Below are 230,686 nucleotides of genomic sequence, written 5' to 3' on the forward strand. Positions count from 1 at the left end.
CCAGTGCCTGAAGCAAGGTTGCCAACCGTGGGTTTCAGGTAATAGGCATAGCCCATCTGCTGCATTTTAGCCAGATTTATACTATCAGGCGCTAAATCTGGTTTTATACCTTTCATCCGGAGGTATATTTCCTGCTCTGTCGTATAAGCTGGCTGTAAACCGGCCGCAGTCAGTTGCTCACTCAGTTTTTCATACAACACATACGATCTGTTGGCTGATACGCCTTTCATTTCGCCAACCAGTATTTTATCGCCAGCCGCAAACGCCTGCGGGCATCCTCCTGTAGACGAAGTATAATTTGTAACCGGGATGCAGCTGGTTGCAGCAAACAGCAGGCAAAAGAACAGTGTCATTTTCAGGATGAGGGAAAGAAGCAGATTTGTTTTCATGAAGTATAAATAAAGTGCAGGTAAGTTTAGTTAAAAGCTGATATGCTAAAGTATAGATTTAATTTAATATAAATGTGAATGTTATACCGTGAAGCTGTTTAGAGTTTCCAATTATAGTGGCTAAATTTATCATTGTTAGTGTTATCACCAATATCTATACTTTTATCAACAGGTGCTTGCTGGTGAAAACACATAGCAAGGACGGCAGATTTTGATTTTCTAAAAAACGCTGAACAACTTCTTTTATAAGAGATCGAGCTAACAAAAAAGGCCCGGCTAAAGTATAGCCAGGCCTTTTTTAAAGTATGAATGTTTCTGTTAGAATACGTAACGCACGTGCAGTGCTGAATCCCAGTAACCGCCGCCGCTTGGTATGTTAATGTATGGTTTAATATCAGCGCCCACTGTAAATGGAATATCTTTCAGGTAATACTCTAAACCAAGTATACCATCAATACCAAACCCAACTACATTATCGTGGTAGTGTTCGTCGTAGCGCTTGTGTTTTTTATGGTAGTAGTAACGGCCTTCGTAAAAGCCCAGGTGCCCGCCTAAGCCATAGTACCATTGCAAGCCAGAGGTGTTAAAAGCCTGTGCGTGTTTTTCGTACAATACTGTAACTGTAGCGCCTCTGTACCGGAAGCTGCTGCTCAGGATACCTTCGATGGCGGCATCGCTCTTAATAAAATGTTTTACAGTAAGCCCCGAAGCAGCACCGCCCCTGAAACCAATACCTGTAGAATAACCACTCTGAGCCTGTGCGCCAAGCGCAAGTGATAGCATGAATGCAAGCGTAAACGTAAAGCGAATAAAATTTTTCATGAATAAATTGAAAGTAATTGTGCCGAAGGCATAGCAGTTGCTCGTACCTGGCATTTGTAAAGTTAGAACTAAAAACGTAGTAAAAACCAGATATTGTATAGACAGGCTATTTTTTATTTTGTTCTTTGTAATCCTGGAGGTAAACGGATTTTTGAGTGCGGCGCCCGATCAGCTTAAAAAACGAAATGAAGTTGTCTTTATCGTGCTCCAGCGCCTTGGCGAAAGCATCGGTTTCGTCTTTTTGCTGATAGTCGCGGATGTACTCGGTGCGCACCAGGCTTGCTTCTGCCAGTTCTTCGGCTACTTCAACCGCTACAAGGCCGGTCTTTTCCCAAAGCTTTTTCCACCAGTTAATGGTGTGCACATAATACCAGTAGCTCTGGAAATCTTTCCGCAGAAAGCTGGGTACATCTTTCAGGGTTTCTATTTCTGATCTGAAACAAACATCTACAATGGCAATGTAACCGCCGGGCTTAATAAAGCGGGCGATGTAAGGCAGATATTTATCGTCGGTGCCAAAGTAAGTATATGAATCCACCACGATCACGGCATCAAAATACTCTTCGGCAAACGGCAACGCGCGCGCATCGGCCTCTATCGGTATCACGGTTTTGTCGCAGCCGGACTCCTGAATGCGCTCGTAATTTTCGCTGGCAGGTATGGCTTCATCTACCGCCCACACGGTAACACCAAATTCCTTTGCCAGAAAAATAGAACTGATGGCTTTGCCGCAACCCAGATCGAGCACCCGCATGCCGGGCTTCAGGTTAAGAGATTTGGTGAGGCTTTCGAGGTTAAACAATACATTTTCGCCCATCGAGTGCTTGCGTACCCAATCCGGATCGTAATGCACGGCCTTCGGGAAAATGTGGTGCAGCTGCTGCTTTTGCATGAAAGTATGAATAGGTGGCGAAGCGTGTTACGGCAAAGGCAATGCTAGAGTTTATGTGCCATGCCGGCAATCGCATCTGATGCATACACAAAAACACCGGGCTTGTTCTGCGATGCGGCATACAGCATACTTTTGGCTACGTCCTCGCCTTCGATGGGTTTATACTTTTGCAGCGGTCCAACCATTAAGTTACTGAGCGGCCCCATTATCTTGGCTGCAAGTTCCTCTCCGGTACGCTCTTCTTCGCGCTCGCCCAGCAACAGCGACGGCCTGAAAATATGGACCGAACTAAAATTAAGCCGCTGCACATCATCTTCCATTTCGCCTTTGGTGCGGTTATAAAAGAACATGGAGTTTTTATCAGCCCCCATCGCAGACACTACCATAAACTGAGAAGCACCCTTGCTGGCAGTCAGCTCGGCCAGGCGGGTTACATAGGTATGGTCTACTTTATAGAAAGCCTCTTTCGATCCGGCTGATTTAATCGTTGTGCCCAGGCAGCAGTACACATCGTCGGCTACTAAGTTAGGCGCTTCGCGTTTCAGGTCATCGAAATTAACGATGCGCTGTTCCAGTTTAGGATGCAGAAGGGGCAGGTCGCGGCGGCCAACGGAAATTACCTGGCTGTAACGGTCACTTTTCAGGAGCATATCGAGGCAGTGGCCACCTACAAGACCACTGGCACCGGCTATCAGGGCTGTTCTTACTTTTTGCATAGTGTTATTATACTTAGCAGACTTTACGTTTATAAACGTGCAGAAGTCGATAAAGTATAAAAACTATTTTTCAGGTTGGATCAACCGGATACTGTCTTCTTCGATCTTGATTTTACCAGCTTTGTACAGGCTGCCGATAGCGCGTTTAAACACTTTTTTGCTCATGCCCATCAGCTTGTAAATATCTTCGGGTGTGCTGCTATCCGAGAGAGGGAGCCAGCCGTTGCCTTGCTGCAGGTTTCTTAAGATTTGTTCGGCTGCATCGTCTTTCTCCACAAGCGCGTCGGTGCCTGGTTTGCGCAGCGTTACATCAATTTTATTATCCGGCCGGATGGTTCTGATATAACCTGTCAGTTTATCGCCGATGCGCACATCCCTGAAAACCTCGTTGCGGTACAGGATACCCATGTACTTGTTTTCGATGATGACGCGCACGCCAATATCGGTAAAACCAGCTACCAGCAGCTTTACTTCCTGGTTCACTTCCAGATCGATGCCATCTTCGTTCTGCAGAAATTTGCCAATTTTGGTAGTTGCTACAATGCGGTCCGAGGTATCGTCTAAGTATAAATACACGCAGTAGGTCTGGCCTACACGCATTTTGTCTTTCTGGTTGTGCAGCGGCACCAGCAGGTCTTTTTCGAGGCCCCAGTCCAGGAACGCACCAAACGGTGCCACATCGCGGCAGGTAAGGCAGGCAAATTCGCCAACTGTGGCATAAGGCTCCAGGTTGGTGGCAATTACACGGTCCTCGGAATCGCGGTACACAAACACACGCACAAAATCACCGACTTCCGCGCCTTCGGGTATGTACTTGCCTGGCAACAGAATATCGCCGTCTTCGGAGGTCAGGTAAACACCAAAATCTACTTCGCGGGCTATTTCCAGTGTGTTGTAATTGCCAAGTTCTACCATGTTATGCTACTGTTATCGGTTACGTATGATTTTACAAATTTACGCAAAATAGGAGAGAGTGTGGTAGTTGATTTATACTTTGCGTTTTTTAGGTTTATACTTTGCTGATGTGAATTTTTGCTGGCGAAGCTGGCTGCTTGGCTTAATTGAGAAGTCTTTATTACATAGCTGGCTTTTACGCTCCAAGTCCGCTGGGACTCGTTCTCGGGCATCGCGCTGTTTACTTGAAGCTTGCCGGGGGTAGGGGCCCTCTATTCGCTGCGCTGCGGGCTGCCCCTTACGTGGCACCGCAACAAGTAAAAGGCGCTCAACCCAAGAACTGGGAGAGGTTCTCTCTTCGATCAAAGTATAAAACTTTCTGATCAACAAAGTATAAATCATTTCTGCTCAAAGAAAAAACCTTTCCAGTTTTCGCATTCAGCGCCTTGTGAATTTCCGGTGCCACGTTAGTGGCAGCCGTAAGGCAGGAAATGAACACAGCGCTGAATACGAAAACGCAGCCTGCGCGGCTGCCGAGCGCGAAAGCTAACAATGCAACAAGAACATCTCAATTAAGCCAGGAAGAAGCTACGCTAGAAAAAATCGTACTCAAAGCAGCCAACCACGCCAGCAAAGTATAAAACCAAAAAGAAGAGGCAGCCTGCTTTCACAGACTGCCTCTTTTCCTGAAAATCAAAGTATAAACTTATGCTTTAGCCTTAGACTTTGCTGTACTGGTTGCTTTCGCTTTAGAAGAGGCAGCTTTGCCGTTGGCTGGCTGATCTTCCTGCTCTATCAGGTCTTCCGGCAGCGTAGTTAAACCAACGGAAAGGCTGTCTTCGCCCAGAAAATGCTCAATATGGTGGCAACGGTCTTCAGTTTTCAGAAGGATGCCTTCCAGTAATGCCTTCGTTGCAAAATCATCGTGCTCAAAAGCCAGCTTAATAGATTTGCGTAACTCTACGGCGATGGTTTTTTCGTCGTTCTGGTCTTTTTTCAGCATCTCCCGGATACGGAAAACACCTTCTTCCTCGTGCTCGATGTACGAGATTTTTGCCTGGCTAACCGGGTGGCAGGTCGGCACAAAACCCATCACGGTCAGGCGCTCGGCGATGGCATCATACTGCTCATGAATTTCGGTATAATGCGCTTCGAAGAATAAATGCAGGTCGCGGAACTGCGGGCCTTCCACCATCCAGTGGTGTTTGTGGTACTGGTTAAACAGGGTGATAAAAGAAGCCAGGTGGCGGTCCAGTTCAGTTGCCATTTTCGTAGCTGTATCTTCCGATAAACCTACCGGGTTGCCTTCATATTCAGATTTCTCTCTGAGTTTTTCCATGGTTTTGGGTGTGTTTTAATAGCGGTTATGTAGTACAAAGCCATACGTTATACTTGCTAAAGTATGGCTTTCGGCTTACCGGAATTCGGCCACACCCGGGCGGGTGAAGCGAAAATCGGTAAAGTCGTAATACGAACGCGAAGTGTTAAAGATTCTGAAATCACTTAAATCTTCGTTCACCGGCAACCGTGGATAATAACTGAAAAGAAACTGAATAGTACTGAAAGAAAGGTACTCGTTGCGCAACCTGAACCCGATACCATAGCCTCTGTAAGGTGCCTCCTTGAAAGGCGAACTTTTGTTGCCGGTAGAAAGCCAGGCAAGGTCGGCAAATAAAACACCAGCCAGTCTGAAGCCGAACAGCGAGAAAGGCGTATACAGATTGGCTTCATAGTTTAACGATACGCGGCGGGTGCCACGCACAAACTCTGACCTAAAGCCGCGCAAACCGTTTTCGTTGTTGATGGATAGCATTTCCTCGGGGTTGCGGTTAATGCCAACGGTAGCGTGTCCGAGCAGGTAATGGCGCAGTTTCCAGTTGCCACGCTCATACAATTTAGTAAAGTATAACGATTGCACATCCAATACACCCTGTTCCCAGTTGCCGTTCCGGATAAAAGAACCATAAGAAGCACCACCGTACAAATACCCAAAGGAAGGTGTATACTTTGCAAACGAAGTGGTAGCGCCAAAGTAACGCCTGTACGAACTGCCTTTCTCGTACCCTGCCGTCAGCGACACAAACGTACCAACCGGAATATCTTCGGTTCTACCAAAACCAAACAGGAAACGGTCTTTATAATACTTCCGGATACTATAGCCCACACTGCCCAGCAAAATAGTGTTGTCATCAAAATTCTCGGTTGGCTTCTTTTTGTAGTTGGTGTTGATCATCCGGAGGCCAACAATGATGCGGCCTCTGGCTTCGTAGCCCAGGTTATAGGATTTCGGTTTAAAGGAACGGGCCAGCCATACATCGCGCCGGTCGTAGCCCAGCGTGCCATAACGTGAAAGGGTATCGTTATCAATGGGTGGCAGCAGAATACGCTCTTCCACACGGCCCAGCCCGATCGCGCCTGCATACTTGGTATTAGTCGAGAAAAAGTCCCTTCTCAGGAAAAAGCTGCGTTCCTGGTAATAATTCTGGTTGGCGTAAATCACCTCAGCCGATAAGTAGGAATTACTGATGTTCTCGACCAGGTAGGAGCCGGAGAACTCCCATGAGCGCGGCGCATCCAGGCCGAAGCGGTAATTGGTGCGCAGCTGGTGCCCCTGGCCCAAAAAGTTAAGTTCGCGTAACGCAATGCGGCCCGACCCGGATGAGGGTGTAAAAGAGCCCGAGCCGCCTAAACTAAAAATATCCCGCGTTAGCACAAACACATCCACGCTGTCATCTGAGGTTGTGATTTCGTTTACAACAATGCGGGCATCCAGCAAATAATCGGTCTGGCGCAGCAAACGTTCCGATTCGATAAGATCGAGAGGCTCCAGCGGCTGTGCGGTTTTAAAAAGCAGTTTGTTCCGGATAAGTCCCTGGCGGGTTTTTACATGCAGCGAGTTGCCGGCCTTCTCAAAAAAGTTGCGGGGCACACGCGATGTATCGTTTACCGAATAACCAAAGGCATTCATGTTCAGAATATCCACACGGCGAACAATTTTATAGGTATGCCTTTCAAATTCCCGCTCGATCAGTTCCGCATCCAGGCCATATACCTCTTCAGGCTTCCTATCGAACACAAGTATGGCTTTCAGGAGTTTGCCCATAATGGTTTTGCGCTCCGACATCTGGCGCAGGTTGTTTATGATCCGTTGGTCGAAAGGCTGGAGAACCGTATCGGCAGGGGCGATTACCTGTGAGGAATCCGGAGGAGAAATGGGCTTTGTTTTCTCCTGAGCCACACTGCTAACCGCAAAAAGCAGGCATAAGCTTGCCAAGCAAATGCAGCGGTAACAGATTGATAGAGGGCGTAAAAGGAGCATGTAGAATATACAGTAGGGCAACAGCTACTAAAAAACATCTCAAGTTAATGCTTTAGCCTGAAAGTTTGGATAGCTTATCTGTGTTATACGCATACAACGTAAAACATCTACTTTTTGCTATAATACTAACTAATTTAGTTTTATACACAATGTTGATAAGGTTGTGTATAAGTTATTGCTAATTATATTGGTTAATCTAAAATCGAAGTTGTATCTTTAAACCATCAAAAGCCTTGAAAAGCAGAACGATGGACGACAGAATAATTGAGAAGCTAAGTATATTAGCAGATGCAGCAAAGTATGATGTTTCCTGCTCTTCGAGTGGCGGAAAGCGCAAGAATGAGAACAAAGGCTTGGGTAATGCGGAAGGAATGGGTATTTGCCACAGCTACACCGAGGATGGCCGATGCGTTTCTTTATTGAAGATCCTGCTTACCAACCATTGCATTTACGATTGCGCTTATTGCATTACACGGCGCAGCAACGATGTGAAACGGGCTGGCTTTACAGTACAGGAAGTGGTAGACCTGACCATTAACTTTTACCGCAGAAATTACATCGAAGGGCTTTTCCTGAGTTCAGGTATTTTTAAGAATTCCGACTATACCATGGAGCGCCTGGTGCGTGTGGCTAAAAAGTTGCGCCTCGAGCATAAGTTTAACGGTTATATCCACCTGAAAACAATACCAGGTGCAAGCGAAGAGCTTATAAAAGAAGCCGGTTTGTATGCTGATAGACTGAGCGTGAACATCGAGTTACCATCCGATAACAGCTTGCAGCAACTGGCGCCTGAAAAAAGCTATGCGCAGATTCTGCAGCCGATGAAGGATATTAAAAACCAACTGGTGCAGGCTACGGAAGAGAAAAAACTTTTCAAATCGGCTCCGGTTTTTGCGCCGGCCGGCCAAAGCACGCAGCTGATTGTGGGCGCATCCGCAGAAAACGACAACCAGATTCTGCAGCTTTCGAGTTCGCTTTACAAAGATTACAACCTGAAACGCGTGTATTACTCCGGTTATGTGCCTGTGAGCACCGACAGCCGCTTATCCATACTTACTGAAACGCCGGTTATACGGGAAAACCGCATTTACCAGGCCGATTGGCTTATGCGTTTTTATGGCTTTGATGCAAAGGAGTTATTGGATGAGCAGCACCCGAACCTGGACCTCGACATTGATCCTAAACTGAGCTGGGCGCTACGTAATCCGCACAGTTTCCCAATCGAGCTGAACACGGCTGATTATGAGATGATATTGCGCGTGCCAGGCATTGGCGTAAAATCAGCCAAGAAAATTGTATCGGCGAGGCGCTTTGCACAACTCAACTTTGATCACCTGAAGCAAATGGGCGTGGTACTGAAACGGGCCAAATATTTTATTACCTGCCAGACCAGGAGCCTGAACCGCCGTGATTACGATATGCAGGAGATACGGAACAGAATTTTATTTGGTGATGGCTCTGTCAGGAGTGCTTTACTTACCCAACAGCTCGACCTGTTTAAGCAGGTTAGCTAAACTTAATTTATAAAACGATGGCGACAGCAAATAAGAATTCAGGCTTACCCACAACACATACGAAAACCAATCAACCTAAAAAAGTTATTGTTATGAGAAAGAACCAGAAAGTAGCCAGTATATCGCTTTGCTGCAAACTAAACATGCTGGTGCCACAGTTAAAAAGCCTGAACGCCAGAATGCAACAGGAACGCAACGACAAAGCCCGCAATCCTCATACTTCCAACTAAAGTATAAGCATGTATCTGTACACTTACGATGGTACGTTCGAAGGGCTTTTAACCGTTGTTTTTGAAGCATATGAGCGCAAAGCCTGGCCAACCAGCATTGTAAAGGAAGAGCTAGCGCAGCCTTTTATGTTCGGGGAAACGATTACCGTTGTAGCAGACGAAGACAAAGCAAACCGCGTCTGGAAAGGGTTACAGAAGAAACTATCAGTCGGGGCTTTACAAGCACTCTACCATACTTACCTGTGGGAGCAGGCCAATCTGGAGCAGATCATTTTCGATTACATTAAACTTGCGTTCGATACCAGCGAAAGTATAGAAGGAAATTACGCCGCCTTGTGCGTGCTGCAGGTGCAGCAGGCTGCCAAACAAGTGCACCGCGAAAAACACCGGATGGAAGCGTTTGTGCGTTTCGAGAAAACAGCCGATGAGCTATTTTACGCTACCATTTCGCCAGACTTTAATGTGCTGCCCCTTATCATCCGGCACTTCGAGAAAAGGTATGCCGACCAGCGTTGGGCCATCTACGATACCAAACGTGGTTTCGGCGCTTATTACGATTTAACTTCCGTATTGCTGGTAAACTTTGAGCATGCGCCCAGCCGCTACCGCGTTTTACCGCAAGGCGTGCTGGCCACCGACGAAGACAAGTATAAACAGCTCTGGCAAGTATACTTTGATAACGTAAACATACCGGAACGCAAAAATCCCAAACTGCACCTGCGCCACATACCGAAGCGCTACTGGAAATACCTTTCCGAAAAACAGCCCCGCATGCTGCTTTAAACAGGCAAACAACTTATTTTAAAGTGATATATGAATTAAAGTGCAGGATAACTTGTACTAATATGTAACTTGGAACGTTTATAATACGTAAAAAAGGCTATATATAATTTTAATTGTACTGCCAATAATGCCAGCAAGCTAGTTGTAAGGCTGCAGCAGATATCTATCAACTTTAAACTTTGCCCTATGAACACACGAGTACGCAAAAAATTGATTCAGGTAGCCCGCGGGAGAGCAAACGTTATGACCTACCAGAACCTAATCTACGAAGCAGAACTCGGCCTGAACCTGGATAATCCGTCAGAAAGAAGCTTATTGAACGAAGTAATAGCCGAAATATCGGAGCAGGAACACGCAGCCGGCCGACCTTTATTAAGTGCATTGGTGCAGGTAAAAGGCTTAAAAAACCAGGGAGATAGTTTTTTCAGGCTTTGCGAGCGTTTAGGGTACGGCAGTTGGAAAGACCTGAAGCGTAACGCAGAATTTATACAATCGCAGCGCGATGCATGCCGCAACTTCTGGCAGGATAGCACTAACTTTAGTTCTTATTTATAAAAAGTAACTTCATTATAAAAAAGGCAGCCTATACTTATAGGCTGCCTTTTTTTATGCTTACACGTTAACTTCAAAGCAATCTAAAGTATAGCTAGCAGGCATCACTAAAAAGAATGGGTAAAATTGGGTAAGTATAACAATTATACTTTTTAATATAGAAATATATACTTTAATTTATCTTTAAGGCATTTACCTGATCCTCAATAATTAGGAGCAGGGTTCACAGAACAATACGCTTGTTGTATTAAGCCATTTTACTCTTCAAAGTTTCCTGATGCTCACACGTCTACTTTCCCCAATTTTAATTTTTACAGCACTATTACTGGGCTGTTACCAGCAAGCCATTGCGCAAAATGCCAAATATGGCAAAGTAAGCGAAGATGAGCTTAAGATGAAACAGTACGAGAAAGATACGACCGCGGCTGCAGTTATACTTTCGGATATCGGATCGTCGCGTTTTTTGTTTGCAAGCAAAGTACAGTTGATCACCGATCGCCATATCCGAATTAAGATATTAAAGAAATCCGGTTTCGACTGGGCTAATTTTTCTATCCCATTCTATCAGAAAAACGCTGATAAAGAAAAGGTAACCAGCATAAAAGGTACCACTTTTAACCTCGAGAGTGGTGCCATCACCAAAACCAAGCTCGAGAATAAAGCTATTTTTGAAGAGCAGCGAAACGAGAACTGGCTGGTAAAAAAGATAACGATGCCAAACGTAAAGGAAGGTTCCGTTATTGATATCGAATACACGATCACATCCGATTTTGTTTACACCTTACGCGAGTGGGAGTTCCAGACAACCATCCCAACCTTATGGAGCGAGTACCGCGCCGAAATTCCGGAATATTTCGATTACAAATTCCTGATGCAGGGCTATAATCCATTATACAAATCGGAGAAAAACACCAGGACAGATAGAGTGGCTGATCCAAAATCCGAATCGCCGGAGATGAAGAAAAATGCCTATGTGTGGTGTATGAAAGATGTGCCTGCCCTGAAAGAGGAAAAGTATATCACCACGCTGTCGGATTACCAATCTAAAATTGAGTTTGAGTTGCAGGTGGTCAGATACCCGGGGCAGCTTTCCAAAACCATGACCGGCGACTGGGACCAGGTAACCAAAGAACTGCTTGCCTCCGAAAGGTTTGGAACACAACTTAACCGTAACGGCTATTTTAAAAACGAGATTGCGGCCATTTCTGCAATACATAAAACCCCGCAGGCCCGCATAAACGCCATTTACGAGCTGGTTAAAAAGCAAGTAAAATGGAATGGTAAGTATGGCATTTACACCAACATCCCGCTCCGCAAAGTATTTGAAACCAGGACAGGAAGCGCCGCCGAAATAAACCTGATGTTAACCGCTATGTTGCTGGAAGCTGGTTTTGATGCAGCGCCTGTTTTAATCAGCACACGCAGCAACGGCCGTCCGCACGATGGTAACCCAATGTTAACAAAGTTTAACTACGTGGTTTCGCTTATAAAAATAGATGACAAAGAAGTGATGCTGGATGCAACAGATCCGTTGCTGCAGGCGGGTATGTTATCGGTGCGCTGCCTGAACGGCATTGGCCGCCTCATTAAAAAAACCGACCAACGCTGGGTAACACTCACACCCAGCCTGCCATTTGTAAAAGTATTTACAGGCCAGGTAACCATGCAGCCAAATGGCGATATGGTTGGCAAAGGCACCGAATCATCGAGCGGGTACACGGCGCTATACTTGCGGCAGGAAGCACAGGAAAACGGAGAAAACAAGCTTGCTGAAAGTATAGGCAAGGCAACCGGCAACTACAAAATCGGAAAACCCGAGATTAAAAATTTAGGCGATGTAGACAAATCGCTGGAGATAACTTATGAGGTAACTGCCTCCGGAAATGGCCAGATTAACGACGTTATTTACCTGAACCCGATGTTGGGATACGCTGAAAAAGAAAACCCTTTTAAAATGACAGACAGAACCTACCCGGTAGATTTTGCTGCGCCGATAGATGAGACTTTTATTTGCAGCTATGTAATACCGGATGGGTATAAAATGGATGAAGCTCCGAAAGACATGAACCTGGTACTGCCTGAAAACAGCGGACGTTTTATGTATATGGTGCAACAGCAAGGCAATGTGATTCAGGTGATGAGCAAGATACGGATAGCAAAGCCAATTTTTTACGCCCAGGAATACGGTAACCTGAAAGAGTTTTATAACCAGATTGTAGCGAAGCACGCCGAGCCACTGGTTATTAAAAAAGCCGCTCAGTAAGCTACCGTTTATACTTTTAAAAGCGCTGCCGGTAGTATAACCTATACACAGGCAGCGCTTTGTTTACATTTCATACTTAGTAATTGATACCATGCGTTTCTGGACGATCATTTTATACTTTTTGGCAAGCGCTGCCGGGCTTCAGCAAGTGGCTGCGCAGGCAAAGCTTAACCTCTCCGATAAAGCAAATATTATCATTCGCAGCGAGGAGACCGTTTTTACTGTTAATGCCGTTAACAGCGGTACTACCAACTACAAAGTAACGGCTACCATCCTGAACGAAAAAGGCCGCCACCGCAGCTTTGTACAGGTGCCTTATGATAAACTCAGCAAAGTAGATTACCTGAAGGGCACGCTCTACAACAAAGATGGCAAGAAAATAAAATCGCTTAAAAACAGCGAAATAAAAGATGTAAGCGCTATTTCTGATTTTTCTTTGTTTGAAGATAACCGCGTAAAAATTGCCGACCTCAGTTATGTCGAGTATCCTTACACGGTAGAGTTCGATTACCAGGTTACGTCTTCTAACATGTTGTTTTACCCGATCTGGCGACCACAAGACGAAGAAAACCTTGCCGTGGAGAAAGCTTCATTCCAAATTAAAATTCCGGCGGCATTAAAACTGCGCTACACCGAAAAAAATCTGAAAACGAAAGTACAGCAGCAAAGTACCGCCACCCACCAGGTATACAACTGGCAGGTCGAGAACCTGGCTGCGGTTGTAGCCGAACCGCTTGGCCCCGGCCTGAGCGAACTCATCCCTGAAGTACGCACAGCTCCCTCTAATTTTGAAGTACAGGGCTACGCTGGTAACATGGATACCTGGCAGAACTATGGCCACTGGCTGAATAAACTCAATAAAGACCGCGATGCGCTGCCGGAAGCTACCAAACAAAAACTGAAAAGTATGGTAGCCAATGCCAAAACCGAGGAAGAAAAAATTAAGATCGTTTACGATTTCCTGCAACAGAAAACGCGTTATGTTTCCATACAATTAGGTATTGGCGGCTGGCAACCTTTTGAAGCTACCTTTGTGGATGCCAAAGGCTACGGCGACTGCAAAGCCCTGACAAACTACATGCAGGCTATGTTGCAAACGGTAGGCATCCCTTCCTACCACGCGGTAATACGGGCCGGCGAAAACGTACCGGATATTAAAACCGATTTCCCGAGCAGCCAGTTTAACCACGTTGTTTTGTGTGTGCCGATGCCGCAAGATACGGTATGGTTAGAGTGTACGAGCCAGACAGTAGCAGCCGGTTATATGGGATCGTTTACGGGCGGCCGCCATGCACTACTGGTAACACCGGAGGGCGGCAAACTGGTAAAAACGCCTGCTTACAAAGCCATTGATAACACCCAGAAGCGAACCATACTTGTAAAGCTTGATGAGAAAGGAAACGCCAAGGCCAATATAACTACACTTTTTACCGGAACCCAACAGGAAGACCGCGATCAGGTCATGCAAAGTATGGCACCCGATGCGCAACGCAAATGGCTGTATCAGCAGATCGCAATTCCAGCCTTCGAAATTAACACTCATGGCTTCAGCCAACAAAAAGCACGTTTGCCGCAACTCACCGAAAAACTTGAGCTTACGCTGCGCCAATGCGGCACCATGAGCGGCAAGAGAATGTTTGTAGCGCCCAACCTGATGAACAAATGGACCTACACACCGGAAGACAAGGAAAACAGGCAAACCGATATTGTGCGCAGAATGGGCTTTCTGGATGTGGACTCGGTTGAGTTTGAGCTACCGGAAGGCTATGCACTGGAGCATAAACCACAGGACATCAGCCTTACGTCTGAATTTGGCAAGTATACGGCAAGCACAAAAGTAACAGGCAACAAGATCAGCTATACACGCACGCTACAGATGGGAGATGGCCGGTTCAAGCCTACCGCGTATGCCAAGCTGATCGAGTTTTACAACAGCATTATCAAAGCCGACAGCCAGCAGATCGTTTTCGTGAAAAACACCCTTTAACCAGGTTGATCACAAATCTATAAAGAACATAAATAAGAAGTATACTGCGTTATAAGTTGACGTTAGTCTTCGTAAACCATAAAAAAAGCATCAGGTATCGTATAAATTTATTCGTTACCTGATGCTTTTTTTATGAATTTTTGCCTTTTTTAAGTCATGAAAACTGTTGTCGCTACTACCAAAATTACTACGCTGCTGCCGGAGCATTACGGGCAGGTGAAAGCAGTCTATGAACTGGGCATGGCTACGAACCTGGCCACACTGGAAACCCATGCACCCGATTGGGAAACCTGGGATGCCAAGTTTTTGCCTTCGTGCCGATTAGTTGCTCTGCAGGAGGATGTGGTAGTAGGATGGGCTGCACTTACGGCCGTATCAGGCAGGTGCGTGTACCGGGGCGTGGCCGAAGATACCGTTTACATTCATCCAAAGTATAGCGGGCAGGGCATCGGGCATAAACTTTTAAACGAGCTGGTAGCCTGTTCCGAAGAAGAAGGATTCTGGACATTGCAGGCAGGCATTTTTAAAGAGAACGAAGCAAGTATAAAGTTGCACGAAAAATGCGGTTTCCGGATAGTGGGTTTGCGCGAACGCATCGGACAATTACATGGCGCGTGGCGCGATATTTACCTGATGGAAAGGCGCAGCTTAAAAACCGGACTTTAAGAGTATGAAAATCTGTTTTTTATACTTTGAACTACTCTACCCAATAGCTGCTAATTATACTTTCTAAAACCTGTACCGCACCTGCGCTTTCACATCCGATCTGCGTGCACCCTCAATCGTATCTAATCCGGAGCCAACGCTATCTTGGTTTCGGTAATGCATGAAGCCATACTTTACCCAGAAATCTAGATCACGTAGCGGGCTCAGCTGCACCAGCAAGTATAAACGTGTGCCTTTCCCGCTGAAAGCTGGAATGGAGAAAGCTCCCAGTACATCGCGCTCAAAAGTATACTGGCGTGTGTCGTAATTATCCGTATCGAAAATGGCGTAGCGTGTACTCAACCGGATGCGGTTAAAATCAAAGTTAATGTCCTGCGCAATTAAATAGCCGGTGGTCGGAGCGGCGTTGTGTTCAAAGCTACTGAACTGTACCCTCGATTTAAGCTGCACTGTTTTAGTTGGCGCGAACTCATAGTATAAAAGATAATTCCGGCGGAGTGCTTGCGCCACGTAATCGATTTTAGTGTCGTTATTGGGTGCGTTCAGGCCTTTGCTTTCTGTCCGGAACTGGGCGTACAGCGAGGTCTGGCGGTTTGGTTTAAAGTATAAACGCAGCAGATATTCGTTTCCGTAAGAGGGTGCATCCACGCGGTAGCGCAGCCACGGAAATCGGAACCTGTCGTAGTAAGCAGTAAGCTCCCATTTGGCAAAAGGCTTTAGTTTGATGCCGGTATAAAATCCCTGTTCGTTAATATTGCGACTGCCTTCTCCGAAAGCGCCGCCGTAGGAAGTATGAAAACTGCGGCCATAATACCGGTACAGCATTGCAAGTTCTACTTTATTGGATAAGTTGGCTATAAGGCCATTGACGCTCCCCACGCCGCCGCTTTTGCTCACAGCCGTCTCCCCGAACACGAATACATTCTGCCAGGTATAGCTGTAATTGGTGCCGAGGTTGAAGTTACTTTTGCCACCAAACTCGAATTGCTGGTAAGGCGCACCTGCTTTTCTGATAGCCGAACTGTAATGCGTGCCTAACCCCGTAATACCAATCTGCAAACTGTTGTTGCGGCTCAGGTAACTGATGTTGGTACCGAAAAGCTGCTCCCGTGCGCCGCCTTTATTTGCCAGCTCATTTGCCGTCCGGTGGAAGCCTGTGGTCTGGATGCCAGTAAAGAAGTCTTCCGAATTGGTTGCTAAACTATCCTGCTGTACCTGCACATTGGCATCCACGCGCTTGTTCGAGTAAAAGCCCGTTACATTGATTCTGCCCAACGTATATGTTGCCGCCGCTCCCCTGAAATACGCATACTCCAGCACAGAGCTGTAAGGCCGGATGCCCAGATTTGCCCTGCTGATGGTTGTGATGGTTTCGCTGCCCTTGCCCACACTATAACCCGATGATAGCAGCAAACCCTGCCCGATCTGGAGTTGGTAATCACCTATAGCAATAGTTTTAAACTTGCCTTTGTTGTAGAGCTGCAGGTGGGCCGTATAAAAATCGAAGCCATACTGGCGTGTGCCGGGGCGCCAGGTAAATTGCTCTCCGGCGTCTTTTTCGGCGGTAATGCCCAGGCTATAATCACGGGTGTGGCTGTTGCGGTAGCGCAGTAAGACTTTGTCAGGTGAGCCCAGGTAACGACTTCCTTCCCCGGAAGTATAGCCGCGCCTTTGCTGCAAAGTACGTTCGTACCGAAGTATAAGTGCGTTGTTATCTTCGCCTATCACCCGTTGCCAGAGCGGCCGTTGATCCGAGTTCAGGCCGGCATCGTCTACCCGCACAAAAGCAACAAGCTTGTAAATGGTCACCAGATCGAAATCGGGGATGGCTTGCAGTTCGTAGATACTGATGAGTTTGCCGTTTTCCTGTTTATACTTTTGGAGCGAAGCAATTTGCGGCCGCGAAAGTATGAACAGCGACGCCAGCTCTTCGGAAGTGGCCGTGTTCAGGTCTAAAGGGCGTTGGTAGTATTGAAAAAGTGTTTCGTAAAAATCTTCGTAGGGGATGTTCTCGTCTTCCTGCTGCCCGAAAAGCTCCTGCACAAACAAATCAAAATCGATGTTGCGGCGCGGAAAATCCTGTGCGTTCGCGCTTTGTAAAGTATAGATCAGGATAAAAGAGAGCGCCCATACTTTCATAAAGCCCCTTTCCGTAAGGTATAACCAACAGATAAATGGTGGCTGAAACCAAGCAACGTAGTAGAACCAAATGCATAATCAACAGCAAACTGCCTGGCCAGAAAGCCTGCCCCAAACGTAGCTTTATTGGTAAGCGAACTAAACCCGGTGCGAAGTATAAGTTTCTGAAGTATGGCCTGGTACTCGATGCCTGCTTTAAAATCTGCGTCAAAGTCTATATGCTTTTCGGTTTCGATGGCCAGCAGCAGTTTTTTGTAAGGCCTATAGGCGATGCCGGCTTTCATGATGGTGGGCAGGCGTTCGTCTTCAAACTGAGCAAGTTTGGCCTGGTTCAGGTTATAAGCGTAGGCACCAAAGTATAAATCAGGTATGATTTCAGCCTGTCCGCCCACCGAAAAAGTTAGCGCTTTCCGGCTGCCGTAACCTTCTACGGCTACTTGCCATACTTCCGCTTTCGCGCCTAAACTGAACTGCCCCAGCTTATGTGCCCACCCAAAACCGATGTGTTGCTGGTTGTACAGTTCATCTCCGAACCGGCTCAGGCTTATGCCATAGCTGCCATACTTTGTAGTTGGATATACTCCTTGAAAAGCGACTGTCGTAAATGCCCGCACCCCAAAACGGCTTTCGGCATACGCGCCCAGTTGTGGTTGTTCAAGGCTCGCAATTCCAGCAATGTTATTATTTAGAGCCCAGAGATCGGGAAGTGTAACGGAAGCGTTGCCCAGTGCGGCGGCGCGTGCTCCGGTTGGCGCAACAACCTGCGCCTGTAGCAGGCAAGGGAGCAGGAAAAGTATAAAGTATAAGCTGCGTCGTAGAAGTTTAACCATCCCATCTTGCTTAGTACCTGTGTATTACAAAGTATGCTGTACGAAAGACGGATGGTGTAGGGAGAAAAATTTAGTTAAGTTTTGTGAAAATTCTTGCCTGGAGGGCAGAGGAGTGTTTGTGTATAAGAATTTCTATGGCGCGAGCGTCTTCACTCCTGACTTGTAATAGTGGGGCCTCTGGCCCATACAGCAATAACATCATATTTAAAGCCCTCGCTCGCCTCTGGCGAGTGTGAGCTACTTTGGGCCTCTGGCCGCTAATGTGTATTGATACTAAATTTCCATTACTTTGAGTGGGCTTTCAGCACATGCGCTACTGTGGAAATAATATTCCGGCTCTATTACTATTCCTGCCTTTACCGGGTTCATATGGATGTATTTTTTCTTCTGTTCTATAACTTCAGCTGAATAAAGTAAAGTAGGGTGATTGGTATATTGCCAGAAGTGGTATTTCCCGTACTGTTTATTTTTTAAGGCGAAGTGCTGGAACATAGCAAGCATCCACTCTTTTCTGCTTTCCTGCGGATTTGATTCAATAGCAGCAATTATTTTCTTGGCAGTATAACTTTTAAATCTTTTTAACAGCTCGCCTAGGTCTTTTTCCTGTCTTCTGGCGATGAGGTGGAGGTGATTGGTCATGATAACATAAGCATAGATCTCAAGCCCCTCCTTACGTTGACAATAGTCTAAATTCTCAACCAAGATATCTTTATATTCCCTTCTTGTAAAGACATCTATCCAGCCTACTACCGACAGGGTTATAAAGTATAGTTCATCTTTATGAGCTTTGCGGTATTCACTCATGGAGGCTTTGTTGATTCTAGTTAATTTAAAGTACGACAAGTAATCAATAAAGGCTTAAGCGGCCAGAGGCCGAAAGTAGCTCACACTCGCCAGAGGCGAGCGAGGGCGGTGATTTTATACTTTTCTGACATAGTCTGAATACGCAAGCAATTATAGTTAGATTAAATGCGAGGGCCAGAGGCCCCATTATAGTAAGTTACGAGCGAGGACGCTCGTGCCAGACTGTACCTCAAAACAAAAAACGGCGCTGAGATTGCTCCCGGCGCCGCTTTCCAAAGTATGAAATGTATACTTAGTCTTTGATCTGAAGTTTAACCTTCACATCTCCTTTTTTCTTTTCGATCTTGAACTCGTCCTTGCCGTTGTTCAGGTTCTGTTTTGCTTCGGTCATAACAGCATCCAGCAGTTCGGCCTGTGGCGTATTTCCCTTTGAAACAGAAGCAGAAGCGGCATCGGCAGGGCCCGGGCTTGGCTTGTCTACAATCGTCATTTCTGAGATCAGGTTGTTGGCACCGGCATACTTTTCGATGATGAATAACAGGTAACGTGAGTCCATGTTAATACAACGCTTGTAATCGGCATCGTATACCAGGTCACCGGTCATTGCTTCCCAGTTGCCATCAAACGCAAGGCCTGTTAACTCGCCACGGCCGTTGATAACCGGAGAACCGGAATTACCACCCGTGATGTCGTTATCGGTGATAAAGTTAACCACCATTTCGCCTTTCGAGTTGGCGTAACGGCCGTAGTCCTTCTTGTTGTAAAGCTCCTTTAATTTAGCCGGAACCTCAAACTCTTCGTTGTTCGGGTCTTCCTTGGCCATCAGGCCATCCATGGTAGTGTAGTAGTTGTATACCACGCCATCCTGCGGGCTGTAGTCTTTCACGGAGCCATAGCTTAAACGCAGCGTGGAGTTAGCATCCGGGTAAAATACTTTATCCGGGTTCATCAGGCGCACGCCGGCTACATACAAACGGTTTGCTGTTGCCAGTTTTGCATTGGCTTCGTCCAGCTTTGGTTTGATGGTGGTCAGGTAGTTTTCCAGGATAGAATTTACGATCGCGAAAGCAGGATCAGCCTCCAGTTTTTTCTGCGTCGGGTTCTTCAGGAAAGCTTCTGTTTTCTGCTTGTTCACTACAAACGAGTTGCTGTACACATGGTCGGCCAGCTTGTTGAAATCGCCTTTATACTTGGCAACCATCGCTTTGAAAGCGGCCGGCTGCTGGTCTTTGGCAATATCTTCGGAGTAGAACTTCATCATGGCAGCAAATACCTTTTTGTCGGTAGCGGCATTGTAGTCTTTAAAGAAACCATCTAAACGGCCCTGTAAATCCTGAGCGGCTCTTTGCGCAGCGGCGGCATCACCAGATTTAAGCGCGTTGTTAAGTGCAGAAAAACGGTACGCCATCATCAGCGACTCGGTGCCTAAAACTGTTTCGTTCAGGTAGATGTTGTGCAGGTTATACTTTTCGATGGTGTTGTAAGCAGCCGCGATCTCGTTCAGAACATTGCCATAGGTAGCTTTGCGCTGTGCATCGTTTGCCCACGCCTGGAACTTGTCTTCATCAACCAGTTTGCCTTCGATGGTGTGCATGCGGGTAATACCTTCGTTCTGGCCGATAGAGTATTTGTAGTAGTTGGCAGTAGAAGCATACTTAGAAGCATACTGGATGCGGGTAGCATCTGCTTTGTCCATGTCTTCTTTCCAGAGGGCCAGTTTACGCTCACGCAGTTTAATACGCGATTTGTTTAGCTGATTAACTTCCAGTTTCAGGCCATGCGAGGTCATGAAACGCTTGGTACGGCCCGGGAAACCGAATACCATTGAGAAATCGCCTGGTGTTTTATCTGCAATGTTGATCGGCAGGTGGTGCTTTGGCTTGTAAGGTACGTTGCTCTTGCTGTATGCAGCAGGCTTGCCATCAGCAGCCATGTATACCCGGAACATAGAGAAGTCGCCGGTGTGGCGTGGCCACATCCAGTTATCCGTATCTCCGCCATACTTACCAACAGAAGATGGAGGCGTACCAACTAAACGAACATCCGTGAAGCGCTCGTAGATGAACAGGTAAAACTCGTTTCCGTTGTAAAAATCACGTACATAAGACACGTACTGGCCATTGTTGCCTGCCTCTTTCGAGATAGCTGCCATGCGTTCTGCAACCAGTTTAGCGCGCTCAGTTTCTGATGTAGAAGCCGTAATGCCTTCCAGCACTTTGCCTGTTACATCATCCATGCGCACTAAAATATCAACAAATAAGCCTTCGTTCGGTAATTCCTGGTCTTTGGAAGTTGCCCAGAAGCCGTTAGTCAGGTAATCGTTTTGCGGGGTAGAGTTGGCCTGGATGGCGCCGTAACCACAGTGGTGGTTGGTCAGCAGCAAGCCTTCCGGCGAAATGAACTCACCTGTACAGAAACCACCGAATTGTACGATCGCATCTTTCAGGCTCGAGTTGTTTACAGAGTAAATTTCTTCGGCAGTAAGCTTTAAGCCTTGCTTCTGCATATCTGTATGGTTCAGACGCTTAATAAGCATAGGCAGCCACATACCTTCGTCTGCTTTAGCGGCGAAAGGCGCGCTCAGCGAAACTAAAAGTAAGAGAGAAAGGATTCTTTTAAACATGAATATGTGTTTAGATAAGTTAAACTGCTGCTAAATTAGCAAAAAAAATGCGTCCTCTTGCTAGCAGGCAGGAATTTAAGCGTATACCAACCATCGTTATGACCTGGATTTTAAAGAATTTTTTGCTGGCACTGATCTGGGTTTACCAGCATCTGATTTCCCCGCTCACACCATCTGCTTGCCGCTATACGCCCACCTGCTCTACGTATGCAGTGCAGGCTGTAAACAAGTATGGCCCTTTTAAGGGAGGCTGGATGGCCCTGAGACGCATCGGCCGTTGCCACCCCTGGGGCGGAAGCGGTTATGACCCGGTTAAATAACTACCATTTTTGAGTTGCAGATGGTGGGAACCGGGATTTATATTTGCCCGCCCGGTGGGTTCTTCTTATATTTAAAGTATACAATATACTGCTTTTTACATGAGTATACTTTTTACGCTTCTCCGGCAGCAATGGAAAGAAAATAAACGCTCTTCCGTTTTCCAGAAAAACCTGGGCATCAATATTTTTATTGGGTTGCTGGTTTTATACTTTGGCGCGATCTTTTTGTCGCTTGGCTTTTTGGCGGACAACCTGCTGGCCGAGTTTTTCCCTGACCAGAACGTAGTTACCGCTTTTAACAGTTTCCTGCTGTTTTATTTCCTGACCGATCTTTTTACGCGGTTTATGCTGCAGGAACTTCCGGTGCTGGCCATTCAACCTTACTTGCACTTGCCCGTCCCGAAAAGTAAACTCATTCATTTTGTGCTCCTGAAATCGGTTACGAGCCTGTTTAATTTTATTGTGCTGCTGGTTTTTGTGCCTTTTATGGTAGAGGCGGTTATTCCGGCGCACGGCGCTTGCATGGCGGCGGCATGGTTAGGCGCGCTTATGGGTATAACGCTCGTAAATAATTTCCTGCTGCTCTATTTTAAACGATTGCTCACCAGCAACCCACTTTATACTTTGGTGTTCGGGTTAGCAATTGCCAGCCTGATGCTGCTGGATTACATGGGCGCTATTTCGTTGCGGATAGCTTCTTCGGAGGCATTTGGCGCTGTGTTAGCGCAACCCTGGCTGGTAGCTGTTCCGGTGCTGCTGCTGGTGGTGGTTTATACGTTAAATTTCCGTTACTTAAAAGGGCATTTGTACCCCGAAGAGCTGGCCGTGCACCAAACTAAAAATGCAAGCAGCAGCAATTTCAGCTTCCTCGACCGTTTCGGAATAACAGGCAAACTGATCGCGTTGGAGTTAAAATTGATCTGGCGGCACAAACGCACAAAATCAACGGTTCTCCTGTCCAGCATTTTCCTGTTGTATGGCTTTCTGTTTTACAAGGATAGTTACCTGGATGGCTTCGCGATGTTGCTGTTTGTAGGCGTTTTCACGACTGGTATGTTTATGTTTAACTACGGACAATTTATACCTGCCTGGCAAAGTGCCCACTTCGATGCGTTGCTAACCAAACGAATTTCGCCTTACCAGTTTTACCTGGCCAAGTTCTGGTTGTTTATACCGGTTATGGGCCTTGCTTTCTTAGTTACCTTGCCCTACGGCCTCATCAGTTACAAAATCATACTTATCAACCTGGCTGCGCTGCTCTTTAACATGGGCATCAATGTGTTCATCGTATTTTACTTTTCGGTATTCAACAGCAAGCGCTTGGATCTGGCCAAAGGTGCCTCGTTTAACTGGCAGGGCGTGGGGGCTTCTAATTTTATACAAGGCATTCCGTTGCTGCTGTTGCCGCTGCTTATTTATGCGCCTTTCGGGTTCTTGGGTATACCTTACTGGGGCGTTTTCACGATTGGGGCGCTGGGCTTGGTTGGCTTTATTTTCCGGAAGCAACTGCTTTTGTTAACGGTAAAACGCTTCGAGGAGAACAAGTATAAACTGGCTACCGGTTTCCGGGTAAGCTAATGCTGGTTTTCTGAAGTATAAAACGCTCTTATAATTAAAAAATAGCGTCTTTTAAAAGTATGAATCAGACAATACTTGAAGTACGAAATATAGAAAAAGCCTACAACGGCAAAACAGTAGTATCTATTCCGGCGCTCAGCGTGGCTACCCACGAAACCGTTGGCGTAGTCGGGAATAACGGTGCCGGCAAAACCACTCTTTTCCGGATGATCCTGGATCTGATCCGGCCTTCAGACGGCGAGGTTTTTCTGAAAGGACTTAACGTAATGCAATCCGGAGCATGGAAATCGTATACCGGCTCACATTTAGACGAAGGCTTTCTGATTGATTACCTGACGCCGGAAGAGTATTTCAGATTCATAGGCGACCTGCATGGCCTTTCGGATGGCGATATTACAGAGCGCTTGGCCCCATTCCTGGATTTTTTTAACGGTGAAATTTTAGCACAGCGCAAGTATATCCGCGATTTTTCGAAGGGCAACCAGAAAAAGATCGGCGTAGCGGCAGCGGCATTATTTAACCCCGAACTGCTTATTCTGGATGAGCCTTTTGCTAACCTCGACCCTAGTTCCCAGATCCGGTTAAAGAACCTGCTCAAAACACTCCGCGACCAGCACGGCATGGCCATACTCATATCAAGCCACGACCTGAGCCACGTAACAGAAGTATGCGAGCGCATCATTATCCTGGAAAAAGGGCAGCTGATACAGGATATGCAAACAACCGAAAATACCTTGCAGGAACTGGAGAATTACTTTACAGTATAGTTGATAATCACAAAGTATACTTTTCTTATAGTTAGTGGTTGCTACCACAAAGGCCGGACTGTTATACAGTACCGGCCTTTGTGGTACGTAAGGATTTAGTTCATTCAAAGAATTTTCAGGATAATTTCAGCTTATTCCGGTCAGAAAACGTATGCAAAATGTTCATACCTCAAAACTACCTAAAAGCCTGAAGCAGTGTTGGCAGTGCTTGTAAAGTTTGTGGGGCGTTAGATAATTCAGCATTAACAATCTATATTAAATTGCTATGAGAAAAATTACAGCGTTCGCCTCTGTTTTGTCGCTGCTTACCCTCTTTTCGTGTAACGAAGGAGACGATGTTATCAATCCAGGAAATCCTTCCGAGCAAAAAGCAGATACTTTGCAAGGTGTAATCACATCAGACCTTGCTCTTAAACAAGACCAAACTTATTATTTAAAAGGACAGGTGTATGTGAAGAATAATGCCGTGCTTACCATACCGGCAGGCGTTACCGTAACAGCGGGTTCTTCTAAAGATAAACAGCTAGGTGCTCTTGTTATAACACAGGGTGCTAAATTATTTGTAAATGGTACTTCCGAGAGGCCGGTCGTGTTTACATCGGCTGCCGCAACGAAAGCGCCCGGCGATTGGGCAGGTATTTTTGTATTGGGCAAAGCACCAACCAACCTTGGGCAACAGGCAAATTTGCCAGGCCTTGCCGTTTCAGCGGATACAAAGTTTGGGGGCGATGTGGCAACTGATAATTCGGGCTCGATCAGTTACCTGCGCGTAGCGTATACCGGTGGGCTTAACCCGGCCAACGAAGACGAGTGGGCAATAGACCTGGCCAGTGGTTTAACGTTGGCAGGTGTAGGTACCGGCACTAAAGTAAGCCATGTGATGGTGACAAACTCGAAAGATGATGGTTTTCAGTTTCTGGGAGGTACCGTGAATGCTAAAAACCTGATTGCTTATAACAACGGTGACGATGATTTTGACTTTGACCGCGGCTATACCGGCAAACTGCAGTTCCTGATCTCGTACCGTACTAAAACAACCACGCATGCACTCAGAGCCAACGCCATGGAAAGCCTGAATGATTTTGATGCGCTTGGTCCGCAGCCTTTTACGCGTCCTGTTATTTCGAACATGACCATTATTGGCCCACAAGGTGCAGAAACCACAAAAACCAACCTGAACCAAGGTGTTTACATTCGTAAAGCAACGCGTTTTGCGGTACGTAACTCCATTATTGCAGAGTACCCGCAGGGTGGCCTGATGGTTTGTATGAAAACAAGACCTGTTTTACTGAAAAATGAAGGATCCGAGTTTAAGTACAACCTGGTGCACAGCGATAACGCGGCCAGAGCCTTTACCTGGGATCTGAACACGGAAGTAGTAGCTGACCCTGAGCTGGAAAAATTCGGCCTGAATGAAACCAATCAGAACAAAGTAATTTCTTCTTTCGCTGATTTTAAACTGAAAAGCCCGTATGCGCAAACCCCTGATTTTACTGTTTCCAGCGAATCGGTTGCAGCTACAGGCGCTAACTTCAGTGGGAATGATTATACCTCGTTTTTTTCGCCGGTGGCCTTTAGAGGAGCCGTTGGTGGCGAAAACTGGGCTGCAGCCAGCAACTGGGCAGTCTGGAAATAAACACAGTTTATACTTTTAAACAGAAGCCGCTCCTGTCAGTCAGGAGCGGCTTCTGTTTTTTTATTGCAGGTTTACTTTTTCAGGGTTGATTTTATCCAGTCGCTTATAGTTTGTAACGCCAGCGGTGCAAAGGTTTCCTCGAGTTGGCTGTACTCGTTCGGCAGTCCGGTTTTAGCTGTCTGGAAAAGGTGGTTAAGGGCAGGCATTTCCTTGATGGTATACGTTTTATTTCCTGCGGCTTTCAGGGCTTTCTCGGCAGCTGGTAAGTTCTGGCTGGCTGGTACCTGCAAATCATTTGTACCATTCAGTACCAATACCGGTTGTTTTAGTTTCTGGAGCGTAAGCACAGGATCGTAGGCCAGAAAATGTTTAACCCACGGGGAGCTAAGCTGCGCGACAATAGCCTGCTCGCTTTGGGCAGTAAAGCCCAGTTGTGTTTTCTGTTCTGCCGTAAGGTTGGCAGTGGTTTCCTGTTCGAGCTTTCTGATTTTTTTTGCTGCTGCAAAAGCGTCGGTTTGGGTGGCGGCTACTTCAAATTGTTTTTTACGGAGCTCCAGGTAAGGTTTTAGCAAGGTTTCCGGCATACCTGCCGCTGTTAAAAGTGCTTCGTTTTGCGCTACAAGCAACTCGGTTCCGGGTACAGCATTGCCAGCCAGTAATACTACATAAGCCACATCTGGTTGTTGGTTTGCCACTTTTGCCGCTATCAAAGCGCCTTCGCTGTGCCCCACTAGCCCAATCTTTTTCTGATTTATACTTGGTTGCGCTTTCAGGAAAGTATAGGCTGCTGTTATATCGGTTGCAAAATCCAGAGTAGTTGCCGAAGCCGGGTTGCCAGTGGAGCCGCCCACACCACGGTCATCCAACCGAAGTACAGCCAGGCCCTGGCGCGTTAAATGATCAGCTAAGACTAAGTATGGTTTGTGGTCCATCACGGTGCCATCGCGGTCCTGGGCACCAGACCCCGAGATAAGTATAACTGCCGGAAAAGGCCCTTTGCCGGTTGGTAGCGTAAATGTGCCTGCCAGTTTAATGCCTGCTGTGCTATTCGTTATACTTACTTCCTGCTCTTTATAAGGATAGGGTTTAACGGGTTCCTGCGGACGTTTGGGTTGTACGGCTTCGCCTTTCTTCAATTGCATGGCAAAAGTTTGGCCGCTTTGCTTCCAGGTGCCTTCGATGGTGCCAGGAGCTGTTAACTTTCCGGCATAACTACCTCCAATGGCTGGTAAATGTAAAAATAAGCTATCCTGCACCAGTTTTACTTCCTTTACCGGAATGCCTTTAGCGCTCTGTGCCGGTACATCCATTGTGGCTGTTAGCGCTCCGTTGCTTTCCTGAATATGGAAAACAAGGGCGAGTTGCATACCACCGGTTTGTATGGCGCCATTCCAGAAGCCGGTTACCTGCGCCGCTGGTTGTGCGAGAGCAGATGAAGTATAAAGGAGCAACAGAAAGTATAGGAAATGTTTTTTCATCGGGAGGAAGTGAATTTATACTTTGATTTGAGCAAAATTTTAATGCGTTTCTTTTAGGTTCTGTTCTTTTTTGGATGCCCGGAAAGAGTAAACAAAAGGCACTACAATGAGTGCGCCTGCAATAAAATAGAACAGGTACTGGCGTAAATCTGTGTGTTGGATAAACGAAAGCAGCGCCATGGCTATGCCGCCTACTATCCAGAGGGGGCCGGCCATGCGGTGGGTTTTCCGCCAGACGTATTCACTTTCCAGGGTCCAGGGGGTGCGGAGGCCGATAAAGTAATTTGGTTTTATCGCCTGAAAATAATTACCCAGTACAGCGATCAGCGCACCAACCAGTATCAGTATAAATTCAGGATTCAAGGTTTGGTGATTATGGGCATTATAGATTATAAAAACCGCAAGGGCAGCCATAAAAAACGAAAGTATAAAACGCAGGTGGTTATACTTATTGCCCATTTTGCTGATCTGCTTTTTGGGGTCGAGGAATGGCAGTACAAGCAGCAGCAGGTAAATGCCCAAGGTAATGCCCAGTGTAAGCCAGATCAAACCATTTTTGCCAGTCCAGCCGTCTGCTTCGCCCTGTAAATTAAAATGTACTGCCACACGCGCAGGCAGTTCGGCCCACGAAAGCCAGAGGTAAAGCAAAGGCAGCACGGTAAGTACCAGTAAAGCTGCTTCGGTTTTAAGTTGAATTTTCTTCATGTCAGTCTTTTAAAGTTACAAGCCAGTTTAAAATATCATCCAGTACAGTTGTGGTAAGCGAGTAAATCACGAATTGCCCACGCTTCTCCGACGTTACCAGATCAGCCTGGTGCAGAATGTCGAGGTGGTGCGAAATGCTGGGCTTCGTGATGTTGAATGCATCTGCAATTTCGCCGGCAGTCAGGTCCTTTTCTTTTAACAACTGAAGGATGTCGCGCCGGGTAGGGTCGTTAAGTGCCTTAAATATTTTATTCACGGGTATTAGGTATTTAGGTAAATATCTAAATAATCTAGTATAATAGCAAGTATACTTTATACTTTTAGTTGCCGAATTTGAAAAGAATCACCAGCTTTCGGGGCTGCATCCAGGCTTAACATCGGTTGCCAAACATCGTATTAGTTCTACAGTTTAAAACTTAACCCAAAAAACGATGGCAAAGAAAAAGCCACTGGCAATTGTGGTGCACGGCGGCGCTGGCCCGGATTCTGACCACATCCATGAAAACAAAAAAGGCTACGAAGAAGGTATAAAGCTGGCTGTTGAAGCTGGTTACAAAGTATTAGAAGAAGGCGGCTCTGCAGTAGATGCCGTGGAAGCAGCCGTAAAAGTGCTCGAGAATAACCCCTTGTTTAATGCAGGCCGTGGCTCAGCGCTGAATGCAAACGGCGAAGTAGAAATGGATGCCGCCATTATGCGCGGCAACGACCAGGCATCCGGTGCAGTGGCGCTCGTGCGTAACATCCGGAACCCGATATCGCTGGCCAAAGCCGTGATGATGAATACCAAATACCGCTTTTTAGGGGATATGGGTGCGCTGGAGTATGCCAAGAAACTGGATATACGCATGGAGCCCTCATCCTACTTTATAACCGAACACCAGTTTGATGCTTTCTCTAAAAAGCGCGAAGAAGAATTTACCAGCAGCGACCGCATTGGCCTGGATGAACTGAATGCGCGCATGCACGGCACTGTAGGTGCCGTTGCCCTGGATAGGGATGGCATAATGGCAGCAGCTACCTCTACAGGCGGCACCGAGAACAAGAAAATGGGCCGGATCGGAGATAGTTGTATTGTAGGAGTGGGCTGCTATGCCAACAACAAAACCTGTGCTATTTCCGGTACCGGCGATGGCGAACTGCTCATGAAAAATATAATTGCCTATGATATTTCTGCATTGATGGAATACAAAGGCCTGACCTTGCAGAACGCTTGTGAGGAAGTGGTACTGGAACGCGTGAATACCAAAGAAGGCGATGTAGGCGTGATAGGTGTAGACCAGGCCGGAAACATTGCCATGGTTTTTAACAGCGACCGCATGCACCGCGGCTGGAAAACCAGTTCAGGAAAATCGGGCGTAAAAATATATGGCGATAAGTAAACGAAAGTATAATTTTACCTGAGCTAAAGTATAACACTTTACTTTAGCCAAAAAAGCTGTTTAGAATTTATTTATCGCCTAACCCGCTGTTGTTGGTGTTTTCACCGACAACTATACTTTCACCAACAGAAGCTTGCTGGTGAAAACACGCAGCAAGGGCAGCAGAAATTTATTTAGTTAAAAATTCCAAACAGCTTCAAAGTATAAATTAAAACTTTGCCGGCGCCGCGAGGTTACTCATACGTAAAGTATATATCTTTTTTTGAATCCGAAGTTAAAGCACCTGAAATGCCTACATCAACCATTACCAAAGAGCAGCTTGACACCAGCATGACCTATACTTTTTACCGGGATATGACGGACAGGTTGCTGGCAGAACAGAAAACGACCGGCACAAACCATGCCCCTGAGATGGTAGCTTATACCCGCATGAATGCCCAGCGCATGCGCCGCGTAGAAAAGACCACCGTGCTGGATGATGAAATGGTGGAGTTGCTGCTGAGCGTAAACACCAAAATGATCTGGGTTGTGTTAACGGAGGCCTGGTGCGGCGATGCAGCGCAGATCGTGCCGGCGCTTGCCAAGTTTGCAGATGCCTCGCCATTGATAGAATTAAAACTGCTGCTGCGCGATGAAAACCTGGAACTGATGGACCAATACCTCACAAACGGCGGCCGCTCTATTCCAAAACTCATTTGCCTGAAAGCAGATACAGGGGAAGTTTTAGGAGACTGGGGACCACGGCCCGTACCTGCGCAGGAACTTGTAAACCAGGCCAAAACCGATAACCTGCCGTTTCCGGAGATGGCAGAGAAATTGCATGGCTGGTACGCTAAAGACCGCAGTAAAACCCTGCAGGAAGAATTTAAAGTATTGCTCCGCAACTGGTCTGAACTGGTTGATCCAAAACATCAGGATGCAGAACATTTAAGCTAATAAGTAATTGAAACAACGCATAAAGGCAGCCCCGTTCAGGCTGCCTTTATGCGTTTTTATACTTTCGAATTCGCTATTTCAGCTCTACGGAAACAATTCTATCGCCTACTTCAAGCTGGTGCACCACATCCATCCCGGTAACCACTTTCGCAAAAATAGTGTAGCGCCCATCTAGGTGCGGTGCCGGCGAGTGCGTGATAAACCATTGGTTGCTTTCGGTATCTTTTCCGGCGGAGGCCATGCCGAGGTAGCCTTCGCGGTAGTTTAAAGGCGCAAACTCAGAACGGATCGAATAATCGGAGCTGCCCCAGCCATCGCCGCGCTTATCGCCGCCCTGCGCCACAAAGTTCGGTACTACCCGATGGAAGTATAGATCATTAAAAAAGCTCTTATTTGTCAGCTCCACGAAATTTGCAACCGAGCCCGGCGCATCTTCTACAAAAAGCTGGATGGTGATATCGCCTTTTTCGGTACGGATAAGTGCCAGTTGGTTCGCAGCAATCGTTTTTACCAGTGCCCAGTCGATAGGGTGTGTAAAGGGATTTTGCGGAGCCGGACTTTCTTTTATGCCTGCTAAGTAATCAAGTGTTTTCTGGAGCTCAATGTTGGTTTCCATGTCGCGGGGCAATACCAGTTTCTGCTGGGCATCCTTCAGGAAAGTATCGTTCTGGAAACGGCTGCGCAGGTTCAGTTTCGGGTCCCGGATTGCGCTGGCCGCCATCCCTACCAGGGCTACATCGCCGCTTCCTACTGCCCGTTTAAAAATATCGGCAAAAGGCTGTTCTAAATTTCTGGGAAAATCGGTTTGCTGGCGCATCGTAATAATGGCTTCCATGCCGGCAGTGGCAATAACCGGTTGCTGGGTAGCAAACAATTCAGACGATATAAAGCCATAGTTGGCAATATCTCCTGAAAGCGCTTTTAACAGGTGGGCTTTATCGTAAGGCAGGCGCGCATTGCGGTATTGTTCCTGATAGCGGCTGCTGAGGTATGCTTTGTTCTGACTGTTGCGAAGTATGACCCAGATCATACCGCCCCGCACACGCGCATCCTGCACCGTAGAGAGCGCCTGCAACAAAGATTCTGGCGGGATGCCAGCAGGGTTGGCCTGTAAAAATTCAGCCGTAGCCACCGCTGTATTTATGTTCGGGTCTTTAAGCGCCTGCAGCACGGCCGCCTCTATCTCCCTGAAAGGCAAACCAGCCATGGCACGTACTGCACTTAAACGTACCCGGTAATCGGGGTCGCGGGTAACAATTGCAGAAAGGATCTGGCTTTTAGCGGGTGCTTTTACTTTCGCCATACTTTGTGCTACGGCCATTCTTACTTCTGCAGAGGCATCGGTGGTGGCAGCGGTTTGTAACTGGGCCAGGTAAGGGGTAAGATCCAGCTTCGGGCTTCGGGCTACAAAATGCGCAGCTGCCAGGCGTGCTTCCAACGGGTTGCTGGCCTGCAGCATGTTTATACTTTGCTCGATGGCCTGCGTGTTGTATTGTTGCCTTAAACCTGCGCGGTAAAGCCCCCATGCCTGTCCTGCCAGGGCCGTTTGGTTAGGGGCTTCATACGTCCCGAGGTAGTTCATGCCGTTTGTGGTGGCAATTTTACCGAGTGCTTCGAGTAAGGCTGCCTGCACTACCGGACGCTTTTCGGATTTGATATGCTGTATAAGTCCTGCTTCGGACTTGCTGTCGCCGATCTGGCCGAGGGCATAAGCGGCAGCCAGGCGCACAGCGGTAGTTGTATCAGATAACAAACTTAAAAGTGGTGGAATAGCAAGGGTATCCTGCACAGAGGCAAAAGCGAGGGCCGCTTCTTTTCTATAAACCGCTTTGGAATCTTGTAAGTAGGGGAGCAGTTCGGCGGTCTTGCGTTCGTCCTGCAAAGTATAAATTGTAACAAGTCGTTGATCGGTAAATTTATTCTGGCCGGTGCTTAGGTTTTTACTTTTACTGGGAAACTGTAACTGCTGGCAAGCCACCAGACTGCAAACCGCACCTGCTATTAGAAATATTTTTTTCATAGAATAAAGCTGATTGAGCTGTCAAGATACTAATATCAAGAAATATTGTGCGCGGTAAAAAACAGAGGCTAAACAAATTTTGAAAAGCTAAGTGAATTAACTAACTTGGAAAAACGTTAGACATAAGAGATGTACAAAACGCAGCGGGTTTAGTTTAAGCTAATTATTTCTTAAATAAACAGCATAATCCGGCATGAGTGTGCTATTTTGGACAGTTGCTGAAATAGTGTATAAAAAAAGATTTTATTAATTATTGATATAGTTCAATTCAGGTTATCAGGGTTTTTCTTTATTTTTTCCGCTATGAGCAACAACCTTTTTTTAATGAAACAGCTGCAACGCAGCAAAGGATTGATTCTAACGTTTGGTGCGTTGCTGATAGCAGGTGGCCTTTTCGGGTTATTGTATTCTGTGTTGGCAACAAGCGAGCCAGAGATTGGGCAAATGGTAATCAGCGGGCTTATTATGTTGGCCGGGGTTACGGTTTTTGCCTTAGCCATTGATAAGTTACAGGCACAGCACGCCTCTTATTCTGTAACGCCTGAAATGATCCGTTTTAAAACCGATTTGCTGGCCAATGAGCGGGAAGTATACTGGGAAAACGTGATTGGTGTGCGCTTAACCAACCGTCTGGCTGAATTTGAATTGCTTTCATCGGAGCGTGTAATTATGCCTTTTGCCAAAACGGAGAAGCCGGATGCAGTCCTGAAATTTTCTAACTGCTTACGCAGGGCTGCCAGCGAACGTAGAATTCCGGTTAACGGCGTTGTGCTCAACGATCAGGCTGCCTACGCTTTCGCTTAATTTATACTTTACACGCTTCCAGGTCACATTACATAACAAGGCCTGCACTCTTCTCTGCCAGTTATACTATTGCCTTCCAACCGCTTATCTTTGATATTGCAGCTTCTTTTATACTTTCTAATTTTAGCAGACTGCTAAAATTAACTGTTGCCTGTACTTAAGCTGTCCGGCTTTTCCTGTTAAGGCTTCTTTCCAGAAGCTGTATGAGCAGAACACGCTCTGTTTTTTTATACTTTCTGAAGGCCCATCAACGCTCTGGCGCTCTACCTTTTTACTTAATTTTCTGGTATGGCAACAGAAGCTTTCAGACATTTGCAGTCTAATTTATTTCGATGCCACAACAGAAGGTGCGGGTCTATGGAATTCAGTTCGGGCTGCTTTGCTTAAGCTACTTTCTTTTCTTCGCCAGTTTTAACATGATCATTCCGGAGCTGCCAGATTACCTGAGCAGCCTTGGCGGAGCCGACTATAAAGGCCTGATCATTGCGTTATTTACCCTTACAGCTGGTTTATCAAGGCCTTTCAGCGGGCAATTAGCCGATAAATTAGGCCGGATTCCGGTGATGGTAGTAGGTGGCGCTGTTTGTGTGCTGGCTGGTTTCATTTATCCGATAACCGGTTCGGTAGCGGCTTTCCTGTTATTGCGTCTGCTGCATGGCTTTTCTACGGGCTTTACGCCAACGGGCACTTCGGCTTATGTAGCAGATATCATACCCCTGGATCGGCGCGGCGAGGCAGTGGGCATGCTGGGCCTGGCGGGCAGTTTAGGTATGGCGGCAGGTCCGGCGGTGGGCGGCGCAATTGCCAATCATTTTTCCCTGAACGCCATGTTTTATACTTCCTCGCTTTTCGCTTTTCTGTCGGTGGCGGTGGTGGCACGCATGCGCGAAACTGTAACGGAGCCGCAGCGCTTCCGGATGGGCTTGTTAAAGCTTTCGGGCAAAGATATTTTTGAACCGCGCGTGCTGGCACCTTCCATCGTTATGTTTTTTACGGTTATTTCGTTTGGAGGCATACTTACCGTAGTTCCGGATTTTAGCGAGTACCTGGGCATTAAAAACAAAGGGCTTTTCTTTACAAGTTATACCTTGGCTTCGCTGGCCATTCGTTTTATGGCAGGGCGGGTTTCGGATAAGTATGGGCGCGTAAATGTGCTGCGGGTAAGTGCGGTGGTGCTGATCATTTCGATGGTGTGGATGGGGCTTTGTACTTCGGCTACAGACCTGCTTATTGCGGCAGCACTTTTCGGAATTGCTTCCGGCATGAGCTCGCCAACCGTTTTCGCCTGGACCATAGACCTGAGCCACGAGGCGCACCGTGGCCGCGCGATGGCTACCATGTACATCGCCATGGAAGCAGGCATCGGGTTGGGCGCCTTAAGTTCCGGCTGGCTTTATAACAACAAACCCGAAAACTTTATACTTGTGTTCTGGGTAGGAGCGGCATGCGCACTGGTGTCGTTGCTGTATTTGCTCTTTAAAGTAAAAGCTACACGATTCTCCGTTTCCTAAAGCCTGATCTGAGAAAATCATTCCTGGCCATTTTCCTCAGGATCAAAGTATAACGCCAGTTGTGCTGATAGCAGAAGTATAAATTGCTAACTTTTGAAAGTATAAGCTGTTTCAGAAAAACATACTTTGCTTTCACAGTAAGCGATGTTGTAAAGCATACTAATAGTTACCCTTCTGACTTTTGCATAACGTAAAAATTGTTTTTATACTTGGCTGGATGCGCTTAGCGTTACTAACCTAACAAAACATGGCATTCTGAAGTATGGAGATTATATTTTAGAGCACGCTACCTGCATGCAAAGTCAAGTTATCAGAAAACTACCCCTATGGAATCGGAATTTCTACAGCATTTATATGAGCAACATCGGCGGGCGCAGCACCAGGTATCTGCTTCTTCGCTCTGCGATTTAGCGGAGCGCGTACTGCAACTGCTATTTCCGCCGTTGGCCGATATGCGTTTCGATTCTGAGAAAGCGTTGGAAGTATATGCCCTCGGTTTAAAGAACGACCTGCTCCTGCTCCTGCTGAACCTGGAAGCTGTATTGCCTGCTCCGGCCACAGAGCTTGCCCAGCAACTGATGGAAAAACTAGCGCCCATCCATACGTTACTGTTGCACGATGCGCAGGCTATTGCCGCCGGCGACCCGGCAGCACAAAGTGTAGAAGAAGTGATCCGGACGTACCCGGGTTTTAAGGCGGTTGCGTTTTACCGATTGGCGCACGAGTTTTACCGGTTGGGCATCCCTTTGCTGCCGCGCGTACTCTCAGAATATGCGCATGCTAAAACAGGCATCGACATCCATCCGGGCGCACAAATAGGTTCTCACTTCTGCATCGACCACGGCACAGGCATCGTGATCGGCGAAACCACCCACATCGGGAATTATGTAAAAATATACCAGGGTGTTACACTGGGCGCTTTAAGCGTGGATAAAACAATGGCCAACATCAAGCGCCATCCTACCATAGAGCATCATGTGGTAGTGTATGCCGGGGCCACGATCCTGGGCGGTAATACTGTGGTCGGGGCGCATAGTATCATCGGGGGCAACGTATGGCTTACAGAGAGCGTACCTCCTTATTCCAGAGTATACCACAACCCACAAATAAACGTAAGGCGATCTCCCGAGCCTGCGGATGCAATCAATTATTCTATTTAAGTTAAAATCAAACGAACAGATATGAAAGCCAATTCAATACTCGAAACCATTGGGAACACGCCACACGTGCGTATAAACAGAATTTTTGGCGAAAAAGCAGAAGTATGGATGAAGCTGGAGCGTAGCAACCCCGGCGGAAGTATAAAAGACCGTATCGCCCTTTCTATGATCGAGGCTGCGGAAAGCAAAGGAATTCTGAAAAAAGACAGCGTTATAATAGAGCCGACATCAGGTAACACAGGCGTAGGCCTGGCCATGGTAGCCGCCGTAAAAGGGTACCAGGTCATACTCGTGATGCCCGAATCTATGTCGATTGAGCGCCGCAGGCTGATGATCGCATACGGTGCTAAACTGGAACTGACACCTCGCGAGAAAGGCATGAAAGGCGCCATTGAGCGTGCCCGCGAACTGGTAGCAGAACACGACAATGCCTGGATGCCGATGCAGTTCGATAACGAAGCCAACACGCAAATACACATCGATACCACAGCGCAGGAGATTCTGAAGGACTTCCCGGATGGGCTGGATTATATGATTACCGGCGTTGGTACCGGCGGACACATTACCGGCGTTGCCAAAGTCCTAAAAGCTAAATTCCCGAACCTGAAAGTATTTGCCGTTGAGCCTGCCGCATCTGCTGTGTTAAGCGGAGGCCAGCCGGGCCCGCACCCGATACAAGGCGTAGGAGCAGGGTTTATACCAAGTATAATGGATACCACGTTGCTGGATGGGGTGATAAAGGTTCAGGCTGATGATGCGTTTGAATACACCCGGCGTGCTGCCCGCGAAGAAGGTATTTTTGTAGGGATCTCGTCTGGCTCATCGTTGGCAGCGGTTGCTCAGAAGTTAGCGGAAGGCATTCCGGCAAATGCAAAAATCCTGACGTTTAACTACGACACTGGCGAACGCTATTTATCGGTAGAAGGATTGTTCGTGTAAAGTATAAAGCCAAAGTATAAATTAGCGTTTAACGCTAGAAGTTTCCAAAACAAAAAAGCCTGCAACATTTGGTTGCAGGCTTTTTTGTTTAAAAGAAAGCCAAATTGGCTGCCCTTGTTGTGTGTTTTCACCAGCAAGCTTTAAGGCTTAACGTATAGTTGTCGGTGAAAACACCAACAACGGCGGCTAATGCCTGTAACATTCAATTGCAGGCATTTCTGTTTTGATAAAGTATAAATTGTTGTATTCTAAAGTATAAATCACAACAATTTATACTTTAATCTCCGGCTACAAGGGCGGTCATCAGCCATTTGCCTTGCTTGTTTTTATTGAAGAGCGCACGATACCCAACAGGGCTGTACAGGTCACTTTTGTTTATATATCCTTTCTGCTGCCCGTCCGGCGACTCTACATACCACCATTCTTTTTCCGGCACATTGTCTTGCTGCGGGTATGATCTGGCATAATCCACGCGAAGTATAACACGTGGCAACATGCATAAAGCGGTTGCATTAATGTCAGGTTCCTGCCTGAGGGGTGCGTTATCATTTATAACAGCGCTAAACGTAAAAGCATCCAGGGTATCGGGCCAGGCGCTGTAAACGTATGGCATTGCAAATGAGCGATTCGTTTTATCTTCTTTCAGATGTGTGCCGCCCAGTTGCAGCAGTTTATTTAAGAGCGGCCATACTTCCGAATTCTTGTTTTCGGGCTTCCACTTTTTTCTAAAAGCTTCGATTCCGCCACTTCCGTCAAAACCTGTACTTATTTTCGGATCGAGGAGGTTAAGCAGATCTTCGGCTTCCTGCGTTTTAACAGCATTTTCCAATTCTCTCAGGTAAGTCTGCAGCGCGGGATCGGTTATGTTTTGCTTGACAGGCGCAAAGTGCGGAGCCCGCGTCTGGCAGGTTGCTGGAATTGGCGGCGCAGCTATTGTCGTATCTGATTCTGTAGAATCACTTAAAGCGATTTCGGTTTGCTGCAGCTCTGGTTCCCTGGCCGATTCGTTGCAGGAAGTAAAGGCGAGAAGTATAAAAAAGCAGGCTGTTTTTTTCATAGGTGTGCGTTATTAACGTAAGATGCTCCGTTTATACGCGACTCAGCAGAATTTATACTTGCTTATTTATACTTTACTGGACAATGAGTGTTAGATGTTTTTGAAATGCTTTCGGGTTGAATTTATACTTTGATAAAGCTACTTGTTAGGGAGAAAGGCCATAAAACAAAAAAGGCAACCGTTGTGGTTGCCTTTCGTGGAGAATATCGGAGTCGAACCGATGACCTCTTGCATGCCATGCAAGCGCTCTAGCCAGCTGAGCTAATCCCCCGTAGGAATGATGCAAAAATAGAACAATTATTCGGAATGCAAAAAGAGGCAAGAGAAATTAATAAAATAAAAAAGGGCGGGGAAATTTCCCCGCCCTTTTAAAGTATAAGTTGAAAAGCTTCTTAGTTGAAGATGTAACGAACGCCAACCTGCATTTGGTAAACAGAAGAAGTGCTCAGGTTATTTCTAAAGCTTGAAGAAATTGGCTGGTTTCTGTCTGCGTTTAATCTGAATGTAGGAGCAGCGTTTGGTAAAGCAGCAGAGTTAGCAGGTGTTAAGATAGCTACCTGGTTTGTTTGGCTACGTACACCCCAATCGCGGTTCAGAAGGTTACCGAAGTTAAGTACGTCTAAGCTTAACTGAAGTGTGTTACGCTTGCCACCAACGTTTACATAGAAATCCTGTAGTAATCTTACGTCAAACTGGTTTACCCATGGTAATAAAGCACCGTTACGCTCAGCATACTGGCCTCTTCTAGAGCTTAAGTAGTCATCCTGATCAACATACTGGAAGAACAGGTCACTTTGCTGCTGCGGGCTGTAAACCACACCACCGATTGTTGTTTCAACGAACGTGATCTCGCTTGCATCTCTTGGAATGTAGATAAGGTCAGCGTTAGCACCATCTCTGTTGAAATCACTTGAGTAAATATAAGAGAATCGGCCTTGCTCAGAACCATCGTATACCATAGAAAGTGTAGTAGCGAAATGCTTCGCGTATTCTTTCTTATAAGCTAAGGAAGCAATTACTCTGTTTGGTATTACATAGTTTGCATAACCAAGTTCCGGGGTGTTAGCACCGTTAACAGCTGTAGTTAAGTTCCAAGATGATAAAGACTGGTCGCCGCTACCGTCGTAGGTGTTTTCAGCCTGGCTTCTTGTATAAGCAACTAAGGCAGATAAACCGTTTGCAAACGTTTTCTGTAATTGTGCTGTAGCAGACCAGTAGTAACCTTCCTGGTTGTTATCTAACACGATTGCATTTAAAGCACCACCTGAAGCAGTTCTGTTGATGAACCTTGCATTACCGTTCGGGTAGATTGGTCTGTGATCAGGATATGCTGTACCAGCTGCCAGGTTAGCTTGAGGCTGTGTTAAGTTAGCGTTTGTGAAAACAGCGTTGTTCAGGTCTTTAGAGTAGATACCTTCGATTGTCGCAACGATTCCACCTGGTAATAATTTATCAATGGCAAGGTTCGATTTCCAAACCTGTGGCATTTTAAAGTTATCAGAAGTAGCAGAGATAACAGAAGGTACAGATGTACCGGCTGCAGGAGGCGTTGCTGGTCTGTAGAAGTTAGGATCAGGATTGAATGGACCTGGAACCTGTGCGCCTTCTCTTGCATCTGTAATTTGCAGCATACCTGAGTCACCTGACTGGTTAACTAACCATACAAATGGAATACGGCCTGAGAAGATACCTGTACCACCACGTAACTGAAGTGATCTGTCGCCTTTCACATCCCAGTTAAAACCAAGTCTAGGAGAGTATAATGGAGTTGACTTTGGAAGTGTAGCAGTATTTAATTTCTGACCACCGGCAAATGTTAACTGAGAAACAGCAGGGTTTTCTAACAGATCGATTGGATAGAAAGGAAGATCCACTCGTAAACCACCAGTTATTTTCAGGTTGTCCATCACTGCGTACTCATCCTGTACATAGATGCCCAGCTGAGAGAATCTGCCTTCCGGAATTGCCTGCTCGAAACCTGGTCTGAGTGAATAAGTTAGACCAAAAGCCAATGGATTTGCACCACCTACAAAATCTTCCCAAGAAGCAAATCTGTAGTAGCTGGTACCCATACGCTGGAAACCGTTAGCGATTCTGAAATCTTCGTAGTGAACACCAGCAGTTAAGGTATGATTTCCTGCATAGTAAGTAAAGTTGTTGGTAATGGTCAGGGTTTTATCATCCACTTTGTTACCAAAAGAGAACAGCTCATAACCAAATGAAGTATAAGGCTGGCCGTCTTTTAAGATATCAACAAAAGGGAAGATAGGGCCTTCTGAGCTACGGAAGTTTTTGATCTGCGTGTAACTTGCTCTGAACGTGTTAGAGAACTTGTTAGAGAAAGAAGAGTTTAACTCACCTACTAAAGAGTAAACGTTGTTGTTGTTTCTGTAGTTTGAGTTACTGTAATGAAGTGCGTTGATATCTGATCTGCCTACGCCAGAAGCGAAGTTAGTGATCGGAGAAGAAGAACCGCTCATGAAGCTGTCGCCGTAGCCTTCTACCTGGTTATAACGGATAGTGAAACGGTGATTGTTAGTGATGTTCCAGTCTAAGCGAGCTAAGAATTTGTTGCTGCGGTTTTCAAAACCATAACCCTGGTAAGCGCCGGTTTCATAACCGTATGTATCGCGCAGGTACTGGCTGAATCTGTCCAGGTCAGCAACCGATGGTCTTGTAACGTTGTTAGCGCTGCCGAATGGGTTGGCTGGTGAAGAGGCTATTCTCTGCTGGCCGGGAGTTGTTTCTCTTTCGAACTCAGCATTTAAGAAGAAGAATAATTTGTTTTTGATGATCGGGCCACCAACGCGTACACCGTACTGCTTGTAATCTCTGTCAGTAACAATAAGCTCATCGTCACCAACTTTTGTACCCTGATAGTCCTGGTTTCTTAAGAAAGTATAAACTGAACCAGAGAATTCGTTTGTACCTGATCTTGTAACTGCGTTAACGCCTGCACCTGTAAAGCCTGACTGGCGTACATCGTAAGGAGCAATGTTAACTGAAATTTCTTCGATGGCATCTAATGAAATTGGCTGTGAAGAACCACCTGGAAGGTTGGCTGTACCTAAACCAAAGTTGTTGTTAAAGTTAGAACCATCAATGCTGATGTTGTTAGAACGTGCACTTCTACCACCAATGGCGTTACCATTGCTTTGTGGTGTAAGTCTTGTGAAATCATTAATACTTCTGCTAATAGTAGGAAGCGCCTGAATCTGTGCTCTTGAAACGTTGGTAGAAGCACCGGTTCTGTCTCCGTTCATTACCGGATCTTTTGTAGCCGTAATCACTACCTCGCCAAGCTCTGTTCCGGATTCGCTTAAGCTAACATTAAGTGTGAAAGCATCGCCCAAAGACAATGTAATGTTGTTTGTCGTTTTTGGCTGAAAACCTACATACGATACTTCTACCGTATAAGGACCGCCAACACGCATGTTAGGTAAGTTAAAACGACCTTCAGCGTTAGTTGCTGTACCGTAGCGTGTCCCTGATGGCGTATGCACAGCTACTACTGTTGCACCCGGAAGACTTTCACCTTTTGTATCGGTGATTGTTCCTGTCATCGAGGATGTTGTAATACCCTGTGCCCAAACCATCTGTACTGATAACAGCATGGCCAGACACAAAATCAGACTTCTGTAAATAGATTTCATAAATACGTTTAAGTGATTTTTTCACAAAAATATTCATAAAGAATTTAAAAGTCCTTATGTCTGTGTTAATTTAATGTTACGGAGCAGACAATTCTTTGTGAATGTGTGTTAATCACTTGGTAATTATGTAATTATACTTACAAAGGAGGCCTCACAGCCTTGATAAAAATCTTCTGATAGTGTTCTGCAAAAAAATTGTTTTCGATAACGCCCAGCGAGGTGGAGGCGTGTATAAACCTGATCTCATCATCACTTATAACATCTGTTATCATGCCCACATGGGTAATCTCGCGGCTAAAGCGGTTTGCCCCAAAAAAAACCAGGTCGCCTTCCCGTAAATTTCTCACTTTAACTTCCTGGCCAAACCGGCTTTGCTCTTCTGATGTGCGGGGTAGCGTTACGTCTATACTTTGGAAGGAGGTGCACAATAATCCGGAGCAATCCATACCTACCCGTGTAGTGCCGCCCCAGCGGTAAGGCGTGCCGGTATATGAGCGGGCCGTTTTAATAAGTGTAGCAATGTCCTGGTCTAGTTCGCGCGGATTTTTTACGCGGGTGCGGCTGCTGCGGTCTTTGGAAGCAAGTGTGCCTCCCCTCGATTTTCTAGTACGCTTGGCATACGTACCACTTTTACGGGCCTGTCTTTTTTCGGCGGCAATCTCACGGGCAGATTTATACGTTTCGCCACGCTTACTGAATACCGGCTGAGACGTTTGGCAGGAAACCAGCAATAAGATAAAAAAGATAAAGAGGACGGAGGTGGTAAATAATGTTTTCAAAGCTTACTTTAGCAATTGAGGTAAAACAAAGTATAATGGCTTGTTCAGAGTCTGATTAAACTTCCTGTTTTGCGCTGCAAATTGATCATTAAGGAACCTGACTTCACGCTTTTTTTGCCCCATAGCGCCGCTATGATACGCTAAAACCGTTTCGCCAGAACCCTGTCTGACCAATTTTCGCATTCATAAATGAAATTTAAGCAGGCTCTAAGTTACTCACAAGCCGCCCTTTTTAAAAATGAAATTCAATTCTCTTACGCCCGAAGCTATCGAAGTACTGTCTGCCATAGTAGGAACGGCACATGCTATACTTCCCGCTGCCACCGATGCAATGGCACGCTATACCCACGACGAAACAGAAGACCTGCGCTACGAGCCGGAGCTTGTTCTTAAACCTGAGAACGCCACCGAGATAAGCCGTATTGTGAAGTTTTGCCACGAAAATTATATTCCGGTAACGCCACGCGGGGCAGGAACAGGGCTTAGCGGCGGCGCACTGCCTGTGCATAAGGGAGTTGTGATCAGTACGGAGCGGTTAAATAAAATTATTCAGATTGATGAGCGCAACCTGCAGGCCACCGTTGAGCCGGGCGTTATCACGCAGGTTTTTCAGGAGGCTGTGATTGCCAAAGGGCTTTTTTATCCCCCAGACCCATCGAGCCGGGGCAGCTGCTTTTTAGGCGGTAACCTCAGCGAATCGAGTGGCGGGCCTCGCGCTGTAAAGTATGGCGTAACCAAAGACTACGTCCTGAACATGGAAGTGGTGCTGCCAACCGGCGAAATAACCTGGACCGGTGCCAACGTTCTGAAGAATGCCACCGGCTATAACCTGACCCAACTCATGATCGGGAGCGAAGGTACGCTGGGTATCATCACCAAGATCGTATTCAAACTTATACCTTACCCAACTCAGAACCTGGTAATGTTGGCGCCTTTCCGGGATCAGGAAGAAGCGTGTGCAGCTGTATCACGGATTTTTATGGCTGGCATTGTACCCTCCGCTTTAGAATTTATGGAGCGCGACGCGATTGTCTGGACAGACCAGTTCCTGAACCTCAACTTATCTTTACCAGAAGATATAAAGGCACACTTGCTGATAGAGCTGGATGGCAACGAAATGGATTTGCTTTTTAAAGATGCGGAACGGGTGTACGAAGTGCTGGAAGGGTTTAATGTAGGCGAAATACTGGTAGCCGATACCGACAAGCAGAAAGCAGACCTTTGGCACCTGCGCCGCAATGTGGCCCATGCTGTAAAAGGCAATTCGGTTTACAAAGAAGAAGATACGGTAGTGCCGCGCGCCGAACTGCCTAAATTGCTGCATGGCGTAAAAGCGATCGGGGCGAAGTATAACTTCAAATCGGTTTGCTACGGCCACGCCGGCGATGGCAACCTGCACGTCAACATCATCAAAGGAGATATGAGTGACAACGACTGGAACAACAAACTGCCCGAAGGTATAAAAGAGATTTTTGAGCTTTGCGTAAGCCTGGGCGGTACAATTTCCGGAGAGCACGGCATTGGGTTGGTGCAGCGCCCTTATATAAGTATCGCCCTGAACGAAGTACAATTACGCCTCATGCGGGGTATTAAAACCCTCTTCGATCCGCACGGTATACTTAACCCCGGAAAAATATTTTAAGTACAAATCAGATTTAGTCAACCGGCAGGTCATCGTTTTGCTGGCTGGCTAGTTTGTTATCCAGTTTGCGCAGGTTCTGCCACGATTGCAGTACCGTATTTGGTTTTTCATCTACAGGCGCATGTCCGTTGGGTGTTATACTTTGGTTTACGGCCTCTTTGCCTGAGGTAGATGCTGTTTGAGCGTTTGTAGAGTTTTGGTTGGTAGCTTTCATAAAGAGTAGGGTTTTAATGCTCCAGTTGTGCTACAGAGCGTTTTAGTTGTTCTTCTTTTATAAAATTGCTGATATAGCTGGTTACTTCTTCTGCATTCTCTTCCTGCAGGAAATGCCCGCTTTCCTCAAACTGGATTACATAACATTCATGGAAAAAGGCTTTCCAGCGTTGCAGGTCGCCCTGGCTGATCAGTTTGTCGCGGCCGCCCCAAAGTATAAGCGTTGGGATATTCTGTATCTTTTTGCGCTCTCTCCAAAGCTCATCATACCATTTGGTTATGCCAACAAGCTCGCGGGCGCAGGGCAGTTTATGTACACGGTCTTCGGGGTTGCCCAGCGCTTTTACATAATGGTGCCTGATGGTTTCCGGAAGCTCCGCTTCGCCCACAAAAAGCTCGTTCACCAATGCTTTAGCCGATACATTAAGCTTGGAGTGCATAAACTTGCCTAGCGGGCCAACCAGGTACTTGCTTGTTTTGCCAAACGTCTGCTGTTTCGAAAGCGACCATGCCCAGGAATTCAGCATGACAATGCTTTTTACGTTTTCAGGGTGATGGATGGCATAAGCAAACCCGATTGGGGCTCCAAAATCATGTACCACCAGCGTAATATCTTTTAGCTGGAGATGGTCCATCAGTGCCTCAAAATTGGCAGCATGCCCGCGCGGCTTGTAGTTCCAGTCTTCCGGTTTATCAGAAAGGCCGTACCCGATCAGGTCGAGGGCAATGCAACGGTAATTTCTACTTAAGATCTTGATCAGGTTCCTGTACAGGAAAGACCACGACGGCGTGCCATGCAACATCACAATTACAGGGCCTTCCCCTTCATCTATGTAATGCATATTGCCGGCATCAAGCGCCAGGTAATGAGATGTAAAGGGATATTCTTGTGTATCCAGCCAGTCAGGTTTCATAAAACGTTCGGGGTGTATCTACTATCCTATACTTTGAATAGAAAACGAGGTTGCTGATTTCACCCAAAATCCAGCCAGATACTATGTAAAAGCACACGGTTTTTCTTCGGATGTGAACAGATTCAGGTACGTAAGCCAGAAGTGTTTACAAAGCAAACAAGCCAGCAGCTACAGCCCATGTTAAGATAAAACGAAAGTATAAACGCAGCAAAGTATAAAGTTAAGGCAGATTAAAGTATAAGATGTTGATTTCTAGATTATAGAATTTGTTATACTTTACAGCTTGCTATACTTTCTTCAGCGGCATCATTCCTAAAGTATAAAGTATAACTTTGTGCTACATATGTGTGGATTAACCGGTGTTATAGCATTTACAGAGCAGGGAAGGCTGGCCATTAGCCAGCTGCAGGCGGCTGCGGCTGCCCTGAGCCACCGTGGCCCCGATGCCGAAGGCTTTTACCGGCACAACAACATTGGGCTGGCGCACCGCAGGCTTTCCATTATTTCTCCGCAAACGGAGGCTAATCAGCCGTTTATAGATAGTAGCCGCCGTTACGTGCTTGTTTTTAATGGCGAGATATTTAATTACAAAGCGCTACGCACAAAATTGCAGCATACGGGCGTAACCTTTCGTACCGATTCGGATTCTGAAGTTTTGCTGGAGCTCTACAAACAAAAAGGGCAGGATTGCTTGAAAAAGCTGCACGGTTTTTTTGCCTTCGCCATTTACGATACGTTTGACGGAAGCCTGTTTCTGGCCCGCGACCGTTTTGGCGAGAAGCCGCTGGTATACTATAAAGATGCCGATAAATTTATTTTTGGTTCCGAGCTGGCGGCACTTTTCGCTTTAGATGTTCCCCGTGAAATAGATTATACTTCGCTGTTCCAGTACCTGCAGCTAACCTACGTGCCTGCGCCAGCTACCATGCTGAAAGGCGTTAAAAAGCTGTTACCCGGCCATTCGCTCTACATCAAAAATAACAAAGTGCAGCAAACGGTCTGGTACAGGTTGCCTTATGATGCTGCAAAAGCCGAAAGTAACCCGATGCCTTACAAACAGCAGCAACTTAAGTTAAAGCAATTACTGGAGCAAGCCGTTACCGACCGGATGGTGGCTGATGTACCGGTTGGCGCTTTGCTGAGTGGTGGCCTCGATTCTTCTATTGTGGTGGCATTGGCAGCCCGGCAGAATCCGTCTTTAAAAACCTTTTCGGTTGGGTTTCCGGACCAGCCATACTTCGATGAAACTGCTTTTGCCCGTTTAGTGTCCACAAAGTATAAAACCGACCATACGGAAGTGCTTTTTACCAACCATGAGCTGGGCCAGCACTTATATAGTATGCTGAACAGCCAGAGCGAGCCCTTTGCAGATTCGTCGGCGCTGGCCGTGTATGCACTTAGCAGGCAGGTTGGGGCAAGTATGAAAACTGTTTTATCCGGTGATGGCGCTGACGAACTTTTTGCAGGCTACAACAAACACCGCGCAGAGTATAAAGTACTAACGGGCGGCCTGGATGTAAAAGCGGTAAAGAGTCTGAAAAGCCTGTGGTCTATGCTTCCAAAATCCAGAAACGATCGCTTCTCCAACACAGTGCGGCAGCTGCAGCGTTTTGCCGCCGGAGCAAATCTGTCGCCTGAAGAACGGTATTGGTTTTGGGCTGGCTGGCAAACAGAGCAGGAGGCTTTAGCACTATTCCGGAGTGATAGACGCGCCACTGTTTTTAACAAATTATATGTTGCCAGAAAAAACAGATTATTAATGAGCTTCCGTAGTAACCTTATAAGTTTTAATAACGTACTGTGTGCCGACTGGGAACTGGTGCTGGCTAATGATATGCTGCACAAAACAGACACAATGGGAATGGCAAACGGCCTGGAAATAAGAAGTCCCTACCTGGATCACCGGCTCGTGAAGTTCGCATTTTCGCTGCCTGCTGCGTCTAAGATAGATGGCTCGCACCAGAAAAAGCTGCTGAAAGATACTTTTAGAACGATGTTGCCCCCGGAATTGTATAGCAGAGAGAAGAAAGGCTTCGAAATTCCGCTGTTATCGTTTCTGAAAAAGGAAGGCGCTGCATTAATACAGGAGTTTCTGTCCGATACTTTTATCGCTGACCAAGGGATATTTGATCAGAAAGAGGTGAAACAGTTACGGAAAACCTTTGAATCCGGAGCAGCGGCAAACGTGCAAACCAAAGTATGGAGTCTGCTTGTTTTTCAGTTCTGGTGGAAGAATAACATAAAATTAACATAGAGCATAACACAAAGTATAGTTCTGAAAAAATTAAGACACTTGTCTGTTTTAAAACATAAATTTGTAAATCAAAAATAAACACATTATGAGAATAGCTGTAGTTGGTACTGGGTATGTAGGCTTGGTAACGGGAACTTGTTTCGCCGAAGTAGGTATCGATGTAACTTGTATTGACATCGATCAGAAAAAGATCGAAAATCTGAAAAACGGCATTCTGCCAATTTACGAGCCAGGCCTGGAAGAAATGGTAGTGCGCAATGCACAAAAAGAGCGCCTTTCTTTCTCCACAGATCTGGGTACCAGTATTCAGGGCAGTGATGTTGCCTTTATTGCGGTAGGAACACCTCCGGGAGAAGACGGCAGCGCAGATCTGAAGTATGTTTTAGCAGTAGCAAGAGCTATCGGCCAGAACATGACGGATTATATCGTTGTAGTTACTAAAAGTACAGTACCGGTTGGTACAGCAAAAAAAGTACGTGAAGCTATTGAGCAGGAGCTGGAAGCACGTGGTGTAAACATTGCATTTGATGTAGCCTCTAACCCTGAGTTCCTGAAAGAAGGTGCTGCTATTGATGACTTCCTGAAGCCGGATCGTATTGTAGTTGGCGTTTCTTCTAAAAGAGCAGAAGAAGTAATGTCGAAGCTGTACAAGCCATTCTTGATGAACGGCCACCCGCTTATTTTCATGGATATCCCATCTGCTGAAATGACCAAGTATGCTGCAAACGCGATGCTGGCTACTAAAATCAGCTTCATGAACGACATTGCCAACCTATGCGAAATTATGGGTGCCGATGTGAACATGGTGCGTAAAGGTATTGGTTCTGATGCCCGTATCGGTAACAAATTTATTTACCCGGGTATTGGCTACGGCGGATCTTGCTTCCCGAAAGACGTGAAAGCGCTTATCAAAACGGCACACGAAAATGGCTATGATATGCGCGTATTAAAGTCTGTGGAAGAAGTAAACGAAAACCAGAAATCGGTTCTTTTCAATAAGATCAACAACCACTTTAACGGCGACCTGGCTGGCAAAACGTTTGCGATCTGGGGACTTTCTTTCAAGCCGAAAACAGACGATATGCGTGAAGCACCATCGTTGGTTATCATCGAAAAATTATTGGCAAAAGGTGCTAAAGTTCGCGCTTACGACCCGGTAGCCATGAAAGAGGCAAGCCATACGTTGGGCGATACAATTGAGTATGGCAAAGATGAGTATGAAACTTTGATTGATGCAGATGCTTTGTTACTGGTAACTGAGTGGCCTGAGTTCAGATCGCCTAACTTTACAGTAGTAAGCAAACTGCTGAAAGAGAAAGTGATCTTTGATGGCCGTAACATTTACGATGCAGCAGATATGCAGGATAAAGGCTTTACTTACTACGGTATCGGTTTAAAGCAGCAGGTAGCCCAGGTAAACGAAGCTATCTAATTAAAATACAAAAAGTATAGGCCTACAGCTTATACTTGTAAATAGCCCTTGTTGTGTTTTTTTCTTAACTTTGAGAAAAACTACAGCAAGGGCATTTTGCGTAGTATGGAGTTGGTGAAATTTATACTTTAGAATAGTTATAGAATGGTGAAGAAACGCGTTTTAATTACAGGAGGAGCCGGTTTTCTGGGTTCTCACTTATGCGACAGATTCATAAAGGAAGGCTACCATGTTATTGCCATGGATAACTTGATTACCGGAAATCTGGAGAACATTGAGCATTTGTTTAAGCTGCCCAATTTTGAGTTCTATCACCATGATGTTTCCAAGTTCGTGCACGTGCCCGGCCACCTGGATTATATTTTGCACTTTGCCTCGCCGGCAAGCCCGATAGATTACCTTAAGATTCCGATCCAGACGCTTAAAGTTGGCTCTTTGGGTACGCACAACCTGTTAGGCCTGGCAAAAGCAAAAAATGCCCGCATGCTGATCGCTTCAACTTCCGAAGTATACGGTGACCCGCAAATACACCCTCAGCCGGAAGACTATTGGGGTAATGTAAACCCGGTTGGCCCGCGTGGTTGCTACGATGAAGCCAAGCGTTTCCAGGAAGCGATGACCATGGCTTACCATATGCACCACGGCCTTGAAACCCGCATTGTGCGTATCTTTAACACCTATGGCCCACGCATGCGCCTGAACGATGGTCGTGTATTGCCTGCTTTCCTGAGCCAGGCCCTGCGCGGTGAACCTTTAAGTATATTTGGAGATGGCAGCCAGACACGTTCTTTCTGTTATGTGGATGACCTGGTGGAAGGCATTTACCGCCTGTTGCTGAGTGACTATGCATTGCCAGTAAATGTGGGCAATCCATCTGAAATTACGATCAAAGAGTTTGCTGAGGAGATCTGTAAACTAACTGGTGTTGAGTTGAAGCTGGAGTACCAACCGCTACCAAAAGACGACCCGCAGATGCGCCGCCCTGATATTGCCAAAGCACAGGAAATACTGGGCTGGGAACCAAAAGTAGACCGTGCTGAAGGTCTGAAAAGAACTTTAGAGTACTTTAAAGAAAAAGTGCCGGTTGCTCCGAAAGAGAACTTGAACTTTAAATAAAATTAAAACAAAGCCCGGTCAGAAATGACTGGGTTTTGTTTTATAAGTCATCGCTCAGTAAGATATCCCGAAGGCGCTCGCCGGCTTTCCCGTCAAATTTATACATCCACTCTTCTGTAAATTTTGCTTTGTTGAGTACTTGTTGCCGATGAAGTGCTTCTATATTCGGAAGTATAGTTTTGAGTTCTTCCAGCTCATATATAGGATGAGCCACACCGGCATCTACAAAGGGCGCTGAAACAGGAAAATTTCCTGCCGGATGCTTTACATATGTAATTACAGTAGTATGCGGGAAAGCAGCAAAGGGCATTAAGTAGGTTGAATAAAACCCAATAACGATTGGTATACTTGGTGCAAGGTTTATTAGTGTTTCCTCGTTAATAATTAAGCATTTTCTCTGGTTTTGTAGCTCTTCCCAACCCGCTGTTTCTTGTTTTGGATGAAGCTTTACATAAAGCTGATAATTGTGCTTCTGGCAAAGATCAGAAAGATCAGTATTAAAAGTTTTCTTAATCTCGTTGTTCCATTGCAGTAAACTGTGCTCTGCTAAGGGCTGGTCAATAAACAGTATAATTTTGATTTGCTGTGCAGGATTTTGTTTAGCCAGAGCGTCGAAATAAGGTATACCGATAAAAGTTGCTTTTTTACTAAAATAAGGAGCCTCATGCGTAACAAATGCGTCATATATTTTAGAACTAAAACCAATATAATTTTCCGCTAGACGTTTTTCAGATGTTATACTTCTGAATGTATCTAAGTAATTATGTTTGCTTCTTATTTTAATGAAGTGCTTAGCAAAGGCCTTATCTTCAGGAGGCAATAACTTTATACTATTAAGCAAAAATAAGCGGGATTTAATGCGCGCTATAAAATTATGTGTAAGCTTATAGTAGGTCTTAATTTTAGCTATAAAGTTTTTTTTCGATGCTGGGCTAATATTAGCATCAAACCCAAATACGTAGTCAGCCCTTAAGCCATGTTCTAATAAATAAGTAGGTATATTAAGCTGTCTGCAAGCCAGATTCAGGATAACATGGTTATAAGATTCAATGTATAGAAATACTACTTTGTGGGGGCGTATCTGATGGAGTAAGGCGAATACGTCTTTAAAATTCTTCCAATATATGGCTTGCCCATATGCCTGATAACCATGATTTGTTTCTTCTTTTGGAGAAGTATAAAAAAGAAAATACAGGTAAATATCATTTTTTGCATCCTTTAGCAGGGATACATAATCAGTTCTGCAATAATCACCAATAAAGAGTATTTTCGGCTTGGAAGGCATTGTAAAGTCTGAATAACCAAGTTATAAATTTAGCATAATGGCAGTAGTAAATAACAATGTAATTGCAATTGTGGTGCCTGCTATTGCGCGTGAAGGTATATCCAAGCTAGTTTTAAGTCAGGTAAAGGCTTTAAGAGGTAGAGATTATACTGTCGTTATGGTTGTACTTTCTGATAGTTCTCAAAACGTGCTGGAAGATATGAAAGTACATTTTTCTAGTAGCCAACTATTAGTGTTAAAACAAAAAGAGGCTTATTTATCTGTCAGAAATTTATTTACCTCTTTCCAACTGATAGGACCAATTATAAAGTTTTTAAAGCGACATGAAATAAGTGTGGTTGTAGCACATGCCCCCTATTCACATTTTGTAATGCGATTAGTAAAATTAAGGCTACAGCTTACAAACTTTAATTTTAAGCTTGTACAGTATTTTCATATTACACAGTATGCACAATTCCCGCTTAACTCAATAAGAAGAACAGCTATAAATAAGATAAATCAGATATTGGGTCAACTTTATGATGCTGATCATATATTTGTTTCTGAGGCCGTACAGGAGGATATAGGGCTTCATTTATTCAGACATCCTTCCTCTAAAGTTATTTACAATGCATTACCCACTCTAAACAACCAAGCTCAAGGTTTGAATTGCAGTAAGGGTATACACATAGCGGATGGGGCTTATGTAATAGTAATACCAGGTAGGATTGAACAGAGCAAAGGACAGTTATTTTTTATGGATGTGCTAAAGCTCTTCGTAGAGCAGAGAAAGCTTACACCCAATAACATTCAAATTCTGGTAATTGGTGATGGTGAGCAAAGACAGATGCTGGAGAAAAAAGTTAAGGCCTTTAATCTCGTTGAGTATGTTAATCTCTTGGGTTCCGTGCCAAATACGGAATTATTGGATTGGATGAATAAAGCAGACACAGTAGTACTTCCATCTTTTTTTGAAGGCTTGCCACTTGTAGCATTAGAAGCTATGCAAACGAAAGCAATTGTTCTGACTTCTGATATTAAACCTTTCAGGGAAATTATAGCACATGGCCAAAATGGATTCATGTTTAAAGCAGGTAATACAGATGACTGTTTGGAGAAGCTTCAGTTTATTTATGATAACCGGTCTAATCACCTTATTGAGTTAGAAAAAGCAGCATTGCAGGTAGCAAAAAAAATCTCTTTTGAGCACCATATGGCGCAGCTAGTTCAGGTAATTAATTAGTGTGAAGCAGAATAAAATGGAGCGGTGTATTTTGTTTATATGTTATTGGGGGTTGGATGATGGACTTACTACTTCAACTGTGTTGCCTGTACTGGATGTACTGGAATCTTCAAAAGAGGTTAATAAAATTATACTTATTACAATTGAGCGGGAGCATGTAAAGTTGCGCACTACTTTAACTGAACAATCAAAAGTGCAGCACGTGCCTTTGTATTCTACCACCGGTTACTTTTCTAAAATTAAAGATTTTACAATTAAGCAGAATAAACTAGTAAAAATTTTAAATCGGTATCAGGTTAATTTAATAATTGGGCATAGCAGTCAGGCAGGTGCTATGGTACATAAATTAGGGAAGGAATCACAAGTTCCGTATATAGTTTCGCTTTTCGAGCCCCACGCTGCTTATATGCTGGAGTCCAAAGTATGGAAACATTATGGCTTGAAGTATAAATTTCAAAAGCATTGGGAAAATCTTCAGAAAAAGAATGCCTTTGGCCTAATGCCAGTGGCAGAAGGTTATAAGCAGGAGTTAGTAAGTGAAGGCATTGCTGCTGAAAGAATTTTTGTAGTGCCTTGTTCTGTAGAACCTGAACTATTTAAATATGATCTACAAAGAAGGATAGAAATACGGCGGCAATTAAGTTGGGAAAGCGCTACTATTGGTATCTATGTAGGCAAATTTGGAGGCTTGTATTATGATAACGAAGCATTTTATATCTACATAAGATGTTTCGAACTGATTCCCGGTTTCAGATTGCTTATACTTGCGCCTCATCCACAGCAGGAGATACACCAGCAATTACAAAAGCATACATTGGATATGGCGCATGTACATATTGCTTCAGTGCAGCACCACCAAGTAGCAGCTTACCTTTCAGCAGCCGATTTTGCTTTCGCAACCTACAAACCCGGCTCTTCTAAAAAGTACCTTTCCCCTGTAAAAATAGGCGAGTACTGGGCAAATGGCTTGCCGGTGCTTTTAACCGAGGGCGTGGGAGATGACAGTGATATTATCCAAAACGAAGGAGGTGGCGCCACTTTTAATCTTGAGAAGGAAGGAAGTTTAGAAAATGCAATAGCTAAAATAAAATCCATACTTGGTGATCCAGTACATAGGCAGGAAATACCGAAGCTGGCCGCCAAGTATAGATCTCCTGATAAAATAAAGGAGGCGTACAGTTATTTCTTTAAGAAGTTAAACAACAAGCAGGCGTGAAAGTATTGTTTGTAGTGCCTTATCCAACAGGCAAAGCGGCTTCGCAGCGATACAGGGTAGAGCAATGGTTGCCAATTCTGCAAAAGCAAAGTATAGGGTATAAAATTTCCCCTTTTTGGGATAATGCCACGTGGGCTATACTTTATACACCCGGCCATACAGTACATAAAATAATAGGCTTGCTCAAAGGCTTTCTGAAAAGAGTATGGCTGCTGCCACAACTTGGGAAGTATGATTCTGTTTTCATTCACCGCGAAGCCATGCCCCTCGGGCCTCCCTGGTTTGAATGGATGGTAAGCAAAGTCTTCCGGAAAAAGCTGATCTATGATTTTGACGATGCGATCTGGCTTGAAAATACCACCACACATAATGAACTGGCAACAAAGTTAAAATGGCCGGAAAAAGTAGCAGCGATCTGTAAATGGAGCTACAAAATTAGCTGTGGCAACCATTACATTCTTGATTTCGCGAAGACCTACAACGACCAAAGTTTATACTTGCCCACCGTAGTTGATACGCAAAAACGTTATCATACTTTAAAAAAGCAGGATACAGAGAAATTGGTAATTGGCTGGATCGGCTCGCACTCTACCTTGCCATACTTGAAATTAATAGAGCCTGTTTTGCAGGAGCTCGAACAGAAGTATAGTTTCGATTTTCTGGTGATTGCCGACCGTGCGCCGGATATCCACGTAAAATCGCTGGAGTATAAAGTATGGAGCGAAGCAACCGAAATTACTGATCTGCTGGAAATGAACATTGGCGTGATGCCGTTGCCGGATACGGAATGGACAAGAGGAAAATGTGCTTTTAAAGCGATTCAGTATATGGCTTTAGGGATTCCGGCAGTTGTATCGGCGGTTGGAGCAAACCAGGTTGCCGTTAGGAGTGGAGTTACGGGTTATACATGTAAATCCGATCAGGACTGGTATAACAGCTTGGAAGAGCTGCTAAACAATACTGCCCTGCGCATCAAAATGGGCAGGGCAGCACAGAAATTTATAGAGACGAACTTTTCTGTGGCAGCGCAGCAGGAAGTGTTTCTTCGTTTATTTCGTTAGCGTTTTTTATTTGCTTTCAGGTAATCCTTGGCTTCTTTGTAGCTACCGGATTTCTTTTCGCTGGCTTTTAATACTACAGTGTAATATTTTTTTGCAGCAGCAATATCTTTCTGCTGATTTGCCATCCGCCCTAAGTTCAGGTAAGAATTCACAAAGTAGCCCGAATCACGCTCATCCGTCATTTCGGCATACATAATAGCATTCTGGTAATAGCCTTTTGCTTTATCGAAATCGCGGTATTTATTCTGGTTTATGTAAGCCAGGATGTAAGAAGCATAGCGTCCGCTGATGGCTTCGTAGCCCGGCATGTTTTGGTCCAGTTTAGCTAAAATGTTAAGCGATACACGCTCAGCCGCAGTAAAATGGCCCTGTACAAAAAGTAACCTGGCGTAGTAGCGCTGGAAATAAGCATTGTCCGGATACTTGGTGGCTAATGATTGCGATATCTTCAGCGCCTGTTCCATGTTCTTTTCGTCGTTAGACTGGATCTTCATCAAAAAGAACTTGGCCTCGGTGCCCGTATAAAAACCATTATTTGCTACATAGCTCAGCTGTTTTATACCCAGTCGCTTATCGCCGCTCGGGAAAAAAGCCAGCACAGGGCGCAGCATCGGGTAGTTTTCGTTTATCCAGATAGAGTAGTAGTTAAAAAGCGACTCCCCGAATAAAAACTCAGGGCTAAGCCCGTTACCGGCTTTAGCTTTCTCCATAAACTCAAGTGCTTTTTTGCTGGCAAAAGTAGCTTTACGCCAGTTGCTGCGCTCGGAGTGCAACCGACCTTCAAAACCATAGGCAGCTGCTAAAAAGAAAGCGGCTTCTACATCTTTCTCATTCTTATCATACATCGCTTCTGCTTTCTGAACGGTAGAGTCCATGTAAGCAAAGAAGAGGTCGTCATACTTTTTTGTCTGGATATTGGTCGGTACAATTTTCCACCACTGGCTTAAACCCATTAAAAAGTATGGGAGCGGGTGCTCCGGGTAGCGGCGGCGTATCGATTTAAACTGCTTCTCGGCAGTTGCATATTTAAAGTTATACATGTTATCCACGGCGCCTTCCAGTTCATACTGCACATCTGTGTTCAGCAGCAGCATGCCTTTAATTCTGGATGCAGTCGGCAATACCTCAATCGACTCAACAGTAACATTGCGCATCGCTGTTGTATCGGCGCGCTGAAGCTGATTTTGAGCGATACCTAAAACAGGCAGTGCTAAACTGAAAATGAAAATTAAAAATTTCTTCATTTAAAATAGGAAAATTCGATGCCAGACTAACTTTTTAACCTTGAAAGAAGCCGTTGTATTAAAAGTACAACAATTATACTAAATTTGAATTCCATGAAACAAAAATAAAGTATGAAACTGCTTCAGCAACTCTGCCAGCTACATGCCCCGTCGGGTAACGAAAAAAAACTCAAAGAATTCCTTTTAACCTATGTAGATGCCCATAAAGCACACTGGAAGGTGCAACCTGAAGTAATACACGGAGAGGCTTTTCAGGATTGTATCCTGCTGGTGTTCGGTAAACCCCGAAGTGCAATTTTTGCCCACATGGATTCGATCGGGTTCATGGTAAGGTATGGAAATCAGTTGGTAAAAATAGGCGGGCCGGATGTAAAAACAGGCTATACTTTAGTTGGCCGGGATGAACAGGGAGAAATTGAATGCACACTAAGCTATAACGAAGAAGAACACGAGCTTAGCTACGAATTTGAACGCGAAATAGAGCGCGGCACCGAGCTTGTTTTTAAATGTGATTTCAGGGAAACAGCAGATACGGTACAGTCGTGCTACCTCGATAACCGGCTTGGCATCTGGAGTGCCCTGCAGGTAGCCGAAACGCTCGAAAATGGTATTATTGCCTTTAGCTGCTGGGAAGAGCATGGGGGAGGCTCCGTGGCGTACCTGGCCAAGTATATTTATGAAACTTATGGCGTAAAGCAAGGCCTTATCTCCGATATAACCTGGGTTACCGAAGGTGTACAGGCAGGCAAGGGCGTTGCTATTTCGCTGCGGGATAGTTTAATTCCGCGCCGCTCGTATGTGCAACGCATTGTTCAGATTGCAAAAGAAGCTAATATAGCCTACCAACTGGAGGTAGAGGATGCCGGCGGAAGCGATGCCAAAGAATTACAGCACAGCGCTTACCCCTGGGATTGGTGCTTTATTGGCGCTCCCGAAGATCATGTGCATACCCCAAACGAGATCGTACATAAAAAGGACATCGAAAGTATGGTAGCGCTTTATAGAGTGTTGATGCAGAAATTGTAATTATTTGCGCCCGAAAGGGCTTAGATTTTAGTTAAACAAAAAAAGCCGGCTCTGTAAAACAGCCGGCTTTTTTTGTAGTCTTAAGGCAATTGGACAAGAGGTATGAGTTTTAAAGGGATTAATGTTGTAACATGCTAATATGTAATTAAATAGCAGTGCTTATTCATTTGTTTCTTTGTGTTGAGATATTTGCAAAAACCAATATATTGGCTTTTATTTAATACAAGTATGTATACCTACACGATGTAATTTCACCTTAACACACGCTTATATGGAATCAATTCTTTACGCAATTCCTGGGTTTGGGCTCGCAGCCCTGATTTATACTTTTATAAGGGCCGGATGGGTAACAAAACAACCGTCAGGCAACGAGCGCATGAGCGAGATAGCGCGTTACATAGCAGATGGCGCTATGGCCTTCCTGAAAGCAGAGTATAAAGTGATGCTATACTTTGTGCTGATCGCTTCTCTGTTTCTAGCTTACCTCGGCTATACCGGCGATAACTCCCATCCGTTAATCGTGGTTGCTTTTATTATCGGTGCCTGTTTGTCGGCGCTGGCTGGTTTTATAGGCATGCGCATCGCCACCAAAGCAAATGTGCGTACCGCCGAAGCAGCTAAAACAAGCTTACCTAAAGCACTGAGTGTCTCTTTTGCCGGTGGCTCTGTAATGGGCATGGGCGTAGCCGGGCTGGCTGTACTTGGCCTGGGTTCGCTGTTTATTGTGTTCTACTACATTTTCGTGCAGCATACGGGCGGCGATATCAATGGCCACGAAATGGAAGTAGCGCTGGAGGTACTCACCGGTTTCTCGCTGGGCGCTGAAAGTATCGCTTTGTTTGCCCGTGTGGGTGGCGGTATTTATACCAAAGCAGCCGACGTAGGCGCCGACCTGGTAGGAAAAGTTGAGGCCGGTATTCCGGAAGATGACCCGCGTAACCCTGCTACCATTGCCGATAACGTAGGCGATAACGTGGGTGACGTGGCCGGTATGGGTGCCGATTTATTTGGGTCTTATGTGGCTACTATACTGGCTACTATGGTTTTAGGAAGAGAAGTAGTGGTAGAAGATAACTTCGGAGGGCTTTCCCCGATTATACTTCCGATGCTGATCGCCGGCTTAGGTATTGTTTTCTCTTTGATAGGAATGTTCTTTGTCCGGATCAGTAACGAGAACGGCAACGTACAGGCGGCGCTTAACCGTGGCAACTGGGTTTCAGTTATCTTAACGGCCATCGGTTCATACTTTGCCATCCACTATCTTTTACCTGAAAACCTGCACCTGCGTAACTTCGGTTTCACAGCGAACGGGGTTTTTCTGGCCGTAATTGTAGGGTTGGTTGTGGGTGCTTTGATGGGCATTATTACCGAATACTACACGGCTATGGGCAAAAAGCCTGTTAATTCTATCATCCAGCAATCTTCTACGGGTCATGCCACCAACATTATTGCCGGTCTGGCGGTGGGCATGCACTCCACTGTTCTTCCGATCATCGTGCTGGCCGCCGGTATTGTGCTTTCTTATGCCGCTGCAGGCTTATATGGCGTGGCCATTGCTGCAGCCGGTATGATGGCTACAACAGCCATGCAGCTTGCCATTGACGCGTTTGGACCAATTGCCGACAACGCCGGCGGTATTGCCGAAATGAGCGAGTTACCGAAAGAAGTGCGCGAGCGTACCGATATTCTGGATGCCGTAGGAAACACAACAGCTGCAACCGGAAAAGGCTTTGCCATCGCTTCTGCGGCCCTTACTTCTTTGGCTCTGTTTGCTGCGTTTGTGGGTATTGCCGGTATCTCAAGTATAGATCTGTACAAAGCGCCTGTACTGGCAGGCTTATTTATCGGGGCTATGATTCCGTTCATCTTCTCAGCACTGGCTATTTCGGCAGTAGGCCGGGCGGCCATGGCGATGGTGCATGAAGTACGCCGCCAGTTCCGCGAAATTCCGGGTATAATGGAGGGTACAGGCAAACCAGAATATGAAAAGTGTGTGGCGATCTCGACAGAAGCCGCTATCCGCGAAATGATGCTGCCGGGCGCCATTGCGCTTATCGTACCGATTATCATTGGTTTCGGCTTCAGGAATGTGTTCGAGGATACTTCTTCGGCTGAGATTCTGGGTGGCTTGCTGGCTGGCGTTACGGTATCCGGTGTGCTGATGGCGATGTTCCAGTCGAACGCCGGTGGCGCCTGGGATAACGCAAAAAAATCATTTGAAAAAGGGGTGATGATCAACGGCGTGATGGAGTACAAAGGCTCGGATGCGCACAAAGCGTCTGTAACCGGCGATACCGTAGGCGATCCGTTCAAAGATACCTCCGGCCCAAGTATGAACATCCTCATCAAGCTGATGTCGATTGTATCGCTAGTAATTGCGCCGCACATTGCCGTAGAGCAAAGTCCGGCCATTCTGGAAGCACCCCTCGATCTGGAAAGAATTAATAAGATAGAGCAGCAAGCTACTCCGTTGGGACATAATACAAGTGCCAATACAGTAACCATCAGTGGTGTAGCTGCAAAATAAACCTTGTAGCAAAAGTATAAACCATACTTTCAAAGTATAAGCAGGCCCGGTTTTATACTTTATAAGTACCTGTTTATACTGCTGAAGTGAAAGTATAAATAGGCTTCTTGCTACAATTTAAGGTACATTACCAGACATAAGCCCGGCTCCGGTTGGGCTTATGTCTATTTATACCTACCTTTGCCAGACAAAAAAAGAAATCAGCACATGGAGCCGCGTACCATCCGCCTGCACGATTGCGAGTTCAGCACGTACATCTTTGAAGAAGAAATCATTGCCCGTATTACCATGCTGGCCGAAAAAATCGACACAGATTATCAGCACAAAAAACCTCTTTTCCTGGCCGTACTGAACGGTTCTTTCATGTTCGCTGCCGACCTGCTGAAGCGGGTTTCTGTGCCTTGCGAAATCGCTTTTATCCGCCTTTCGTCTTACCAGGACATGAACAGCACCGGAAAAGTAAAAGAAGTGTTGGGTTTAACCGAGAACATAGAAGATCGCCATATCGTAATTCTGGAAGATATCGTAGATACCGGGCACACCGTGCACGGCCTTTTACAGAAACTAGCAGAGCAAAAACCGGCTTCTGTAGAGGTTGCAACCTTGCTGATGAAGCCCGAATGCCTGCAACACGAGCTTGCCGTGAAGTATGTGGCCCGAACTATTCCCAATGATTTTGTTGTTGGCTATGGCCTGGACTATAACGGACTTGGCCGCAACCTGCGCGATATCTATAAGATCGTATCGTAACTCTACAAGTATAGCAGCGTTCATACTCCTTTATATTCCTGAAGGCAAAGGACTGCCTGCAACAGAAAATTAAAAAAACCATCGAATTTATACTTACATTTGCCTCTTATTTTTAAACAGAAGCTATGCTCAACATCGTTTTGTTTGGCCCTCCGGGCGCCGGAAAAGGCACCCAGAGTCAGAAACTGATAGATAAATATAACCTGATTCACCTTTCTACCGGTGATTTGCTCCGTTCAGAGATCGCGGCAGGCACTAGTTTGGGCCTGGAAGCAAAACAGCTGATGGACAAAGGCCTGTTGGTGCCGGATGAAGTAGTGATTGGCATGATCGATAACAAACTGAAAGAGCACCGCGAGGCTGCCGGGTTTATTTTTGATGGCTTTCCGCGCACAGTGCCACAGGCACAAGGCCTGGACAAACTGCTGCTCGAAAACAATACGGAAATATCGTGCATGATCGCTCTAAAGGTAGATGATGAGGAGCTAACCAAGCGCCTGTTGATCCGTGGCCAGACTTCAGGCCGTCCGGATGATCAGAACGAAGAATTAATAAGAAGACGTGTGCAGGAGTATAACTCCAAAACCACGCCTGTGGCAGACTATTATGCCGGACAAGGTAAATTTTGTTCGGTGCAGGGTATCGGCGATATCGAAGAAATATTCGCTAGCCTTTGCCGTGAAATAGATGCCCTGAAAGAAAGAGACGAAAAGAAAAATTAGCATACTTACGCTTACACAATTTGGCATCAAGCAACTTTATAGATTACGTTAAAATCTGCTCACGCTCCGGACACGGAGGCGCAGGTTCCGCACACTTGCACCGCGATAAACTAACGGCCAAAGGTGGGCCGGATGGTGGCGACGGCGGCCGTGGCGGGCACGTAATACTACGTGGCAACTCACAACTCTGGACCCTGCTTCACCTGCAGTTCCGCAAGCATATTATGGCTGAAAACGGGTTAGGTGGCGGCCCAAGTCATTCGTTTGGTGCACAAGGCAAAGATATTATACTGGAAGTACCACTTGGCACAGTAGCCCGTAACGCTGAAACACGCGATATAAAGTGCGAAATTACAGAGCACGGCCAGGAAATCATACTTACTCCCGGTGGTAGAGGTGGTTTGGGTAACGCGCACTTTAAATCGCCAACCAACCAGACACCACGCCACGCACAACCCGGCGAGGAAGGTATAGAAGAGTGGGTTATCCTGGAACTGAAACTGCTGGCCGATGTAGGTCTGGTAGGTTTCCCGAATGCAGGTAAATCCACTTTATTATCGGTAGTATCTGCGGCAAAACCAAAAATTGCCAACTATGCCTTTACCACCCTCGAGCCTAACCTGGGTGTAGTAGCTTACCGCGACTTCAGATCTTTTGTGATGGCTGATATTCCGGGGATTATAGAAGGCGCTTCGGAAGGTAAAGGTTTAGGAATACGGTTTTTACGCCACATCGAGCGGAACTCCATGCTGCTGTTTATGGTTTCATGTGATAGTCCGGACATCGCCAAAGAGTATGATATCTTGCTAAACGAGCTTCAGAAGTATAACCCGGAGCTGTTAGATAAAAAACGCATACTTGCCATTACCAAAAGCGATATGCTGGATGATGAACTGGAAGAGGAGATGCGACAGACCTTGCCGGACGGCTTGCCAACTGTTTTCATTTCCAGTATTTCGCAGAAGAACATCGCCAAACTGAAAGACATGATCTGGGAAGAGCTTAACAGCTAAATCCTGATTTTATACTTTACAAACGGATCGGTAGAAGCTGCAAAGCTATCTACCGATTTTTTTATAGTGCCGAAAGCCTGCAATAAATGCCAGATTGACATAACAGGCTCTTTGGCAGATTAATTGACAAGAGACAGTATACACATCAACCTATTTTTTTTAAGGCATTATGTCAGAAAAAGAGATGAAGAACGATCAGGAAAACGAAGAATTGCAGGATAATACGACAGATACGGAAGTAAACGAGCAGGAGCAGCAGGAAGAAGTAAAAGCAGCAGAAAATACTGATACTGCTGTGGCTGCAGAGCTGGCCGAGATGAAAGATAAATACCTGCGCTTAATGGCTGAGTTTGAGAACTTCAGACGCAGGACTGCCAAAGAGCGCATCGACCTTTCCAAAACAGCCACGCAAGATGTGATGACGGAATTGTTGCCTGTTCTGGATGATATGGAACGCGCAAGCCACTCTTTCGAAACTACAAAAGATACGGATGCGATGTTGCAGGGCCTGGAGCTTGTTTTCCATAAGCTGAAGCACGTAACGCAGCAAAAAGGCTTGCAGGCTATGCAGATACAGGCTGGGCACGACTTTGATACCGAAATGCACGAAGCAATTACACAAATACCAGCGCCAAGCGACGACCTGAAGGGGAAAATCGTGGATGTGGTAGAGAAAGGATATACTTTGAACGATAAAGTTATTCGTTTCGCAAAAGTTATAATAGGAGCTTAAAAGATGGCTAAGAGAGATTATTACGAGATTTTAGATATAAGCAAGGGGGCCAGCCAGGAAGAGATAAAGAAGGCTTACCGTAAGATCGCGATCAAATACCATCCCGATAAAAACCCGGACGACCCAACTGCCGAAGATAAGTTTAAAGAAGCAGCTGAAGCGTACGAAATACTAAGCGACCAGCAGAAACGCCAGCGCTACGACCAGTTCGGCCACCAGGGCATGAACGGTGGATTTGGCGGCGGAGGCGGCGGCATGAACATGGAAGATATTTTCTCCCAGTTCGGCGACGTTTTCGGTGGAGGTGGTTTTGAAGGCTTCTTTGGTGGACGCCAGGGAGGTGGAGGCCGCCGAGCGCGCAAAGGAAGCAACCTGCGCATTAAACTTAAACTCAGCCTGGAAGAAGTAGCCAATGGCGTTGAGAAAAAAATAAAAGTAAAACGTTACGTAGCGTGTAGTACCTGCGGCGGCAACGGCGCTAAAAACGGTACGGATATGCAGACGTGCGGCTCTTGCCAAGGATCAGGTCAGGTTCGCAAAGTAGTAAATACGATGCTGGGCCAGATGGTATCATCGGCAACGTGCCCAACCTGTAACGGCGAAGGCCGCATTGTAACCAAAAGTTGCGATGCCTGCCATGGCAGCGGCCGTGAATTGCAGGAAGAGGTGATCACGATTAACGTACCGGGCGGCGTAATGGACGGTATGCAACTGTCTATGTCGGGCAAAGGCAACGTGCCGGAACGTGGCGGCGTACCAGGCGACCTTCTGATTCAGATTGAGGAAGAAGAACACCCAACGCTGAAGCGCGAAGGCAACAACATTATCTTCGATCAGTACATCAGCTTTGTAGATGCAGCCATTGGTGCCGATATCGAGGTGCCTACTATCACAGGCAAGGTTAAAATCAACATAAAACCAGGTACACAGAGTGGCGAAATTTTCAGGTTGCGCGGCAAAGGTATTAAAGATATCAACGGTTATGGCAAAGGCGACCAGCTGATCCATATCAATGTATGGACGCCGAAATCGCTGAACAGTGAGGAACGTGCCGTGCTGGAAAGCCTCCGCGATTCGGATAACTTTATGCCGCACCCGGGTAAAAATGACAAAGGCTTCTTCGAGAAAGTAAAAGATTATTTTCAGTAAGAAAAAAGTATAAATAAGAACAGAAGCGGGTATTTTCGAAAGAGGATGCCCGCTTCTGTTATATACACTAAAGTATAAAGTACCAGCGTCGGTTTATATAGCGAAAGTATAGCAAGCTTCGTCGGGAGAATTGTTATTTCTGTCTGATAAAAAATAGCTAAAGTATAATATACATTGTTTTGTATGGGCGAAGCATGTATTTTTAAGAAAGTTTAAACTGAAAAATAGCTTTGAGCATTCTTAAAATTGACAGCGTAACCAAGCGATACGCTAACCATACTGCCCTGAGTGATGTAAGTTTTGATATTCCGGCCGGTTGCATTTTTGGCCTGCTTGGCCCGAACGGTGCCGGTAAAACATCACTTATCCGAATCATCACCCAAATAACCGGTGCCGACAGCGGCGAAGTTCATTTTAAAGGAGAGCGCCTGCGCCCAGACCACATACGCCAGATGGGGTATTTGCCGGAGGAGCGTGGCCTTTACAAAAAAATGAAGGTAGGGGAGCAGCTTTTATACCTGGCGCAGCTAAAGGGGCTAAGCAAAACGGAAGCAACTGCCCGCATTAAAGCCTGGGTAGACCGTTTTGAGATGCGCGACTGGCTGAACAAAAACATCGAAGACCTATCGAAGGGGATGCAACAGAAAGTGCAGTTTGTGGCTACCGTGCTGCACGAGCCCTCGCTCATTATCCTGGATGAGCCTTTCTCCGGCTTCGACCCGATCAATGCAAATTTAATTAAAGACGAAATTCTGGCTCTGCGCGATCGAGGCGCTACGATTATTTTCTCGACGCACCGCATGGAATCTGTGGAGGAGCTTTGCGATAACATTGCCCTGATTAACCGCTCACGCAAAGTGCTGGATGGTCCTGTAAAAGAGATCCGCGATACTTACCGCACCGACACCTTCCAGATTATAGGAAACGGACAGCTACTCATACTATCCCCGGACTTTGAGGTACTGGAGCAACACGACAATCATGGTGTTTTCCGGGCAAATGTAAAACTGCTAAATGGCAGTACGCCAAACGACCTGTTACGCTACCTGATCGAGCGGGTAGAGGTGCACTCTTTTGTAGAGCTGGTGCCAAGTATAAATGATATTTTCATCAGAAAAGTAAAAGAAACACACCATGGATAAGATTTGGCTGATAATACAACGCGAGTATATTACACGTGTCCGGAAGAAGAGCTTTTTGATCATGACCTTCCTGACGCCGTTGCTGCTGGCTGCTTTCATGATAATTCCGGCATGGCTGGCTACTTTCTCGGATAGCGACGATACCATTATGGTGCTGGATGAAAGCGGTTTGTTTGCAGATAAACTGATCAGCAAAGATGAGTTGAAATTTGTAACGCTGGGCGGCTCGCTGGAGCAGGCAAAACTGGCTTACAAAGAAACCGACAACACTGCTTTACTGCACATCCCGAAGCTCAGCATCGAAAACCCGGAAGGCATTAAGGTATACGCCAAGAAAAATACCAGCATCCAGACCAAATTAAAACTGGAAAACATGCTGGAAAAAGAAGTGGAGAACCAGCGTTTTGTAGCATCTGGCATCGACCGCGAACTACTCTCCAAAATGAAAGCGAATATCAGCATCACGGCTGTTAACCTAAGCGACGAAGGCGAAAAAGACAACAATGCCTTCGTTACTTCCGGGGCTGGTATTGTAGCGGCGGTTATTATTTACTTCTTCATTTTTATGTATGGCGTGCAGATCATGCGCGGCGTGATCGAAGAAAAAACCAACCGTATTGTAGAGATCATGATCTCGTCTGTAAAGCCTTTCCAGTTGATGATGGGCAAGATTATAGGCATTGCCGGTGTAGGTTTAACGCAGTTTTTGCTGTGGCTTATACTTTCTTCTATCGTGGTAACAGGCGTTCAGGCCGCTTTTGGCATTAAACCGGCACCAACGCCAATCGAGCAAATGGCTGCAGGACGCGAGGCTGCCACCGGCGAAACTCAGGAAGTACAAACAACCGAAGGCGAAGTAGCGGCAGCAGATGCCACCACCGATAACGAGGCAAATGCCGTGATGGGCTCTGCTTTTAAAGCTATCGGTAACTTAAATATCCCGTTGATCATCGGCTGTTTCCTGTTTTACTTTCTGGGAGGCTACCTGTTATACGGCTCCCTTTTCGGGGCAATCGGCGCTGCCGTAGATAACGAAACCGATACGCAGCAGTTCATGTTCCCGATCACGATTCCGCTTATCATCTCTTTTATCATGTCGTACACGGTGGTTATCCAAAACCCGGATGGGCCTGTGGCTTTCTGGATGTCGATGATTCCGTTTACCTCGCCTATTATTATGATGGTGCGTGTTCCGTTTGGCGTACCTGCCTGGGAGCTTGCCCTATCTATGGGCTTGCTTATACTTGGCTTCATTATCAGCACCTGGATTGCCGGCCGCATTTACCGCGTAGGTATTCTGATGTATGGCAAAAAAGTTAACTACAAAGAGTTATCAAAGTGGCTGTTTTACAGAGTATAAAATAAAACTATTTGTACGTTTAAAAAGTAGCTGATCTGAAGGGTCGCTACTTTTTTGCTTTAATATGCTTACACTTTCTTGCCCTGAGATTATGAAACAAATCATACTTCCGCTTCTTCTTATACTTGTAACGTTTACGGCCATGGCACAGGACAAACCAGCTTACATGCTTTTTTCTAAAGATGGTAAAAGTATAAAGTATGGCAAAATACTAAAAGAACTGCAGGAAGCGGATGTTATCCTTTTTGGCGAGCAGCACAACGACCCGATCGCGCACTGGCTGCAACTGGAGCTTACAAAAGACCTGCACAAAGTACACCAACAGCAATTTATACTTGGCGCCGAAATGCTGGAAGCCGACATACAACTGGTTTTAAACGAGTACCTGGAAGGGAAAATACCGGAAACAAACTTTGCTCAGGAAGCCAGGTTGTGGCAAAACTACAACACCGATTACAAGCCTGTTGTAAAGTATGCCAAAGAGAATCGTGTGCCGGTTATTGCTACTAATGTGCCGCGCCGCTATGCAGCAGCCGTATCGGGTGGCGGGTTAGCTGTCCTTGAAAGTATGACACCGGAGGCAAAGCAGTTTATCGCGCCTTTGCCTGTAACCGTTGATATGGAGTTGCCGGGTTATAAAAATATGCTTTCGATGTTTGGAGCGAGTACCCACGGCAATACCAAAAGTATAAACATTGTGCAGGCCCAGGCTCTGAAAGATGCGACAATGGCGCATTTTATACTTCAGGAGGTAGGCAAAGGCCGTAAAATGCTGCACCTGAACGGCGCTTACCATTCTGATAACTACGAAGGCATTGGCTGGTACCTCAAACAAAAGCAGCCTAAACTCAAAGTCATTACGATCACTACCGTACTGCAACCAGATCTGGTAAAGCTGGCCGATGAACATAAAACAAAAGCGGATTTCATACTTGCCGTACCCGAAAGTATGACCAAGACTTATTAACCGTAAAGCAAAGTATAAACTCCCTTAAAAACAGCAAAGCCCGACTTTACAGCCGGGCTTTGCCTATTACTAAGAAAAAAGGTACTACTAAGAAGAGAACGAGCTGCCGCAGCCGCAGGTACTTTTAGCTTGTGGGTTACTGAATACAAAACCACGTGCGTTCAGGCCATCCTGGAAATCAACTTCCATGCCCAGTACATACATCGCGTGTTTTTTATCCATGATCAGCTCAACGCCATCCAGTATAAAAACTTCGTCGGTTTCTTTTGCTTTATCAAAGCCAAGCAAATAAGACATGCCCGAGCAACCGCCACCCTGCACGCCTACGCGCAGGCCATAGCCGTCTGGCACACTCTTGTCTTGCATTATATTTTTAACCTCAGCTAAAGCTTTCTCCGTCAGGGTTATAGGTGCAGTTTTAGTTTCTGTTGTCATAATCGTTTCAGATCAATAATTTGTAGGCACAAACTTAAGCAATAAATATGTAATATACTTCAGCAGCTTTCCGTAGTATGTAAACAGTGCAATCGTTTAAATGATTCATACAAGCTAAACCAATTTTTACGATATTCGCTCAACCTAATACATAACTATGGAAGGAACAATCAGCTTAATTCTGGATTTAATAAAATTTGCCTTACCTGCCCTTATTTTGGTTGGAGGCCTCAACTTCCTGTTACAGAAGCACTACGAGCGCGAAGACCGCCTGCGTGCTTCCCAGCCGGAAGGCAAACAATCAGACGGACTTCTTTCTATCAGACTACAGGCATACGAGCGAATTGTTTTGTTACTGGAGCGAATTACGCCAAATAATTTATTGCTCCGCGTAGGCAGCAGCGGCTTAACGGCACCCGAATATCATAGTGTGTTGCTGAGCGAGATCCGGAATGAGTTTAACCACAACATGTCGCAGCAGGTATACATGAGCGAAGCCGCCTGGCAGCAGGTAACGCACGCCCGCGAAGATGTGGTAAACCTGATCAACCGCAAGTACCAGGAAATGCCTGAAGGTGCCCGAGGAACCGACCTGGCCAAGCGTATATTAGAGCATCTGCTTACCCAGCAAACCGACCCAACCTCGAAAGCGCTCAGCTACGTGAAACAGGAAATAGCGCAGCTGTTTTAAGCCAGATCTAGTGCATGCAGGCTGCTGATCAGGGCTTTTACATGGTCAACGGTGTGTGCCGGAAAATTAGCGATCCTGATCTGGGTTTCTTTGTTTTGGCCGTAGCCGCTCCCCACAACCATATGATGAGGCGCCAGAAAATTATTTACTTCCGAAGCAGGCAAATGTGTAGTCGCTATAATGGTGGTTAAAGACCGATGTGCAGCTTCCTTCACAGCAGGGGCAAAGGTCTTGCTTGTCTCCAGGAAAGTATAAAGCAGCCGTGCTTTGAGTTCAGTTTCCTGCCGGATCAGGTCTAATCCTTTCTGGTTCATCGCCTCTACTACCTGGCCCAACAGGTAAATATTGAGTACGTTAGGTGTTTCAGGTGTTTGGTTTGAAAGCGCTTTTTTTAGAAGGGAAGGGATGCTGTGGTACGAACCGATAGATAATCCTTTTTGCAGCAACAATTCTGCTTTTTGAATGCAACGCTCGTTGAGCAGCCAGACACCTAATCCGGCAGGCAAGCCAAAACATTTCTGCACCGAGAAATAAGCTGCGTCTATTTTGGTGTAATCAAACGCAGGAAAGGGCACCGATGAGACGGCGTCTACAAAAATCAAGGCTTCCGGGCTGGCTTTCTCCCTGAACAGGTGTATATCTGCTACAGGCATACTCGCACCCGTGCTGGTTTCATTCTGGGTTAAAGCGATGAGTTCTGCTGTAGTGGGTACGTTAATCTGCGCGACATCAAATCCTTCGCCATCCGGCACTTTATACTTTGTTGCGCTGCGCCCCAGTTCTCCCGAAATCTCAAAGAAGCGTTCTGAAAAAGCACCATTCACCAAATGAAAACTTTCTCTTTCCACGGTATTCTGAATGGCGCGTTCCCATACTTCGTTTGCCGATGAAAGAAACAAAATCTGGTAATTTTCAGGTAAGGCCAACAGTTTGCGAAGCCCGGTTACAGCATGCGCATATATTGATTTAAACTGCTGGCTCCGGTGCGAAATGCTGCCCAGTTTAGCAGCCATTGCCGCCTGTATATGTTCTTCTACACCAGGGTAAAGCTCCGAAGGGCCGGGAGTAAAGTATACGGGTTGTGCCATACGTATCTGTTTAATAAAGCATCCTGAATTTGATAGTGGCCGGTATGCAGCGCAATTCTTCAATTACTTTTTTGTTGTACGCCTTGTCAATATCCGTAATCACATAGCCAATTTGCTCGTTGGTTTTGAGGTACTGGCCCAGAATATTTACCTGGTTACTTGCTAAAGCACTGTTGATGCTGGCAAGCACGCCCGGTACGTTCCGGTGAATATGGATGAGGCGATGCGCATTTTTCAAGGCAGGCAACTGTATGTTAGGGAAATTAACGCTCTGATAAGTATTGCCTGTATTAATGTACTGCATAATGCGGGTAGGAACAAAACGGGCAATGTTCTCCTGCGCTTCTATGGTGCTACCGCCGATGTGTGGTGTAAGTATAACATTGGGCAATCCGCGTAGTTCGTTTGTAAATTCTTCCTGGTTGGTAGCGGGCTCATACGGAAAAACGTCTACTGCTGCGCCGGCCACTTTCCCGGATTTTAAAGCCTGAGTTAAAGCTGGTAAATCTACAATATGGCCGCGGCTGAGGTTCAGGAAAATGGCGCCGGGCTTCATATGTGCGAAGGCTTCTTCTCCGAAAAAACCTTTGTTACTTTCGCGGCCGTCTACGTGCAGCGTTACGACATCCACCGTTTCCAGGAGTTGCTCCAGGGTTTCGCATTTGCGGGCATTGCCAAGTTGCAACTTCTCTACTACATCATAATAATAGACCTGCATACCCAGGGCTTCTGCCAGCACCGATAACTGCGAACCAATGTTGCCATACCCGATAATGCCTAACTTTTTATCCCGCACTTCCATGCTGCCGCTCGCCGATTTGTCCCAGTTGCCCTGGTGCATTTTCATACTTTTCTCAAACACGTTGCGGGAAAGCATGATGATCTCGCCTAGGGCAAGTTCTACCACGCTGCGGGTATTGCTGAAAGGCGCATTAAAAACGGTTATACCTGCCCACAGCGCCGCCTCCAGGTCAATCTGGTTAGTGCCGATACAGAAAGCCCCAATACTGATCAGTCGATTAGCCTGCTGTAATACTTTCGCTGTGACCTGCGTTTTGGAACGGATGCCAAGTATGGCGATGTCTTTTATTTTTTCGCAGAGCTCATCTTCACTTAAAGCACCTGCCATGGTTTCTACCTGGTAGCCTTCCTGTTTAAAAAGCGCCAGGGCACTGGGGTGCACATTTTCCAGCAGCAGCACTTTTATTCTGTTCTTAGGGTAAGAGATGGTCATGGGCAGGTTATTCTGGTACAGAAATTCGTCCAGATTTGGTGCGATATGTTCGGCCACTTCTACTACTTTGTCACGGGCGATATTTTCGGTGAAGGCGTAAAACTTATTGGCCAGGCCGGCTTCCTTTATTTCATAATCGGTATAGCCATCGCCTAACACATATACATCTCCCTGCAGCGCTAATTTCTGGAGTAACTTTATTTTGCCCTTATCCTGGCTAAGTTCATTGTCGGTATCAAAACCTGAAATGTAACCCTGCGCATCGAACACGAAGGTATTCGCATATACATTTTCTTCTTTTATACCATACGGCGTAACCACAGGCACAATAAATTCTTTGAATCCGCTGGATACAATGAGAATCTGGTCGGTGTATTCCTCAAAGAAAGCTTTGTTCCGTTTGATGGAATCAGAAACTTTGTCTTCCAGGGTGCCGATCAGTTCCTGCAGGTGTTTTTTATGCGCCTGGAGTAAATGGATACGTTTTAGAAGGCCTTCGGAAAAAGAGCTGCTGCCATCCATACCGCTGTTGGTAATCGCTTTGATCTCCTCTAAAATCTGCTCTTTGCTTTCTGTGTGCTGCAGCGCTATTTCTCCCAGCAGATCAAGTGCCTCTACCTGCGTAAACGTGCTGTCGAAATCCAGGATAAAATATTTGTCTTTGCTCATGGCATTCAAAGTGTTGGCAGGTAGAAGTATAAATCAGTAGTTAATATAGCATAAAAAAATCCGGCTATGTTTCCACAGCCGGATTTATACTTGTATTGGCAAAATTTATTTAATGGATTGCCAATTGCTGATCAATTATACTTTTGTAAAACTCTTCGTAAAGCGGTACGATCTTATCCGTATGAAAATCGTTGGCGCGGGCCAGGGCATTTGCCTTGAAGCGATCCAGGTTGGCATCGTCTAATATAAACAGGGCGTTTTGTACCATTTCGTCTACAGCGCCAACCGGGCTTACAAAACCTGTAACGCCATCAATGTTAAGCTCGGGTATACCACCGGCGTTAGACGAAATAACAGGTACTTCGCAGGCCATTGCCTCCAGGGCAGCTAACCCAAAGCTTTCTTTCTCGGATGGCATCAGAAACAGGTCGGCTACCGAAAGTACTTCTTCTACTGCTTCCAGCTTACCCAGGAAACGCACATCGTTGTAAATCTGCAGCTCGCGGCACAGCTTTTCCATTTTAGGGCGTTCCGGGCCATCGCCTACCAGTAGCAGCTTGCTTGGCATGTGCTCCCGTACTTTCGCAAAAATTGAGATCACGTCTTCTACCCGTTTCACTGTACGGAAGTTGGAAGTATGAACCAGCAGTTTTTCGTTGTTCGGGCTGATGGCGGTGCGGAAGTGGTCTTTTTTCTGGCGCTTGAATTTTTCGAGGTTGATAAAGTTCGGGATAACCTTGATGTCTTTCTCGATCTGGAAGAACTCATACGTTTCGGTGCGCAGGCTATCGGATACGGCCGTTACGCCATCCGATTGGTTTATACTAAAGGTAACTACCGGCTCAAACGAAGCATCTTTCCCCACCAGCGTAATATCGGTGCCGTGCAGCGTTGTAATTACCGGAATGTTAATGCCTTTGGTGCGCAGGATCTGCTTGGCCATAAAAGCCGCCGAAGCGTGGGGGATGGCATAATGCACGTGCAAAATATCCAGCTTTTCGAACTGCACGATATCCACCATTTTGCTGGCAAGGGCCAACTCGTAAGGCGGGTACTGGAACAGCGGGTAAGACGGAATATATACTTCGTGATAAAAAAGGTTCTCGTTAAAAAAATCGAGGCGGGCGGGTTGGCTATAGGTTATAAAGTGTACTTTATGCCCTTTTACAGCGAGTTCTTTGCCAAGCTCAGTGGCTACTACGCCGCTTCCGCCGAAGGTTGGGTAACAGACGATACCGATTCTCATAGTGTTGTAGTGCTGAAAAAAATAAGTGCAGCTCACGGCTGTGGCTGCACTTGCTAAATTACGTTTAAATTTTATGTTTTAGGCACGATGGATTTATATATCGCATCATGTATACGTGTCCGGATGTTATACTCTACCAGTTTGTTGTTACCCGCATCCGGATATACCCTGTTAGACAGGAAGATATAAATCAGTTTATTTTCAGGATCAACCCAGGCGCTTGTGCCCGTGAAACCCGTATGGCCGAAGGTGCTGAGCGGTGCCAGGGCAGAAGTTGGTCCGTTGCCGTCCGTTTCCGGTTTATCCCAGCCCAGGCCACGGCGGTTGTTGATGAACTGCTTTTTAGAGAACTCAGGCACAACACTGGTGTTGTAATATTTGTGTCCGCCGTAATTGCCATTCTGTAAGTTCATCTGTAAAAGTATGGCCAGGTCGTTTGCGTTAGAGAATAAGCCTGCATGGCCTGCAACACCGCCCAGCATGGCCGCGCCCTGATCGTGTACCGTACCCCAGAGCAGGTTGTGCCGGAAATAATTGTCTTTCTCGGTTGGGGCTATGTTTTCCTGTTTGTGCTTCAGAAGCGGCTTATACGTCATGGTGCTCAGGCCAAGCGGCGCATAGAAATTCTGATCCATAAACTCATCCAGCGGCTGGTTCAGAAGCGTTTCTGCCACGCGCTTCAATACATAAAAATCGAGGTCGCTATACTTGTACGGGTATCCTTTGCTGTCTTTTTTACGAGCCAGTAACGGCGATTTTACGGTCCAGGCCCAAAGCGAATCTTCCATCGACTTCATCGAATAAAAACCGGGCGCTACCTCGTGTGGGAAAGCATCTGTCTGGGCGCTTGCGTAAAATATCTTTTTTGTTGCCTGTGATTTTGAAGTTGTCTGCCAATGCGGTAAACCCGCTTGCAGGCCCGCCTGGTGGGTAAGCACATCCCGTAAAACCAGGTTCGCTTTGTTGGTGCCTTTGAGTTCGGGTAAGTAGGTAACCAGTTTTTCGTCCAGTTTCAGTTTGCCCTGGTCTTTCAGGAACATAATGGCCTGTAAGGTAGCCGCTACTTTTGTGATCGAAGCAATATCATATACTGTTTGGTTGGTAACAGGTTTTTTCTTGTCGTAGGTATAGTGGCCGTAAGATTTGTTGTAGACCACGGTCCCGTCTTTGATCACCATTACCTGGGCACCCGGCGTGGCAGCATACGCAATGGCTTCCAGGGCAATGTTATCAATCTGCTTCAGCGAATCAGAATCCATCCCTACACTTTCGGGTACGCCATACTTTAAACGGCCAAGCGTAGGCGTTACAATGCCAGTTCCGGTTTTAAATTTAGCAGAAGCCGTTACGGGTAGTTTGCCTTTGGCAGCGCGCGCTCCAAAAATAGCCTGTGGCACCAGCATCTGGGCAACCGGTTGATCTTCGTAGCCACATAGAAGCCAGTTGCTGCCTTCAAAAAACTTCAGGCTATACGCATTGCCCATCACCGCAACAATCACTTTTTTATTGGTACGCTCCTGCAGAAACTGAATGAATGCGCGCGTACCTACGCCTATACCGAAGTCTTTGAAGGGCGTGTGGTTCATGTTATGGATACTGACCACTACTACGTTGCTATTCTCGAGTTTTGGAAGTATACCTGTAAAAACTGAATCAGGTGCGAAGCGATCCGACACAGCAAACTTCTTAACAGCCGCATAGCTTCCCAGAATTTCCTGGAACGGGTTATTTTCTGTTACACCAATGGCAACAGAAGCAATACTTAGCGTATCGAGGTTACGGAGTGGAAGCAGGTTGTTTTTGTTTTTAAGTACTGTAACGGCATGTTCGTAAAGCTGCTCTTGTATAACCGTGCTGATTGGCCGGTCCACATCTTTTTTCAGGTTGGCAAGCGCAACAGGTTTATACTTGTTTAGCCCGGCCCAGTACTTGGCATGCAATACCTTACGGATGCGTTGGTCCACATCAACCTGGTTTAATTTACCTTCGGCAAGGGCTGCTTTTATTTTTGAAACCGCCACCGGCACATTCTCCGAAAAAAGCAAAATATCGTTTCCGGCCATTAACGCTCTCAGATCAAGTTCGCCAGGTGTGTAGTATTTGCTAACGCCTTTCATATTCAGCGCATCAGTAAACACCAGGCCTTTGTAGTTCATTTTCTCTTTCAGGAGGCCTGTTACCAAAGGTTTGGAAAGGGTAGTAGCTAAATTTTTGGTGCTATCTATACTTGGGATGTACAAATGCGCCACCATCACGCCCATTACGCCAGCATCAAACGATTTCCGGAAAGGGTATAGTTCTACCTCAGTCAGTCGTTTTACGCTGTGTTTGATAACCGGTAGCGCCAGGTGCGAGTCTGTATCAGTATCGCCATGGCCCGGAAAATGTTTAGCCACAGCAATAATGCCGTGGTCCTGTAAGCCTTGTATGTACGCAACGCCTCTGCGGCTCACTTCTTCTTTTGATTCGCCGAAAGAGCGGGTGCCAATGACCGGGTTCTGCGGGTTTACGTTTACATCCATTACCGGCGAGAAGCTTACGTTTACGCCCATACGTTTCATTTTGAGCGCAATTTCACGGCCCATCATGTACACGTATTTCGGATCATCCATGGCACCCAATGTCATCTGGCGGGCAAACTGCATGCTGCTATCCAGGCGCATTCCAAGTCCCCATTCGGCATCCATGGCAATCAGCATCGGTACTTTAGCTAATCCCTGGAAACGGTTGGTGAGCGTAGTCTGGCGTACCGGGCCGCCCTGCATAAACATGATACCGCCAATGCCATACTTTACAACCAGGGAATCGATCTCGCGGAAGTGTCTTTTATCTTTATCGGAATAGGCAGCCACCATAAACAACTGGCCAATGCGCTGCTCCGGCGTCAGGCTGTTAAACACGCTGTCCACCCAGTTTTTTTCCTTGTCCGGCACCACAATTTCGTCTGATGGTTTTAAAGACATCAGCGGGCCCATCGAGAAAAAAACTAAAATCAAAAACCCTAAAGTAAAACGCTTCAACATCCTGGGCAGGTACTTTATTAATTGGAACAAGTCAAAATTAAGCCTATTTTTGCATAAGGGCGGTCAGGAAAAACGCTGTAAAAAACGTAACTGAACTGCCCTATGCTGACCAGCAGTAAAAGGTGGCTAAACCTGGAATACTGCTTTCCGGAACAGATACGTTGCCTTTTCGGGCCAACGCCATTTCGCAGAACTTGGGTACATGCAGTGCTGCCTGGTAATGGCCTGAGCAGAAAAACGAACCCGATGTTCAGGCTTGTTTTGATAACTGGTCTCTAAATTAGTAATAAATTAATTACTGAATAAGTTCTGCTTTCAACAATTTAGCTGAAACAAAAACGCGGCCATACTTGCAGAACCGGTTCCCTTAGCTTTAATAATAGTTTTAACGATGCCTGACATCATACATTTACTACCCGATTTTCTTGCCAACCAGATTGCCGCCGGCGAGGTGGTGCAGCGCCCTGCCTCGGTAGTAAAAGAATTGCTCGAAAACGCCATCGATGCTAATGCAACCGCTGTGCAACTGATTGTGAAAGAAGCGGGCAAGCAACTGGTACAGGTGGTGGATAACGGCGCCGGCATGTCTGAAACGGATGCCCGTATGTGTTTCGAGCGGCACGCTACTTCCAAAATAAGCACCACCGAAGATCTTTTCCGCATCCGCACCATGGGTTTCAGGGGCGAGGCCATGGCCTCTATCGCCGCTGTAGCGCAGGTAGAAATGAAAACCCGGCTCCATACTTCGGATACAGGTGTACGCCTGATGATTGAAGGCTCTGCCGTTACGTTACACGAACCGGCGGCTGTGCCCGCGGGTACGTCTATCGCCGTTAAAAATCTTTTCTTTAATGTACCGGCCCGCCGCAACTTCCTGAAAACAAACGCTGTGGAGATGCGTCATATCCTGGACGAGTTTCAGCGGGTGGCTTTGTCTTATCCTGAAATTGCTTTCTCGCTGCACCACAACGATACCGAAGTATTTAATTTACCGGCCACCAAACTGAGCCAGCGCATCATCGGCATCTTCGGAAGCAATTACAAAGAGCAAATGGCTTACTGCGAGGAAGATACCAACTTCCTGAATGTGCGGGGCTATATCGGGAAACCGGAGTTTGCACGCAAAACACGCGGCGAACAATTCTTTTTCGTGAACAACCGTTTTGTGAAAAGCGGCTACCTGCACCATGCGGTTACCACGGCGTTCGAAGGTTTATTGCCAAAAGACAGCCATCCGTTTTATGTGCTCTTTATTGATATTGAACCCGAGAAGATCGATATAAACGTACACCCGACCAAAACCGAAATTAAGTTTGAGGACGAGAAAACGGTATACGCCATTGTACATGCAGCAGTCCGGAAAGCGTTGGGCGCGCACAATATTGCACCGTCACTGGATTTTGACGGCGACGTGAATTTTGCCCCTTTGCAGCCGATCCGGATACAGGGCGGAAGTATAAATGAGTTCGACACCGAAAGCCATCACAATAGTTTTCCGGGGTTAACGATGCCGGCCACAGCCAAACGGGCTACTTCCAAGGGATGGGACCAACTCTATGAGCCTGTACACAAACCGCAGCACCACGAAGAAGAAAGTTATACTTCGGCCAGCTCCGGAATGGGCTTGCTGGACGATACCTTTGCCACTGAAACCACGACGGCTACGAACAAAGCTGTTCAGATTCATCAGAAATACTTGCTGGTACAGGTAAAATCCGGGATGATGATCATTGACCAGCAGGCAGCGCAGGAACGCATCCTGTATGAAAAGTATAAAGCCCTGCTGCAAAAGAAAGCTGTGATCTCGCAGGCCTTGCTTTTCCCGCAGACCATTGACCTTTCGCCTTCGGATGCAGTGCTGATAAAAGAACTGGCCGGTGAGTTTAAGGAAATGGGTTTCCAGTTCGAAGATTTTGGCGGTAACACCATCATCCTGAACGGGATACCAGCTGATGTGCAGGCGGCCAACGAAAAAGAATTGCTGGAAGAACTGATAGAACAATATAAAAACAACTCGGTTACGTTAAAGCTGGATACGCGCGAAAACCTGGTGCGGGCCATGGCCAAGCGGCTGGCTTACAAACTGCAGCCACGCATGACCGATTTTGAAATGAACTCGCTGGTAGATAAGCTGTTTGCCTGCCAGGTGCCTAACTATACGCCTGGCGGCCAGAAAACACTTGTGATCATGGAGCTGAGCCAGTTGCACGATCTGTTTCAGAAAGGGTAAACCTTGATTGCTAAATTGTTGATTGTTAAATTATTGTGAGGAAGTATAGTTGTAGTGCTTACCTGCCGCGAGCTTCCAGCTTGTGGCTGTTCATGAGGCAAGCTTTCAGCTTGCGAAAGTATAAATAAGTATAAATTGAGTTTCCTAGTGGCACACGCAAGCTGAAAGCTTGCTGTCATATCAAACCACAAGTTGAAAACTCGCGGTAGATGTTAGGAAACTTCTCAAAACACGAAAAACGATACACACAACACGAGCCCCGGGCTGTGTTTAAAAAGGATGGCACATGTTTAATATAACACCCATGGTCAGGAATCTCCTGATCATTAATATCTTAGTTTTTGTATTACAGGACAAGCTGTTCAGCTCTGCTCAGTTTGCATTGTACCATTTTGGCTCCGAGTATTTCAGGCCATACCAGCTGGTAACGCACATGTTTCTACATGGTGGCTGGGGGCATTTGTTCAGTAATATGTTCAGCTTGTTCATTTTCGGGCCGATGCTGGAGCGTTACTGGGGAAGCGAAAAACTGCTTGCTTTCTACCTGATCTGCGGTTTAGGGGCCAGTCTTTTATACTCTGGGGTGCGCGCTTACGAACTGCACGAGCTCAGAGAAGAAACCTCAATTTACATGGAAAACCCGAGTCCGGTTGGTTTTAATAACTTTATGGACGACCATGTAGGCCGGGGGCAAGGGCGAGAACTAGCCATAGCCTACCTGCGCAACCCCGACCTGAAAGAGTATGAGCAGGCGAGTGTGGAAGTAGTACAGAAAGTATACAACGGTATATTTAACACCCCGATGCTGGGTGCTTCCGGAGCTGTGTTTGCTTTGCTGATGGCCTTTGGTATGCTGTTCCCTAACCTGGAGCTGATGCTGTTGTTTTTGCCCGTTCCGATCAAAGCAAAATATTTTGTGATGCTCTATGGCGCCTACGAGTTGTATACCGGCTTTAACCGCGTGGCCGGCGATAATGTGGCCCACTTTGCACACCTCGGCGGGATGCTGTTTGCGTATATACTCATCAGGATGTGGCAGCGCAACGATTACCGGGAATATTAGCGGCAGGAATCCGTTTTCGGCTCTGCTATGCTTGGCTCCAGGCAAAATATTTTTCGAATCGGCCATTTGCACAACCATCTGAACTGCAGCAGGTATAAGCCTGTGGGGCAAGGCTGGTATACTTTGTTTTAATGCTGTTATCTTACCTGTTTACTGCCTATTGTATAAAGACTTATGAGCATTATTGAAGATATAAAAGACACTTTCCGGCAGCCCAACAACACCCTTAAGCAACTCATCCTGATCAATGTGATTGTGTTTGTGGTGCTGATCGTGCTGCGGACCATACTACTTTTAACCGGCAGCTCGGATGTGTACGGCATGTTGATGCGCTACCTGTCGCTTAACTCGGAGCCACTGACCTTTATTACCCGCCCCTGGACCATTATTACTTATTTCTTCACGCACGAAGGCTTTCTGCACGTTATTTTTAACATGCTGAACCTGTACTGGTTCGGGCAACTGATACGCGAGTATTTAGGCGATAAAAAACTACTGAGTTTATACATATTGGGTGGTATTGCAGGTGGTGCGCTGTATATGCTGAGCTATAACCTGATTCCGTATTTTGCTGACAGGGCCGCTTTTTCTATGATGATCGGGGCATCGGCGAGTGTGCTGGCTATTGTGGTGGGCGCGGCTACGTTACTGCCAAATTATACGTTTAATCTGCTTTTGATCGGGCCGGTGAGGATAAAGTATATTGCCTTGTTTCTGGTTATTTTATCTATTTCCGGGGCGGTAGGCGATAATGCCGGCGGTAATATTGCCCACCTGGGCGGGGCGCTGATCGGTTGGTTATTTATCAAGCAGCTGCAGCGCGGATCGGATATGGGTAGGCCCTTGCATGCCGTTATCGGGTTCTTTAGCAACATTTTTACCCGCCGGCCAAGGATGCGGGTAACACACCGCGAAACAGTAACTTCCAGATCAACCAAAACAAAAAACGGATTTACGAGTAGTTATAGCGGCAAGCCAAGCCAGGATGAGATCGACCTGATACTGGATAAGATTTCGAGCTCAGGTTACGAAAGTCTTTCCAAAGAAGAAAAGCAGAAGCTGTTCCAGGCCAGCCAGAAAGATTAATTGGCTCAGTAGTTGCTCAGTTTTCCTTACCGTTTACAATTATTAAGATGAAGTATAGTTTAGTTTTTTTGTTTCTGGGTTTGTTCTCCGGTAACGTATTTGCCCAAAAATCTCCTGACCAAAAAATAATGGAACGCATGGATACTGGTGTTTCCTCTATGCAGCCATACTTTTATCATGTAAGCCCCTTGCTCATTATTCAGGATGGAAAGGATGCTTACAGGTTAGATAAATCTGTTATGCTGGATGAGATAGACCCCAACTGGATTGATAGCATGGATGTGCTGAAAGGCGAGGAGGCAATGGAAAAGTTTGGCCTTGAAGGAAAAGACGGCGTAATAGTGATTACTTTTAAGGAAGATGTGGAAGACGCTACTTTATACCTTCATAATTTAAAGAAGAAAAGCAGGAAATAAGTATAGCTAACGCTGTTCTCCAAGTTATAAAAAAAGCCGTTCCTGCAAAGGAGCGGCTTTTTTGTAACTAAAAAGTATACTTTATACTAAGCTTTGGCAGCTGCATTGATGTTATCCAGCGCATCCATTACTTCTTTTACGTGGCCACGCGACGTTTCCAGCAGTTGCTTCTCGTCGTCGTTCAGTTGCAGCTCAATTACGCGCTCCACACCGTTTTTACCAAGTATAACCGGTACACCTAAGTATACACCATCAATGCCATACTCGCCTTCCAGCTTAATGCAAACCGGGAACACGCGGCGCTGGTCACGCACGATTGCCTCTACCATCTGGGCAGCTGCAGAACCCGGTGCATACCAGGCAGAAGTACCCATCAGTTTCACCAGTTCGCCGCCACCGTTTTTAGTGCGCTCTACAATAGCGTTCAGTTTCTCTTCAGAAATAAGTTCAGTTACCGGGATACCACCTACAGTAGTATATCTTGGAAGCGGAACCATGGTATCGCCGTGGCCACCCATCAATACCGCCTGAATATCTTTTGGAGATACGTTCAGTTCTTCTGCTAAAAACGCTCTGTAACGTGCCGTATCCAGGATACCAGCCATACCAATTACTTTGGTGCGTGGCAGTTTAGAAGTTACGTGCGCGGCATACGTCATTACATCAAGTGGGTTAGAAACCACGATAATGATCGCGTCCGGCGAATACTTAATTACGTTTTCTGTTACCGACTGTACGATGCCTGCGTTTGTTGAGATCAGGTCGTCGCGGGTCATGCCGGGCTTGCGTGGCAAACCAGATGTAATAACTACCACATCAGAGTTAGCCGTTCTGCTGTAATCGTTGGTTACACCTACTGTGCGTGTATCATACAGGTTGATTGGGGCTTTCTGCCAGATATCAAGTGCTTTGCCTTCCGCAAAACCCTCTTTAATATCCACTAAAACTACTTCGTTCGCGATTTCGCGGTAAGCCAGTACATCGGCGCATGTTGCCCCTACGTTACCTGCTCCAACTACAGTTACTTTCATTTCGGATATGCTTTATTTTGGTTTGAGATTCTGTTAACTCCGGTAAAATTAGAAAATCTATTGTTAATAGTCAGATTTTAGATGCTAGATATAAGATGTTAGACCATAAAAGTTTATTTCATAATCCATTTTTGAAAATCTAATGTCTAAAATCTAGTATCTAACGTCTTTCTATACTTATCTCCAGCACGCGCTGTGTTTTGTCTGTTACTTTAAACCGGTTATCGAGGCGTTGGTTTACAACCCATACCACCGACTGCTCCGAAACCAGGAGTAAGGTCTGGTTTTTCAGGTTGGCCGGCACTTTTCGGTCCACTAAAAAATCGCTGATCTTTTTCTTGCCGTTCATGCCAAGCGGAACAAACCAATCGCCTTCCTGCCAGCTGCGCAACTTCAACGGAAATTTAAGTTCATCGGCATCCAGCGCGGCAACATGTGGCTTGGTGCTCAGTTTATACTTGTCGGCATCGGTATAGGTTAGCGTAAAGTATAAATTTCCGGCTTGGGCTGTTGTTTCACCTTCGTTTATAAGTATACTTCCGAAGCTGCTGAGGTTGCGCGGTGTAATTACAAGTTGCTCACGGTCTTTTACCAGCGTATGCGTCGGTGACTCAAATTGCTTACCCGATATCCCCTCCAAAGCAGCTATCAATTCTAAAACCACACTGTAACTGAAATTAAAAGGCCGAAGCAGCTCGTGCAGCACAACGGGCAAACCAGTAGCGTTCCGGAGTGGCTCCAGCAATAAGTAAACAGCTTCTTCGGTTTCTTTTATACTTTGGTTGCGCAGCTGCTCAATGTAAGCGTTCACAATATTTTCGGCGTGGCTTACGCGCTCGGCGGTTTGCTGCATGGTTTCTTCCAGGCTTGGGTTGATCTCCTTTAAAACCGGAATTACTTCGTGTCTGATCTTGTTGCGCTGGTACTTGGTTGTTTCATTCGAGACATCCTCGCGCCAGATTAGCTTGTTAGACGTTACAAAATCGTAAATTTCATCTTTGGTAACCGATAGCATCGGCCGGATAATATTCCCGTTCTTAGCCGGAATGCCATGCAGGCCAGCAATGCCGGTGCCGCGGGTAAGGTGCAGCAATATCGTTTCGGTGATGTCGTTGCTATGATGGGCGGTGGCAATGTAATCGTAGCCTTCGCGCTGGCGCACTTCTTCAAACCAGTTGTAGCGCAGGGCGCGTGCCGCCATCTGTATCGAGATTTTTTCCAGTTCGGCGTAGGCGCGGGTATTAAAGTTTTCGGTAAAGAACGGCACCTCATACTTTTTGGCTAGCTTTTTGACGAAAAGCTGATCGGCTTCCGCATCTTCGGCACGCAACCCGAAATTGCAGTGCAAGAGCGCAAAATCATACTTTAGCTGGTGCAGCAACTCGCATAAAACAGTAGAATCGATGCCGCCGCTAACGGCTGCCAGTATTTTATCGCCGGGCTGGCAAAGCTGGTGCGTTTTTATATAAGTTAAAACTTTCTGAAGCATAAGGTAGCAGGAGGTAATTTTTTATAATTTTGAAGTATAATCTTGACGAAAGACACATTGATAAAAGACAAAAGAAAATTACCCTTTGTCTATGTGTCCTTTATCCATTGTCTAAAATCTACATGAAGTTCACAAAAATACTGTATTCTCTCATCTTTCTGCTGATGCCGTTGTTTGTTTTCGGGCAGGGCAGCGGTAAAGTAGAGCTGCAGGGCGCAGATTCGCTGGCAGGCGTCACCATCAACGGCGAAAAAGTTACTAAACTGATCGGCAACGTGATCTTTAAGCAAAGAGACGGTATACTTTACGCCGACTCGGTGTACCAGTACCGCGAGCGCGAAGTGCTGGAAGCATTCGGAAACGTGCGCATGACGCAGGCCGATACCATTACCATGACCAGCAACCGGGCTACGTATAACGGCAACTCCCGAACAGCCAAAATGATTGGGAACGTAGTGATGCGGGACCCGCGCATGACGCTTACCACACCCAGCCTGGATTATGACCTGAAAACACGTATCGCCAATTATACCGAAGGCGGCGTATTAGTAGACCCTGAAAACCGACTCGAAAGCCGCCGTGGCACTTACGATACAAACACCAAGCTTGTCACGTTTCAGCAGAATGTAAAAGTAACCACCAAAGATTACAACATCACCTCCGAGCAAATGAAGTATAACACCGAGTCGAAGGTGGTATACTTTCAGGGGCCAACCAATATCAAAGGCCAGCAAGGCGATCTGTATGCCGAAGAAGGTACTTATAATACACTCGAGAAAGTATCGCGTTTCGGTCGCAACGCCTACATCGTTACAAAAGAATACCGCCTCGGCGGCGACGAATTATACTACGACCAGAACACCGGCTACGGCACCGCCAGCAAAAATGTAACGCTCCGGTCTTTAAAAGATAACATTACTATTCGGGGCCAGGAGGGAAGGTATTGGCGAGAGCAAGGCATCTCGAAAGTATCCGGCAAACCCGTAATGGAAAGTATAATGGATAACGATACGCTATACATGGCCGCCGATACGTTGCTCTCCAGAGAATCCAGGGACAGCACCATGGCAAGTATGATTTTCGCTTTGAAAAACGTGAAGATCTTTAAGTCTGATCTGCAGGCCAAATGCGACTCGCTTAGCTTCAACCGCACCGACTCCGTGATGCACATGAACGTGAAACCGGTGCTTTGGAGCGATGGCAGCCAGATGATAGCTGATACCGTGCACATGCACCTGCGTAACAAAACCATCGAGCGTATGTACATGTACAGCAATGCCTTTATCGCCTCCGAAGACTCCCTTCAGAATTACAACCAGGTAAAGGGCCGCGACATGACAGCTTATTTTCAGGAGGGCAAGATACGGCGCGTAAACGTGGATGGTAACGGCGAGAGTTTATACTTTGCGCTGGAAGGCGACACCACGCTCACCGGCATGAACAAGGCAATCTGTAGTAACATGGTTTTACGCTTTGATGAAAATAAACTACAGAAAATTGCGTTCCTGGTGCAGCCCGATGCCAGTTTTATTCCGCCGCACGAGCTGCCCGAAGATGGCCGAACGCTGGAAGGCTTTACCTGGCTGGCCGAACTGAGGCCTACAAAAGCTGACGTAAAAAGACCTGTTGCCAGTACAATTACGCCGGAAACCAAAACAGTAAAAGAAGCTAAAGTAATTAAAAAAGAGCCTGTTAACAGAACGTCTGTTCCTGCAAAACCCAAGCCGGGCCAGGTTGCTCCAACCCCTGCAAAGCCTAAAACAGAAGAGCCAGCCGTTGGAAGCAGACGCGTACCCAAAAACCTGAATGGAGGAGGATTAAACGGCTTTAAGCGAGCACCAGGTTCTCATAAGTAAGAGGTGCTGTAAGGGGCTTTACAAAGTATAAAGGCAAGCCGGCAGCAGGTTAAATAATTCCTTTTGAAAAGACACAGATAATGTATAATTTTGCCCGTTCATGAAGATAAGCTTTTTCCATACCGTAGCCTTAATTGGTTTGTTGCTGTTCTCAACTGGCTGTAGCAATTTTCAGAAACTCCTGAAAAGTAACAAAGTTGATGAGAAATATACAGCAGCTATATCCTATTACGAAAAAGAGGATTATTACCGCGCCAACCAGTTACTGGAGCAGATATTGCCTTTGATAACAGGTAGTGAGCAATCAGAGAAAGCCAAGTTTATTTTTGCGGATACATACTTTAAACAAGGCGATTACCTGCTGAGCGCGTTTCATTTCAAGAGTTTTTACGAAACGTACCCACGCAGCCCGCTTGCTGAAGAAGCCATGTTTCTGTATGCAAAATCTAACTACAACAGCTCTCCGGGCTACGAGCAGGACCAGACCACCACGCTGGCTGCCATAGAGGCATTACAGGAGTACCTGTTACGTTACCCAACAAGTGCCAGAACCGAAGAAGCAAACAAACTGGTAGAAGACCTGTTTAAGAAACTGGACAGAAAAGCCTTCGATAACGCCAAGCTGTATTATAATATTCGTTATTACCGTTCGGCGGTTGTGGCTTTCCAGAATTTCCTGAAAGAAAACCCGGCCTCGCCTTACAGCGAAGAAGCAGCTTACCTGCGCGTAGATGCCCAATACATGTTTGCACAGGAAAGTGTACCAGGTAAACAACAGGAGCGTTACGACCAGGTGATAGATTTTTACCAGGCGTTTGTAGACCAGTATCCTGACAGCAAGTTTAAGCGTAATGCAGAGCAGGTCTACGAAAAGGCCCTGGCCGAGCTAACCAAAATTAAAGCAGCGAACCAACAGAATTCATAAAATAAGTATATATGGCAGTAGTTTCATCATCCATCGTAACCCGCAACATGGCCGAGTTTGCTAAGCAGACAGGCAACGTATACATGTCTGTGTCAGCAATTTCTAAGAGAGCCAACCAGATTTCGGTGAAGCTTAAAGAAGAGTTGAACTCTAAACTGGCCGAGTTTGCTACTACTGTAGACAACCTGGAAGAAGTATTTGAGAACCGTGAGCAGATCGAGATCTCTAAATACTACGAGCGTTTACCGAAGCCAACTAACCTGGCAATCGAAGAGTTTTTAGAAGGTAAAGTATACTTGCGTACGCCTGACGACGAAACGCAGGAAGCAAGTTTCTAATCCGGGCGGATGCTCCGTCAGAAGAAAATCATACTTGGCGTTTGCGGAAGTATAGCAGCTTATAAAGCCGCTTTACTGGTACGCCAACTCGTAAAAGCAGAAGCAGAAGTTCAGGTTATCCTGACAACTTCTGCTTCTGCTTTTATAACCCCGCTCACACTGGCCACACTTTCTAAAAAGCCGGTACTTACAGAGTTTGTACGCGATGAAAAAAGCGGCGTCTGGAGCAACCACGTAGATCTGGGCCTTTGGGCTGATGCTATTGTGGTAGCGCCTGCCAGTGCCAATACCGTAGCTAAGTTTGCCAATGGCTTTTGCGATAACCTGTTAAGCGCTACCTATTTGTCGGCGCGTTGCCCGGTATTTGTAGCCCCCGCCATGGACCTGGATATGTACCAGCATCCGGCAGTTAAAACAAACTTTGCAAAGCTGCAGGCATATGGCAACCACATCATAGAAGCTGGCTACGGCGAACTGGCAAGCGGCTTGACCGGGCAAGGTAGAATGGCAGAGCCGGAAGAAATTGTAGCAGTGCTTCAGAATCATTTTGCAGGAAAAGTAACCCATGTTTAGCGGTAAAACGATATTGCTGACGGCCGGCCCAACCTACGAGGCTATCGATCCGGTACGTTTCATAGGCAACCACTCCACGGGTAAAATGGGTTTTGCGCTTGCAGAATGTTTTGCATCGCAAGGTGCTCAGGTACAGTTAATTGCCGGGCCTACTAATCAGCAAACCAAACACGAAAACATCACGGTTACCGCCGTTACGTCAGCCGACGAAATGTATGCTGCCGCAAAGCAATTAGCGCCTGCCGCCGATGTGCTTGTTTTTGCTGCCGCCGTCGCCGATTATAAACTTAAATCAGTTTCAGCTAAAAAAATAAAGAAATCAGGAAACGAGCTGACAATAGAACTTGTTAAGAACGTTGATATAGCAGCAGAGCTTGGGAAAGTGAAGAAGCCCGGCCAGTTTTCGGTTGGCTTTGCCCTGGAAACCGATAACGAAACCGAAAACGCTCAAACCAAACTGCGCAAGAAAAACTTTGATATGATCGTGCTGAACTCCCTGAACGATTCGGGAGCAGGTTTTAAGCATGATACAAACAAAATAACGATCTTAGAGGAAAACGCCACCACCGCCTTCGACCTGAAACAGAAAAGCGAAGTGGCGCAGGATATTGTCAACCTAATCTGGAAGCGACTCCATGCATAAATTCATACTTGCCCTGTTCCTGTTTGTAGGCGTGGCTACTGGTGCAAAAGCCCAGGAGCTGCAATGCGATGTAGTGGTTAACAGCGAACAGGTACAGTATACAGACCGGCAGCTTTTCGCGGATATGCAGACCCGCATTTTTGAGTTGATGAACAACCGCCGCTGGACCGACCAGGCATATCGTTCGGAAGAGCGCATCAAATGCAGGCTACTGATCAACCTGACTGAAATGCCGGAAATCGGGTTGTTTAAAGCCAATGTGCAGGTAGTATCTGTAAGGCCAGCCTATGGCACAGGGTACGAATCTATACTTTTCTCTTTTATTGATAAAGACTGGACGTTCCAGTTTAACGATGCGCAGCCGCTCGAATTTGCTGAGAACGCCTATACGTCTAACTTGGCTTCGATGCTGGGCTTTTACGCGTACATGATCATCGGGGTGGATAACGATAGCTTCGGGAAACTTGGCGGCTCGCCGGCTTTTGATAAGGCACGTGGCATTCTGAACCTGGCTTCATCGCAGGGCGCAGGTTATCCGGGCTGGAAAGCGTTTGAAGGAAATCGGAACCGTTACTGGCTCTTGGATAATTTACAGGACCCGCAACTGCAACCGTATCGCGAAAGTATATATGCCATGCACCGACAGGGCTTAGATATAATGGCCGAAAAACCGGAAGAAGCTCGAAAAGCCGTATTAACTGCGTTGCAGACCATCCAACGGTTGCAGCAGCAAAAACCCGGCACAGCCATACTTCGTTCTTTTTTTGATGCGAAGGCAGATGAGTTAGTAAATATTTTTAAATCGGCTGCTCCCGCCGATAAGCAACAAGCCTATACGCTTCTTACTCAGGCTGATCCGACTAATAACAGCAAATACGAATTTTTGCTAAAACGCTAATATTTTTAGTTTTCACAGAAAGCACTTATCTTCACGGAGGCAAATCCGCCTTTGCAAGTATAACCTATGGGCAAGCGCCAGATCCGCATTTATAGAAATGACATTGTAGCACAAGCAATGAAATTAGTAGCGCAGGAAACTGTACAATTGGTGCAACGCAACCGCGTGGTACTGATCGGTAAACTGCTGTCTGTTTCGGAAAGTGGCGTAGAGCTGTCGGATAACAACAACGGCAAACACGTTTTCCCGCTGCAGCACATCGAAGAAATTATTTACGACCGCGAAGCCGCCTGGTAAGTATAAACTTCTTGGCAAAGTGTACTTGTTTAACACTTATTATCAACCCCATTTATACTTCTAGTTGTCGCAATCTTAAAATCTATATCAATGAATTTCAGGTCAAGTTCCAAATACTTTAGGGTTAGAGTAGCAATTTGGAGTAGTGTATTTACGACTTTATTTTCATTGTTTATTGCTGTAAAACTTTTTAATGAAAGTATAGCTGTTACAAGTGAATTACTAAGTATAAATCCTTTAATAGAAATGTTGATAGAAGATAAGTTGATTTATCCCTTATTACTAAGTTTGATTTTTGGGTTTATAGCATTTTCAGCAATCTTGACTTATAAAGAAAAGCACTTCAAGTTTGATAAAAAGAGGTGGTGTCAAAAAGGATTGAAACCAAAACTAGAGGTAATAAGCGATTGGGTAATTAAATAGAATTTGATAGTGCCATTATCTGTAAACAAACCCCATTTATACTTCCAAAGTATAGCTTAATCAAAAACAAAAGTAAATTTTAATATAGGCGCTGATTCTCTATCTTACGTCTATAGTCTTGCGTCTGAAAAAATGCTGATAGAATTAAAAATTAAGAATTACGCCCTGATCGAGAAACTGGAGATGCAACCATCGCCGGTACTGAATATCATTACCGGGGAAACGGGTGCAGGTAAATCTATTATGTTAGGAGCGATCGGGCTGCTGATGGGTAACCGGGCAGATTCCAAATTGCTGTTCCGCCAGGAAGAAAAGTGCGTGATAGAAGGCGTATTCGATATTTCGTTATACAACCTGCAGGAGTTTTTCTCTTCCGAAGACCTGGATTTCGATAACCAATGTATACTTCGCCGCGAAATCAGCCCGAGCGGTAAATCGCGTGCTTTTGTAAACGATACACCCGTAACGCTGGATGTGCTGCGCAAGATTGGCGATAACCTGATGGATATTCATTCGCAGCATGATACTTTGCAATTAGGCGATACGAGTTATCAACTGAATATCCTGGATGTGTATGCCGGTAATACGTCGCTGGATATTTATGCCGGAAACTTATCTTACCTCAAAAATTACCACGAATCTTATCGCGCTTATAAAAAGCTGGAAAGCGATTATAAAAAGCTGACCGACCAACTGGCGCAGGCGCAGAAAGAACTCGATTATCATACTTTTCTGCTGAATGAACTGGACGAAGCCAACCTGAAAGAACACGAGCAGGAAGAACTGGAAGCCGACCTGAAGCAACTCGAAAACGCGGAAGACATTAAAATGAAGCTGACGCAGGCCGTTCAGTACTTAACGGAGTCTGAGTTTAATATTACATCTGCTTTAAAAGACACGGCCCAACTTATTTCGCAGCTTTCGTCGTTCTCGCCAAAGTATGAGGAACTGCGCACGCGCACTGAAAGCTGCATGATAGAGCTGCAGGATATTGCCGGCGAGCTGGAAGATGCCGAGCGCAAAACCGAAGCTGACCCGGCCAGAACCGAAGAGGTACAGGAGCGTCTGAATTTAATTTATACTTTGCAGCGCAAGCACCAGGTACCTGATATTGCGGGCATCCTGGAAATACAACGCGACCTTGAGAAAAAAGTAGGCAGCGTACTTAACCTGGATGCCGCCATTGCCAGCACCCAGAAAAAACTGGAAGCCGCCGAAAAAGATGTGCTGAAGAATGCAGCCAAACTTTCTGAAAGGCGCAAAGCCTCGTTCGGTACGTTTGAAAAAGAACTTTATACTTTACTGGCCGAATTGGGTATGCCGAATGCCCGCATCGTTATTCAGCACAACGCTACGCCGCCAACCACCACCGGCACCGACGAGATCAGTATACTTTTTAGCGCCAACAAAGGAGCACAACCGCAGTCGCTTATCAAAGCTGCTTCGGGTGGTGAATTCTCAAGGTTAATGCTAAGTATAAAATATATGCTGGCCGATAAAACTGCGTTGCCTACCATCGTTTTTGATGAGATTGATACCGGTATTTCCGGGGAAGTGGCTGTGAAGGTTGGCAAAATGATGAAGCAGATGGCGCAGAAGCACCAGATCATTTCTATTTCGCATTTGCCACAGATTGCCGCACAGGGCGATGCACATTATTTTGTGTATAAAGAAGATAGGGAAGACCGCACCATCAGCCGCGTGAAACAACTAACTGAGCAGGAACGCATCAACGAAATTGCTCACATGATTGCAGGCGCCAACCCAAGCGCCAATGCATATCAAAGTGCAAAAGAGTTGCTTTCGCTATAAGAACATAATTAAACTTTGCCCTTTGGCTGCAAAGGAATGCTTTCTGAACCTGCTTTCGTCTATTTTTCGGCACATAGCTTTGGCTATGCTTCTCAAAATGAGTCTCAGCAGAACCAAAATTCATTCCTTTTCGCTTTCAAAAACAAAATTTAAATATGCTCTAACTACTTATGCTTATATTGCCGACTTAAAACGTGTTTCTAACAAATCATAATAAAAGACATGTCCTATAATCTGCTGAAAGGAAAAAAAGGAATCATCTTCGGGGCACTTGACGAAAAATCGATTGCCTGGAAAGTAGCATTGCGTGCCAAAGAAGAAGGTGCTGAGTTCGTATTAACGAACGCCCCACTTGCTATGCGCATGGGTGAAATAAAAAAACTGGCTGAGCACTGCAACGCAGAAATTATTCCGGCAGATGCAACGTCAGTAGAAGATATCGAAAACCTGTTTACAAAGGCACAGGAAATACTGGGCAGTAAAATCGACTTCGTGCTGCACTCTATTGGTATGAGCCCGAACATCCGTAAAGGCAAAACATACGGCGACCTGAACTATGAGTGGTTCCTGAAAACGCTGGATATTTCAGCTTTATCTTTCCATAAAATTATGCAGGTAGCCGAAAAGCAGGATGCTATGAACGAGTGGGGCTCTATTGTAGCGCTTTCGTATGGTGCTGCGCAACGCGTTTTCCCTGATTATACTGATATGTCGCAGGCCAAGGCTGTGCTGGAATCGATTGCCCGTAACTATGGCCACCGTTTTGGTAAGCTAAAGAAAGTACGCGTAAACACGATTTCGCAGTCGCCAACCAAAACTACAGCCGGTACGGGTGTGGGTGGTTTTGATGCGTTCTATGATTATGCAGATAAGATGTCGCCGCTCGGAAATGCTTCTGCAGAAGCCTGCGCAGACTATTGCATTACCATGTTCTCTGACCTGACCAAAATGGTAACCATGCAGAACCTGATGCACGATGGTGGTTTCTCTCACATGGGCATTTCTGAAGAAATTGTTGAGTTATTAGAGAAAAAATAATAATTACGAATCCAAAGTCTTAGCTTCATCTGAAGTATAAAAAAAGCCTCTGCTATAATAGCAGAGGCTTTTTTTATACTTGTAATAACAGCAATATTATTCTTCTTCGCGGTTTACCGTGCTTATATCGAAAGCCGGAATGCAAACCGACCAGTATTCTGTTTCTTCATCATAAGGGTTGGCATAACGGATGCGGGCACCTGCTTTTATAAGTAAGGTTTCGCCGGCGTTTAAGATCACTTCCTCCCCGTCTATCTCAATTAATTTTCTGCCCCGCGTTACAATCGTTATCTCATCGAACTCGGGTGTTTGGTGTGGCTCGCTCCAGTGCGGTGGTGCTACCATATGCGCAACGCTAAAACCGCCGGTTTGGGTAGAGGCATGTCCGAAATGTTCTTCAATCAGCTTGCCATCTGTGGTGGGTACCCGGAACGGTTTGGTCTGCTTTATATATTTTTTATCAGCCATAAAGTATAAAGTCAGGTTTAATTAAAGCGATTTTTCAGCGCAGGCACCTTTGGTATAAGAGGTTACGCCAGCCCGGTCGGCCTCGCAGCTGTTGCCGTAGGTTTTATTATCGCAGCCGCAAACGGGGTCGTATTGCATGGTACACATGGCCTGCGGGTCTATTTTGGCAGGGTCGATGCAAGCAGTTTGCGTGGTTGGTGTTTTGCAGGAAATAGCGCTGCCAAGTATAAGAAGTGCTACAACTGTAAGTCCTTTAAACATAGGATAGTATTAAGATTTGTTAAGTTGAAATTACGTACGCATAAAAAGACGGTAAGGCAAAAGTGAGCTTAATTTTAACTTCACAAAATGATTACCGTATGTATCTTGAAGCGCAAATTTAGAGATAATTGTATCGCATCAATTTTTTTATTTTGATCCGCGTACAATTCCTGATCTGGCTTCCGAAATAAAACGATGAACTTAATTAAACAGAGATGAATAACGACAAAAGCAAAATCTTACTGGCTACTTTAGGCGGTATAGGAGCAGGTGTACTGGCGGGTATGTTACTGGCACCGGATAATGGCCGCGCTACCCGCGACAGCGTAAAACGCACCCTGACCAAGACGGGCGAAGACCTGGAAAAAACGATAAAAACCTGGTTCGATAAACTGGAAAACAAAGATGTAACCGGTGCCGGCAGCAGCTTAACTATGCGTGGCTCCTGGGACGATGTGAAAGGCCAGTTAAAGCAAAATTACGCCGACCTGACTGACGATGACCTTACTTATGTAGAAGGTAAAGAAGACGAACTTCTGGGCCGTATCCAGCAAAAATTAGGCAAAACAAAAGACGAAATCGTTCGCCTGATCTCCAGCTTCTAGGGGCTGTAAGTAAAGTATAACCCTGTAATTTACCGTTCAGGATCGCTGTATTATACTTTGTGTGGTTAAATAATCGAATTCTTTAGTATAGATATAACTTAATGCTAAGGATGACGTTATTAAATCACGAATGATCAAATCAAAAAAATAATTTAACATTCAGAAACTATGAAAGACAATAGCGGAAAAGTATTATTAGCTATGTTGGCCGGTGCAAGTGCAGGCGTTATCGCAGGTTTATTAATGGCTCCGGACTCCGGAGAAGCAACCAGAACAAGCGTAAAAAAATGGGCTGGGAAACTGAGCAAAGATCTTGAGAAAAATCTTCAGACAAGCTTAGAAGATATCAAAAAAATGAGCACAGATGCTTACAGCAAAGTAGCGAACGCTGCAGGTGCCGGCACTGAAGGTGGCAACACAACTGCTACTGATTCGGCTGCAAACAAAAACCAGTCTGGTGGTACTACAGGTGGCGGAAACGCTGGTGGCAGCACATTTACATCAGGCGGCAACGCTTAAGCAGAAACGCTTTAAACATACGCTAAGGCTGTATTTATACTTGGGCTACCCATAAGGTTTACCCGCTGAGGAGTATAATGATAGCTTATGCCGGAGCGCCTGTCCACTTGCTGGGCAGGCGCTCCTTTTTTATAGCACAAATAAATTAACCTAGAGGTTTTACGTTCGTTAAAAAACAGATAAGACAGAATATCATACGCTAATTAATGACCAACTATGAGAACGCGAACAGAATATACATCGCTGGGAGAGGGGAAAGCTAACTTCACAAACTCTTCTATCGGGCATATAAGAAACCTGGAAAGTATACAACAGCACTACCAATCAGAAAACTGCGAAACCTGCGAAGGCATGAGCGATACAACCAAACTAACATTAGGATTGGTGGCCAGCGCTGGTGTAGGGTTATTGGCAGGTTTGTTATTAGCACCCCAAAAAGGCATGGACACGCCGGAAATTAGCTGATACAGCCAGCAGATTCGGGAACCAGGTTAGCAAAGGCTTTAACACTACCAGAGTGAAAGCCGGTGACTGGACCAGAACATCCGCTGCAGCCAGTAAAGCAATACAAGCAGAAGAAGCTAAAATGAGAGGCTAAAGTATACGTAGTACTTTATAAACAGAAAGCGCCTGCTAAGTATAGCAGGCGCTTTCTGTTTATGCAGGGTATAGATTTATACTTATTCGGCTTGCTTTTCCGGCTTCATTTGCGGGAAGAACAACACATCCTGGATAGAATGCGAGTTGGTCATAATCATACTTAAACGATCGATGCCGATGCCCAAACCAGCGGTTGGTGGCATACCATACTCCAGGGCACGCAGGAAGTCTTCGTCCAGTACCATAGCTTCGGTGTCGCCGCGCTTGCCTAGTTCCAGTTGCTCCTCAAAGCGGGCACGCTGGTCAACCGGGTCGTTCAGCTCGGAGAAAGCGTTACAGATTTCCTTGCCGTTGCAGATCGCTTCGAAACGCTCTACCAGGCCAGGCTTGCTGCGGTGCTTTTTGGCCAGCGGGCTCATCTCCACAGGGTAATCTGTAATGAAGGTCGGCTGTATCAGGTATGGCTCGCAGGTTTCGCCAAAGATCTCATCAATAATTTTCCCTTTGCCCAGTTTCGGATCCACTTTAAAGCCTAAGCTCTCAGCAGTTTTGCGCAGTTCCGGCTCATCCATCTCCGAAATATCAATCTTCGTGAAATGCTCGATGGCTTCGAACATGGTAAAGCGCTTCCAAGGCCGCTGGAAATCGATGATGTTTTCGCCTACCTGTACTTTGGTTGTTCCGTGCAGGTCCATGGCAACTTTCTCCACCATTTCTTCTACCAGGTCCATCATCCAGTTATAATCTTTGTAGGCTACGTAAAGCTCTATCTGCGTAAATTCCGGGTTATGGAAACGGCTCATGCCTTCGTTCCGGAAATCTTTAGAGAACTCGTATACGCCATCAAAACCACCTACTATCAAACGCTTTAAGTATAACTCGTTGGCTATGCGCAGGTACAGCGTCATATCGAGTGTATTGTGGTGCGTTTTGAAAGGGCGGGCAGCAGCGCCACCATAAAGCGGCTGTAAAATCGGGGTTTCTACTTCCAGGTAATCTTTCGCGTTCAGGAAATTACGCATGGTGTTTACCAGTTGTGTACGCTTCTTAAACGTATCGCGGATGTGCGGATTCACAACCAGGTCCACATAGCGCTGGCGGTAACGCAGTTCAGGATCAGTGAAGGCATCGTACACGTGCTCCACGCCGTTCTCATCTACTTCGCGCTTTACAATTGGCAGTGGCTTCAGGGATTTGGTAAGCAGCTTCAGTTCGGTTACGTGCACCGAGATCTCGCCTACCTGCGTTACGAAAGCATAGCCTTTTATACCGATAAAGTCGCCGATGTCCAGCATTTTCTTGAACACGGTATTGTACATGTCCTTGTTTTCGCTGGGTGCGATATCGTCTCTGGAAACATAGATCTGAATGCGACCGCTGCTGTCCATTAATTCGGCAAAAGAGGCTTTGCCCATAATACGACGGCTCATTAAGCGGCCTGCCAGGCTTACTTCCTGGTAGTTATTCTTGTCCTTATCGAAATTTTCCTTTATTTCTTTGGCAGTAGCAGTAACTTCAAATGTTTCAGAAGGATAGGGGTTGATGCCCATTTTCTCCAACTCTTCGCGCTCGTGGCGTCTGCGTAGTTCCTGTTCGCTCAGTTGCATTCGTTCCGTAAAATAGTGATGGTCTATATAAACCGTAAATTTGCTAAATAATCGGCAGGTTTGAAAAGGTTAATTGTTTAATTGTTGGATGGCTGTAAGTTAAATTGCTGCAAGAGAAAGAAAAGCCAAAAGTTAAGATTTGTAGGGACAGGTCGCGAACTGTCCGCGCGACAGGCCTTTCAATGAAACTGGGAGTTGTACCTTGCTTTGCTTTCAGAAGTATAAAATGAATTGCCCATGCACGATTCAGACAGGTCGCGACCTGTCCCTTCAAAACTCTGCTACACAAAAAAGCTCCTGCAAGTATAACCTTACAGGAGCTGCAAAAAAGTATAAGTATAAATTAAGCAGCTGCACCCATTCTGAATTCGCCATCCTGCAGTAACGGCTTTACCTGCTCTTGCAGCCTTGTGGTTACAAACGAATTTTGCAGGTGCGCCGGTAGTTCCTGTACAAAAGCTTCGTACTGCTGCAAGCCCATGGCCTGCGCTATGTAACATTCGTGTACGCCATTCAGGTAGCCTACAATCTGCATCAGCGATTCATGGAAAAGCTTAAAGTCGATATCGGCCTGCACAAAACGATCGATCTCACGGTGCGAAGACGAAATACGCAGCCTCGCCATCAGATCAAATAATGTAGTATAGCCCATGCGCCATGTAAGTTGCTGCCAGTGCTGCGGGCCAAATTTCTGCAACACTTCGCCGGTGCGCGTGCTTCGGATAGCAGTGGCCGTATTGGCCTGTACCTGCTGCCTTACAATTTTGGCTTTCTGGCGGCGCGTAGTGCGTAAAAACTGTCCGATCTGCGCCTGCGCTTCCAGTTCCTTGCCTGCAATTTGGAGGCCCGGCTTATAGTGTGCCAACGGCAATCGGTTCATGTTAAAATCATCGTAATGGCCGGAAGCATAAAATGCCATTGGCTGCGGATACGCATTTTTTACAACCAAACGACCTGCTTCGCGAAGCACCCAGGCTTCGTTATTCGTTTTAACACCTCTGGTATGTAAGAATGCTTGCAAGCCTGCAAATACGGCATAATAAGCCTGCGGAAACGTCCAGTGCAGGGCATTGCGCATATAGGCTTCGTCGCCAAATTCCGCAGTAGAGCGGAGCGCATATTCAGTGCTCCAGCTATTTAAAAGCAATCGTTTTACTGCTTCGGTGTCTTGCTGATTCAGTTCGGGTTTTACTTCCCTGAAAAAAGGCAGCTTCTCTAAACCATCCCCTTTGAAATGCTGGATGTGATAACTTATCGCAAAAAAGTAGTTCAGAAACACCTGCCCCGGAATAGATTTCTGCCACTCCTGATCAGTCTGTTTCTGCTCGTCCGGGTACATCGAAAGTACGTTTTCTTCTTCTTTCTCTTTCATGTTTAATAAACAAAACTGGGCTCCCATCAGTTGCAAAAAGTGACTTTAATTACATAGTTATTTTACTTGTAAATATTTGATTATTAGAGCTTTAAAAATTAATTAAAAAAATAATTCTTAGCTCCGGAAAGTCCTTAAAATCAGCTCGTATAACCACTGAAAACCAAGTATAAAGACGCGTACTCTGAGGCTAAAAGTAGCATATAACCATTGCGTGACAGAAGAAGTAAACAACCTATAAAATCGAGCATATGGACCTGTCTTATATCATCAATGAACTTGGCGAAGACCGTGCGTTATACTTTAACGCCGTGGCACCGCCTATTCTGCAGTCGAGTAATTTTGCCAGCAACACGGTAGCTGATATGCGCCGGATGCTGCAAAACGAAGCAGAAGAATACATGTACACGCGCGGTAATAACCCAACCGTAACCATGCTGGAAAAAAAGCTGGCGGCGCTGGAAGGAGCAGAACATGCCATTGCGTTCGGGAGTGGGATTGCGGCCGTTTCTGCAGCCGTACTTTCGCAGGTGAAGGCAGGCGACCATGTGGTATGCACGAAGTATGTTTATAGCTGGACCAGAACGTTGATGCGGAGGTTCCTACCACGTTTTGGCGTAGAAGTAACATTAGTGGATGGAACCGATCCGGAAAATTTCAGGAAAGCCATCAAGCCCAATACCACGCTTATTTACCTCGAAAGTCCGACCTCTTTTACGTTTGATCTGCAGGATATTGAAGCTGTAACTGCTATTGCCAAAGAGCACGGCTGCAGCACCATCATCGACAACAGTTTTGCCAGCCCGCTTCACCAGAATCCGCTTAAAATGGGCCTTGATCTGGTTGTGCATTCGTGTACCAAGTATATTGGTGGCCACTCGGATGCCATGGGCGGTGTTATTTGCGGGAAGCGCGAGGTTATCAACCAGATATTTAAACGCGAGTACATGACGCTGGGAGCCATACTTTCGCCGCACGATGCCTGGCTATTGCTGAGAGGTTTGCGCACGCTGCCGGTACGTATGGAGCGCGTGGCAGCATCAACGCGGCAGGTGGTGGATTACCTGGTGCAGCATCCAAAAGTAGAGAAAGTGCTTTTCCCTTTTCTGAAGGATAATCCGCAGTATGAATTGGCGCAAAATCAAATGTCAAATAACTCCGGCCAATTCTCGATCATACTCAAAACTGAGAATATTGATGAGGTTGATCTTTTCTGCGACAGTTTAAACCACTTCTTAATGGCTGCTTCATGGGGTGGGCATGAATCGCTGATTTACCCGATAGCTGCTACGTATGCTACGCCAGATCATACTTCGGATTTGCCCTTTAATCTGGTGCGTTTCTACATTGGTCTCGAAGATCCGGAATATCTGATCAAAGACCTGGAACAGGCATTCAGTAAATTACCCTAAGTATAAAATCAGTTAAAAACCAGCTGCTGTATTGTCGCCGCGCGGGTCTGCACCGGCTTCGAGTTTGCCGTTTGGTAAAATAAGTATAGCGTTCACCTGGCCATACTTGGCGCGCTCTTTTAGTTTATAGTTTTTCTTTTGAAGTATGGATTTCACTTCCGCGGAAAGCGCATCGGGTTCGTGCTGAATCTCATCGGGGAGCCATTGGTGGTGGATGCGGGGTGCGGCTACGGCTTGTTGCATGGTCATGTTATGCTCCAATACATTCAGGATTGCCTGGAAAACCGACGTGATTATTGTGGAACCGCCGGGCGTCCCGACAACCATAAACAGCTTGTTGTCTTTTTCAAGTATAGCGGGTGTCATGGAGCTGAGCATGCGTTTGCCGGGTGCGATAGCATTTGCTTTTCCGCCCACCAACCCGTACATATTCGGAGTGCCGGGCTTCGTACTGAAATCGTCCATCTCGTTGTTCAGTAAAAAGCCGGCTCCTTCCACCACCACCATCGAACCGTAACTGCCGTTTAATGTAGTCGTTACCGATACGGAATTGCCTTGCTGGTCTACGATGCTGTAATGTGTTGTTTCTTCTGATTCGTAATTCGTTAATTCGCCTGCTTTTATACTTGCTGAGGATGTAGCCTGTGCCATATCGAAATCGGCCATCCGGTTTTTAAGATAAGCCTGATTTAGTAATTCCTGCACCGGTACTTTTACGAAAGCCGGGTCGCCGAGGTAAGTGGCGCGGTCGGCATACACGCGGCGTTCTGCTTCTGTTAGCAACTGCACCGCTTCCGTACTTTGCCAGCCATACTTGTTTAGGTCATAAGGCTCTACCATTTTTAGTAACTGCAGCAACGCAATACCGCCGCTGGATGGTGGCGCCATCGATATAACAGTATACTTTTTATACTTTCCCTGCACCGTTTCGCGCCAGACAGAAGTATAATTTGCCAGATCCTGGTGCGTGATGATGCCGTTCCCGCGCTTGGTTTCTTTCACAATCAGGTCGGCTGTTTCGCCTGCATAAAAGCCAGCGCGCCCTTTGTCGCGGATGCGCTCCAGTGTTTTAGCCAGATCGAGGTAGTATAGCGTATCGCCTGCCTGCCAGTTTTGTTTGGTTGTGAAATGAGTTTTGTGCTGGTTATACTTCGTGAATTTTTCTCTGTTCATGTTCAGGCCTTCAGCTTCTCGCAGAGTAAGTATAACGCCGCGCCGGGCCAGGTCAATAGAAGGTTGCACAAGATCTGCCCATGGTAACGAGCCGAGTTTCTGATGCAGTTGTACCATGCCATCTACTGTGCCGGGAACGCCTGCCGCCAAATGGCCTAACAAACTGAGATTCGGAATAAGATTGCCTGCGCTATCCTGGTACATGGTTTCGGTAGCTTTGGCCGGGGCAGTTTCGCGGTAATCCAGCGAGCCGGTTTTGCCTGTATGGTCGCGGTAAACCAGGAAACCGCCGCCGCCAATATTGCCAGCTGCCGGGTAGCAAACTGCCAGCGCAAATTGAGTGGCAATGGCAGCATCATACGCATTTCCACCTTTCTGCAAAACAGCTTTTCCAATTTCAGATGCAGCCGGGTGAGCCGACACCACCATTGCTTTCGCGGTTATCTGTCCTGCACCAAGTGCTTTTTCCTGATCAATGTTGGAAGGTTTGCATTGGCTGAAAAGCACCAGTATGGCAAAAAGCGGTAATCTGAAGTATAGCTGTAAATTCTTCTTCATAGCAGAGCAATAATGTATAAACGCGGTAACGAAAGATAAGAAGTATAAAAAGAAAGGCTGCCATGAAAATCATGACAGCCTTAAAAAATTTGTGTTTTATCGTATTAGTTCATTCCTTTTTCGATCACGGCAACTGCTTCTTCTAAGTAAATATCTTTTTGCAGCGATTTTAAGAATTCTTTGTTGCGGGCCACTTTCGCTGTATCAGCTCCTAAGGCTTGCAGATCGCCTGGCAGACGAGAAACTTTCAGAACAGGTACTTCTTTCTGAGCTGCTTCGAAACGTTTTGCTTCCTGCTCGTTTTGCTTTTGCTCCGCAATAAACTTGCTTAACTGCAGCGAGCGAACCGTATTATCAGATTGCTTTTTCAGGCGTTGTCCGCTTTCTTTTATCAAATCGAAACTCTTGTTCTGAGCAATTCTGGTCTGGCTGTTTTTCTGGATCTGCGCAATGTTCAGTTTGCTGTTAGCCCATGGCTTATACTTTGCCGGTGCTATTTCATCAAACGGAAGCGGGTATTCCTGCTCTTTTTCGCCAAAATCCAAGAAACTGTAGGTGTCCGGAAGTATAACATCCGGTACAACGCCTCTTAACTGGGTGGTGCCACCGTTGATGCGGTAAAACTTCTGAGTTGTTAATTTAAGTGCACCAAATGGTTTATAGGCATCAAACTGAGAAGGCAGGGCTTCGTCGAGTTCAAAGAACTGCTGCACCGTACCTTTTCCGAAAGTTGGCGTTCCCATAATCACGGCACGTTTGTAATCCTGCATGGCAGCTGCCAGAATTTCGGAAGCTGAAGCGCTGTTAGAGTTTACAAGTATAACCAGCGGGCCGGCATACTGTACCTGCGGATCGCGGTCGTCTAACACCACAGCTTTGCCAGATGCCGTTTTTACCTGTACAATCGGGCCCTGCTCAATAAACAGACCTGCCATTTCTACGGCATCGCCTAAAGAACCCCCCCCGTTGTTACGCAGGTCAAGTACCAGGCCTTTCATGCCGGCAGCTTTCAGTTTTTCAACTTCTTTTTTTACATCGGCACCGCTGAAACGCCCATTCCTGTTCTCGAAATCAGCATAAAAACCAGGCAGTTTAATATACCCGATCTTCTGTTTATCGTCGATGATGGCTGATTGCGCGTAGGTTTCTTCAAACACGATCAGGTCGCGGATAATCGGAATAACTTTAGTTGAGCCATCCAGCTTTTTAACGGTCAGGCGTACTTCTGTTCCTTTCTTGCCACGGATCAATTGTATCGCATCATCAATGCGCATGCCTTCGATCAAAACCGGTTCGCCGGGGCCTTGTGCTACTTTCTGAATTGCGTCGCCTGGTTTCAGGTCGCCTTGTAAGTAAGATGGGCTACCCGGCACGATTTCCATTACTTTGATCTGGCCATCTTTTTCCTGCAACGAGGCACCAATACCTTCCAGCTTTCCTGTAAATTCTATATCGAAATCAGATTTGGCTTTAGGCGGAAAATAACCTGTGTGCGGGTCGTAAACATTCGCAATGGAGTTGATGTAGATGGCGCGGCGGTCTTCGCGGTTAATTTTGGAGAGCCTGTTGTAAAGGTCTTCGTAGGTTTTCTTTACTTTATCGCGTGCTTCTTTCTCCAGTGCCTCAGGCGTTTTCTTAGCAGCTTTCGGATCTTTGGCTAGTGCTTTTTCCTGCTCTTCCTGCATATCCGCCAAACGCACCAATGTCTGGTACTTCAGCTGCTTGCGCCAGGCTTCTTTCAGGGCTTCTTTATCTTTCGCGAAAGCCAGTTTTTCGCCATCCAGTTCGATGGTTTCTTCTTTCGTGAAATCAAATGGTTGGGCAAGAATCTCTTTGTAATACGCTTCAGATTCTTTTAAGCGCTGCTCCATAATAGCGGAAGCCACATCAAAAAGCTCGTAAGAACCTGCGCGCAGTTGGTCGTCTACAGCGGTTTCATACTTGCGGAGTTGCTCCACATCTGTTGCCAGTAAAAACTTTTTATTATAGTCTAAGCGCTCGAGGTATAATTTAAATACCTTTTTAGAAAACGAATCGTCTATTTTTTCGGGTTGATAATGGCCCGTGTTCAGGCCTTGCATCAGCGCCTTCAGCAGGATCTCATTTTTACCGGCCGGATCCGTTTTTTTCGTATAAAGTATAAAAGAGCCGGTCAGCAGAATTACTGCAAGAACTGACAATATTATTTTAAATCGGGTTGTCAATGATAGCATCTAATTAAGTAAGTTGAACTAAAGGTAATACGCAAAAGTGGTGCCGTAGATTGTGCAGAAGCAGGCATACAATGCAATATTTTGTAATGTAATACAAAAGCTTCCAAATATCAATACGCTGAAATTGCCGCTTGCCTGCACTATGGTTTGCAACAGCAGATCTGCGTATGGGTGTTATCTTATAACTGCAAGCAGGGCTTAATCGTTTCCGCAAGTTTGTAACCGGCCTTTAAAACAGACAAGCCTATCTCACAACAGGCAAAGCAGGCAGATGTTTTTTACCTCGCTTATCCCTGGTAACTTAACCTGGCTTAGTAATGTAGAGTGGATTAACAGTTATTCAGAAAGTATACTTTTGAACGCAGGAGTAAAAAAATGGAATAACTCTTTCCGTGTTTTAAAGTTTAACAACTAGACATACTCACACTTCTGCAACATGAGCAAAACCATCCTTTTTTTTGGCGATAGTTTAACGGCAGGCTACGGATTGCCAACCTCGCAGGCATATCCTGCTTTAATAGAAGAGCGCTTAAAAGAAAAGCAATATTCGTATAAAGTTATAAATGCAGGCCTGAGCGGCGATACAACTGCCGGAGGCGTTTACCGCATCGAGCGCTGGCTGCACGAGCCAATCGATATTTTTGTGCTGGCATTGGGGGCAAACGACGGCCTGCGCGGCATACCTACCCGCGAGACAAGTATAAACCTGCAAACGATCCTGGATAAAGTAAAGCGGCAACACCCGGAGGTAAAAATCATACTTTCGGGCCTCGAAATACCGGATATTGTGCCCGGCCGTTATGCAGCCGAATTCCGGAAACTTTTCAGGGAACTGGCACTCAAGAATAATATTTCGTTTATTCCTTTTTTGCTTGAAGGCGTGGCCGGCATGCGCCATTTAAATCTTCAGGATGGCATACACCCTAATGCCGCCGGCCAGAAATTACTGGCAGAGCATACCTGGAAAGTGCTGGAGGGGTTATTAAGCAAATAGCTTTAAAGTATAAAAAAGCAATAGTTTATACTTTAAAGCTATTTGGTAAAGCAGGTTAATCCATTTTTAGTTGCGTACGGAGTGCCGCTGTTTTATCGCGTTGTGCCTGCAGTTCTTTCATGGTACTGCGGGCCCACAAATTAAAGGGATGGGTATTGGCTTCCGTTACATCCTTCAGATTCGAATCATACTTGTCTAACGCATTATCCTGCATGTTAGCCACTGTTTTCCAGTAGGTGCGGTCAAACTCGGCAGGTTTGGTATTGCGCAGCTCGTCCAGGTCTTTTCTTTCCGCTTCTTCGGGTTGTTGCGGCAGGGTAATGTTATGTTCCCGGGCCAGTTGTGCCAGTTCTTTTTGCTTGGCTTCGTACCAGGTCATAAGTTGCTGGCCCTGTTGTTTTACATCATCGGTCATACCTTTTTCGGTAGCCAGTTTGCCCAACTCAACCTGAAGCATGTTATTGCGTGCTGCAAAAGCCATCAACTCCCGGCTGTTGTCGGTTAGGGTAGTATCTGATGCCGTTGTTTCGGAGGTTTCAGTTGAGGTGGTGGTTTCCTGTTCGTTTGTAGTGCCCGAATCGCAGGCTGAAAACCAGATGAAGCTGGTAAAAACCAGGCTTGCTGTTAAGACTCTTTTCATAGTGACGTGTTAGTTGGTACAAAAACTTATACCTAACCATACGAAACTAGCGCAAATTGTTTGCTGAGAAGGAGATAGATTGCTTATCCAGAATAGAAAGCAAGGTAGGCATCGAGAGCGGTTTGCGTATAAACCCAACCACTACATCATACTTTTTAGCACGCTCTGTATGTTCCTGTTCTTCTGAAGAAGTGAACATGGAGATAAGCGTTTTATGCTGCTGCGGGTACCCTAGTTCGTAGTATTGGTCCAGAAAATCAAATCCATCCAGGGTGGGCATACTGATATCGAGCAAGATCAGATCAGGAAAAGCAGCGTCTTTTGATTGTGTTATTTCTTTCAAAAAATCTAAGGCCTCAGGTACGCTGGTGCATACAGAAACCAGTGCACTGGCATTTGCATCTTCCAGAATAATCTGAGAAAATAAATTGTTGATTTGATCGTCATCAATAATAAGGATATGATTTACGCTGTGCATGTTCTGTTTCTATAACATAAGCTGCTTGGGGGTGCAAATTTAAATAGCTCAAATTTAAAAAAAGCAATATGCCTGAAAAATTGCACTAAAAATCTCAATAATTTTTAAAAACGTAATTCAATTATTAAAATTTATAAGTTTTTTACTTTTCAGACTATCTTAAATGCTAAAGTTATATTCTCAAGTTTAACTATTTTTTTCACAACTTCAAGTTATTGTGCCTAAGTATGCAAATATTTATATATTATTTTATAATGAAGGTGGTTTTTGCACAGATTTTCAGGTAGTAAAAATGCCCGGCCATCTAAAGATGACCGGGCATTTAAAATTAAATAAGAGCGGAAGCTTAATAATAGATATGCTCGCCTCTGTTGCTCTGGAAATGCTGCTCGAAATAACGGGCATCTTCGGCACTGTGCGGTCTGAAACCAACTACGATGTTACCTTCTTTAATACCAGATTCGTAAATCTTAGCTCTTTCTTCCGGAATACCAGCACCTACCAGTGCACCGATCAGGCCACCTGTAAGTCCGCCGGCACCAGCTCCTGCTAAACCTGCCGCTAACGGACCTGCTACTATAAGGCCAAGTCCAGGGATGGCGATAGAAGTACCAATGGCAGCCACTGCACCGATAATGGCACCAAGTGTACCACCAATAGCAGAACCAGCTCCGGCGCCTTCCAATGATTTATTGCCTAATTCAGTATCTTCGGTATCATCACCAAAGTGACGCTTACGTCCTTCATCAGACATTACTACGTTAATATCATCTTTGTCATAACCACGTGCACGAAGTTCAGTGTAAGCAAGCTCAGCACTTTCTCTGTCCTTGAACATGGCGGTCATCATTCCTGCGTTATCTGTGTTGTTTGTCATAGTTTTAAGCGTTATAGATATTGGTTGTTAGTTTAATTACACACCGCTTTACATGCTGGCATGTTGGATTATACTAACGCGAATAAACCTACATGGTTACGGCAGCTGCAGACAAGCTGGTATAACTATCCTGCAACAACCAAGGCTTATAACCTGCCGGATCAAACCTGAATTTTGCCAGACAGGCAAGTTCTAAAAGCTGAAAAGTATAAGCTTTAAGAGGAACTGCGAAAACAAGAAGGGCAGCGAGCAGCTGGGAAAGTATAAATTTTACTTGTGGAGTAAAACAAAGCAGCCTCTGGGTCAGGGAGGCTGTTTCGTTAATTATATACTTTAACTATAAAAATGAAATCCTGTAATTTCTTGAGTTGCTGAGGCCTGGATGCGCCGGCCAGCAGATTCTTTTTAGGTAAGGCCAGTGGTGTTGGCGTAGCAGAAGGCGGTATCTCGTTTATCATCTGGAGCAGGTAAGCAGATTTGATGGCGAATGCTGCTCCTTCCTGGCCGGCCTGCTTGCCGCTGATAACCCCGATCAAATTACCGCGCTCATCCAGTAAAGGACCACCGCTGTTACCCGGGTTTAACGGAATCGAGATCTGGTAAGCAGTCGTATCGCCTTCGAAACCGGAAGAGGAGCTAAGCGAGCCTTCGCCAAACACAACATCTTCGCGTGGGAAACCCAGTGTATAAACTGATTCTCCCAGATCTGCTTCCGACTTTTTAAAAGTATAAGGTAACTTGCCAAAGCCCGAAAAAGAAACATCTTCTACTTTCAGTATAGACAAATCACTTGTTTCGTCGCGGTATACTTCGCGTGCTTTATACTTGGCACCTGCTTTATTTTCGATCAGGATAGAGTCGGCGTTTTCTACCACATGCGAGCTGGTAACCAGGTAACCCTCTGCACTAATGGCAAAACCTGTTCCGCTGAATGCAGCAGGGCGCGGTGCTGGTTTTGTAGCGTCTGTGATATCGTTCAGTAAAGCAGTCTGCGCTTTTTTAAGTAGCTCAACTTCTCTTCTTAACTCAATATAACGGGCAGTTTGCTGCTGTACAGGTTTCTTTAATTGCTGTACCGTCCAGAGTGTACCGAAAACCGATAGCATGGAAACACTGGCAGCTACAGCCATGGTGCGGGTATGGCGCTTCAGGTAGGTTTTCCACATCGGAATAACACTGGCAGATTCGCGCACAGTTGCCACATCCATACTTGTGTGGATCGTATCCAGCTGTGCTTTAAGTGCGCTTCGTTTGCCATATTGCTGCATGGCCTGCAGCAGTTGCTTGTGCTCCTGCACCTGGCCGGCAAGCCGGAGGTCGGTACGCAGCAACGCCTCAAAAGAAGCACGTTCCTCTGAAGGCATATTGTTATTTAGGTAGCGTTCTATTTGCTCGTAAGCGCGATATTCTAACATTTCTGGTTTCTCCCGACTTTACTTTAAGTCTAAGATTATAAATAGCAGTACCTAGGCAATGGGCTTATAGGCAGTAAAAAAAATCTTTTTCAGGCGTTGCAGGCATTTATACTTCTGGTTTTTGGCTGTATCGGTATTGGTGTAGCCAAACTTTTCGGTAATGTCCTGCATGTTCTGTAAGCGGATGTAGAAGTCTTCGAGCAAGGTGCGGCAGGGTTCTCCTATTTCTTCCATCGCCGAGGCCATGGCATCAAACTGGTTTTCCTGTTCGTCGTGCGCTTCTGTATCTTCCAGTACCGGCAAAAAATCTTCTGAATCTTCTATCCGGCTGGCGTATCGTCCTTTTTCAGCAAGCTTTTTCAGCCACAGCCTTCTGCACACCGAGTATAAATATGTCTTTATCTGGCAGCTAAGTTCGAGGCTGTTGTCTTTTATCTTTTCATAAAAAACGATGATGCCTTCCTGGTACACATCTTTGGCTTCATCGTGGCTTCCGCTGTTGTTTAAAATAAAGAACGAGATCATCGGAAAATGGAGCTTGTACAGAAAAGAAAGCGCATGCTCCTCACCATTCCGGATTCCGGCTATGATCTCCTCATCTGTCTCGTACAAACTCTTCTTCATTCCACTCTGCTTTTTAATACGATTTACTGCATTTTGTAACCCAACGAAAAAATATTTTTTAAATTTTTAAAAAGGCGGGTTACCTTTTTCCGGTTCGGGTATAAACCACCAAAATCAGAAACTTAATCACAAACACAAAAATGAAAAATCTTTCTAAATTCGCTCTAGTTGCTTTCGCTCTTGTTACTTTCTCTGCTTGCAACTCTGAGCCAGCTGCTACTGAAACTGAAGCTACTACAACTGAAACTGAAACTACTGTAGAAGAAACTCCAATGGACGAAACTATGGTTGATTCTGCAACTACAACTACTACTACAGATTCTACTGTAACTGTACAGTAATTGTCGCTTCAGAACTACAGGATTTAACTTATAGTTCTAAAAACACATGAGAGGGCCCCGGTATAACACCGGGGCCCTCTTACTTTTTGCATAAACCATGTTTATACTTTGCAGTTGCCAGGTTTAAAATATGGCAACTGCAAAGTATAAATTATTTTCTGGCTGCTTTGCGTCTTTCCACTTCTCTTTGGATCAGGGTAAGCTCGCGGCTGCTTTGTCCGGCGATGGCCGTGTTTTCGTTGGCACGGCGCAGCAGGTAGGGCATTACGGCTTCTACCGGGCCGTATGGCACATACTTGGCGGCATTATAGCCCGCATTTGCCAGGTTATATGATAAGTTATCGCTCATGCCAAAGAGCTGTGCAAAGTATACACGCTCATCGCCGGGCGCAATATTGTGTTGCTTCATCAGCTCCATCAGGTGGTAGCAGCTGTTTTCGTTGTGCGTACCGGCGCAAATGGCAATACGGTCTATATGTTCCACGCAATAGCGAACGGCATTATCAAACAATTCATCCGAAGCTTTTTTAGATAAGTTGATCGGATCCTGGTAGCCTTGCTCGGAAGCACGCTTGCGCTCTTTTTCCATGTAAGCACCACGCACCAGTTTGCCACCCAGGTAGTAACCACCCTTTACAGCATTATCATAATCGCGTTTAATGGCATCCAGCCGGTCGTGGCGGTACAGTTGGTAGGTATTGTAAACAATGGCTTTCTCCTTATTATAGAGTTCCATCATTTCGTAGGTCAGGTTATCGATCGTTTCCTGGATCCAGCTTTCTTCAGCATCCACAAAAACGCGCACATTGGCTTCGTAGCAACGTTTGCAGATCGCGTTCACACGGTCGCGGCCACGCTCAAAAGCTGCCCGCTCGTCGGCGCTCAGTTCTTTGCGGTCCTGTACTTTCTCTAGGAGCTTAATATCAACCAGTCCGGTTACTTTAAATACCGAAAACGGAATATTTTTATTGCCACGGGCTTTTTCTACAGTGCGCAGCAATTCGTCGCGGGTAGCGTTATAACTTGCTTCGCTGCCTTCGCCTTCCACCGAATAATCAAGGATGGTTCCGATGTTATACTTGCCTAACTCCTGTATGGCGCGCTCGGATTCTGTGATGGTTTCGCCACCGCAAAAGTGGCTGAAGATGGTTGGCTTTACAATAAACTTTACCGGCAAATGCAGGTTTATAGCTGTATTAAGCAAGCCTCCGCCAATTTTTACGAAAGTGTTGCTGTTCATGGACTTAAACAGCCAATACATCTTGTATAATTCAGCGTTTGATTTAGATGAAAAAGCGACGGCAGTGTCGTCGAAAGAAACGTTTGTTCTGGGCTCCATGTACGTGTAACTTTGAGCTGGCAAAGATAATGTATCAGGCTAAGTTAACAACCACCAAAGCAGTATTGTTATTTGTCCATACCTTAACATAAATTAATAAAGCCTGCTATTTGCAGCTTAAAGTATAGTTGGCAAAAGATTATTTCAGATGAAGTTTACAGATCAGGATACCTATTTTACAAAGTTACAGGCAACTCAGGGCAAACCACTGCTAATTGCGGGGCCATGCAGCGCCGAAACAGAAGAACAGGTTATGCAAACGGCAGTTGCGCTGAAAAAACACAACATCCATTTGTTCCGGGCAGGCATCTGGAAACCCCGTTCGCGGCCAAACAGTTTTGAGGGAGTTGGTACTGTGGGGTTAGGCTGGCTGCGCCGTGTAAAAGATGAAACCGGCATACCCGTAACCACCGAAGTAGCCACAGGCAGGCACGTAGAAGAAGCGCTAAAGTATGGCATTGATGTACTCTGGATAGGGGCACGCACCACCGTAAATCCGTTTGCTGTGCAGGAAATAGCTGATGCGATGCAGGGCGTGCAGGTGCCCGTGATGATAAAAAATCCGGTAAACCCGGACCTGGCACTCTGGATCGGGGCCATAGAGCGTATTTACCAGGCTGGCATTAAAGACCTGGCTGCCATCCACCGTGGTTTTTCTTCTTATCAGAAATCAAAATACAGAAATACGCCTGTCTGGCAAATACCCATCGAGTTAAAAGCACTGTACCCGGGTTTGCCCATTATTGTTGATCCCAGCCATATTACAGGTTCCAGGGAATTGATTTTTCCGGTGTCGCAGAAGGCGCTTGACCTTGGTTTTGATGGCGTGATGATCGAAACACACCCGACACCAGACCTGGCACTGAGCGATGCCGCCCAACAGATTACACCAGATACATTCGGAAGTATACTTGGTAAACTGCAGGTGCGCAAAACAAATTATGATGATGCCGAGCTCGTAAACTTAGCCGAAAAGCTGCGGTTGCAAATAGATAGCGCTGACCACGACCTGATTGCCGCACTTGCAAAACGCATGGCGCTGGTAGAGCAGATAGGGGTATACAAAAAGCAAAACAACGTGCAGGTATTACAACTGGAGCGATGGAAAGAGATCTTTAAAACACGGGCCGATTGGGCACAGGATGCAGGTATAAAAGCAGCTTTTGTAGAAGAACTTTATAAACTGATCCACGTGGAATCTATCCGGATACAAACCGAAGTGATGAAGAAAGAAGTATAAATGAAAAAGAGAAGCTAATTAAGGCTTCTCTTTTTCATTTATACTTTAGTTATGGTTAGTTGCTTTCTTTTTCTTGTAGAAACGTGTTTCGAGCATCACCGCTAACATGGTTACCACACCCGCCCCCATCGATAAGGCAAGCTCCGACAACGTAAGTGCTGGTAACCCGAAAAATTTATCCAGGAACGGCGCATAAATGGCCGCTAACTGCAACCCAAATGTAAGTACAGCCATCAGTATAAACAACGGGTTTGAGCGGAACGAGAAAGGTGTGTACCCATACGCTCTCAGGCCAAAGGCATTTCCGATCTGCGCAAAACCTAAGGTTGCAAAGATCATCGTTTGCCAGCGCAAATCTTCCGGGTTAGTTGGGTCAAAGTATAAAATGCCCATCCCCAGCGTAATAATGGCAATCAACACACCAGACCAGGAAATATAGGCAATGTCTTTTTTGGAGAGCAACGCGCTGTCCGGGGAGCGTGGCGCTCGGTTCATGGTATCTGCCTCAGGTGGTTCGGTGCCCAGGCCTAATCCCATCAAGCCATCCGTTAGCAGGTTTAGCCAGAGCAATTGCAGGGGCGTTAAGGCAATAGGCATCCCGAGCAGTGGCGTACAAAGCATCACCAGCACTTTACCCAAATTTCCTCCCAACGAAAATTTCACGAACCTTATAAGGTTATCATAAATCACGCGGCCTTCTTCCACGGCAGCTACGATGGTGGCAAAGTTATCATCCAGCAATACCATATCGGATGCTTCTTTGGCTACATCGGTTCCGGTAATGCCCATGGCTACACCAATATTTGCTGTTTTGAGCGCAGGAGAATCGTTTACGCCATCACCCGTCATAGCTACAATATCTCCCTTTTTCTGGAGCATTTCCACAATCCGCAACTTATCTTCCGGCGATACGCGGGCGTAGATCGAAACACGCGAAACAACTTCTTCCAGTTCGGCTTCTGATAAGTTGTTGAGCATTTCGCCTGTGAGTGCTTCGGGGTTTTCGGTGATGCGGAGTTCGTGGGCAATGGCAGCCGCGGTCAGCGGATGATCGCCGGTAATCATGATCGGACGGATGCCCGCTGTACGGCAGGTAGCAACAGCAGATTTAACAGCAGCGCGCGGCGGATCAATAATACCTACCATGCCTGCAAACGTGAGTTTATCTTCTATACTATTACCATGGTTGGCAGGCTCCTGCAACTCCCGGAAAGCAAGGCCCAATACACGCATACCTTTCTGGGCAAGCTGATTATTTGTTTGCAGCAGCTGCTCGTGCCACTCCTCAGACAAAGGTTCAGTTTGCCCGTTTATCCATACTTTGTCAGCTATTTTCAGGAGGCTATCAACAGCGCCTTTGGTGCAGGCAAAGTATGAGGCTTGAGGGGTAAACTGTAGCGCATCAGACGGAAAAGCAGCAGTTACTTTGTGCACTGTGGTCATGCGCTTGCGGGTAGAGTCGAAGGGTTGTTCGTGCACGCGTGGCAACAGTTCTTCCAGTTTTTCTTTTTGCATGCCAGCCCGGTTCGCAGCTATCAAAAGTGCGCCTTCGGTAGGGTCCCCGATTATATCCGGCTCGCCGTCGCTGTTTGTAGAGAGCAGGCTATCGTTGCACAACATGCCAATGGCAAGTGCTAGATTCGCTTTCTGAGGGGCATTTATACTTTCCCCAGGTGTAAATTCGATCACTTCATCCTGCAGGTTGACGGTTGTAACGGTCATCCGGTTTTCTGTGAGCGTGCCGGTTTTATCGGAGCAAATGATGGTAACAGAACCCAATGTTTCAACGGCAGGAAGTTTGCGCATCAGGGCATGGCGCGTGAGCATGCGTTGGGCACCAATGGCCAGTGTAATGGTAACAACCGCCGGAAGCCCCTCCGGCACAACCGCCACCGCCAGACTCACTGCCGTCAGGAACATGTCTTCCAAAGGTTCGCCTGTCAGAACACCCAGGATCAACATCATGGCAGCTGCCACAAAACCAAGTATAGCTAGGAGTTTTCCGAGTTGGTCGAGCTTTTGTTGCAGCGGCGTTTGTTTGGTCTCCACTTCCTGCAGCAGGTCCGCGATTTTGCCAAGTTCGGTTTGCATACCTGTGCCCACTACCAGCGCCACGCCACGGCCATGTGCCACATTGGTACCTAAGTATACCATATTGGTGCGGTCGCCGATGGGCATGTCGGGTTTGGATAGGGCAGCGGTTTGCTTTTCAATGGCTTCTGATTCTCCGGTAAGGGCGGCTTCCTGTACCCGCAGGTTGGCGCTTTCGAGTACACGCATATCCGCCGGTACCACATTGCCAGCCTCCAGTAACACGATATCTCCCGGCACTAAATCGCGGGCCGATACTTCCTGCACACTGCCATTGCGCCTGGCCCTGACGGTAGGCACCACCATTCGTTTAAGGGCAGCCATCGCTTTTTCTGCGCGGTATTCCTGCACAAAACCCAGCACACCAAACAGCACCACAATAGCCATAATAGCGATCGTTTCCAGGTCTTTACCCAAAAAAGCAGAGATAACAGCCGCTGCAATCAGGATTAGCACCATGGTTTGCGTGAACTGCTCCCACAGCATGCGCAAAGGGTTTTTGCCGCCGCGGTCCAGTAACTCGTTGTGGCCGTAAATAGCCAGTCTTTTTTGTGCCTCCGAACTGCTGAGTCCGTTGTTACCGGAACCTAAACTTTCTTTGGTCGCTTCTGCGGACTGCGTGTGCCAGTTTTCCATGGAGTATGAATAGTTGTTTATACTTTGCTGGTGGTTGGTATTGGCTGCAAAGTAAGCGTTAGTCTTTAATTTATCTGCTTTTCGGAAGTAAAGTATACTTTGGCCTTACTACAAGGTTTCTTTTGTTGCACGGCCTCCCAAAGTGTATCTTTGTTTACTGCCGGCAAAGCAACTCATACTTTTTACAGCTCAGTATATATTGGCTTGCCCCTAAACAGGATCGATACAAAACGCAGCACATGAACCCACTATACATCGGAACCAATATTCTGCCCCAGCTGGCTGATTTTTTAAAGAATCGTGCGTTCAGCAAAATAGCCATACTTCTAGATGAAAATACGCTGCTGCACTGTTATCCGCAGTTAAAACCCTACTTGCCGGCGCATCATCTCATCCAGATAAAAAGCGGCGAAGCACATAAAACCCTGGCAACCTGCGAAACTATCTGGCAGCAGATGACAGACCTGAACCTTGACCGCTGGTCGGTGCTGGTAAACCTGGGCGGCGGCGTAATTGGCGATATGGGAGGTTTTTGTGCAGCCGTTTTTAAGCGCGGTTTATACTTTGTGCAGGTACCCACTACACTTTTAGCGCAGGTAGATGCCAGTGTAGGCGGCAAAACGGGTATAGATTTTCATGGGTTGAAAAACCACCTTGGCGTTTACAAAGAGCCCCAAGCCGTTTTTATTAACCCTGATTTTCTGAAGACATTACCGCAGCGCGAGCTAAAATCCGGTTACGCTGAAATTATAAAACACTGGCTGATTGCGGATGCAGCCACCTTTGAACAACAGCGTTTTGTCGGGTTATTTACAGAAAACTGGGAACAGTTGATCCGGCAATCGGTTACCATAAAATCTGAAGTGGTAAGCGCTGACCCACTCGAAGGCGGCTACCGCAAAGTGCTGAATTTCGGGCATACCGTAGGTCACGCCGTAGAAAGCTACCTGTTAGCTAAACCCGGCAGCGAAGTGTTGCACGGCGAAGCAGTAGCCGTTGGGATGCTGTGCGAAGGCTGGCTTTCAAAAGAAAAAGGATTGCTGACCGAAGAGGAGCTGTCTAAAATTGAGGTGTTTATTTTTTCGGTGTATGATAAGGTGAATCTTGCTTTTGATGACCTGAAACCCATCGTGCAACTCGCCCTTCAGGATAAAAAAAATACGAACGCCACCATTAACTGTACGTTGTTGCAGGGCATTGGCAAAGCCGTTTATGACCAGCCCGTTACCTTACCAGAAATAGAAGCTTCGCTCCGATACTATAATTTACTATGAGCAAAAATGTTACGATTACACACCCTACCGGCATCCTGAAAGGAAGTATACAGTTGCCAGCCTCCAAAAGCGAAGCGAACCGGGCCCTTATCATAGCTGCACTTTCGGGTGAGGAAGCGGAGATTCATAACTTATCGGAGGCAAACGATACACAACTGCTACAAAAACTCCTCAAAAGTGCTGACGAGACTATAGATGCCGAAGATGCAGGTACCGTGATGCGTTTCCTGACGGCTTATTACGCCATTACCGGCCAGAAAAAAACTTTGACCGGCACCGAGCGCATGTGCCAGCGGCCCATTAAAGTGTTGGTAGAAGCGCTCCGTGAGTTGGGCGCAAGTATAGATTACCTGAAAGAAGATGGTTATCCGCCACTTAAACTAAACGGTTTTACAAGCAACGGCAACGGCAAACTGAAAGTACGCAGCGACATCAGCAGCCAGTATATTTCCGCTTTATTAATGATCGGGCCTTTGCTGCCTACCGGCCTGGAACTGGAACTGGATGGAAAAATAAGCTCACGGCCCTACATTGAAATGACCTTGGCACTGATGCAACAATTCGGCGTAACTGCAGATTTTACAGAGAATATCATCCGGGTACCTGCGCAAAAGTATAAACCGGTAGTTTTTTCTGTTGAATCGGATTGGTCGGCGGCGAGTTATTGGTATAGCATGGTGGCACTGGCACGCGAAGCTGATATTACCTTGCTCGGCCTGAAAGAAGGCTCGTTGCAGGGAGATAACGCTATTGTAGAAATCATGAGCCGGCTTGGTGTTTATACGGAGTTTGTACCCAACGGAATCCGTCTCATAAAAGAGCATCAGGAAAAAAAAGTAGCCTTCGATTTTTCGGATTGTCCTGATCTTGCTCAAACTATTGTAGCGCTTTGTGCGGGCCTGGGCGTAACCCTCGAAATGACAGGCCTGGAAAGTCTGCGCATCAAAGAAACCGATCGCATTCAGGCCCTCCAGATCGAAGTGTTAAGTATGAATACCTCCCTCGAAGAAATTACACCGGGCGTTTTCAGGATGGAACCAGGCATTCTAACCAGCAAAGAGTTAACTTTCAGAACGTACCAGGACCACCGGATGGCAATGGCTTTTGCGCCGCTCGCCTTGCTGCAGCCCGTCACGATACAGGAGCCTGAAGTTGTGCGAAAATCTTATCCATCGTTCTGGAAAGACCTTGAAAAAGCTGGTTTCGATTTAATATTTGATGCTTAGAATTCAGCGGCAAGTATAAAACCAAAACAGGCCGCTTTCCTTAATGGGGAAGCGGCCTGTTTGTATAGGGGTGTGTTGGTGTTATTTGCTCAGGGCGATGGTGCCGTACTGGTTAAGGCTGTTGATCTGGGTAGTAGAAAGCACTTTGGTAAGTTCTGCCTGGAAACGGGTGTTTACTTCTTCCAGCTTTGACTCGGTCAGTTCCGCGTTGCCGGCACAAGTTGCCTTTAGGGCGGCTACTTCCTGCTGGTAGCTTTTGTTCAGATCCTTTAACTTGATGTATTCCATCTCGTTTAACTTCAGTTCGCTGATCAGGGCGCGGTCTACCTGCTTGTTTAAAAGCGCTACGGCTTTGTTAGTGTTGCTTCCAGCAGAAGCAGTGTTTACAGATAAGATCAGGGCAAGGGCAGCTACGAAAGTAAGGATCTGGTTCATATCGTGGTTTAGTTTTAGGTCTTGGTTTGTGTCTGTGTGCTAAACCTTATTCCCAACCACGTGCCAGAAAATCAAAAACCGCTTTAAAATACATTTAAAGCGGTTTTGTATGTGTGCCAGGTATCAAATCATCCCAATATGGGAAATACTATATAGTGATTTGGGAATTTTTAAGGATTGTTTAGTATTCTTTAGAAAACCGAACCAATTATTTTATACTTCAAGCCGGTTTCTCATTCCTCTAAAGTATAAATGTTAGGCTTTATACTTTCAACTCCGCTTTTATTTCTGTTAGCAAATCATTCAGATAAGCCGGCGCATACTGTAACCGGCTACCGTACCAGCTAAACATTTCGCCGTCCACAATTTTTATCAGCGCATCCGGACAAATCTCTTGAAACTCGGCGATATGTTTTTCCTTAAATGGGTAAGGCTCCGAAGATAAAAGTATAAGCTTCGGATTTGCAGCAGCAAGTTGCTCCGGGCTAATTTCAGGGTAGCGCTGTAAGTCTGAGAAAGCGTTTGTAAAACCACAACGTGCCAGCAAATGGTCGATTATGTTGTGGCTGCCAACGGCCATATAAGGATCTCGCCAGATAAAGTATGCAGCCCGGATAGGAGGGTTTGCAGTTTGGAGTGTGTCGAAACCCGATTTTATACTTTGGATTAGTTGCTGCGCTTTGGGGCTCGTACCGGTTAACCGGCCAACCTGTTCCATCATTTCGTAGGCATCTTTCAAAGTATAAATATCGCTCATCCATACTTTATACTTTGCCTGCAACGCTTCTATGCCTTCTTTGTAATTTTCTTCCTTGTTGCCGATGATCAGGTCGGGCTGTAGCTGCTCAATTTTATCGAAATGGAAATTCTTGGTACCGCCAATTTTTACTTTTTGTTTGGTCTGTTTTTTCGGGTGGATGCAGAATTTGGTAACGCCCACAATGCGGTCGCCTAAACCCAGTTCAAAAAGTAATTCGGTTTGGGAAGGCACCAGCGAAATAATACGCTGCGGCAAGTATGGCAACGTAAGCTGGTGGCCCATCTGGTCGGTAAAATCCACTTTCGGAAGGTTAGACATACTGCATTGGTTCTGAATAAAAGCTACTTATACTTCATAATAGCTTACTTATATTTTGAAGCTGTTTAGCATTTTAAAATATAAGTATTTGGGCTGCCCTTGCTGCGTGTTTTCACCAGCAAGCACTACAGGGTAAAGTATAGTTGTCGGTGAAAACACCAACAACGGCGGGTTAGGCTATCAGTACGTGATAATATCTTATACATACTTCATTTAAAACACAAAACCTCACAGGTTAAAAAAACGCTGTGAGGTTTTGTATTCAAAAGTATAAACCTTACTTCAGGTAACGGAAATCCTGGTTATCTTCAATCTTCAGGATGGTTTCGTAGATCAGCTTGATCACATTTTCCACGTCGTCTTTGTGCACGGTTTCTACGGTAGTGTGCATGTACTTTAGCGGAAGCGAAATCAGGGCAGAGGCTACACCGGAACCGGAGTAAGCAAATGCATCGGTATCGGTGCCGGTTGCACGCGAAACTGCCGCACGCTGGAACGGTATTTCTTTTTCTTTGGCGGTATTGATGATCAGATCGCGGACGTTGTTCTGAACCGCAGGGCCATAAGCAATAACAGGGCCTTTGCCACAATGGATATCGCCGCTTGTTTTCTTATCATACATCGGCGACTGCGTATCGTGGGTAACGTCGGTGATAATGGCTACATCCGGGTTAATGCGGTGTGCAATCATTTCAGCGCCACGCAGGCCAATTTCTTCCTGCACCGAGTTTACAATGTATAAACCAAAGGGCAGTTTATGTTTACGCTCCTGTAGTAAACGCGCCACTTCCGCAATCATAAAACCACCAATGCGGTTATCTAATGCACGCCCAACATAATAGCGGTCGTTCATAACGGTAAATTCATCTTCGAAAGTAGCCACGCAACCTACGTGAATGCCCATTTCTTCCACTTCTTCGCGGTTTTTCGCACCGCAATCCAGGAAAACGGTTTCGATGGTTGGCGCTTTATCCTGCTCTACTTTGCGTACGTGTATGGCCGGCCACCCAAAAACAGCTTTTACAATTCCTTTTGAAGTATAAATGTTAACACGTTTTGAGGGCGCGATGAGCGCATCAGAACCACCGTTTCGCTTTAAATAAATGTAACCTTCCGGCGTAATGTAATTTACAAACCACGAAATCTCATCTGCGTGCCCCTCAATCACTACTTTATACTTTGCTTCCGGGTTAATGACGCCGACTACGGTGCCATACGTATCTACAAAATACTCGTCGATGTAAGGTTTAATGTATTCCAGCCACAGTTTCTGACCTTCCGCCTCAAAGCCGGTAGGAGAGGAATTGTTGAGGTATTTATTTAGAAAATCAAAAGATTCTTGTCTCATGCTTGGAGTAATTAGAAATTAAAATTTAGAAATTAAAAATTATATAAACCAAATCTGGAAAGCCTATTTATACGCTCCTTTTCTAATTTCTAATTTTTAATTTCTAATTAAATTACAGCGGAATATTACCGTGCTTTTTGCGAGGCAGTGTAACAGCTTTGTTTTCCAGCATCTTAAAGGCTTTTATCAGCTTGGCTCTGGTTTCGGAAGGCGTAATTACTTCGTCTATAAAACCACGGTGCGCTGCGCGGTAAGGCGTTGCAAATTTCTCTTTGTATTCCTGTACTTTTTCGGCCAGTTTCGCAGCAGGGTCTTCGGCTTCAGCAATTTCACGCTTAAAGATAATTTCGGCTGCACCCTGCGCACCCATTACGGCAATCTCGGCAGTTGGCCAGGCATAGTTCATGTCGGCACCAATGTGCTTGGAGTTCATTACATCGTAGGCGCCACCATAGGCTTTACGCGTAATAACCGTAATGCGCGGAACAGTCGCCTCGCAGAAGGCATACAGCAGTTTAGCGCCGTTAGTGATAATACCGCGCCATTCCTGGTCAGTGCCCGGCAGGAAGCCCGGAACATCTTCCAGCACCAGCAACGGAATATTAAAGCAATCGCAGAAACGCACAAAACGGGCTGCTTTTGTACTGGCATTGATATCCAGTACGCCGGCCAATACAGCAGGCTGGTTGCCAACTATACCAATGCTGCGGCCTCCTAAACGGGCAAAACCTACTACAATGTTATCTCCAAAATTCTTGTGTACTTCAAAGAAAGTATCGGTATCAATGATGCCCTCAATAACCTCGCGGATATCGTATGGCTGGTTAGGGTTCTCAGGGATGATGGTATCCAGTACAGGCCGTGTTTCATCGCCTGATGATTCATAAGGAAGCGAAACCGGAAGCTCTTCGCAGTTCTGCGGAATGTAGCTAAGCAGTTTTTTAATGTAAGTGATACACTCTACCTCGTTGGCGCAAGAGAAGTGGGTAACGCCGCTTTTAGTGCTGTGTGTGCTGGCACCGCCCAGTTCTTCAGAGGTTACGTTTTCGTGTGTTACAGTTTTTACTACGTTCGGGCCGGTCACAAACATATACGAGGTATCTTCCACCATCATGATAAAGTCTGTAATAGCCGGAGAGTAAACTGCACCACCCGCGCATGGCCCCATGATAGCGGAAATCTGTGGGATTACGCCGGAAGCCAGTGTATTACGGTAGAAAATATCAGCGTAACCGCCCAACGATACCACGCCTTCCTGAATACGGGCTCCACCTGAATCATTCAGGCCGATAACCGGTGCACCGTTTTTCATGGCAAGCTCCATGATCTTTACGATCTTCTCGGCATGAGTCTCGGAAAGTGAGCCACCCAAAACCGTGAAATCCTGAGAGAAAACATAAACCATCCGGCCATTGATGGTGCCGTAACCGGTTACTACGCCATCGCCCAGGAAATACTGTTTGTCCAGACCAAAGTCTTTTGAGCGATGCATCACGAACTTGCCGATTTCCTCAAATGAGTTTTCGTCCATCAGCAAATGAATGCGTTCGCGTGCGGTCAGTTTCCCTTTTTTATGTTGGGCTGCAATACGGTCTTCGCCGCCGCCCAGTAAGGCTTCTGCATTTTTGCGCTCCAGTATTTCTTTCTGGCTCTGTCTGATTTCTCCTGCCATGTATAGTGTGTATTTTTATACTTCAGTTGCTATAAACAATTCAATCCCAAATTTATAAACTCTGCTCCGATTTAAAGTATAGTTAGCTGTTTTTTTGAATAGAAGTTATACTTTGATTTTCTGATCGGATTTGAAAGCGGTTGATTTAAACAAAAAAAGAAAGGCTACCCGTAATCGGGTAGCCTTTCTTTATACTTTAAAATTTACTTAGTCTTTCGATTTATCTGTATCCTTAGTTTTTGTAGACTCCGATTCTTCGATATCGTCAGAAACTTCCTTGGATTTTTTACCGGTATTTTTCTTTGATACAAAGGTCAGCTTTTCTTCGCCTTCTTTAAAATCTACCTGGATAACATCTCCCTGGTTCACTTCTGCCTTCAGAATTTCTTCTGCAATCGGATCTTCCACATACTTCTGGATCGCTCTGTTGAGAGGTCGTGCGCCATACTTTGGATCATATCCTTTTTCTGCTACAAAGTCTTTCGCTTTATCGGTCAGCTCAATTTTGTAACCAAGCGTTTCGATGCGCTTGAACAGTTTATTAAGCGACAGTTCGATGATTTTGTGCATATCTTCACGGCCAAGCGAGTTAAACACGATCACATCATCCAGACGGTTCAGGAACTCCGGAGAGAACGTTTTCTTCAACGCGCTGGCAATAGTGCTCTTCATGATGTCGTCCACATTGTCCTGCTTCGATTTAGACATGAAACCGATGCCGGCTCCAAAATCCTGCAGGTCGCGGGCACCGATGTTAGAGGTCATGATGATGATCGTATTCCGGAAGTCAACCTTGCGGCCAAGTCCGTCAGTTAAGATACCATCATCCAGCACTTGCAGTAACAGGTTGTATACATCCGGGTGCGCCTTCTCGATCTCATCCAGTAATACAACAGAGTATGGCTTACGGCGAATCTTCTCAGTCAGCTGGCCACCTTCTTCGTACCCAACATAACCCGGAGGCGCTCCCACCAAGCGAGACACACTGAATTTCTCCATGTACTCACTCATATCTATTCTTACCAGCGAATCTTCTTTATCGAACAGATAAGTAGCCAGTACTTTGGCAAGCTCTGTTTTACCAACACCCGTAGGACCTAAGAATACAAACGAACCAATTGGTTTTTTAGGGTCTTTCAGGCCAACACGCGTACGCTGAATAGCTTTTACCAACTGACCAATTGCTTTGTCCTGGCCAATTACTTTGCCTTTCAGCTCTTCGCCCATGTTCAGCAGTTTAACGCCTTCTTTCTGCGCGATACGTTTTACTGGTATACCTGTCATCATGGCAATAACTTCTGCCACATTTTCCTCTTTTACCGTATAGCGTTTTTTCTTGGTCTCTTCTTCCCAGCTTTTCTTCGCCGTTTCGAGCTGGTCTATCAGTTTTTTCTCCTTGTCACGTAGTTGGGCAGCCTCTTCATACTTCTGGCTTTTTACCACATGGTTTTTCTCGCCTTTGATGTTCTCGATCTGCTCTTCCAGCTTCAGGATATCTTCCGGAACGATGATGTTGTTGATATGTACGCGCGCACCAGCTTCATCTAAAATATCGATGGCTTTGTCTGGTAAGAAACGGTCGCTCATGTAGCGGTCGCTTAACTTCACACAAGCCTCAATTGCCTTATCGGTGTAGTTTACGTGGTGGTGGTCCTGGTACTTGTCTTTGATGTTGTGCAGGATCTCCATGGTTTCTTCCGGTGTGGTAGGGTCTACCATCACAATCTGGAAACGACGGGCAAGTGCACCATCTTTTTCGATGTACTGGCGATACTCATCCAGCGTAGTAGCCCCGATGCATTGGATTTCGCCACGGGCAAGGGCAGGCTTGAACATGTTGGATGCATCCAAAGAACCGGAAGCACCACCAGCGCCTACAATCGTGTGCAGCTCATCAATAAATAGGATCACATCCGGAGATTTTTCCAGCTCATTCATCACTGCTTTCATACGCTCTTCAAACTGGCCACGGTATTTTGTACCGGCTACTAAAGAGGCAAGATCAAGGGTTACTACACGCTTGTTAAACAGCACGCGGCTTACCTTTTTCTGGATAATGCGCAGGGCAAGGCCTTCAGCGATAGCAGTTTTACCAACGCCCGGTTCACCTATCAGGATCGGGTTGTTTTTCTTGCGGCGGCTTAGCACTTGGGCAACGCGCTCAATTTCTTTTTCGCGGCCCACAATCGGGTCAAGTTTGTCGTCTTCAGCCAGTTTGGTCAGGTCGCGGCCAAAATTATCGAGCACCGGAGTACGCGATTTTTCGCCAGCCTTTTTGCTAGCGCTGCTACCAGATCTGGAGGAAGAGGAACCAAATAACTTGTCAGAATCATCCGTATCATCGGTGTCTGACGATGCCAAAGGATTATTGCTATGATAATCCAAAGAGTCTCTTATTGCTTCGTAGTTCACGTTAAATTTCGCTAAGATTTGAGAAGAAATATTGTCTTCATCCCGGAGGATGGATAATAAGAGGTGCTCGGTACCAATGATGTCGCTCTTGAAGATTTTAGCCTCCAGGTACGTGATCTTGAGCACTTTCTCAGTCTGTTTTGTAAGCGGAATACTGCCTGTAATGTTACTGCTTTGCGAAGCTGTGTTTCGGGTAGCCTGTTCTAAAGCGTACTTTAATTCATCTACTGAAACTCCCAGCTTTTTGAGCAAAGAAATGGCGGTCCCTTCTCCTTCCCGAATCATGCCCAGCACCAGGTGTTCCGTGCCTATATAGTCATGTCCGAGCCGAATAGCTTCCTCACGGCTGAGCGAGATAACCTCTTTCACTCGGTTTGAGAATTTAGCTTCCATGTATACTTTTTAATTCTAAAGAAAATCTAATACTGGCTTATTATACCGGGTGATCGACTGATACCCGTTTCTGAAACAAACTGAAATGTACAAATGTTCAGCCTGTGTATGGCATTACTGTAAGTACATGATGGATGCTGGCCCCTGTGTAAATAACAAGTCAAGTATACTCAGATCAGGTACAAAATGTTTGCCAAAAACCTGCGTATAGGCTTTTACGTGCAAATTGTCAGGATTGATCTTGGGATGTAGCTTATTTCTGAGATCCAGCACATCTGCCGCTGCATCCGAAGTATAAAATTCGGTTAAAGCGAGCGGTTTGTTCAGTTTTAGTAATTTAAGATAAAGCCGCAACAAATCCATGTTCAAGTCAAATAAATATTTCGGCTGCTGCGCATAAACAGCCTGCAGGTAATCGCTGTAAAATTCAAAATACGGAGCCCGGCCGTACGCTGCCTGTATGGTGCGCCAGTGTATTTTCTGCCAGTTGTGGCTGTAATCAATTTCGATCTCGGTGATGCGGGTTTTCTGCTGGCTGTTGCCCTTCCGTATAGGGATGCTAAGCGGCTGCACGCCTTGCGCCGTTAAAATGTGGCAGCGGTTGCGGTAACTTTGCTTCGTATAATTTTCATGGGCTTCAAGTAGTATACCATCCGCTTGCAGCAGGTGCCGGAAGTATGTTTGTGGCGGGTTATAGTGTAGTTCGGTGAGGAGGATCACTTTTGCGAATTAAGAATTAGAAATTAAGAATTACGGATGAACGCGGAAAAGTCTTTAACCTACTTTGTTGCTGATTTATACTTTCAGCATCGTTATTAACCAGATGATGCGTCTGCAATACTAGTGAGGCTAATTTCTAATTCATAATTCATAATTTTTAATTCTGATTGGTTGTACCTTTACGCCGAACTTTTGTGTATGGCTAATTTATCTGGTATTCCGTTACATTATTACCCACTCTGGCTCTTGCTTAGCGGCTTATCGCGTTTGCCGCTGTCGGTTTTATACTTGCTTTCGGATGTTTTGTATGTGCTGGTTTATTATGTGATCGGCTACCGGAAAAAAGTAGTAAAGCAAAACCTGCGCAATGCCTTCCCCGAAAAAAGCGAAGCAGCCTTAAAGCAGATCCGGAAAGATTTTTACAGGCAATTTATGGATGTGGTGGTAGAAATACTGAAACTCCGCACCATGAACAAAACAGAAATGGAACGCCGTATTGTATTCGCGAACCAGGAATTGCTGGATGATTTTGTTCAGAAAGGCACGCCGGTTATTGCCATGGGTTCGCACTCCTGTAACTGGGAGTGGATTTTGTCGGCGGGCGCTGTGCAGTTTTCGTTTCCGGCAGAAGGCGTTTATAAACCGCTGAACAATGCTTTTTTTGAGCGCTACATGCTGGCAACACGCAGTAACCTGGGCGCGCGCTTAATCAAAATGAAAGAAACCTTGCGTGATTTTGCTGCCAACCGTCAGGTACCGCGCGTGGTTGCCATGCTTTCGGACCAAACCCCGATGCGCCACGAAATTACGTTCTGGACCACCTTTCTGCACCAGGATACCCCGTTTTACGAAGGCGCTGAAAAACTTGCCAAAAAGTTTAAATACCCTGTGCTGTTCCTGGATATAAAACGCACCAAAAGAGGATATTACACGCTAATGTTCGAGCAGATTACAGATGGCACCGATCCCGATTGCCCCGTTACCGAAATTTTTGCCCGTAAACTGGAAACCGCCATTCGCCGTGCGCCCGCCAATTACCTCTGGACCCACCGCCGCTGGAAACACAGCAAGAGTTAGAAAGTTAAAAAGTTGGGAAGTTAGAAAGAGATTGCAATTTTAAAGTATAGCTTTCGTTCTATGTTTTCTTGCTTAAATCTGCCACGCTAAGTATGCTTTATGATCCGGTTAACAAACTACAGGAAAAGCTATAACAATAACCTTGTACTTGCCCTACCTGACCTGAAACTGGAGTATAAGCTGTACTGGCTGAAAGGCGAGAACGGAATTGGTAAAACTACTCTGCTTAAATCTATTGCCGGCATTATTCCTTTTGAAGGAGAGATAACCGTTGATGAAGTAAGTATAAAACAGCACCCGATCCGCTACAGGCAACTTGTAAATTATGCAGAGGCCGAACCGGTTTATCCGGGCTTCCTGACGGGCAACGACCTGATCAGGTTTTACCAAAAAACGCGGCAAGCCGAACAGAAACAGGTAGATGAACTTATCGGGGTGTTCGGCATTGGCAGGTATAGCTCCGATAAGATAGGGACCTACTCCAGCGGGATGGCAAAAAAACTGGCACTGGTGCTGGCATTTACCGGAAATTCTAACGTGATTCTGCTCGATGAGCCTTTCATTACACTAGACCAGCAGGCCCAGCAAACCCTTAATTTTCTGATTGAAAAATACAGCAATGGTGGCACAACTTTCCTGATAAGTTCGCACCAGGCTTTTGTACAGCTCAACCCAATTACACTCCTGGTAGCCGATAAAACCATTCAAGTTCAGCCAATTTTATGCTAGGCATTGCTGCGCTGCTTTACCGGTTGCTGGTGGTTCAGTTCTACAAAGAGAACGGTGGTTTTTTCATGTTCATTTTCCTGGTGATGTTCGCAATCGTAGATCCAGGGCAGGTAGTGATTTACCATGCAGGGCTGATGCAACTTATCCTGAGTTCTGTTATCGGAATGGCATTGGGCATGGCGGCCTGGTTATTTTATGCCTATAAATGTTTGGCCTTTGTGCACCGTAACCTCGAAAAAGAAGAGAATAGCTTTTTGATAAATTTACAGGCATTTAGTGTAAAGCGGCAGTTGCTTTTACTTTTCGGTTGCCAGTTTATACTTTATTTGCCGGTGCTTATTTATGCTGGTTTCACGATAGGTATTGGCCTTAGAACAGGGCAGCTTAACAGTGTTGCCATACTTGTAGTTTACCTGATACTTATAACTATAGCAGCCATCTACTTATACTACCGAAAACTGAACAGTTACCACACAGCAAGTATAAACTTTACTATAAAACTTCCTTTCAGAATCGGGTTTGTAAAGCCGGCTGTTGTATACCCCGTTTTTTACATTTTGTATGAACGGAAGCTGGCGTGGCTGGCCCTGAAGGTGTTCTCGTTTTTTATTTTCTACCTGGTTTTTATACTGCACGAAGGTAATTTTTCGCTGGCATATTTCAGGCTTTTATTTCTGATCGTTACCATAACACATAGTATGGTGGTATACTTCAGCTTTGAGTTTACGGAAAAGCAGCTGGCCTTTACCCGAAACCTGCCAATAGCCAGAACAAACCGCTTTCTTTCTTACCTGCTAACGTCTGTACTTATACTTTTTCCTGAGTTCTGCTGGATGATCTCTTATACCGGAAGTATACTTTCGTTGCCTGATATGCTGCTTACGTTCAGTGCCGGTATAGGACAGTTGCTCCTCCTGGCTTCGGTTTTATACTTGCCTGGCATGCAACAGCAGCGCTTTACGTGGGTGGCCTGCTTTGTTTATTTTGCTTCAGCTATACTTTTGCCAAGTGGTATTTCAATTATTATACTTTCCGAACTCCTGCTGGCGCTTTTGATATTCTACCGGAGCTACTACAGATTCGAACTTAACACTTCCGGAAGTTAAAGTTAACTCAGAACTCAGAATTCAGAATTCAGAATTCGTAACTCAGAACTCTAAAGATATTGTTCCAGATCGCCGGCACCTTCGCGTAGTATTTCGAAGTTGTTGGCTGCATCCACTACCGTAGAGGCTATGTTGTTTCCATAACCGCCATCTATCACGGCATCTACCAGGTTTCTATACTTTTCGTAAATCAGTTCCGGGTCTGTGCTATACTCCAGTACTTCGTCTTCGTCGTGGATGGAGGTGGAGATGATCGGGTTGCCAAGTTCACGCACGAGTGCCAAAGCAATCTGGTTATCAGGCACACGAATACCGACCGTTTTCTTTTTGCTGCCTGCATAACGCGGCACCCGGCTACTTGCCTCCAGTATAAATGTGAACGGACCCGGCAGCGCTTTTTTCATCACTTTGTAGGTGGGCGTATCCAGCTTGGCATAATCCGAAATGTGGGTCAGGTCAGAGCAAATAAAAGACAAATTTACCTTGTCCGGTTTCACGCCTTTTATCTGGCAAACACGTTCCACGGCGCGCACATTATGTATATCGCAACCCAGGCCATAGATGGTATCGGTTGGGTAGATGATCACACCGCCGTTGCGAAGTATGGCCGCTGCTTCGCGTATCTTTTTTTCCTGCGGATTATCCGGATGTATCTGTATGAAAGTTGCGTTGCTCATGGGTTATGTTTTTCGATGAAAGCAAAAGTACTAAACGCATACTTGTTTAGGAGCTGTATCGTTTCAAAATGTAGCTGCCCTTGTCGCCTTCCGATCAGAGATTCCAAAGTATAAATTATCTCCCTTAACCTTTCACTTTTCGACACGCCAACTTTCTGCCGCATTAAAATTGTTAAGATGAGCGGGATATGTATTATTTTTGAATCCTGAAGTATAAGCGGCGGAACCCAAACTATAAACCGCGCCTTTAAGTTACCATGACCCAAGAATCAACCACACCCAAAAGAAAAAGAAAAGAAAAAGGCGTTATTCTGCCTGGCCTGATCGTTTTGTTCCTGCTACTGTTTGTGAGCTTTTCGTATTACGCATACCAGATCGTGTATACTTCTAACGTGGATACAAAGGAGAAGGAAGTCTTTGTACACATCCCGACGGGCGCAACTTATGAGCAGGCCATGGATTCTATTGAAGCATCCGGTGCTATTGTTGATCATCTGTCGCTGCGCTTTATGGCCAAGCTGATGGATTACAACAAACTGGTAAAACCGGGCCGCTACGAACTGAAACATGGCTGGAACAACCGCCAACTGATAGGCGTGCTGCGCCTCGGCGAGCAAACGCCGCTCAAGCTTACGTTTACCAACATCCGGTTACGCAGCCAACTGGCCGAAAAACTGGCCGCCGACCTGGAGCCAACACCCGCCCAGATTGATAGCTTGCTAAACGACCCGCAATACCTGGAAACGCTTGGCTTCGATACAACCACCATCGTAAGTATGTTTGTGCCGAACACCTACGAAGTATACTGGACCATTACCGCCCCGGAACTAATGCAGCGCATGAAAACCGAGTACGATAAATTCTGGACGGCAGAGCGAAAAGCTAAAGCCGAAAAACTGGGACTAACGCAGAAACAGGTATCCACGCTGGCTTCTATCGTGCAGGCCGAAACAATCAAGAACGACGAAAAACCGCGCGTAGCCGGTGTATACTTAAACCGTTTACAAAAAGGAATGCTGCTGCAAGCCGACCCGACCGTAGTGTTTGGTGTGGGTGATTTCACGATCAGACGGGTATTGAATGTGCACCTGCGCCACGACTCACCTTACAACACTTACAAGTATAAAGGTTTGCCGCCCGGCCCGATCAATGTGCCCAATATATCCAGCATTGATGCGGTATTGAACCCGGAATCGCATAAGTATATTTACTTCTGTGCGAAAGAAGATTTTTCGGGGTACCACAGTTTTGCCGTTACAGAAGCAGAGCACCTGGCCAACGCACGCCGTTACCGCAATGCCCTGACCGCACGTAACATCATGAAGTAAACTTGAGCGTATCACGAATCGCGATACATGTATCACGATTTTGAGTTATAGTAATAAGTCGTGTTACTTGATACGTGCTACCTGATACATTAATTAAATAAAGATTATGTTTGAATCAGAAATACAATTACGGGTTCGCTATGCCGAAACCGACCAGATGGGCTATGTATACTACGGCAATTACGGCGCTTATTATGAAGTAGCCCGTACCGAGGTTTTCAGGAAGCTGGGTATCAGTTACAAAGAGATGGAAGCGACCGGTACCATGATGCCGGTACTCGAGCTGAAGTGTAAATACATTCGCCCGGCCAAATACGACGACCTGCTGACCATCAAGCTCCTCCTGAAGAAAAAACCGCACGGCTCCCGTATATTATTTGAGTACGAAGTATACAACGAGGAAGGCACGCTGCTGAACGTAGGCGAAACAACCATGGTATTTGTAGATATGAAGTCCGGAAGGCCAACTGCCGTGCCGGAACTGATCCACCAGAAACTGGATTCATACTTTAGCGAATGAAGCTAAACCAGCAATATCTGAAGCGCCGTCGGGCGTACCGGAAGCTGATCGTGTTCCTGAAGCGCTGGCGTTTTAACAAAGGCCGGTCTTCGGTATACGAGGTGGCGGACGTACTGCTTGGGGAGCTGCGCCTGGATTCTATCACCAAGCGGGCTTCTTACATGGCCTTTAACTTTACGCTGGCTACTTTTCCTACCATTATATTCCTTTTCACGCTCATACCTTATATCCCGAGCGTGCTGTCGCTGGATCTGAGTGAGAGCATCCTAAATTTTCTCGCCGATTTTATGCCCGCCGAAATGTATACGGTGGCCTATACGACCATCGAGGATATTGTAAACAAACCGCGCGGGGGCCTGCTCTCGTTCGGTTTTTTGTTTGCGCTCATACTTTCCACCAATGGCATTATGTCGCTGATGGACGCCTTCGATAAAAAATACCATACCTTTTACAAGCGCACTTACATACGCAAGCGCCTGATTGCCACTATACTGACAGCGGCGCTTTCGCTTATACTTTTAACTGCGGTAGCGGCCATTTTTTTCGGACAGTGGATACTGGATGTGCTCGTTTTTTACGAAGTAGTCACCGAAAGTTATACCTATACTTTGATCGTGCTGTTGAAGTATGTGGCTATTATCCTGCTGTTCCTGCTTGCCACGTCGCTTATCTATTACTTTGTGCCTGCCATAGAAGACAAATGGCCTTTTATTTCGGCGGGCGCGGTGGTAGCTACGGTGCTTATCTTTTTAGTGTCGATGATCTTTTCGCTCTACATCAGCGCGTTCGATAGCTACAACAAATTTTACGGTTCGATGGGCGCTTTGATCGGTTTGATGATCTGGCTGGATTTTATTTCGATGATCCTGATCCTTGGCTTCGAGATCAATGTCAGCATCGATGCCGTAACCAAACGCCTTACCCGCCGCACCGTAGAAAAAGACCAGGCAAAAACGCTCAAAACTTAACACACAGAACCCGCAACAGGTAATAAGCTTTTACTATCTTCATACAAAAAGTGAACGTATGAGCCTGTTTAAAAACATTTCGCTGCAGGAGTTTCTGGAAGGAGCCTGGCACACATTTCTGCGCTACCCGCTGGTGCTGCTTTCGGCTATAACAGGCACTGTTGCTGCAATTGTTAAGGTAGAGATTCCGTATGAGCAGTTAAGCAAGTATGAATACCTGAACAAACTGATCATCGTTTCCGCCATCGGCCTGATTCTATTCTTCACCCTTGAGTTGCTGGCTGCAAAGTATAAACTCAGGTTCGCTAAGCGCGTCATGCTGTGGGTTTCCGGGTTGATTTTTCTGATCATCTACTATATTCTTCTTCCCACCGAACTTCAGGAAAAACACCAGATCAGGTTATTTCTGTTAGCGCTTGCTTTGCACCTGGCAGCGGCGTATGCCATGTTCTTTAACCACCGCGAAGAGAACGCATTCTGGCAATTCAACAAAGCCCTTTTCCTGCGCATACTTACCTCCGCACTTTACTCTGCTGTGTTGTTTGTAGGTCTGGCACTGGCCATACTTGCAATTGATAATCTGTTTGATGTTGACATAGACTCGGACCGGTACGGGCAATTATGGCTACTGCTGGTGGGCATTTTTAATACCTGGTTTTTTCTGGCCGGCGTGCCAACCGATGTGCGGCAACTCGAACAGGATACGCAATACCCGAAAAGCCTGAAAGTTTTTACCCAGTTTGTGTTGTTGCCGCTGGTTACACTTTACCTGGTTATTCTGTATGTGTACTTCGGCAAGATTGTGGTGCAGTGGGCATGGCCTAAAGGCTGGGTATCAGTGCTGGTGCTTTGCTTTTCGGTGGCCGGTATTTTATCGCTTTTATTAATTCATCCCATTCGCCACCAAACCGGAAACACCTGGATCCGGACATTCTCCAAATGGTTTTACCGGGCACTTTTTCCGCTCATCATACTTTTAATACTAGCCATCTGGCGCCGCGTTTCCGAATATGGCATTACCGAAGCGCGTTACATCGTAATGGCACTGGCGTTCTGGCTTTTCTGCACGGCTTTATACTTTCTGCTGAGCGCTCAAAAGAACATCAAATTTATACCTGTGACTTTAAGCCTGCTGGCTTTATTTGCTGCCTACGGACCTTTCAATGCATTCCAGGTATCGGAGCGGAGCCAGGTAAACCGGCTACAAACTATCCTGCAAAATAACAAGGTGCTGGTAAACGGAAGTATAGTGAAGGCCAATCAAAAAGTGCCTTTTAAAGCAGAGCAGGAGGTAAGTTCTATTATGCATTACCTGGAGCGCATGCATGGCTTCGAAAGTATAAAACCATGGTTTAAAATTGATCTGGACTCACTTCTTGCCCAACATGCAGATTCCCTGAAGCCGCACCGCATCTACGATTACAACCGCACTGCCCTGGTGATGGATGAAATGGGGCTAACATACGGGCTTTATCCCATAGCCAACCAAAATCTGGTGTACTTTAATGTAAAAGAGGAGCCGCAAAAAGTGTGGAATGTGAGCGGCTACGATTATATGATGGAAGTATACTTTACCGCCGATGGTAACTTCAAAAACCCGAATGCCCCGAACCCCATGAAGTATAAACTGGGCGCAGATTCGCTTTTTGTAACCTACCTGCCTGCCACGGAGCAGCTGCAGGTTATACTAGGCGATGATGAAGCAACATATATGTTAAACCAATTTTACCGCCAACTCCTGAAAGAACCAACACGTGAGATGCCTCAAAACCAACTGATGATACAGCTTGAAAGTGCTGGTTTTGAAGCCAACTTCCAAGTACAGCACCTTTCTGTTAACCGGAAAAAAGCCAGCTATACCCTCGAAAACCTGAATGGCAGACTGCTGATCCGAAAAAAGAAGTAAATTTTCTGCCTTATTGCCAACATGTTAGATAATAGTAGGGCTCTGAAGTATAAAAAAATTGTACTTCCGTTTTGATAATTGATAGCCACACCCTACTTTTGTAATCGTAATTGAGTACAGAGAGTTGGCAGAGTGGTCGAATGCGGCGGTCTTGAAAACCGTTGACTGTTACAGGTCCGGGGGTTCGAATCCCTCACTCTCTACAAAAGCAAAGCTGCAAAATCCGAAAGTCCGGAATTTGCAGCTTTTTTGTTTTAAGGCAGATTTATACTTTCAAGCGCATTTTTAAGTTTGAAAACCGGATTTATACTTTGAAATTGCAGCAAGCAAGTTGCTTTTTTACACTTTGCATAACGTTTTCGCATGTCACCTTCCAAATCAGAAATTGAAAGTATACTCAGCCAGGGCAAGAGAATCTGTATTATCGGCACCGGAGGTTTTGGCCGTGAAGTACTCTGCTGCCTGATGGATGTGATTAAGCATTACGGTTTAAAGATCGAGGATATTGCCTGCTTTATGGTGAGCGACGAAGATTACAAAGACACCAGCGTAATGGGACTGCCTATTTACCCCCGTTCCTCTTTTGACCCTGCGTTTTTCGCGGTAGTTGTAGCTGTTGGCAATCCACAGATCCGGAAAAGAGCGGTTGAGAATTTTCCGGCTAACACGCAGTACGTTACCGTGATTCATCCTACTGCCATACTTTCTGATTGGGTAGAGTTGGGCGAGGGCAGCATTGTAACCGCCGGAACGATCCTTACCTGTGCCATCAAAATTGGAAAGCACGCGCAGCTAAATCTGCACACCACCATTGGCCACGATTGCATCATCGGCGATTACTTTACCACAGCTCCGGCAGCTAACATCAGCGGCAATTGTACCATCGGGGAGTGTGTTTATTTCGGAACGAATGCAGCTGTGCGGCAAGGTATTAACATTTGCAGCAATGTTACGATCGGGATGGGTGCTATTGTGGTAAAACCGATTACAACACCGGGCGTGTATGTGGGCGTACCGGCGCATCCCCTCGAGAAAAACAAAACCAAAGTATAAACTGGTTTATACTTCAGAAGGCAGTACTAGCTAGCTTATAAAGTATAAACCTCAGCTCAATCCTAGTTTATAGAATAGGGCAGCGAATTTCCAAACCTGCCGTTGTTGGTGTTTTCACGACAGCTATACGTTAATACTTGCTGGTGAAAACACACAGCAAGGGTAACAAAAAGTTGTATTTTAAAAAAGTAAACGGCTTTAAATATAAACCCTCTGCTCGGTTCTATCTAATAGAATCGGGCAGAGGGTTTATACTTTGGTTGGTTCTGTTACTCGGTGGTGGTTGGCTGCAGCAGTGTGCTGGTTATAAACCGAAGTTGCGTTTCGGCTGCCTTGGCTTCGTATTGGATGTCGGTGAGGCGGTTGGCAGCAACCAGTTCGTTACGTTGTGCCTCGCGCAGTTCAATCGCTGTCAGCAAGCCCAAACGGTAGCGTTCCAGGGCAATGGCTGCGTTTTCCTGGGCAAGCTTCACATTCGATTCTTCGAGCTCCAACAGTTGCAGGCGGTTGCTGTATACATTGTAGGCACGCGCAATTTCGGATTGCAGCCTGTTTTGTTCGCGTTCAAATGCAAGTGTATTGGCTTGTATTGCCACTTTGGCATTCTGGGTCTGGCGTCTTATTTCAAAACCGTTAAAAATAGGCAGGTTCAGGCTGATGCCGTAGTTAAAGCCTGTAGACTCTCTGAAGTTAGTACCGATCTGCTGCCCGATAATAGCAGGGTTTTGTTCTGATTCGTTGCGAACGTAGCCACCTGTCAGGTTAACAAACGGTAACCGGAGGCCCTGCGCGCTACGAAGGTCTAACTGGGCAACTTCTCTGTTCAACTGGAAACGCTGCAAGGTAGGGTTGGCAGCCAGGCCTGTGTTTAGCTGTTCGTACTGGATAGACGGATCAACTACAATCGAATCGGTAGGTACAAAATCAGCTTCCGGGTTGCGGCCTAACAGTTGGTTCAGGTTGATCTTGGCATTTTTAAAAGCTTCCTGCTGCAGCAAAAACTCTGAGCGGTCGGTGTTATAATCTACCTGTGCTCTTAAAATTTCAACTTTTGCACTTACGCCCACATCAAATTGTGCCTGCGTTATACCTACCCGTTCTTCTGATATGGCAATAGCATCTTGGAGGGCAGAAATTTTACGCGCCTGTCTCACTACCTGGTAATACGAATCGGTGATGTCTGATAGCGTGGTTTCGATGGTGGCTTTGGTAAACAGTTTTCCTGATTTTTCGAGCGCCTTCAGCCTGTTATAGTTGATAAACATGCCCATCCCGTCAAAAATAGTCCAGTTCAGGTACACGCCACTAACCGTAGACTGGTTTGTCAGGTCGTTTATCTCGCGTGGTTCGTTCGAGCTGAATTGGTCACGGGTGTCGTTCTGGCTGAAATTCCGGGTAACGCGGCCCTCTATGGTTGGCAGAAAGCCCGCATTTCCAAGCGTGGCGTTGTTCTCGCTAAGTTGCTGTTCGGTTGTTACAACTTTTATATCGTAGTTGTTCTCTAATCCAATACGAATCGCCTCTTGCAGCGAAAGCTGTTCCTGACTATAGGATTTGCCTGGTAGGAGCAGTGCTGCCATTGCGAGCAGTACCATAACTTTTATCGAAGACATCAAATTTTCTGATTCTTAAAATTCGTAGCTGAAAAATTAGTTTAACTATTTGGTAACGGCTGAAGTATGGGTTGCATACTGTTCAACTTCTACCTTCTCATCTTCTGTTACATTGGCATGAGCTGATGAGAAGTATGAGTAAATAGCCGGAATAATATACAATGTAAGGCCAGTCGAGAAAAGAAGCCCGCCCACTACGGCTATACCCATTGAAACACGGCTTTCGGAACCTGCGCCCAAAGCTAATGCAATCGGTAAAGTACCCAGAATGGTTGCCAAACTCGTCATCAAAATCGGGCGGAAACGGGATACGGCAGAGTCGATGGCTGCATCATACTTGTTCAGGCCTTCCTGCTTGCGCTGGTTGGCAAACTCTACCAGCAAGATACCGTTTTTCGTAACCAGACCCACCAGCATGATCATACCGATCTGGCTGAAAATGTTAAGCGTCTGGCTATAGAACCAAAGGCTCAGCAAAGCACCAGCCAGGGCAAGCGGTACGGTAAAGAGGATGATGATCGGATCACGGAAACTTTCGAATTGTGCAGCCAGTGCCAGGTAAATAAGGCCAAGTGCCAGCGTGAAAGCAAACAGCAAACTGTTCGAGCTTTCAGAGAAATCTCTTGATTGCCCTGTTAAAGATGTCTGGAACGTTTCATCGAGCGTTTTATCGGCGATGGCGTCCATGGCTTCAATCCCGTCTCCGATCGTTTTCCCTTTGGCAAGCGAAGCACTGAAGGTAGCGGCTGCAAAACGGTTGAAACGGTAGATCTGCGGCATAGCGCTTTCTTCTTTCAACTCGATCAGGTTATCCAGCTGTATAAGCTCACCTGTGCTGCTTTTTACATAAAGGCTGCGCAGATCGAGTGGTTCGCTGCGGTTGGCGCGTTCTACCTGGCCGATGATCTGGTATTGCTTGCCGCCTTTTACAAAGTATCCGAAGCGTGATCCGCTCAGGCCAAGTTGCAAGGTTTGCGCTACATCCCGGATGTTTACACCCATCGATAAGGCTTTCTCACGATTGATCTCTACGCGCAGTTCTGGTTTGTTGAATTTTACGTTCACATCCACAAAGCTGAAGGTAGGGTCCTGCTTGGCTGCCTCTAAGAACTGGGGAACTACCTCGCGCAGCTTAGCCACACTCTGCGACTGCACGATATATTGTACCGGTTGTCCGGCTCCACGTCCGCCACCTAAGCCTTTATCACCGGAAGCAAACGCACGAGCACCCGGAATCTGGTTAACCAACCCTGGAAGCTTGTCTACAATTTCCTGCTGAGTTAGCTCTCGTTTATCGGCATCTACTAACCTTAGGCGGATAAAGCCGGAGTTAGCGTTACGCGTCATACTGGTCATACTGGCAATGCCGGGCACCGAATCGTTTACCAGCGTGGTCAGTTCGCGCATGTAATCATCCATAAACTCGAAAGAAGCACCTTCGGGGCCGGTTGCATTAATACGTAAACCGCTTCGGTCTTCATCCGGGCTAAGCTCTGATGGCATGGTTGTCATGAGGCCCCAGATGGTGGCAGCAGACAGCGCAACAAGTAAAAAAGCTACCCACCGTACCTGCATAAAGCTCTCCAAACTGCTGCGGTAGCCGTTTGTAAGGCCGTTAAAGAAAGGCTCTGTTTTGCGGTAAAACCAGTTAGGCTTCGAATGATGCTTCAGCATACGCGACGACATCATCGGTGTCATGGTGAGCGATACGAAGGCAGATATGATAACCGAACTGGCTACTACAATACCAAATTCTTTAAACAGGCGGCCAGTGGCATCTTCCAGGAACGCTACTGGCATAAATACCGCTGCCAGGGCAACAGTAGTGGATATAATGGCAAAGTATATTTCTTCCGAACCTTTTTTAGCAGCCTTTTTAGGATCCTGGCCATCTTCTATTCGAGCGTAAATATTCTCAAGCACTACAATCGCATCATCCACTACCAGACCAATGGCCAGCACTATACCCAGCAAGGTGAGCACGTTGATAGAGAAATCCATGAGGTACATGATAAAGAACGTACCTACCAGCGAAACCGGAATAGCGACAACCGGGATAAGGGTAGAACGCCAGTCGCGCAGGAACAGGAAGATGATGACAACCACGAGGCCAAAGGCGATAAAGAAAGTTTCCTGTACTTCGAAAAGCGATGCCCGGATATATTGCGAGTTATCGAAACCGATGATCAGTTCGATGTCCTGCGGAATGTCTTTTTTGATGTGCTCGAGGCGCTTGTAAAACTCATCGGCAATTTCGATCTGGTTAGAGCCCGGCTGCGGAATAATAACCACGCCCAACATCGGGATACCGTTAAAGCGCAGTACCGTTTTTTCGTTTTCAGGAGCCAGTTCAGCAAAGCCAATGTCCCGGAAACGGATCAGGCGGTCAGCATCCTGGCGTACGACCAGGTTATTAAATTGCTCTGGCGTAGAAATGCGGCCCATTGTTCTTACCGAAAGCTCGGTAGTGGCACCTTCTATACTTCCGGATGGCAGTTCTACGTTCTGGCGCGTCAGGGCTGTCTGTACTTCAACGGGTGTTACACGCAGGGCCGATAGTTTGTCGGGGTCCATGCGCAGGCGCATCGAGTAGCGTTTATCGCCCCAGATATCAATGGAGCTTACGCCGGGTATGGTTTGCAGCTGTTCCTTAAACACGTTAGTGGCCATATCGGAAAGCTCCAGCAGGTTACGCGTTTCGCTTTTGATGCCCAGCATCAGGATCGGGTTCGAGTCAGCATCTGCCTTGGCAATGGTAGGCGGGTCGGCATCGTCGGGCAGGTTACCCTGCGCACGGGACACGCGGTCGCGCACGTCGTTGGCGGCGGCTTCCAGGTCTACACCCAGGTTAAACTCAACGGTAATGTTGCTGCGACCTTCGCTACTGGACGAGGTAAGTGTCCGGATACCGGCAATACCGTTAATAGATTCTTCGAGCGGCTCTGTAATTTCAGACTCGATGGTTTCGGCGTTGGCCCCGGTGTAGGAAGTAGATACGTTTACGATAGGAGGGTCCACGCTCGGATACTCGCGCACACCCAGGAAGTTGATCCCGATAAGCCCGAATACGATGATCGTGATACTCATCACGATGGCCAGTACCGGGCGTTTTATACTTATATTGGATAAGCTTGCCATACTTTAATTTAAAATCAAATGAGTTGATTCTGCTGTCTCGGTTCTACGTTCTAACTGAAGTATACTTTATACTTTCAATCCGCCGTTTGTCATGTTATAAGGGTCGTTTTATACTTTGTAAGTATAAAATTATCAGGATGTTACAGGTGTTCATTGTATTACGCACACCGTGCCGTGCAGAGCCAGGTTTCAGAACGCTTTTGCGTAAACCGCTTCCTGTATTTAGTCTTTTGTCGTTTTTACCTTTCGGATGCTTAACACAGAACCCGGGCGAACCTGTAACACACCCGACTGAATGATGGTATCGCCAGGAGCAATGCCTTCTGTTATCTGGATCATGGTTTCAGAGCGCTGCCCGATTTTTACCATAACCGGTTCTGCTTTGCCGCCTTTCACTATAAATAGTTTGTGGCCTGTTGCCTCCGGTACAATCGCTTCGGTTGGTACAAGTATAGCTTCGGCTGTTTCTTTCAGGGTGAGTTCTGTTCTTACAAAAGCGCCAGGTTTTATTTCTTCGTTTGCGTTGGCATAAATAGCTCTTACCTGCAGCGTACGGGTGGTAGGGTCGATGTTTGGTTGTATCGCGTATACTTTGGCTTCCATCGTATTGGGGTTGCCTTCCGTAGAGAACGTGATCTTATCGCCTTCTTTTACCTGCTGGCTGTAACGGCCCGGTATTGCGAAATCTATTTTAATCGGGTTGATATCCACGATGCGGGCAATAGGTGTAGCGGCTGTTACGTAGCTGCCTTCGCTTACCTGGCGCAAACCAACCACACCATCAAAAGGGGCACGTACATAGGCTTTTGCTAACGAAGCTTTCATTGCCTGGATATCCGCAGTGGCGGTGGCCAGCTGGTTGCTAACCTGTTCGTACTCTTGTCTGCTGATGTATTCTTTTTCCAGGAGGGTGCGCTGGCGCTGTTCCATATCGCGATACAGGCGCTGGTTCGACTGCAGTTTCTGAAGCTGTGCCTGCATTTCCTGGTCGTTGATGGTGAGCAGCAACTGGCCTTTTTTAACTTTATTGCCTTCTTCAAAGTTGATCCCGGTTACGCGCCCCGAAATTTCGCTGCGCAGCTCTACTTCTTCGTTTGGAAGAACAGTACCGGTTGTGGTAATTTTATTCTGATAAGCCGACGGCGAAACTACATATACATCCACTGCAACTTTCTGAGCAAGGGGGCCTCCACCTCCGCCGCCGCCAGGGCCAGCTTTCGGACCTTCATCCTTCGAAAAAACTTTTGTAAAGAGCAGGTAACCAACCGCTGCCGCTGCAACGAGTATAAGGATAGTTTTTAGGGTTTTGTTCATCTATGTACTAACACCGTTGTTATAAGTTCTGGTAAGGCTTCCTGTTTGCAACAAGGCAAACAAGAGGAAGTTTAAAGTTACATCTTTCGTAATTACTATAAAATGTAATGGGCCTAAACTCTACGAATAAGCACTTTGTTAAGACAAACAACCTGCTTCGAGGTTTAATCCGTTTATAAATATTTCTTTCTGATGGCAGAGAAACAGGGTAAAAAGAATTTTTTTGAGGATGTGTATGAGGTGGTAAGGCTGATACCGGAAGGCCGCGTGACATCATATGGTGCAATTGCCAGTTACCTCGGCTCCAAGGGGTCGGCGCGCATGGTGGGCTGGGCGCTTATTGCATCGCAGCCGTTTACCGCTATTCCGGCGCACCGCGTAGTGAACAGAATCGGTATGCTGACCGGCAAACAGCATTTTGAAGCCGGCAATGCCATGCAGGAACGGCTCGAAAAAGAAGGGGTGAAAGTAGTAAAAGACCAGGTACAGGATTTCGAAAAGCTGTTCTGGGACCCGGCAAAGGAATTACTATAGAAAAAGCAGTACGCATAAAAAACAGCCCCCGAACTTAATCGAGGGCTGCTTATTTTAATATAAACTTAACCGAAGTGCTTACTGCATCGATACGCTAACTGATGCCCTCGTTTCGTCATAAAACAGATTAAGCGTTTTAGGCTTGGCTCCGGCAGGTAAACGATATGTGATTTCTGATGACTGTGTAGTAGACTCGGGCTCTGATGATAGGTAACTTCCAGAGTGTTGTGATATTGAGGTGTTATCCTCTAAAACCAACCGGAAATCAGATGGAGATACACCGATGGTATTCTCGCCAATTTTATTATTGTTGGTCAGGCTGATTTTAAAAGTTAATTCAGTGCCTTGTACGGTTCCATCCGGATCGGTCAGTTCGGTGGCGGTGCCTGGTAATATTTTAATGCTGGCTTCCTTCTTTTTGCCTAGAACAGCTGTTTCCGGTGTAAAAGTTACAGCATATGTTTTGGGCTCGTTTGCTACAGCTGCAGTTGTTTCGCTGGCTTGTTCGCTGTTTCCTGTTTCTGTAGTAGTTGTAGAAGTATCCGTTGTTTCGTCCTGTGTTTTAGAATCGCAGCTAAATAAGAACATAGCGGCTACAGTAGCACATAAGTAAAGGTTTTTTTTCATGGTTTAGGCTTGCAGTAAAGTATAAAAAATGATTTCAGATAAGGGTGCAAGCTATCATTACCTGCTTATTTATACAATATTTTACTATATTTTATTCATATACCGGGAAAATGCAAACTAAGGAAGTCGTAACTTATTACTTGCCAATTGATTTATACTTTTCGGCTTCTGAACCTGGGTTTGTAACCAGAGATACGAGCAGAAAATCGGGGCAAAGTATAATTCCGGTCTTGCTTCTCGCTTAAAATTGCTACCTTAAACCCGCTTTAAGGCTTTGGAAGTATAAACTTTGTATAACTTCTCATCCAACCCTGAGGCTTGACTTTAATTTAAAACGCACCTTTACTATGGCGCTTCTGATCTCTTTCCTGTTCACGTTTATACTTGCTTTTTCGCCGGTTTCTAAAGAGCAGAACCAATTTTTTAATGCCTTGCGCGCCCAGGATGGCAAAACGTATACCGGCACCGCCACTGTATCGCCGGCCCGCGAGAACCCGATTGCAGGCAAAGAGCTGAAGTTGTTTGTTAGCAAAGCTGCCAACGATTCTATCCGGATCGCTTTCTGGGTGGGCGATGATAAATCCCGGACCTTAATTGTGAAATTTAACAAGCAGCGCGGCCTATCCTTGCAGCACGACCACCGCCACGAAGACGGCACCCCCGACGCCATGGCGATGTATGGCGGAACAGCCACAGAAGCTGGAACTGCCCTAGCGCAAAGCTTCCCGGCTGATAGTTATACTTCGGAGCTTAGCCCACGCAACGCTACCAGCATTTGGGCGCTAAAACTATCCAAAGACAAGAAAAACTTTACTTACACGCTCACAAGTAATGATGTGCTGATGTACCAATTGGATTTTAAGATGGATTGAGTAATAAGCTATTTGTAACGGTTTGTGTATAGTGAATCTCCCACAGGGTATGCACCATACACAGTTTTATATTTCAAATTTCAACAGTTCTACATAAGGATTTCCAACCAAACCCAATAATTTTGCAAAAGCTGGCTCTGTCTTTAGTCCTTCTTGTTTTAGTCGTATGATTTCCGTTCTGAACTTATCATCTTTTAAATTCAAGACTTTATGTTCAACCAGCATATGCCTGTATGCATTTTGATTATTGGTCGGGCAATCTTGTCCAAAAATTTCTACTTCAAATTCTCCTGATCGAAAGGTTGCGACTGTTGATACTATGTTATTCCAAGTGTTTGTCCGAATTTCAAATTTGTCTTTGTCCGAGTACAAACTAGTAAGCGTTTTAGTAAATTCCTGGTGATTAGAACATTCACAAATAATATCTAAATCACTTTCTGGAAGGTCGATTCCGATTGGTATAGTTCCTGTCAATATTGGTCTGTAAGCTTGCAAATCCTCAAAAATTGAAAGTTGAGTCAATTCTATAAAGGCTTGTTGCTGACGCTTATTTCCTTCTTTAAGATATGCAATATTTGTAAAGTCTGTCGTCAATCTTTTTAAATTGTATATACCCGTCCGTTGTAATCAGTTTTAACTCATTGGGAATACTCTTTTAAATAAAGTTGGATAGGTCATAACAAAGCCAAAGTTATCAACTGGCAAATCGGCTTCAAAATTTCTAAAAACACCTTCGTACTTATATAAATTATTGGATATTTTAGTATAATATTGTTCTACTTTTTCATGCTTCCAATTTGTTAGATTAATGTAAAGAACAGTAATTTTAGTTCGTTTTATTAAAGAGTCACCCAGTCTTTTTATAGGTAGCGTATTAGTAATTGGGGATAATGAAATATCAATGTCAATACAGCCTTTTAATTCGGCTATTTCATTATTCTTCTCATCATACCACCTTTCATTAAGCCCAGATTTCAGGACTAATTTATCTTTAGTAAGTAATGATATCAAGCTAATCTCTTTGACTTTCCATTTTTGGTCAATGATTATATGATATTCAATTAAAATTGGTCTGTTATTCAAGATACCACTAACAAGACTTTTTATCTGAAAACCAGCTTTGGTATTATTAAACTTTAGTACCTCAATAGTTTGAGTACTTTCATCGTCTCTTTTCCAGATTAATATTTTTTCCTGTTGATTAGTGTCCATCTTTCTTTTTCAAATTACTCACAACGGTTAGTGTAAGCGGCGGCGGCCGTCGGCCGAGATGCCATTTACACAATGTTCTGTGTTGTTTTTTATATATTTTCAGGTTGAGTAAAGAAGCCTATAACTTCTTTATCATTACTCAAAAGGTGTTGAATATATTCATTCATTTCATCAGATGACATTATTGGTGATTCAAGTTGCAAAGAGCGGAATGTACCGTCCTTTTTCGTAGCAACTAACACAATCCTGCCTACTCGTAAATCAAACAGTCGCATATTTACCAATGCATAAGCATTTCGGTCTGCAGTTATAAATGACACAAAATCTATTTCATTCTTTTTGGTTTTAATAAAGCCTTGCCCAACATAATGAGGATGATTTCTTGAAGTGACACTAATATTTGTATGCGTGTATCTATTTGTATCTACCGTGTCAGTCAAAGCAACGATAGTAAAAAAAACTTCATTTGGCTTGTTTGGAATATACTTATCATTTATGTTATTCTTATTAACATAAAGAGAGTGATAAATAATTTTCTTGTTCTTAAGTTCAAAGCCTTTCCAGTCACCCGAATTTCCTAAACCGTTAAAAGTGCTATCTGCAAGATTGTAATCTGGCACGGGAAATACTCCTTCAATTATCGGTTTTCCTTTTACCCTCTTATTCTGATTGTCTGCTTTCCAATTTTTTAAACTCCATTTAGTAGAATCGCTTCTATTCTTACTATGGACCCTTTCCTTCTCAAGATTCCATTGAAATTGGTTGTTCTTTTTTTGAGCTATGCAATTAAAAGCCACAAATAGAATCAATAGATTTATTACTACTAATAATTTTTTCATATTAATTTAAATTACACACAACGGACTAGGCTTTACGGTGGTGGAACTGCCGTAAAGGTGTGGTTATGTTATAGTTTATTTTAAATAAGTTCTCTTGTTATCGTAGTTAACTTGTTCCCCACCACTTCTCTTAACTCTATCAGGAAGCTGCCTAGCTCTCTTCTTTTTCTTAACTCCGTGAGAGGGTATGACTTTTTGAACACCTCTGTCTTAATCACCAATACGAAATCAATCTTTAGTGATTTGTAGATTAGTATACCACCAAAGCAAAAAAAAACCAAAATCATAAATATAAAGTATCCTAACGCTTTTCCTCCTTGATAACCTAACTGAGTTTCTGACACAGCTATAGGATTGAAAATATCGCTGATGTAAAGCCCCGCTGCAATTAGTGTAATCCCCATAATCAGTACCGCAATATGGTTGTTTACTACTCTTCCTTTTTGAATCTGAAGCTCACCGATTTCTTGATAAGTTATCCTCCTATAGGGAAATTTGCTCCGTAAAAGCGCTATTCCAGTATCATCAATTCGAAATTCGGAGGTTTCGTATCTTCTCATGGTTTAAATTAAACATAACTATTGGCTAAACGTAATATACCTCACTTCCCAAAGTATAAATCCCAACCCCTACTTCCCCATCAAACCATTTCGAACACCAAGCTGTTGAGCAAGTATAAATTGCCGCTGTGGCAAGCGCTGTAGTTGCCGGACCACCAAACCCGATTATACTTAGTTTTAGGAAATGCTTTGCGATGTCTTTTAACGCAAGGTTACTTTTTACGCTTCATCAATCTTTTGTCAATCGACCAAAAGCCACTACCCTTTATTAACAGAAAAATACTTCCTAAAAGCATCGCCCAATCTGTTCTGCTACCATGCAGCAATTCCCAGAAACCTTTTTCCAGATAAACTTCAGATTTTGTTGTTGCAAATGCCACAAGCATAATAATAATCAAAGGAATGCTTGCCAATCTTGAAAGCAGGCCAATTAAAATTAACATACCGCAAATAATCTCAAATGCGCCAACAAAACTCCCTAAAAACTCAGGCGAAGGCAAGCCAATTTTCTCAAACCTGCCTGCTCCACGAATTGCTGGAAATAAAAGCTTCTGAATGCCTTCTGAAACAAACACAGCTCCCACAATTAAACGAATGATTATAGTAGTTCTTGAATTGTCTGTTTGTATTATTTTCTGAAACATATACTTTACTTATTATGTGTCTTTGAGTTAAGTGACTTTATAATAAAGTACTTTTTAGTTCATAATGAAGTCATATAGCTCGGCCTCATAATTTTCGTGCTTCATGCTGTCAGATATTTTTTTTGCCTTCAGTTTGTAACTGCCATTATGCATTAGATCTAAAATTAAGGGTGTTAATTTATCAATAGTTAGCTTATTTATTGGTAAGCCTTTGGGACCCAAACCACTTTTAAAAATTAAATTATTCCAGCCGTATTGGTCAAAAATGTGTGGTATGATCATCGTAACACAGCCACTTTTTAATCCGCTGTGCGTCGTTCCCGAACCACCGTGATGGATTATGGCATAACATTTTTCTAAAATCCAATCATAGGGCATTTGATCCGAGAAATAGAAGGAAGGCTGGTTTTCGTATTCGCTCAGTTGCACCAATCCACCAGCAGCGGTATTTATAATTGTAGGTATTTTAAGTTGCTCTAGTATAGAAAGAATGGTTTGAGTAGTCTTAACTGGGTTAGGACCAACCATACTTCCAAAGGTCAGGAAAAGTATTTTATTATTGTTTTTAAGGAATTGAATTAGTTTTTGGTCAGGTTGCCAATTTGTATTTTTGTTTCTTTCGTGATACCCTAAAACCTGCACATTTGTATTCCAATGACCAGGTCTTTTAAATAAAGTAGGCGATATGGTATAGGCTAACTTTTCTTCAGAAAGGGCTCTCTTAATTTGTTTTTTGGAAAATTCTGATGGCAATCGTTGCATACTTTTTTGGGCATCAAAAATTGTTTTTAGCAACCCAAAGTTTGCAAGCCGATACGTGAGCGTATTTATAAATTTCCCATAGTTTCCATTAAATCCAATATGCGCATTGCCCGCTACATAATGTATAAAGTATGGAACAGGGCTGATTAGAATCGTCTTTTTGCCTGTTTGCAAATGCCATAACAAAGGATAACTGCATTTCCCGTGATGAACAATGACGTCGGGATTTGCATGCTGAACGATATCAAATTGTTGCTGAACCAGAATTCTGTTTATCTCTGTCCCTTCTTTATAGAGTTTATAAATAGTTTTGAGCTTTTTTATTATACTACCCGAGCCACCCATCAGAACTTTTCCTTCTTCACTTTCAATCAGTTCAACCAATCTCGGGCTTAACGGATAATACGTACATTCATTTGGGATTAAGTTGCAGTATTGTTCAGGGAAAGCATATACAATGTCATGACCTTTTTCACTTAGCATTTGCCCAACAGCCAGAAAAGGCTCCATATCTCCGCGAGTCCCGATTGAGAGCAACAATATTTTCATGTGAGTGTGTTTATAGCTTTGGCTACTATATTATTATTCTTAATCTGGCAGATAGCTTATTCCAATAGCAGGAAGTAATGATACTAAGTTAAATATAGGAAAAGCTATGATTTATATAGGCTTATTAAATCTTATCTGTATCAAAGTTGTTAGGAGGGTATAAATTGCTGCTGGGGCAAGCACTGTAGTTGCCGGTCTAAAAGTATAAAGGGGCACGTGCGAAGCAGTTATAGAAAGTATACCTTTGTAACATGGAAGCAAAGTGGAGCCAGGCCAGTGCGCTGGATATGAAAGTATGGAACCTGCCGGAAGTACGGGGCATTACGCAAAACCGTGTGCTGCTGCATGTGGTGTTCTGGGTGGTGTACGTCGTGTTTTTCGGTTTGCTGTACGGCAGCTATATCGATGATTATTACAATGCCTTCGCGGTGGAGCTGGTCGAGTTGCCGTTTAAAATGACGCTGGTATACTTTAACATGTACTTCCTGATGCCGCAGTACTTGCTGCAGAAGCGCTACCTGGAGTTTGCCATTTACCTGGTGCTGCTAACCGTAGGCATCGGTATTCTGATGCAGTTTGTACTGTTTCCGCTCCTGATCCATCCGCTTTTCTGTCCGCCAACCTGCACTGAAGATAATTTAACGCTTTACCGCTTCGTCAAAAACATTGTGAACATCAATTACCTGGTAGCTATTACGGCTGTTATTGCGCTGCTCAAAAACTGGTATAGCCACCAGCAGGCCGCCCGCAACTTAACCCAGGACAAACTCGAAGCCGAACTCAAGTTCCTGAAAGCCCAGATCCATCCGCATTTCCTGTTCAATACGCTCAACAGTTTGTACTCGCTTACGCTCAAAAAATCGGATAACGCGCCGGAGGTGGTCTTAAAGCTTTCGGGGTTGATGGATTATATGCTCTATGATGCCAACGCCGCCAAAGTACCGCTGGATAAAGAACTGAGCTACATCAAAAACTACATTGCCCTGGAGCAGATACGATACGGTAGCCGCGTAGAAGTGCGTTTTACGGAAGCCGGAAGTATAGCCGGAAAACAAATTGCGCCGCTGCTGCTGCTGCCTTTCGTGGAGAATGCGTTTAAACACGGCGTTAGTACCGAAACAAAAGATGCCTGGATCCGCATCGATGTAAAAGTGCACGAAAACAAACTGGTGTTGCTGGTAGAAAACTGTAAATGCGCCGAGAAAGCCAGTGCCAGCTCCCGGGACATGGCATCCGGCATCGGACTTAAAAACCTGCGCCGCCGCCTTGAGTTGCTCTACGAAAACAGCTTTGTGTTGGAGATTGAAGACGAACCGGATAACTACGCTGCCCGTTTAGAAGTTGATTTGGGCGCATAAGTATTGATCTTATAAAAGTTGAACTTGACGCTTTAAACTTTGCCCTCGCTCGCCTCTGGCGAGTGTGCGTTACAGGTGGCGTCTCGCAACGTATAAAATCAAACATAAATAAAGTGGCCGGAGGCCTAAAGTAGCTCACACTCGCCAGAGGCGAGCGAGGGCAGTAAGTATAATGAACTTATCTGATCAACCTATGAAACTACGCTGCCTGCTTGTAGACGATGAACCGCTTGCGCTCGACGTGCTCGAAACGTTTATCAACCGCCTTGATAACCTGGAACTGGTGTGCCGCTGCAACAACGCCGTAGAAGCCTATAACTGCCTGCAAACCGAGCAGATCGATGTGATGTTTCTGGATATACAAATGCCAAAATTAACAGGTATAGATTTCCTGAAATCGTTGCAGAACCCGCCTAAAGTTATTTTTACCACTGCTTACCGCGATTATGCCATCGATAGCTACGAAGTAAACGCCGTGGATTACCTGCTCAAGCCCATCGCGTTCGATCGTTTTCTGAAAGCAATTTCCAAAGTATCGGCTACGGATAGAAATCATACTTCGGAACCGGCTTTGCCTGCGCCGACAACCGTCCCTGCGCCAGAATACAAAGACGCTTTTATTTACCTGAAAGCCGACAAGAAAATGGTAAAAGTGATGCTCTCGGAAATCCTCTACATCGAAAGCCTGAAAGATTATATCCGGGTTAAAACCGAAACAAAGGAGATCATCTCGTACCAAAAGATCAGCTTTTTAGAAGAGAAACTGCCCACTGATAAATTTCTGCGCATCCACCGTTCGTTCATCATTGCTTTGGATAAGATACAGGCTTTCTCGGCAACCGGCGTGGACATAGGCAAAACTGAAATCCCGATCGGGCGCTTCTACAAAAACGAAGCCCTGCAACTGCTTAATCAGAACAACCTTTTAGAAACGTAGATTCTGAAATTATGAATTAGAAATTAAAAATTAGAAATTGTATTAAGGTAAAAAGTAAAGGTTACCTTTTCTGCCATTGTTGGTGTTTTCACCAACAAGCTATACTTCTGCAATAAAACAACTGCCTAACTGCTTGCAGGTGAGAACACGCTGCAAGGGCACCTGACTTCAACTTGGCCTGAAGCCTACATCAAAGTATAAAACGAGCAATACAATTTTATACTTCCTGCAAAGTATAAGCTTCAAGCGTTTATCCTTATCTTGCTTCAAAAGTACAAAGTAAGCTTAATACCTTAACTTTCTAGCTTCCAAACGCTCTAACTATCTAATTCAAAAAGTGTATATCTCCAAAAAGAAGCTGTTTTATAGTATATCGGATGGGTTGCGCAAGTACCTCCACGAATACGACCGTGAAACAAAACTGCCGGTGCGCTACGAAAACCTGCTTCATTATTCCGATTCGTTTCCGTACTACGACAAAAAAGGGGAGGATACACTCTGGGAAACCGTAATGTATGATCAGGGTGTGCAGCAGGAATTAAGCATAGGCCTGGCCCGGATCTACGCACTCCTGAAAACAGATGGCGACACATCGGTAATGGAGCATTTATACGTGTCGCGCATCGATTTCTGTACCTTCGGGAATTCCAATCCGTTCCGGGTGCAGATCATGAACCAGCTGAACGACAACTACGATTATTTTTATGTGAAACGCGCCGATGCCTCACGTATGTATGGCCTCGAACTGGAGCATATCCTTTCGCCGAGCCGCATTAACTACTTAGTGGATGGCGATACGTTGATTGAGGAACACATTGCCGGCATACCCGGCGACGTGTTTATAAAAGATTACCTGAACCGCAAAAACGCAAACAAAGTAAGGATAGCCAAAGAGTTTGTAAAGTTTAACGAACGCTGTTTTGTGCGCCTGCTTGGCGATATGCGCTCGTACAACTATGTAATAGATGTTACCCCGGATTTTGAGGACGAACAATACCGCGTGCGCCCCATCGACTTCGACCAGCAATGCTACGAAGGCAAAAAGACCATGTACCTGCCCCAGTATTTCAAAGACAACAACGCCATCGTGGACCTGGTGCTCAAACTCCTGAAACCAGACACGGTAAAGCAATACCAGAACGAGGAACGCACCCTTATTTTCCGGAGGCTTAAACTGGCGCGCTACCGCCTCAAAGACCTGGTAGATTGCATGCGTTCCGATACCATTTCCACACCTGATAAAGTAGAGCAATTAAAGCAGGAACTTGCCCGTCACCACAACGCCCCCGAATTCCTGAAATGTACCTGTATGGGTGATATCGTTCGCCAGAACCTGAAATGTATACTTATAAAAGGCAGAATATAAAACCGGCTTAGTTTATACTTTACAGTGTTTCCAGGTTAGTGCGGGTGCGCTCGCTTTGCGGCAAATTTCCGGTATTGATGGTAGTTGCCGGCTCGAACATGAGTACTTCCGCTTCTTGGTCGGCAACGGGCCGGTGTTCTACGCCGCGTGGCACGATCAGGAACTCGCCCGGGTTTAGCGTAATCGTTTTATCGCGCAGCTCCATTTTAAAGCTACCCTTCACGACCAGAAAAAACTCATCCTCGTGTTCGTGGTGGTGCCACTCGAAAGGGCCCAGAAACTTGGCTAATTTTACTTGTTGCCCGTTCAGTTCCCCCACAATGCGCGGGTTCCAGTGGTCGTTTATCAAACCAAACTTCTCTTCCAGTTTTACTTTCTCTATTGTGTTATCTTTCATGATAAGAATCATTCTAAATAAATTTCTTTTTATTTGGACTCAGTCTAAATAGGTGGTATGTTTGTAGTATAAACAGAGAGCTAAGTTAGTGATTTAGATAAAATGAAGCAGAGCGTTACTCCCTTAACAGAAATTTTTACAACAGAAGCAGGTGCCGTTTACCAGTGCGACAAGCGTAACCGGTTGCTGTTGGCTTTTAAAGGAGAACTTACCGTTATCAAAGTAGAAGCTTTTCTGCGCCTCAAGCGCGTTGTAGATGCGATTGATCTGGAAAGTATGGCTGTAAGTACAAACCGCTCTTCTGACTTCGAAATTGTTTCTGTTTGCGGCTGCGACCGTTGCTATGTGCTTACGCTAACGGAGTTACATACGTTTAAAGAACTGCTGGCCGGCGCCCGTTTTGCCTTAGAATTGAATAGCATGTTGCACGAATGTCTGCGTGCACAACTAGCTTAATATAACTGTAATTGTTTTTTGTGAGTGAGTTAAAGCGCAGCCCCGGCTGTGCTTTTTTTATTTAGACTGCTTCCATATTTCTGCGTATACAGCCGGATTTACAACAAAAAGGTATACTTTGAGGTACTAAAAGGGAGGCCCTGCGCCTTACTTAGAATTGTATACTATCTAACACCCCATACAGATGAAAGACTTGTTAAGACTCAGAACATCTCTGACCGAAGAGATTGAGAGAACCTTGAACGAACAAATAAAAATGGAAGCAGAAGCATCGGCTACGTATCTGGCTATGTCGAGCTGGTGCGACCGTAATGGTTTTGATTGCAGTGCCGGTTACTTTAAAAAACAATCTGATGAAGAGCGCGAGCACATGCTGCGTTTGTTTAAGTATGTGTCGGATATGGGTGGCCGCGCCGTTTCGCCGGACGTAGTTGGCATCCAGACCGAGTTCGAATCGTTCAGAAGTACGTTTGAGCAGGCCTTGCAGCAGGAAATTGCCGTAACCCAATCGTTTAACCGCATTGCGGATAAGTGCCAGAAAGCAAAAGATTACGTGACGTTCCAGTTTCTGCAATGGTTCCTGAAAGAGCAGATCGAAGAAGAATATGTTGCCCGCCGCGCCCTCGAACTTTTCGAGGTAATCGGAGAAGAAGGTACCGGCCAGTACGAAATAGACAAGCGCGTTCCGAAAATAAAGTATGAGGATACGTACGAAGATTAATTTCTTCTGAACCAAAGTATAAAAAAAGCCCTGAGATTTATCTCAGGGCTTTTTTTATACTTTCAGTTTTATACTTTCAGTTTTATACTTTCAGTTTTATACTTTCAGTTTTATACTTTCAGTTTTATACTTTCAGTTTTATACTTTCAGTTTTATACTTTCAGTTTTATACTTTCAGTTTTATACTTTCAGTTTTATACTTTCAGTTTTATACTTTCAGTTTTATACTTTCAGTTTTATACTTTCAGTTTTATACTTTCAGTTTTATACTTTCAGTTTTATACTTTCAGTTTTATACTTTCAGTTTTATACTTTCAGTTTTATACTTTCAGTTATTCGTCTGATGTGGCCTGTGGAGCATTTTTCCGAAGGATGACATGCTCCTGAAAAGCACGTTCGGCCTGTTCTTCGGTTACGTGGTGCATCCAGTAATTATCCGGCTGAAAGCACATGACAGGTGCAAAATCGCAGCGGTCGGTGCACTCGGTTTTTACAACTTCTACCTTTCCTTTCAGGCCGGCTTCTTTTATACGGTCGCGCAGAAGTTTACCATTTTCTTTGCCGCCCTTTTTTTTGCACTTGCTGCCGGTGCAAACGTAAATCACTTTATCCGGAATATTAAAACCGCTTTTGCTCATAAAACCAAGTATACTTCTGCTTGCCGGTGTTTCAGCATCTGTTGCCAAACCTAAACGGGCAAGCACCTTATCCAATCCATTTCCCATACTGCCTATCTATACGTATGTAAGCCGGCTTGTACGTAAAACCAGCTATAAAAATACCCGATGCCAAAGGTACGCAGAAAATCAACTCCCGGTAAAGTATGCTTGGGAAGTATAAAAACCAGATCAGCCTGAAAACAGGAAATCCTGCCGGTACACGTGCGCCGGCAGGATTTCCCGAAGTATAAAAAGTATAGCTTATAAAGCTGGCTTTGGTGCCGGAAGCGGCTTACGAGGCAACTTCTTATCGCGCATAGCGGTGTGGTAAATAAACGAAGCTACAATAACCGAAGCCTGTTTCAGGTCATCAGCCTGCAGGCGGTCGTAGCTGTCCTGGTTGGTATGGTGCGTACGGGTGTCGTAATCGATCTCATCCTGGATAAACTGGAAGCCCGGCAAACCAACGGCATCAAACGAAAGGTGGTCGGTGCCGCCTGTGTTTTTTAGTGTAACGGTTTTTGCGCCCATCTCATGGAACGGAGCCAGCCATGCCTCAAAAGTTGGTGCTACCTGCTCGTTGCCCTGCGTGTAAATACCTCTGATTTTACCTGTCCCGTTATCCAGGTTATAGTAAGCCGAGAATTTTTCGTGGGCTTTGGTTAGTTTCATCGTAGCTGGGTCACCGAGGTTTTTCTTTACGTAGCCTCTTGAGCCGTGCAAGCCTTGTTCTTCAGCACCCCATAACGCAATACGAATGGTGCGTTTTGGTTTGATACCAGTGGCCTGAAGTATACGCATGGCTTCCATCATAACAGCCACACCTGCAGCGTTATCAGTTGCACCGGTAGAAGCGTGCCACGAGTCGATGTGCCCACCGATCAACACCACTTCGTCTTTCAGTTTACGGTCGGTGCCCGGTATTTCGGCCAGCACGTTGTAGCCTTTCAGGTCGCTGTCCAGGAATTTGGTTTTCGTCTCCAGTTCCAGTTCTACTTTCTGGCCGGCTTTCAGCAAACGTACCAAGCGGTTGTAATCTTCGGTACCCATTTCCAGTTCTGGCAAGGCCACAGGAGCATCTACGGCATACGGTGCGCCATTGCTGGTATAATGTGTGCCGTGCAAACCACCCCGTGAGCTAAGTACGGCTGCTGCGCCTTCTGCTTTCAGCATATCGCTTACTTTGGTGCGCAGTTGCATCATGGCAAGGTATTGCTCCCTGCGGCTGTTAGCGTTATTATTTTGCCCAGCCGGCGCTGCTACTGGCGGCTCTGCTATTTTAGCCAGATCTTCTTCAGCGTAGCGTTTTGCGTCTGCTTCAAACGTAGTGGTGGCTTCGCGTGGGTTAGATACAAGTACGATTTTGCCTTTCAGCTGGCCTTTATACTTGGCCAGGTCTTCTTCTTTCTCAACTGTAACCAGCATTGCCTCTCCTTTTTGCAGACCGTTGGTGCCCGGCGTCCAGGCTTTTGGCGTGGCAATCAGGTGTTGGTAGTATGGTGCCGTAATGGCTACATATGATTTCTCGAACTCCCAGCCCTTGCCAAATTCGCCCCATTCTTCCAGGCGGGCGTTTTTCAGTCCCCACTCAGTTAATTGCTTTTTAGTCCAGTTGTTGGCGCGGGCCAAGCCAGTAGAGCCGGAAAGGCGTGAACCGTTTACATCTGTCAGGTAGAAAGCCGTTTCCATTACTTTGGAGTTTTCAAGGCCTTCTTTTTTGATCTTGTTCACGATATCGAGGTTTACGGGCTCCTGTTGTGCCTGCGCCGTGTAGCCTACCTGCAGAAAAAGTGCAACAAGCAGTAACGATGTTTTTTTCATGATGATTTTGGTTTGTAGTAGGTGAGGTAATTATGTTGCTTTGGAGTGATTCGAGTTGTAAAGGTTTAATGCTGCTTCATAAAAGCAATTTCTCTGAAGTATAATGCTGCTCAGAAATGATTCTGTTTTCGATATTTCAAAACGTTAAAATGTACAGTAACTTCAGGAAAATTAAGAAAACGATTTAAAGTGGAGTAGCTGATATTCGTGTTTGAAATTTAACAAATCCATACTTCAACTACTATTAGTTGCCGGAAATAAATACATTGTATATAATTTAAACCTACAGGATTATCTTCAGTCTACAGATACAACTAAACTACTCCTTAAAACAATACATGAAACTAAACACTAAAACCACAGGCAGGCGCATGGCTTCTTCCTTGCTGTGCTTCTTGCTACTTGGCGGCGCACCGCAGGCAATAGCCCAAAAGGTACAGGATACCAACATCGGGTACCAGTCGCCGCCAAAAGTAATGGCCGATATTATTGAAGCCCCGGCTACGCCAGCGGTAAGTATAAATTCGAAAGGCGATTGGATGTTGCTGCTCGAAAGTGCCGGTTACCCGGGTATTGATGAAGTATCCGCACCGGAAAGCCGGTTGGCTGGTATTCGTATAAATCCGGCAACCAATGGCCAGAGCCGTGGCAACTACTACAATAACATCAAGCTAAAGCAGGTAAACGGTGGCCAGGAATTTGCGATTGCAGGCATGCCCCAGCAGGCAAAAATTTCTTACGTAACCTGGTCTCCTGACGAAAAATATGTTGCCTTTACTAATACCAAAGCCAATGGCATAGAGCTGTGGGTAGCAAGTATGGCCGACCGGAAAGCAACTAAACTAACCGATGCGGTTATAAATGATGCGTACTCCGGCAGCCCATTCGATTGGTTATCGGATAGCAAAGCCATGATTGTGAAGTTTGTGGATGAAAAGCGTGGCGAAATGCCAAAAGCCAGCACCACACCCGCCGGACCAACCATCCAGCAGAACATCGGCAAAACCAACCCGGCACGTACCTACCAGGATCTGCTGAAGAACCGTTCCGACGAAGCACTGTTCGATTTCTACATGCAGACCCAACTGAAACTGGTAAGTATAGATGGTACGCAGCAGAACGTGGGGCAGGCAGGTATTATCAAGAGTGTAGATGTATCGCCGGACGGACAGTATTTGCTGGTGCAGGCCCTGCAGAAACCGTACTCGTACCTGGTGCCGCATTACAACTTCCCGTATACCGTGCAGGTATGGGACAGAACCGGTAAAATGGTAAAGCAATTGGCCCAATTACCACTTGCCGAAGATATTCCGATCGCGTTTGATGCCGTAGCCAAAGGCCCGCGCAGCTACAACTGGCGCCCCGATAAAGCTGCAAGTCTGTACTGGGCTGAAGCGCAGGATGGAGGCGATGCCAACAAAGCCGTAGCCGAACGCGACCATGTTTATACTTTGGATGCTCCTTTCGCTGCAAAACCTACGAAGCTGGCAGGCACTAAGTACCGTTATGGCGGCATGCAGTGGGGAGATGGCATCGCTATTTTAAACGAGCGCTGGTGGAAAACCCGTACCGAACGTCGTTCACTGATCGATACGAGCAAGCCAAACAAAGCGGCTGTTCTATTGGTAGAGCGTTCTTCGGAGGATGGCTACAACGACCCAGGAAGCCCGGTGTTCACCAAAAACAAGTATGGCCGTAATGTGCTGTTAACCGATAAAAAAGGCCAGCATATGTACATGATCTCTGAAGGCGGCTCGCCGGAAGGCAACCGTCCGTACCTGAGCCAGGTGAACCTTAAAAACAAGAAAACAGATATCCTCTGGCGATCAGAAGCGCCTTATTACGAGCGCCCCGTAGATATCATCGACCTGGATAAAAAGCAGATCATCACCAGAAGAGAATCTGAGAACGACCCGCCAAACTACTTCCTCCGCGACCTGAACAAAAAGCAGCTGACGCAGGTAACCAAATTCCCGCATCCGGCTCCGCAACTGGAAGGCGTGCAAAAGGAAATGCTGCAGTATAAGCGTGCCGATGGCGTGAACCTGACAGCTGTTTTATACTTGCCGAAAGAGTTTAAGAAAGGCGATGCACCGCTGCCGATGCTGCTGTGGGCGTACCCGCGCGAGTTTAAAAATGCCGCCGCCGCCGGACAGGTAAAAAGCTCACCTTACGAGTTTACGCGTATTAACTCTGGTTCGCCGTTGTTCTGGGTAACGCAGGGCTATGCCGTACTCGACAGAACCGATATGCCTATTGTTGGGGAAGGCGATGCCCAGCCAAACGATACCTACAACGAGCAATTAGTTGCCAGCGCCAAAGCCGCCATCGATAAAGTGGTAAGTATGGGCGTAGTGGATGCAAAGCGCGTAGCGGTAGGAGGGCACTCGTACGGTGCGTTCATGACGGCAAATCTGCTGGCGCATTCTAACCTGTTTGCAGCCGGCATTGCCCGAAGTGGCGCTTACAACCGGACGTTAACCCCGTTTGGTTTTCAGCAGGAAGAGCGTACGTACTGGGAAGCCCCGGAAGTATACAACAGCATGTCGCCTTTCTCCAGCGCAAACAAGATCAAAACGCCGATTCTGCTGATACACGGTGAGGCTGATAACAACTCCGGCACGTTCCCGATCCAGAGCGAGCGTTTTTACAATGCGTTAAAAGGCCATGGTGCTACTACTCGCCTGGTTTTTTTACCTGCCGAATCGCATGGTTACAGAGCCAAAGAGTCTATCAACCACATGCTGTGGGAGATGAATAACTGGCTCGAAACGTACGTGAAAAACCGCCCGGTACAGTAAATATTTCTTCGGAGACAAAGTATAAAAAAAGCCGCAGCCATCGTGTCTGCGGCTTTTTTTATACTTTAAAATGTGCTTAAATTTCTTTTTTTGGATATACTTATTAATTCGGTAAATTCAATCCCGCTAATGCTGTAAACTCATGAAAAAATTAAAACGACTTACTTATTCGGCCATACTGGCTGCCTTCCTGCTAACTGGGTGTAACTCGTCGACCAATAATGCAACAGACACCACCACTGCCTCCGACGAAACCATAGGGCAGGGGATTGATGTGGCTAATATTGATACGACTGTAAACCCATGCGACGACTTCTATATGTACGCAAATGGTGGGTGGCTGAAGAATAACCCAATCCCGGCTGCTGAAAGTGCGTGGGGCTCTTTTAACGAACTGGCCGAGCGTAACAATGCCGTATTGCGCGAACTGCTGATGGAAGCGGCATCTAACGGTACAGCAGCCAAAGGTTCGGCTGCCCAACTGGTTGGCGATTTTTATGCGGCGGGGATGGATTCCGTAGCTGTTAACAAGGCTGGTATGGAACCGATCAAGCCGGAACTTGACAGAATTGCAGCTGTTGCCAGTACAAACGACTTAATGAAAGCCGTTGCTGAGCTGAAAACAAAAGGCGTTGGCGGGTTTTTTGGCATGTATATTTCGCAGGATGATAAAATAAGCACCCAGTATGCACTTTACCTGTCGCAGGGCGGACTTGGCTTGCCTGACCGGGATTATTACCTGAAAAACGACGAACGCTCTAAAACCATCCGAGCCGAGTATCAAAAACATTTGCAGCGCATGTTCCAGCTAATCGGGAATGACGCCGCAACTGCCGGCAAAAAAGCGCAGGCTGTACTGGCCATCGAAACAAAGCTGGCGAAAGCATCCAAAACGCGTGTAGAACTCCGCGATTCGCAGGCAAACTATAACAAAGTTACCGCACAGGCTTTTGCAGCGCAGTATCCGAACCTGAACGCAACCCAACTGTTGAGCGGCATAGGAGCACAGGGTGCAAAAGATATGATCGTTGGGCAGCCAGCTTTCTTTAAGGAACTGAACGCCATGCTGAAAAGCACTTCGCTGGATGACCTGAAAACCTATACACAGTGGCACATTGCGCGCTCTGCCGCCCCATACTTAAGCCAGAACTTTGTAGAAGAAAATTTCAGCTTTTATGGCAAGGTACTGAACGGGTCTAAAGAAATGCAGCCGCGCTGGAAACGTGTATTATATGCAACAGATGGTGCGGTTGGCGAATCGTTGGGGCAGTTGTATGTGCAGAAAACCTTCTCGCCGGAAGCAAAGGAAAAGGCACTGGAGATGGTGAAAAACCTGCAGGAGTCGTTTAAGGAACACGTACGCGACCTGGATTGGATGAGCGACGAGACCAAGAAACGTGCCCTCGAAAAGCTGGATGCTTTTGCCGTAAAAATCGGTTACCCGGATAAATGGAAAACCTACAAAGGCCTGGAAGCTGACCGGAACTCGTATGCAGCCAATGTGTTGCGCGCCAATCAGCATGCTTTTGAAGAAAGTGTAGCTAAACTGGGCAAACCTGTAGACAGAACAGAGTGGTTTATGTCGCCGCCAACAGTTAATGCCTACTACAACCCAAGCATGAACGAGATCGTGTTCCCGGCCGGTATTCTACAGCCTCCTTTCTTTGATCCGAAAGCAGATGATGCGGTAAACTACGGTGGAATGGGCGCAGTGATCGGTCACGAATTAACGCACGGTTTCGATGACCAGGGCGCGCAATACGATTTTGAAGGCAACCTGAAAGACTGGTGGACAAAAGATGACCTGGCTAAATTTACGGAGCGCGCCACTGCCGTTACAAAGCAATATGATGCCTACACGGTACTAGATAACCTGCACGTAAACGGTAAGCTGACCCTCGGCGAAAACATTGCTGACATAGGCGGTCTGAACATTGCGTACACAGCCTTGCAAAAAGCACTTGCCAAGAAAAACCCGGGCGAAATAGCCGGCTATACACCAGAGCAGCGTTTCTTCCTGGCATGGGCACAAATCTGGCGCATCAACATGCGCGACGAATCCCAAAACCAGCAGATCTTAACCGATCCGCACTCGCCGGGCCAGTTCCGTACTAACGGACCACTTGCCAACATGCCACAATTTTACAAAGCATTCGAGTGCAAAGATGGCCAGAAGATGATGCGCACCGAAGCAGAACGCATTAAGATCTGGTAACCCGGAATTTTATACTTTAAAACAGAAAGGCCACTCTTAATGCGGCCTTTCTGTTTTGATAAGGTTTTATACTTTGCTACAGCGCTATTCTTTCACCATCGTAATTTTGTGTGTGACCAGTTCTTTCGGCCATTTGGTGCCGTCTACAGGTTCTTCCGCAATTTTATCTACCACATCCAGGCCTTCCACTACTTCCCCAAAAACGGTATATTCGGTATCAAGGGAAGGTACGCCGCCAAGCGTCTGGTAAAGTTTGGCCTGCGCTGGCGTATACTGTATGCCATGCTGCGCTTCGTAAGCCCGTATTTCTGCTGCTGTGAGCGGCCCGCCCTGTACAATGTAAAAGTTATGCGACGATGATTCTTTATCAGGATTGCGTTCGTCGCCGTAGCGGGCCATGGCCAGCGCTCCTTTTTTGTGAATGTACCTGCGGTTAAACTCCTGCGGTATTTTATACGAGCCCTGTTTCATTTTACGGTTATCCGAGTCGCCGCCCTGTACAGCAAAGCCTTTCACGACGCGGTAAAATTCTCCTTCGTTGTAAAATCCGGCTTTGGTAAGCCTTACAAAATTTGCGCGGTGCAGCGGTGTATCTTTGTACAAACGCACTTTTATATCGCCGTGGCGCGTACTGATAACGGCCAGACTATCCGGGTGCTGCTTGGCGTAAGCCGTTAAAACATCGACAGCTGTTTCGGTGGTGAGCGGTTCTAAAGCAGGCACTTCCGCAATTACTTCTTTATGCCTGTCGTTGCTGTCCTGTTGGTTGCAGAAACTTAAAAGTAGCATACAAAGCAGGCATGCAGTATAAGTTAAAAGGTTCTTTTTCATATTTGAGTGCGTGAGTGACATCCTAAATGCCTGCAATCAAAAATTTATGCTTGCAGGTATACGTTTTAATTGCACAATTTTTTGATTTAAGCTGAAATGGTCAAATGTGCTTTATACGCTGAATTTGGCATGTCATTAATAAAAGCAAGTATAAAATATAAAATAAATGTTTTAACACAGGATAAAGTTGTGTCAAAATTCAAAATTTATTAAATAATTCATCCTGATAAATTAGTATATAAGCAAGATAATCTGTATAATTGAATTAGGTGAGCTTATAACAATAATATCGTTTAAATACAGTTAATACTTTAAACGAAATATACTGTTTCGTACGCCCTATTAAATCAAGTTTAAAGTTAGTTGAATACTAAGGGGCAACCGTCAGGTTGCCTTCTTTTTATTGTACCCGTTTATACTTGCAACGCTTTACACATCACGTAATCATTCATCCAGTAAGGCCCGATCGCGAAATCGTCTTCTTTATAGATACTATAGCCGCAGCGCTCGTAAAACTCCTTAGCTTTGTTGTAGCGGTTCACGTTCAGGCACAGGTCGGATGCGCCTCGTTTTGTAACTTCTTTTTCCACTGCTTCAAGCAATCGTTTGCCAAATCCTTTGCCCTGGCAGGAGGGCAGCAAGTATAGTTTGTTCAGTTTGTAAAGCTGCGCATCCATCTCAGAAAAAGAAGCAAAACCAACAGGAGTTTCCTGCTCATAGAGAAGTATGAATTGCTGTCCCTGCTGCATCTGAGTTGCTAGGGCTTCAGGCGTATAGATCACATCAAACATGTACGCTACCTGCTCTTTGCTGAGGATGCTGCTATAAGTGGCGCTCCAGGTGGCTTCGGCTAATTGTTCAATAACCGGAATATCAGTAGGTGTGGCGAAGCGGATCGTGGTTTCCATAGGTTAATTTTTTGCTGAACATGCAAGTTATAAGCTGTTGCCGTAAAAGCCAATCATCCGTAACTTTCTGCTTTCGTCAGAAGTTATACCTTTGCCAAACGTGCACCTCAAAAACCGAACTATATGAAAGCTATCTATCTTGAAAGTATAAACGCGCCTTTTACCCTCATCGAAAAAGAAAAACCTGTGGCCGGGCCCGGCGAAGCCATCGTTCAGGTAAAAGCTGCCGCCCTGAACCACCGCGACGTCTGGATACAGTACGGTCGTTATTTTACAAAAGAATACCCGGCCATACTTGGTTCGGATGGCGCCGGCATTGTAACCGAAGTAGGCGAAGGTGTGGATAAAAGCTGGATAGGCAAAGAAGTTTTGATAGACCCGTCTACGGATTGGGGCGATAACCCGGGCGCGCACAGCACCAATTATAAAGTATTGGGCATGCCGCAGGACGGCGCTTTTGCAGAATATGTAAAAGTACTGGCCAGCAACCTCCACGAGAAACCTGCGCATCTTAGTTTTGAAGAAGCCGCTGCGCTGCCCCTGGCAGGCGTTACGGCCTGGCGCGCTATGTTTACCAAATGCGGCCTTAAAGCCGGCGAAAAAGTGCTGATAACCGGAGCAGGCGGAGGCGTTGCACTGCTGGCGTTACAGTTTGCCGTAGCAGCCGGTGCCGAAGTATGGGTAACCAGCGGATCAGATGAAAAAATAGAAAAAGCAAAAGAACTGGGCGCTACCGGAGGCATTAATTATAAAACAGAGAACTGGGGCAAAACGCTGAAAAGTATGGCTGGCGGCTTTGATGTAAGTATAGATGGCGCAGCCGGCGAAGGCTTTGTGCAACTGGTTAAACTGGCAAACCCGGCTGGGCGCATCGGTATTTACGGCGGCACTACCGGCATGATCGGGCAGATAAACCCGGCCGAAATTTTCTGGAAACAACTGGCCATACATGGCAGCACGATGGGCACCAACCAGGATTTTGCTGAAATGGTAGCGTTTGTACGGGAGAAAAATGTGAAGCCGGTAGTGGATATCGTATTTCCTTTAGCGGAAACCGAGCAGGCAATGCGCTACATGGAAGCCGGCAAGCAGTTCGGGAAAATTGTAGTGAAGGTGGGCTAGTTTATACTTCCTGATAAAAGTATAAAGTATAAAAAAGGCCGCTGTTTTAAGTAACAGCGGCCTTTTTTATACTTCAGAATCCAGGTTTACTTATTCTCTTCCAGCAGGTTCATCAGGAAAGCGTATTGCAAGGCAGTTTCCTTGTAACGCTCGAAACGGCCGGAAGCACCGCCGTGGCCTGCTACCATGTTGGTGTTTAGTAACAGCATGTTGTTATCGGTCTTCATTTCACGCAGTTTGGCAACCCACTTAGCTGGTTCAAAATACTGTACCTGCGAGTCGTGGAGGCCGGTTGTTACCAGCATGTTCGGGTAGTCTTTTTTCTCCACGTTATCATAAGGCGAGTATGATTTCATGTAATCATAATACTCCTTGTTGGCCGGGTTGCCCCACTCATCAAACTCGCCGGTAGTTAACGGTATGCTGGTGTCCAGCATGGTAGTTACCACATCCACAAACGGTACGGCAGCCAGCACGCCTTTGTAAAGCTCCGGACGCATGTTCACGACAGCACCCATCAGCAAGCCGCCGGCGCTACCGCCCTGCGCAAATAATTTATCCGGGTTGGTATACTTCTGCTCGATCAGGAATTCGGAAACATCAACAAAATCGGTAAAGGTGTTTTTCTTCTTCAGCATTTTTCCGTCTTCGTACCATTGGCGGCCCATTTCCTGGCCCCCACGGATGTGGGCAATCGCGTAAACAAAGCCTCTGTCCAGCAAGCTAAGGCGCACCGAACTGAATCCCGGGTTTGTATTGCTGCCATAAGAGCCGTAAGCGTACTGCAGGGTAGGGTTGTTGCCATCCAGCTTCAGGCCTTTGCGGTATACTAAAGAAACCGGTATTTTGGTGCCATCATCGGCAGTGGCATAAATGCGTTTGGCTTCGTAATTCTCCGGGTTAAAATCACCCACAACTTCCTGGCGCTTCTTCAGCTCGCGCTGTTTGGTGGCCATGTTATAATCGTAGGTAGAGGCCGGCGTAGTTAGCGAGCTGTAGTCGAAGCGCAGTACCTGTGTATCAAAATCAGGGTTGATGCTGATGCCGGCCGTGTAGGCTTCATCCTCAAAGGAGATGTAATGGTCTGCTTTCGGGTCGTTCCATTTTTTAACGCGGATCTGCGTCAGGCCGTTTTTGCGTTCCTGCAGCGTTAAGTAATCCTTGAATATCTCGATGCCTTCCAGCAAGACATCTTCGCGGTGCGCAATTACATCTTTCCAGTTAGCTTTACCGGTTTTGGTAACAGGCGTTTGCATCAGCTTAAAGTTAGTGGCGCCATCTTTATTGGTAACGATGTAAAACTTATCGCCGAAATGATCTACGCTATACTCCAGGCCACGCTCACGGGGCTGCAACACTTTAAACGTGCCGTTTGGTGTGTTGGCATCCAGGAAACGGTACTCATTCGAAACAGTAGAGTTAGAACCGATGATGATGTACTTGTCTGATTTGGTTTTGTACACGAACGTGCTGAATGTTTCGTCTGCCTCGTGGTATACTTCTTTATCCTGGCTGGTTGGGGTGCCGAGCGTGTGCTTGTATATTTTGAAAGAACGCAGGGCAGGGTCTTTCATGGTATAGTATACCGTTTTGTTATCGTTTGCCCAAACGGCGCTTCCTGTTGTGTTCGGGATCTCGTCCTGCAGCAGGTTACCTGTGCGCAGATCCTTAAAACGGATGGTGTACTTGCGGCGGCTCACGGTATCTTCTCCAAAAGCAACCAGTTGGTTATTCGGGCTCACGTTCATGCCGGCAGCTGCATAATACTGTTTGCCTGCGGCACGCTCGTTCGCGTTAACCATAATCTCTTCAGAAGCCGTTAAAGTGCCTTTTTTACGGGCATAGATCGGGTATTCCTTGGCAGCTTCGAACCGGGTATAATACCAGTAACCATCCTCTTTGTAAGGCAACGATTCATCGTTTTGTTTGATACGGCCAACTATTTCATCGAACAGCTTTTTCTGTAAGCCTTCGGTGTGGCCCAGCATCTGCTGTGTATAAGCGTTCTCCGCGTTCAGGTAAGCAATTACTTCCGGGTTTTCGCGCTCGTTCAGCCAGTAATAATTATCGATGCGGGTATCGCCGTGTGCTGTTAGCTCTTTTGGTATTTTTTTAGCAACCGGCGGTTGTGGGGTTGTGCTTGTTTCGGGGGCTGTAGACGTTTGTTCGGTTGTAGCCGTAGCAGTGGTCGTATCTGATGTTTTGCAGCCGGTAGCTGCCAGAAGGCAAGCCGATAATAAAGTTACCGTGCTTTTTAACCTTGGTTTCGATTTTTCCATAGTTATTCTGATTAGTTGAAGCAAGCCGCTGTTCTTAAAAAATTATACTTGCAAATCTGCTCAATTTAAGCAAAAACCTACATAAATAAAATTTAAGTATAACTGTATGCATGCAGCGTAATTTTTACTAATTTGCTACAACCAAACAAACAAACACAATGGCTACACAACAAGAATTTGACAGTGCAGTAGAGCGCTCTAAAACATTAACGGAACGCCCAAGCAATGATATCCTTTTACAACTGTACGCACTTTTTAAGCAGGCGACAGAAGGAAACGTAAACACAGACCGCCCGGGCGGCTTCGACTTTAAGAACATTGCCAAGTGGGATGCCTGGAAAAAGTTGCAGGATAAGTCTCAGGATGAAGCAAGAGAAGAATATGTAAGTTTAGTGAACAAGCTGGCAGGCAACTAAGAGCTACGTACCGGATTTCTAAAGTATAAAATGCCGCTAATACCCATTTCAGGGTGTTAGCGGCATTTTTGTTTAAACAAGGATATAAATTAGGGTAATGAGGTTATAACATTGGTTTACAAGGTGTTATGGGTAATATTGGGTATTAATATTATAATATCAACTTATGTTTTTACATTATTGAGTCGTAAAAATCTTTTTCTGATTTTCCGGAAAAGGTGTTACGACACGAACCTATTTCTTACTTAAAACACTGTAAAACATGAAAAAAAATTACCCGCTCAGGGTGCTGGTCCTGTTGTTATGGCTGGTACCTATGGCTGTGTTTGGTCAGGTTACCGTTAGCGGTACCGTAAATGATGCCAGCTCCGGAGATGCTTTACCGGGTGTTAGTGTGGTAGTAACCGGCACTACCCTTGGTACCTCCACAGATGCACAGGGCCGCTACCAGCTCCAGATCCCGACAAGTACAGGCAGACTTCAGTTCTCATACCTGGGCTATGTAAACCAAACAGCAGATTTTAACGCTTCTACCACAACGCTTAATATTAAACTACAGGCAAGCACCACCAGCCTCGAAGAAGTAGTGGTAACAGGTCTGGCCACTTCCGTAAAACGATCTAACGCTGCCAACGCCGTTGCTTCCATCAGTACAAAAGAACTGGTAGGCACCACCAACCCGCAAACCATCGATGGGGCTATCAGCGGTAAAGTGATCGGGGCCAATATTGTAAACAACTCGGGTGCGCCGGGCGGTGGTATTTCTGTTAAGATGCGCGGTATCACTTCCATTTTCGGGAGCGCGGAGCCATTGTATGTGATTGATGGGGTGATTATGGATAACTCCTCTATTTCGTCTGGTCTGAACGCGGTAACTGCTGCAGCATCGGGTGGCAATACTTCGTCCCAGGATAATGCCTCGAACCGTATTGCCGACCTGAACCCGGATGATATCGCAAGTATGGAGTTCCTGAAAGGAGCTTCTGCAGCGGCTATTTACGGCTCTTTGGCTGCTGCCGGGGTGGTCGTGATCACCACAAAACGTGGTGCTGCTGGCAAAACAGAGATCAATTTCTCGCAGGATATCGGGATGGCCAAAGTATCGAATTTGCTGGGTGTGCGCGAATTTACAGAAGACCGGGTGCGCTCTACGTATGGCGAAGAACTGGTGCCCGTTTTTATAGCTGCCCGCAACGCCGGCAAACTATACGATTACGAAAAAGAGTTGTACAACAACACCGGCATGATCTATACCACCCGCCTGAACGTGAGTGGTGGTAACGAGAAAACTCGCTTCTTTGTAGGGGGCTTGCTGCAGGATGAAGAAGGGATTGTTAAAACGACCGGCTACGAAAAAAAATCAATTCGCTTTAACATCGACCATACGATCTCCAAGCTTTTTGATTTTAGTCTGAGCTCTAACTTTATCAATTCGTCCTCAGACCGCGGCCTGACCAACAATGACAACGCCGGTGTTTCTTTTGGCGTGGCGCTTACCTCAACGCCGGGCTTTGCTGACCTGTTTCCGGATGAAAATGGCATTTACCCACGTAACCCGTTCGGTGCATCCAACTTCTTGCAAACCCGCGACCTGATGACGAATAATGAACTGACGAACCGCTTTATAGGGGGCTTAACCCTGAACAGTTACCTGCAGGAGTCGGAGGGCTCATCCACCAAGCTTGTTATCAGAGCAGGCCTCGATTTCTTCAACCTGAAAACATTAGCCATTTTCCCGGGTGTGCTGCAGTTCCAGTCGAATAACAATGGTACAAACGGTGTATCCATCCAAGGGAACAACTACAACCTGAATACCAACTATGCGGCTTTCCTGGTAAACAACCTGAACCTGTCTGATAATACGGTAACGTTTACAACTACGGTAGGGGCAACCAGCGAAAACTTTAACCAGGACCTTGCCCTGAATGTGGCGACGCAACTAGTAGAAAACCAGACAAACCTGAACCAGGCCGGTGCAGTAAGCGCTTCCCAGACACGTATTATAGAGCGTAACAAGGGCTTGTTCTTCCAGGAGGAAGTAAACTACAAAGACCGCATCATTGCCACAGCCGGTCTGCGCCTGGATAAATCGTCTAACAACTCGGAGGTAAACAAATTCAATGCCTTTCCTAAATTCTCGCTGGCTGTTAACGTAGCTAACTTTGATTTCTGGCAACTGGATGCTGTCAGTAGCTTTAAGCTGCGTGCTGCCTACGGCGAAGCCGGTGGGTTCCCGCCGTTCGGAGCCAAGTATACTTCATTTCCGCTGTCAAATATCGGAGGCAACACAGGTATCCTGATCGGAGCCAGAAGAGGTAACCCGGACATACAGCAGGAACGCCAGAAAGAACTGGAAGCTGGTGTGGATATCGGGTTTTTCAACAACAAGATACTCCTGGAAGCAACCGTTTACAACAAGCAGGTTGAAGACCTTATTCTGTTTCAGAACACGCAATCTTCTTCTGGGTTTACCACGCGTGTAGTTAACGGAGGAGAGCTGCGCAACAAAGGACTGGAATTGGGCTTAAGCACGGTGCCAGTAGAAACGGCCGGTCTGAAATGGGATTCTAAAACAAGCTTCTGGCTGAACCGCTCCGAAATTACTGACCTGACCATTGATCCGTTTGCCTTGGGCGCGTTCGGCAACGGGTACGGTACGTTCTTTATCGAAGAAGGAAAATCTGCCACCCAGATTGTAGGCTCCAATGCCGATGGCGAGGTTGTAAAAATGGGAGATGCCACTCCGGACTTCCAGATGAATTTCCAGAACTTCTTTACCATCAAACAAAACCTGACATTCTCGTTTTTGCTGCACTGGAAAAAAGGCGGCCAGAACGTAAACCTGACACAATTGCTGTTTGATGCCAGCGGTACTTCTGCAGACTACGACGGAGACGACGATGGAGATGGCGTGATTAATGGACAGGACAGACTAGGTTCGGGCACTGCGGAAACATGGGTACAGGATGCCGGCTACCTGCGCCTGCGCGAAATCGGTATTTACTATTCTATTCCTAAAACAGCGCTTAGCTCCGTTTTCAAAAACCTGGTTCAGAATGTACGTATTGGCGCTTCGGCTAACAACCTGTTCGTTATTTCTGATTATGCTGGCTACGATCCGGAAGTATCGAACTTTGGCGGCAACGGCTTGTCTACGGGCGTGGATGTAACGCCGTTCCCGGCCTCCAAGCGTTATTTCTTCCATTTATCCTTTGGCTTTTAATTCTACTACTCCTCATGAGAAAATATAACAGAACCATCAGAAACCTAGTATGCCTGCTGGCGTTAAGCTTTGCTTTGCCTGCCTGCGAAATAGACGACATACCAGACCCGAACAGCGCTACGCTTGAAGATATTATGAACCAGCCAACCGTCGGGAAACTAAACAACCTGGTGGTAGGCTCTGAATCTGCGATGCGCAATAACCTGGGTAATTATTACGATGCGGTTAGTGTGATCGGGCGCGAAATTTACCGCTTGTCCGGTTCCGACCCACGCTTTACCACCGACTTGTTAGGTTTCCAGGAATCGCGCCTGGACCCGAACGTATTCTATATTACCAACCCGTGGAGTGCCCGCTATAGTGTTATTAAAAACCTGAATGTACTGATCGAAGTGCTTGAAAAAAGTGACCTGGTAAGTTCAGGTAAACTAACCGAAGCACAACGCAATGGCTACCTCGGTTTTGCTAAAACCATACAGGCTCATCAGCTGCTGCTTAACCTGAATATGACCCATGAAAACGGCATCCGCATCGATGTAAAAAATCCGGATAACCTGGGGCCGGTAGTTGGCCGTGCGCAATCCCTGACTACCATAGCTGGACTGTTGAATGAGGCGGACGGGCATCTGCGTAATGCCGGCGAAACCTTTTTGTTCCCGCTGTCGAGTGGCTATAACGGTTTTAACACACCGGCTACTTTCCTGGAGTTTAACAGAGGCCTTGCTGCACGTATAGCTGTGTACAGAGAAAACTGGAATGAAGCGCTAAGTTACCTGGATGATTCTTTTCTGGACCTGGCAGGCAATCTGAATACGGGCGTGTACCATGTTTTTGGAACCGGATCCGGCGACCAGCTTAACCCTGTTTTCTTTCCGCAGAATGCAGGCGGCGAAGTACGTCTGGCACACCCAAGCTACATTACTGGTACAGTTGCTTCCGATGATCGCCTTCAGAAAGTATCGAGACGTACATCTGCTGGTTCGCAGAATGGCTTGAGCAGCGAGTACGATGTGTTTGTGTATAAAACCAATACGGCACCTGTTCCGGTTATCCGGAACGAAGAGCTTATTTTAATTTATGCGGAGGCCAGCATACAAAACGGGGCGTTGCCACAAGCGGTTACAGCGCTAAACCGAATCCGTATAAGCCATGGACTTACCGCTTATACCGGACCAGTAACACGTCCTGCTTTGATAGATGAGATGTTGTACCAGCGCCGTTACTCTTTATACTTTGAAGGGCACCGCTGGATAGATATGCGCCGCTACAACAGACTAAACCAACTGCCGATCGACAGGCCAGCCGATGATGTCTGGACGCAGTTCCCGATTCCGTTCTCGGAAGGAGCTTAAGTTTTAAAGTATGATCTCCATCAAAAAAGGCGCTGTGAAGCGCCTTTTTTAGTTTCTTTTTTCTTTCCAGAAATGGCCGCAGTTGTAGCATTTATACTTCCGGCTAAAGAAGGGCAACGGAAAACCAAGCAACAGGTAACTCAGCGAAAAAACCGTTTTGTTATACTTTTCTTCGGCTACGTTATCAGACTCGCACACAGGACAGGTTTTGTTGGGGAGGTGTTCCTGCATCGGCGAAAGTTCCAACTCATCTGTTAATACAAACTCGCTAGTGCCGCCCTGTATATGGCCCAGAATTGCTTTGGCTTCCTCAGCATCAGCTTCGGTTACTTTTAGCTTTACGCCACCAACCGCCACCGAATAAAATGGCTGCGCGCCAATAATATGCTCATCCCCCAGGAAACAAAGTATACCTTCAGCCTCCAGCCGCCCTTTTATGATATGGGCTTCGGTTACTTCGTTAAAAGTGGCGATGGTTACAAACTGCTGGTTCATGAGGGGTGGAAGGGGTTACTGCTTTTTTGGTGGCAGGTTAAAGGCTACGGCTTCGTGCTCGAAATGCCCTTTATGTGAACCATCGCAAAATGGTTTGTTTTTAGAAAGACCGCAACGGCAAACAGACACCAGGTCTCTGCCGCCCAGGTCGTACACATTACCGTCTTTATCTACTATTTCGAAATCGCCTTCTATCCGAAGCGAGCCGTTGTTGTTTACTGTAAGTTTTGTAGTTGCCATGTTTTTTGAAAGTCTAATCTAAACAAATATAGGCATTCTTTAGCGTTTATACTTACATGTTATACTATAGGAGAAGATAGGCTTGGTCAGAAGTCTAGAATTAACTTCAGGATTTATACTTTGATTGGTATTTATCCTTTGCTAGCGTTGCTGGTCGCTTTGTTTGATTGAGAAGTTCTTGCTGTGTAGTTGGTTTTTTCGCCTCGCCGGCTAGGCCTCACTTTTCTCCTTGATGAGAAAAGTAAGCAAAAGAATCAAGACAATTCGAAACTCGCTGACGCTCAAACAGCGAATTGTCGAAGGGTGCACCTGGCTAAGGTCTAGTGCTCTTTACAGAAGTATAATTTATAATTCGTTTTGTGAATTGATTTATACTTTGCTGATCGAAGAAAAAACTTTTCCAGTTTTCGCCTTCAGCGCCTTGTGAATTTCCGGTGCGCAGCAGCCGTTTTATAGAGGGCCCCTACCCCCGGCAGGGAATGAACACAGCGCTGAAGGCGAAAACGCGGCCAGCGCGGCCGCCGAGCGCGAAAACCAACTATGCAATAATAGCTTTCCAATTAAGCCGAGAAAGAAACAATGCCAGCAAAGTATAAACCCACACATCCATCACGTCAGCAAAAGTACAAATCAATTCAAACTGGCACTTTGTGCAATGTTGAGCAGTTCATCGCCGGCATCAATATCATGCTGTAATTCCTCGTTCAGGTTTACCATAATGCGGATCGCTTTTAAACCGGGTACGCCCTGCATTTCTTCCAGATCGACAAACTCCACTTCCTGCGCCACATACCCTGCCGACTGCAAGAACTCGATGTAACGCATGTATTCCTGCATTTCTTTCGGCTGCGTGTACACAATAGCAATTTTACCGGGCTGGGTCAGGCGCTCTTCAGTGTCGCGAATGGTGGCTTTATCAATACGTTTTTTGATGATCTCGTAACGGATGTTATTAGCGCCGTCCACATCAAATTTCTTTTCATCCAGCCTGAACCTAATCGAAATCGGATCGCTGTGGGCCAGTATAAGCTGCGTGATTTCGAGCGGCAGTTTCAGGATGGCACGTAATTTTTGGATGCGGCGGGCAATTTCGCAGGTTAGCATCAGTTGCCAGAGGCGCATGTTTTTGAGATACAACGGCTCAAAGGTATTATGCTGTAGCAGCGAAGCACCAATGTAAATGTTATACTCAAACCCATCGGTGCGGTACTTCTCGAAGTAGTGCGGGAAAATCTGCTGCGCTTTCTCTTCCTCTCTGTCCAGGAACGAGGAGATGGTCTCGTTGATCATAAAGAGGCTTTCCTCATATGAGCGGCGCTTGTTGTACACTACTTTGTACGGGTTGTTAATAGCTGCCCGGTATACTTGTATGGCATCTGCGGCCGTCTGGTTGCGTTGCAGGAAATGCGGGAAAAGCGGCTCTACTTCCGTTCTCAGGAAATCAAGTACAACCGATTCCTCGCCCGACGTTAGCTCGTGCATGATGCTCTGCGAGAACTTGTCGATCTTGAAAATAAGCTCATCCAGAATTGTGAGCGGCAAATTGTCTTTGGCAGCAAGTATAACTTCTTTGGCCAGTACCAATTGTTCCAGCAAGTCGCCCTGTATGGCTTTATTTCGTTCTGTAGCCGAGCTTCTAATATCCGAAGAACCGTAAAGCGGGTAAATATCCTTGAACACGATCGGCTCTATTTCCGGGCTGGTATTGCGCTCCATTTTCTCGAGGAGGTTGGTGGCCGCCTGCGTGAAACGCCACTCTACAATCGGATGGATAGCGGTATACTTTTCCTTGATAATGTTCTGAACACTGCTGCGTAATTCCTCGAGGCTACGGTTAAGGGCAAGGGCAAAAAGCGGTAGTATTTCTTTTAACTTGATCGTAGACAACGCATTCAGTTCGCCCGGAATAGGAGAAGCCAGCTCCAGGAAACCAATTATTTTACCTTCGTACTGCAGCGGCGCGATGATCAGGTTACGAATGCCGGCTTCGAGCAAAGCCTGTTCCACGGGGGTAGGCTCCGGCAACACGTTCAGGTTTTCGACCACAATGGTTACGCCCCGCTCTATGATTGGTTCGTAAATAGAGCCTTTCAGGTCGTCCAGTTTCAGGCTGCAATCGTGGGTTAGCACCAGGCCGTTCCATATTTTACGGGCATAAGCCAGGTCAAAATCCTGGAGGGCAGGGCAGGAGGCAATACCCAATTGGATGCCGGGCAAGCCAAAGAGCACACGCAGTTTCTGCTGCAAACTCTGGAAACCTTCCGGTGTGCTCACTGCGTCTTCGTTTAAAAGATCATAGCGCAGTGAGGAGATCGTTTCTTCATTGGTTACATCCGTGAAATCGTAAATAGAGAAGCCGGAAAACTCGAAATTATCGGTTGGCAACTTGTTCATCCACAAATCCAGGTTGTTGTAGCGGTTTATCAGGTAATTGATTTCCTGGGCCGTCAGCTTTTTAAGTTCGCCTTTGGCCTTTACTTCCATAAACTTCAGGTCGATGGTGAGTTTATAATGGCGGTCAAGGGTCGTGAATTTATCTTTGATGGTAAAAATAAAGGGCTCATCAACGGTGAAGTTGGCGTTATAAAACTTATCAAGTATAAGCGTGTAGGCTGATAACGTCTGGCGGAAGAGTAGCGTTTGCAGGTCCAGGTTCAATTTTTCGGTATAATTATCGCCTCCCAGCAGGTGCAGTTCTTCCAGTTTTGGCGTTGAATAAAAGCTCTCGAACTGGAACGGTGCCACCACCGCTTTCAGGTCGTTTTCCCAGAGTGCTCCCGGAAAGATATCTTCCATCAGCAGGTCTACCAGATCAATGTTTTCGTCCAGCACTTTCATATCCGGAATTGGCAGCAGGAGCTCAGGCTTTTCATTTAATTGCGATACCAGTTTTTGCACCCGCGCTTTGTTGTAATTGGGCTCGGTTTTTAACTTTTTTTCCCAAAAGGCAATAAGCGGCGCCAGGCTGAACGTCGTTTTAAAAGGAAAAGTAGTAGCGCTTAGGATAACGGCATTCCTGTTGGTGATGGAAACAACCGACTCGTGGAAGCTGCTTCTGTTATGTACTGTCATGTGATGGCGATTAGAATGCTCCTGCTTAAATTGCGGCAGGTAAACAGATAATTAACTATTTAAACGCAAACAGGCTTTAAAAGATGAAGTATGACTACTAAAGGTTATGTAATTTTAACGCGATTGCTCTATTTTCTTTATTAAAGTATACTTCTTGTAAGTATAAATATACAACTGGCACAATATTTATACTTCGTGAAGCATTATTGTATAAACCTATTACTATGAAGAAGCTCAAAATTGCACTAAGTGTCTTGTTTTTAATTAGTTTAGTTAGCACCTCGCAGGCCCAATCGCAAAGCCAGCTTGAAAAAGACCTGGCCGAACTCCGTAGCTGGATGCGTACCCGCTCCGTGCAGGCCGACAGCGTGATTAAGAATGAGTGGCCAAACGTGAAGAAGGAGTATAAAAACCTGACTTATTCGTTGGATGGCCAGACCAAAAAGCTATCAGAAAAATCGAAGGCAGAGTATACGGACATAAAGCAGCAGTACCAGGAGTGGGAAGCCGAAAACGAGAAAGTGGAGACGGTAGACTTGGATGGCCACGAGCTGGAACGTTGGGAAAGAACTATGACCGGCACCACCAAAATCGACAAAATAAAAGCAGCTAAGCTACGCGATGCCTACATCAGTTTACTGGATTATACCCGTGAGCAGCGCCGCAACTGGAGCCTGAGAGACTGGGAATATGCCGAGTTTGTGTTCGGAGAGCTGAATGCGCGCAAAGCAGATGTTTTTGGTGAACTGACCAATAGCGACAAAATAAAGATTGCTGCCCTGCAGGTAGAGTTTGCCACCCTCAAAAAAAGCCGCGAGGCCAAAGATGCTTATGACAACCGGCGCAAAGCCAACTAACTCCTAACCTGAAGTATAAAAAAAGCCCGGCTATAAAGTATAGCCGGGCTTTTTTTATTTACTGTTAAATAGAGTTTTTGCCTTTTGTGCCGTTCGACGGGTCTTCGTCTGCCTGGCGGCCCTGGCGGCTTTTATCTTTGTCCTGGTCTGTTAAGTGGCGGTTCTCGCCCGGGTTTTTCTGGGTATTTTTTGCTTCAGGATTGTTTTTACGTTCGTCTTCCTGGTTGTGTCCTTTTGTCATAGCTTTCGGTTTTAAGTTTGTAGTAGTGGTTTACGGCTGAGGCGCAGGCAGGTTCAGAAGCGGCGTACGTGCAGTGTGTGTTATGATGTTGAAAACTGGTGGGTAAGTTCTGCTGTTCAAACCATTTGGTCTATCTTAAAAGGCGTACTTTTGTAAACGGCTTTTACTAAAAACACCTTACATTATGCACATTGCAATAGTTGGCAACATTGGCGCCGGCAAAACGACGTTGGCTACCAAACTGTCACAGCATTTTAAATGGGATCTTTACCTCGAATCTGTTGATAATAACCCTTACCTGAAAGATTTTTACGAAGACATGGAGCGCTGGGCGTTTCATTTGCAGGTATTTTTCCTGAACAGCCGTTTCTCGCAGGTGCAGCAGATACAGGCCAATGGCCGCAGCGTAATCCAGGACCGTACCATTTACGAAGACGCACACATTTTTGCCCAAAACCTGCACCAGTCCGGCATGATGAGCACCCGCGATTACGATAACTATTTCGCCTTATTTCAGTCGATGATCAGTATGGTAAAAGCGCCGGACCTGATTATTTACCTGAAAGCCGATTTGCCCAAACTGATCGGACAGATCGAAAAACGTAACCGCGATTACGAAAGCAGCATCAGTATCAATTATCTCCGCAACCTGAATGAGCATTACAATACCTGGATGGCAAGTTATAACCTGGGCAAGCAGCTGGTGATAGATGTAAACAACCTCGATTTTGTGGCCAACCCCGAAGACCTCGGTACCATTATAGAAAAAATTCAGGCAGAGCTGTACGGTTTGTTTTAACGTCAGTTAAACCTATACTTTCTGTTTTTGAAAGTATAAACGTAGAAGCTGTTTAGCGTTTTTAAACAAATAAATTTCTGCAGCCCTTGCTGTGTGTTTTCACCAGCAAGCACTAATCAGGTAAAGTATAGTTGTCGGTGAAAACACCAACAACGGCGGGTTTAGGCGCTATAATTGAAAACGCTAAACAGCTTTAAATTATACTTTCCGGAAAACAAAAAAGGCAACACGGATATGTGTTGCCTTTTTTGTTTCCGGAAAGTATGGCTTTATACTTATCCAGAAAAAAATGGGTAAAGTTGTGTAAAATTTTAATCCTTAATAAGTTATGAAAATATGGCCGTTTTAGGCTTTTATACTGATTTTGCTTTTGAAAAGCGCAATTTATACGGAACCTGTTTCCGGGTTAGTTGCGGTAAATACATAACCCTGTCGCTTGGTTTGTAGTATGTTATCTTTCTGAACTGTCTCATTTTCAATTTTTTAATGAACAAAAATGCTATGAAAAGCTTTTATGATTTTAACACCAACAGCCCTAGCGAGCGACAGGAGCGCTATCGGCAGTATCCGGAACTAAGCAGATTCCACATTGCACTACGTGAAGAAATGAGTGAGGAAGAATACCAGCTCTTTTACCAGTCAGAGAAAGAAGCAGTCAGGCGAACAAACCTAATTATACCCCAACGCGCACTTAAATGGAAAACAGCGTAACACCCCAATATTCCTGAAAAAGAGATCTTACCTTACGTTTGATCTCTTTTTTGTTTTTAAAGGGTTTATGCTGCCTGTTGCCGGTTGTGCTCTTTGAGCGGAGCGATGGCCTTAAACAACGTATAGATAAAGAACGATTTTACCAGTACGCCGCTTCCCATATTGGCTTCGGTAATACCTGCATAAGCCATGTAAGCAGAAAGTATAATATCCAGTACAAGTATACTAATGGCAGCGTACAAAGCAGGAACAGAAAAACGCCTGATCGCTATACTTAAGCCAATATAAACCGGACCGAGTATAAAACTGCCCAACCCGGTACCTAACGCCTGCAGGTAATCAATATCCCAGAAATAATTTAATAAGCCCAGCACCAGATTTAAAGCCCCCAGAAAAAGCATAAGCTGCCACGCGTTTCGCACGATCTGGTCGATATCGGTGGCGCTCCCTGCCAGTGGCTGGCCGTTACGTAATACTTCCAGTTGGTCGGCAAAACCCGATTTCAGTTTAAGTGAAAGTATACTTTGGTCGGGTAGGGTAAAGGTTCTGCCTTCTGTTAACTCCGCTTTATGATCTACCTTACCAATCAGCTCGTCGTTAAAATACACCTGCAGTTCTTTCCAGGTAAATTTACGCGTGATGACAAGTTTTTTCTGCTGTTCATCGTCCAGGAAATAAGTATATTGTGGCATAAAGTATAAAAAGTAAAGTATAAGTTAAAGTTGTTTCAGCACCAATTCGGCACCTTCTTCGCCCACCAGAGAGCCGATTGCAATGCCAATGCCGCTCAGCCGTATCGCGCAGCTCACTCTACCGGAAACCTGCTGCACAATGGTCGTTTTTTCGGGGCCGATGCCCATAATGCCGCACCAGCGGTGTTCTACTTCATAAGGTGTATCCGGAAGTATGATTTCCTGTAAAACCTGATCCAGGCGCTGTTGTACCAGGTCGGTCAGGCCAAATGTAGTGGTTTCTTCTGATGCAAAATCGAGGTTGCGGCCGCCTCCGAAAAGTACCCTGTCTCCGAAGTTACGGAAATAGTAATAGCCTCTGTCGAAGTGGAAAGTACCCTTTAATTTGAGTCCGGGGATGGGTTTGGTTATCAGTACCTGCGCGCGGGCCGGCACAATGGGCAGTTCGGGCAGCAACTGTTTGGCAAAGCCGTTGGTGGCTACCAAAGCAGTTTTAGCCTGAAGTATAAAATCCTTGTCTGTTACAGCAGTTATGTTGTTTCCATCATCGTGGAGTGCTTTTATTTCGAGGTTGTTCAGTATGATAACACCTAACGCCTGTACTTTCTGGGTAAGTGCCAGGATCATTTTGCCGGTATCGATCTGGCCTTCTGCCACGCACTCGATCAGGGTATCTACCTTCCGAAAGCCGAATTGCGCTATTTTATGATTGGCCGGGCGGTAAACTTCCGCTTCACCGATAATAGGTGCCAGGTGTCGGTTTAAATAGCCTAAACCTTCCATGGATTTCTGGTAAAGCTCCGGATCGTTTGCGAAAAGCTCGTAACCGCCCCAGGTCTGGTAATCCAAAGCTGTTTTACCTAAGTTCCGGATCAATCGTTGCAAGCCCAGCCAGCGGCGTTCCACTAACCCAAAAACTTCTTCTTCTGTATGATGGTCCAGATCGTCGAGCAGTTCGGAGGCGCTCCCGAAACTGGCAAAACCCGCGTTTTTAGAACTGGCACCGCTTGGCAGCAAACCCCGCTCTACCACCATTACTTTTAAACCTGGTTGCGTGGTTTTCAGGTGCAGGGCGGCGTTCAGGCCCACAATGCCGCTGCCAATAACCAGCACATCCAGGTTACTGAAATAAGTGTTTTTCTCCCAGAAGCTGAACTCCATACTTAGTTATCCTCTCTGAAATAAGGATGATCATACGTACGTGCCTCGGTTTCTTCGATCAGCTCAAAAGAAGTAAGCATGATCTCGCGCTCACCGTTGTTCAGGCCTTTCACAAAAATACCTTCGGGTGCTTCGTAAATAGCGTAGTTATGTGGCCCGAATGGGTACAGGTTATTGCTTTTCAGGATGGTGGCATGCGTCAGGTCTACTCTCTGGCCGTTCGCTAAAAGTGCCATGTATTTGCTTGTGTTCATATTTTTTCTAAAATCCGGTTCAAGATACTACTAATTTGGTCGGCATTGTGCATCACCATCAGGTGCTCGCCGCCGGGCACGCAAATGGTTTCGGGGTGTGGGTAAAGGGGAAGAATAAGGTCGCGGGTACCGTGTATTTGTACCAGCCCGGGCAACACTTCCTGCTGCGGCCAGGCCAGTAATTGCTGCAAGGCCCAGCGCAGAAACGTTTCATCAATATCCAGGATCGCCATTTTCAGGACGGTCCGTTCTGCTTTTGTATGTGCCCCGAACAGGAAAGGCGCTACCGGGTAAATGCTTTTCATGAGCGGAAAGGGCAGCCAGCGGTGCAGCCTGGTTTTACCTAAAACGCGGTAATATTGGGGCAGATGGTGGCGCGTAGCCATACTTGAAATGATGATCACTTTACGGCAAGCCAGTATTTTAGACAGCTCGATTGCTACCAAACCACCAAACGACAACCCGATAAGGATGGGATCAGGCTCTGTGATCTGCTCTTTCAGGCGCAATGCATATTCCTGAACGGGCTCGTCGGGGTGCAGAGGAGCAATCCAGCGGATGTGTTGTTTCCGGATATGTTCCGGTAGATCTAAAAACTGAAACATACGCCAGTCTGCGCCTAACCCGCTAATAAAGTATATCTTGCTCATGAAAAAGAAATACGCGCAGCACGCTGAAAAGGCTGGTTAAACTCAAGTATCAGAATTAGGTTCGGAGAGAAAGGTAAGTTACAGTTTACAAAAAGGCCGCTAACGAGAGCGGCCTTTGTTGTTTATTCGGAATCTTTGTGCTGTTTAAATTTATTCCGGAAGATATAATAAACCGGAATCCCGAGCGAAACAATGATGAGGCCCGGCCATGTAAACGCTGGTTTTTCGATGAGCAACACCACGCAGATACCGGAAGCCAGTACAATATAAAGGGCCGGTAAGATGGGGTAACCAAACGCTTTATACGGGCGTGGCAGATCCGGGCGCCTGATGCGAAGTACAAATACCCCGATAATAGTCAGGATATAAAACAGCATCACAGCAAAGATCACATAGTCCAGCAGGTCGCCGTACTTACCTGAAATACAAAGTATACATGCCCAAATACACTGCATCCAGAGCGCAAAAGCTGGTACGCCACTTTTATTTAAGCTAGCCATTTTCGGGAAGAACAGGCCGTCTTTGGCAATGGCATAGTATACCCGCGCACCCGAAAGCACCGCGCCATTAATACAGCCAAACGTAGACACCATGATCAGGATTGCGATGGCAATGGTTGCGCCCGGCCCACCGATAATTTCGGCAACGGCGGTGGCAACCCGGTCGTTCTCAGCGTTGGCAATGCCCAGTGCCATACTTCCCGTAGCACTATCCAGGCCGTGTATCGGCAGCACCAGCAGGTAAACCAGGTTAATAAGCAGGTAAATAACTGTTACGAGCACTGTGCCCAAAACCATACTTAATACAATGTTACGCTTTGGGTTAACAATTTCGTCGCCGGCAAAGCCGATGTTATTCCAGGCATCAGAAGAGAAAAGAGCGCCTACCATGGCCATAGCCAGTGCTGAGATCAGCATCGTGCCGGTTGGTACAGCGGTTTCAGATCCGCTTGCTCCCCAGAAATCAGTGAAGTTGGCTTGCACAGCCGTGTCGTTTATCCCGAAAAGCAAGCCAAAGATGATCAGTCCGAAAAGCGCTATCAGCTTGGTACTTCCGAAGATGTTCTGAATCAGTTTGCCTTCTTTTACACCTCTTGAGTTTACATAGGTCAGGAAGATCGTGATAAATATAGCCAGTAGCTGTACGCTGGTAAATTCGAAGCTTCCGATGTTCAGTAACACATTACTTTCACTGAACCATGGAATAAGCACGCCAGTGAAACGGGCAAAAGCAACGCCAACAGCTGCAATAATCCCTGTCTGGATTACCAGGAAAAGTGTCCAGCCATACAGGAAAGCCACCATTTTGTTAAAAGCCTCTTTCAGGTATACATACTGGCCGCCCACTTTCGGAAACATAGAGGAGAGCTCGCCATAGCTGATCGCCCCGACAATAGTGAGGAAGCCGGAAATGGCCCATACCAGCAGCATATAGCCCGGCGAAATGACCTGCCTCGAAATATCTGCAGTTACTATAAAAATACCCGACCCGATCATACCGCCTGTCACGATCATGATGGCATCAAAAAGGTTTATTTCGCGCTTAAAGCCCGTTTTCTGATTTTCTACTGGGGTTTCCTGTTGATGTGTTGATTGCATATACTAGTATTAGAGGCAGCTAATATAACTAAAAATACGGCTTTTACAGGTTTGCTGAGTTGCCATACTTTCGGATCGTAGCTATAATAAATTTTAAGTAGCTGAAACAGAGTGAAAAAGGAGGAGTTAGTCGAAAGCTGCCAGGCAGTTTGTCTTTAAACTCCGGCACTTTAACCTAAGATTACGGGTGTTGGTATAATAAACTAAACAGTACCTTGTATTACAAAGTACTATAGTATATCTTTGAATCATTAATCAGTCATAAACAACTAAAAAACTACTACTATGAAAATCATTGTTCTTTTATCCGCTTCATTATTAGGTTTTGGTATCGTTAGCAACGAATCAGTACAAGTTAAGCAACCTGCCGCTCCCCTACAGTATACTGATGTTAAACTGGAAGAACCTATGCTGCACGTAACACTGGATACAGTGGAGATTGTAGCCAGCAAGCCTGTAATTGCTGCCAACTATTAATACCACGCCCCGGCAGGCTTTCGGTAACTTATGGGGTTATAGCTCGCATTGCTCCAGCCACTTAACAGCAGTAGCCAGGTCAGTAAATTCTGCCAGTTGCAAGTGGGGGGCTGGCCTCGCTAAAAAGTCATGTTCCGAGAAATTCGTGATCATACTTTTAGAGTAGATGTGCGCCATACACCGGAGGCCTGCTGCCACTGCGGCAGGTACCCATTCAAATTCGAGCCAGTCGTTTGCTTCCTGCCAGTCGCCGGTGCTTTCAGATTTATCGTTTAAAAGTTTGGAGCAGGGATATATCCTCTGGAAATGAAGAAAAGTTCTGGATGCCTTTACCACATCATCAGCCGTAATGTTACCGTACCATTTTGCCAGCGTATAATCGTTCTCCTGCTGAAGTGTAAAATACACGTCGCCCATCGCTGTTTTAAGCGCTACAGGTTCTTCTAAGAACTGCTTCAGATGCATGGATTGTTTTCTGCGAGCCATCTATAGCAATAGGTTAGCTGATATTTAGGAATAAATAACAAATTTTTCTTTTCATAATTATACGTTTGTGATTTAATTCAGTCCTTTATTCTGTATAATTGCTGTTTAAATTAATGTTAGTGGTTGAAGTATAAGCCCTGTAAGCTGCGACCATAAAAAAGCACAGACAAAGGCTGCCTGTGCTTTTCCGGAAAAAATAACGCTTAGCTTACCGCACGATCAGTTTTTCAGTCAGTTTCTCTTTACCGTTCCGGATCATGATCAGGTACATGCCTTTGTTTAGGGTGCTCAGGTTCAGGGGATGCTCAATCGCTCCGGAAACATCATTCCAGGTTTTGCCTGCCACTTTTTTGCCTGTCATATCCACCACAGATAGTTCAACATCACTATTATCTGCTACTAGAAACTGCACCGTTGCTTCGCCGTTTTCGGTTGGGTTTGGATAAATCCGCACTCCTGCGCTTTTTCCTGGTGTTGTTCTGGCAGTGGCGGGTCTTGCGGTTAAGCTGGTTGCAATGTTAACGGTATAGTCTTCCACTTCGCCATAAGAGAAGGTTTCGCAGGAAGTCGGAGTTGCATTATACTTCATAGCCACACGCATTCTGGTTGCGCCCGTTAAAGCAGCAGCAGGTACTGTAAACGACCCGCTGATCGGCGTTACCGTTGTTCTGGTTCTGCTATACACCTGCTCACCTGTATCCGTAAAGTCGCCATCCTGGTTATAATCTATCCAAACGGCATAACCTTCGCTATACTTGGTGCCTGCCCAACCCGGCGTTATGGTAATGGTGTTAGAGGTGCTTTTGGTAAGGGTAGTAGTCAGGTTTGTATAGTTGCCATAGCCATTGTTGTTACCCGAAGTGCTGCTGATAGCGCCTAACGTTACTTTCTGTATCCATTCGTCTGAGGTGCTGTTTCCTTTGGAGGCGCAGTAGGTTGCTGGGGTTGGGGTAGTGGTACCGCCGGTGGTTTTTACGGTAGCCGTAGCTGAGTAAGCCGAGCTGCCGGTACTGCAATTTGCGCTCACCTGATACTCGTAGGTGGTGTTAAGTGCCAGGCCGGTTACGTTATAAGCATTGGTTGCGGACGTAAAATTAGACCAGGTAGTAGTGCCTTGTGCTCTTACCCGCATGCTGTAGGAAGTTGCACCTGAAACCGAACTCCAGTTAAGCGTGGCCGATGTGTTGGTAATAGCAGTAGCCGACAGGTTGGATGGCACCACGCAGGCAGTCTGTACAGGAGTTACCAGGGCCTCTCTAACGCCACCTGCTACAAATAAAGCACGCATTCTGTCTTTCTGACCAACCGAGAACATGTTCATACAGGCGTCATTGGTATAATCCATGTAGTTCATGAACATATCGCTGGAATTGTTGCAGGTTGGTTTCGGGAAAGTTGGGCAGCCGCCGTTCGATGTCTGCTGGGTGGGCGTATCGGCAACATAATCGTTTCCGCAACTGGCATCGCCCCAGATGTGGCGCAGGTTTAAGTAGTGGCCCACTTCGTGCGTGGCAGTGCGACCTTTATCGAACGGAGCAGAAAGGTACCCGACTCTACCGAAATATTGCGGGCCCACCACAACACCATCGGTAGCGGCGCTGCCACCCGGAAACTGCGCGTAACCCAATATGCCGCCTCCAATGTTACAAACCCAGATGTTCAGGTATCGTTTTGTATCCCACGGGTCTGTGCCGCCAGCCGAAGCTTTCTTCATAGCATCGTTTGTTCCCCAGGATGTTTTGGTAGAAGATTTTCGGGTAATGCCGTTAGTGGGCGCGCCTGTTGGCGTAATGGTAGCCAGCTTAAACTGCAGCTTTACATCCGAAGCAAGGCCGGCAAACATAGAAGGCACATTGCCTGCATCTGCATTTAACTTCCGGAAATCCTCGTTCAGCACATCAATCTGAGACTGGATCTGGGCATCGCTGATGTTTTCCTGGGTAGTTCTGTAAAGTACGTGTACCACCACATTTATCGTGGCCACTTCATCTACACCAACGGCGCTGGCTATGTTACCGGCTCCGGAAGTGCGGGCGTTCCTGTAATTGGTGGTTTGCTGCTCGATCTGCTGCATCCGCAAGGCCATGGCCGGGTCCTCTTTTTTCAGCCTTTCGAGGGTTTCCATGGTGTGGCAGGTGCGTTGCTCCTGGGCAAAAGCCGAGGAGATGGCAAGTGTTAAGAATAACGTAACGCTGAGTAAATGTTTAAGCATGTGGTACAAGGTAAAAGGTTAGGAATAGGTTTGAGTAATGTGATTTTTGAATCACGGATTTGCTGTTTTTCCGGATGAAATTCAGCGCGGTTTTACCCACTTATTCCCAGGATTTTACCATCTTCCACGGCAGTTGATACTGGTGTTTAACCATCAGTATGTCAATAAGATAGAAATGTTCAGGAAAGAATACATTCCAGTTTCAGAAGTATAAGCGGCCTGAACAGATGCGCAAAAGCAGCACATTTATACTTGCTTTCAGGAGTATTGATAAGCAGAAAGGAGAGAAGCTGGCAGCGGTTTTATACTTCAGCTAACAGAAAGGAAAGGCAAGTATAAACTGCTTTGGAAAACAGTTTATACTTGTACTGCTCATAAGTTATTCGATCACACGTAAGGCTTTTGCCTGGGCCGTTACCGGGTCAGATTCCTGCACATCGCCAATAAACCAGGCTTCTATTTCGTGCCCTTCGCGCAGGTTTTCAATTTTCATGGGTTTGCCCGTAGCAGTTTCTATCAACGTGTTCTGGTCGATCTTTATACTTGCGCGGGTATACTTTGCCTCTACACTGTCTAAAGGCGCGACCAGCAAGGTAGCAGACTCTTTGTTGTTTTTAGGTGAAGTGCGTTTAATGTTGGTCAGGTAGCCGTGCGCTTCCGGTATGGTATCGGGCATACGTTTGGGTTCTTCGCCACGGCAGCCCGCTGTAAGTATAGCCACTGAAAACGCTAAAGTAGCTATCAGGCGCAAATCGTTTCTGTAGGTCACTTATACTTCGGTTATGGATCGGTTTAAAAAATCATTAAAAGGCTTTACTTGCCTGTAATACGGTAAAATCTGTTCAGTAAAATCGGGGCTCAGTACCTCCTCGTCCGTAAAATAATGCAGCACCTGGTACCCGGTATAACGCAGCAATGCTGCCTCGGGATGGGTTTTAGGGTAGCCTTTGGGCATTAATTTAAGTTGTTTGGTGCGGTGGCCTCCAAAGCTGGCAGCAAAATCGGGCGCATCCAGCAGTTGCTGCAGCTCGCCGTTGCTGTAATCAATCTCTTCCCGGATAAGCGCCAGTTGCTTGGACTTCGGTTCTCTGATGCCACCGCCCACCCTCGATCTGTTGCCTGGTTCCAGCACAAATACATAATTGGCGTAGGCCGAGTGCCGCCCGCCCGGCGACATACCTGCACCAAAATGCCCTTTATACGGTGCTTCTCCTTTTTTGGAGAAATCATTTTTATTGATTCTGAAAATACATTCCGGGACGGTAACCTGGTGCAGCAGCGGATCAAAACCCTGGATCTGGCTGAGCAGATGGTCTACTAATTGAGCAAATTGTTCTTTAGCAGCTATATAAGACGGCCGGTTTGCATCCATCCACGCTTTGGAATTATGGCGTTGCAACTGCTCCAGAAAATGCATGATCACCCGAATATCCATCTGTTACTTTATCCTGATTTAAAATAAAGTAAGCAATATAACAGAAGTGACTTCGGAAACAAGAAAAACAGATTTCTATACTTTCAGAAGTAACAGAGGAAAGAGAAGTATAAACTTAGGCTACGCGCAGCACAGACTCATCCTGAAGTAAGGTGCGGATGGTTTCTTCTTCGTGGTAATAGCTCAGGAAATCGCCTTTCACGCAGGTAATGTGTTTAGGCTCATGCATCAGTACAAGTTTAAAACGCTTGCCAACCGTAATAAGGCCAATGCCCTGCTGCCTGCAAATGTTCTGCAAATGGCGTGCTAGCGAGTTGCAGCGAAAAGTTAGGCTACTGATCGACAGGCCCAGCCAGCGCTCGTTGGCAGGCGTGGCGCTTACTTCAGCCATCAGCTTCGAGATTCTATGGAAAAGGTATTTACGCTCTAAAAGGGAGTGAACAATAAAACCGGCAAAGGCAATGATAGGCGTAAGCCCGATCCCGAGCAGGCCCAGGCGCATTTCCCTGCATAAAAAAGCGGTACCCACCAGTAAAATAAGAAAGGTAAGCAATCGCCATTTGCTCAGGCCCCTTTTTTTGTGGCGGGTAAGCAGGAAAGACAGTTCGGAAGAAACGTTGGTGTTGATGGTGGCCACAAAAATATCGTCGCCGGAATCCTTATAAGAAAGTAAGCCGTCCGCTTTACCGCCAAGCCAATGGTGCTGATTTTTTGCCAGGCGTAAATTCCGGGTTTTGTAACGGTTATAATAAAAAGAATGAAGATGTTCGAAGGCGAAGTCCTCAATTTTACTTTCCTGTAAAGTAGCCATTTGTTAAGCTGTGCAAAGGAACAAGTTAAGCGTTGGCATAATGGCAGGAAATAAAAGTATAACAGCGTTAGCTTTAAGTTTCATAAAATGCCATTCGTTGCAGATCCGAAGAAGCAACCACACGAATGCCGATATAACAATACAATCTTAAAAGTTTACAAATATAGAATATGTAAAATATTATTACAATTTAATTATAAATTTATTTTAACTATATGTTGATGATAAGTTGTTTATACAAGTGTAGTTACAGGTTTTAAAGAATAGAAAAACACCTTTTACCGCCATTTTTGTTCTGACGGTCTGCACCCGTTGTTTGTCTGAATGCAGCGGGTTTATAGTGCAAGAATGCGTGAAAGTTATTTTAAGCTGATGCAATTTTTATAGATTTACAGAAGGCATTACAGCAACCGGTCTGTAGGCTATCCAAAACTGATCAAAGTAAACCAATGAGAAAGTATACTTTCCGCTTTTTTGTGCTGCTGCTTGTAGCGATTCTGCAACCCATAATGCAACAGGTTATAGCGCAAACGCCTAATAAACCATCATCTGCCCGGATTCTGCAGGACCTGAAAAAGCTGAATGTGCTGGGAACAGTGCTTTACATTGCAGCCCACCCGGATGATGAAAACACGCGCCTGATTGCCTACTTCGGTAACGAGCAGCATTACCGCACCGGTTACTTATCGGTTACGCGGGGCGATGGCGGCCAGAATCTCATTGGTCCTGAAATACGCGAAGGCCTGGGCATTATCCGGACGCAGGAGTTGTTGCAGGCCCGCCGCATTGATGGCGGACACCAGTTCTTTACCCGCGCCAACGACTTCGGCTTTTCCAAAAATCCACAGGAAACATTTACCATCTGGGATAAAGAACAGGTGCTGGCTGATATGGTCTGGGCAATCCGCAAGTTCAGGCCGGATGTGATGATCACGCGCTTTCCGCCAGATGAGCGGGCCGGACACGGACACCACACGGCTTCGGCTATACTTGCCGAAGAAGCATTTGAAGCAGCCGGCAACCCGAAACGATTTCCGGAACAATTAAAATATGTGGAAGTATGGCAGCCAAAACGCTTGCTTTGGAACACAGGTGTATGGTCGTTTAAAAGCCCCGAAGAGTTCGAGAAGTATGGCAAGACCCTGACCAAAATTGAAGTAGGCGGCTATAATCCTATCCTCGGAAAATCGTATGGCGAGGTGGCAGCCGAAAGCAGAAGCATGCACAAAAGCCAGGGCTTTGGCTCGACCGGCGCACGCGGCACTTCTATCGAGTACCTGCAACATATCAAAGGCGAGAAAGCGGACCAAAATCTTTTTGAAGGCATCAACACCACCTGGAGCAAAGTAAAAGGCGGCGAGCAGGTACAAAGGCTCATCCAAAAAGCCATTGCTACTTATAACCCCTCAGAGCCTGCTGCTGTTGTAGCCACTTTGCTGGATGCCCGCAAAGCACTGGATAAGTTGCCAGCCAGCAATTGGAAAACTGTAAAGCTCCAGGAAATTGATAAGGTGATACAACATGCGATGGGTTTGTACTTAGAAGTTACGGCTTCTGATTTTGCTGCCACGCCCGGAGAGCCAGTAAAACTAAATGTGGAAGCCATCAACCGGTCTGCGGTGCCGGCCAAACTGCAAAGTATAAAGTATAGCTTCGCCTCCCAGGATTCTGCCACCAACAAAGCGCTGTTGAATAACCAGCCACTCAAGTATAGTTTTACTACTACCATTCCTGCTACGATGCCGGCTTCGCAACCCTACTGGCTTCAGGAAAAAGGCACACTGGGCATGTTTGCCGTAGCCAGCCAGCAGAACGTGGGGCTTCCGGAAAACAAGCCGGCCGTGCAGGCAGAATTCATACTTCAGATTAGCGGCCAGAAGCTTAATATAACTGTGCCTGTTGTTTATAAAAGAACCGATCCGGTAGATGGCGAAGTATACCGCCCGTTTGTGGTAACGCCGCCGGTTTTTGTGGCTGCGAGCGAGCAGGTCTATATGTTTGCCACCCAGGAACCCAAGCCGGTGAATGTGCTGATCAAAGCCGGAAAAGAAAATGTAGCGGGCAATGTTGCGATTTCCTTACCGAAAGGCTGGCGCACCGAACCGGCTACCATTCCTTTTAATCTGAAAGCGAAAGGCGCGGAGCAGCAAGTACAATTCATGGTTTTTCCGCCGAAAGGCCAGCAGGAAGCTATTTTAAAAGTAATTGCCACAGTAGACGGTAAGACGTATGACAAAGGCATCAGCACCATCAGTTACGCGCACATCCCGGCCCAGACCACTTTTCCGGAGGCCACAGCCAAAGCAGTAAAACTTGACCTCGAAAAGAAAGGCGATAAGATTGGGTACATCATGGGGGCCGGCGACGAGATCCCGGTTTCGTTGCAGCAAATTGGCTATGAAGTTTCATTATTGAAAGATGCCGAAATCAACCCGAAAAGATTAAAGCAATTTGATGCCGTTATACTTGGCGTGCGGGCTTACAATACGGTGGATAGATTAAAGCATCACCAGCCTGCTTTAATGGAATACGTAAAAGAAGGCGGCAATTTGATTGTGCAGTACAATACCAACCACGACCTGGTTACAAACGAAATTGCTCCGTATTCGCTTAAATTATCCCGCGACAGGGTAACAGTGGAAGATAGTGAAGTGCGCTTTATAAAGCCAAACCATCCGGTATTAAATGCCCCGAACAAGATCACAAAGAAAGATTTTGAAGGCTGGGTGCAGGAGCGTGGTTTATACTTCCCGAACGAGTGGAGCCCTGAATTTGAAGCCATACTTTCGGCAAACGACCCGGGAGAGCCAGCGCGTAATGGGGGTTTACTGATAGCCAAGTATGGCAAAGGCAACTACATTTATACCGGTTATTCGTGGTTCAGGCAACTGCCGGCCGGCGTGCCTGGTGCTTACCGCCTGTTCGCGAATTTGATTTCGCTGGAGAAAAACAAAGAAAATGCCGGAACAGGCAGCGCCGAAAACTCAAGTATAAAATAAGACCTAACGTATTATGTATCGCGTAGCAAGTAGCACGACTGCAAAATAGACCGTGATATTTATCGTGATACCTGATACATGCTACGAAATACGTCACAAAACCATGAAAAAAAACGACTCCATTGATGCAGAAAACCCGTTGGATAAGCCTCCCTTTTTCAAAAGCTGGAAAGGCATGTACTGGCTCGTGCTTGGTAACCTGGCTTTCCTGATCATCATCTTCTACATTCTTACCAAAATCTACGAATGAGATTACTTGATTGGATCGTGCTGCTGGGCACGTTAGGCTTTATTGTGATCTATGGCGTAGCAAAAACCCGCGGCAGCAAAGATATTGAAGGCTACCTGAAAGGCGACAACAGCATGAAATGGTGGACCATCGGCTTGTCCATTATGGCGACGCAGGCCAGTGCCATTACGTTTCTTTCCACACCGGGGCAGGCCTACGAAGACGGGATGCGGTTCATTCAGTTCTATTTCGGTTTGCCGATTGCGATGGTTATCATCTCCGTAACCATCATCCCGATCTTTTACCGCCTGAATGTATTTACCGCTTACGAGTACCTCGAAACCCGCTTCGATTTGAAAACACGCTCGCTGGCTGCATTGCTTTTTCTGATACAACGTGGTTTGGCTGCTGGTATTACCATTTATGCGCCTGCTATTATACTTTCTACCATTCTGGGCTGGAACCTGACTGTTACCAATGTTTTTATCGGAACGCTGGTGATCATTTATACCATGTCGGGTGGCACGAAAGCGGTAAGCGTAACGCAAAAGCAGCAGATGGCAGTGATGATGGGCGGCATGATCCTGGCGGGTTGTATGGTGGTGTATTACCTCCCCGAAAGTATAAGTTTTGGCGATGCCGTATCCGTAGCTGGGAAAATGGGCAAGATGAACATCATCGATTTTTCCTGGGATTGGGAAACCAGCTGGGACGACCGTTATAATTTCTGGTCGGGGATAACGGGTGGCTGCTTTCTGATGCTATCCTACTTCGGCACAGACCAGAGCCAGGTGTCGCGTTATTTAGGCGGTAAATCTTTAGGTGAGAGTAGGCTGGGTTTGCTTTTTAACGGGCTTTTAAAGATACCGATGCAGTTCATGATTTTGTTTATAGGGGTGATGGTGTTCGTGTTTTACCAATTTAACGAGCCGCCTGTTTTCTTTAAAGAAGCCACCAAACAGAAAGTATACGCATCGCCCTACGCAGCCGAAATGCGCGAACTGGAAGCAAAACATCAAACCGTTTTCGCTGAAAAACAACTAGCCGTACATGGTTTAGCCGAAGCCCTCCGAACAGACGATGAAGCCGTTATCGCAGCCGCAGAAAGCAAAGTAACTACCCTTACAGCTACTACCAAAGGCGTTCGCGACGAAGCAAAAGCGCTTATCACCAAAGCACTGCCAAACGAAGAAACCCGCGATACGGATTATGTTTTTATTTCTTTTGTGATGAAGTACCTGCCGGTCGGGATGGTGGGGTTGTTATTGGCTGTAATTTTTTCGGCAGCGATGTCGTCTACTGCTTCAGAGCTAAATGCGCTGGCCTCCACAACAGTAGTGGATATTTACAAACGCTCTGTCAACAAGACCGGTGACCCTAAACATTACCTGAATGCCTCCAAAATGTTTACCGTTGCGTGGGGCGTGCTGGCTATACTTTTCGCTACGTTTGCTTCCATGCTCGATAACCTCATTCAGGCCGTCAATATCATCGGCTCTATCTTTTATGGAACCATACTTGGGATTTTCCTGGTGGCGTTTTACGTGAAACGTGTAAAAGGCAATGCTGTTTTTATGGCAGCTTTACTTGCCGAAGCGGTGGTTTTATACTGTTACTACTTCACGGATATCGCTTACCTGTGGTTTAATGTGATCGGGTGTGGGCTGGTTATACTTTTCGGATTGCTGCTGCAGCCTTTTGTGGGCAAGCGTTGACCTCCCCCTGCCCCCTCCTAAAAACAGGAGGGGGTGATGCTTGCAAAGCATTTCTCCTGCTAAAAGACTTTGTCTTTTACTTTTCCACAACTAATCCAGATATAGAATTTACTTTTTAGAACCACCCCCTCCTGTTTTTAGGAGGGGGCAGGGGGAGGTTTTACCTCGGTTTCTGACCCGCTACAATATAAATCAAACTACCTCCTGCCGATACGTATTCGCCTTTCTGCAGCTTCTGTTTCAGCGTTATTTTATTGTACAGCAGCTTTTGCCAGTAAGCATCAAACTTATCCTTGGTGCCGCCGCCGGCCATGTAATAGTTCAGGTTGTCCTGGTAATCGTAGCCCATTGCATCCGATTCAATCCATTGCAACATTTGCTCTACGCGCAGCATTTTTTCTTCGGTGTTGTAAGGCGGTATAATCGAAAGCGCTTTATCCGAAATCCATACTTTGGTGTTAATCAAACCGGCTTTTAAGTATAAATCCGGAATCACATCGCCTAAAGAGTTAAAGCCTTCGCCGAGCTGCTTTTTGCCTTTCTCGATGCGAAGCTTGATTTCGAGCACATCCAGCGTACTTTCCACGTCAAAATCTGTTTCGCCATACTTATCGAACATCAGGTTAGGCACCAGGTTATTTGGCTCCAGGGCAAGTACCCAGCCCCCCGGTTTTGTAACCCGGATCATCTCTTCAATTACGCGCTGCGGATTTTTAACATGGATCAGCAGCGTCTGGCAAAGCGTTAAATCAGCGGTTGCGTCGGGTAACGGAATATCAGTGGCGTTGCCGGTTTTAAAAACGTAGTTGATGTGGTTATGCTGGTACAAACTCTGTGCGCGCTGGCGGGCTTCTTCGATGTAGCCGGGCTCGTAATCCACGCCATACACGGTGGCACCAGCCGGCAGGTACTTCGAGAATTTAAAACCCATCATGCCCTTGCCGCAACCGATATCCACGAGCGTATTTAAATAAGGCAGGTGCAGGCGCTGGGCCAGTAGTTCGAGGTAGTCGTCGTTCCACCAATACTCGCGGGCTGGCCCCAAATGTTCTTCTGAGTGTTGTTTATCAGTTGTCTCTTCCAAAAAAATCAGGCTATTAAATAAAAAGAAAGCCTCTGGCTGAGCAGAGGCTTTTTATACGTTACAGGCTTTTAAAAGGCTCTACTTCGCGTTTTTCCAGCTGGCAATCATTTTATCGTTCAAGGCAACATAGTCTGCATTTTTAGCTTCCTGTGCCATGGCTTTCGATTTTTCAGCCGTTTTGATAGCTGTTTTGTAGTCTTTCAGTTTGGCTTCGATCTTAGCCTGCAGGTGTACGTTCCAGAATTTAGCGTCTGTTGCGTTTGCTTTCTTGATCCAGGCAAGTGCTTGCTTGGCATCTTTATCCGCTTCGAAATAATAAGAAGCAGCGGCAGCATAATCAGCAGGCTTCGCATCCTTGTTGTTTACTACTTTCTCCTGAATCTGCGCCATCACTTTGCTGTCCACATCCGTTTTCACGGTGAAAGCGGCAATCGTGTTATCCCACAGAATTTCTACATCGGCTGCATCCGCTTTCAGGTTCGCGAAATTGATCGTGAAAGATTCTGTTTCGCGTGGCGTTTGCTGTGGCTTTACTTTAAAACGAAGCTGGTCTTCTGCCTGCTTGTACTCGGCACCGCCATCACCCCAGTGCTTGGTGTTTTTGTGTAGTACAATGGTCCATTCGCTTTTACCCGGAATGCTGTAAAGCGCATATTCGCCGGATGGTACTTTATTTCCCTCGATGGTTACATCATCAGAAAATTTGATTTTAGTGGAAGCATTAGCACCTGTTCTCCAAAGTTTATCCATCGGCACGAGGTCGCCAAAAATCTCACGGCCTTTCATGGACGGGCGCGAATACTCTACTGTGATAGTAGATAAACCAACCGCCTGCTCAATTTTAGAAGCCGGGCTTCCGGCTGGCATTTTGATCTGCGCCTGGGCAGTAGCTGCACCCAGTATAAGTGTGGCCGAAAGGGCAAGGTTTAGGAATGTCTTTTTCATGGTTTGTTTTAATATCAGGTGTTTTTGAGAAAGTAATATTACAAAAAAACAAGGGTAAATTCTATACTTTAAAAAAGCATTAGCAAGTGCCTGCTTGTTTCGTTTTATACTTCCGGCACTACAACCGCTAAGGGCTAATTTAGTTCGAACTGAAGTTTAAGCAGGTTTGCGTAAATGCCTTCCGGGTTAGCCGACAGTTCATCATGCGAGCCTTCCTCTACAATTGCGCCGCCATCAATTACAAGTATCTTGTCTACTTTGCGGATGGTGGCCAGGCGGTGTGCGATCACAATAGTAGTACGGTTCTGCATCAGTTGGTGCATGGCCTGCTGTACCAGTTGCTCCGATTCAGAATCGAGGGCAGAAGTTGCTTCATCGAGTATAAGTATGGCCGGGTTTTTAAGTATGGCGCGGGCAATGGCCACACGCTGGCGCTGCCCACCCGATAGTTTTATGCCACGCTCGCCTACCAGCGTTTCCATCCCTTCCGGGAACGTCTGAATAAAATTCCAGGCGTTTGCCTGCTGGGCAGCAGCGGTAATTTCGGCTTCTGTTGCTTCCGGTCTGCCGTAGGCTATATTCTCGCGGATGGTTCCTCCAAACAAAAGCACTTCCTGGGGCACGATGCCAATATTGGCGCGCAAAGTAGTCAGATCAATGTCGCGGATATCTTTGCCATCTACCGTTATACTTCCGGCAGCTACATCATAAAAACGCATCAGCAGTTGCGCAATCGTAGATTTGCCGGCACCACTCGGGCCAACCAACGCTATTTTTTCGCCGGCGTTTATACTTAGGTTGATGTTGTTCAGAACAGCAATATCGGTGCGGGTAGGGTACGCGAAAGCCACATTTTTATAACTGATATTGCCAGCCAGTTTTGGGATCTCGTTTAAGGAGCGTAACGCTTTACTTGTGGTTTCTTCTTCTTCGTTCAGGATCTCTAGGATGCGTTCGGTGGCGCCCAAAGCAGATTGTACTTTGCCATACAGATCGCCTAAACCACCTACTGAAGCACCAATAAAGACAGTATAAATAATGAATGAGATCAGATCGCCGATGCTCAGATCGCCATTCTGCACGAGTGTAGCACCGTACCAGATTACCAAAATAATTCCGCCGAAAAGGCCGATGATGATGAACGTGATAAAAGCGCCGCGGTAATACGCCGTGGAAAGTGCTGTTTGTACGGCTCTGCCCAGAGATGCCTGGTAACGGCCTACTTCAAACATTTCGTTGGTAAACGCTTTCACCGTGTTAATGGCCTGCAGCGTTTCTTCAACAATTACGTTGGTGTTAGCCAGTTCGTCCTGTGTTTTTTTAGACAAGGCTTTTATTTTGCGGCCAAATACCAGCGCCAGCGCTACCAGCACCGGAAACGTAGCCAGCATAAACATCGACAGCTTGATCGAGGTCCACATGATAATGACGATGCCAACCAGCAGGGTAGTGGTTTGCCTGAAAAGCTCTGCCAGCGTAATCGACATGGCATCCTGTACCTGACCAATATCGGTGGTAATGCGGCTCGTGATTTCGCCTACTCGACGCTTCTCGTAAAATGAGATTGGCAGCTGTACAAATTTGCTGTACAGGTCTCTGCGAATATCAGCAATGGCGTTTTCGCTTACCTGCGCAAAAAAGTATACCCTGAAAAACGAGAAAACGCCCTGCAGCAGAATAATACCAAAAAGCCCCAGCGCAATCATGTTGATGTCTTCGAGGAACCAGCCGGACGCCTGTCCTGTAGAAGAATCTACGAGTTTACCGGTAAAGAGCGGGAACACCATAAAGGTCAGGCTCGAGAAAACCAGGAAGATCAGGCCGATAATGAATTTATACTTGTAAGGAAGTACGTAGCTGAAAATGCGAAGACTCCGGCGAAAGCTATCTTTACTGATCTTAGTTCTGCCTTCTGTATCTTCTGCTCCGCTACGTCCGAATCCGCGTTTTGCCATCTATGAAATCGTGTTTATACTTTGTACTGATGTGCTATACTGCTTTATAGCGGGGCACAGGCCGGTAATACCTTACTTACGGCATCCTGCGTGCCAGTTAAATCCTGCAAAGGTAAGCATTCCGCATGATTTTGCCTTGTTTCGCTTACTAAATGAAATGGGTATAAATAAGGATGTGGCTTGAATAGTTTTAAGCAAAGCATTCCTGACATGTATTACGCTCGAATTGCATCCAACCACCCCCGGCCCCTCCTTATCCAAGGCGGGGAGTTATACTTACTTCTTCAGATTGCATCCACTATAGTTAAGGCTAAAATCAGTTTAAGGCATGAATAGTAATTATGAAACTAATACTTAGCTAAAACAGAAGCAGACTCCCCGCCTTGGATAAGGAGGGGCCGGGGGTGGTTAGACCCGGTACAAGTCAAACTACAAGTTATTGATTTACACTTCTTCCCGCGCCAGTTCCAGGTCCGTGATCTTACCCGAAGAAATAGCCAGCAAGCCGGCAAACGTCAGGAAGCCGTTCAGGATCAGCACTTCGAAACCAAACTCGTAGCCCCACAGCCATTCCACCGAATTTTTGCTGACAATGTAAGTAAGGATAGGCGCTATCACACAAATAATAGGCACATACCGGTCGCGGACAGCTTTTTTAGTGTAAAGCCCAAAAGTATAAAGTCCCAGCAACGGCCCGTAAGTATAGCCAGCCACGGTAAATACGGCTGTAATTACGTTGTCATCGTTCAGGATATCAAAGGCAATAATAACCAGCACCATCACAATCGAAACGCCCATGTGCACAATGTAACGCATCCGTACCCGCTCGTGCTCGCTTCTGTTTTTGAAATCCAGGAAATCGACGCAGAAAGAGGTGGTAAGTGCTGTAAGAGCGGAGTCGGCGGAGGCGTAGGTGATGGCGATAATACCAAGTATAAATACGATGCCCAGGAATGGTGGAAAGTACTCCAGCGCCAGGAAAGGGTACACATCGTCGCCTTTAGCCGGTAGCGTTATACCCTTGGATTCGGCGTAAATATAGAGCAATGCGCCCAGCGTCAGGAACAGGATATTCACGAATACGAGGATGATACTGAACCAGAACATGTTCTTCTGTGCTTCGCCGATGTTTTTGCAGCTCAGGTTTTTCTGCATCATGTCCTGGTCAAGGCCCGTCATCACGATGGCGATGAAAGCACCGGAAAAGAATTGCTTCAGGAAATATTTATTGTCTTTCACATCCCAGAAAAATACCTGCGAATAATCGCTTGCCTGCACCTGGCTGATCAGCCCCTGGAAGCCCATGTTCAGTTCATCGGAAATAAGCCAGATGGTCGTAACCACCGCCACCAGCATGGCCGTAGTCTGGAAAGTATCAGTCCAGATAATGGTTTTCATGCCGCCCCGGAACGTATAAACCCAGATTAGCAGGATGGTGATGATAACCGAAACCGCAAACGGAACACCCAGCTCATCAAAAACAGCCAACTGCAGCACACCCGCCACCAGGAAAAGCCGGATAGAAGCGCCCAGCGTGCGGGCCAGCAAAAAGAAGGCAGCGCCGGTTTTATAAGACCAATACCCGAAGCGCTGCTCTAAATACGTATAAATCGAAACTAAATTAAGGCGATAATAGAGCGGCATCAGCACCGTAGCAATAACCAGGTAGCCCAGCAAATAGCCCAGAACAAGCTGTAAGTAAGAGAATTGTGCCACTTTCACCACACCCGGAATTGACACGAACGTAACGCCGGAAAGTGATGTACCGATCATTCCGAAGGCTACCACATACCACGGCGACTGCCTGTTTGCCAGGAAAAAGGTTTCAGAATCGGTGTTCTTACTGGTGAGGTAGGAAATAAAGATCAGGATACAGAAATAGCCTATAATGAGGCCAATGATCAGGGTTGAAGACATAGTGCAGTCAGTTCGTAAGCTGTGGCTACAAATATAACAATTCTATACTTCCAACACAGCGCGCTTTACGGCAGGTTATCGAGCAGCACCGGCTCCCCCACAGCAGGTATACGCAAGCCCTGCATAATGCCGGAAGCTGCAATTTGTTCGAGCAGCCGCACGGGTTCGCTGGCCGGCTCATCCGACAGATCATAGGTGCCGTAATGCATGGGAATAAAAGTGCCGCCGCGCAAATTATTGTAAGCTCGTACGGCTTCGTGCGGGTTTAAATGGCTTTTCTGCATCAGGAAAGCCGGTTTGTACGCGCCAACCGGCATCAGGCACACATCCATCGGCCCAAACAGACTTTCTATTTCTTCAAAGTGTGGCGCAAAAGCAGAATCTCCGGCAAAGTATAAAATCGTTTTTTCTGTTTTGATAATGAAACTTCCCCAAAGCACTTTGTTCATATCCAGCAGGGAACGGCGGTGCCAGTGCGAGGCAGGCATAAAGTATACTTCCACGCCGGCAGGCAACAAATCATATTGCTGGTACCAGCCGGCTTCCTGGTAAGGTATAAGCGGGTTAATGTCTCGCAAAAGATCGCCGGAATGGAGTGGCGCCAGCACTTTCAGGTTTGGGTTTTGGTTGAAAACCGTACGGATTGAGCGAACATCAAAATGGTCGCGGTGGGCATGGGAAAGCAGCAGGAAATCGATGTTTTGTAATTGCCTGGGTGGGCAGGGCAAGCCAACTCTGCGTTTTGTTAAGGGCAGGTCGTAAAAAATCGGGTCAGTCAGAAACGTTACACCATTCAGGCGGATAAAGAAACTGGAGTGCCCCAGCCAGACTACCATATCATCCTGCGACCGCAAAAAATCGGAGCCGGTCTGCAATTTGGGCACGTAGGTATCGCGCTTTTTTTCTTCGCGTTGCGGGTTTTTGGTTAACTGCCAGCGCAGCACATTCTTAAAATCAGGCTCGTATAGTTCTTCGCCGTTTGCAAAGTGGCCGTTTATCAGTTTGTTGCCACGGTAACCTGGCTTAATGGTTTGTAAGCGTTCGTTTTTAATGTGGCGTATGTGCGGAGTCTGTTGTTGCAAAATGTAAGAAAGTTGGTGCTGAGTTAATAAACAGTGATCTGCTGTATTAGGTTGGCAAAAAGTATAAACAGCAACGCAAGTATAACCGGAACAAGTATAAAAGTAAAAAACGCTTTCCGGTTTATGAAAAGCGTTTTATACTTTAAGATTGATAACGTACTTGCCTCTACAATATTTTACGCTTAGTAGCCAAAGGGGCTTGTCTGGTAACCTCCGTAGCCGGGGCCGTAAAAGCTGTTCCCAAACCCGGAGTTGCCATCGGTGTAACGGATGCCGCCGGTAACGGTAAAGTTTTCGGTTATTTTATAGGTTGCCCGGAAATCTGCGCCCATGCGGCCCGGGTTGTAAAAGCTGTTGGTCAGGTTAGCAGACGGAATGTTGGAGAAATCGCGCCAGATGTTACCGCTTAAAATAAGCCTGTCGCTGGCCAGGTAATCTACGCCGGCGCTCATAATGTAATGGCTGCTGGCGTTGTTGCGGTGCAGCATGGTAGTGCCTTCCGAAGTATAAACCGGCACATCGTGCGCCGAAACATACATATAAGTTAAACCCGCTCTCACCCGGAAACGATCGTTTAAATGATACCGCACCGAAGGCTCAATATAATTCGACATCCCGAACCAGCTGTTAAAGCTCGTGCCCGCCGACAAACCGTAATTAAGTTTCGGGCCCTGCCAGGCTGGTTTTGGTTTGATGGCTTCAGCAGCAACAGGTTGTGCAGTTACCTTTAGCGAATCGGGTGCAACGGGCAGCGCGGCGACATCCAGGCTTTGCTTGCCCTGCGCCATCGCATCACCAGACCACAAAAGCCCGACGGTAAGTATAAGTGTAAGTATGTTTTTCACGTTGAGATCGCTGATTTGTACGAAGTTATACTAAGGTACAGCTTAAGTGTTTTAATTGCAAACGCATAAACTCCTGTAAAGTGTATCTACAAAGTATAAACCAGCACGTTTTATTTCGCTTTCGCGCCAATCCAGCTAGTCCGGAAGGCTTCTATTTCCGGTGTTACGGCTTTGTTTATACTTTCGAACGTTACCAGTTGCAGCGTGTTTTCTTCATCAAGAATAAGGTTTGTAGTCCGGGTTTTTCCGTGGCGCACAAACGTAACCGAAACCGTATCGCCGGGCTTTTGCTTGCTCAGCGCTTTCTTCATTTCTTTTTCCGATCTGATCTTGCGGCTATTTATACTTTGAATAAGGTCATTGCGCTCGAGTCCGGCTTTGTAGGCTGCTGATGTTACAAACGTTCCCCAATCCAGCGTTGCGCCTTCTTTGCTATACTTGTAGTTCATCGGGCCAAGCGTTGGTATGCCCGGTTTTGCTTTGCGTAGCTCCAGGCCAGCCTGCGCTAAGAGCGAAGTATAATCCATCAGTTCACTGCCCAGAATACTTTTTTTGAAGAACGAAGCTGCCCATACTTTATCGCCGCTCACTTCTGCTAAGGTTTCTTCCAGGTTGGCTAGCGTGTACGGTTTTTCTGGTTTGCCATACTTCTTCCAGAGCGCCTGCATAAAGTTATCCAAGGTGGTGTTATACTTCTGGCGAAGCGTAAGATCCAGGCCAAGACCGGTTACTGCGCCATACACATAGTAGGAGGTAAACGTATTGTGGCGGTTGTTAGGGTCTACGGAACGGGCTGCATCCACGTAAGGCGCCTGCTTGCTCATTTCAGCTAAACTATGGTAGGTTGGGCCAGGTGATAAGAGCACATAATTCAGGTCGCCGGTCAGGTTGGAAGCGTATTTCTCGAGGTTTTGCAGGCCGGCGCGCGTATTGGCCAGGTCATCGAAATAACTTGTAAAACCTTCGGCCAGCCATAGTGCTTCCGACATATTGGCTGCCTGAAAATCAAACGGCTCTAGGCTGGCCGGGCGGATGCGTTCCACGTTCCAGGCATGGAAAAACTCATGCGATAGGGTGCCCAGCATACTGCTCATGCCGGTTGCTAAGGGTCTTGAGCTGGTAATATATGTTGAGTTGCGGTGTTCCATGCCATCGCCAACGGCTTGCGGCATGTAGCAGGCCAGAAATGTATAGCGGCCAAAATCAAACTTCGGAAGTTCTCCAAAAATTGCCTGCTGCTCGGCTACAATCTTTTTAGCTTGGCTTACATATTCTTCAAACTGTGCTTTTGTGCCGATGTGGTGCATGGCAATCTGTATTTTCTGGCCGTTTACGTCCCATTCTGCAAAGTCAAAAGCGCTCAACTCAGCGGGGCTATCCATCAGGTACTGAAAATCAGGTGCCGAATAGGTAGTGCCTTGTTCATGTTTTAGCTGCGTAGCTACCTGCCAGTTGCTGCCCTGTGGTACATTAAACGTTACTTTTGCGGGAGCTTTTTCGAGTTCGGGTGTGTACAGCAAGGTGGCCGGCATGTTCAGGTGCGCATGTGTTTCGTCTACACCCGCATAGGTGCCATCGGCATGATCAGCAAATAAAGTATAGGTAATGGTGGCGCTGCCTTTGTGGCCTGTAAGCTGCCATTCATTGGGCTCGGTGCGGTTAATAGCAAGCGTGTTTCCCTGGGCGTTGGTTGCTTTTACGTTGTAAACGTTTTTGCCGAACTCATGCAGGGCATAACGGCCAGGTGAGGAGCGGGGCATCAGTACCGTTAAGGTATCGGCTTTTAAACCTGTAAACGTAACCTTTACTTCGGCTTCGTGGTGCGCCGCATTCGGAAACGACAAGGTATAAGCGGATTGTTGCTGTGCGGTAGCAGCTTGTGTGAAAAGGGTAAGGCCGAGGCCAAGTATAAGGTGTAAGCTGGATTTCATGAGCAGTTAGCAGTTTGGAGTTTAAATATAGCGGTTTTTTATACTCCGATGCTGCCCGTTGCCAAATTTGATCTGATCCGTACTTTTATATTTTACAAAAAGCCTGTTTATACTTCTCCGTAAACTTTACTTTGCACCAACCCATTCAGGAAGGTATAACTATACTTTTCGTGGAGGTGCAGCTCGTTAAAATGAATCTGATAATCCGGAAGTTGCCTGGCTTTTACCTCACTTAAAGCACCGAAGAAAGTATACATACCTTTAATTATGGCCCGTTGCCACATCGGAGCTGACGTTTTTACCGGCCAGAAATCAGTGAACAACCAAAAACCGTTTGGCGCCAGCGCATACTTTAAGCGCGTCATTAACTGGTACAGCCTTTTTTCAGGGAACAGGTCTAGCAGGAAAGGCGTGATGATGATGCCAAATTGCTCGTGTGGCTGCAAGGTTTGTTCGGTGCCCAGCCGGAACGTAACATTTGCCTGATGCGATTGCCCATACTTTTGGAAACGTTGCCGCGCTTTTCGGAGCATTGCCGGCGAGGCTTCCAGGTACAGAATGCTAAGGTTTTTGCGTGTTGCCAGCAGTTGTTTCAGTAGCCAGCCGGTTCCGCCGCCAATCAGTAGTACGCTGCTATGATCGGGAATGTGCGGCAACAAGGCACCCTGCGCACGCTCCAGGTTGCTGCCAAAAATGAGATGGGCCAGCTGGTCGTAAAAAGCAGCAACCCGATCGAAGCCGCTATCGGTAAGTTTTGGCAAGGCAGCGTAGTTTTAAGAGTTCGGATTAAGTAAAATGCACGCAGAAGATTTCGTAAAACATCGCTTGAAAAAGGGTTATACCTGCAAAACGGTGGCTGTAAAGTATAAATCAGCGCTCATAATGCTCTTCTACGATGCCTTTCAGTTTTAAGAAAATGTAATCGGTTAGCTGCTTACGGATGCTTTCGGTGTTGCCTTTAAAGACTTCCCTGAACTCTTCGGCTTTGCCATCATATAAAAAGGAAACAAACATGGTACCTACCGGCTTTTCGGATGTTTCGGAACCGCCCGGGCCGGCCAGACCTGTGGTGGCCACATTGATATCGGCACCCAGCAACTTGTGCAGGCCCATAACCATCTCATTTGTTACCTGCTGCGATTCAGCAGTGTACAGGTCCAGAGTATCTTTTTTAACGCCCAGTAATTTGCTTTTCACTTCGGGTTGGTATACTACCATACTTCCTTTCAGCACATCGCTGCTGCCTTTGGCCCGCACAAATTCAGAAGCCAGCATGCCGGCCGTACAACTTTCGGCAAACGCAACGGTCAGGCCCTTATCTTTCAGTAACATCATCAACTCCGTTAACTCCGACTGGCTCATATATATTTGGTTTTAAAATACAGGGTATAAAATCAGACTAACTCATACTTTATTTGCGGGTCCCGGGTTTTGCAGAAGTGGCCACGAATCCAGTATACTGTAAACCGGGTGTGGAGAGGCCAGCTCAGATTGCCAAAGCGAAACTTCGTTAACAGGCAGCAAAAGCTGTTCAGGAGGCAGGACAGGGGCAAAAGCCGGGATATGTTTTTCTGATTTCCGGTAGCGGGCCAGTGTAACATGCGGGATGGCTTTTTGCTTTTCGGGTGGTTTGGGTGCAAGTGCAGTGGCCAGGTCATGTTGCAACTGCTCAAATAAACGGCTAACGTTAAAACGGGCCCATACCAACCGGGGGGTGCGGGCAGTGGGGCCGGGCTCCAGGCGCTCCAGCGAAAGTATAAAAGCCAGGTGCTGCTGCGTGATCGTTTTAATTTTTTCGCTGATGCCAGGGAGTTGATCCTGCGATACGTTTCCGATGAAGTATAGCGTCAGGTGCAGGTTAGCTGAAGGTACAAAACGTATCGCTGGGTGTGTAAAAGCCGTAAGCCTTGTCAGAAGGTTTTGTTTTATGCCTTCCGGGAGTGCTGCCGCCACAAATAACCGGATGCTGTCGTTTGTCATAAGTCAGAATAAAAGTATACGTTGCCACGTATAAAACGGAAGCGCCGCAGGCAGGTTAGGCCCATCCATAAACCAGAGATTAAAGTATGATCCGGAATATATATAAACGAATTTTAGCAGGTTTTACGCTCTTTACACTTGAGTTGCTGCTGGTGTGGGCGCTGTTCCTGGCCTGTGTGATCGGGTTCCTGTACCTGGGCCGCGAGGTGTTGCAAGGCGACCCCATTGGCCTGGACGAAGCGGCATTTGCATTTGCTGCCTCCCTGGAAAGCCCTGCCATGAACAGCTTCATCCGGTTCATTACTTTTTTTGCGTCGCAGCAATTCTTGATTCCGGCTGCGCTTTTGCTGATCGGTTATTTTCTGTTTGTGCGCAAACACCGCTGGTATACGCTTAAAGTACCGGTGGTAGCGCTGGGCAGCATTACACTTAACGTCGTACTGAAGTATTTTTTTGACCGGCCCAGGCCGCTGATGCCGTTGGTGCATGCATCCGGCCTGAGTTTTCCGAGTGGCCATTCTATGGTGGCAGCCTCTTTTTATGGTCTGATCATTTACTTGGTCTGGAAACATGTAAAACCTGCGGAGCTACGTTATTTGCTGGTGCTGTTGCTGGTTATGTTTGTGGCTGTTATCGGCTTCAGTCGTATTTATTTGCGGGTGCATTATGCTACCGATGTGCTGGCAGGTTTTTCAGCGGGATTTTTATGGGTGGTACTGGGTATCTGGTTTTTACGTAGGCTGGAGCGCTTTTCCCGCAAAGAGGTTTCGCCTGCTTTAACAGATGATCACTACAATTATTAATAAATTATTTAGCGACGTACTTGCAGATAATAAAAGATATTATACCTTTGCAATCCCAAACAATGAGGGTTTAAGCGTTTGGGAAACAAGTACTGCGTTTCGCGCACGTGGCGAAATTGGTAGACGTGCAGGTCTCAGAAGCCTGTGCCTTCGGGTGTGGGAGTTCGAGTCTCCCCGTGCGCACATTACTTACAAAAAGCCAGTCTACGGACTGGCTTTTCTGTTTTCAGGCCTTTCCGGACTTTAAAAATTATACGCCAAGTATAAACCAAAAGTAACCACCTTCCTGTATCTGCCACATTCCGGCAAGCTTCGATGTTAATTCAGTCTAAAATACTTATCTTGGTAAGCAACTATACTTCCCGGGCGGGGTCACTGCTCCAGGAAGGTTTGCGTACTCCGTCCATCGAAACTCAGCTTACTATGAAGTTTAAACGCTTGCTTACCCCCGGATTTATACTTGCGCTAAGTATAACCAATGCCTTTGCCCAGCAACCCGACGATATAGCTGCTGTGCGGCAAAAACTAAAACAGGAACGTGCTGCAACGGTGGCTTCTACTAAACTTACCTCCCCGGAGAAAGCAGATCGTTTACTTGAGTTAGGAGAGTGGAAGCAGGCCGAAGCGTTGTTAAAATCCACAGCTACACCGCAGGCAAAACTGGCAAAAGCAAAACTGGCTATACTTCAGAATGAGTTTAAGGAGGCTGAAAAACTGGTACAGGAGGTGCTGAAACAAAGCCCGAAACAGCGCGAAGCATTACTACTGAAAAGTAAACTGCAGATACAAGCCTGGGAACTTGAGAAAGCCAAAGTCACGGCAAACGGGTTACTGAAAACGAACGCTAAAGACGAAGCAGCGGCGCTGCTGGTAGGTAGAATACTGCTGCTGCAGAAAAAGTATGACGAAGCGCTTGCCTGGGCGCAACAAGTGCAAAGCTGGAATAAAAACAACGCCGATGCTTACCTGCTGGAGTCGGATGTGCATTTCTGGAACCAGAAACCTGAACTGGCCGAAAAACCGCTGATCACCAGCCTTACCCTGAACCCTTTTAACCCGGATGCACGCTTTAACTACGGGTATGCCATCTGGCGGCGCGTGGATGCCACCCAATTAAATGCGATGGCAGCGCAATGGGAACTGGCCCTGGAACTGAATCCGCTGCATTATGTAACACACTGGCATTGGGGTAACGGCCACACCAATTTAACCTACGCAGATTACGCCCAACCCGAAGATGAACAGGTACGCGAAGCCCTTAAAACTGCTGATAAACTTTTAAGCCAGAACAAGATAACCGATGCCTTAGCCACGGCCCAACAAACGCAGCAAAAATACCCAACTTCTGTGTTGCCGGCTATGCTGCGCGGCTCTGCTTATTACATTGCTTTTGATATGAACCGGCAGATGCGCCTGGATTCGGCACAAGCCATTTTCCGGAACATCCTTGCCAAGAAAAAACATTACGGCCCGGCGCACAACGCCTTGGCTGCCGTGATCAAACAAAAGCAACTGACTTACCTGCACAACTATGATTCGCTGCAACAAGTGGTTCAGAAAACGGTGATCAAAGACCCGGTTAATTTTGCGAAAGTGTTTCCGGACGTAACGTATTACCCGGGCAACGAAGTCCAGAAAATGGTATGGTCGCAGCTCTACGAAAGCATTGTATACTTCCCGTTTTTATCGAAGCAGGAAGAAGTTTTCGTGATTCCGCCGCTGCACATCGACCTGGCCATCGCTATGAAATCGCCTTATTTCAGGGGAGCAACTACTTTTGATAACCGCCAGTGGATGGATATACGGGGCGTAGGAAGCGGAGCCGCTGCGATTGAGTACGTGGTACGGGGCTCATACCTGGAGCGCAATGTGGTGTTGCATGAATATGTGCACCAGTTTCATGGGAGTGTGTTTACGGATGCAGAGAACCGTGCCGTACGCCGCCTGTACTACAACGCCATGAAGGAAAACCGCACGCTGGATTATTACTCTGCCAACAACGAACACGAGTACCTGGCGCAAACCTACCCGGCTTATTTCGAGCCTGTAAAAGTGCATCCGCTCAATCATAAGTCCATCAACACCACCGCCGACCTTAAAGCCAAAGACCCGGAACTTTATACTTTTCTGGATGAACTCGTGAAACGCCAGCGCGCATATTTAGCTGGCAACAAACAGGCGATGGCCAGCAACTGGGCAGAAGTATATGTAAACCTTTCGGGGCAGGCGCTCACCAAAAAAGACTTTGCGAAAGCAGCTGTTATGCTCGATACTGCCCTGCTCTGGGATGCAAAATACCAACCGGCCATGCTGGCGTACAGCGACGTGAAAACCAAAGAAGAAAAGTATGAGGAGGCGATGCAGTGGCTCACCAAAGCAAAAAGTATAAACCCGGAGTATGCCCCGATTTACGTAGCCGAAGCCAGCCTTGCGGAAGCTAAGTTTCAGAATGGAAAACTTACCCGGGACGAGGCAATCGCACAGCAGGCGGCACTTTACAAAAAAGCGCTTGAACTGGAAGACGATCTGTTGGTGCGGGCACAGGTAAGCCAGCGTTTCAGTGCATTTTATACTTCTAATGGCATGGTTCCGGAAGCAATTGCCATATCAGAAGCTTATTTTAAAGCCGCACCAACTGTATCTACGTACCTCCGCGACCGTCGCGACGATGCCCTTGCTTACGCCAGTTTCCTGAAAGGTACCACGCAGCAAAATGCACCGGAAGCGGAGCAGGCACTGGCCAAACTGGTTGCCCTGAAACCGCAAAACTATACTATTCGCCAGCAGTATGCCGATGTACTGGCAGCGCAGGGCAAGTATAAAGAAGCGCTTGCCACCCTCGAAGAAGCACAGCGCATTCTGGCAGCAGGGAATAACGCGCGGGCAGATTTCATGGTACGGATGGCAGCCTACCAGCTCACACTCGGAAACAAAGAAGCCGCCAAAGCTACCATTCAGCCCATATTAGACGGAAAAGCAATGCTCAGAGCAGAACATTATAAATTAGCGCAAGTGTACGCCGGAATAGGAGAACCCATGAAAGCTTCCGCTGAACTGATGAAACTGAAGCCGGTATCTGCAGCCGAAAAAGGCAATGTGCAACTGGCCCTGGGTACCCTAATGGAAGCAACTGGCGAATGGAAGCAGGCAAAAAAAGCCTATGAAAAAGCGCTGGAAATAAACCCTTACCAACTCGAAGCACGCCAGAACTTATATAAGCTACTGATGAGCAAAGGCAAAAAGAAAGAGGCCGCCAAGTATAAAGAGCAGGTACAGGCTTAAATAAAAATGGCAGTTATACTTTAGAAAGGTAGCTGCCATTTTTATTTATACTTATACTTGCGAAGCAAAATCATACTTCAAACCCAACATGAAACGACATTTTATACTTCAGTTAGTGGCTTCGCTTTTCCTGCTGAGCTTTTATTCCTGCCAGACGTCTGTTCCTGCTGCAAATAATAATACTACTGACAGCACTCAGGCAGGAACCACAACTATTTATGTGGTACGTCACGCTGAAAAAGATACTTCGGACAGCAAAAACCAGGACCCAAATCTATCGGAAGCTGGAAGAAAGCGGGCCAATGCGTTGCGCGATCTTTACGACCAGGAGGCTATTGCCGCTTTTTATGCCACCAAGTATGTACGTACCAGCCAAACCTTGCAACCACTGGCAGCTGTGAAAAAGATGGAGATCAGAACTTATGAAGGACACGACTTTGAAGGTCTGAAACAGCAGATCATGCAAAACCACAAAGGCAAAACGGTTTTTGTAGCCGGGCACTCGAATACCGTTCTATCAATTATTAAAGCATTTGGCGCTACACCACCTCGTGAGGAGATTAGAGATGAGGAGTACAGCTATATTTTTACGATAAAAGTTAGCCCGGAGAATACAGCCACTGTAGAAGAAGATACATTTGAAGCTGTTGCCAACCAATAAGTAAGTTAGAAAATACTAAGCTGCGTTTCCGGTTTCAGGATGCCTTCGTGGCGGAGCAGCCACTCTTTGCGCCATACTTTGCCAGCATAGCCGGTCAGGCTGCCATCGCTGCCAATAACGCGGTGGCAGGGCACAATAATGCATATTGGGTTGCGGCCGTTTGCACCGCCAACGGCACGTATCGCTTTCTCGCCGGACGTAGCGCGGGCCACATCCATATAAGACGCGGTTTTGCCAAACGGAATCGTTTTCAAGTTTTCCCATACCTGCTCCTGAAAGCTAGTACCTTTTGGGTTCAAGGTCAGTTGAAAGTTACGGCGACCGCCTGTAAAATATTCGTTTAGCTGCAACTGGCAGGCTTTTATACTTTCCGGAAGCTGTGTCTCAGGTGTTGGTTCAGTTATTGGCTGACTTTCTTCCACAAACAACACCGATGTTATACCTAAGTCAGTCGCTTTAATCTCGATCAGCCCGATCGGGGAAGTATAATGGGCCGTATAAAGTGCTTCTTTCATAAGTATATCGTACAAATTCCGGGTAAAAATAATTAGTGCTTAAAAACCAGGGTACCGGCCAGCAAATCGTGTAACGACTGTTTTTTGGCTGTAAAAAAAGCGACCAAATACCCAACCAAAAACGTAAGCCCGGATAACAGGCGGCCAAAATAACGTGCGCTTGCTTTGCCAAAAGAGAGGCGCTGCCCTTGCATATCGGTTACAAAAAGGCCCATTACTTGTTTGCCAAAAGTGGCCTGGTATGTAGAGCTTTCCATGAAAGAATAGTAGACCCACCCCAAAACCATACTGGTTAAGTTTAATTGCAGGCGCGTTTCCGGATCATCCATGTTGGGCATTTTCATGCCGAGCAGCAGCATAATAACCAACGTAACAAGGGCCATCAATATGCTATCGAGCAGCATGGCTATAAAACGTGCCCAAATCTGGGCGTAAGGGTGGGTAAGGGGGTTACTGTTTTCGGGTATCAAAAGCAAAAAGAGTTTTAGAACATGCTTAAATTTTATTTTTGCAGGCGAAAGTTGAACAGAAGAGGCTCCGGCAAAACAGTTTCAGCACTTCATAGCAGTGCTATGAGACGGAAAAGTATGAAGTCAGGTTCTTCTATGAGCAGCTTGCAACACAAAGTATAAATTATAATCGTGCTCTCGAGTAAAAGTTAAATCCGGTGGTATAAATATCGGAATAAAAAGGCAATAATAAAGCCGCTCTTTCCGGATTACAGTAGCGCTGCTGCTTACGCAGGCTCTGTTTTATACTTTGGATTTCGTGGCGGGTTTATACTTGGTTACCTTGTTTTTGATCGGATCCAGGCTCATCAGATACTTGTAAATTGCTTTCAGATCATCTTCGTGCATACCGGCATACATGCTCCACGGCATTACAGAATTAAAATCATCAGGGCCCATACCAGCTAACTTGGCAGGGTCGGCATAGGATTTAAATTTGCTGATGAATTCTTCTTCGGTCCAGTTTCCGATGCCGGTATCGCGGTGCGGTGTGATGTTGGAAGATTGCAGTGTAGCGCCGCTTGGTAACGTAAACTCAAAGCCGCCTGCCAGCATTTTTTCTTCCAGTAGTTTACCGTTTTTTTGAGGCGTATGGCAGTCGGCGCAGGCAGCTATCGTGAGCAGGTATTTGCCTTTATCCAGTTCGTCGTCCAGTACAGGTTCCATGTTTTGGGGCGTAGCGGGCATCGCACGAAGTATAATATTCTGGGGGAAATCTGCTTTTGAAGCAGGTACTTTATGCTTTACAGGCGTAAGCGTCCGGATATAAGAGATAATAGCGTATACATCCTCTTCCGACATCTGGCTGTAGGCTTTGTAAGGCATTACCGGGAAAAGTGGCTCACCTTCCCGGTTTACACCGGCTGTTATCGCCCTGAAAATTTCCCCGTCGGTCCAGTTGCCGATGCCTGTCTCTTTATCATTGGTGATGTTCTTTGCATAAAATACACCCGGAAAGCCCAGGTTGTGGTCAAACTTATCGCCGCCACGGCCTTCGGTTCCGGGAAGTGCCGGCCCTGAAAAACGGCTCCAGTCTCGGGTAGCGTGGCAATTGACGCAGGCGCTTACGTGGTTGGCTAAATACTCGCCTCGTTTAACAAGGGCAGGTGTTTTAGCGATGCGGATGACCGGCGCAGCGGCTACATCAGGAAGGGCGTAGCGGAAGTACAGGAAACCAGCAGCAGTAATGGTAAGCAAAACTACCAGCAGGATGCCGGCAGCTTTTAACAATTTTTTCATGGGCAATAAGGTTAGCTCGGATGCGGATACGTTGTTACGTAATATCTAAATATTGGTATATCAGATATTTGGCAATATTTATAAAAATTATGAAGAAAGCAATTCTGAGTAAGGCAGCAAAGTATAAAACAGGATTATAAGCATGCTTCTTTGGAAACTCAAGCCTGATGCATACTTCAGATGAAGCCAAATTACACTGCAAAAACGGCCTTAAAGGGAGATGAGTTTGTAAAGCCTAGCTTAAATAATGATACCAAAAATTTTTTTGATGCAACATTATTTTATGTAAAGCTGTCCAGCGTTGTCGCCAATACCTATACTTTCACTTACGGTTTTACTAGTAAGTGAAACATGCAACAGGTGTAGTGAGGACGATGCTTTTAAAAACAAACTTGCTTCATTAGCAGCAAGTGTAAAAGCGCATGCATGGCTACTTACTGTAAACAAAAACAGCCCGGCAGTTATGCCGGGCTGTTTTTGTTTGTCTTTATAAAGTGGTTGTTAATGCACCGCGTGGCTTTCAGGCTCAGAGAGTTGCGCTGCAATTTCCGGGCTGGTGGTAGCTACCAGACCGATTTCCGGTTGCGGGTTAAATTCGCCTTCCCAGCGGGCTACTACGGCCGTTGCCAGGCAGTTGCCGGTTACGTTAACAGAAGTACGGGCCATGTCCATCAGCTCATCAATACCAAGTATGGCAAACACCGGCCAGACAGGCAGGTTAAAAGAGGCAACCGTTCCTAAAAGTATAACCAACGATGCTCTTGGTACGCCGGCCACACCTTTACTGGTCAGCATCAGCGTAAATACCATTAATAATTGCTCTTGTATACTCAACTCGATGCCAGCAGCCTGGGCTACAAATACAGAAGCGAGTGCTAAGTATAAAGTAGTACCATCCAGGTTAAAGCTGTAACCTGTTGGCATTACGAAAGCTACAATTCTGCGCGGTACGCCCAGTTTTTCCATTTCTTCCATGGCGCGCGGTAAGGCAGCTTCGGAGCTGGTCGTAGCAAAAGCAATCGAAACCGGACCCGAAATAGCTTTCAGGAAGCGTTTAACCGGAACACGCGCAATTAGCGCAACCGGTAACAAAACAACCAGACAGAATACGATCAGGGCAATGTATAAAGTAGCCAGCAACTGGAACAGGTTAAGCAGAATACCAAAACCCATGTGCCCTACCGTATAAGCAATAGCGGCGCCTACACCAACCGGAGCAAAATACATGATGATGTTCGTGAACTTGAACATGGTTTCAGAAAGGCTTTCGCAGAAATCAAGCATCGGTTTCCGCTTTTTCTCTGACACCATGGCCAGGCCAATTGCAAACAACACACTAAATACCACGATTTGCAGTACCTGTCCTTCGGCAATGGATTTGGCAATATTTTCAGGGAAAACGTGCAGGATGATATCGGCAGCGCTTTGTTTTGGCGGCGCCACAATTTCTTCGTGGGCCACAATGGCGCTGGCATCAATTCCTTCGCCGGCTCTGGTCAGGTTTATGGCAGCCAGGCCAATAAAAAGGGCCAATGTGGTTACTACTTCAAAGTATACAATGGCTTTCCAACCCATACTTCCCACTTGTTTTAAGTTAGAGTGGCCGGCAATACCAACTACCAGTGTCGCAAAAATAAGCGGGGCAATAATTGTTTTGATCAGTTTCAGGAACACCTTACTGAGCACGTTGAGGCTGGTCGCAAATTCCGGAAAATCGTAGCCTATCTCCGTACCGATCACCATACTGATCAGGATCCAGGCAGTAAGCGAGCGCTTTTTGATGCCGTAAAAGATAAGCAGGCCAATGGCAAACCAGCGTGAGGCCATCAGGGCTTCGTTCGGGAGCGCCAGTAACTCATACTGTTGCAAAACAGTGAGCAACGCAGCTATTGTAATAGCAATCAGGGTAAGAATGGATAAGGTAGAATTCTTCATAAAAAGGATTTCTGTAAGAAGAGCAGCGGCGTGCGGCCCTGCTTTATATGGCAATCCAAAAGAACTAAACTGCTGCTAAAAACTGCAGAATAGGGTATTGCAACATAAAGGCAAACAAATATAAGCGCTTAAAATACATTGGCAATAGACAGTTAAATTAATTTTAAGCGGTATGCCGGCATTTCTTTCTTTTTCGGTGTTTTGTAAGGCGGTTCCTGAACTGCAGCTGTTTAGGTTCTTTCAAAAGAAAGTGGCAATTTAACGCTCTCAACTCATTTTATAGAGCTTTTATGCTGATATGGCGCATCGAGGTTTTGCACCTCAAACTAAAATATACCTGGAAGATTGCCCGCAACGCAACCGACGAGAAAATCAACTTTATGGTGCAGGTTACCGATGGCACCTTTAACGGTTTTGGCGAGGCTGCGCCCAACAGCCGCTACAACGAAACCCCGGAACTGCTGCTGCAGCAATACCAGGAACTGCTCGTGGCCGGGCTGGCAGCGGTCACAAGTATGGAAGCGCTGTTGGACCTGTTAGCAGAGAACCCGCCGGCCAATTCGCTGCGCTTTGCGATCGAATCGGCATACCTGCATTATTTTTGCCAGCACAAAGGCCTGGCGGTGCACGAGTTGCTCGGCCAGAAACCACCTAAACAGCAAACCACCTGCTTTTCACTGCCCATCATGGACCCGGACGAAGTTCAGGATTTTATACTGGACAATAACCTGCAGCGCTTCCGGTGCCTGAAAGTGAAAGTAAACAAGGAACAGGCGATGGCTTTGGTGGAACAGGTGCTCGAAGTAACCGATAAACCCATTGTAATAGATGGTAACGAAAGCTGGGAAGACCCTTACGAACTGCTCAATTTCCTGAACCGGCTCGATTCCAAACGCATTTTGTTTATTGAGCAGCCCATGCCGGCCGCGCTGGCCGATGCTTATATGCAGCTAAAAGACATCACGCCCATTCCGTTTGTAGCCGATGAATCTGTAACAGATAATGCCGATTTTGAATTGCTGAAGCTGCAGTTCCACGGGGTTAACCTTAAATTAATGAAAGCCGGAGGTTACCTGAACACCGTTCGCTTATTAAAAGAAGCCCGCACGCATGGCCTGATGGCGATGATCGGGTGCATGGTGGAAACCAGCCTGGGCATCTGGTCGGCGATGCAACTGAGTGCCTCTTTCGACTTTGCGGATCTGGACGGGTTTTTGATAGTGGAGGACGAGCCCTTCGGGCTGGTACGCGAACAGGATGGTTTCCTCTCGCTTAAGTAAAGTATAATTAACTGATTAAGAAACTAATTTCTCAATTTTTGTGTAATATGTTTGTACATTAAATGTATATACATATATTTGCACTATGATTGAGCTCAATACCTCAGGCATGAAGATAGAAGACGAAATAAAGCAGTCTGCATTTAAGAACGATTTTCAGAAAGCGCACATCAACCTGATTTATACTTCCGGTTGGTTGCAACTCTCGATGGCAGCGCTATTTAAGCCGTATGGCATTACGCTTCCGCAATATAATATACTCCGCATTCTGCGTGGCCAGCACCCGAAGCCAGCCACCATCAGTTTGCTGATAGACCGCATGCTGGATAAAACTTCCAACGCTTCGCGGATTGTAGATAAACTGGAAGCAAAAGACCTGGTAACGCGCAAGCAGTGCTCCGAAGACAGGCGCACTGTAGATGTGATGATCACGGAGAAAGGGCTGGCGCTGCTAACCCAGATGGAAGAAATTGAGCATGAAAGCCGGCGCGGCATTATGCACTTATCAGCCGACGAAGCAGCAGAGCTAAACCGTTTGCTCGATAAAATAAGAGATTAACCAAGTATAAAATTTAACATCAACCCTAGAATTCAATAACTAAATCAAATGAAAAAGATCGCAATTCTTGCCTCCTTAGCCAGCGTGCTTGTATTTTCGGCACAAGCATCTAATAACAACACAACTGCCGCTACCGAAGTAACCAAACCTGCAGCCGCACGTGGTTATAAAGTAGATGTTGCGAAAAGCGACGTTAAATGGCATGCTAAAAAAGTAACCGGCGAGCACATGGGCAATATCTCCCTGAAAAGCGGCGAACTGGATGTAGCTGGTAACAAAGTAAAAGGTGGCTCTTTTGTAATCGATATGAGCTCTATTACGTGCACCGATATCAAGGATGCAGAGTACAACGGCAAACTGATCGGCCACCTGAAAAACGATGACTTCTTCAGTGTAGATAAACACCCGACTGCTACTTTTAAGATCACAAGCCTGAAGCCAATTGCAAAAGCAGCGGCAGGTAAGCCAAACCACACTGTAACCGGCGATCTTACGATCAAAGGCATTACAAAACCAGTAACTTTCCCGGCAACTATCACGGTTAACAACGGTGTAGCCACTGCCAAAGCTGATGTTGTGATCGACCGCACCAAGTATGACATCAAGTATGCTTCTAAGAGCTTCTTCGACAGCATTGGCGACAAAGCTATCTACGATGATTTCACAGTATCTATTAACCTGACTGCCAAGCAGTAATCTGATTCAGATCAACAGGAGTTATTTCAGATCGCTCCGTACCTTAGTTGGTGCGGAGCGATTTTCGTTTAAACCGGGTTTACATTTATTTTTATACCTTTAGCTGCTAATTTCTAACTTATGAAGTATAGATTCTCAACACCTTTCAAGTATAAATTCATGCTGGTGCCGATGCTGTTTTTTATACTTGGTTGCTCCGAAAAACAGCCGGATGCGCAGCAGATAGTAGACGAAGCCATTGCCGTACATGGCGGCGAAAAGTATAAAAAAAGCGTGGTTTCGTTCCGGCTCCGCGACAGGCAGTACCGTGCCCTGCGCGATGGCGATGCCTTTGTTTACAGCCGCACATTCACGGACTCCACTGGCGCGCGCGTACATGATGTGTTGCAGAACAGCGGTTTCAGGAGAAGTATAAATGATACAACCGTAGCCGTGCCGGAGGATAAACAGAAAGCCTACAGCGCTTCCGTTAACGCGGTGGTATACTTTGCGCAGTTGCCCTACTATTTAAACGATGCGGCTGTTCAGAAAAAATACCTCGGCGAAACCACCATTGCCGGCGAGCCATACAATAAAGTAGAGGTAACTTTTCAGCAGGAAGGTGGAGGCGAAGGGTATGAAGATGTCTATGTATACTGGTTCCATCAAAAGCGCCATACCATGGATTACCTGGCTTATAGTTTTAAGGAAAATGGCGGCGGCTCACGTTTCCGGAAGGCGGTAAATGCAAGAGAAGTGGGTGGCATCCGTTTCCAGGATTACCTGAATTATACTTCGAAAACGCCTATCAAACTGGAAGAGTATGACAAAGCCTTCGAAGCCGGAAAGTTGGAGCAGGTTTCAGAAATAAATCTTGAGGAAGTTAAGGTAGGCGAAATCAATCCTTAGCCATCAGCCAGAAGTATAAATTAGATTTATTCAATCTCAAACTCTTTTGGAAGTGTAATGGGTAACGGTTTGTTGCGGTTGCTGATCTGCTCCAGGTAGCTGTCCAGGTCGGCTTTATACTCGAGGTGATAATCTTCGTGCAGGTTCTTTTTAATGAGCTGGATGGTACGCAGCAGCATACGCGCCGTGGAAGTATAAAATACCTTGTAAAAGCTATCGAACTGGCCGGTGTAGTTGCCGAAGATAATGCCTAACGTATACAGGTGCAGTTCTATTTCGGCCTTTGGGTCTTTGGTGATGCGCTTAAAACGGGCAATCTCCTTCACTACTTTACGCAGCGATTTGGCCAGTGCTTTTGTCAGGCTGCGGCCGGTTGCGTTTAGCAGCAGTTCGTGTATCGTATCCTGGCTTTGTTCCTGTAGTTCTTCCAGTGTGCGTTCGCCCAGTTCATACGAAAACATATCGTACAGTTCGGCGTCGCGGCGCACGGCTTTTAGCAGGAGCGTTTCCTTTTCCTTATCGCTAAGTTGTTTGATGGCTTTTTTAAAGGATGCGGAGGGTGCAGGCATCAGGCAAAGTATAAATTACAAAGTATAACTGCTGCAAAGGTACGTAATCTGATCTTTTTATGGTGAACTCCATCGTAGCGTAGCTGTTTTGGAAAGTATACTTTATGAATACAAAAAAGGCGCTGATAACTTCAGCGCCTTTTTTGTATCCTAAGTTTCTTACAGATTCTCGTCGAAATACTGGGTGATCTTTTTCATGAGGTGCACACGGTCTTTGCCGCGTACGTTGTGCGGATGGCCCGGGTAAACGAAATAATCCAGCAATACGCCTTCGTCTACGGCTTTCTTGAGGAAAGCCAGGCTGTGCTGCCAGACTACTACGTCATCCACCGTTCCGTGGATCATCAGCAGTTTGCCGTCCAAGTTTTTTACGTAGTTCAGCAGGTTTGCTTTTTCGTAGCCTTCCGGGTTTTGCTGCGGACTGTCCATGTAACGCTCTGTGTACATGATTTCGTAATATTTCCAGTCGATCACCGGGCCGCCGGCAACACCTACTTTAAACGTGCCTGGCGCGCGCAGCATGGCAGTTGTCGTCATAAAACCACCGAAGCTCCAGCCATGTATACCCAAGCGTGCGGCATCTACATACGGTAAGCCTTTCAGGTATTCCACGCCTTTTAGTTGGTCGGCCAATTCTACGGTGCCTAACTGGCGGAACGGAGCACTTTCGAACGCATGTCCACGACCCGTAGAGCCTCTCGAATCCATGGTGAACACGATGTAGCCTTTCTGCGCCATCAGGTGCATCCAAAGGTTAGCGCCGCCCAGCCAGTTGTTGGTTACCAGCTGTGCGTGCGGCCCGCCATACAAGTACACCACTACCGGGTACTTCTTGTTCTTATCGAAATTTGGAGGGGTGATGATGCGGGTATACAGGTCTGACCCGTCGTCGGCTTTAATCGCTGAGATAACTGTTTCGCCCAAAGTATAGCCGGCCACCGGGTTTTTAGCGTCTAGCAAGGTTTGCTTTACTTTTCCGTCGGTGCCTGTTATCCAGATTTTGCGTGGCGTAACCTGGCTGCTGAAATTATCAAGATAATATTTGCCTGTTGGGCTGAGGGTGGAGTTGTGCGTACCGCTTCCCTGGGAGATGCGCGTCGATTTGCCGGAGCTTAATTGTACTTTGTAAAAATGGCGTTCGAGCGGGCTTTCGGCAGTAGAGCTATAGTATAACGCCTTGCCATCTTTACTGAAACCCTGCACATCCGAAACCAGCCAGTCGCCGCTTGTAAGCTGGCGCAGTTGCTTGCCTGAGGTATCGTACAAGTATAAATGGTCGTAGCCGCTGCGCTCGCTTACCCAAACAAACTGGTTCGGGTTGTTGGGTACAAAGTATAAACCGTGCTCCGGCTCTACGTACTTTTCGTTTTTCTCTTCAAACAGCGTTTTTACAAAATTACCGGTTGCCGCATCGTACTGGTTCAGCTTCATGTGGTTCTGGTCGCGGTTCACGACGGCCACATAAATTTGCTTCTCGTCGGGGCTCCAGGTAATGTTGGTCAAATATTGTTCAGCCGGTTCGCCGGTTTTCAGGTACGTAGTTTTTTTCGTGTTGAGGTTGTACACGCCAACGGTTACATGGTGGCTTTTTCCGCCTGCCATCGGGTACTTAATGTTATTTAGCTTAGCCGGAAGTGGCGTAACATCTACCAGCGGGTAGTCGGTTACCATACTTTGGTCCATGCGGTAAAATGCCAGTTGCTTGCCCGTCGGCGACCAGAATGTACCTTTTGTGATGCCAAATTCAGAGCGGTGTGCTGCCTGACCGTTTACAATGCCTTCGTTTTGCTCGTTTGTGACAGCCACATCGTCGGCACCGGCAGCAGAAATATACAGGTTGTTGCCTTTGGTATAAGCCACGCGCTGGGCAGTCGGGTCGAGTTCCGTGTTTTCAGCATCAGCACTAAAAGAAGTTACCGTTTTAGCTTTTCCTGATTTCAGGTTGTAGTGGTATACTTTATTCTCAGCAACAAACACCATTGTGTTGGCATCGGCCCAGCTCATCTGCGGAAAGCTTTTCAGTTTAGTTGCTCCATTTGCTTCCAGTGCGCTACTCAGTTTAGTTAAGGCCAACAGATTTTCCTGTTTTGTAGATGTCGCTTTGCCACGTACCAGCACTTGCTCGCCGTTGCTTTGCTTCAGGTATACAAAATCATCCGTCCCCGGAATCCAGGAAAGCTGGCGCAGGTTTTCGGGTTGGAGTGCCGGGTTGATCACGGCATCTTCCATGGTTAGCATTTTGCCCTGGCTTTGTGCCTGCAAAGTAGTGGCCAAAAGTATAAACAGGAAAGCAAGCCGCTTAAAATAAGAAGGGGTAGTCATATAAAGTATAAAACTGGTTAAATAAATCGGACTATCAGCATGCAAGAAAGCAGTTAAATTTTTAACGAACAACCTCCCCCTAGCCCCTTCCTAAAGACAGGAGGGGGTAATAGCAGACTTTTAAATTAGCAATCTATTAACCATCTAACTCTAAAATTATTAGTAGCAAAGGGAAATAAACTCAAAAATCACCCCCTCCTGTTTTTAGGAGGGGGCTAGGGGGAGGTGGAATTATAAGCCCATACTTGCTGTTAAAACTAATACCCTGACCAGAAAAGACACGGCTGTTTATACTTTGGAAAGGGCTTCTGAAAATGCTTAAAAATGTGTAATTTTACAGAATGAATTGGGATACTGAGATTTTAATTAAAGAAGACATCGCGGTACTGGAAGCAACAACAGAACTGCGCAACCTGGTAGTATACAACGATGATGTGAACACGTTCGAACACGTGATTGCTACGCTTATAAAAGTATGCCGCCATACCCCTGAGCAAGCTGAGCAATGCACGATGTTGATCCATTACAAAGGCAAGTGCACTGTTAAAATAGGGTCTTACGACGAACTGGAAGGCATGTGTACATCGCTGCACGACAAAGATCTGTCTGCCAATATTGAGTAAGGAGGGTAAATGAATTTTCCGTCGAAACTGATCGAGAACGCCGTGGAAGAGCTGGCCAAGCTACCCGGTATAGGAAGAAAAACGGCCCTGCGCCTCGCGCTGCACCTACTGAAAGAAGAATCAGAGCAAACTTTCCTGCTGGCAGAAGCGATCATCAAAATGCGCGCAGAAGTAAAGCATTGCAAACAATGCCATAATATTTCGGATACCGATGTTTGCGATATCTGCACCAACCCGTTGCGCGAACGCAGCCTGCTGTGTGTGGTTAGCGATATCCGGGATGTGATTGCCATCGAAAATACAGGCCAGTACAAAGGCTTATATCATGTATTGGGTGGTGTTATTTCGCCGATTGATGGCGTTGGTCCGTCCGACCTGCACATCGAATCGTTGCTGGAGCGTTTACCTGGCTCCGAAGTAAGAGAAGTTTTGCTGGCCATCAGCCCGACCATGGAAGGCGATACCACCGCTTTTTACCTGACCCGCAAGCTACGCGACCAGCAGGTGCGCATTACCAGTATAGCGCGCGGCGTGCCGGTAGGCGGCGAACTGGAATACACCGATGAAATAACGCTGGGCCGAAGTATAGTGGAACGCACCGCTTACGGCAAAGTATAAATTTATACTTCAGGTTAACTGAAAAGGCTTTACCAGCAGGTAAAGCCTTTTTTATGTGCAAAGCCAACTCATTTAAACAGGCATTTCCTTTTTATTTATAATCCGAATAGCCAACTTACTTCGCTGAAACAACAGAGAACATAGCCCTTGCATTGTGTTCTCTGAAACATAATAAGTAAATTTGAGGCTAATTTTGAATACAATGCACCAGATAAACGAGGCAAAAACCATACTTTCTGATAGAATAGCGGCACTTTCCGAATCGGCAACTATAGCCATGGCCAAGAAAGGCCGCGAATTAACGGCTCAGGGACACGATGTTATTAATCTGAGCTTCGGAGAGCCCGATTTCCAGACGCCGGATTATATAAAAGAGGCAGCCAAACAAGCGCTGGACGAAGGTTTTACCTTTTATACGCCGGTAGCCGGGTACCCGGAGCTACGCCAGGAAATTGTAAACAAATTCAAGCGCGACAATAACCTCGATTTCAAACCGGAAAATATTGTGGTATCTACGGGTGCCAAGCAAAGTATAGCCAATGCGGTGATGTGTCTGGTTAACCCCGGCGATGAAGTCATTATTTTCTCGCCCTACTGGGTGTCGTACGAAGAGATCGTGAAACTGGCAGAAGGCAAATCAGTGTTGGTGCAGGGTACGCTGGAGAATGATTTTAAAGTTACCGCTGCCCAACTCGAAGAAGCCATCACGCCTCGCACAAAAGTGGTCATGTACTCGTCGCCCTGCAACCCGACAGGAGCCGTTTTCAGTGAAGAAGAACTGTTAGCCATAGCTAAAGTGCTGGAGAAATACCCGGATATCTACATCATCGCAGACGAAATTTACGAGTACATCAACTTTGAAGGCAGGCACGCCAGCATGGCTTCTTTTGATTTTATCCGCGACCGTGTGATCACCATCAACGGGTTTTCGAAAGGCTACGCCATGACCGGCTGGCGCGTGGGTTACCTGGCTGCACACAAAACCATTGCCGATGCCTGCGATAAAATGCAAAGTCAGATTACATCCGGTACGTGTTCAATCGCTCAGAAATCAGCTACGGCCGCATTAAAAGGCGGAAACGCCTCAGCCCTCGAAATGGCCGAAGCTTACCGCCGTCGCCGCGACCTGGTTTTAGACCTGATGCAGGATATTCCGGGACTAAAGACAAATGTACCAACCGGCGCTTTCTATATTTTTCCGGATGTGACGGCTTACTTTGGTAAAAGTTACGAAGGTAAAACCATTAACTCGGCGCTCGACCTGAGTATGTTCCTGCTGACCGATGCGTTGGTTGCGCTTGTAAGCGGCGAAGCGTTTGGAGCACCAACGTGCATCCGTTTTTCGTATGCCACCTCAGACGAGCGGTTGGTAGAGGCACTGCGCCGTATTAAAATTAGCCTGGCAAAGCTGCAATAATGAGTTCGACAAATTCCCTGGAAAATATATTCGCGGCTTTTAATAAGTTGCAGGTATTAGTAGTTGGTGATGTGATGATAGATTCCTATTTATGGGGGAAATCAACACGTATTTCGCCGGAGGCACCTGTCCCGATCGTTAACGTACTGAAGCGTGAAAACCGGTTGGGGGGCGCTGCCAACGTAGCCCTGAACGTGCAGGCGATGGGCGCTACGCCGTTACTTTGCTCTGTAGTAGGGGATGATGTGGATGGCGGTAATCTCCTGCGTTTGCTGGAAGAACGCAACCTGCCCACCGAAGGCATCGTGCAAAGCCCGGAACGCGTTACCACCATTAAACACCGCATTATAGCCGGTGCGCAGCAACTCCTGCGCATCGATTCTGAAATAGAGCACAACCTGGCTCCCCACGAAGAGCGCCACCTTGAAGAGCGTTTTATGCAGTTGCTGGATAAGGCCGATGTCGTGATCTTTGAAGATTATGACAAAGGTGTTTTCTCAAAGGCAAATATCGCCCGTTTCCTGGAGCTTGCCAATGCGCGCAACATCCCATCGGTTATCGACCCGAAAAAGAAAAATTTCCTGAGCTACAAAGGCTGTACGCTTTTCAAACCAAACCTGAAAGAGCTGAAAGAAGGCCTGAAAGTTGACTTTGCCGACGAAAACTTGCCTGCTTTTGAAGAAGCCGTTGCTCAGTTGCAGCAGCAACTACAGACGGAACAGGTATTGGTTACACTTTCGGAGCGCGGTGTTTTTGTAGCGGAAGGCGAGAAGAAAACATACATCGAAGCGCACCACCGTTCCATATCGGATGTGTCCGGGGCAGGCGATACCGTGATCAGTATTGCGGCGCTCTGTATGGCGTTGCGTACGCCACTGCCGTTTATGGCAGGCCTGAGCAACCTGGGTGGCGGCTTGGTTTGCGAGCAGGTGGGCGTCGTACCAATAGATAAGCAACGTTTGCTGGAAGAAGCGCAACGGATCAGCCTGGATAAAATGTATGCAGATCGAATCGTTTAAGCATTTTTTATACGACAGCAAGCTGGCTGTTTATGCCGCAATGCGGCGCATTACCTATGTGCTGGCGTTGCTTGCCCTGGGGCTGCTGGTGTATGCACATGGCGTAGAAGAAAGTGCCGCTGTATTAAGGTTGCTCTATTTTGGAATAGACGCCATCCTGGCAGTTTTCGTCATTATTTATTTTTTCAGGATACTTTATAGTTTCGATCGGCAACGGTTTCTGCAACGCACCTGGTTCGAGGGTATACTCATGCTCATTATTCTGATAAACCAGGTTTGCACGTACCTGCTGGGTTTCCCTATTATCTTCAATATCTTTGAAAGTATAGGTATCCCGTTATCGGTAGAGTTTTACCGGCTGCTGGTTACCTTATACATGCTGGTGCTGCTGATTGTGGAGTTGCTCGAAACAAAAGTGCATCTCAAAACCATCCAGATAAAGCCTTCCATAACCTTCCTGTTAAGCTTTGTTATACTTATTCTGATAGGCGCAATTTTATTTATGCTGCCTAAAATGACAACAGCGCCGGGTGGGCTTCCTTTTATTGATGCGCTCTTTATGGCTACCAGTGCTGGCTGCGTTACGGGGCTGGCTGTAGTAGACCCGGGTACTTATTTTACGTTTTCGGGGCAGATGGTACTGATTGTGCTCATCCAGATCGGAGGCCTTGGGATACTTACGTTTGCTACTTTTTTTGCGTCGCTTATGCGGCAGGGCATCGGAATAAAGCAACACGTTGCCATGCACGAACTTCTGGAAGGCGAGTCTTTGTTCTCAACCAAGCATCTGCTACGCAACCTTATATTGCTTACCTTAACCATAGAAGGTATTGGCGCTTTGATCATCTTTAACACCTGGGGGCCGGAAGCTCAATTTACGACTCTGGGTAACAAGATATTTTACTCGGTATTCCATGCCATTTCTGCTTTTTGCAATGCAGGTTTCTCCCTTTACCCGGCAGGCTTGTATACAGAACCGGTGCGATTCGCTTACATGCTGCATATTACGGTAGCTTTTCTGATCATATTCGGAGGCTTGGGTTTTCCGACTATCATTGATGTTTTTTCGCCTAAAGCAATGCGTGTACGCATGAAAACTCCCTGGAAAAACTGGAAACTATTATCCCGCATTGCCATTTATACTTCTGCCGCCCTGATTATCTTAGGTACGATCGGCTTTTTCTTGCTCGAGTATAACAACACACTAGCTGGTTTAAACTTCAGCGAAGCACTGGTTACTTCTTTTTTCCAGTCGGTGGTTACGCGTACAGCGGGCTTTAACACGGTAGATATTTCGGTTTTAAACACTCCAACGCTGTTGCTCTTTATTGTGCTGATGTTTATCGGTGCTTCGCCGGGCTCTACCGGGGGCGGTATCAAAACAACAACTTTTGTGGTATTATTACTGGCCGTGTCGGCTACGCTCCGCAACAAGCGTCACTTGGAAATAGGAAACCGGACCATTCCGCATTCGGTTGCATATAAAGCTTTTACAGTGTTTACGTTTGCGGTATTTGTGAACATTCTTTTCCTGTTTATACTTTCCATTTCAGATCCGAAGTTTACCATTATCCAGTTGGCTGTAGAGCAGGTTTCGGCATTTGCAACGGTTGGGCTAAGTACAGGTATTACGGCGGGTTTATCAGATGTAGGTAAAACGGTGATTATTCTTTCGATGTATCTGGGCAGGGTAGGGACCTTAACGCTTGCCTTTGCCCTAAGCACGCGTGCCGCTTCTACCGCTTACAAATACCCGGAAACAAACCTGCCTGTAGGTTAATATACTATAAAGTTGTTTAGTATTTTATAATGAGATTGTTTTCGCTGCTCTTGTTGGTGTTTTCACCAGCAAGCGCTAACAGGTTGTCGGTGAAAACACCAACAACGGCGGTTTTTCATTACAAGCGAAAACGCTAAACAGCTTTTATATCTTTACATTTCTAAACCAGAACGGCCAGCTTTACGAAGCTGGCCGTTCTGGTTTTTATACTTTGTTTTATACTTATACTTTGCCGCCGTACTCTTTTACGGTTTCGATAAAGCACTTTACTTTTTCAGGGTCCGTATCCGGGTACACACCGTGGCCAAGGTTGGCAATGTGCCGCTGCGGTCCGAATTGTTTCAGCATTTCGATGGTCTCTTTTTTGATGTTATCGAACGAGCTGTACAGCAGACATGGGTCCAAATTACCTTGTAAGGTCTTGTTCGGGCCAACTTGCTGGCGTGCAAAATCAATTCCGGTATTCCAGTCCAGGCCGATGGTTTGGCAGTTAAGCTTGCCCAGGTCTTCTAAAGCAAAGAAAGCGCCTTTGGCAAAAACAGTAACCGGTACTTCTGGCAGTGCATCGCAGATCTCAGCAATATAAGGCAAAGCAAACGCGCGGTATTGTGCCGGCGAAAGTATACCTGCCCAAGAATCAAATATCTGAATCAGGTTAGCGCCTGCTTCTACCTGCGCTCTTAAATAAGCAATGGTGGTATCCGTGATCATGCGGAGCAACTGGTGCGCCAGCTCCGGGTTTGTATACAACATAGCCCGCGCATGCGAGAACGTTTTAGAGCCGCTGCCTTCTACCATATAGGCTAATATAGTCCAGGGGGCGCCGGCAAAACCGATAAGCGGCACACGTCCGTTCAGGGCTCGTTTTGTAACTTTTATAGCATCCAGCACATAGTGCAGGTGTTCGTGCGGATCGGCAACGCGGAGGGTTTTAAGGTCTTCGGCAGAGCGGATGGTTTTCGGAAAAATAGGGCCGCGTTTCTCGATCATCTCGTAGGTACAACCCATTGCTTCGGGCACCACCAGGATATCAGAAAAAATAATGGCCGCATCTACATCCAGTAAATCAACAGGTTGTATGGTAACTTCTGCAGCCAGTTCCGGGGTTTCTACCAGTTCCTTAAAGCCACTCAGTTTCGCGCGAACAGCACGGTATTCAGGTAAAATACGGCCAGCCTGGCGCATCAGCCATACAGGAGTGCGCTCTACGGTCTCACCTTTGGCAGCTCTTAAAAGTAAATCGTTCTTCAGTTGCATGGTGCAAAGATAAGTTTTAATGTGCTAATTATTAAATGTGCTGATGTGGTTAATTGTTAAATAGTTAATTGTTGAAAAGCTAAATGGGTGAATGTTTATACTTTACTGATAAAAATGCAGTAGGTAAAGTATGAGAGAAGTACTAAATACGCATGTTATTCGAAGATCAGCCCTTAAGCAATTTAACAATCAACCAGCAACAATTCATACTTAGCGCTCGGTGAAGAACAAAGCAGTTAAGGCCGAAACTATAAAGTTAACCCCGATCGAAAGCGAAATAAAACCCATGATACGGGCCAGTGCAGCCAGCCCGGCTTTTCCCATAAAGCGCGTAAGCTGGTGCGAGAACCGGAGTATGATGTAGCTCAGCGTTGCCAGTAAAACGATCCCGATCAAAATCAGAAACATATCGAAGTAGGAGAGCGAGGTGGTAAACAAACCGATGCTGATAGCAATAGAACCCGGCCCCGAAAGCATGGGCATAGCCAGTGGCGTAAAAGAAATATCTTCTTTCAGCTGGCTTTCTTCTACCACATCCTGCGAAATTTTCTTTTTGTTCGCGCCTGGCGTCAGCATATCAAAACCGGCGCGCATAATCATTAAACCACCTGCAATGCGAAGATCGTGAATGCGGATTCCGAAGAAATTAAGCACATACTGCCCCGCCAGAAAAAACACTGCCAGAATGCCTACCATAAACAAACAGGCTTTCAGGGCTTGCTGGTTACGGTGTGCAGGCGTGTCGTCCTGGGTAAGGGTCAGGAAAACGGGCATCGCTCCGAACGGATTCACGACAGAAAATAAAGCGGTAAAAGTGGCAAGTATGATTTCCATGCAGCGGGGGTCAGAAAGTTGATCGAATCTTAAATATAGGTTTTGCAGCCGTAAATACAAAGTATAGCTGCGCAGTGCAGCAGGATCGTTTTTATACTTCAATTAAATAAAAGTCGGTTATCTTAAGTAATTCTCTTTTGTCTCCGGTCTTAATCCTTATTTTTGAGAAACGAAACAACCACCTTATTTCCGGATACATGAAAGGAGAAGTAAAGCTTGGCATATTGGGCGGCGGGCAACTGGGCCGTATGCTCCTGCAGGCCGCACTCGATTTTAATCTTTATACGTTGGTGTTAGACCCCGACGAAAACGCACCTTGCAAGAATATTTGCAACGAGTTTTTTACGGGCAGCTTCCGCGATTTCGATACGGTTTATAACTTCGGCAAGCACTGCCATATTCTTACCATCGAAATAGAGCACGTAAACTGCGACGCCCTGGAAAAGCTGGAGCAGGAAGGCGTAAAAGTATACCCCGATGCGCGCACCGTGCGTACCATTCAGGATAAAGGCTTACAGAAGGAGTTTTACAAACTGCACAGTATCCCTACTTCGGAGTTCAGAACACTGAAAAATAAGGTTGAACTGGAGCAACACACCGATTTCTTACCGGCATTCCAGAAGCTGCGCCGCGAAGGTTACGATGGCCGCGGTGTAACGAGGTTAACTTCAGAATCAGATTTCGGAAAAGCCTTTGAAGAACCAAGTATACTGGAAAAGCTGGTCGATTTTGAGAAGGAGATTTCTGTGATCGTGGCCCGTAACGCCAACGGCGAAGTAACGGCTTTCCCGGTGGTGGAACTGAGTTTTCATCCGGAGCATAATTTAGTGGATTCGTTGTTTGCGCCAGCCAATGTGCCGTATAAATTGCAACGCCACGCCATCGAAATTGCCACCCGCGTAATCGAAGCTTTTGGCATGGTAGGTATACTTGCCGTGGAAATGTTCCAGACCAAAGACGGCCAAATTTTAGTGAATGAAGTAGCGCCACGCCCGCACAACAGCGGCCACCATACGATCAAAGCAAATTATACTTCGCAGTACGAACAGCATCTGCGCGCCATCCTAAACCTGCCGCTTGGCTCCACCGAAATACAAAGTGCGGCCGTAATGCTGAACCTGCTGGGCGAGCCCGGTTTTGATGGCGAAGCTGCCTACGAAGGGTTACAGGAAGCACTAGCCGTGCCGGGAGTGTACATTCATTTATACGGTAAAAAGTATACCCGCCCCGCCCGTAAAATGGGGCATATAACCGTACTCGGGCAAAATATAGAAGAGGCGCAGCAACGAGCCGCGTCGGTTAAAGATGTTATCAAAGTAAAAGCATAAGTATGGCCGAAGAAACGACAACAAACCAGCCATTGGTTGGGATTATAATGGGCAGTCAGTCAGACCTGAAGGTGATGGAAGCTGCTGCGGAAGTGCTGGATGTATTGAAAGTGCCGTATGAACTGACCATTGTTTCGGCGCACCGCACCCCTCACCGCATGCTGGAATATGCCGAAAATGCGCGCAAACGTGGGTTGAAAGTAATTATTGCCGGAGCCGGTGGTGCTGCGCATTTGCCGGGTATGGTGGCTTCGCTTACAACCTTGCCTGTTATTGGTGTGCCTGTAAAATCAAGCAACTCGATTGATGGCTGGGATTCGGTATTATCTATACTGCAGATGCCGGGCGGTATACCGGTGGCTACCGTGGCCCTGAACGGCGCACAGAATGCCGGTATTTTGGCTGCACAAATTCTGGGTACATCCAGCGCCGCCGTTGCTGACCGACTCGAAAAGTATAAAATCAGCCTAAAAGATAAAGTACTGCGCTCGGTGGAAGAACTGAAGCGTGGCGATATGGATGTAGATTAACTATAAAACAGAAGAGGCAGCATGATTAAGTGCTGCCTCTTCTGTTTTATACGTTAAAATAAGCGCTGCTACTGGTGGGGTTGCAGCGTTATACTTTTGCTTAAGCCATCCAGTTTCTCCTGTTTCATTTTCAGGATAGTGCCATGGTTTTCTTTCATCGTTTTAAACTTCCCGAAGCTGGATAGCCGCAACTGCAGCGCTTTAAGTTTAAGTGTTGTTATTTTGCCTTTATCAGAGTTTGGCGAAAACCTCATCTTATTAAGCAGGAGCGGGTAGGTCTGCTTCGCAAACTTCATAAATAAACTAAAGTATTTGTTTGTGAAGGATTTGTCTGAAATGCAGCCGTAGTTTATGATAAGCTGATAAGGAACCAGCACTTCGAAGCATTTGGCCCGCTCCTTAAAGAAACGAAGGTAATACTCCCACTGCAGGCGGTCTTTCGGCATAAAGTGTTTAAATAGGAGCCTTTCGTCGTACCAGATATCATAGCCGGCTAATACCAGGGCATAGCACAATTCATAATCTCCGCCCGAGCTCAGGTTAGCTGCCACCCTGTCGCTTAACATGGGCCTGAAACCAGCTTCTATTACACCATTATAGGCCGATTTACGGACAACACACCCGGCGCCATATACAGCATTGCGCGGAACCTTGCCTGATACGTTTGCCTGTTTCCCGTTCGCAAAAAGGGGGAGTGCAGCAGCCCAGGCCGGTGGCTCTATTTCGTATACCAACTCTCCAAAACCACCAAGCGCGCCCACAGAAGGGTGTTCGAGCATGATGTTATAAGCTAGCTCCACGTATCCCGGGTTCAGCCAGTTATCATCATCACAAAATATAATAAATTCATATTTCGCTTTCTCGAGTGCCAGTTCGCGGGCAAATGTTAGCCCGGGCTTTGGTTGCTGGTACAGCGAGAAAGGAATATTGCTTTGATACTTGGCCCACTCCTGGCAGACTACCTCAGATGTATGATCAGTAGATGCATTATCAACAACGATCACTTCCCATGGGATAGACGCATGTACCTGTTGCTGTGAGATATAGCGTAATGTTTCCGGAAGGCGCGCAACGCCATTATAAGTGCAGATTATTACTGAAACGCCTAAAATCATACTTTATTAAAAGTTACTTTGAAGTATATTTTAGCTGTTTTCCAGAAGAGTAAGGGTGTTTTGTATAACCGGAGCGCCTGCTTTACCTGCGCATAAACGGCTTGTTTGTTTTTGGATCTGGACCAAAGCTGGCTGGCTGTTTTAAGTCCGTAGGCAGCATAATAACTTTTTGACCTGCGCAGGACCTCCTGTCGCTGGTTAAGTGGTAGGTACGTTTGTATCAAGTTGATAACATTGCTTATGTCTTCCAGGTTCTGGCCTGTCAGGTATTTGTTTTCTGTAATTGAGTTTGTGTGTTTCCGGTAATCGGCCAGAATTTCCGGAGTATACGCTACAGGATAATGCTTGGCAATGCGCACCCACATTTCCCAATCTTCGCCATATGTTAAGCCATAAAAAGATCCCAGCTTTTCGTATACTTCGCGTCGCACTACCTTAGCTACATATTGTGTCCGCTGCCTTTCCGCAATCTGCACGAGCCAGTTCTCTAAGATCCCGTCCTTTTGTATGATACGACCCTGATCATATATTCTGGCGCCATTTTCATCTACGCAGCTATAACGGCAAAAAGCTGCACCCGCTTCCGGGTATTGCTCAAAGAGGGATGTTATTTTTGCATAAAACCCTTCCCGTACTTTATCATCGCCATGTAACAGGTGTACCAACTGGCCCTGTGCCCGGTTAATACAGGTTTCGAAATTACGCAGGCTGCCTACGTTCTGTGGTTGTCTGTAGTATTTAATGCGGCCTTTGCCAATCTCGTTTACCAACGCTTCCACATCTGTATCGGTGCTGGCATCGTCCACTACCTCTATCTGCATCATATCTTCGGATATTTGCTGGCGAAGCAGGCAGTTGAGGGTCTGGGGCAGAAATATGGAACAGTTATATACAGGTATCATTACTGACCATAAGGGCCTTTCCCGATCGGAAGGAAGGGGCAGGATAGCAGGTGGCGAAGCAGGTATTCTTGTCATTGGTTTTTAGGCCTGTTCTTAAGGTACGGTTAGTAATATTACATGTGTTTTTATGCGTTACTGTTTGTTTTCTCTTGTACTTGTTGCGAGGGTACCGGGGCAGCAGGCTCATTTCTTATATAAGCCTGCTTATCTTCTGATGGTGTTTTAGCGGCTATCTTACAGGCATATGCCTGGCTGGCCCTGTAAGCCCCAGGGCTCTGCAGCATGCCAGCTAATTCTATCAGAACAAACTTTCTGGAAAGGGGTGCACGTGGCTTTAAAAAATTCCGGAAATGCCAAGTTCCTATCCAATCTAGTAAAAAAAATATCAGGATAGAAGACAATTTAATGTTCTTATTTTTAAAACATGTAATAAGGTAACAACCAAAGCTGCGGCCATTGTCTTTTATCTGTTTTTGAAGCTCAGGCAGATGCTGCCGGTGTGTATGCCAAACCAGCATGGCCGGGTCGTAAACAAAAGTATAGCCTTTACTGAGTAGCCTGAAAAACATCTCAATATCGCCGGCGCCACAGCTAGGCGTACCTACGTCCAGTGCCGTATCAAAAAGCCCTGTCTGTTGAAATATAGCACGCCTGAAAGCCATATTGACACCTATGCCAACGCTTCCGGACCGGAGCATCTGGCGATCTGACAAAGTTTTTCGGGATAGTTTTCTGTATGAAAAACCATGCCCCATACCACCATAACCAAACTCGAAAATGTGCTGTGCCCTGGTTTCTAGTTCTGCAGGAGCCACAAGGCCGGTAACAGCAGTTACGTCCGGGTCGGCTAAAGTTTTAGCTATTGCCTGTAGCCAGAATTTATCTACACAGGCATCATCATCCGTAAAGGCTACTATACTGTAGTTGGCTTCTGCAATACCGCGGTTGCGGGCCCAGTCCAACCCAGGGCGGTCTTCGCGCACATAACGTACTGGCATACCAGTTGTCAGTTCCAGGGTATCATTGTTAGAGGGTGCATTATCCACCACAATAATCTCGAAGGTCGGATACTCCAGAGTAAATAACGTATCCAGGCAACGCGCCAGAAACTGTGTACGATTACGCGTACAAACAATCACACTGATGCCTTCTGAAGTATGAGCGGCTGGTACAGAAGCCTGGACCGGCATAAACTGGCGGCGTTGTGCCTGATGCAAAAGACGATAGCCGATCTTATTTTTTATAACTTCCTCCAGGTGCTCCTTTGTTATTTGGTTAACCTGAGCGGTTGGAATCGTTATCCAGCCAAGTGGTAAACGGTTATAACGCACCAGTATATGGTAACTTTTGTAAGCCGCATCTACCTGTATCGCAGTCAGCCCCTCGCTCAGTTCAACTTCAAGTACTTTAGTTTGCATAAAGTATGTTTTGTGGTTGAGAATTCAGTTTGCTGCTATCTGCTGTTAATTTATCAAGGGCAAGCGCCTGCGATAGCTGCCAGCTATACCGATGCGCTAACTCGGCGCGTAGGTGCATGCCGCGCAAAGGCTCAGCGCCATGTTGTGGCGCAATAATGCCTATGAACTGGTCACCGTAACGTAAGTTGACCGTTGCAGGGCGTAGCTGGTCTACCTGTGCTTCTGCATTTTGCATGCCCTGGTCCAGGTTGATGTCCACTGCCGGAACAGGTATAAGTGGCTTTCTGTATTCCCGTATATAGTTACGGAGTTGTACCAGGTTCGGCAATTGGTCAGAAACGCCTTTCATATACCAGTAATACTGTAGTATTCTGGAGTACTTGTGCCATCTTTTCCGGGAGTTTATCTTCAGGAGGAGGTCAACCCAAGCTGCCAGTATAAAAGCAAACAGATTACCGATAGCAGGCACCCTGAAAACCAGCGTAAATAAGAGCCTGCGTACCCTGGCATGTCTTTTTGAATAGGACGCAAAGTATAAATTACGAACTAAATCAGGGTGTAAGCGGCCAAACTGCACATCGGCATTCCCTTCCTGGCGTTTGCGTGTAAGCGATCTGCTGAAGTCGGTTGCTTCGTCGCGGTGCACAGCCCAGGCATCCGTAGAGAAATAAAAATCTACCCCGGCTTTGATCAGCCTGACACCAAACTCGTAATCTTCGCGGCAACGCAGGGTTTCTTCGAAGCCGTTGAGCTGCTTGAAGACGGTGGCCGGTAAAGAGAAGTTACCGCTTAGCAAATCAGTATACATAAAACGGTAGCCTGGCTGCCGCATGGTATAAAACTTACTTTCCCACCATGATCTGAGCCGGGTAATATATTTGCCAGTAAGTTTGGTTGATTTGTAAGGCAGGTACCCGATTACAACCCGGTTAGGAATAGTATGCGCCAGTACATGTGCCTGCACCAGACCAGGACACGGCTCCAGGTCATCATCCAGAAAAATAAGTAGTGTGCCCTGGGCCACGGCTACGCCACGGTTTCGGGCAACAGATGGCCCCTGGTTAGTTAACTCGATCAGTTGTAGTTTATAGGGTACATCGAGGGCAGCAACAATGTCTTTGGTTTGGTTATTACAGCCATCTGCCACAACAATAACCTCCAGCAAG

The 230,686-nt window shown here is 46.2% G+C and carries 202 protein-coding genes and 3 tRNA genes (2 of these 205 running past the window's edge); 103 read left to right on the forward strand and 102 right to left on the reverse strand.

The window, feature by feature from the left end; genetic code table 11:
• The 7 genes from DP923_RS10290 to DP923_RS10325 form a co-directional block, all read right to left on the reverse strand.
• Positions 1–389, reverse strand: partial view of a hypothetical protein gene (locus DP923_RS10290; RefSeq protein WP_112305777.1) — the 5' portion only. It extends 298 nt beyond the left edge of the window; the window shows 389 of its 687 coding nt (coding positions 1–389); the start codon lies at positions 387–389; its stop codon lies beyond the left edge, outside the window.
• A 318-nt stretch (positions 390–707) separates the two neighbouring features.
• Complete coding sequence (locus DP923_RS10295; RefSeq protein ID WP_112306234.1) at positions 708–1,211, reverse strand: hypothetical protein; 504 nt, start codon at positions 1,209–1,211, stop codon at positions 708–710.
• A 106-nt stretch (positions 1,212–1,317) separates the two neighbouring features.
• Complete coding sequence (locus DP923_RS10300) at positions 1,318–2,103, reverse strand: SAM-dependent methyltransferase (RefSeq protein WP_112305778.1); 786 nt, start codon at positions 2,101–2,103, stop codon at positions 1,318–1,320.
• 44 nt (positions 2,104–2,147) lie between these two features.
• Complete coding sequence (locus DP923_RS10305) at positions 2,148–2,819, reverse strand: oxidoreductase (RefSeq protein WP_112305779.1); 672 nt, start codon at positions 2,817–2,819, stop codon at positions 2,148–2,150.
• Positions 2,820–2,882: 63 nt separating this feature from the next.
• Positions 2,883–3,734 carry a CvfB family protein gene (locus DP923_RS10310; RefSeq protein ID WP_112305780.1) on the reverse strand — a complete coding sequence of 284 codons (852 nt, stop codon included), beginning with the start codon at positions 3,732–3,734 and terminating at the stop codon, positions 2,883–2,885.
• Positions 3,735–4,419: 685 nt separating this feature from the next.
• Entirely contained in the window at positions 4,420–5,052 is a 633-nt protein-coding gene (locus DP923_RS10320; protein ID WP_112305782.1) for a Dps family protein, read from the reverse strand.
• A 75-nt stretch (positions 5,053–5,127) separates the two neighbouring features.
• Positions 5,128–6,951 carry a BamA/TamA family outer membrane protein gene (locus tag DP923_RS10325; RefSeq protein WP_125047701.1) on the reverse strand — a complete coding sequence of 608 codons (1,824 nt, stop codon included), beginning with the start codon at positions 6,949–6,951 and terminating at the stop codon, positions 5,128–5,130.
• 329 nt (positions 6,952–7,280) lie between these two features.
• Here DP923_RS10325 and DP923_RS10330 point away from each other — a divergent pair, with 329 nt between their 5' ends.
• The 7 genes from DP923_RS10330 to DP923_RS10360 all read left to right on the forward strand — a co-directional run bounded on the left by DP923_RS10330 (position 7,281) and on the right by DP923_RS10360 (position 15,027).
• Complete coding sequence (locus DP923_RS10330) at positions 7,281–8,546, forward strand: putative DNA modification/repair radical SAM protein (protein ID WP_112305784.1); 1,266 nt, start codon at positions 7,281–7,283, stop codon at positions 8,544–8,546.
• Between the two features lie 92 nt (positions 8,547–8,638).
• Complete coding sequence (locus DP923_RS16705; protein WP_165838176.1) at positions 8,639–8,776, forward strand: hypothetical protein; 138 nt, start codon at positions 8,639–8,641, stop codon at positions 8,774–8,776.
• A 9-nt stretch (positions 8,777–8,785) separates the two neighbouring features.
• On the forward strand, positions 8,786–9,559 hold the full coding sequence (locus DP923_RS10340) for a TIGR03915 family putative DNA repair protein (RefSeq protein ID WP_112305786.1): 774 nt from the start codon (positions 8,786–8,788) through the stop codon (positions 9,557–9,559).
• A gap of 186 nt (positions 9,560–9,745) precedes the next feature.
• On the forward strand, positions 9,746–10,114 hold the full coding sequence (locus tag DP923_RS10345) for a hypothetical protein (RefSeq protein WP_239021004.1): 369 nt from the start codon (positions 9,746–9,748) through the stop codon (positions 10,112–10,114).
• A gap of 274 nt (positions 10,115–10,388) precedes the next feature.
• Positions 10,389–12,374 (forward strand): DUF3857 domain-containing protein, encoded by a 1,986-nt coding sequence (locus DP923_RS10350; protein ID WP_112305787.1) that lies wholly within the window; start codon positions 10,389–10,391, stop codon positions 12,372–12,374.
• A 91-nt stretch (positions 12,375–12,465) separates the two neighbouring features.
• Positions 12,466–14,361 carry a DUF3857 domain-containing protein gene (locus tag DP923_RS10355; protein WP_112305788.1) on the forward strand — a complete coding sequence of 632 codons (1,896 nt, stop codon included), beginning with the start codon at positions 12,466–12,468 and terminating at the stop codon, positions 14,359–14,361.
• A gap of 156 nt (positions 14,362–14,517) precedes the next feature.
• The gene (locus DP923_RS10360) at positions 14,518–15,027 is read left to right on the forward strand and encodes a GNAT family N-acetyltransferase (RefSeq protein ID WP_112305789.1); all 510 of its coding nucleotides are present in this window, start codon (positions 14,518–14,520) and stop codon (positions 15,025–15,027) included.
• 63 nt (positions 15,028–15,090) lie between these two features.
• Here the strand turns inward: DP923_RS10360 and DP923_RS10365 are convergent, their stop codons facing one another.
• The 4 genes from DP923_RS10365 to DP923_RS10380 form a co-directional block, all read right to left on the reverse strand.
• Complete coding sequence (locus DP923_RS10365) at positions 15,091–17,166, reverse strand: ComEA family DNA-binding protein (RefSeq protein ID WP_112305790.1); 2,076 nt, start codon at positions 17,164–17,166, stop codon at positions 15,091–15,093.
• Positions 17,163–17,996 (reverse strand): PorV/PorQ family protein, encoded by an 834-nt coding sequence (locus tag DP923_RS10370; RefSeq protein WP_112305791.1) that lies wholly within the window; start codon positions 17,994–17,996, stop codon positions 17,163–17,165. Before DP923_RS10370 ends, DP923_RS10365 begins: the two co-directional genes overlap by 4 nt.
• 273 nt (positions 17,997–18,269) lie before the next feature.
• Entirely contained in the window at positions 18,270–18,800 is a 531-nt protein-coding gene (locus DP923_RS10375) for an REP-associated tyrosine transposase (protein ID WP_112305792.1), read from the reverse strand.
• Between the two features lie 292 nt (positions 18,801–19,092).
• A complete protein-coding gene (locus tag DP923_RS10380; RefSeq protein ID WP_239021005.1) occupies positions 19,093–21,423 on the reverse strand; it encodes a S46 family peptidase in 2,331 nt (776 codons plus the stop codon).
• A gap of 98 nt (positions 21,424–21,521) precedes the next feature.
• Between DP923_RS10380 and yidD the strand changes: the two genes are divergently transcribed.
• From yidD to DP923_RS10400, 4 genes are all read left to right on the forward strand, one after another.
• Positions 21,522–21,743 (forward strand): membrane protein insertion efficiency factor YidD, encoded by a 222-nt coding sequence (gene yidD, locus DP923_RS10385; RefSeq protein ID WP_112305793.1) that lies wholly within the window; start codon positions 21,522–21,524, stop codon positions 21,741–21,743.
• A gap of 99 nt (positions 21,744–21,842) precedes the next feature.
• Entirely contained in the window at positions 21,843–23,321 is a 1,479-nt protein-coding gene (locus DP923_RS10390) for a DUF5687 family protein (protein WP_239021006.1), read from the forward strand.
• Between the two features lie 59 nt (positions 23,322–23,380).
• Positions 23,381–24,088 carry an ABC transporter ATP-binding protein gene (locus tag DP923_RS10395; protein WP_317047277.1) on the forward strand — a complete coding sequence of 236 codons (708 nt, stop codon included), beginning with the start codon at positions 23,381–23,383 and terminating at the stop codon, positions 24,086–24,088.
• A gap of 265 nt (positions 24,089–24,353) precedes the next feature.
• Positions 24,354–25,724 carry a hypothetical protein gene (locus tag DP923_RS10400; RefSeq protein ID WP_112305794.1) on the forward strand — a complete coding sequence of 457 codons (1,371 nt, stop codon included), beginning with the start codon at positions 24,354–24,356 and terminating at the stop codon, positions 25,722–25,724.
• A 71-nt stretch (positions 25,725–25,795) separates the two neighbouring features.
• Here the strand turns inward: DP923_RS10400 and DP923_RS10405 are convergent, their stop codons facing one another.
• From DP923_RS10405 to DP923_RS10415, 3 genes are read right to left on the reverse strand one after another with little or no spacing between them, the layout of a single operon-like run.
• The gene (locus DP923_RS10405; protein WP_112305795.1) at positions 25,796–27,202 is read right to left on the reverse strand and encodes an alpha/beta hydrolase family protein; all 1,407 of its coding nucleotides are present in this window, start codon (positions 27,200–27,202) and stop codon (positions 25,796–25,798) included.
• Positions 27,203–27,241: 39 nt separating this feature from the next.
• On the reverse strand, positions 27,242–27,907 hold the full coding sequence (locus DP923_RS10410; RefSeq protein ID WP_112305796.1) for an SdpI family protein: 666 nt from the start codon (positions 27,905–27,907) through the stop codon (positions 27,242–27,244).
• Between the two features lies 1 nt (position 27,908).
• Positions 27,909–28,163 (reverse strand): autorepressor SdpR family transcription factor, encoded by a 255-nt coding sequence (locus DP923_RS10415; RefSeq protein WP_112305797.1) that lies wholly within the window; start codon positions 28,161–28,163, stop codon positions 27,909–27,911.
• 175 nt (positions 28,164–28,338) lie between these two features.
• Here DP923_RS10415 and DP923_RS10420 point away from each other — a divergent pair, with 175 nt between their 5' ends.
• Both DP923_RS10420 and DP923_RS10425 read left to right on the forward strand, forming a co-directional pair.
• Positions 28,339–29,286, forward strand: a complete 948-nt coding sequence (locus tag DP923_RS10420; RefSeq protein ID WP_112305798.1) for an isoaspartyl peptidase/L-asparaginase family protein — start codon at positions 28,339–28,341, stop codon at positions 29,284–29,286.
• A 288-nt stretch (positions 29,287–29,574) separates the two neighbouring features.
• Positions 29,575–30,222, forward strand: a complete 648-nt coding sequence (locus tag DP923_RS10425; protein WP_112306239.1) for a thioredoxin family protein — start codon at positions 29,575–29,577, stop codon at positions 30,220–30,222.
• Positions 30,223–30,295: 73 nt separating this feature from the next.
• Here the strand turns inward: DP923_RS10425 and DP923_RS10430 are convergent, their stop codons facing one another.
• On the reverse strand, positions 30,296–32,242 hold the full coding sequence (locus DP923_RS10430) for a peptidylprolyl isomerase (RefSeq protein WP_112305799.1): 1,947 nt from the start codon (positions 32,240–32,242) through the stop codon (positions 30,296–30,298).
• A 303-nt stretch (positions 32,243–32,545) separates the two neighbouring features.
• Between DP923_RS10430 and DP923_RS10435 the strand changes: the two genes are divergently transcribed.
• From DP923_RS10435 to cysK, 4 genes are all read left to right on the forward strand, one after another.
• Entirely contained in the window at positions 32,546–33,046 is a 501-nt protein-coding gene (locus DP923_RS10435; RefSeq protein WP_112305800.1) for a PH domain-containing protein, read from the forward strand.
• A 332-nt stretch (positions 33,047–33,378) separates the two neighbouring features.
• Positions 33,379–34,557: an MFS transporter gene (locus tag DP923_RS10440; RefSeq protein WP_112305801.1), complete on the forward strand. Its 1,179-nt coding sequence runs from the start codon at positions 33,379–33,381 to the stop codon at positions 34,555–34,557.
• Between the two features lie 326 nt (positions 34,558–34,883).
• Positions 34,884–35,717, forward strand: coding sequence for a serine O-acetyltransferase EpsC (gene epsC / locus DP923_RS10445; RefSeq protein WP_112305802.1), 834 nt, complete (start codon positions 34,884–34,886; stop codon positions 35,715–35,717).
• Between the two features lie 21 nt (positions 35,718–35,738).
• The gene (gene cysK, locus DP923_RS10450; protein ID WP_112305803.1) at positions 35,739–36,656 is read left to right on the forward strand and encodes a cysteine synthase A; all 918 of its coding nucleotides are present in this window, start codon (positions 35,739–35,741) and stop codon (positions 36,654–36,656) included.
• A 277-nt stretch (positions 36,657–36,933) separates the two neighbouring features.
• Here cysK and DP923_RS10455 read toward each other — a convergent pair whose 3' ends face one another.
• From DP923_RS10455 to DP923_RS10470, 4 genes are all read right to left on the reverse strand, one after another.
• Positions 36,934–37,713: a hypothetical protein gene (locus tag DP923_RS10455; RefSeq protein ID WP_112305804.1), complete on the reverse strand. Its 780-nt coding sequence runs from the start codon at positions 37,711–37,713 to the stop codon at positions 36,934–36,936.
• 197 nt (positions 37,714–37,910) lie between these two features.
• A tRNA-Ala gene (locus DP923_RS10460) sits at positions 37,911–37,984 on the reverse strand.
• A gap of 121 nt (positions 37,985–38,105) precedes the next feature.
• Positions 38,106–41,366 carry a TonB-dependent receptor gene (locus DP923_RS10465; protein ID WP_112305805.1) on the reverse strand — a complete coding sequence of 1,087 codons (3,261 nt, stop codon included), beginning with the start codon at positions 41,364–41,366 and terminating at the stop codon, positions 38,106–38,108.
• A gap of 137 nt (positions 41,367–41,503) precedes the next feature.
• Complete coding sequence (locus DP923_RS10470) at positions 41,504–42,145, reverse strand: C40 family peptidase (protein WP_239021007.1); 642 nt, start codon at positions 42,143–42,145, stop codon at positions 41,504–41,506.
• Between the two features lie 238 nt (positions 42,146–42,383).
• Between DP923_RS10470 and DP923_RS10480 the strand changes: the two genes are divergently transcribed.
• The gene (locus tag DP923_RS10480; protein ID WP_112305807.1) at positions 42,384–43,787 is read left to right on the forward strand and encodes an FAD-binding oxidoreductase; all 1,404 of its coding nucleotides are present in this window, start codon (positions 42,384–42,386) and stop codon (positions 43,785–43,787) included.
• Positions 43,788–43,800: 13 nt separating this feature from the next.
• Here the strand turns inward: DP923_RS10480 and DP923_RS10485 are convergent, their stop codons facing one another.
• Together DP923_RS10485 and DP923_RS10490 are read right to left on the reverse strand one after the other, a co-directional pair.
• Positions 43,801–44,001: a hypothetical protein gene (locus DP923_RS10485; RefSeq protein WP_112305808.1), complete on the reverse strand. Its 201-nt coding sequence runs from the start codon at positions 43,999–44,001 to the stop codon at positions 43,801–43,803.
• A 13-nt stretch (positions 44,002–44,014) separates the two neighbouring features.
• Positions 44,015–44,914 carry an alpha/beta fold hydrolase gene (locus tag DP923_RS10490; protein WP_112305809.1) on the reverse strand — a complete coding sequence of 300 codons (900 nt, stop codon included), beginning with the start codon at positions 44,912–44,914 and terminating at the stop codon, positions 44,015–44,017.
• A gap of 343 nt (positions 44,915–45,257) precedes the next feature.
• Here DP923_RS10490 and asnB point away from each other — a divergent pair, with 343 nt between their 5' ends.
• From asnB to DP923_RS10505, 3 genes are all read left to right on the forward strand, one after another.
• A complete protein-coding gene (gene asnB, locus DP923_RS10495; protein ID WP_112305810.1) occupies positions 45,258–47,168 on the forward strand; it encodes an asparagine synthase (glutamine-hydrolyzing) in 1,911 nt (636 codons plus the stop codon).
• Between the two features lie 85 nt (positions 47,169–47,253).
• Complete coding sequence (locus tag DP923_RS10500) at positions 47,254–48,600, forward strand: UDP-glucose dehydrogenase family protein (protein ID WP_112305811.1); 1,347 nt, start codon at positions 47,254–47,256, stop codon at positions 48,598–48,600.
• Between the two features lie 144 nt (positions 48,601–48,744).
• Entirely contained in the window at positions 48,745–49,716 is a 972-nt protein-coding gene (locus DP923_RS10505) for a UDP-glucuronic acid decarboxylase family protein (protein WP_112305812.1), read from the forward strand.
• A gap of 40 nt (positions 49,717–49,756) precedes the next feature.
• Here the strand turns inward: DP923_RS10505 and DP923_RS10510 are convergent, their stop codons facing one another.
• On the reverse strand, positions 49,757–51,001 hold the full coding sequence (locus tag DP923_RS10510; protein WP_112305813.1) for an alpha-2,8-polysialyltransferase family protein: 1,245 nt from the start codon (positions 50,999–51,001) through the stop codon (positions 49,757–49,759).
• A 37-nt stretch (positions 51,002–51,038) separates the two neighbouring features.
• On the opposite strand from DP923_RS10510, the gene DP923_RS10515 reads away from it, so the two are divergent.
• From DP923_RS10515 to DP923_RS10525, 3 genes are read left to right on the forward strand one after another with little or no spacing between them, the layout of a single operon-like run.
• Positions 51,039–52,223, forward strand: a complete 1,185-nt coding sequence (locus DP923_RS10515) for a glycosyltransferase family 4 protein (RefSeq protein WP_112305814.1) — start codon at positions 51,039–51,041, stop codon at positions 52,221–52,223.
• 1 nt (position 52,224) lies between these two features.
• A complete protein-coding gene (locus DP923_RS10520) occupies positions 52,225–53,439 on the forward strand; it encodes a glycosyltransferase family 4 protein (protein WP_165838177.1) in 1,215 nt (404 codons plus the stop codon).
• On the forward strand, positions 53,436–54,500 hold the full coding sequence (locus DP923_RS10525; protein ID WP_112305816.1) for a glycosyltransferase: 1,065 nt from the start codon (positions 53,436–53,438) through the stop codon (positions 54,498–54,500). Before DP923_RS10520 ends, DP923_RS10525 begins: the two co-directional genes overlap by 4 nt.
• On the opposite strand, the gene DP923_RS10530 is transcribed toward DP923_RS10525, so the two are convergent.
• A complete protein-coding gene (locus DP923_RS10530) occupies positions 54,497–55,744 on the reverse strand; it encodes a tetratricopeptide repeat protein (RefSeq protein WP_112305817.1) in 1,248 nt (415 codons plus the stop codon). The two genes, DP923_RS10525 and DP923_RS10530, sit on opposite strands and share 4 nt — an antisense overlap.
• Positions 55,745–55,855: 111 nt before the next feature.
• Between DP923_RS10530 and DP923_RS10535 the strand changes: the two genes are divergently transcribed.
• The 10 genes from DP923_RS10535 (at position 55,856) to DP923_RS10580 (ending at position 67,133) form a co-directional block, all read left to right on the forward strand.
• The gene (locus DP923_RS10535; protein ID WP_112305818.1) at positions 55,856–56,770 is read left to right on the forward strand and encodes a M20/M25/M40 family metallo-hydrolase; all 915 of its coding nucleotides are present in this window, start codon (positions 55,856–55,858) and stop codon (positions 56,768–56,770) included.
• Positions 56,771–57,041: 271 nt separating this feature from the next.
• On the forward strand, positions 57,042–59,297 hold the full coding sequence (locus DP923_RS10540) for a sodium-translocating pyrophosphatase (protein WP_112305819.1): 2,256 nt from the start codon (positions 57,042–57,044) through the stop codon (positions 59,295–59,297).
• Positions 59,298–59,477: 180 nt separating this feature from the next.
• Complete coding sequence (hpt, locus tag DP923_RS10545; protein ID WP_317047278.1) at positions 59,478–60,047, forward strand: hypoxanthine phosphoribosyltransferase; 570 nt, start codon at positions 59,478–59,480, stop codon at positions 60,045–60,047.
• A gap of 125 nt (positions 60,048–60,172) precedes the next feature.
• Positions 60,173–60,769, forward strand: coding sequence for an adenylate kinase (locus tag DP923_RS10550; protein ID WP_112305821.1), 597 nt, complete (start codon positions 60,173–60,175; stop codon positions 60,767–60,769).
• A 20-nt stretch (positions 60,770–60,789) separates the two neighbouring features.
• Positions 60,790–61,782 carry a GTPase ObgE gene (gene obgE / locus DP923_RS10555; protein WP_112305822.1) on the forward strand — a complete coding sequence of 331 codons (993 nt, stop codon included), beginning with the start codon at positions 60,790–60,792 and terminating at the stop codon, positions 61,780–61,782.
• A 169-nt stretch (positions 61,783–61,951) separates the two neighbouring features.
• Positions 61,952–62,515, forward strand: a complete 564-nt coding sequence (locus DP923_RS10560; protein ID WP_207801967.1) for a nucleotide exchange factor GrpE — start codon at positions 61,952–61,954, stop codon at positions 62,513–62,515.
• A 3-nt stretch (positions 62,516–62,518) separates the two neighbouring features.
• Positions 62,519–63,664, forward strand: a complete 1,146-nt coding sequence (gene dnaJ / locus DP923_RS10565) for a molecular chaperone DnaJ (protein WP_112305823.1) — start codon at positions 62,519–62,521, stop codon at positions 63,662–63,664.
• Positions 63,665–63,894: 230 nt separating this feature from the next.
• Positions 63,895–64,806 carry an ABC transporter ATP-binding protein gene (locus DP923_RS10570; protein WP_112305824.1) on the forward strand — a complete coding sequence of 304 codons (912 nt, stop codon included), beginning with the start codon at positions 63,895–63,897 and terminating at the stop codon, positions 64,804–64,806.
• Positions 64,799–66,166 carry an ABC transporter permease gene (locus tag DP923_RS10575; RefSeq protein WP_112305825.1) on the forward strand — a complete coding sequence of 456 codons (1,368 nt, stop codon included), beginning with the start codon at positions 64,799–64,801 and terminating at the stop codon, positions 66,164–66,166. The genes DP923_RS10570 and DP923_RS10575 overlap by 8 nt, the downstream gene beginning before the upstream one ends.
• Positions 66,167–66,257: 91 nt before the next feature.
• A complete protein-coding gene (locus DP923_RS10580) occupies positions 66,258–67,133 on the forward strand; it encodes a ChaN family lipoprotein (protein ID WP_165838178.1) in 876 nt (291 codons plus the stop codon).
• 87 nt (positions 67,134–67,220) lie between these two features.
• Here the strand turns inward: DP923_RS10580 and DP923_RS10585 are convergent, their stop codons facing one another.
• Complete coding sequence (locus DP923_RS10585) at positions 67,221–67,568, reverse strand: HesB/IscA family protein (protein ID WP_112305826.1); 348 nt, start codon at positions 67,566–67,568, stop codon at positions 67,221–67,223.
• 157 nt (positions 67,569–67,725) lie between these two features.
• On the opposite strand from DP923_RS10585, the gene DP923_RS10590 reads away from it, so the two are divergent.
• Entirely contained in the window at positions 67,726–68,259 is a 534-nt protein-coding gene (locus DP923_RS10590) for a DUF7935 family protein (protein ID WP_112305827.1), read from the forward strand.
• Here DP923_RS10590 and DP923_RS10595 read toward each other — a convergent pair.
• The 4 genes from DP923_RS10595 to DP923_RS10610 form a co-directional block, all read right to left on the reverse strand.
• Entirely contained in the window at positions 68,256–69,347 is a 1,092-nt protein-coding gene (locus DP923_RS10595; RefSeq protein ID WP_112305828.1) for an aminotransferase class V-fold PLP-dependent enzyme, read from the reverse strand. The two genes, DP923_RS10590 and DP923_RS10595, sit on opposite strands and share 4 nt — an antisense overlap.
• Before the next feature lie 10 nt (positions 69,348–69,357).
• Positions 69,358–71,250 carry a phosphoglycerate dehydrogenase gene (serA, locus tag DP923_RS10600; RefSeq protein WP_112305829.1) on the reverse strand — a complete coding sequence of 631 codons (1,893 nt, stop codon included), beginning with the start codon at positions 71,248–71,250 and terminating at the stop codon, positions 69,358–69,360.
• A 109-nt stretch (positions 71,251–71,359) separates the two neighbouring features.
• Positions 71,360–72,496, reverse strand: a complete 1,137-nt coding sequence (gene bshA, locus DP923_RS10605; protein WP_112306243.1) for an N-acetyl-alpha-D-glucosaminyl L-malate synthase BshA — start codon at positions 72,494–72,496, stop codon at positions 71,360–71,362.
• Positions 72,497–72,567: 71 nt separating this feature from the next.
• Complete coding sequence (locus tag DP923_RS10610) at positions 72,568–75,492, reverse strand: glycoside hydrolase family 3 N-terminal domain-containing protein (protein WP_239021008.1); 2,925 nt, start codon at positions 75,490–75,492, stop codon at positions 72,568–72,570.
• A 418-nt stretch (positions 75,493–75,910) separates the two neighbouring features.
• Here DP923_RS10610 and mutL point away from each other — a divergent pair, with 418 nt between their 5' ends.
• The 4 genes from mutL to DP923_RS10630 all read left to right on the forward strand — a co-directional run bounded on the left by mutL (position 75,911) and on the right by DP923_RS10630 (position 80,314).
• Positions 75,911–77,749 carry a DNA mismatch repair endonuclease MutL gene (gene mutL, locus DP923_RS10615; protein ID WP_112305831.1) on the forward strand — a complete coding sequence of 613 codons (1,839 nt, stop codon included), beginning with the start codon at positions 75,911–75,913 and terminating at the stop codon, positions 77,747–77,749.
• Between the two features lie 286 nt (positions 77,750–78,035).
• On the forward strand, positions 78,036–78,812 hold the full coding sequence (locus DP923_RS10620) for a rhomboid family intramembrane serine protease (protein ID WP_112305832.1): 777 nt from the start codon (positions 78,036–78,038) through the stop codon (positions 78,810–78,812).
• Between the two features lie 174 nt (positions 78,813–78,986).
• The gene (locus DP923_RS10625) at positions 78,987–79,898 is read left to right on the forward strand and encodes a rhomboid family protein (RefSeq protein WP_112305833.1); all 912 of its coding nucleotides are present in this window, start codon (positions 78,987–78,989) and stop codon (positions 79,896–79,898) included.
• Between the two features lie 47 nt (positions 79,899–79,945).
• Positions 79,946–80,314: a hypothetical protein gene (locus tag DP923_RS10630; RefSeq protein ID WP_112305834.1), complete on the forward strand. Its 369-nt coding sequence runs from the start codon at positions 79,946–79,948 to the stop codon at positions 80,312–80,314.
• Positions 80,315–80,400: 86 nt separating this feature from the next.
• Here the strand turns inward: DP923_RS10630 and mdh are convergent, their stop codons facing one another.
• Positions 80,401–81,345, reverse strand: coding sequence for a malate dehydrogenase (mdh, locus tag DP923_RS10635; RefSeq protein WP_112305835.1), 945 nt, complete (start codon positions 81,343–81,345; stop codon positions 80,401–80,403).
• Positions 81,346–81,505: 160 nt separating this feature from the next.
• Positions 81,506–82,834 (reverse strand): tRNA lysidine(34) synthetase TilS, encoded by a 1,329-nt coding sequence (gene tilS, locus DP923_RS10640; RefSeq protein ID WP_112305836.1) that lies wholly within the window; start codon positions 82,832–82,834, stop codon positions 81,506–81,508.
• Between the two features lie 122 nt (positions 82,835–82,956).
• Between tilS and DP923_RS10645 the strand changes: the two genes are divergently transcribed.
• From DP923_RS10645 to DP923_RS10690, 10 genes are all read left to right on the forward strand, one after another.
• Positions 82,957–84,690 carry an OstA-like protein gene (locus DP923_RS10645; protein ID WP_112305837.1) on the forward strand — a complete coding sequence of 578 codons (1,734 nt, stop codon included), beginning with the start codon at positions 82,957–82,959 and terminating at the stop codon, positions 84,688–84,690.
• 100 nt (positions 84,691–84,790) lie between these two features.
• On the forward strand, positions 84,791–85,615 hold the full coding sequence (locus DP923_RS10650; RefSeq protein WP_112305838.1) for an outer membrane protein assembly factor BamD: 825 nt from the start codon (positions 84,791–84,793) through the stop codon (positions 85,613–85,615).
• A gap of 11 nt (positions 85,616–85,626) precedes the next feature.
• Positions 85,627–85,953 (forward strand): DNA-directed RNA polymerase subunit omega, encoded by a 327-nt coding sequence (locus DP923_RS10655; protein ID WP_112305839.1) that lies wholly within the window; start codon positions 85,627–85,629, stop codon positions 85,951–85,953.
• Between the two features lie 9 nt (positions 85,954–85,962).
• On the forward strand, positions 85,963–86,526 hold the full coding sequence (locus DP923_RS16905) for a flavoprotein (protein ID WP_112305840.1): 564 nt from the start codon (positions 85,963–85,965) through the stop codon (positions 86,524–86,526).
• Entirely contained in the window at positions 86,519–87,169 is a 651-nt protein-coding gene (gene coaBC, locus DP923_RS16910) for a bifunctional phosphopantothenoylcysteine decarboxylase/phosphopantothenate--cysteine ligase CoaBC (RefSeq protein WP_112305841.1), read from the forward strand. The genes DP923_RS16905 and coaBC overlap by 8 nt, the downstream gene beginning before the upstream one ends.
• Entirely contained in the window at positions 87,162–88,067 is a 906-nt protein-coding gene (gene porD / locus DP923_RS10670; RefSeq protein WP_112305842.1) for a type IX secretion system protein PorD, read from the forward strand. Before coaBC ends, porD begins: the two co-directional genes overlap by 8 nt.
• Positions 88,068–88,133: 66 nt before the next feature.
• Positions 88,134–88,364: a hypothetical protein gene (locus tag DP923_RS10675; RefSeq protein ID WP_112305843.1), complete on the forward strand. Its 231-nt coding sequence runs from the start codon at positions 88,134–88,136 to the stop codon at positions 88,362–88,364.
• A gap of 90 nt (positions 88,365–88,454) precedes the next feature.
• Positions 88,455–88,787 carry a hypothetical protein gene (locus DP923_RS10680; protein WP_112305844.1) on the forward strand — a complete coding sequence of 111 codons (333 nt, stop codon included), beginning with the start codon at positions 88,455–88,457 and terminating at the stop codon, positions 88,785–88,787.
• A gap of 132 nt (positions 88,788–88,919) precedes the next feature.
• Positions 88,920–90,599 (forward strand): DNA repair protein RecN, encoded by a 1,680-nt coding sequence (gene recN / locus DP923_RS10685; protein ID WP_112305845.1) that lies wholly within the window; start codon positions 88,920–88,922, stop codon positions 90,597–90,599.
• Between the two features lie 222 nt (positions 90,600–90,821).
• Positions 90,822–91,637 (forward strand): enoyl-ACP reductase FabI, encoded by an 816-nt coding sequence (locus tag DP923_RS10690; protein ID WP_112305846.1) that lies wholly within the window; start codon positions 90,822–90,824, stop codon positions 91,635–91,637.
• Positions 91,638–91,733: 96 nt separating this feature from the next.
• Here DP923_RS10690 and DP923_RS10695 read toward each other — a convergent pair whose 3' ends face one another.
• Both DP923_RS10695 and DP923_RS10700 read right to left on the reverse strand, forming a co-directional pair.
• On the reverse strand, positions 91,734–92,105 hold the full coding sequence (locus DP923_RS10695) for a cupin domain-containing protein (protein WP_112305847.1): 372 nt from the start codon (positions 92,103–92,105) through the stop codon (positions 91,734–91,736).
• 21 nt (positions 92,106–92,126) lie between these two features.
• Positions 92,127–92,366, reverse strand: a complete 240-nt coding sequence (locus DP923_RS10700; protein WP_112305848.1) for a Kazal-type serine protease inhibitor family protein — start codon at positions 92,364–92,366, stop codon at positions 92,127–92,129.
• Between the two features lie 215 nt (positions 92,367–92,581).
• Here DP923_RS10700 and DP923_RS16925 point away from each other — a divergent pair, with 215 nt between their 5' ends.
• From DP923_RS16925 to DP923_RS10715, 3 genes are all read left to right on the forward strand, one after another.
• Positions 92,582–92,971 (forward strand): CsbD family protein, encoded by a 390-nt coding sequence (locus tag DP923_RS16925; RefSeq protein ID WP_112305849.1) that lies wholly within the window; start codon positions 92,582–92,584, stop codon positions 92,969–92,971.
• Positions 92,972–93,139: 168 nt separating this feature from the next.
• Positions 93,140–93,490 (forward strand): YtxH domain-containing protein, encoded by a 351-nt coding sequence (locus DP923_RS10710; RefSeq protein WP_112305850.1) that lies wholly within the window; start codon positions 93,140–93,142, stop codon positions 93,488–93,490.
• A 216-nt stretch (positions 93,491–93,706) separates the two neighbouring features.
• Positions 93,707–93,955, forward strand: coding sequence for a hypothetical protein (locus DP923_RS10715; RefSeq protein ID WP_112305851.1), 249 nt, complete (start codon positions 93,707–93,709; stop codon positions 93,953–93,955).
• A 215-nt stretch (positions 93,956–94,170) separates the two neighbouring features.
• On the opposite strand, the gene lysS is transcribed toward DP923_RS10715, so the two are convergent.
• Both lysS and DP923_RS10725 read right to left on the reverse strand, forming a co-directional pair.
• Positions 94,171–95,697, reverse strand: a complete 1,527-nt coding sequence (lysS, locus tag DP923_RS10720; protein ID WP_112305852.1) for a lysine--tRNA ligase — start codon at positions 95,695–95,697, stop codon at positions 94,171–94,173.
• Positions 95,698–96,040: 343 nt separating this feature from the next.
• Positions 96,041–97,069, reverse strand: a complete 1,029-nt coding sequence (locus DP923_RS10725; RefSeq protein WP_165838179.1) for a hypothetical protein — start codon at positions 97,067–97,069, stop codon at positions 96,041–96,043.
• Positions 97,070–97,320: 251 nt separating this feature from the next.
• On the opposite strand from DP923_RS10725, the gene DP923_RS10730 reads away from it, so the two are divergent.
• The gene (locus tag DP923_RS10730) at positions 97,321–98,481 is read left to right on the forward strand and encodes a trans-sulfuration enzyme family protein (RefSeq protein ID WP_112305854.1); all 1,161 of its coding nucleotides are present in this window, start codon (positions 97,321–97,323) and stop codon (positions 98,479–98,481) included.
• Positions 98,482–98,493: 12 nt separating this feature from the next.
• On the opposite strand, the gene ggt is transcribed toward DP923_RS10730, so the two are convergent.
• Both ggt and DP923_RS10740 read right to left on the reverse strand, forming a co-directional pair.
• Positions 98,494–100,212 carry a gamma-glutamyltransferase gene (ggt, locus tag DP923_RS10735; RefSeq protein WP_207801968.1) on the reverse strand — a complete coding sequence of 573 codons (1,719 nt, stop codon included), beginning with the start codon at positions 100,210–100,212 and terminating at the stop codon, positions 98,494–98,496.
• Between the two features lie 104 nt (positions 100,213–100,316).
• On the reverse strand, positions 100,317–102,392 hold the full coding sequence (locus DP923_RS10740) for a carboxy terminal-processing peptidase (RefSeq protein WP_239021009.1): 2,076 nt from the start codon (positions 102,390–102,392) through the stop codon (positions 100,317–100,319).
• A gap of 469 nt (positions 102,393–102,861) precedes the next feature.
• On the opposite strand from DP923_RS10740, the gene DP923_RS10745 reads away from it, so the two are divergent.
• Positions 102,862–103,419 (forward strand): arylesterase, encoded by a 558-nt coding sequence (locus DP923_RS10745; protein ID WP_112305856.1) that lies wholly within the window; start codon positions 102,862–102,864, stop codon positions 103,417–103,419.
• A 55-nt stretch (positions 103,420–103,474) separates the two neighbouring features.
• On the opposite strand, the gene DP923_RS10750 is transcribed toward DP923_RS10745, so the two are convergent.
• From DP923_RS10750 to DP923_RS10770, 5 genes are all read right to left on the reverse strand, one after another.
• Positions 103,475–104,059 (reverse strand): DUF4142 domain-containing protein, encoded by a 585-nt coding sequence (locus DP923_RS10750; protein ID WP_112305857.1) that lies wholly within the window; start codon positions 104,057–104,059, stop codon positions 103,475–103,477.
• A gap of 46 nt (positions 104,060–104,105) precedes the next feature.
• Positions 104,106–104,537, reverse strand: coding sequence for a response regulator (locus DP923_RS10755; RefSeq protein WP_112305858.1), 432 nt, complete (start codon positions 104,535–104,537; stop codon positions 104,106–104,108).
• 346 nt (positions 104,538–104,883) lie between these two features.
• Positions 104,884–105,414, reverse strand: coding sequence for a hypothetical protein (locus DP923_RS10760; protein ID WP_112305859.1), 531 nt, complete (start codon positions 105,412–105,414; stop codon positions 104,884–104,886).
• A 320-nt stretch (positions 105,415–105,734) separates the two neighbouring features.
• A complete protein-coding gene (locus DP923_RS10765) occupies positions 105,735–106,829 on the reverse strand; it encodes a S1 family peptidase (RefSeq protein WP_112305860.1) in 1,095 nt (364 codons plus the stop codon).
• 51 nt (positions 106,830–106,880) lie between these two features.
• Entirely contained in the window at positions 106,881–107,453 is a 573-nt protein-coding gene (locus DP923_RS10770) for an RNA polymerase sigma factor (RefSeq protein ID WP_112305861.1), read from the reverse strand.
• Between the two features lie 140 nt (positions 107,454–107,593).
• Between DP923_RS10770 and DP923_RS10775 the strand changes: the two genes are divergently transcribed.
• Positions 107,594–107,794 carry a hypothetical protein gene (locus DP923_RS10775; protein WP_112305862.1) on the forward strand — a complete coding sequence of 67 codons (201 nt, stop codon included), beginning with the start codon at positions 107,594–107,596 and terminating at the stop codon, positions 107,792–107,794.
• A 151-nt stretch (positions 107,795–107,945) separates the two neighbouring features.
• On the opposite strand, the gene DP923_RS10780 is transcribed toward DP923_RS10775, so the two are convergent.
• Complete coding sequence (locus DP923_RS10780; RefSeq protein ID WP_112305863.1) at positions 107,946–109,133, reverse strand: proline dehydrogenase family protein; 1,188 nt, start codon at positions 109,131–109,133, stop codon at positions 107,946–107,948.
• 148 nt (positions 109,134–109,281) lie between these two features.
• Here DP923_RS10780 and DP923_RS10785 point away from each other — a divergent pair, with 148 nt between their 5' ends.
• A complete protein-coding gene (locus DP923_RS10785) occupies positions 109,282–110,373 on the forward strand; it encodes a bifunctional 3-deoxy-7-phosphoheptulonate synthase/chorismate mutase type II (RefSeq protein ID WP_112305864.1) in 1,092 nt (363 codons plus the stop codon).
• A 45-nt stretch (positions 110,374–110,418) separates the two neighbouring features.
• On the opposite strand, the gene DP923_RS10790 is transcribed toward DP923_RS10785, so the two are convergent.
• On the reverse strand, positions 110,419–113,100 hold the full coding sequence (locus tag DP923_RS10790) for a cation-translocating P-type ATPase (RefSeq protein WP_112305865.1): 2,682 nt from the start codon (positions 113,098–113,100) through the stop codon (positions 110,419–110,421).
• 239 nt (positions 113,101–113,339) lie between these two features.
• On the opposite strand from DP923_RS10790, the gene aroB reads away from it, so the two are divergent.
• Complete coding sequence (aroB, locus tag DP923_RS10795) at positions 113,340–114,374, forward strand: 3-dehydroquinate synthase (RefSeq protein ID WP_112305866.1); 1,035 nt, start codon at positions 113,340–113,342, stop codon at positions 114,372–114,374.
• Positions 114,371–115,600 (forward strand): 3-phosphoshikimate 1-carboxyvinyltransferase, encoded by a 1,230-nt coding sequence (locus DP923_RS10800; protein WP_112305867.1) that lies wholly within the window; start codon positions 114,371–114,373, stop codon positions 115,598–115,600. Before aroB ends, DP923_RS10800 begins: the two co-directional genes overlap by 4 nt.
• An 81-nt stretch (positions 115,601–115,681) precedes the next feature.
• Here the strand turns inward: DP923_RS10800 and DP923_RS10805 are convergent, their stop codons facing one another.
• The 6 genes from DP923_RS10805 to DP923_RS10830 all read right to left on the reverse strand — a co-directional run bounded on the left by DP923_RS10805 (position 115,682) and on the right by DP923_RS10830 (position 123,658).
• Entirely contained in the window at positions 115,682–116,035 is a 354-nt protein-coding gene (locus DP923_RS10805; RefSeq protein ID WP_112305868.1) for a hypothetical protein, read from the reverse strand.
• 262 nt (positions 116,036–116,297) lie between these two features.
• Entirely contained in the window at positions 116,298–117,113 is an 816-nt protein-coding gene (locus DP923_RS10810; RefSeq protein WP_239021010.1) for an ABC transporter substrate-binding protein, read from the reverse strand.
• Between the two features lie 277 nt (positions 117,114–117,390).
• The gene (locus DP923_RS10815) at positions 117,391–118,461 is read right to left on the reverse strand and encodes a M42 family metallopeptidase (RefSeq protein WP_112305869.1); all 1,071 of its coding nucleotides are present in this window, start codon (positions 118,459–118,461) and stop codon (positions 117,391–117,393) included.
• 112 nt (positions 118,462–118,573) lie between these two features.
• Entirely contained in the window at positions 118,574–120,133 is a 1,560-nt protein-coding gene (locus DP923_RS10820; RefSeq protein ID WP_112305870.1) for an acyl-CoA carboxylase subunit beta, read from the reverse strand.
• Between the two features lie 207 nt (positions 120,134–120,340).
• Complete coding sequence (locus DP923_RS10825) at positions 120,341–122,938, reverse strand: ATP-dependent Clp protease ATP-binding subunit (RefSeq protein WP_112305871.1); 2,598 nt, start codon at positions 122,936–122,938, stop codon at positions 120,341–120,343.
• 114 nt (positions 122,939–123,052) lie between these two features.
• Positions 123,053–123,658 (reverse strand): WbqC family protein, encoded by a 606-nt coding sequence (locus DP923_RS10830; RefSeq protein WP_239021011.1) that lies wholly within the window; start codon positions 123,656–123,658, stop codon positions 123,053–123,055.
• A 198-nt stretch (positions 123,659–123,856) separates the two neighbouring features.
• Between DP923_RS10830 and DP923_RS10835 the strand changes: the two genes are divergently transcribed.
• From DP923_RS10835 to DP923_RS10845, 3 genes are all read left to right on the forward strand, one after another.
• A complete protein-coding gene (locus DP923_RS10835) occupies positions 123,857–124,735 on the forward strand; it encodes a lysophospholipid acyltransferase family protein (RefSeq protein WP_112305872.1) in 879 nt (292 codons plus the stop codon).
• Between the two features lie 99 nt (positions 124,736–124,834).
• Positions 124,835–125,464, forward strand: a complete 630-nt coding sequence (locus DP923_RS10840; protein ID WP_112305873.1) for an ABC transporter ATP-binding protein — start codon at positions 124,835–124,837, stop codon at positions 125,462–125,464.
• Positions 125,458–126,570, forward strand: a complete 1,113-nt coding sequence (locus DP923_RS10845; protein ID WP_112305874.1) for a hypothetical protein — start codon at positions 125,458–125,460, stop codon at positions 126,568–126,570. The genes DP923_RS10840 and DP923_RS10845 overlap by 7 nt, the downstream gene beginning before the upstream one ends.
• A gap of 50 nt (positions 126,571–126,620) precedes the next feature.
• Here DP923_RS10845 and DP923_RS10850 read toward each other — a convergent pair whose 3' ends face one another.
• Positions 126,621–127,247, reverse strand: a complete 627-nt coding sequence (locus tag DP923_RS10850; protein WP_112305875.1) for an L-threonylcarbamoyladenylate synthase — start codon at positions 127,245–127,247, stop codon at positions 126,621–126,623.
• A 257-nt stretch (positions 127,248–127,504) separates the two neighbouring features.
• Between DP923_RS10850 and mltG the strand changes: the two genes are divergently transcribed.
• The 6 genes from mltG (at position 127,505) to DP923_RS10880 (ending at position 133,022) form a co-directional block, all read left to right on the forward strand.
• Positions 127,505–128,575, forward strand: a complete 1,071-nt coding sequence (gene mltG, locus DP923_RS10855; RefSeq protein ID WP_112305876.1) for an endolytic transglycosylase MltG — start codon at positions 127,505–127,507, stop codon at positions 128,573–128,575.
• Positions 128,576–128,681: 106 nt separating this feature from the next.
• Positions 128,682–129,095, forward strand: a complete 414-nt coding sequence (locus DP923_RS10860; protein WP_112305877.1) for an acyl-CoA thioesterase — start codon at positions 128,682–128,684, stop codon at positions 129,093–129,095.
• Positions 129,092–130,063, forward strand: a complete 972-nt coding sequence (locus DP923_RS10865; protein ID WP_112305878.1) for a YihY/virulence factor BrkB family protein — start codon at positions 129,092–129,094, stop codon at positions 130,061–130,063. The genes DP923_RS10860 and DP923_RS10865 overlap by 4 nt, the downstream gene beginning before the upstream one ends.
• A gap of 58 nt (positions 130,064–130,121) precedes the next feature.
• Entirely contained in the window at positions 130,122–131,969 is a 1,848-nt protein-coding gene (locus tag DP923_RS10870; RefSeq protein ID WP_112305879.1) for a DUF4153 domain-containing protein, read from the forward strand.
• A gap of 118 nt (positions 131,970–132,087) precedes the next feature.
• Positions 132,088–132,172 (forward strand) — tRNA-Ser (locus tag DP923_RS10875).
• Between the two features lie 160 nt (positions 132,173–132,332).
• A complete protein-coding gene (locus tag DP923_RS10880) occupies positions 132,333–133,022 on the forward strand; it encodes an acetyltransferase (protein ID WP_112305880.1) in 690 nt (229 codons plus the stop codon).
• 269 nt (positions 133,023–133,291) lie between these two features.
• Here DP923_RS10880 and DP923_RS10885 read toward each other — a convergent pair whose 3' ends face one another.
• The 3 genes from DP923_RS10885 to DP923_RS10895 all read right to left on the reverse strand — a co-directional run bounded on the left by DP923_RS10885 (position 133,292) and on the right by DP923_RS10895 (position 139,087).
• Positions 133,292–134,635, reverse strand: coding sequence for a TolC family protein (locus tag DP923_RS10885; protein ID WP_112305881.1), 1,344 nt, complete (start codon positions 134,633–134,635; stop codon positions 133,292–133,294).
• Positions 134,636–134,680: 45 nt separating this feature from the next.
• Positions 134,681–137,773 carry an efflux RND transporter permease subunit gene (locus DP923_RS10890; protein ID WP_112305882.1) on the reverse strand — a complete coding sequence of 1,031 codons (3,093 nt, stop codon included), beginning with the start codon at positions 137,771–137,773 and terminating at the stop codon, positions 134,681–134,683.
• Positions 137,774–137,995: 222 nt separating this feature from the next.
• The gene (locus tag DP923_RS10895) at positions 137,996–139,087 is read right to left on the reverse strand and encodes an efflux RND transporter periplasmic adaptor subunit (RefSeq protein ID WP_112305883.1); all 1,092 of its coding nucleotides are present in this window, start codon (positions 139,085–139,087) and stop codon (positions 137,996–137,998) included.
• Between the two features lie 192 nt (positions 139,088–139,279).
• Here DP923_RS10895 and DP923_RS10900 point away from each other — a divergent pair, with 192 nt between their 5' ends.
• Positions 139,280–139,621, forward strand: coding sequence for an MGMT family protein (locus DP923_RS10900; protein WP_112305884.1), 342 nt, complete (start codon positions 139,280–139,282; stop codon positions 139,619–139,621).
• Positions 139,622–139,699: 78 nt separating this feature from the next.
• Here the strand turns inward: DP923_RS10900 and DP923_RS10905 are convergent, their stop codons facing one another.
• Positions 139,700–140,248 carry a hypothetical protein gene (locus tag DP923_RS10905; RefSeq protein WP_112305885.1) on the reverse strand — a complete coding sequence of 183 codons (549 nt, stop codon included), beginning with the start codon at positions 140,246–140,248 and terminating at the stop codon, positions 139,700–139,702.
• A 110-nt stretch (positions 140,249–140,358) separates the two neighbouring features.
• Here DP923_RS10905 and DP923_RS16875 point away from each other — a divergent pair, with 110 nt between their 5' ends.
• Both DP923_RS16875 and DP923_RS10910 read left to right on the forward strand, forming a co-directional pair.
• Entirely contained in the window at positions 140,359–140,493 is a 135-nt protein-coding gene (locus DP923_RS16875; protein WP_262510388.1) for a hypothetical protein, read from the forward strand.
• Between the two features lie 102 nt (positions 140,494–140,595).
• Positions 140,596–141,120, forward strand: coding sequence for a hypothetical protein (locus DP923_RS10910; protein ID WP_112305886.1), 525 nt, complete (start codon positions 140,596–140,598; stop codon positions 141,118–141,120).
• Positions 141,121–141,186: 66 nt separating this feature from the next.
• On the opposite strand, the gene DP923_RS10915 is transcribed toward DP923_RS10910, so the two are convergent.
• The 6 genes from DP923_RS10915 to DP923_RS10940 form a co-directional block, all read right to left on the reverse strand.
• Positions 141,187–141,714, reverse strand: a complete 528-nt coding sequence (locus tag DP923_RS10915; protein WP_112305887.1) for a DUF4269 domain-containing protein — start codon at positions 141,712–141,714, stop codon at positions 141,187–141,189.
• A gap of 39 nt (positions 141,715–141,753) precedes the next feature.
• On the reverse strand, positions 141,754–142,332 hold the full coding sequence (locus tag DP923_RS10920) for a putative glycolipid-binding domain-containing protein (RefSeq protein ID WP_112305888.1): 579 nt from the start codon (positions 142,330–142,332) through the stop codon (positions 141,754–141,756).
• A gap of 89 nt (positions 142,333–142,421) precedes the next feature.
• The gene (locus tag DP923_RS10925; RefSeq protein ID WP_112305889.1) at positions 142,422–143,171 is read right to left on the reverse strand and encodes a hypothetical protein; all 750 of its coding nucleotides are present in this window, start codon (positions 143,169–143,171) and stop codon (positions 142,422–142,424) included.
• A gap of 80 nt (positions 143,172–143,251) precedes the next feature.
• Positions 143,252–143,731 carry a hypothetical protein gene (locus DP923_RS10930; RefSeq protein ID WP_112305890.1) on the reverse strand — a complete coding sequence of 160 codons (480 nt, stop codon included), beginning with the start codon at positions 143,729–143,731 and terminating at the stop codon, positions 143,252–143,254.
• Between the two features lie 212 nt (positions 143,732–143,943).
• Positions 143,944–144,375, reverse strand: coding sequence for a DoxX family protein (locus DP923_RS10935; protein WP_112305891.1), 432 nt, complete (start codon positions 144,373–144,375; stop codon positions 143,944–143,946).
• A gap of 54 nt (positions 144,376–144,429) precedes the next feature.
• Positions 144,430–145,686 (reverse strand): glycosyltransferase, encoded by a 1,257-nt coding sequence (locus DP923_RS10940; protein WP_112305892.1) that lies wholly within the window; start codon positions 145,684–145,686, stop codon positions 144,430–144,432.
• Positions 145,687–145,937: 251 nt separating this feature from the next.
• On the opposite strand from DP923_RS10940, the gene DP923_RS10945 reads away from it, so the two are divergent.
• The 3 genes from DP923_RS10945 (at position 145,938) to DP923_RS10955 (ending at position 149,347) form a co-directional block, all read left to right on the forward strand.
• Positions 145,938–147,044 carry a sensor histidine kinase gene (locus DP923_RS10945; protein WP_112305893.1) on the forward strand — a complete coding sequence of 369 codons (1,107 nt, stop codon included), beginning with the start codon at positions 145,938–145,940 and terminating at the stop codon, positions 147,042–147,044.
• A gap of 193 nt (positions 147,045–147,237) precedes the next feature.
• Positions 147,238–147,981: a LytR/AlgR family response regulator transcription factor gene (locus DP923_RS10950; RefSeq protein ID WP_112305894.1), complete on the forward strand. Its 744-nt coding sequence runs from the start codon at positions 147,238–147,240 to the stop codon at positions 147,979–147,981.
• Positions 147,982–148,318: 337 nt separating this feature from the next.
• Positions 148,319–149,347, forward strand: coding sequence for a hypothetical protein (locus DP923_RS10955; protein ID WP_112305895.1), 1,029 nt, complete (start codon positions 148,319–148,321; stop codon positions 149,345–149,347).
• A 19-nt stretch (positions 149,348–149,366) separates the two neighbouring features.
• On the opposite strand, the gene DP923_RS10960 is transcribed toward DP923_RS10955, so the two are convergent.
• The gene (locus DP923_RS10960) at positions 149,367–149,744 is read right to left on the reverse strand and encodes a cupin domain-containing protein (protein ID WP_112306247.1); all 378 of its coding nucleotides are present in this window, start codon (positions 149,742–149,744) and stop codon (positions 149,367–149,369) included.
• Positions 149,745–149,846: 102 nt separating this feature from the next.
• Here DP923_RS10960 and DP923_RS10965 point away from each other — a divergent pair, with 102 nt between their 5' ends.
• Positions 149,847–150,200 carry a hypothetical protein gene (locus DP923_RS10965; protein WP_112305896.1) on the forward strand — a complete coding sequence of 118 codons (354 nt, stop codon included), beginning with the start codon at positions 149,847–149,849 and terminating at the stop codon, positions 150,198–150,200.
• A gap of 184 nt (positions 150,201–150,384) precedes the next feature.
• Positions 150,385–150,921 carry a ferritin gene (locus DP923_RS10970; RefSeq protein ID WP_112305897.1) on the forward strand — a complete coding sequence of 179 codons (537 nt, stop codon included), beginning with the start codon at positions 150,385–150,387 and terminating at the stop codon, positions 150,919–150,921.
• A gap of 332 nt (positions 150,922–151,253) precedes the next feature.
• On the opposite strand, the gene DP923_RS10975 is transcribed toward DP923_RS10970, so the two are convergent.
• Together DP923_RS10975 and DP923_RS10980 are read right to left on the reverse strand one after the other, a co-directional pair.
• Positions 151,254–151,646: a (2Fe-2S) ferredoxin domain-containing protein gene (locus DP923_RS10975; RefSeq protein WP_239021012.1), complete on the reverse strand. Its 393-nt coding sequence runs from the start codon at positions 151,644–151,646 to the stop codon at positions 151,254–151,256.
• 195 nt (positions 151,647–151,841) lie between these two features.
• Complete coding sequence (locus DP923_RS10980) at positions 151,842–153,401, reverse strand: M28 family metallopeptidase (protein WP_112305898.1); 1,560 nt, start codon at positions 153,399–153,401, stop codon at positions 151,842–151,844.
• 338 nt (positions 153,402–153,739) lie between these two features.
• On the opposite strand from DP923_RS10980, the gene DP923_RS10985 reads away from it, so the two are divergent.
• Together DP923_RS10985 and DP923_RS10990 are read left to right on the forward strand one after the other, a co-directional pair.
• A complete protein-coding gene (locus DP923_RS10985; protein WP_112305899.1) occupies positions 153,740–156,202 on the forward strand; it encodes an alpha/beta hydrolase family protein in 2,463 nt (820 codons plus the stop codon).
• Positions 156,203–156,344: 142 nt separating this feature from the next.
• Positions 156,345–158,417 (forward strand): M13 family metallopeptidase, encoded by a 2,073-nt coding sequence (locus DP923_RS10990; RefSeq protein ID WP_112305900.1) that lies wholly within the window; start codon positions 156,345–156,347, stop codon positions 158,415–158,417.
• Positions 158,418–158,501: 84 nt separating this feature from the next.
• Here the strand turns inward: DP923_RS10990 and DP923_RS10995 are convergent, their stop codons facing one another.
• Positions 158,502–159,248 (reverse strand): peptidylprolyl isomerase, encoded by a 747-nt coding sequence (locus DP923_RS10995; RefSeq protein WP_239021013.1) that lies wholly within the window; start codon positions 159,246–159,248, stop codon positions 158,502–158,504.
• 413 nt (positions 159,249–159,661) lie between these two features.
• Positions 159,662–160,156: a GNAT family N-acetyltransferase gene (locus DP923_RS11000; RefSeq protein WP_112305902.1), complete on the reverse strand. Its 495-nt coding sequence runs from the start codon at positions 160,154–160,156 to the stop codon at positions 159,662–159,664.
• Between the two features lie 123 nt (positions 160,157–160,279).
• Here DP923_RS11000 and DP923_RS11005 point away from each other — a divergent pair, with 123 nt between their 5' ends.
• Positions 160,280–161,278 carry a zinc-binding dehydrogenase gene (locus tag DP923_RS11005; RefSeq protein ID WP_112305903.1) on the forward strand — a complete coding sequence of 333 codons (999 nt, stop codon included), beginning with the start codon at positions 160,280–160,282 and terminating at the stop codon, positions 161,276–161,278.
• An 86-nt stretch (positions 161,279–161,364) separates the two neighbouring features.
• Here DP923_RS11005 and DP923_RS11010 read toward each other — a convergent pair whose 3' ends face one another.
• On the reverse strand, positions 161,365–163,557 hold the full coding sequence (locus DP923_RS11010) for a S9 family peptidase (protein ID WP_112305904.1): 2,193 nt from the start codon (positions 163,555–163,557) through the stop codon (positions 161,365–161,367).
• A 158-nt stretch (positions 163,558–163,715) separates the two neighbouring features.
• On the opposite strand from DP923_RS11010, the gene DP923_RS11015 reads away from it, so the two are divergent.
• The 3 genes from DP923_RS11015 (at position 163,716) to DP923_RS11025 (ending at position 168,548) form a co-directional block, all read left to right on the forward strand.
• Positions 163,716–163,973: an acyl-CoA-binding protein gene (locus DP923_RS11015; RefSeq protein ID WP_112305905.1), complete on the forward strand. Its 258-nt coding sequence runs from the start codon at positions 163,716–163,718 to the stop codon at positions 163,971–163,973.
• 262 nt (positions 163,974–164,235) lie between these two features.
• The gene (locus DP923_RS11020; protein ID WP_112305906.1) at positions 164,236–167,196 is read left to right on the forward strand and encodes a SusC/RagA family TonB-linked outer membrane protein; all 2,961 of its coding nucleotides are present in this window, start codon (positions 164,236–164,238) and stop codon (positions 167,194–167,196) included.
• 14 nt (positions 167,197–167,210) lie between these two features.
• Entirely contained in the window at positions 167,211–168,548 is a 1,338-nt protein-coding gene (locus tag DP923_RS11025) for a RagB/SusD family nutrient uptake outer membrane protein (RefSeq protein ID WP_112305907.1), read from the forward strand.
• 48 nt (positions 168,549–168,596) lie between these two features.
• Here the strand turns inward: DP923_RS11025 and DP923_RS11030 are convergent, their stop codons facing one another.
• The 3 genes from DP923_RS11030 to DP923_RS11040 all read right to left on the reverse strand — a co-directional run bounded on the left by DP923_RS11030 (position 168,597) and on the right by DP923_RS11040 (position 172,355).
• The gene (locus DP923_RS11030; RefSeq protein ID WP_112305908.1) at positions 168,597–169,043 is read right to left on the reverse strand and encodes a putative signal transducing protein; all 447 of its coding nucleotides are present in this window, start codon (positions 169,041–169,043) and stop codon (positions 168,597–168,599) included.
• A gap of 15 nt (positions 169,044–169,058) precedes the next feature.
• Positions 169,059–169,283, reverse strand: a complete 225-nt coding sequence (locus tag DP923_RS11035; RefSeq protein ID WP_112305909.1) for a CDGSH iron-sulfur domain-containing protein — start codon at positions 169,281–169,283, stop codon at positions 169,059–169,061.
• A gap of 630 nt (positions 169,284–169,913) precedes the next feature.
• The gene (locus tag DP923_RS11040; protein WP_112305910.1) at positions 169,914–172,355 is read right to left on the reverse strand and encodes a GAF domain-containing protein; all 2,442 of its coding nucleotides are present in this window, start codon (positions 172,353–172,355) and stop codon (positions 169,914–169,916) included.
• A 224-nt stretch (positions 172,356–172,579) separates the two neighbouring features.
• On the opposite strand from DP923_RS11040, the gene DP923_RS11045 reads away from it, so the two are divergent.
• Positions 172,580–173,212 carry a DUF6565 domain-containing protein gene (locus tag DP923_RS11045; RefSeq protein WP_112305911.1) on the forward strand — a complete coding sequence of 211 codons (633 nt, stop codon included), beginning with the start codon at positions 172,580–172,582 and terminating at the stop codon, positions 173,210–173,212.
• A 64-nt stretch (positions 173,213–173,276) separates the two neighbouring features.
• On the opposite strand, the gene DP923_RS16710 is transcribed toward DP923_RS11045, so the two are convergent.
• On the reverse strand, positions 173,277–173,453 hold the full coding sequence (locus DP923_RS16710) for a hypothetical protein (RefSeq protein ID WP_165838180.1): 177 nt from the start codon (positions 173,451–173,453) through the stop codon (positions 173,277–173,279).
• A 184-nt stretch (positions 173,454–173,637) separates the two neighbouring features.
• On the opposite strand from DP923_RS16710, the gene DP923_RS11050 reads away from it, so the two are divergent.
• Entirely contained in the window at positions 173,638–174,252 is a 615-nt protein-coding gene (locus tag DP923_RS11050; protein WP_112305912.1) for a deoxynucleoside kinase, read from the forward strand.
• Between the two features lie 776 nt (positions 174,253–175,028).
• On the opposite strand, the gene DP923_RS11060 is transcribed toward DP923_RS11050, so the two are convergent.
• The 5 genes from DP923_RS11060 to DP923_RS11080 all read right to left on the reverse strand — a co-directional run bounded on the left by DP923_RS11060 (position 175,029) and on the right by DP923_RS11080 (position 179,318).
• The gene (locus DP923_RS11060; protein ID WP_112305914.1) at positions 175,029–175,655 is read right to left on the reverse strand and encodes a hypothetical protein; all 627 of its coding nucleotides are present in this window, start codon (positions 175,653–175,655) and stop codon (positions 175,029–175,031) included.
• Between the two features lie 24 nt (positions 175,656–175,679).
• Positions 175,680–176,816, reverse strand: coding sequence for an NAD(P)/FAD-dependent oxidoreductase (locus DP923_RS11065; RefSeq protein WP_112305915.1), 1,137 nt, complete (start codon positions 176,814–176,816; stop codon positions 175,680–175,682).
• A 2-nt stretch (positions 176,817–176,818) separates the two neighbouring features.
• A complete protein-coding gene (locus tag DP923_RS11070; RefSeq protein ID WP_112305916.1) occupies positions 176,819–177,070 on the reverse strand; it encodes a hypothetical protein in 252 nt (83 codons plus the stop codon).
• Positions 177,067–177,720 (reverse strand): alpha/beta hydrolase, encoded by a 654-nt coding sequence (locus DP923_RS11075; protein ID WP_112305917.1) that lies wholly within the window; start codon positions 177,718–177,720, stop codon positions 177,067–177,069. Before DP923_RS11075 ends, DP923_RS11070 begins: the two co-directional genes overlap by 4 nt.
• A gap of 122 nt (positions 177,721–177,842) precedes the next feature.
• Positions 177,843–179,318 carry an APC family permease gene (locus tag DP923_RS11080; protein ID WP_112305918.1) on the reverse strand — a complete coding sequence of 492 codons (1,476 nt, stop codon included), beginning with the start codon at positions 179,316–179,318 and terminating at the stop codon, positions 177,843–177,845.
• A gap of 285 nt (positions 179,319–179,603) precedes the next feature.
• Between DP923_RS11080 and DP923_RS11085 the strand changes: the two genes are divergently transcribed.
• Positions 179,604–179,795, forward strand: a complete 192-nt coding sequence (locus DP923_RS11085; protein ID WP_112305919.1) for a hypothetical protein — start codon at positions 179,604–179,606, stop codon at positions 179,793–179,795.
• Between the two features lie 36 nt (positions 179,796–179,831).
• Here DP923_RS11085 and DP923_RS11090 read toward each other — a convergent pair whose 3' ends face one another.
• From DP923_RS11090 to DP923_RS11110, 5 genes are all read right to left on the reverse strand, one after another.
• Positions 179,832–180,281: a hypothetical protein gene (locus DP923_RS11090; protein WP_125047705.1), complete on the reverse strand. Its 450-nt coding sequence runs from the start codon at positions 180,279–180,281 to the stop codon at positions 179,832–179,834.
• 208 nt (positions 180,282–180,489) lie between these two features.
• Positions 180,490–182,493 (reverse strand): GEVED domain-containing protein, encoded by a 2,004-nt coding sequence (locus tag DP923_RS11095; protein ID WP_112305921.1) that lies wholly within the window; start codon positions 182,491–182,493, stop codon positions 180,490–180,492.
• 379 nt (positions 182,494–182,872) lie between these two features.
• Entirely contained in the window at positions 182,873–183,262 is a 390-nt protein-coding gene (locus tag DP923_RS11100; protein WP_112305922.1) for a hypothetical protein, read from the reverse strand.
• Complete coding sequence (locus DP923_RS11105; RefSeq protein ID WP_112305923.1) at positions 183,263–183,928, reverse strand: DUF2461 domain-containing protein; 666 nt, start codon at positions 183,926–183,928, stop codon at positions 183,263–183,265. It lies immediately after the preceding gene.
• 115 nt (positions 183,929–184,043) lie between these two features.
• Complete coding sequence (locus DP923_RS11110; protein ID WP_112305924.1) at positions 184,044–184,739, reverse strand: hypothetical protein; 696 nt, start codon at positions 184,737–184,739, stop codon at positions 184,044–184,046.
• 449 nt (positions 184,740–185,188) lie between these two features.
• Between DP923_RS11110 and DP923_RS11115 the strand changes: the two genes are divergently transcribed.
• The 3 genes from DP923_RS11115 to DP923_RS11120 all read left to right on the forward strand — a co-directional run bounded on the left by DP923_RS11115 (position 185,189) and on the right by DP923_RS11120 (position 189,682).
• Positions 185,189–187,738, forward strand: coding sequence for a PIG-L family deacetylase (locus DP923_RS11115; RefSeq protein ID WP_112305925.1), 2,550 nt, complete (start codon positions 185,189–185,191; stop codon positions 187,736–187,738).
• 103 nt (positions 187,739–187,841) lie between these two features.
• Positions 187,842–187,988 carry a hypothetical protein gene (locus tag DP923_RS16715; protein ID WP_165838181.1) on the forward strand — a complete coding sequence of 49 codons (147 nt, stop codon included), beginning with the start codon at positions 187,842–187,844 and terminating at the stop codon, positions 187,986–187,988.
• Positions 187,985–189,682, forward strand: coding sequence for a sodium:solute symporter (locus tag DP923_RS11120; RefSeq protein ID WP_112305926.1), 1,698 nt, complete (start codon positions 187,985–187,987; stop codon positions 189,680–189,682). The genes DP923_RS16715 and DP923_RS11120 overlap by 4 nt, the downstream gene beginning before the upstream one ends.
• A 160-nt stretch (positions 189,683–189,842) precedes the next feature.
• On the opposite strand, the gene DP923_RS11125 is transcribed toward DP923_RS11120, so the two are convergent.
• From DP923_RS11125 to DP923_RS11145, 5 genes are all read right to left on the reverse strand, one after another.
• Positions 189,843–190,766 (reverse strand): class I SAM-dependent methyltransferase, encoded by a 924-nt coding sequence (locus DP923_RS11125; RefSeq protein WP_112305927.1) that lies wholly within the window; start codon positions 190,764–190,766, stop codon positions 189,843–189,845.
• Positions 190,767–190,844: 78 nt separating this feature from the next.
• Positions 190,845–191,711, reverse strand: coding sequence for a DUF2911 domain-containing protein (locus DP923_RS11130; RefSeq protein ID WP_112305928.1), 867 nt, complete (start codon positions 191,709–191,711; stop codon positions 190,845–190,847).
• Between the two features lie 134 nt (positions 191,712–191,845).
• A complete protein-coding gene (locus tag DP923_RS11135) occupies positions 191,846–193,666 on the reverse strand; it encodes an ABC transporter ATP-binding protein (RefSeq protein WP_112305929.1) in 1,821 nt (606 codons plus the stop codon).
• Positions 193,667–194,110: 444 nt separating this feature from the next.
• Entirely contained in the window at positions 194,111–195,583 is a 1,473-nt protein-coding gene (locus DP923_RS11140; RefSeq protein WP_112305930.1) for a sodium:solute symporter, read from the reverse strand.
• A 65-nt stretch (positions 195,584–195,648) separates the two neighbouring features.
• Positions 195,649–196,665 (reverse strand): MBL fold metallo-hydrolase, encoded by a 1,017-nt coding sequence (locus tag DP923_RS11145; protein WP_112305931.1) that lies wholly within the window; start codon positions 196,663–196,665, stop codon positions 195,649–195,651.
• Between the two features lie 51 nt (positions 196,666–196,716).
• Here DP923_RS11145 and DP923_RS16880 point away from each other — a divergent pair, with 51 nt between their 5' ends.
• A complete protein-coding gene (locus DP923_RS16880; protein WP_262510389.1) occupies positions 196,717–196,851 on the forward strand; it encodes a hypothetical protein in 135 nt (44 codons plus the stop codon).
• Here DP923_RS16880 and DP923_RS11150 read toward each other — a convergent pair.
• The 5 genes from DP923_RS11150 to thpR form a co-directional block, all read right to left on the reverse strand.
• Positions 196,848–197,510 (reverse strand): hypothetical protein, encoded by a 663-nt coding sequence (locus tag DP923_RS11150; protein ID WP_239021014.1) that lies wholly within the window; start codon positions 197,508–197,510, stop codon positions 196,848–196,850. The two genes, DP923_RS16880 and DP923_RS11150, sit on opposite strands and share 4 nt — an antisense overlap.
• 110 nt (positions 197,511–197,620) lie before the next feature.
• Positions 197,621–199,441, reverse strand: a complete 1,821-nt coding sequence (locus DP923_RS11155; RefSeq protein ID WP_112305932.1) for a M61 family metallopeptidase — start codon at positions 199,439–199,441, stop codon at positions 197,621–197,623.
• A gap of 107 nt (positions 199,442–199,548) precedes the next feature.
• Complete coding sequence (locus DP923_RS11160; RefSeq protein WP_112305933.1) at positions 199,549–200,202, reverse strand: class I SAM-dependent methyltransferase; 654 nt, start codon at positions 200,200–200,202, stop codon at positions 199,549–199,551.
• Positions 200,203–200,311: 109 nt separating this feature from the next.
• A complete protein-coding gene (locus DP923_RS11165; protein WP_112305934.1) occupies positions 200,312–200,803 on the reverse strand; it encodes a CinA family protein in 492 nt (163 codons plus the stop codon).
• A 42-nt stretch (positions 200,804–200,845) separates the two neighbouring features.
• Positions 200,846–201,421 (reverse strand): RNA 2',3'-cyclic phosphodiesterase, encoded by a 576-nt coding sequence (gene thpR / locus DP923_RS11170; protein WP_112305935.1) that lies wholly within the window; start codon positions 201,419–201,421, stop codon positions 200,846–200,848.
• Between the two features lie 86 nt (positions 201,422–201,507).
• Here thpR and DP923_RS11175 point away from each other — a divergent pair, with 86 nt between their 5' ends.
• From DP923_RS11175 to DP923_RS11190, 4 genes are all read left to right on the forward strand, one after another.
• The gene (locus DP923_RS11175; protein ID WP_112305936.1) at positions 201,508–202,224 is read left to right on the forward strand and encodes a phosphatase PAP2 family protein; all 717 of its coding nucleotides are present in this window, start codon (positions 201,508–201,510) and stop codon (positions 202,222–202,224) included.
• A 101-nt stretch (positions 202,225–202,325) separates the two neighbouring features.
• Positions 202,326–202,407, forward strand: a tRNA-Leu gene (locus tag DP923_RS11180).
• A 240-nt stretch (positions 202,408–202,647) separates the two neighbouring features.
• Positions 202,648–205,506 carry a tetratricopeptide repeat protein gene (locus tag DP923_RS11185; protein ID WP_165838182.1) on the forward strand — a complete coding sequence of 953 codons (2,859 nt, stop codon included), beginning with the start codon at positions 202,648–202,650 and terminating at the stop codon, positions 205,504–205,506.
• A gap of 88 nt (positions 205,507–205,594) precedes the next feature.
• A complete protein-coding gene (locus tag DP923_RS11190) occupies positions 205,595–206,167 on the forward strand; it encodes a histidine phosphatase family protein (RefSeq protein ID WP_112305938.1) in 573 nt (190 codons plus the stop codon).
• A gap of 5 nt (positions 206,168–206,172) precedes the next feature.
• Here the strand turns inward: DP923_RS11190 and DP923_RS11195 are convergent, their stop codons facing one another.
• The 4 genes from DP923_RS11195 to DP923_RS11210 form a co-directional block, all read right to left on the reverse strand.
• The gene (locus DP923_RS11195) at positions 206,173–206,682 is read right to left on the reverse strand and encodes a methylated-DNA--[protein]-cysteine S-methyltransferase (RefSeq protein WP_112305939.1); all 510 of its coding nucleotides are present in this window, start codon (positions 206,680–206,682) and stop codon (positions 206,173–206,175) included.
• 32 nt (positions 206,683–206,714) lie between these two features.
• The gene (locus DP923_RS11200) at positions 206,715–207,152 is read right to left on the reverse strand and encodes an RDD family protein (protein ID WP_112305940.1); all 438 of its coding nucleotides are present in this window, start codon (positions 207,150–207,152) and stop codon (positions 206,715–206,717) included.
• Between the two features lie 282 nt (positions 207,153–207,434).
• Positions 207,435–208,430 (reverse strand): c-type cytochrome, encoded by a 996-nt coding sequence (locus tag DP923_RS11205; protein WP_112305941.1) that lies wholly within the window; start codon positions 208,428–208,430, stop codon positions 207,435–207,437.
• A gap of 501 nt (positions 208,431–208,931) precedes the next feature.
• Positions 208,932–210,365 carry a dicarboxylate/amino acid:cation symporter gene (locus DP923_RS11210; RefSeq protein ID WP_112305942.1) on the reverse strand — a complete coding sequence of 478 codons (1,434 nt, stop codon included), beginning with the start codon at positions 210,363–210,365 and terminating at the stop codon, positions 208,932–208,934.
• A 290-nt stretch (positions 210,366–210,655) separates the two neighbouring features.
• Between DP923_RS11210 and DP923_RS11215 the strand changes: the two genes are divergently transcribed.
• From DP923_RS11215 to DP923_RS11230, 4 genes are all read left to right on the forward strand, one after another.
• On the forward strand, positions 210,656–211,645 hold the full coding sequence (locus tag DP923_RS11215; protein WP_112305943.1) for an enolase C-terminal domain-like protein: 990 nt from the start codon (positions 210,656–210,658) through the stop codon (positions 211,643–211,645).
• Between the two features lie 85 nt (positions 211,646–211,730).
• A complete protein-coding gene (locus DP923_RS11220) occupies positions 211,731–212,204 on the forward strand; it encodes a MarR family winged helix-turn-helix transcriptional regulator (protein ID WP_239021015.1) in 474 nt (157 codons plus the stop codon).
• 48 nt (positions 212,205–212,252) lie between these two features.
• A complete protein-coding gene (locus tag DP923_RS11225; protein WP_112305944.1) occupies positions 212,253–212,900 on the forward strand; it encodes a YceI family protein in 648 nt (215 codons plus the stop codon).
• 120 nt (positions 212,901–213,020) lie between these two features.
• On the forward strand, positions 213,021–213,788 hold the full coding sequence (locus tag DP923_RS11230) for a DUF6503 family protein (protein ID WP_239021016.1): 768 nt from the start codon (positions 213,021–213,023) through the stop codon (positions 213,786–213,788).
• Positions 213,789–213,814: 26 nt separating this feature from the next.
• Here the strand turns inward: DP923_RS11230 and DP923_RS11235 are convergent, their stop codons facing one another.
• Together DP923_RS11235 and DP923_RS11240 are read right to left on the reverse strand one after the other, a co-directional pair.
• Positions 213,815–214,357, reverse strand: a complete 543-nt coding sequence (locus DP923_RS11235) for a hypothetical protein (RefSeq protein WP_112305946.1) — start codon at positions 214,355–214,357, stop codon at positions 213,815–213,817.
• A 159-nt stretch (positions 214,358–214,516) separates the two neighbouring features.
• Positions 214,517–216,679 carry a S9 family peptidase gene (locus DP923_RS11240; protein ID WP_112305947.1) on the reverse strand — a complete coding sequence of 721 codons (2,163 nt, stop codon included), beginning with the start codon at positions 216,677–216,679 and terminating at the stop codon, positions 214,517–214,519.
• 341 nt (positions 216,680–217,020) lie between these two features.
• Between DP923_RS11240 and DP923_RS11245 the strand changes: the two genes are divergently transcribed.
• The 5 genes from DP923_RS11245 (at position 217,021) to DP923_RS11265 (ending at position 222,136) form a co-directional block, all read left to right on the forward strand.
• Positions 217,021–217,302, forward strand: coding sequence for an ATP-dependent Clp protease adaptor ClpS (locus DP923_RS11245; protein ID WP_112305948.1), 282 nt, complete (start codon positions 217,021–217,023; stop codon positions 217,300–217,302).
• A 9-nt stretch (positions 217,303–217,311) separates the two neighbouring features.
• Complete coding sequence (gene recR, locus DP923_RS11250; RefSeq protein WP_112305949.1) at positions 217,312–217,920, forward strand: recombination mediator RecR; 609 nt, start codon at positions 217,312–217,314, stop codon at positions 217,918–217,920.
• A 202-nt stretch (positions 217,921–218,122) separates the two neighbouring features.
• Entirely contained in the window at positions 218,123–219,337 is a 1,215-nt protein-coding gene (locus DP923_RS11255; protein WP_112305950.1) for a pyridoxal phosphate-dependent aminotransferase, read from the forward strand.
• Positions 219,337–220,356 carry a bifunctional heptose 7-phosphate kinase/heptose 1-phosphate adenyltransferase gene (locus DP923_RS11260; RefSeq protein WP_112305951.1) on the forward strand — a complete coding sequence of 340 codons (1,020 nt, stop codon included), beginning with the start codon at positions 219,337–219,339 and terminating at the stop codon, positions 220,354–220,356. Before DP923_RS11255 ends, DP923_RS11260 begins: the two co-directional genes overlap by 1 nt.
• A complete protein-coding gene (locus DP923_RS11265; RefSeq protein WP_112305952.1) occupies positions 220,337–222,136 on the forward strand; it encodes a TrkH family potassium uptake protein in 1,800 nt (599 codons plus the stop codon). Before DP923_RS11260 ends, DP923_RS11265 begins: the two co-directional genes overlap by 20 nt.
• Positions 222,137–222,358: 222 nt before the next feature.
• Here DP923_RS11265 and hemE read toward each other — a convergent pair whose 3' ends face one another.
• Together hemE and DP923_RS11275 are read right to left on the reverse strand one after the other, a co-directional pair.
• On the reverse strand, positions 222,359–223,393 hold the full coding sequence (hemE, locus tag DP923_RS11270) for a uroporphyrinogen decarboxylase (RefSeq protein ID WP_112305953.1): 1,035 nt from the start codon (positions 223,391–223,393) through the stop codon (positions 222,359–222,361).
• Between the two features lie 210 nt (positions 223,394–223,603).
• Complete coding sequence (locus DP923_RS11275) at positions 223,604–224,227, reverse strand: MarC family NAAT transporter (protein WP_112306251.1); 624 nt, start codon at positions 224,225–224,227, stop codon at positions 223,604–223,606.
• Between the two features lie 197 nt (positions 224,228–224,424).
• Between DP923_RS11275 and DP923_RS11280 the strand changes: the two genes are divergently transcribed.
• Positions 224,425–225,555, forward strand: a complete 1,131-nt coding sequence (locus DP923_RS11280; protein WP_112305954.1) for a 5-(carboxyamino)imidazole ribonucleotide synthase — start codon at positions 224,425–224,427, stop codon at positions 225,553–225,555.
• A gap of 2 nt (positions 225,556–225,557) precedes the next feature.
• Positions 225,558–226,085: a 5-(carboxyamino)imidazole ribonucleotide mutase gene (purE, locus tag DP923_RS11285; RefSeq protein ID WP_112305955.1), complete on the forward strand. Its 528-nt coding sequence runs from the start codon at positions 225,558–225,560 to the stop codon at positions 226,083–226,085.
• Positions 226,086–226,153: 68 nt separating this feature from the next.
• Here purE and DP923_RS11290 read toward each other — a convergent pair whose 3' ends face one another.
• The 4 genes in view from DP923_RS11290 to DP923_RS11305 are tightly spaced (at most 50 nt apart) and all read right to left on the reverse strand, a layout consistent with a single transcriptional unit that may run on beyond the window.
• Positions 226,154–227,200: a glycosyltransferase gene (locus DP923_RS11290; RefSeq protein ID WP_112305956.1), complete on the reverse strand. Its 1,047-nt coding sequence runs from the start codon at positions 227,198–227,200 to the stop codon at positions 226,154–226,156.
• Positions 227,197–228,177 carry a glycosyltransferase family 2 protein gene (locus DP923_RS11295; RefSeq protein WP_112305957.1) on the reverse strand — a complete coding sequence of 327 codons (981 nt, stop codon included), beginning with the start codon at positions 228,175–228,177 and terminating at the stop codon, positions 227,197–227,199. The genes DP923_RS11290 and DP923_RS11295 overlap by 4 nt, the downstream gene beginning before the upstream one ends.
• Positions 228,178–228,227: 50 nt before the next feature.
• Positions 228,228–229,520, reverse strand: a complete 1,293-nt coding sequence (locus DP923_RS11300; protein ID WP_112305958.1) for a glycosyltransferase — start codon at positions 229,518–229,520, stop codon at positions 228,228–228,230.
• Positions 229,510–230,686 carry the 3' portion of a glycosyltransferase gene (locus DP923_RS11305; protein WP_112305959.1) on the reverse strand. 104 nt of this gene lie beyond the right edge of the window, so the window shows 1,177 of its 1,281 coding nt (coding positions 105–1,281); its start codon lies beyond the right edge, outside the window; it ends in the stop codon at positions 229,510–229,512. Before DP923_RS11305 ends, DP923_RS11300 begins: the two co-directional genes overlap by 11 nt.

This window comes from Pontibacter arcticus (genome assembly GCF_003284895.1).
GTDB lineage: Bacteria > Bacteroidota > Bacteroidia > Cytophagales > Hymenobacteraceae > Pontibacter > Pontibacter arcticus.

Excerpts from the sequence above, each read along its gene's own strand:
- DP923_RS10650 (WP_112305838.1), top strand. The coding sequence starts at position 84,791 with ATGAAGATAAGCTTTTTCCATACCGTAGCCTTAATTGGTTTGTTGCTG.
- DP923_RS10530 (WP_112305817.1), bottom strand. The coding sequence starts at position 55,744 with ATGAAGAAATTTTTAATTTTCATTTTCAGTTTAGCACTGCCTGTTTTA.
- DP923_RS16705 (WP_165838176.1), top strand. The coding sequence starts at position 8,639 with ATGAGAAAGAACCAGAAAGTAGCCAGTATATCGCTTTGCTGCAAACTA.
- DP923_RS11210 (WP_112305942.1), bottom strand. The coding sequence starts at position 210,365 with ATGAAGAATTCTACCTTATCCATTCTTACCCTGATTGCTATTACAATA.
- DP923_RS10500 (WP_112305811.1), top strand. The coding sequence starts at position 47,254 with ATGAGAATAGCTGTAGTTGGTACTGGGTATGTAGGCTTGGTAACGGGA.
- DP923_RS11205 (WP_112305941.1), bottom strand. The coding sequence starts at position 208,430 with ATGAAAAAATTGTTAAAAGCTGCCGGCATCCTGCTGGTAGTTTTGCTT.
- tilS (WP_112305836.1), bottom strand. The coding sequence starts at position 82,834 with ATGCTTCAGAAAGTTTTAACTTATATAAAAACGCACCAGCTTTGCCAG.
- DP923_RS16710 (WP_165838180.1), bottom strand. The coding sequence starts at position 173,453 with ATGACAAAAGGACACAACCAGGAAGACGAACGTAAAAACAATCCTGAA.
- DP923_RS10960 (WP_112306247.1), bottom strand. The coding sequence starts at position 149,744 with ATGAAAGATAACACAATAGAGAAAGTAAAACTGGAAGAGAAGTTTGGT.
- DP923_RS10595 (WP_112305828.1), bottom strand. The coding sequence starts at position 69,347 with ATGGCACAACCCGTATACTTTACTCCCGGCCCTTCGGAGCTTTACCCT.
- DP923_RS10390 (WP_239021006.1), top strand. The coding sequence starts at position 21,843 with ATGAGTATACTTTTTACGCTTCTCCGGCAGCAATGGAAAGAAAATAAA.
- DP923_RS11085 (WP_112305919.1), top strand. The coding sequence starts at position 179,604 with ATGAAAATCATTGTTCTTTTATCCGCTTCATTATTAGGTTTTGGTATC.
- DP923_RS10585 (WP_112305826.1), bottom strand. The coding sequence starts at position 67,568 with ATGACAACAGAAACTAAAACTGCACCTATAACCCTGACGGAGAAAGCT.
- mltG (WP_112305876.1), top strand. The coding sequence starts at position 127,505 with ATGACCCAAGAATCAACCACACCCAAAAGAAAAAGAAAAGAAAAAGGC.
- DP923_RS10825 (WP_112305871.1), bottom strand. The coding sequence starts at position 122,938 with ATGGAAGCTAAATTCTCAAACCGAGTGAAAGAGGTTATCTCGCTCAGC.
- DP923_RS10715 (WP_112305851.1), top strand. The coding sequence starts at position 93,707 with ATGAGAACGCGAACAGAATATACATCGCTGGGAGAGGGGAAAGCTAAC.
- DP923_RS11025 (WP_112305907.1), top strand. The coding sequence starts at position 167,211 with ATGAGAAAATATAACAGAACCATCAGAAACCTAGTATGCCTGCTGGCG.
- DP923_RS11005 (WP_112305903.1), top strand. The coding sequence starts at position 160,280 with ATGAAAGCTATCTATCTTGAAAGTATAAACGCGCCTTTTACCCTCATC.
- DP923_RS16925 (WP_112305849.1), top strand. The coding sequence starts at position 92,582 with ATGAATAACGACAAAAGCAAAATCTTACTGGCTACTTTAGGCGGTATA.
- DP923_RS10320 (WP_112305782.1), bottom strand. The coding sequence starts at position 5,052 with ATGGAAAAACTCAGAGAGAAATCTGAATATGAAGGCAACCCGGTAGGT.
- DP923_RS11295 (WP_112305957.1), bottom strand. The coding sequence starts at position 228,177 with ATGACAAGAATACCTGCTTCGCCACCTGCTATCCTGCCCCTTCCTTCC.
- DP923_RS11105 (WP_112305923.1), bottom strand. The coding sequence starts at position 183,928 with ATGGATATTCGGGTGATCATGCATTTTCTGGAGCAGTTGCAACGCCAT.
- DP923_RS10550 (WP_112305821.1), top strand. The coding sequence starts at position 60,173 with ATGCTCAACATCGTTTTGTTTGGCCCTCCGGGCGCCGGAAAAGGCACC.
- DP923_RS10760 (WP_112305859.1), bottom strand. The coding sequence starts at position 105,414 with ATGACAAACAACACAGATAACGCAGGAATGATGACCGCCATGTTCAAG.
- DP923_RS10890 (WP_112305882.1), bottom strand. The coding sequence starts at position 137,773 with ATGGCAAGCTTATCCAATATAAGTATAAAACGCCCGGTACTGGCCATC.
- DP923_RS10485 (WP_112305808.1), bottom strand. The coding sequence starts at position 44,001 with ATGAAAGCTACCAACCAAAACTCTACAAACGCTCAAACAGCATCTACC.
- DP923_RS11255 (WP_112305950.1), top strand. The coding sequence starts at position 218,123 with ATGCACCAGATAAACGAGGCAAAAACCATACTTTCTGATAGAATAGCG.
- DP923_RS10625 (WP_112305833.1), top strand. The coding sequence starts at position 78,987 with ATGAGCATTATTGAAGATATAAAAGACACTTTCCGGCAGCCCAACAAC.
- DP923_RS11045 (WP_112305911.1), top strand. The coding sequence starts at position 172,580 with ATGAAGAAGCTCAAAATTGCACTAAGTGTCTTGTTTTTAATTAGTTTA.
- yidD (WP_112305793.1), top strand. The coding sequence starts at position 21,522 with ATGACCTGGATTTTAAAGAATTTTTTGCTGGCACTGATCTGGGTTTAC.
- DP923_RS10780 (WP_112305863.1), bottom strand. The coding sequence starts at position 109,133 with ATGGAGCCCAGAACAAACGTTTCTTTCGACGACACTGCCGTCGCTTTT.
- DP923_RS10895 (WP_112305883.1), bottom strand. The coding sequence starts at position 139,087 with ATGAACAAAACCCTAAAAACTATCCTTATACTCGTTGCAGCGGCAGCG.
- DP923_RS10775 (WP_112305862.1), top strand. The coding sequence starts at position 107,594 with ATGAAAAATCTTTCTAAATTCGCTCTAGTTGCTTTCGCTCTTGTTACT.
- DP923_RS10910 (WP_112305886.1), top strand. The coding sequence starts at position 140,596 with ATGGCGCTTCTGATCTCTTTCCTGTTCACGTTTATACTTGCTTTTTCG.
- DP923_RS11075 (WP_112305917.1), bottom strand. The coding sequence starts at position 177,720 with ATGAGCAAGATATACTTTATTAGCGGGTTAGGCGCAGACTGGCGTATG.
- DP923_RS11260 (WP_112305951.1), top strand. The coding sequence starts at position 219,337 with ATGAGTTCGACAAATTCCCTGGAAAATATATTCGCGGCTTTTAATAAG.
- DP923_RS16715 (WP_165838181.1), top strand. The coding sequence starts at position 187,842 with ATGAAAAAAAACGACTCCATTGATGCAGAAAACCCGTTGGATAAGCCT.
- DP923_RS10440 (WP_112305801.1), top strand. The coding sequence starts at position 33,379 with ATGCCACAACAGAAGGTGCGGGTCTATGGAATTCAGTTCGGGCTGCTT.
- DP923_RS11140 (WP_112305930.1), bottom strand. The coding sequence starts at position 195,583 with ATGTCTTCAACCCTGATCATTGGCCTCATTATAGGCTATTTCTGTATC.
- DP923_RS10800 (WP_112305867.1), top strand. The coding sequence starts at position 114,371 with ATGAGCAAAAATGTTACGATTACACACCCTACCGGCATCCTGAAAGGA.
- DP923_RS10940 (WP_112305892.1), bottom strand. The coding sequence starts at position 145,686 with ATGAAAATATTGTTGCTCTCAATCGGGACTCGCGGAGATATGGAGCCT.
- DP923_RS11240 (WP_112305947.1), bottom strand. The coding sequence starts at position 216,679 with ATGACTACCCCTTCTTATTTTAAGCGGCTTGCTTTCCTGTTTATACTT.
- DP923_RS16875 (WP_262510388.1), top strand. The coding sequence starts at position 140,359 with ATGCAAACTAAGGAAGTCGTAACTTATTACTTGCCAATTGATTTATAC.
- DP923_RS11300 (WP_112305958.1), bottom strand. The coding sequence starts at position 229,520 with ATGCAAACTAAAGTACTTGAAGTTGAACTGAGCGAGGGGCTGACTGCG.
- DP923_RS10885 (WP_112305881.1), bottom strand. The coding sequence starts at position 134,635 with ATGTCTTCGATAAAAGTTATGGTACTGCTCGCAATGGCAGCACTGCTC.
- DP923_RS10305 (WP_112305779.1), bottom strand. The coding sequence starts at position 2,819 with ATGCAAAAAGTAAGAACAGCCCTGATAGCCGGTGCCAGTGGTCTTGTA.
- DP923_RS10510 (WP_112305813.1), bottom strand. The coding sequence starts at position 51,001 with ATGCCTTCCAAGCCGAAAATACTCTTTATTGGTGATTATTGCAGAACT.
- DP923_RS10765 (WP_112305860.1), bottom strand. The coding sequence starts at position 106,829 with ATGTTAGAATATCGCGCTTACGAGCAAATAGAACGCTACCTAAATAAC.
- purE (WP_112305955.1), top strand. The coding sequence starts at position 225,558 with ATGGCCGAAGAAACGACAACAAACCAGCCATTGGTTGGGATTATAATG.
- DP923_RS10815 (WP_112305869.1), bottom strand. The coding sequence starts at position 118,461 with ATGAGACAAGAATCTTTTGATTTTCTAAATAAATACCTCAACAATTCC.
- DP923_RS10300 (WP_112305778.1), bottom strand. The coding sequence starts at position 2,103 with ATGCAAAAGCAGCAGCTGCACCACATTTTCCCGAAGGCCGTGCATTAC.
- DP923_RS10865 (WP_112305878.1), top strand. The coding sequence starts at position 129,092 with ATGAAGCTAAACCAGCAATATCTGAAGCGCCGTCGGGCGTACCGGAAG.
- DP923_RS10870 (WP_112305879.1), top strand. The coding sequence starts at position 130,122 with ATGAGCCTGTTTAAAAACATTTCGCTGCAGGAGTTTCTGGAAGGAGCC.
- DP923_RS10535 (WP_112305818.1), top strand. The coding sequence starts at position 55,856 with ATGAAACTGCTTCAGCAACTCTGCCAGCTACATGCCCCGTCGGGTAAC.
- DP923_RS10380 (WP_239021005.1), bottom strand. The coding sequence starts at position 21,423 with ATGTTTAAAAGAATCCTTTCTCTCTTACTTTTAGTTTCGCTGAGCGCG.
- DP923_RS10975 (WP_239021012.1), bottom strand. The coding sequence starts at position 151,646 with ATGGGAAATGGATTGGATAAGGTGCTTGCCCGTTTAGGTTTGGCAACA.
- DP923_RS10730 (WP_112305854.1), top strand. The coding sequence starts at position 97,321 with ATGGACCTGTCTTATATCATCAATGAACTTGGCGAAGACCGTGCGTTA.
- DP923_RS10560 (WP_207801967.1), top strand. The coding sequence starts at position 61,952 with ATGTCAGAAAAAGAGATGAAGAACGATCAGGAAAACGAAGAATTGCAG.
- DP923_RS10690 (WP_112305846.1), top strand. The coding sequence starts at position 90,822 with ATGTCCTATAATCTGCTGAAAGGAAAAAAAGGAATCATCTTCGGGGCA.
- DP923_RS10490 (WP_112305809.1), bottom strand. The coding sequence starts at position 44,914 with ATGAAACCTGACTGGCTGGATACACAAGAATATCCCTTTACATCTCAT.
- DP923_RS16905 (WP_112305840.1), top strand. The coding sequence starts at position 85,963 with ATGCTCCGTCAGAAGAAAATCATACTTGGCGTTTGCGGAAGTATAGCA.
- coaBC (WP_112305841.1), top strand. The coding sequence starts at position 86,519 with ATGTTTAGCGGTAAAACGATATTGCTGACGGCCGGCCCAACCTACGAG.
- DP923_RS10365 (WP_112305790.1), bottom strand. The coding sequence starts at position 17,166 with ATGAAAGTATGGGCGCTCTCTTTTATCCTGATCTATACTTTACAAAGC.
- DP923_RS11245 (WP_112305948.1), top strand. The coding sequence starts at position 217,021 with ATGAATTGGGATACTGAGATTTTAATTAAAGAAGACATCGCGGTACTG.
- DP923_RS10845 (WP_112305874.1), top strand. The coding sequence starts at position 125,458 with ATGCTAGGCATTGCTGCGCTGCTTTACCGGTTGCTGGTGGTTCAGTTC.
- DP923_RS10725 (WP_165838179.1), bottom strand. The coding sequence starts at position 97,069 with ATGAAAGAGAAAGAAGAAGAAAACGTACTTTCGATGTACCCGGACGAG.
- DP923_RS10430 (WP_112305799.1), bottom strand. The coding sequence starts at position 32,242 with ATGAAAAAAATATTTCTAATAGCAGGTGCGGTTTGCAGTCTGGTGGCT.
- DP923_RS11065 (WP_112305915.1), bottom strand. The coding sequence starts at position 176,816 with ATGGAGTTCAGCTTCTGGGAGAAAAACACTTATTTCAGTAACCTGGAT.
- DP923_RS10805 (WP_112305868.1), bottom strand. The coding sequence starts at position 116,035 with ATGAACCAGATCCTTACTTTCGTAGCTGCCCTTGCCCTGATCTTATCT.
- DP923_RS10860 (WP_112305877.1), top strand. The coding sequence starts at position 128,682 with ATGTTTGAATCAGAAATACAATTACGGGTTCGCTATGCCGAAACCGAC.
- DP923_RS10465 (WP_112305805.1), bottom strand. The coding sequence starts at position 41,366 with ATGAAATCTATTTACAGAAGTCTGATTTTGTGTCTGGCCATGCTGTTA.
- DP923_RS10590 (WP_112305827.1), top strand. The coding sequence starts at position 67,726 with ATGGAAGGAACAATCAGCTTAATTCTGGATTTAATAAAATTTGCCTTA.
- mutL (WP_112305831.1), top strand. The coding sequence starts at position 75,911 with ATGCCTGACATCATACATTTACTACCCGATTTTCTTGCCAACCAGATT.
- DP923_RS10980 (WP_112305898.1), bottom strand. The coding sequence starts at position 153,401 with ATGAAAAAAACATCGTTACTGCTTGTTGCACTTTTTCTGCAGGTAGGC.
- DP923_RS11155 (WP_112305932.1), bottom strand. The coding sequence starts at position 199,441 with ATGAAATCCAGCTTACACCTTATACTTGGCCTCGGCCTTACCCTTTTC.
- DP923_RS11280 (WP_112305954.1), top strand. The coding sequence starts at position 224,425 with ATGAAAGGAGAAGTAAAGCTTGGCATATTGGGCGGCGGGCAACTGGGC.
- DP923_RS10370 (WP_112305791.1), bottom strand. The coding sequence starts at position 17,996 with ATGGTTAAACTTCTACGACGCAGCTTATACTTTATACTTTTCCTGCTC.
- DP923_RS10645 (WP_112305837.1), top strand. The coding sequence starts at position 82,957 with ATGAAGTTCACAAAAATACTGTATTCTCTCATCTTTCTGCTGATGCCG.
- dnaJ (WP_112305823.1), top strand. The coding sequence starts at position 62,519 with ATGGCTAAGAGAGATTATTACGAGATTTTAGATATAAGCAAGGGGGCC.
- DP923_RS11080 (WP_112305918.1), bottom strand. The coding sequence starts at position 179,318 with ATGCAATCAACACATCAACAGGAAACCCCAGTAGAAAATCAGAAAACG.
- DP923_RS10970 (WP_112305897.1), top strand. The coding sequence starts at position 150,385 with ATGAAAGACTTGTTAAGACTCAGAACATCTCTGACCGAAGAGATTGAG.
- epsC (WP_112305802.1), top strand. The coding sequence starts at position 34,884 with ATGGAATCGGAATTTCTACAGCATTTATATGAGCAACATCGGCGGGCG.
- thpR (WP_112305935.1), bottom strand. The coding sequence starts at position 201,421 with ATGACAAACGACAGCATCCGGTTATTTGTGGCGGCAGCACTCCCGGAA.
- DP923_RS10400 (WP_112305794.1), top strand. The coding sequence starts at position 24,354 with ATGAGAAAAATTACAGCGTTCGCCTCTGTTTTGTCGCTGCTTACCCTC.
- DP923_RS11230 (WP_239021016.1), top strand. The coding sequence starts at position 213,021 with ATGAAGTATAGATTCTCAACACCTTTCAAGTATAAATTCATGCTGGTG.
- DP923_RS11095 (WP_112305921.1), bottom strand. The coding sequence starts at position 182,493 with ATGCTTAAACATTTACTCAGCGTTACGTTATTCTTAACACTTGCCATC.
- DP923_RS11265 (WP_112305952.1), top strand. The coding sequence starts at position 220,337 with ATGCAGATCGAATCGTTTAAGCATTTTTTATACGACAGCAAGCTGGCT.
- recR (WP_112305949.1), top strand. The coding sequence starts at position 217,312 with ATGAATTTTCCGTCGAAACTGATCGAGAACGCCGTGGAAGAGCTGGCC.
- serA (WP_112305829.1), bottom strand. The coding sequence starts at position 71,250 with ATGAGCAAAGACAAATATTTTATCCTGGATTTCGACAGCACGTTTACG.
- DP923_RS10310 (WP_112305780.1), bottom strand. The coding sequence starts at position 3,734 with ATGGTAGAACTTGGCAATTACAACACACTGGAAATAGCCCGCGAAGTA.
- DP923_RS10580 (WP_165838178.1), top strand. The coding sequence starts at position 66,258 with ATGAAACAAATCATACTTCCGCTTCTTCTTATACTTGTAACGTTTACG.
- DP923_RS10905 (WP_112305885.1), bottom strand. The coding sequence starts at position 140,248 with ATGAAAAAAAACCTTTACTTATGTGCTACTGTAGCCGCTATGTTCTTA.
- DP923_RS10930 (WP_112305890.1), bottom strand. The coding sequence starts at position 143,731 with ATGAGAAGATACGAAACCTCCGAATTTCGAATTGATGATACTGGAATA.
- DP923_RS10375 (WP_112305792.1), bottom strand. The coding sequence starts at position 18,800 with ATGAGTGAATACCGCAAAGCTCATAAAGATGAACTATACTTTATAACC.
- DP923_RS10360 (WP_112305789.1), top strand. The coding sequence starts at position 14,518 with ATGAAAACTGTTGTCGCTACTACCAAAATTACTACGCTGCTGCCGGAG.
- DP923_RS11135 (WP_112305929.1), bottom strand. The coding sequence starts at position 193,666 with ATGGCAAAACGCGGATTCGGACGTAGCGGAGCAGAAGATACAGAAGGC.
- DP923_RS11000 (WP_112305902.1), bottom strand. The coding sequence starts at position 160,156 with ATGGAAACCACGATCCGCTTCGCCACACCTACTGATATTCCGGTTATT.
- DP923_RS10345 (WP_239021004.1), top strand. The coding sequence starts at position 9,746 with ATGAACACACGAGTACGCAAAAAATTGATTCAGGTAGCCCGCGGGAGA.
- DP923_RS10410 (WP_112305796.1), bottom strand. The coding sequence starts at position 27,907 with ATGAAGAAAATTCAACTTAAAACCGAAGCAGCTTTACTGGTACTTACC.
- recN (WP_112305845.1), top strand. The coding sequence starts at position 88,920 with ATGCTGATAGAATTAAAAATTAAGAATTACGCCCTGATCGAGAAACTG.
- DP923_RS10990 (WP_112305900.1), top strand. The coding sequence starts at position 156,345 with ATGAAAAAATTAAAACGACTTACTTATTCGGCCATACTGGCTGCCTTC.
- DP923_RS10950 (WP_112305894.1), top strand. The coding sequence starts at position 147,238 with ATGAAACTACGCTGCCTGCTTGTAGACGATGAACCGCTTGCGCTCGAC.
- DP923_RS11115 (WP_112305925.1), top strand. The coding sequence starts at position 185,189 with ATGAGAAAGTATACTTTCCGCTTTTTTGTGCTGCTGCTTGTAGCGATT.
- DP923_RS11090 (WP_125047705.1), bottom strand. The coding sequence starts at position 180,281 with ATGGCTCGCAGAAAACAATCCATGCATCTGAAGCAGTTCTTAGAAGAA.
- DP923_RS10925 (WP_112305889.1), bottom strand. The coding sequence starts at position 143,171 with ATGAAAAAATTATTAGTAGTAATAAATCTATTGATTCTATTTGTGGCT.
- DP923_RS10630 (WP_112305834.1), top strand. The coding sequence starts at position 79,946 with ATGAAGTATAGTTTAGTTTTTTTGTTTCTGGGTTTGTTCTCCGGTAAC.
- DP923_RS10935 (WP_112305891.1), bottom strand. The coding sequence starts at position 144,375 with ATGTTTCAGAAAATAATACAAACAGACAATTCAAGAACTACTATAATC.
- DP923_RS11040 (WP_112305910.1), bottom strand. The coding sequence starts at position 172,355 with ATGACAGTACATAACAGAAGCAGCTTCCACGAGTCGGTTGTTTCCATC.
- DP923_RS11195 (WP_112305939.1), bottom strand. The coding sequence starts at position 206,682 with ATGAAAGAAGCACTTTATACGGCCCATTATACTTCCCCGATCGGGCTG.
- DP923_RS11120 (WP_112305926.1), top strand. The coding sequence starts at position 187,985 with ATGAGATTACTTGATTGGATCGTGCTGCTGGGCACGTTAGGCTTTATT.
- DP923_RS10820 (WP_112305870.1), bottom strand. The coding sequence starts at position 120,133 with ATGGCAGGAGAAATCAGACAGAGCCAGAAAGAAATACTGGAGCGCAAA.
- DP923_RS11030 (WP_112305908.1), bottom strand. The coding sequence starts at position 169,043 with ATGAACCAGCAGTTTGTAACCATCGCCACTTTTAACGAAGTAACCGAA.
- DP923_RS10965 (WP_112305896.1), top strand. The coding sequence starts at position 149,847 with ATGAAGCAGAGCGTTACTCCCTTAACAGAAATTTTTACAACAGAAGCA.
- DP923_RS11215 (WP_112305943.1), top strand. The coding sequence starts at position 210,656 with ATGCTGATATGGCGCATCGAGGTTTTGCACCTCAAACTAAAATATACC.
- DP923_RS11220 (WP_239021015.1), top strand. The coding sequence starts at position 211,731 with ATGATTGAGCTCAATACCTCAGGCATGAAGATAGAAGACGAAATAAAG.
- DP923_RS10295 (WP_112306234.1), bottom strand. The coding sequence starts at position 1,211 with ATGAAAAATTTTATTCGCTTTACGTTTACGCTTGCATTCATGCTATCA.
- DP923_RS10420 (WP_112305798.1), top strand. The coding sequence starts at position 28,339 with ATGGCAAAGAAAAAGCCACTGGCAATTGTGGTGCACGGCGGCGCTGGC.
- DP923_RS10575 (WP_112305825.1), top strand. The coding sequence starts at position 64,799 with ATGGATAAGATTTGGCTGATAATACAACGCGAGTATATTACACGTGTC.
- DP923_RS11035 (WP_112305909.1), bottom strand. The coding sequence starts at position 169,283 with ATGGCAACTACAAAACTTACAGTAAACAACAACGGCTCGCTTCGGATA.
- DP923_RS10655 (WP_112305839.1), top strand. The coding sequence starts at position 85,627 with ATGGCAGTAGTTTCATCATCCATCGTAACCCGCAACATGGCCGAGTTT.
- DP923_RS11070 (WP_112305916.1), bottom strand. The coding sequence starts at position 177,070 with ATGAACACAAGCAAATACATGGCACTTTTAGCGAACGGCCAGAGAGTA.
- DP923_RS10340 (WP_112305786.1), top strand. The coding sequence starts at position 8,786 with ATGTATCTGTACACTTACGATGGTACGTTCGAAGGGCTTTTAACCGTT.
- DP923_RS10995 (WP_239021013.1), bottom strand. The coding sequence starts at position 159,248 with ATGAAAAAGAACCTTTTAACTTATACTGCATGCCTGCTTTGTATGCTA.
- DP923_RS11185 (WP_165838182.1), top strand. The coding sequence starts at position 202,648 with ATGAAGTTTAAACGCTTGCTTACCCCCGGATTTATACTTGCGCTAAGT.
- mdh (WP_112305835.1), bottom strand. The coding sequence starts at position 81,345 with ATGAAAGTAACTGTAGTTGGAGCAGGTAACGTAGGGGCAACATGCGCC.
- asnB (WP_112305810.1), top strand. The coding sequence starts at position 45,258 with ATGTGTGGATTAACCGGTGTTATAGCATTTACAGAGCAGGGAAGGCTG.
- DP923_RS11165 (WP_112305934.1), bottom strand. The coding sequence starts at position 200,803 with ATGAGCCAGTCGGAGTTAACGGAGTTGATGATGTTACTGAAAGATAAG.
- DP923_RS11275 (WP_112306251.1), bottom strand. The coding sequence starts at position 224,227 with ATGGAAATCATACTTGCCACTTTTACCGCTTTATTTTCTGTCGTGAAT.
- DP923_RS11130 (WP_112305928.1), bottom strand. The coding sequence starts at position 191,711 with ATGAAAAAGACATTCCTAAACCTTGCCCTTTCGGCCACACTTATACTG.
- DP923_RS10920 (WP_112305888.1), bottom strand. The coding sequence starts at position 142,332 with ATGGACACTAATCAACAGGAAAAAATATTAATCTGGAAAAGAGACGAT.
- DP923_RS10745 (WP_112305856.1), top strand. The coding sequence starts at position 102,862 with ATGAGCAAAACCATCCTTTTTTTTGGCGATAGTTTAACGGCAGGCTAC.
- DP923_RS11235 (WP_112305946.1), bottom strand. The coding sequence starts at position 214,357 with ATGCCTGCACCCTCCGCATCCTTTAAAAAAGCCATCAAACAACTTAGC.
- DP923_RS10620 (WP_112305832.1), top strand. The coding sequence starts at position 78,036 with ATGTTTAATATAACACCCATGGTCAGGAATCTCCTGATCATTAATATC.
- DP923_RS10750 (WP_112305857.1), bottom strand. The coding sequence starts at position 104,059 with ATGAAAAGAGTCTTAACAGCAAGCCTGGTTTTTACCAGCTTCATCTGG.
- DP923_RS10505 (WP_112305812.1), top strand. The coding sequence starts at position 48,745 with ATGGTGAAGAAACGCGTTTTAATTACAGGAGGAGCCGGTTTTCTGGGT.
- DP923_RS10675 (WP_112305843.1), top strand. The coding sequence starts at position 88,134 with ATGGGCAAGCGCCAGATCCGCATTTATAGAAATGACATTGTAGCACAA.
- DP923_RS11290 (WP_112305956.1), bottom strand. The coding sequence starts at position 227,200 with ATGATTTTAGGCGTTTCAGTAATAATCTGCACTTATAATGGCGTTGCG.
- DP923_RS10680 (WP_112305844.1), top strand. The coding sequence starts at position 88,455 with ATGAATTTCAGGTCAAGTTCCAAATACTTTAGGGTTAGAGTAGCAATT.
- DP923_RS10850 (WP_112305875.1), bottom strand. The coding sequence starts at position 127,247 with ATGAGCAACGCAACTTTCATACAGATACATCCGGATAATCCGCAGGAA.
- DP923_RS10700 (WP_112305848.1), bottom strand. The coding sequence starts at position 92,366 with ATGTTTAAAGGACTTACAGTTGTAGCACTTCTTATACTTGGCAGCGCT.
- DP923_RS11020 (WP_112305906.1), top strand. The coding sequence starts at position 164,236 with ATGAAAAAAAATTACCCGCTCAGGGTGCTGGTCCTGTTGTTATGGCTG.
- aroB (WP_112305866.1), top strand. The coding sequence starts at position 113,340 with ATGAACCCACTATACATCGGAACCAATATTCTGCCCCAGCTGGCTGAT.
- cysK (WP_112305803.1), top strand. The coding sequence starts at position 35,739 with ATGAAAGCCAATTCAATACTCGAAACCATTGGGAACACGCCACACGTG.
- lysS (WP_112305852.1), bottom strand. The coding sequence starts at position 95,697 with ATGCAACTGAGCGAACAGGAACTACGCAGACGCCACGAGCGCGAAGAG.
- DP923_RS11190 (WP_112305938.1), top strand. The coding sequence starts at position 205,595 with ATGAAACGACATTTTATACTTCAGTTAGTGGCTTCGCTTTTCCTGCTG.
- bshA (WP_112306243.1), bottom strand. The coding sequence starts at position 72,496 with ATGAGAATCGGTATCGTCTGTTACCCAACCTTCGGCGGAAGCGGCGTA.
- DP923_RS10785 (WP_112305864.1), top strand. The coding sequence starts at position 109,282 with ATGAAGTTTACAGATCAGGATACCTATTTTACAAAGTTACAGGCAACT.
- DP923_RS10755 (WP_112305858.1), bottom strand. The coding sequence starts at position 104,537 with ATGCACAGCGTAAATCATATCCTTATTATTGATGACGATCAAATCAAC.
- DP923_RS10695 (WP_112305847.1), bottom strand. The coding sequence starts at position 92,105 with ATGGCTGATAAAAAATATATAAAGCAGACCAAACCGTTCCGGGTACCC.
- DP923_RS11175 (WP_112305936.1), top strand. The coding sequence starts at position 201,508 with ATGATCCGGAATATATATAAACGAATTTTAGCAGGTTTTACGCTCTTT.
- DP923_RS10840 (WP_112305873.1), top strand. The coding sequence starts at position 124,835 with ATGATCCGGTTAACAAACTACAGGAAAAGCTATAACAATAACCTTGTA.
- DP923_RS10900 (WP_112305884.1), top strand. The coding sequence starts at position 139,280 with ATGGCAGAGAAACAGGGTAAAAAGAATTTTTTTGAGGATGTGTATGAG.
- DP923_RS11010 (WP_112305904.1), bottom strand. The coding sequence starts at position 163,557 with ATGGAAAAATCGAAACCAAGGTTAAAAAGCACGGTAACTTTATTATCG.
- DP923_RS10330 (WP_112305784.1), top strand. The coding sequence starts at position 7,281 with ATGGACGACAGAATAATTGAGAAGCTAAGTATATTAGCAGATGCAGCA.
- hemE (WP_112305953.1), bottom strand. The coding sequence starts at position 223,393 with ATGCAACTGAAGAACGATTTACTTTTAAGAGCTGCCAAAGGTGAGACC.
- DP923_RS10455 (WP_112305804.1), bottom strand. The coding sequence starts at position 37,713 with ATGAAAAAAACAGCCTGCTTTTTTATACTTCTCGCCTTTACTTCCTGC.
- DP923_RS10985 (WP_112305899.1), top strand. The coding sequence starts at position 153,740 with ATGAAACTAAACACTAAAACCACAGGCAGGCGCATGGCTTCTTCCTTG.
- DP923_RS10355 (WP_112305788.1), top strand. The coding sequence starts at position 12,466 with ATGCGTTTCTGGACGATCATTTTATACTTTTTGGCAAGCGCTGCCGGG.
- DP923_RS10480 (WP_112305807.1), top strand. The coding sequence starts at position 42,384 with ATGAAATTCAATTCTCTTACGCCCGAAGCTATCGAAGTACTGTCTGCC.
- DP923_RS10350 (WP_112305787.1), top strand. The coding sequence starts at position 10,389 with ATGCTCACACGTCTACTTTCCCCAATTTTAATTTTTACAGCACTATTA.
- DP923_RS11060 (WP_112305914.1), bottom strand. The coding sequence starts at position 175,655 with ATGCCACAATATACTTATTTCCTGGACGATGAACAGCAGAAAAAACTT.
- DP923_RS10945 (WP_112305893.1), top strand. The coding sequence starts at position 145,938 with ATGGAAGCAAAGTGGAGCCAGGCCAGTGCGCTGGATATGAAAGTATGG.
- DP923_RS10770 (WP_112305861.1), bottom strand. The coding sequence starts at position 107,453 with ATGAAGAAGAGTTTGTACGAGACAGATGAGGAGATCATAGCCGGAATC.
- DP923_RS10835 (WP_112305872.1), top strand. The coding sequence starts at position 123,857 with ATGGCTAATTTATCTGGTATTCCGTTACATTATTACCCACTCTGGCTC.
- ggt (WP_207801968.1), bottom strand. The coding sequence starts at position 100,212 with ATGAAGAAGAATTTACAGCTATACTTCAGATTACCGCTTTTTGCCATA.
- DP923_RS10540 (WP_112305819.1), top strand. The coding sequence starts at position 57,042 with ATGGAATCAATTCTTTACGCAATTCCTGGGTTTGGGCTCGCAGCCCTG.
- DP923_RS10515 (WP_112305814.1), top strand. The coding sequence starts at position 51,039 with ATGGCAGTAGTAAATAACAATGTAATTGCAATTGTGGTGCCTGCTATT.
- DP923_RS11110 (WP_112305924.1), bottom strand. The coding sequence starts at position 184,739 with ATGGCTACTTTACAGGAAAGTAAAATTGAGGACTTCGCCTTCGAACAT.
- DP923_RS10435 (WP_112305800.1), top strand. The coding sequence starts at position 32,546 with ATGAGCAACAACCTTTTTTTAATGAAACAGCTGCAACGCAGCAAAGGA.
- DP923_RS11015 (WP_112305905.1), top strand. The coding sequence starts at position 163,716 with ATGGCTACACAACAAGAATTTGACAGTGCAGTAGAGCGCTCTAAAACA.
- DP923_RS11225 (WP_112305944.1), top strand. The coding sequence starts at position 212,253 with ATGAAAAAGATCGCAATTCTTGCCTCCTTAGCCAGCGTGCTTGTATTT.
- DP923_RS10395 (WP_317047277.1), top strand. The coding sequence starts at position 23,381 with ATGAATCAGACAATACTTGAAGTACGAAATATAGAAAAAGCCTACAAC.
- DP923_RS10790 (WP_112305865.1), bottom strand. The coding sequence starts at position 113,100 with ATGGAAAACTGGCACACGCAGTCCGCAGAAGCGACCAAAGAAAGTTTA.
- DP923_RS10425 (WP_112306239.1), top strand. The coding sequence starts at position 29,575 with ATGCCTACATCAACCATTACCAAAGAGCAGCTTGACACCAGCATGACC.
- DP923_RS10405 (WP_112305795.1), bottom strand. The coding sequence starts at position 27,202 with ATGAAAAAACATTTCCTATACTTTCTGTTGCTCCTTTATACTTCATCT.
- DP923_RS10880 (WP_112305880.1), top strand. The coding sequence starts at position 132,333 with ATGTCACCTTCCAAATCAGAAATTGAAAGTATACTCAGCCAGGGCAAG.
- DP923_RS10810 (WP_239021010.1), bottom strand. The coding sequence starts at position 117,113 with ATGTCTAACCTTCCGAAAGTGGATTTTACCGACCAGATGGGCCACCAG.
- DP923_RS10710 (WP_112305850.1), top strand. The coding sequence starts at position 93,140 with ATGAAAGACAATAGCGGAAAAGTATTATTAGCTATGTTGGCCGGTGCA.
- DP923_RS11050 (WP_112305912.1), top strand. The coding sequence starts at position 173,638 with ATGCACATTGCAATAGTTGGCAACATTGGCGCCGGCAAAACGACGTTG.
- porD (WP_112305842.1), top strand. The coding sequence starts at position 87,162 with ATGCATAAATTCATACTTGCCCTGTTCCTGTTTGTAGGCGTGGCTACT.